At 63.6% G+C, this 227,700-nt stretch carries 200 protein-coding genes and 4 pseudogenes (1 of these 204 cut by a window edge); 50 read left to right on the top strand and 154 right to left on the bottom strand.

Going from position 1 to position 227,700, the window contains the following annotated elements; genetic code table 11:
• Window positions 1-11 precede the first annotated feature (11 nt).
• The 14 genes from B8V81_RS14985 to B8V81_RS24915 form a co-directional block, all read right to left on the bottom strand.
• Window positions 12-830 (bottom strand): NAD-dependent epimerase/dehydratase family protein, encoded by an 819-nt coding sequence (locus B8V81_RS14985; protein ID WP_028600392.1) that lies wholly within the window; start codon window positions 828-830, stop codon window positions 12-14.
• Between the two features lie 85 nt (window positions 831-915).
• The gene (locus tag B8V81_RS14980) at window positions 916-1,950 is read right to left on the bottom strand and encodes a mannonate dehydratase (RefSeq protein WP_028600391.1); all 1,035 of its coding nucleotides are present in this window, start codon (window positions 1,948-1,950) and stop codon (window positions 916-918) included.
• On the bottom strand, window positions 1,947-4,307 hold the full coding sequence (locus B8V81_RS14975; RefSeq protein ID WP_101808647.1) for a discoidin domain-containing protein: 2,361 nt from the start codon (window positions 4,305-4,307) through the stop codon (window positions 1,947-1,949). Before B8V81_RS14975 ends, B8V81_RS14980 begins: the two co-directional genes overlap by 4 nt.
• Window positions 4,304-5,146: an alpha/beta hydrolase gene (locus tag B8V81_RS14970; protein ID WP_101808646.1), complete on the bottom strand. Its 843-nt coding sequence runs from the start codon at window positions 5,144-5,146 to the stop codon at window positions 4,304-4,306. The genes B8V81_RS14975 and B8V81_RS14970 overlap by 4 nt, the downstream gene beginning before the upstream one ends.
• Window positions 5,147-5,220: 74 nt before the next feature.
• Window positions 5,221-6,096: a carbohydrate ABC transporter permease gene (locus tag B8V81_RS14965; protein ID WP_101808645.1), complete on the bottom strand. Its 876-nt coding sequence runs from the start codon at window positions 6,094-6,096 to the stop codon at window positions 5,221-5,223.
• 16 nt (window positions 6,097-6,112) lie between these two features.
• Entirely contained in the window at window positions 6,113-7,069 is a 957-nt protein-coding gene (locus B8V81_RS14960; protein ID WP_228551300.1) for an ABC transporter permease, read from the bottom strand.
• Between the two features lie 24 nt (window positions 7,070-7,093).
• Window positions 7,094-8,737, bottom strand: coding sequence for a type 2 periplasmic-binding domain-containing protein (locus tag B8V81_RS14955; RefSeq protein ID WP_101808644.1), 1,644 nt, complete (start codon window positions 8,735-8,737; stop codon window positions 7,094-7,096).
• Between the two features lie 1,034 nt (window positions 8,738-9,771).
• Complete coding sequence (locus tag B8V81_RS14950; protein ID WP_127464544.1) at window positions 9,772-10,308, bottom strand: hypothetical protein; 537 nt, start codon at window positions 10,306-10,308, stop codon at window positions 9,772-9,774.
• A gap of 120 nt (window positions 10,309-10,428) precedes the next feature.
• Window positions 10,429-10,758, bottom strand: coding sequence for a GNAT family N-acetyltransferase (locus B8V81_RS14945; RefSeq protein WP_240479064.1), 330 nt, complete (start codon window positions 10,756-10,758; stop codon window positions 10,429-10,431).
• 151 nt (window positions 10,759-10,909) lie between these two features.
• The gene (locus B8V81_RS14940) at window positions 10,910-11,668 is read right to left on the bottom strand and encodes a DeoR/GlpR family DNA-binding transcription regulator (protein WP_028600385.1); all 759 of its coding nucleotides are present in this window, start codon (window positions 11,666-11,668) and stop codon (window positions 10,910-10,912) included.
• A gap of 123 nt (window positions 11,669-11,791) precedes the next feature.
• On the bottom strand, window positions 11,792-13,294 hold the full coding sequence (locus B8V81_RS14935) for a rhamnulokinase (protein ID WP_028600384.1): 1,503 nt from the start codon (window positions 13,292-13,294) through the stop codon (window positions 11,792-11,794).
• Window positions 13,291-14,565 (bottom strand): L-rhamnose isomerase, encoded by a 1,275-nt coding sequence (rhaA, locus tag B8V81_RS14930; protein ID WP_028600383.1) that lies wholly within the window; start codon window positions 14,563-14,565, stop codon window positions 13,291-13,293. The genes B8V81_RS14935 and rhaA overlap by 4 nt, the downstream gene beginning before the upstream one ends.
• A gap of 29 nt (window positions 14,566-14,594) precedes the next feature.
• A complete protein-coding gene (locus B8V81_RS14925) occupies window positions 14,595-16,691 on the bottom strand; it encodes a bifunctional rhamnulose-1-phosphate aldolase/short-chain dehydrogenase (protein WP_028600382.1) in 2,097 nt (698 codons plus the stop codon).
• Window positions 16,692-16,841: 150 nt separating this feature from the next.
• Window positions 16,842-17,705 carry an MFS transporter gene (locus B8V81_RS24915; RefSeq protein WP_146000506.1) on the bottom strand — a complete coding sequence of 288 codons (864 nt, stop codon included), beginning with the start codon at window positions 17,703-17,705 and terminating at the stop codon, window positions 16,842-16,844.
• A 275-nt stretch (window positions 17,706-17,980) separates the two neighbouring features.
• On the opposite strand from B8V81_RS24915, the gene B8V81_RS14910 reads away from it, so the two are divergent.
• Window positions 17,981-18,556, top strand: a complete 576-nt coding sequence (locus B8V81_RS14910) for a dihydrofolate reductase family protein (protein ID WP_101808642.1) — start codon at window positions 17,981-17,983, stop codon at window positions 18,554-18,556.
• Between the two features lie 880 nt (window positions 18,557-19,436).
• Here B8V81_RS14910 and B8V81_RS14905 read toward each other — a convergent pair.
• A complete protein-coding gene (locus B8V81_RS14905; RefSeq protein ID WP_028600378.1) occupies window positions 19,437-20,396 on the bottom strand; it encodes an acetylxylan esterase in 960 nt (319 codons plus the stop codon).
• A gap of 174 nt (window positions 20,397-20,570) precedes the next feature.
• On the opposite strand from B8V81_RS14905, the gene B8V81_RS14900 reads away from it, so the two are divergent.
• Both B8V81_RS14900 and B8V81_RS14895 read left to right on the top strand, forming a co-directional pair.
• Window positions 20,571-21,767 (top strand): chromate transporter, encoded by a 1,197-nt coding sequence (locus B8V81_RS14900; protein WP_101808641.1) that lies wholly within the window; start codon window positions 20,571-20,573, stop codon window positions 21,765-21,767.
• 86 nt (window positions 21,768-21,853) lie between these two features.
• The gene (locus B8V81_RS14895) at window positions 21,854-22,579 is read left to right on the top strand and encodes a Crp/Fnr family transcriptional regulator (RefSeq protein ID WP_101808640.1); all 726 of its coding nucleotides are present in this window, start codon (window positions 21,854-21,856) and stop codon (window positions 22,577-22,579) included.
• 144 nt (window positions 22,580-22,723) lie between these two features.
• Here the strand turns inward: B8V81_RS14895 and B8V81_RS14890 are convergent, their stop codons facing one another.
• From B8V81_RS14890 to B8V81_RS14815, 15 genes and pseudogenes are all read right to left on the bottom strand, one after another.
• Window positions 22,724-23,374 (bottom strand): pentapeptide repeat-containing protein, encoded by a 651-nt coding sequence (locus B8V81_RS14890; RefSeq protein WP_101808639.1) that lies wholly within the window; start codon window positions 23,372-23,374, stop codon window positions 22,724-22,726.
• Window positions 23,375-23,710: 336 nt separating this feature from the next.
• On the bottom strand, window positions 23,711-24,604 hold the full coding sequence (locus B8V81_RS14885) for a LysR substrate-binding domain-containing protein (protein ID WP_101808638.1): 894 nt from the start codon (window positions 24,602-24,604) through the stop codon (window positions 23,711-23,713).
• Complete coding sequence (locus tag B8V81_RS14880) at window positions 24,591-25,325, bottom strand: metallophosphoesterase (protein ID WP_101808637.1); 735 nt, start codon at window positions 25,323-25,325, stop codon at window positions 24,591-24,593. Before B8V81_RS14880 ends, B8V81_RS14885 begins: the two co-directional genes overlap by 14 nt.
• 5 nt (window positions 25,326-25,330) lie before the next feature.
• Window positions 25,331-26,458, bottom strand: coding sequence for an ABC transporter ATP-binding protein (locus tag B8V81_RS14875; protein ID WP_101808636.1), 1,128 nt, complete (start codon window positions 26,456-26,458; stop codon window positions 25,331-25,333).
• Window positions 26,455-28,146 carry an ABC transporter permease gene (locus B8V81_RS14870; protein WP_101808635.1) on the bottom strand — a complete coding sequence of 564 codons (1,692 nt, stop codon included), beginning with the start codon at window positions 28,144-28,146 and terminating at the stop codon, window positions 26,455-26,457. The genes B8V81_RS14875 and B8V81_RS14870 overlap by 4 nt, the downstream gene beginning before the upstream one ends.
• A gap of 4 nt (window positions 28,147-28,150) precedes the next feature.
• Complete coding sequence (locus tag B8V81_RS14865; RefSeq protein ID WP_228551296.1) at window positions 28,151-29,266, bottom strand: extracellular solute-binding protein; 1,116 nt, start codon at window positions 29,264-29,266, stop codon at window positions 28,151-28,153.
• Window positions 29,267-29,387: 121 nt separating this feature from the next.
• Window positions 29,388-30,302, bottom strand: a complete 915-nt coding sequence (locus tag B8V81_RS14860) for a M15 family metallopeptidase (RefSeq protein ID WP_219623322.1) — start codon at window positions 30,300-30,302, stop codon at window positions 29,388-29,390.
• Window positions 30,303-30,957: 655 nt separating this feature from the next.
• Window positions 30,958-31,680: pseudogene (pflA, locus tag B8V81_RS14855) on the bottom strand (pyruvate formate-lyase-activating protein); the annotation flags it as partial.
• Between the two features lie 726 nt (window positions 31,681-32,406).
• Window positions 32,407-34,674, bottom strand: coding sequence for a formate C-acetyltransferase (pflB, locus tag B8V81_RS14845; RefSeq protein ID WP_101808633.1), 2,268 nt, complete (start codon window positions 34,672-34,674; stop codon window positions 32,407-32,409).
• Window positions 34,675-34,744: 70 nt separating this feature from the next.
• Window positions 34,745-37,351: a bifunctional acetaldehyde-CoA/alcohol dehydrogenase gene (gene adhE, locus B8V81_RS14840; protein ID WP_101808632.1), complete on the bottom strand. Its 2,607-nt coding sequence runs from the start codon at window positions 37,349-37,351 to the stop codon at window positions 34,745-34,747.
• Window positions 37,352-37,542: 191 nt separating this feature from the next.
• Window positions 37,543-38,088 carry a DoxX family protein gene (locus tag B8V81_RS14835; RefSeq protein WP_028600365.1) on the bottom strand — a complete coding sequence of 182 codons (546 nt, stop codon included), beginning with the start codon at window positions 38,086-38,088 and terminating at the stop codon, window positions 37,543-37,545.
• Window positions 38,089-38,399: 311 nt separating this feature from the next.
• Entirely contained in the window at window positions 38,400-38,912 is a 513-nt protein-coding gene (locus B8V81_RS14830) for a hypothetical protein (RefSeq protein ID WP_127464484.1), read from the bottom strand.
• A gap of 761 nt (window positions 38,913-39,673) precedes the next feature.
• Window positions 39,674-40,714 carry a PAS domain-containing sensor histidine kinase gene (locus B8V81_RS14825; RefSeq protein ID WP_084137553.1) on the bottom strand — a complete coding sequence of 347 codons (1,041 nt, stop codon included), beginning with the start codon at window positions 40,712-40,714 and terminating at the stop codon, window positions 39,674-39,676.
• 253 nt (window positions 40,715-40,967) lie between these two features.
• A complete protein-coding gene (locus tag B8V81_RS14820; protein ID WP_028600362.1) occupies window positions 40,968-41,621 on the bottom strand; it encodes a response regulator in 654 nt (217 codons plus the stop codon).
• A gap of 40 nt (window positions 41,622-41,661) precedes the next feature.
• Complete coding sequence (locus tag B8V81_RS14815; RefSeq protein WP_052333565.1) at window positions 41,662-42,228, bottom strand: GAF domain-containing protein; 567 nt, start codon at window positions 42,226-42,228, stop codon at window positions 41,662-41,664.
• 283 nt (window positions 42,229-42,511) lie between these two features.
• On the opposite strand from B8V81_RS14815, the gene B8V81_RS14810 reads away from it, so the two are divergent.
• Complete coding sequence (locus tag B8V81_RS14810) at window positions 42,512-43,270, top strand: Crp/Fnr family transcriptional regulator (protein ID WP_052333564.1); 759 nt, start codon at window positions 42,512-42,514, stop codon at window positions 43,268-43,270.
• 91 nt (window positions 43,271-43,361) lie between these two features.
• Here B8V81_RS14810 and B8V81_RS14805 read toward each other — a convergent pair.
• Window positions 43,362-43,628: pseudogene (locus tag B8V81_RS14805) on the bottom strand (CPBP family intramembrane glutamic endopeptidase); the annotation flags it as partial.
• Here B8V81_RS14805 and B8V81_RS14800 point away from each other — a divergent pair.
• The gene (locus tag B8V81_RS14800; RefSeq protein WP_342352568.1) at window positions 43,627-44,067 is read left to right on the top strand and encodes a hypothetical protein; all 441 of its coding nucleotides are present in this window, start codon (window positions 43,627-43,629) and stop codon (window positions 44,065-44,067) included. The pseudogene B8V81_RS14805 and the gene B8V81_RS14800 sit on opposite strands and share 2 nt — an antisense overlap.
• Window positions 44,068-44,177: 110 nt before the next feature.
• Here B8V81_RS14800 and B8V81_RS14795 read toward each other — a convergent pair whose 3' ends face one another.
• The 6 genes from B8V81_RS14795 to B8V81_RS14770 all read right to left on the bottom strand — a co-directional run bounded on the left by B8V81_RS14795 (window position 44,178) and on the right by B8V81_RS14770 (window position 49,482).
• A complete protein-coding gene (locus B8V81_RS14795) occupies window positions 44,178-44,798 on the bottom strand; it encodes a polysaccharide deacetylase family protein (RefSeq protein ID WP_052333563.1) in 621 nt (206 codons plus the stop codon).
• Window positions 44,799-44,863: 65 nt separating this feature from the next.
• Complete coding sequence (locus tag B8V81_RS14790) at window positions 44,864-45,853, bottom strand: ketoacyl-ACP synthase III (RefSeq protein WP_101808630.1); 990 nt, start codon at window positions 45,851-45,853, stop codon at window positions 44,864-44,866.
• 23 nt (window positions 45,854-45,876) lie between these two features.
• Window positions 45,877-46,221 carry a hypothetical protein gene (locus tag B8V81_RS14785; protein WP_228551292.1) on the bottom strand — a complete coding sequence of 115 codons (345 nt, stop codon included), beginning with the start codon at window positions 46,219-46,221 and terminating at the stop codon, window positions 45,877-45,879.
• Window positions 46,222-46,262: 41 nt separating this feature from the next.
• Window positions 46,263-47,894 carry a thiamine pyrophosphate-binding protein gene (locus tag B8V81_RS14780; protein ID WP_028600355.1) on the bottom strand — a complete coding sequence of 544 codons (1,632 nt, stop codon included), beginning with the start codon at window positions 47,892-47,894 and terminating at the stop codon, window positions 46,263-46,265.
• A gap of 59 nt (window positions 47,895-47,953) precedes the next feature.
• Window positions 47,954-48,388, bottom strand: a complete 435-nt coding sequence (locus B8V81_RS14775; RefSeq protein WP_028600354.1) for a GAF domain-containing protein — start codon at window positions 48,386-48,388, stop codon at window positions 47,954-47,956.
• On the bottom strand, window positions 48,385-49,482 hold the full coding sequence (locus B8V81_RS14770) for a methyl-accepting chemotaxis protein (protein ID WP_101808629.1): 1,098 nt from the start codon (window positions 49,480-49,482) through the stop codon (window positions 48,385-48,387). Before B8V81_RS14770 ends, B8V81_RS14775 begins: the two co-directional genes overlap by 4 nt.
• A gap of 245 nt (window positions 49,483-49,727) precedes the next feature.
• On the opposite strand from B8V81_RS14770, the gene B8V81_RS14765 reads away from it, so the two are divergent.
• Complete coding sequence (locus tag B8V81_RS14765; protein WP_052333562.1) at window positions 49,728-50,162, top strand: helix-turn-helix domain-containing protein; 435 nt, start codon at window positions 49,728-49,730, stop codon at window positions 50,160-50,162.
• 49 nt (window positions 50,163-50,211) lie between these two features.
• Here the strand turns inward: B8V81_RS14765 and B8V81_RS14760 are convergent, their stop codons facing one another.
• From B8V81_RS14760 to B8V81_RS14735, 6 genes are all read right to left on the bottom strand, one after another.
• Complete coding sequence (locus tag B8V81_RS14760; protein WP_180968458.1) at window positions 50,212-52,098, bottom strand: rhamnogalacturonan lyase; 1,887 nt, start codon at window positions 52,096-52,098, stop codon at window positions 50,212-50,214.
• A gap of 327 nt (window positions 52,099-52,425) precedes the next feature.
• A complete protein-coding gene (locus B8V81_RS14755) occupies window positions 52,426-53,262 on the bottom strand; it encodes a sugar phosphate isomerase/epimerase family protein (RefSeq protein WP_028600351.1) in 837 nt (278 codons plus the stop codon).
• A 191-nt stretch (window positions 53,263-53,453) separates the two neighbouring features.
• Window positions 53,454-54,863, bottom strand: a complete 1,410-nt coding sequence (locus tag B8V81_RS14750; RefSeq protein ID WP_101808628.1) for a family 43 glycosylhydrolase — start codon at window positions 54,861-54,863, stop codon at window positions 53,454-53,456.
• A gap of 23 nt (window positions 54,864-54,886) precedes the next feature.
• Window positions 54,887-56,563, bottom strand: a complete 1,677-nt coding sequence (locus B8V81_RS14745; RefSeq protein ID WP_101808627.1) for a type 2 periplasmic-binding domain-containing protein — start codon at window positions 56,561-56,563, stop codon at window positions 54,887-54,889.
• A 53-nt stretch (window positions 56,564-56,616) separates the two neighbouring features.
• Entirely contained in the window at window positions 56,617-57,486 is an 870-nt protein-coding gene (locus B8V81_RS14740) for a carbohydrate ABC transporter permease (RefSeq protein WP_101808626.1), read from the bottom strand.
• A gap of 15 nt (window positions 57,487-57,501) precedes the next feature.
• Window positions 57,502-58,359 (bottom strand): ABC transporter permease, encoded by an 858-nt coding sequence (locus B8V81_RS14735; RefSeq protein WP_244912821.1) that lies wholly within the window; start codon window positions 58,357-58,359, stop codon window positions 57,502-57,504.
• A gap of 326 nt (window positions 58,360-58,685) precedes the next feature.
• Between B8V81_RS14735 and B8V81_RS14730 the strand changes: the two genes are divergently transcribed.
• Both B8V81_RS14730 and B8V81_RS14725 read left to right on the top strand, forming a co-directional pair.
• Window positions 58,686-60,416 carry a sensor histidine kinase gene (locus B8V81_RS14730; protein ID WP_101808624.1) on the top strand — a complete coding sequence of 577 codons (1,731 nt, stop codon included), beginning with the start codon at window positions 58,686-58,688 and terminating at the stop codon, window positions 60,414-60,416.
• Window position 60,417: 1 nt separating this feature from the next.
• Window positions 60,418-61,764, top strand: a complete 1,347-nt coding sequence (locus tag B8V81_RS14725; RefSeq protein ID WP_101808623.1) for a response regulator — start codon at window positions 60,418-60,420, stop codon at window positions 61,762-61,764.
• A gap of 78 nt (window positions 61,765-61,842) precedes the next feature.
• Here B8V81_RS14725 and B8V81_RS25300 read toward each other — a convergent pair whose 3' ends face one another.
• The 16 genes from B8V81_RS25300 to coxB form a co-directional block, all read right to left on the bottom strand.
• A complete protein-coding gene (locus B8V81_RS25300; RefSeq protein WP_153782959.1) occupies window positions 61,843-62,016 on the bottom strand; it encodes a hypothetical protein in 174 nt (57 codons plus the stop codon).
• A gap of 43 nt (window positions 62,017-62,059) precedes the next feature.
• Window positions 62,060-62,551, bottom strand: a complete 492-nt coding sequence (locus B8V81_RS14720) for a small multi-drug export protein (RefSeq protein ID WP_028600346.1) — start codon at window positions 62,549-62,551, stop codon at window positions 62,060-62,062.
• Window positions 62,552-62,571: 20 nt separating this feature from the next.
• Window positions 62,572-63,888, bottom strand: coding sequence for an ABC transporter permease (locus tag B8V81_RS14715; RefSeq protein WP_028600345.1), 1,317 nt, complete (start codon window positions 63,886-63,888; stop codon window positions 62,572-62,574).
• Complete coding sequence (locus tag B8V81_RS14710) at window positions 63,881-64,786, bottom strand: ABC transporter ATP-binding protein (protein ID WP_028600344.1); 906 nt, start codon at window positions 64,784-64,786, stop codon at window positions 63,881-63,883. Before B8V81_RS14710 ends, B8V81_RS14715 begins: the two co-directional genes overlap by 8 nt.
• A 34-nt stretch (window positions 64,787-64,820) precedes the next feature.
• On the bottom strand, window positions 64,821-65,768 hold the full coding sequence (locus B8V81_RS14705) for an ABC transporter ATP-binding protein (protein ID WP_244912769.1): 948 nt from the start codon (window positions 65,766-65,768) through the stop codon (window positions 64,821-64,823).
• A 20-nt stretch (window positions 65,769-65,788) separates the two neighbouring features.
• A complete protein-coding gene (locus B8V81_RS14700) occupies window positions 65,789-66,205 on the bottom strand; it encodes a GntR family transcriptional regulator (protein ID WP_028600342.1) in 417 nt (138 codons plus the stop codon).
• A 30-nt stretch (window positions 66,206-66,235) separates the two neighbouring features.
• The gene (locus B8V81_RS14695) at window positions 66,236-66,961 is read right to left on the bottom strand and encodes a hypothetical protein (protein WP_028600341.1); all 726 of its coding nucleotides are present in this window, start codon (window positions 66,959-66,961) and stop codon (window positions 66,236-66,238) included.
• Between the two features lie 285 nt (window positions 66,962-67,246).
• Entirely contained in the window at window positions 67,247-68,272 is a 1,026-nt protein-coding gene (locus B8V81_RS14690) for a globin-coupled sensor protein (protein ID WP_028600340.1), read from the bottom strand.
• A gap of 119 nt (window positions 68,273-68,391) precedes the next feature.
• Window positions 68,392-69,354, bottom strand: a complete 963-nt coding sequence (locus B8V81_RS14685) for a PfkB family carbohydrate kinase (RefSeq protein ID WP_028600339.1) — start codon at window positions 69,352-69,354, stop codon at window positions 68,392-68,394.
• Window positions 69,355-69,501: 147 nt separating this feature from the next.
• Window positions 69,502-70,479, bottom strand: a complete 978-nt coding sequence (locus tag B8V81_RS14680) for a LacI family DNA-binding transcriptional regulator (RefSeq protein WP_028600338.1) — start codon at window positions 70,477-70,479, stop codon at window positions 69,502-69,504.
• A 12-nt stretch (window positions 70,480-70,491) separates the two neighbouring features.
• Window positions 70,492-70,956, bottom strand: coding sequence for a DUF420 domain-containing protein (locus B8V81_RS14675; RefSeq protein ID WP_028600337.1), 465 nt, complete (start codon window positions 70,954-70,956; stop codon window positions 70,492-70,494).
• Between the two features lie 43 nt (window positions 70,957-70,999).
• A complete protein-coding gene (gene ctaG, locus B8V81_RS14670) occupies window positions 71,000-71,896 on the bottom strand; it encodes a cytochrome c oxidase assembly factor CtaG (RefSeq protein ID WP_028600336.1) in 897 nt (298 codons plus the stop codon).
• 141 nt (window positions 71,897-72,037) lie between these two features.
• Entirely contained in the window at window positions 72,038-72,358 is a 321-nt protein-coding gene (locus tag B8V81_RS14665) for a cytochrome C oxidase subunit IV family protein (RefSeq protein ID WP_028600335.1), read from the bottom strand.
• Window positions 72,359-72,361: 3 nt separating this feature from the next.
• Complete coding sequence (locus tag B8V81_RS14660) at window positions 72,362-72,982, bottom strand: cytochrome (ubi)quinol oxidase subunit III (protein WP_028600334.1); 621 nt, start codon at window positions 72,980-72,982, stop codon at window positions 72,362-72,364.
• Entirely contained in the window at window positions 72,979-74,883 is a 1,905-nt protein-coding gene (ctaD, locus tag B8V81_RS14655) for a cytochrome c oxidase subunit I (RefSeq protein WP_043111810.1), read from the bottom strand. Before ctaD ends, B8V81_RS14660 begins: the two co-directional genes overlap by 4 nt.
• 10 nt (window positions 74,884-74,893) lie before the next feature.
• Window positions 74,894-75,940, bottom strand: a complete 1,047-nt coding sequence (gene coxB, locus B8V81_RS14650) for a cytochrome c oxidase subunit II (protein WP_028600332.1) — start codon at window positions 75,938-75,940, stop codon at window positions 74,894-74,896.
• Window positions 75,941-76,398: 458 nt separating this feature from the next.
• Between coxB and B8V81_RS14645 the strand changes: the two genes are divergently transcribed.
• Window positions 76,399-77,232, top strand: a complete 834-nt coding sequence (locus tag B8V81_RS14645) for a hypothetical protein (RefSeq protein WP_180968456.1) — start codon at window positions 76,399-76,401, stop codon at window positions 77,230-77,232.
• A gap of 51 nt (window positions 77,233-77,283) precedes the next feature.
• Here B8V81_RS14645 and B8V81_RS14640 read toward each other — a convergent pair whose 3' ends face one another.
• Entirely contained in the window at window positions 77,284-78,147 is an 864-nt protein-coding gene (locus tag B8V81_RS14640; protein ID WP_101808622.1) for a DUF421 domain-containing protein, read from the bottom strand.
• A 180-nt stretch (window positions 78,148-78,327) separates the two neighbouring features.
• On the opposite strand from B8V81_RS14640, the gene B8V81_RS14635 reads away from it, so the two are divergent.
• The 3 genes from B8V81_RS14635 (at window position 78,328) to B8V81_RS14625 (ending at window position 80,971) form a co-directional block, all read left to right on the top strand.
• Window positions 78,328-79,104, top strand: coding sequence for an ABC transporter permease (locus B8V81_RS14635; RefSeq protein WP_028600330.1), 777 nt, complete (start codon window positions 78,328-78,330; stop codon window positions 79,102-79,104).
• Complete coding sequence (locus B8V81_RS14630; RefSeq protein ID WP_043111808.1) at window positions 79,101-79,916, top strand: ABC transporter permease; 816 nt, start codon at window positions 79,101-79,103, stop codon at window positions 79,914-79,916. The genes B8V81_RS14635 and B8V81_RS14630 overlap by 4 nt, the downstream gene beginning before the upstream one ends.
• A gap of 65 nt (window positions 79,917-79,981) precedes the next feature.
• The gene (locus tag B8V81_RS14625; protein ID WP_028600328.1) at window positions 79,982-80,971 is read left to right on the top strand and encodes an ABC transporter ATP-binding protein; all 990 of its coding nucleotides are present in this window, start codon (window positions 79,982-79,984) and stop codon (window positions 80,969-80,971) included.
• Window positions 80,972-81,120: 149 nt separating this feature from the next.
• On the opposite strand, the gene B8V81_RS14620 is transcribed toward B8V81_RS14625, so the two are convergent.
• Window positions 81,121-86,097 carry an OmpL47-type beta-barrel domain-containing protein gene (locus tag B8V81_RS14620; protein WP_101808621.1) on the bottom strand — a complete coding sequence of 1,659 codons (4,977 nt, stop codon included), beginning with the start codon at window positions 86,095-86,097 and terminating at the stop codon, window positions 81,121-81,123.
• A 342-nt stretch (window positions 86,098-86,439) separates the two neighbouring features.
• Here B8V81_RS14620 and B8V81_RS14615 point away from each other — a divergent pair, with 342 nt between their 5' ends.
• The gene (locus B8V81_RS14615; RefSeq protein WP_028600327.1) at window positions 86,440-86,931 is read left to right on the top strand and encodes a C40 family peptidase; all 492 of its coding nucleotides are present in this window, start codon (window positions 86,440-86,442) and stop codon (window positions 86,929-86,931) included.
• 143 nt (window positions 86,932-87,074) lie between these two features.
• Here B8V81_RS14615 and B8V81_RS14610 read toward each other — a convergent pair whose 3' ends face one another.
• The 9 genes from B8V81_RS14610 to B8V81_RS14575 all read right to left on the bottom strand — a co-directional run bounded on the left by B8V81_RS14610 (window position 87,075) and on the right by B8V81_RS14575 (window position 93,813).
• Window positions 87,075-87,863, bottom strand: coding sequence for an alpha/beta hydrolase (locus B8V81_RS14610; protein WP_101808620.1), 789 nt, complete (start codon window positions 87,861-87,863; stop codon window positions 87,075-87,077).
• Between the two features lie 38 nt (window positions 87,864-87,901).
• Window positions 87,902-88,663 (bottom strand): sulfite exporter TauE/SafE family protein, encoded by a 762-nt coding sequence (locus tag B8V81_RS14605; protein WP_101808619.1) that lies wholly within the window; start codon window positions 88,661-88,663, stop codon window positions 87,902-87,904.
• A gap of 211 nt (window positions 88,664-88,874) precedes the next feature.
• Window positions 88,875-89,597, bottom strand: coding sequence for an amino acid ABC transporter permease (locus B8V81_RS14600; protein WP_084137545.1), 723 nt, complete (start codon window positions 89,595-89,597; stop codon window positions 88,875-88,877).
• 15 nt (window positions 89,598-89,612) lie between these two features.
• The gene (locus B8V81_RS14595) at window positions 89,613-90,263 is read right to left on the bottom strand and encodes an amino acid ABC transporter permease (protein WP_028600324.1); all 651 of its coding nucleotides are present in this window, start codon (window positions 90,261-90,263) and stop codon (window positions 89,613-89,615) included.
• Window positions 90,264-90,266: 3 nt separating this feature from the next.
• Window positions 90,267-91,124 (bottom strand): transporter substrate-binding domain-containing protein, encoded by an 858-nt coding sequence (locus B8V81_RS14590; protein ID WP_101808618.1) that lies wholly within the window; start codon window positions 91,122-91,124, stop codon window positions 90,267-90,269.
• A gap of 27 nt (window positions 91,125-91,151) precedes the next feature.
• Window positions 91,152-91,880, bottom strand: a complete 729-nt coding sequence (locus B8V81_RS14585) for an amino acid ABC transporter ATP-binding protein (RefSeq protein ID WP_101808617.1) — start codon at window positions 91,878-91,880, stop codon at window positions 91,152-91,154.
• Window positions 91,881-92,100: 220 nt separating this feature from the next.
• On the bottom strand, window positions 92,101-92,433 hold the full coding sequence (locus tag B8V81_RS14580; protein WP_052333570.1) for a thioredoxin family protein: 333 nt from the start codon (window positions 92,431-92,433) through the stop codon (window positions 92,101-92,103).
• A 221-nt stretch (window positions 92,434-92,654) separates the two neighbouring features.
• On the bottom strand, window positions 92,655-92,783 hold the full coding sequence (locus B8V81_RS26045) for a hypothetical protein (protein ID WP_267238404.1): 129 nt from the start codon (window positions 92,781-92,783) through the stop codon (window positions 92,655-92,657).
• Window positions 92,784-92,862: 79 nt separating this feature from the next.
• Window positions 92,863-93,813 (bottom strand): TVP38/TMEM64 family protein, encoded by a 951-nt coding sequence (locus B8V81_RS14575; protein ID WP_180968455.1) that lies wholly within the window; start codon window positions 93,811-93,813, stop codon window positions 92,863-92,865.
• 297 nt (window positions 93,814-94,110) lie between these two features.
• Here B8V81_RS14575 and B8V81_RS25295 point away from each other — a divergent pair, with 297 nt between their 5' ends.
• A complete protein-coding gene (locus tag B8V81_RS25295) occupies window positions 94,111-94,929 on the top strand; it encodes an alpha/beta fold hydrolase (RefSeq protein ID WP_180968454.1) in 819 nt (272 codons plus the stop codon).
• A 653-nt stretch (window positions 94,930-95,582) separates the two neighbouring features.
• Here B8V81_RS25295 and B8V81_RS14560 read toward each other — a convergent pair.
• Both B8V81_RS14560 and B8V81_RS14555 read right to left on the bottom strand, forming a co-directional pair.
• The gene (locus B8V81_RS14560; RefSeq protein ID WP_101808615.1) at window positions 95,583-96,437 is read right to left on the bottom strand and encodes an SDR family oxidoreductase; all 855 of its coding nucleotides are present in this window, start codon (window positions 96,435-96,437) and stop codon (window positions 95,583-95,585) included.
• Window positions 96,438-96,574: 137 nt separating this feature from the next.
• Complete coding sequence (locus B8V81_RS14555; RefSeq protein WP_101808614.1) at window positions 96,575-97,681, bottom strand: GIY-YIG nuclease family protein; 1,107 nt, start codon at window positions 97,679-97,681, stop codon at window positions 96,575-96,577.
• Between the two features lie 179 nt (window positions 97,682-97,860).
• Between B8V81_RS14555 and B8V81_RS14550 the strand changes: the two genes are divergently transcribed.
• Window positions 97,861-98,073 carry a hypothetical protein gene (locus tag B8V81_RS14550; RefSeq protein ID WP_101808613.1) on the top strand — a complete coding sequence of 71 codons (213 nt, stop codon included), beginning with the start codon at window positions 97,861-97,863 and terminating at the stop codon, window positions 98,071-98,073.
• A gap of 88 nt (window positions 98,074-98,161) precedes the next feature.
• On the opposite strand, the gene B8V81_RS14545 is transcribed toward B8V81_RS14550, so the two are convergent.
• The 3 genes from B8V81_RS14545 to B8V81_RS14540 form a co-directional block, all read right to left on the bottom strand.
• Entirely contained in the window at window positions 98,162-98,545 is a 384-nt protein-coding gene (locus B8V81_RS14545; protein ID WP_180968453.1) for a Fic/DOC family protein, read from the bottom strand.
• 92 nt (window positions 98,546-98,637) lie between these two features.
• Complete coding sequence (locus B8V81_RS24910) at window positions 98,638-98,850, bottom strand: antitoxin VbhA family protein (protein WP_146000504.1); 213 nt, start codon at window positions 98,848-98,850, stop codon at window positions 98,638-98,640.
• A 104-nt stretch (window positions 98,851-98,954) separates the two neighbouring features.
• Complete coding sequence (locus tag B8V81_RS14540; protein ID WP_101808611.1) at window positions 98,955-99,914, bottom strand: NAD(P)/FAD-dependent oxidoreductase; 960 nt, start codon at window positions 99,912-99,914, stop codon at window positions 98,955-98,957.
• Window positions 99,915-100,217: 303 nt separating this feature from the next.
• Here B8V81_RS14540 and B8V81_RS14535 point away from each other — a divergent pair, with 303 nt between their 5' ends.
• The gene (locus B8V81_RS14535) at window positions 100,218-101,429 is read left to right on the top strand and encodes an MFS transporter (protein ID WP_028600315.1); all 1,212 of its coding nucleotides are present in this window, start codon (window positions 100,218-100,220) and stop codon (window positions 101,427-101,429) included.
• 709 nt (window positions 101,430-102,138) lie between these two features.
• Here B8V81_RS14535 and B8V81_RS14530 read toward each other — a convergent pair.
• From B8V81_RS14530 to B8V81_RS14445, 22 genes and pseudogenes are all read right to left on the bottom strand, one after another.
• Window positions 102,139-102,594, bottom strand: a complete 456-nt coding sequence (locus B8V81_RS14530) for a VOC family protein (RefSeq protein ID WP_028600314.1) — start codon at window positions 102,592-102,594, stop codon at window positions 102,139-102,141.
• A gap of 443 nt (window positions 102,595-103,037) precedes the next feature.
• Entirely contained in the window at window positions 103,038-103,214 is a 177-nt protein-coding gene (locus B8V81_RS25290) for a hypothetical protein (protein WP_156876719.1), read from the bottom strand.
• A gap of 648 nt (window positions 103,215-103,862) precedes the next feature.
• A pseudogene (locus tag B8V81_RS26275) lies at window positions 103,863-104,742 on the bottom strand (IS30 family transposase).
• A gap of 19 nt (window positions 104,743-104,761) precedes the next feature.
• A complete protein-coding gene (locus B8V81_RS14520; protein WP_052333558.1) occupies window positions 104,762-105,109 on the bottom strand; it encodes a histidine phosphatase family protein in 348 nt (115 codons plus the stop codon).
• 672 nt (window positions 105,110-105,781) lie between these two features.
• Window positions 105,782-106,234 (bottom strand): RidA family protein, encoded by a 453-nt coding sequence (locus B8V81_RS14515; protein ID WP_052333557.1) that lies wholly within the window; start codon window positions 106,232-106,234, stop codon window positions 105,782-105,784.
• A gap of 200 nt (window positions 106,235-106,434) precedes the next feature.
• Window positions 106,435-106,992: a hypothetical protein gene (locus B8V81_RS24905; RefSeq protein ID WP_127464526.1), complete on the bottom strand. Its 558-nt coding sequence runs from the start codon at window positions 106,990-106,992 to the stop codon at window positions 106,435-106,437.
• A gap of 238 nt (window positions 106,993-107,230) precedes the next feature.
• A complete protein-coding gene (locus tag B8V81_RS24900) occupies window positions 107,231-107,683 on the bottom strand; it encodes a hypothetical protein (protein WP_127464525.1) in 453 nt (150 codons plus the stop codon).
• A gap of 205 nt (window positions 107,684-107,888) precedes the next feature.
• The gene (locus tag B8V81_RS14510) at window positions 107,889-108,602 is read right to left on the bottom strand and encodes a class I SAM-dependent methyltransferase (RefSeq protein ID WP_164820162.1); all 714 of its coding nucleotides are present in this window, start codon (window positions 108,600-108,602) and stop codon (window positions 107,889-107,891) included.
• Window positions 108,603-108,836: 234 nt separating this feature from the next.
• A pseudogene (locus tag B8V81_RS14505) lies at window positions 108,837-109,430 on the bottom strand (alpha/beta fold hydrolase); the annotation flags it as partial.
• A gap of 39 nt (window positions 109,431-109,469) precedes the next feature.
• Window positions 109,470-109,748, bottom strand: a complete 279-nt coding sequence (locus B8V81_RS24895) for an alpha/beta fold hydrolase (protein ID WP_127464524.1) — start codon at window positions 109,746-109,748, stop codon at window positions 109,470-109,472.
• Between the two features lie 220 nt (window positions 109,749-109,968).
• Window positions 109,969-110,595 (bottom strand): hypothetical protein, encoded by a 627-nt coding sequence (locus B8V81_RS24890; protein ID WP_127464523.1) that lies wholly within the window; start codon window positions 110,593-110,595, stop codon window positions 109,969-109,971.
• Window positions 110,596-111,083: 488 nt separating this feature from the next.
• A complete protein-coding gene (locus B8V81_RS14500; protein WP_146000503.1) occupies window positions 111,084-111,353 on the bottom strand; it encodes a hypothetical protein in 270 nt (89 codons plus the stop codon).
• Window positions 111,354-111,431: 78 nt separating this feature from the next.
• The gene (locus tag B8V81_RS14495; RefSeq protein ID WP_101808609.1) at window positions 111,432-111,905 is read right to left on the bottom strand and encodes a DinB family protein; all 474 of its coding nucleotides are present in this window, start codon (window positions 111,903-111,905) and stop codon (window positions 111,432-111,434) included.
• A 31-nt stretch (window positions 111,906-111,936) separates the two neighbouring features.
• A complete protein-coding gene (xerA, locus tag B8V81_RS14490) occupies window positions 111,937-112,854 on the bottom strand; it encodes a site-specific tyrosine recombinase/integron integrase (protein ID WP_101809420.1) in 918 nt (305 codons plus the stop codon).
• 192 nt (window positions 112,855-113,046) lie between these two features.
• Window positions 113,047-113,175 (bottom strand): hypothetical protein, encoded by a 129-nt coding sequence (locus tag B8V81_RS26040; RefSeq protein ID WP_255309745.1) that lies wholly within the window; start codon window positions 113,173-113,175, stop codon window positions 113,047-113,049.
• Between the two features lie 196 nt (window positions 113,176-113,371).
• A complete protein-coding gene (locus B8V81_RS14485; protein ID WP_101808608.1) occupies window positions 113,372-114,043 on the bottom strand; it encodes a DUF998 domain-containing protein in 672 nt (223 codons plus the stop codon).
• On the bottom strand, window positions 114,040-115,347 hold the full coding sequence (locus tag B8V81_RS25840; protein ID WP_244912768.1) for an alpha/beta fold hydrolase: 1,308 nt from the start codon (window positions 115,345-115,347) through the stop codon (window positions 114,040-114,042). Before B8V81_RS25840 ends, B8V81_RS14485 begins: the two co-directional genes overlap by 4 nt.
• Window positions 115,348-115,390: 43 nt before the next feature.
• Window positions 115,391-115,711, bottom strand: coding sequence for an ArsR/SmtB family transcription factor (locus tag B8V81_RS14470; protein ID WP_101808607.1), 321 nt, complete (start codon window positions 115,709-115,711; stop codon window positions 115,391-115,393).
• 194 nt (window positions 115,712-115,905) lie between these two features.
• A complete protein-coding gene (locus tag B8V81_RS14465) occupies window positions 115,906-119,679 on the bottom strand; it encodes a family 10 glycosylhydrolase (RefSeq protein WP_146000502.1) in 3,774 nt (1,257 codons plus the stop codon).
• A 768-nt stretch (window positions 119,680-120,447) separates the two neighbouring features.
• On the bottom strand, window positions 120,448-120,780 hold the full coding sequence (locus B8V81_RS14455) for a hypothetical protein (RefSeq protein ID WP_146000501.1): 333 nt from the start codon (window positions 120,778-120,780) through the stop codon (window positions 120,448-120,450).
• Between the two features lie 671 nt (window positions 120,781-121,451).
• Complete coding sequence (locus B8V81_RS14450) at window positions 121,452-122,231, bottom strand: Cof-type HAD-IIB family hydrolase (RefSeq protein ID WP_028598067.1); 780 nt, start codon at window positions 122,229-122,231, stop codon at window positions 121,452-121,454.
• A gap of 23 nt (window positions 122,232-122,254) precedes the next feature.
• Complete coding sequence (locus tag B8V81_RS14445) at window positions 122,255-122,668, bottom strand: acyl-CoA thioesterase (RefSeq protein WP_101808603.1); 414 nt, start codon at window positions 122,666-122,668, stop codon at window positions 122,255-122,257.
• A gap of 255 nt (window positions 122,669-122,923) precedes the next feature.
• On the opposite strand from B8V81_RS14445, the gene B8V81_RS14435 reads away from it, so the two are divergent.
• The gene (locus B8V81_RS14435) at window positions 122,924-123,940 is read left to right on the top strand and encodes a nucleotide-binding protein (protein WP_028598070.1); all 1,017 of its coding nucleotides are present in this window, start codon (window positions 122,924-122,926) and stop codon (window positions 123,938-123,940) included.
• The gene (locus tag B8V81_RS24885; protein WP_127464482.1) at window positions 123,937-124,188 is read left to right on the top strand and encodes a hypothetical protein; all 252 of its coding nucleotides are present in this window, start codon (window positions 123,937-123,939) and stop codon (window positions 124,186-124,188) included. Before B8V81_RS14435 ends, B8V81_RS24885 begins: the two co-directional genes overlap by 4 nt.
• A 55-nt stretch (window positions 124,189-124,243) precedes the next feature.
• Here the strand turns inward: B8V81_RS24885 and B8V81_RS14430 are convergent, their stop codons facing one another.
• The 4 genes from B8V81_RS14430 to B8V81_RS14415 form a co-directional block, all read right to left on the bottom strand.
• A complete protein-coding gene (locus tag B8V81_RS14430) occupies window positions 124,244-125,566 on the bottom strand; it encodes an MFS transporter (RefSeq protein ID WP_180968452.1) in 1,323 nt (440 codons plus the stop codon).
• A 514-nt stretch (window positions 125,567-126,080) separates the two neighbouring features.
• Window positions 126,081-127,319, bottom strand: a complete 1,239-nt coding sequence (locus B8V81_RS14425) for a multidrug effflux MFS transporter (RefSeq protein ID WP_244912767.1) — start codon at window positions 127,317-127,319, stop codon at window positions 126,081-126,083.
• Between the two features lie 36 nt (window positions 127,320-127,355).
• Complete coding sequence (locus B8V81_RS14420; protein WP_101808601.1) at window positions 127,356-127,781, bottom strand: type II toxin-antitoxin system VapC family toxin; 426 nt, start codon at window positions 127,779-127,781, stop codon at window positions 127,356-127,358.
• Complete coding sequence (locus B8V81_RS14415) at window positions 127,778-128,020, bottom strand: type II toxin-antitoxin system Phd/YefM family antitoxin (RefSeq protein ID WP_101808600.1); 243 nt, start codon at window positions 128,018-128,020, stop codon at window positions 127,778-127,780. Before B8V81_RS14415 ends, B8V81_RS14420 begins: the two co-directional genes overlap by 4 nt.
• 188 nt (window positions 128,021-128,208) lie before the next feature.
• On the opposite strand from B8V81_RS14415, the gene B8V81_RS14410 reads away from it, so the two are divergent.
• Entirely contained in the window at window positions 128,209-129,357 is a 1,149-nt protein-coding gene (locus B8V81_RS14410) for a copper amine oxidase N-terminal domain-containing protein (RefSeq protein ID WP_101808599.1), read from the top strand.
• 83 nt (window positions 129,358-129,440) lie between these two features.
• On the opposite strand, the gene B8V81_RS14405 is transcribed toward B8V81_RS14410, so the two are convergent.
• Window positions 129,441-130,772 carry an outer membrane protein assembly factor BamB family protein gene (locus B8V81_RS14405; protein ID WP_180968451.1) on the bottom strand — a complete coding sequence of 444 codons (1,332 nt, stop codon included), beginning with the start codon at window positions 130,770-130,772 and terminating at the stop codon, window positions 129,441-129,443.
• Between the two features lie 175 nt (window positions 130,773-130,947).
• Between B8V81_RS14405 and B8V81_RS14400 the strand changes: the two genes are divergently transcribed.
• Window positions 130,948-131,646, top strand: coding sequence for a hypothetical protein (locus B8V81_RS14400; RefSeq protein WP_101808597.1), 699 nt, complete (start codon window positions 130,948-130,950; stop codon window positions 131,644-131,646).
• Window positions 131,647-131,686: 40 nt separating this feature from the next.
• Here B8V81_RS14400 and B8V81_RS14395 read toward each other — a convergent pair whose 3' ends face one another.
• Entirely contained in the window at window positions 131,687-132,940 is a 1,254-nt protein-coding gene (locus B8V81_RS14395; RefSeq protein ID WP_244912766.1) for a YbfB/YjiJ family MFS transporter, read from the bottom strand.
• On the bottom strand, window positions 132,937-134,022 hold the full coding sequence (locus B8V81_RS14390) for a polysaccharide deacetylase family protein (RefSeq protein WP_101808596.1): 1,086 nt from the start codon (window positions 134,020-134,022) through the stop codon (window positions 132,937-132,939). Before B8V81_RS14390 ends, B8V81_RS14395 begins: the two co-directional genes overlap by 4 nt.
• A gap of 130 nt (window positions 134,023-134,152) precedes the next feature.
• Between B8V81_RS14390 and B8V81_RS14385 the strand changes: the two genes are divergently transcribed.
• The gene (locus tag B8V81_RS14385; protein WP_101808595.1) at window positions 134,153-135,049 is read left to right on the top strand and encodes a LysR family transcriptional regulator; all 897 of its coding nucleotides are present in this window, start codon (window positions 134,153-134,155) and stop codon (window positions 135,047-135,049) included.
• Between the two features lie 88 nt (window positions 135,050-135,137).
• Here B8V81_RS14385 and B8V81_RS14380 read toward each other — a convergent pair whose 3' ends face one another.
• Genes B8V81_RS14380 through B8V81_RS14370 form a run of 3 tightly spaced genes read right to left on the bottom strand, consistent with a single transcriptional unit; the run spans window position 135,138 to window position 138,108 of the window.
• Window positions 135,138-136,049, bottom strand: a complete 912-nt coding sequence (locus B8V81_RS14380; protein ID WP_101809416.1) for a glycine betaine ABC transporter substrate-binding protein — start codon at window positions 136,047-136,049, stop codon at window positions 135,138-135,140.
• A gap of 18 nt (window positions 136,050-136,067) precedes the next feature.
• Window positions 136,068-136,913: an ABC transporter permease gene (locus tag B8V81_RS14375; RefSeq protein WP_028598076.1), complete on the bottom strand. Its 846-nt coding sequence runs from the start codon at window positions 136,911-136,913 to the stop codon at window positions 136,068-136,070.
• The gene (locus B8V81_RS14370; RefSeq protein WP_101808594.1) at window positions 136,888-138,108 is read right to left on the bottom strand and encodes a quaternary amine ABC transporter ATP-binding protein; all 1,221 of its coding nucleotides are present in this window, start codon (window positions 138,106-138,108) and stop codon (window positions 136,888-136,890) included. Before B8V81_RS14370 ends, B8V81_RS14375 begins: the two co-directional genes overlap by 26 nt.
• 248 nt (window positions 138,109-138,356) lie before the next feature.
• Here B8V81_RS14370 and B8V81_RS14365 point away from each other — a divergent pair, with 248 nt between their 5' ends.
• Window positions 138,357-138,932: a GbsR/MarR family transcriptional regulator gene (locus B8V81_RS14365; protein WP_028598078.1), complete on the top strand. Its 576-nt coding sequence runs from the start codon at window positions 138,357-138,359 to the stop codon at window positions 138,930-138,932.
• A gap of 337 nt (window positions 138,933-139,269) precedes the next feature.
• Window positions 139,270-139,989, top strand: a complete 720-nt coding sequence (locus tag B8V81_RS14360; protein WP_101808593.1) for a GH12 family glycosyl hydrolase domain-containing protein — start codon at window positions 139,270-139,272, stop codon at window positions 139,987-139,989.
• A 181-nt stretch (window positions 139,990-140,170) separates the two neighbouring features.
• On the opposite strand, the gene B8V81_RS14355 is transcribed toward B8V81_RS14360, so the two are convergent.
• From B8V81_RS14355 to B8V81_RS14340, 4 genes are read right to left on the bottom strand one after another with little or no spacing between them, the layout of a single operon-like run.
• Window positions 140,171-141,247: an ABC transporter substrate-binding protein gene (locus B8V81_RS14355; RefSeq protein ID WP_101808592.1), complete on the bottom strand. Its 1,077-nt coding sequence runs from the start codon at window positions 141,245-141,247 to the stop codon at window positions 140,171-140,173.
• Entirely contained in the window at window positions 141,244-142,092 is an 849-nt protein-coding gene (locus tag B8V81_RS14350) for an ABC transporter permease (protein ID WP_101808591.1), read from the bottom strand. The genes B8V81_RS14355 and B8V81_RS14350 overlap by 4 nt, the downstream gene beginning before the upstream one ends.
• Window positions 142,089-142,892: an ABC transporter permease gene (locus tag B8V81_RS14345; RefSeq protein WP_101808590.1), complete on the bottom strand. Its 804-nt coding sequence runs from the start codon at window positions 142,890-142,892 to the stop codon at window positions 142,089-142,091. The genes B8V81_RS14350 and B8V81_RS14345 overlap by 4 nt, the downstream gene beginning before the upstream one ends.
• Window positions 142,892-144,070, bottom strand: a complete 1,179-nt coding sequence (locus tag B8V81_RS14340) for an ABC transporter ATP-binding protein (RefSeq protein ID WP_101808589.1) — start codon at window positions 144,068-144,070, stop codon at window positions 142,892-142,894. Before B8V81_RS14340 ends, B8V81_RS14345 begins: the two co-directional genes overlap by 1 nt.
• A gap of 462 nt (window positions 144,071-144,532) precedes the next feature.
• Here B8V81_RS14340 and B8V81_RS14335 point away from each other — a divergent pair, with 462 nt between their 5' ends.
• Entirely contained in the window at window positions 144,533-146,353 is a 1,821-nt protein-coding gene (locus tag B8V81_RS14335; protein WP_101808588.1) for a C40 family peptidase, read from the top strand.
• A gap of 553 nt (window positions 146,354-146,906) precedes the next feature.
• The gene (locus tag B8V81_RS14330) at window positions 146,907-148,955 is read left to right on the top strand and encodes a hypothetical protein (RefSeq protein ID WP_180968449.1); all 2,049 of its coding nucleotides are present in this window, start codon (window positions 146,907-146,909) and stop codon (window positions 148,953-148,955) included.
• 67 nt (window positions 148,956-149,022) lie between these two features.
• Here B8V81_RS14330 and B8V81_RS14325 read toward each other — a convergent pair whose 3' ends face one another.
• Entirely contained in the window at window positions 149,023-149,661 is a 639-nt protein-coding gene (locus B8V81_RS14325) for a hypothetical protein (protein WP_101808586.1), read from the bottom strand.
• A gap of 101 nt (window positions 149,662-149,762) precedes the next feature.
• Here B8V81_RS14325 and B8V81_RS14320 point away from each other — a divergent pair, with 101 nt between their 5' ends.
• Complete coding sequence (locus B8V81_RS14320; protein WP_101809415.1) at window positions 149,763-150,734, top strand: aldo/keto reductase; 972 nt, start codon at window positions 149,763-149,765, stop codon at window positions 150,732-150,734.
• Window positions 150,735-150,764: 30 nt separating this feature from the next.
• Window positions 150,765-151,217, top strand: a complete 453-nt coding sequence (locus tag B8V81_RS14315; RefSeq protein ID WP_244912765.1) for a DoxX family protein — start codon at window positions 150,765-150,767, stop codon at window positions 151,215-151,217.
• Window positions 151,218-151,367: 150 nt separating this feature from the next.
• Here B8V81_RS14315 and B8V81_RS14310 read toward each other — a convergent pair whose 3' ends face one another.
• Entirely contained in the window at window positions 151,368-152,843 is a 1,476-nt protein-coding gene (locus B8V81_RS14310) for a DHA2 family efflux MFS transporter permease subunit (RefSeq protein ID WP_101808585.1), read from the bottom strand.
• 241 nt (window positions 152,844-153,084) lie between these two features.
• Here B8V81_RS14310 and B8V81_RS14305 point away from each other — a divergent pair, with 241 nt between their 5' ends.
• Window positions 153,085-153,708, top strand: coding sequence for a TetR/AcrR family transcriptional regulator (locus B8V81_RS14305; protein WP_101808584.1), 624 nt, complete (start codon window positions 153,085-153,087; stop codon window positions 153,706-153,708).
• A 242-nt stretch (window positions 153,709-153,950) separates the two neighbouring features.
• Here the strand turns inward: B8V81_RS14305 and rbsK are convergent, their stop codons facing one another.
• Window positions 153,951-154,982 carry a ribokinase gene (gene rbsK, locus B8V81_RS14300; RefSeq protein ID WP_280522976.1) on the bottom strand — a complete coding sequence of 344 codons (1,032 nt, stop codon included), beginning with the start codon at window positions 154,980-154,982 and terminating at the stop codon, window positions 153,951-153,953.
• A gap of 185 nt (window positions 154,983-155,167) precedes the next feature.
• Here rbsK and B8V81_RS14295 point away from each other — a divergent pair, with 185 nt between their 5' ends.
• The 4 genes from B8V81_RS14295 to B8V81_RS14280 all read left to right on the top strand — a co-directional run bounded on the left by B8V81_RS14295 (window position 155,168) and on the right by B8V81_RS14280 (window position 159,256).
• Complete coding sequence (locus B8V81_RS14295) at window positions 155,168-156,865, top strand: M3 family oligoendopeptidase (RefSeq protein ID WP_425320490.1); 1,698 nt, start codon at window positions 155,168-155,170, stop codon at window positions 156,863-156,865.
• Between the two features lie 117 nt (window positions 156,866-156,982).
• Window positions 156,983-157,384 carry a hypothetical protein gene (locus B8V81_RS14290; RefSeq protein WP_101808582.1) on the top strand — a complete coding sequence of 134 codons (402 nt, stop codon included), beginning with the start codon at window positions 156,983-156,985 and terminating at the stop codon, window positions 157,382-157,384.
• 142 nt (window positions 157,385-157,526) lie between these two features.
• Window positions 157,527-158,021, top strand: coding sequence for a cation:proton antiporter regulatory subunit (locus B8V81_RS14285; RefSeq protein ID WP_028598088.1), 495 nt, complete (start codon window positions 157,527-157,529; stop codon window positions 158,019-158,021).
• Window positions 158,022-158,023: 2 nt separating this feature from the next.
• Window positions 158,024-159,256 (top strand): cation:proton antiporter, encoded by a 1,233-nt coding sequence (locus tag B8V81_RS14280; RefSeq protein WP_101808581.1) that lies wholly within the window; start codon window positions 158,024-158,026, stop codon window positions 159,254-159,256.
• A gap of 102 nt (window positions 159,257-159,358) precedes the next feature.
• Here the strand turns inward: B8V81_RS14280 and B8V81_RS14275 are convergent, their stop codons facing one another.
• Window positions 159,359-159,790 (bottom strand): hypothetical protein, encoded by a 432-nt coding sequence (locus B8V81_RS14275; RefSeq protein WP_101808580.1) that lies wholly within the window; start codon window positions 159,788-159,790, stop codon window positions 159,359-159,361.
• Window positions 159,791-159,916: 126 nt separating this feature from the next.
• Here B8V81_RS14275 and B8V81_RS14270 point away from each other — a divergent pair, with 126 nt between their 5' ends.
• The 5 genes from B8V81_RS14270 to B8V81_RS14250 all read left to right on the top strand — a co-directional run bounded on the left by B8V81_RS14270 (window position 159,917) and on the right by B8V81_RS14250 (window position 164,849).
• Window positions 159,917-161,314: a GNAT family N-acetyltransferase gene (locus tag B8V81_RS14270; RefSeq protein ID WP_101808579.1), complete on the top strand. Its 1,398-nt coding sequence runs from the start codon at window positions 159,917-159,919 to the stop codon at window positions 161,312-161,314.
• A gap of 173 nt (window positions 161,315-161,487) precedes the next feature.
• A complete protein-coding gene (aspA, locus tag B8V81_RS14265; protein ID WP_101808578.1) occupies window positions 161,488-162,906 on the top strand; it encodes an aspartate ammonia-lyase in 1,419 nt (472 codons plus the stop codon).
• A 128-nt stretch (window positions 162,907-163,034) separates the two neighbouring features.
• Window positions 163,035-163,784 (top strand): general stress protein, encoded by a 750-nt coding sequence (locus B8V81_RS14260; protein WP_101808577.1) that lies wholly within the window; start codon window positions 163,035-163,037, stop codon window positions 163,782-163,784.
• 3 nt (window positions 163,785-163,787) lie between these two features.
• Window positions 163,788-164,210 (top strand): DUF948 domain-containing protein, encoded by a 423-nt coding sequence (locus tag B8V81_RS14255; RefSeq protein ID WP_101808576.1) that lies wholly within the window; start codon window positions 163,788-163,790, stop codon window positions 164,208-164,210.
• Between the two features lie 180 nt (window positions 164,211-164,390).
• Complete coding sequence (locus B8V81_RS14250) at window positions 164,391-164,849, top strand: hypothetical protein (RefSeq protein WP_101808575.1); 459 nt, start codon at window positions 164,391-164,393, stop codon at window positions 164,847-164,849.
• A gap of 57 nt (window positions 164,850-164,906) precedes the next feature.
• Here B8V81_RS14250 and ald read toward each other — a convergent pair whose 3' ends face one another.
• Window positions 164,907-166,019, bottom strand: a complete 1,113-nt coding sequence (gene ald, locus B8V81_RS14245) for an alanine dehydrogenase (RefSeq protein WP_101808574.1) — start codon at window positions 166,017-166,019, stop codon at window positions 164,907-164,909.
• Between the two features lie 189 nt (window positions 166,020-166,208).
• Here ald and B8V81_RS14240 point away from each other — a divergent pair, with 189 nt between their 5' ends.
• Window positions 166,209-167,903: a PucR family transcriptional regulator gene (locus B8V81_RS14240; protein ID WP_101808573.1), complete on the top strand. Its 1,695-nt coding sequence runs from the start codon at window positions 166,209-166,211 to the stop codon at window positions 167,901-167,903.
• Window positions 167,904-168,060: 157 nt separating this feature from the next.
• On the opposite strand, the gene wsfD is transcribed toward B8V81_RS14240, so the two are convergent.
• From wsfD to gpmA, 6 genes are all read right to left on the bottom strand, one after another.
• Complete coding sequence (wsfD, locus tag B8V81_RS14235) at window positions 168,061-169,509, bottom strand: glycan biosynthesis hexose transferase WsfD (protein WP_101808572.1); 1,449 nt, start codon at window positions 169,507-169,509, stop codon at window positions 168,061-168,063.
• 12 nt (window positions 169,510-169,521) lie between these two features.
• On the bottom strand, window positions 169,522-170,568 hold the full coding sequence (locus tag B8V81_RS14230) for a glycosyltransferase family 2 protein (RefSeq protein WP_101808571.1): 1,047 nt from the start codon (window positions 170,566-170,568) through the stop codon (window positions 169,522-169,524).
• Window positions 170,569-170,816: 248 nt separating this feature from the next.
• Window positions 170,817-171,611: an ABC transporter ATP-binding protein gene (locus B8V81_RS14225; RefSeq protein ID WP_101808570.1), complete on the bottom strand. Its 795-nt coding sequence runs from the start codon at window positions 171,609-171,611 to the stop codon at window positions 170,817-170,819.
• 1 nt (window position 171,612) lies between these two features.
• A complete protein-coding gene (locus tag B8V81_RS14220; protein ID WP_101809412.1) occupies window positions 171,613-172,563 on the bottom strand; it encodes an ABC transporter permease in 951 nt (316 codons plus the stop codon).
• A gap of 23 nt (window positions 172,564-172,586) precedes the next feature.
• On the bottom strand, window positions 172,587-173,630 hold the full coding sequence (locus B8V81_RS14215; protein ID WP_101808569.1) for an ABC transporter substrate-binding protein: 1,044 nt from the start codon (window positions 173,628-173,630) through the stop codon (window positions 172,587-172,589).
• Window positions 173,631-173,872: 242 nt separating this feature from the next.
• Window positions 173,873-174,625: a 2,3-diphosphoglycerate-dependent phosphoglycerate mutase gene (gene gpmA / locus B8V81_RS14210; protein ID WP_052333065.1), complete on the bottom strand. Its 753-nt coding sequence runs from the start codon at window positions 174,623-174,625 to the stop codon at window positions 173,873-173,875.
• A gap of 142 nt (window positions 174,626-174,767) precedes the next feature.
• Between gpmA and B8V81_RS14205 the strand changes: the two genes are divergently transcribed.
• Entirely contained in the window at window positions 174,768-175,601 is an 834-nt protein-coding gene (locus B8V81_RS14205) for a class I SAM-dependent methyltransferase (protein ID WP_101808568.1), read from the top strand.
• Here B8V81_RS14205 and B8V81_RS14200 read toward each other — a convergent pair.
• Window positions 175,555-176,349 carry a sugar phosphate isomerase/epimerase family protein gene (locus B8V81_RS14200; protein WP_101808567.1) on the bottom strand — a complete coding sequence of 265 codons (795 nt, stop codon included), beginning with the start codon at window positions 176,347-176,349 and terminating at the stop codon, window positions 175,555-175,557. The genes B8V81_RS14205 and B8V81_RS14200 overlap by 47 nt on opposite strands.
• Window positions 176,350-176,396: 47 nt before the next feature.
• On the bottom strand, window positions 176,397-177,218 hold the full coding sequence (locus B8V81_RS14195; protein WP_101808566.1) for a phytanoyl-CoA dioxygenase family protein: 822 nt from the start codon (window positions 177,216-177,218) through the stop codon (window positions 176,397-176,399).
• A gap of 126 nt (window positions 177,219-177,344) precedes the next feature.
• Here B8V81_RS14195 and B8V81_RS14190 point away from each other — a divergent pair, with 126 nt between their 5' ends.
• Window positions 177,345-178,235 (top strand): AraC family transcriptional regulator, encoded by an 891-nt coding sequence (locus B8V81_RS14190; protein ID WP_028598101.1) that lies wholly within the window; start codon window positions 177,345-177,347, stop codon window positions 178,233-178,235.
• A gap of 47 nt (window positions 178,236-178,282) precedes the next feature.
• Here B8V81_RS14190 and B8V81_RS25835 read toward each other — a convergent pair whose 3' ends face one another.
• The 3 genes from B8V81_RS25835 to B8V81_RS14175 form a co-directional block, all read right to left on the bottom strand.
• Window positions 178,283-179,947, bottom strand: coding sequence for a glycosyltransferase family 2 protein (locus B8V81_RS25835; RefSeq protein WP_240478967.1), 1,665 nt, complete (start codon window positions 179,945-179,947; stop codon window positions 178,283-178,285).
• A complete protein-coding gene (locus B8V81_RS14180) occupies window positions 179,944-181,281 on the bottom strand; it encodes a glycosyltransferase family 2 protein (RefSeq protein ID WP_052333066.1) in 1,338 nt (445 codons plus the stop codon). Before B8V81_RS14180 ends, B8V81_RS25835 begins: the two co-directional genes overlap by 4 nt.
• Window positions 181,282-181,432: 151 nt before the next feature.
• Window positions 181,433-182,266, bottom strand: coding sequence for an alpha/beta hydrolase (locus B8V81_RS14175; protein WP_028598102.1), 834 nt, complete (start codon window positions 182,264-182,266; stop codon window positions 181,433-181,435).
• A 367-nt stretch (window positions 182,267-182,633) separates the two neighbouring features.
• Here B8V81_RS14175 and B8V81_RS14170 point away from each other — a divergent pair, with 367 nt between their 5' ends.
• Window positions 182,634-183,278 (top strand): pyroglutamyl-peptidase I, encoded by a 645-nt coding sequence (locus tag B8V81_RS14170; protein WP_028598103.1) that lies wholly within the window; start codon window positions 182,634-182,636, stop codon window positions 183,276-183,278.
• A gap of 96 nt (window positions 183,279-183,374) precedes the next feature.
• Here B8V81_RS14170 and B8V81_RS14165 read toward each other — a convergent pair whose 3' ends face one another.
• The 6 genes from B8V81_RS14165 to B8V81_RS14130 form a co-directional block, all read right to left on the bottom strand.
• The gene (locus B8V81_RS14165) at window positions 183,375-184,115 is read right to left on the bottom strand and encodes an SDR family NAD(P)-dependent oxidoreductase (RefSeq protein WP_028598104.1); all 741 of its coding nucleotides are present in this window, start codon (window positions 184,113-184,115) and stop codon (window positions 183,375-183,377) included.
• Window positions 184,116-184,960: 845 nt separating this feature from the next.
• Window positions 184,961-186,265, bottom strand: a complete 1,305-nt coding sequence (locus B8V81_RS14155) for a Gfo/Idh/MocA family protein (protein WP_101808564.1) — start codon at window positions 186,263-186,265, stop codon at window positions 184,961-184,963.
• Between the two features lie 51 nt (window positions 186,266-186,316).
• Window positions 186,317-187,990, bottom strand: a complete 1,674-nt coding sequence (locus B8V81_RS14150; protein ID WP_101808563.1) for an extracellular solute-binding protein — start codon at window positions 187,988-187,990, stop codon at window positions 186,317-186,319.
• Between the two features lie 48 nt (window positions 187,991-188,038).
• Window positions 188,039-188,920 carry a carbohydrate ABC transporter permease gene (locus B8V81_RS14145; RefSeq protein WP_101808562.1) on the bottom strand — a complete coding sequence of 294 codons (882 nt, stop codon included), beginning with the start codon at window positions 188,918-188,920 and terminating at the stop codon, window positions 188,039-188,041.
• A gap of 13 nt (window positions 188,921-188,933) precedes the next feature.
• On the bottom strand, window positions 188,934-189,875 hold the full coding sequence (locus tag B8V81_RS14140; protein WP_028598109.1) for an ABC transporter permease: 942 nt from the start codon (window positions 189,873-189,875) through the stop codon (window positions 188,934-188,936).
• Window positions 189,876-191,299: 1,424 nt separating this feature from the next.
• Entirely contained in the window at window positions 191,300-192,442 is a 1,143-nt protein-coding gene (locus B8V81_RS14130; RefSeq protein ID WP_084136849.1) for a LacI family DNA-binding transcriptional regulator, read from the bottom strand.
• Window positions 192,443-192,594: 152 nt separating this feature from the next.
• Here B8V81_RS14130 and B8V81_RS14125 point away from each other — a divergent pair, with 152 nt between their 5' ends.
• From B8V81_RS14125 to B8V81_RS14115, 3 genes are all read left to right on the top strand, one after another.
• Window positions 192,595-193,152 carry a helix-turn-helix domain-containing protein gene (locus B8V81_RS14125; protein WP_028598110.1) on the top strand — a complete coding sequence of 186 codons (558 nt, stop codon included), beginning with the start codon at window positions 192,595-192,597 and terminating at the stop codon, window positions 193,150-193,152.
• Between the two features lie 260 nt (window positions 193,153-193,412).
• Window positions 193,413-194,456: an L-threonine 3-dehydrogenase gene (gene tdh / locus B8V81_RS14120; RefSeq protein WP_101808560.1), complete on the top strand. Its 1,044-nt coding sequence runs from the start codon at window positions 193,413-193,415 to the stop codon at window positions 194,454-194,456.
• A 51-nt stretch (window positions 194,457-194,507) separates the two neighbouring features.
• Window positions 194,508-195,686, top strand: coding sequence for a glycine C-acetyltransferase (locus B8V81_RS14115; RefSeq protein WP_028598112.1), 1,179 nt, complete (start codon window positions 194,508-194,510; stop codon window positions 195,684-195,686).
• Between the two features lie 440 nt (window positions 195,687-196,126).
• On the opposite strand, the gene B8V81_RS14110 is transcribed toward B8V81_RS14115, so the two are convergent.
• The 4 genes from B8V81_RS14110 to B8V81_RS14095 are packed head-to-tail and all read right to left on the bottom strand — an operon-like array spanning window position 196,127 to window position 200,306.
• Window positions 196,127-196,939 carry a carbohydrate ABC transporter permease gene (locus B8V81_RS14110; protein ID WP_028598113.1) on the bottom strand — a complete coding sequence of 271 codons (813 nt, stop codon included), beginning with the start codon at window positions 196,937-196,939 and terminating at the stop codon, window positions 196,127-196,129.
• Window positions 196,940-196,968: 29 nt separating this feature from the next.
• On the bottom strand, window positions 196,969-197,841 hold the full coding sequence (locus tag B8V81_RS14105; RefSeq protein ID WP_028598114.1) for a carbohydrate ABC transporter permease: 873 nt from the start codon (window positions 197,839-197,841) through the stop codon (window positions 196,969-196,971).
• 1 nt (window position 197,842) lies between these two features.
• A complete protein-coding gene (locus tag B8V81_RS14100) occupies window positions 197,843-199,045 on the bottom strand; it encodes an ABC transporter substrate-binding protein (protein WP_052333070.1) in 1,203 nt (400 codons plus the stop codon).
• A 34-nt stretch (window positions 199,046-199,079) separates the two neighbouring features.
• On the bottom strand, window positions 199,080-200,306 hold the full coding sequence (locus tag B8V81_RS14095) for an LLM class flavin-dependent oxidoreductase (RefSeq protein ID WP_052333067.1): 1,227 nt from the start codon (window positions 200,304-200,306) through the stop codon (window positions 199,080-199,082).
• 266 nt (window positions 200,307-200,572) lie between these two features.
• Between B8V81_RS14095 and B8V81_RS14090 the strand changes: the two genes are divergently transcribed.
• Entirely contained in the window at window positions 200,573-201,433 is an 861-nt protein-coding gene (locus B8V81_RS14090; protein WP_028598116.1) for an AraC family transcriptional regulator, read from the top strand.
• Between the two features lie 21 nt (window positions 201,434-201,454).
• Here B8V81_RS14090 and B8V81_RS14085 read toward each other — a convergent pair whose 3' ends face one another.
• The 7 genes from B8V81_RS14085 to B8V81_RS26035 all read right to left on the bottom strand — a co-directional run bounded on the left by B8V81_RS14085 (window position 201,455) and on the right by B8V81_RS26035 (window position 208,217).
• Entirely contained in the window at window positions 201,455-202,843 is a 1,389-nt protein-coding gene (locus tag B8V81_RS14085) for an LLM class flavin-dependent oxidoreductase (protein ID WP_028598117.1), read from the bottom strand.
• Window positions 202,840-203,703 (bottom strand): ABC transporter permease, encoded by an 864-nt coding sequence (locus B8V81_RS14080; protein WP_028598118.1) that lies wholly within the window; start codon window positions 203,701-203,703, stop codon window positions 202,840-202,842. Before B8V81_RS14080 ends, B8V81_RS14085 begins: the two co-directional genes overlap by 4 nt.
• Window positions 203,704-204,501: an ABC transporter permease gene (locus tag B8V81_RS14075; protein WP_101808559.1), complete on the bottom strand. Its 798-nt coding sequence runs from the start codon at window positions 204,499-204,501 to the stop codon at window positions 203,704-203,706.
• A 4-nt stretch (window positions 204,502-204,505) separates the two neighbouring features.
• On the bottom strand, window positions 204,506-205,567 hold the full coding sequence (locus tag B8V81_RS14070; RefSeq protein ID WP_244912763.1) for an aliphatic sulfonate ABC transporter substrate-binding protein: 1,062 nt from the start codon (window positions 205,565-205,567) through the stop codon (window positions 204,506-204,508).
• A 28-nt stretch (window positions 205,568-205,595) separates the two neighbouring features.
• The gene (locus tag B8V81_RS14065; RefSeq protein ID WP_101808558.1) at window positions 205,596-206,363 is read right to left on the bottom strand and encodes an ABC transporter ATP-binding protein; all 768 of its coding nucleotides are present in this window, start codon (window positions 206,361-206,363) and stop codon (window positions 205,596-205,598) included.
• A 216-nt stretch (window positions 206,364-206,579) separates the two neighbouring features.
• Complete coding sequence (locus B8V81_RS14060; protein WP_101808557.1) at window positions 206,580-207,200, bottom strand: TetR/AcrR family transcriptional regulator; 621 nt, start codon at window positions 207,198-207,200, stop codon at window positions 206,580-206,582.
• Between the two features lie 153 nt (window positions 207,201-207,353).
• Complete coding sequence (locus B8V81_RS26035) at window positions 207,354-208,217, bottom strand: AraC family transcriptional regulator (protein WP_101808556.1); 864 nt, start codon at window positions 208,215-208,217, stop codon at window positions 207,354-207,356.
• A 131-nt stretch (window positions 208,218-208,348) separates the two neighbouring features.
• On the opposite strand from B8V81_RS26035, the gene B8V81_RS14050 reads away from it, so the two are divergent.
• Together B8V81_RS14050 and B8V81_RS14045 are read left to right on the top strand one after the other, a co-directional pair.
• Window positions 208,349-209,647: a Gfo/Idh/MocA family protein gene (locus B8V81_RS14050; RefSeq protein ID WP_101808555.1), complete on the top strand. Its 1,299-nt coding sequence runs from the start codon at window positions 208,349-208,351 to the stop codon at window positions 209,645-209,647.
• 307 nt (window positions 209,648-209,954) lie between these two features.
• A complete protein-coding gene (locus B8V81_RS14045; protein WP_101807766.1) occupies window positions 209,955-211,139 on the top strand; it encodes an IS256 family transposase in 1,185 nt (394 codons plus the stop codon).
• A 53-nt stretch (window positions 211,140-211,192) separates the two neighbouring features.
• Here B8V81_RS14045 and B8V81_RS24875 read toward each other — a convergent pair whose 3' ends face one another.
• The 3 genes from B8V81_RS24875 to B8V81_RS14035 all read right to left on the bottom strand — a co-directional run bounded on the left by B8V81_RS24875 (window position 211,193) and on the right by B8V81_RS14035 (window position 214,984).
• Window positions 211,193-211,609, bottom strand: a complete 417-nt coding sequence (locus tag B8V81_RS24875; protein WP_146000499.1) for a hypothetical protein — start codon at window positions 211,607-211,609, stop codon at window positions 211,193-211,195.
• Between the two features lie 198 nt (window positions 211,610-211,807).
• Complete coding sequence (locus tag B8V81_RS14040; RefSeq protein WP_101808554.1) at window positions 211,808-213,100, bottom strand: glycoside hydrolase 5 family protein; 1,293 nt, start codon at window positions 213,098-213,100, stop codon at window positions 211,808-211,810.
• A 789-nt stretch (window positions 213,101-213,889) separates the two neighbouring features.
• Entirely contained in the window at window positions 213,890-214,984 is a 1,095-nt protein-coding gene (locus B8V81_RS14035) for a LacI family DNA-binding transcriptional regulator (protein WP_084137540.1), read from the bottom strand.
• A gap of 171 nt (window positions 214,985-215,155) precedes the next feature.
• On the opposite strand from B8V81_RS14035, the gene B8V81_RS14030 reads away from it, so the two are divergent.
• Together B8V81_RS14030 and B8V81_RS14025 are read left to right on the top strand one after the other, a co-directional pair.
• Window positions 215,156-215,635, top strand: a complete 480-nt coding sequence (locus B8V81_RS14030; RefSeq protein ID WP_028600308.1) for a DinB family protein — start codon at window positions 215,156-215,158, stop codon at window positions 215,633-215,635.
• Complete coding sequence (locus B8V81_RS14025) at window positions 215,632-215,964, top strand: hypothetical protein (RefSeq protein ID WP_028600307.1); 333 nt, start codon at window positions 215,632-215,634, stop codon at window positions 215,962-215,964. The genes B8V81_RS14030 and B8V81_RS14025 overlap by 4 nt, the downstream gene beginning before the upstream one ends.
• 59 nt (window positions 215,965-216,023) lie before the next feature.
• Here B8V81_RS14025 and tyrS read toward each other — a convergent pair whose 3' ends face one another.
• The 6 genes from tyrS to B8V81_RS13995 all read right to left on the bottom strand — a co-directional run bounded on the left by tyrS (window position 216,024) and on the right by B8V81_RS13995 (window position 226,786).
• Window positions 216,024-217,313: a tyrosine--tRNA ligase gene (gene tyrS / locus B8V81_RS14020; RefSeq protein WP_028600306.1), complete on the bottom strand. Its 1,290-nt coding sequence runs from the start codon at window positions 217,311-217,313 to the stop codon at window positions 216,024-216,026.
• 380 nt (window positions 217,314-217,693) lie between these two features.
• Window positions 217,694-218,449, bottom strand: coding sequence for a class I SAM-dependent methyltransferase (locus tag B8V81_RS14015; protein WP_028600305.1), 756 nt, complete (start codon window positions 218,447-218,449; stop codon window positions 217,694-217,696).
• Between the two features lie 77 nt (window positions 218,450-218,526).
• A complete protein-coding gene (locus tag B8V81_RS14010; RefSeq protein ID WP_101808553.1) occupies window positions 218,527-219,582 on the bottom strand; it encodes a GNAT family N-acetyltransferase in 1,056 nt (351 codons plus the stop codon).
• Between the two features lie 736 nt (window positions 219,583-220,318).
• Window positions 220,319-220,684, bottom strand: a complete 366-nt coding sequence (locus B8V81_RS14005) for a glyoxalase superfamily protein (RefSeq protein ID WP_028600304.1) — start codon at window positions 220,682-220,684, stop codon at window positions 220,319-220,321.
• A gap of 4 nt (window positions 220,685-220,688) precedes the next feature.
• Window positions 220,689-221,186, bottom strand: coding sequence for a hypothetical protein (locus B8V81_RS14000; protein WP_028600303.1), 498 nt, complete (start codon window positions 221,184-221,186; stop codon window positions 220,689-220,691).
• A 551-nt stretch (window positions 221,187-221,737) separates the two neighbouring features.
• A complete protein-coding gene (locus B8V81_RS13995; RefSeq protein ID WP_164820174.1) occupies window positions 221,738-226,786 on the bottom strand; it encodes a CIA30 family protein in 5,049 nt (1,682 codons plus the stop codon).
• A 332-nt stretch (window positions 226,787-227,118) separates the two neighbouring features.
• On the opposite strand from B8V81_RS13995, the gene B8V81_RS13990 reads away from it, so the two are divergent.
• On the top strand, window positions 227,119-227,559 hold the full coding sequence (locus B8V81_RS13990) for a hypothetical protein (RefSeq protein ID WP_028600302.1): 441 nt from the start codon (window positions 227,119-227,121) through the stop codon (window positions 227,557-227,559).
• Here the strand turns inward: B8V81_RS13990 and B8V81_RS13985 are convergent.
• A protein-coding gene (locus tag B8V81_RS13985) for a sensor histidine kinase (protein ID WP_052333547.1) crosses the window boundary here: on the bottom strand, window positions 227,537-227,700 show its final stretch. The gene runs 1,126 nt beyond the window's last position; 164 of the gene's 1,290 nt are visible here — the last part of the coding sequence; its start codon lies off the right edge, out of view; it ends in the stop codon at window positions 227,537-227,539. The genes B8V81_RS13990 and B8V81_RS13985 overlap by 23 nt on opposite strands.

Below are 227,700 nucleotides of genomic sequence, written 5' to 3'. Positions count from 1 at the left end.
CTGCCTCCCGCTCACCGCCAGCTCCGCCTCGGCTGCCAGCCGAGCAGCCTCTTCGCCTTGGCGTTGCTCGACCAGGCCGCATGCGGCGGGCCGGAGCGGGCGAACTCCAGCAGCGACGGGTAAAAGCGAGCGGCCAGCTGCTCGTTCGGCACGAGCGAGCAGGTGTCGTCCGCCGTCACGTTCACCGCCTCGAAGCCGAGGCCGTCCGCTTCCACCGCGAGCCGGCAGGCGGCGGCCGCGTCGCGCGAGTCGACGTGGCTCCACAGGAAGCGCTCCGCGCCTTCGTGGCGGCTCAGCCACTCGTATTCCTCGGGGAGCGGCACATGCCCGAACCGCAGCGCGACCGCCTGCATGCCCGTCCGCCGATGGAACATCGCCATCGCCTGCTCGCCGGCGATCTTGGACAAGCCGTAGCTTTCCTGCGGCAGCAGCGGATGCGACTCGTCGACCGGCGCATGCTGCGGGGCGAAGCGATGGCGGGCGAAGCACCAGCCGTAGATCGACTCGCTCGAAGCGGCGGCGACGCGGGAGATGCCGAGCCCGGCGGCCGCTTCCAGCACCTGGTACGTCGACAGCGAGTTCAGGCGGAAAAGCTTCTCCGGCGACAGCTTGCCCGGCGCGTTGACACCGGCCAGATGAAGGACGGCGTCCGCGCCCTGGAGCGCGCCGTACACCTCTCCAAGATCGGTCAGGTCGGCGATCGCCGTCCGGCAGATCCGCTCCGCCGGCGCGGCGAGGTCGACGTTCACCGGCTCGTGGCCGTGCTCCAGCAGCTCGCGCAGCACGAAGCGTCCGATCCGTCCGCTGCCTCCGGTGACGGCGATCTTCATCGTCTCTCCTCCTTTTTCAGCCGGGCTGACGGACGGTTCCTGCAGAGAGGGAACGGGGCCCAACCCCCTTGAGTCCAGCGCCGCTTCATCGCCCCGCCTCCTCGTCGAGCGCCCTCAGCATCGTCAGCGCCGCCCGCATGTAGCCGAGCGCATACGCCATGCCGGCATGCCACGGCGCCGCGCAGGCGACCGAAGGCGTATGGTCGGGAATGAGCACGCCGCCGAAGCCGCCGTCCCGCAGCAGCCGCAGCGCCTCCACCATGTCGATGTCCCCCTCGTCGAGGAACACTTCGTCGTAATGCGGCACCTTGCCCCGCACGTTGCGGAAATGCACGTAGCCGATCTCGCCCGCATGCGCTCGGATCGTCTCGTACACGTCGCCGTCCGTCATCTCCGCCGTCGTCCCGAGGCACAGCTCCAGCCGGCTGTTCGGACTCGGCACGAGATCGAGCAGCCGCCGGTAATAGTCCGTCCGGTAGACGAGCCGCGCCGTGTCGCGGACGACCGGCAGCGGCGGATCGTCGGGATGCGCCGCGAGCACGACGCCCGCCTCCTCCGCCACCGGCACGAGCTCTTCGAGGAAGCGCCGCACGCGATCCCACAGCTCCGCCTCCGAGACCGGCGCGACGACGCCCGGAGGGGCGTCCGGATCATAGATGAAGTTCCATACCGAGCCGCTCGGCATCGGCGACTGCGGCGGATCGTGGAACACCGCCGTGCGCGCCCCTCCGCGCGCGGCTTCGACGTAGCTCAGCCCCCATACGCCGGCCAGGCTGAAGTTGTAGCCGAGCATGCGGATGCCCGCGCGGCCCGCGTCGCGCACGATCCGCTTCAGCCGGTCCATCTGCTGCGCTCGCTTCGGTCCGTCCAGCAGCACGTCATGCCAGTGCGCCGGGCAGAAGTTCTCGATCGCATGCAGCTCCACGCCCTCCGCGTTCATCTGCGCCTTGAGGCGCAGCATCGTATCGAGCGAGTACATCTCGTCGTGGCGCGCGAGGTCGAGGACCGGCTCCGTATAGTCGGTCAGATGCGCGACGATGTCGGTGCAGCCCATCTGCCGGGCAAAACGGAAGTTGTCCCGCGTCAGCGCGCGCTGGCCAAGTCCGAGTCCGAGCCTCATCGGCGGCCGCCTCCCTTCGGCGCGCCGGCCGCAGAGGCTGCGTCGGTCGAATCCGGCGCATCGGCCGGATCAGACGAATCGGACGCATCACGCGGATCGGACGCATCGCGCAGGTCGGCCGCATCACGCGGACTGGCCGCAGCGCCTCCGCCGCCTGCCCCGGCCTCTGCGGCCGGAACGTCCGCAGAGGCTGCGTCCGGGCCGTACACGGACAGCCTTCGCAGCTCCAGCCCGAGCGTGCCCGCAGGCCGGATGGCCGCGAGCCGGACATGAGCCGCTTCGATCGTCGGAAAGGCCAGCTCCTCCGGGCCTTCCCCGCCAGAAGCGCTCGTACCGGGCGAGACAGGATTCAACCGCATGTTCGCCTCCTCGCCGTTCCGGTCCAGCACGGTCGTCCAATTCGCGCCGTCCGCCGAGGCTTCGAGCCGGTAGCGGGACGGACAGCCCTCTCCCCACTCCAGCTTGACGCGCCCGATGCGGCGCAGGCCGTCCAGGCGGACGGCGATCTCATGCTCGCCGCGGACGCGGGTCCGCCACGCCGTATGGCGCAGGCCGTCGACGGCGCATTCCGGCCCTGAGCCGCGATGATGCAGGCTGATGCTGCCGCTTGCAGGATGGCCGAGCGCCAGGTCGCCAAAGTCGGCGAACGGCTGGACGCCCCAGCTCAAGCCGAAGGATTCCGGCCGCTGCGGCTTCCGCTGCGGCTTCCGCTGCGCCTCCCGCCCGGCTGCCGCATCAGTCGTCTGCCGGCTTGCCGTCTGCCGACCGTGCGGACCGTCCTCCGGCATTGCCGTCGTGACGAACAGCACGCCCGGACCGTCCAGCTCCAGCTCGATGCCGCGCGCCGCATCGGCGCCGGACAGCGTCAGCGCCGGCGCGGGATAGCCGTCCGCATCCGCCGGACGCTCCCGCTCGCTGCAGCGGTAGACGGCCAGGTCCGCGCCGCCGGACGCCTGCGGCAGCACGAGCCGCAGCGACTGCCGCCCCTGCCGGTGGCTGACGATGGCGGCGCTCCAGCCGTGGCCGCCGCCGTCCAGCGGCACGAGCGCGGCGACGCCCCGGACGCCTGCCAAGACGGGCTCGCGCCATCTGCCCGGCTCCCCTACGCTCACGCTGCCGCTGCCGCTGCCCCCGGTCCCCGGCCCGGCTCCCTCTCCACCTTCGATGCCTCCGGCTCCCGGCTCGCCTACGCTCACGCCGCCGCTGCCTCCGGTCCCCGGCCCGGCTCCCCATGCGCCTTCGTCGTCCCACACCGAGGCCGCCACGATCCGGCTGCCGCGCGGGAACAGCCGCGACAGCAGCGCCATCGGATCGTACCACGGCCGCAGCGCGCGCTCCTGCGCGTCGCCGGACGAATTCCAGAACCCCCACGTCTTCCACTCGCCGGAGCTCCACGGATAACCCTTGGCATGATGCATGACGTCGTCGAGCATCCAGGCGATCACACCCGACTGGCCGCCGCGCATCGCCTGCAGCGCGAAGTCCGCCATGAGCACGCCGTACTCGAACGTCCGCACGCGCGGCTGCTGGTCATGCGCCTCGTCCTTGCCTTCGACGATGCCCGCCTCGGTCATCAGATACGGCTTCGCCGCGCCATCCGGATCGTTGCGGTCGATGAAGCGCCGCTTCTCGCGCACCTGCCGCTCCAGCCGGCCCGAGATCAGGTCGGCGTCCTGCACGTAGCGGTGGATGTCATAGGCGGACAGCAGGCCGCCGACGCCGTACACCGCAAGCTCGACCCACTCGTCCTCGTTGGACGAGTCCGGGCCGATCAGCCCGATCCGCCCCGCCAGGCCGCGCCGCTCCAGCACCTGCGCGAGCTGCAGCATCCCCCGCCGCCACAGCGCGAAGCGGTCGCCGTCCTCCGTCGCCCAGTCGCCGTTCGGCTCGTTGATGAAGTTGTACCAGCGCGCGCAGCGGTAGCCGCGCACGTCCAGCAGCTGATGCAGGAACTCGCCGATCAGCTCCGCCCACGCCGGATCGTCGGAAGCCGTCAGCCCGAGCTCCGGGCTGCGGCTCCATTCGCCGACGATGGCGTCGATGCCGCGCCGCTCGCAGTGGTCGAGGATGCGCCACAGCCTCCGCATCATCGGCGTCTCCCAGTCGTAGACCGGCTCGCCGCGCCCGTCCCAGCCCGCCGTATAGGCATTGGCCCGCAGCATGACGCGCACGAGCGGCGTCCGCGTGAAGTCCACTCGCTCCAGCAGCGTCTCCCACTGCTCGTCCGTATGCTCGTACGTATCGCAGGGGTCCCACTCGAAGCCGATGCCGTCGAAAGCATCCACGAGCACGTCGTCCGCATCGATGCGGACCGTCCAGGCGGCTGCGCCATCCAGCCTTTCCTCTACCGCCTTCATTCTCCTTGCCCCTTTCCATCCGCTTCCCGTTGGTCCTCCGCCTCGCCGCCGCGCAGCGGCAGCCAGTCCAGCACGTCCCGGATCGCCGCGTCCCAGTAGCTCCATTCATGGCCGGCTCCCGGCGTCTCGACATAGGTCAGGCCGATGCGCCCCTCGAACTGCCGGCGGAAGTCCAGGTTCAGGCCATAGTTGAAGTCCGCCGTCCCGCAGCCCTGGTAGAAGCGCGGCAGCTCCGTGCCCGCCGCCAGATGCCCCTCCAGCACATGCGCGAGATCGTCGGGACTGCCGTCGTACGCCTCCGCCGAGCCGAACGTCAGCTTGGCCATGCGCAGCATCGCCTCGTTCGCAATCGGCGACTCGCCGGTCAGCCGCGTCCGCTGGCTGAGGCTGCCGGACAGGCTCGCCACGGCGGCGAACCGCTGCGGACAGCGGATGCCGAGCTTGAACGCGCCGTAGCCGCCCATCGACAGCCCGGCCGCGAACGTATCCTCGCGCCGGTCCGACAGCCGGAACATCGCCTCCGCGACGGCCGGCAGCTCCTCGCTCAGGAACGTGAAGTAGTCCAGTCCCTGCTTCTGATCGGAATAAAAGCTCAAGTGGACCGACGGCATGAGCACGGCGATGCCCTTCTCCTGCGCGTAGCGCTCGATCGAGCTGTAGCGCAGCCAGCTCATATGGTTGTCCGTCGCCCCGTGCAGCAGGTACAGCACCGGCCAAGGCGGCCCGCCTGCGGACGGCCCGGCCGCTCCGATCGCCGCCCCGCGCTGCGGGATGACGGCGGCGAGCGAGCTCGACAGGCTCAGCGTTTCCGAGAAAAATTCGACTTGCGCCAGCGGCATGGTTCATGCAGCTCCCTTCCGGATGAAAAATGAAAAGCAGCCCCCGGACGCCAAGATCCGGGAGCTGCTTCGCGTCAGCCTTTGACGGAGCCGATGAGGGCTCCTTTCACGAAATGCTTTTGCAGGAACGGATAGACGGCCAGGATCGGGGCGCTCGAGACGAGGATGGACGCCATTTTCACCGTGAACGGGTTGACCTGCTGCTGCACCGCCACCGAGATCCCCGCCTGGGAGATCGCCTGCGACGTGTTGCTGATGAGGTCCTTGAGCACCATCTGCAGCTGCCACATATCCTTCTCCGTCGCATACAGCACCGAGGAGAAGAAGTCGTTCCAGTAGCCGACCGCGATGAACAGGCCGACCGTCGCCAGCACCGGCTTGGACAGGGGCAGCACGATGCGGAAGAACACGGTCAGGTCGTTCGCGCCGTCGATCTTGGCCGCCTCCTCCAGCTCGTCGGGGATGCCCCGGAAAAAGCTGATCATGACGAAGATGTTCCACGCGCCGATCGCGCCGGGCAGGATGAACGCGCCGTAGCTGTCGATCAGGCCGAGCATCTTGACGAGCAGGTACGACGGCACGAGGCCGCCGCTGAACAGCATCGTGAACAGGATGAGCAGCGAGAACAGCTTGCCGCCGCGCAGCCTTTTCTTGGAGACGGCATACGCCATCCCCGCCGAGAGGAACGTGCCGATCAGCGTGCCGGCGACGGTCGTGATGATCGTCACCTTGAAGCCCGACAGGATCGAGACGTTCTGGAACACCGCCTGGTACGCCGTGATCGAGAAGCCGGCCGGCACGAGGAACAGCCCCCCGCTCGCCGTCAGGTCGGGGTCGCTGAACGACGCCATGATCATGTACCAGAACGGGTAGATCATGAGCGCCATCAGCAGGATGAAGAACAGGATGTTCGCTACATTAAAGACGCGTTCGCCACGGGACAATGCCATCTTGCCCTCGCCTCCCTTACCACAGGCCTTCCTGGCCGCTTTTTTTGACGATCGTGTTCACGGTCAGGATGAGCGTCATCGCGACCGCCGACTTGAACAGTCCCGCCGCCGTCGCATAGCTGTAGTTGGCTTCCTGGATGCCGACGCGGTAGACGTACGTGTCGATGATGTCGGCGACGTCGTAGACGAGCGGATTGTACAGCAGGAAGATCTGCTGGAAGCCGGCCTCGAGGATGTTCGCCAGGCTGAGGATGACGAGGATGAGGATGACCGGCCGGATCGCCGGCAGCGTCACATGCCAGGTCTGCTTCAGCTTGTTCGCGCCGTCGATGCGGGCCGCCTCGTACAGGTCGGCGCTCACGCCGGCGATCGCCGCCAGATAGATGATCGTGCCCCAGCCGACTTCCTTGTAGATGTCGCTGATGACGAGGATCGAGCGGAAGTACCGCACGTCCCCGAGGAAGTCGATCGGCATGACGCCGAACCGCTGCAGGATCAGGTTGACGAGGCCGTCGACCGGATTGAGGAACGTGATCAGGATGCCCGAGAAGATGACCCAGGAAATGAAGTGCGGCAAATAGACGACCGACTGCGCGAAGCGCTTGAACAGCTTGCTGCGCAGCTCGTTGAGCAGCAGCGCGAGGATGATCGGCAGCGTGAACGACGCGATCAGCTTGTAGACGCTGATGATGATCGTATTGCCGAGAATCTCCGTGAAGTCCGGCGAGTTGAACAGGCGGGTGAACTGGTCGAACCCGACCCATTCGCTGCCGGTGATGCCTTTGTAGATGTTGTACTCCTGGAACGCGATGATGACGCCGTACATGGGCATGTACTTGAACACCAGCACCAGAAGCAGGCCGGGCAGCAGCAGCAGGTACAGATAGCGGTCCCGCAAGATGTCCTTCAGCAGCGATCCGCGGGCCTCCCGCGTCCGCTTGCCGGCCATGACGGCCGGCTTCGTTGCAGCCATGTGGCGCTCCTCCTTCAGGCGGGCTTATTTGTACGGCGTGATGTTCTCCTCATACCACTTGTCGTACTCGACATGCTCGGCCTGCTGCTTCTCGAACAGCCCGGCCGCTTCCTCGTCGATCTTCTTGCCGCCGAGCTTCTCGTACTGGGCCGGCCACTTGTCGAACGCGTCGAGCGGCGTCTTGCCCGTGATGATGCCCCAGAACAGCTCGTCGCGCACCTTCTTGACGTCGGCGGAGTAGCGGTCCCACTCGGGACGGTCGATCGCCTTGAACACGACGATCTTGTCGCGCATCGGCTGGCTGGTGGCGATCTTTTCCTCGAACATCTTCGTCACTTCCGGCGTGTTCTTGATGTTGGCGGCGTCCTTGCGCTGGATGTACCAGCCGAAGTTGCCGAGACCGAGCTTGCTGCCTTCCTCCGGCTGGATCGTCGGCGTGAAGATGCCGCCATCCATCTTGTAGTGCTCGCCCTCGTTGCCGAACGTGATCGTCTTGAACACCTCCGGCGTCGCCATCGTGTTCAGCACCTGCACCGCGCTGTCGACGTCCGTCGCGTCCGTCACGACGAGGTAGCACCAGCCGATGCCCGGATCGGGCAGGTCGGAGCTGAAGCCGTCCGGTCCCTGGATCGGCGCGATCGAGATGTACTCGCCGTCCGGATTGAGCTTCTTGAAGCTGATGTTGACCGAGTTGCCCGGGTTGAAGTAGTCGACCCAGCGGTAGAATGAGCCGACCTTGCCGGAGGCGTAGATGTCGTTGACCTTGTTGTCGTCGTTGTTGGCGCTCGTCGTCATGCGCGGGTCCATGACGCCTTCCTTGTACAGCTCGCTGAGCAGCTTCAGCACGTCCTTGACCTTCGGATCGAGCGCGCCGAACTGGATCGAGCCGTCGGCGTTCTTGACGAAGTTCTCCACGTCGAGGCCGTTCGCGTAGAAGAACGGCGCCAGCGAGCGGTAGTAGTTGTCGCCGGAGATGCCGTACGTATCCTTCTTGCCGTTGCCGTCCGGATCGCCGTTCGCGAAGGCGCGGAGCACCTCGACGTACTCGTCGAGCGTCTTCGGCGCCTGCAGGCCGAGCTTGTCGAGCCAGTCCTTGCGGACGATCGTCGTCATGTAGCTCGCTTCCGGCACGTCGCCCGGGATGCGGAAGATCTTGCCGCTCTTGTCCCAGTGGTAGAACAGCGTGTCCTTGCGGTAGTAGTCGAGGATCTCCTTGCCGTATTTCTGGAGGGATGGGGTGACGTCCTGCGCGATGCCGGCATCGACCCACTTGGTGTACTCCTTGGTGTCGCCGGTCCACAGGATGCCCGGACGCGTGTCCTTGGCGCTCATGAGCAGGTTGATCTTCGTGTTCAGCTCCGACCAGTCGGGCAGGAAGATCGGCTGCACGTCGACCTTGCGGCCCATCGATTTTTCCAGCTCGCCCTCAAGCGCCTTCTCCGCCCAGGAGTCCGGCGTCTTCGGTCCGGCCATGAGCGCCATCTTGATGGTGAAAGGCTCCTTCGGAGCTTCGGCTTCGCCGCCGCTGCCAGCCGCGTTCTGCGCGTTGTTGTCCGTGCCGGCCGCCGCGCCTTCGTTGCCGTTGCCGTTTCCGTTGCCGCCGGAGCAGCCGGCCGCCAGCAGCGCCATCGCCATCGTCGCGCTGAGCAGCATCGTCGTCTTTTTCATTCTCCCAATCCCCCAATTGTGAAGTGGATGCGTCATGCAAGCGAGTCATTGATTACGCTTACAAGGAACGGTTTGATTATACGCCCGGCCTGCGGGATCTGTAAACAACAAAATTTAATTTAATTTTATTTAATTTGTTTCATTTTGTTTATTTCGTGTCGAAGCTTGGTGGAAAAGGCGGATGCAGCTCAGTTGGACGGGTAGGTCGGGAGCTGGGGAAGGCTGGGCGATCGGATGGGTGCGTGCCGAATTGGAGATGCGTTTCGTGGACTAATTTCACAACATGCGTATTTGTTGAAGGATGTGGAAAAAGAGCGGAGCCTGGGCGATCAGCTGCTTGCAGCTGCGGGCGGAGCCTGGCGCGGGGCGGCTCAGCGGCGCGAGGGGCGGCATCTCCGCTACCGTTGCACGTACGCTCTACGCTCGTCGCGTTGCTCCATCCGGCCGCGCTCGGCGTCAGCTGGCTCCGCCTGCGTGAAAAAAGCATCCCGACCGCGTGCGGTCGGGATGCTTTTTGAGGCGCGCCTGGCGCGCGGGCTGCGCGCGTGGTGAAACCGCGCGTAGCCGGCGGCTTCGCTCCGCAGGCGAGCCCTACGCGCGGAAAAACCGCGCGTTGCCGGCGGCTTCGCGGCGCTAGCGCGCCCTACGCGCGGTAAAACCGCGCGTAGCCGGCGGCTTCGCGACGCCAGCGCGCCCTACGCGCGGAAAAACCGCGCCTAGCCGGCGGCTTCGCGGCGCTAGCGCGCCCTACGCGCGGAAAAACCGCGCGTAGCCGGCGGCTTCGCTCCGCAGGCGAGCCCTACGCGCGGAAAAACCGCGCCTAGCCGGCGGCTTCGCGACGCCAGCGCGCCCTACGCGCGGAAAAACCGCGCCTAGCCGGCGGCTTCGCTCCGCAGGCGAGCCCTACGCGCGGAAAAACCGCGCGTAGCCGGCGGCTTCGCTCCGCAGGCGAGCCCTACGCGCGGAAAAACCGCGCGTAGCGGGCCGCTTCGCTCGCCGGCGCGGACGTTTCCCTCTCGACGACTAGATGCCGCTTACGTTTTCGAAAGAATTTCCCAGAACGACTCCGCATTGAACTGGATAGCCGCTTCGCGAATCTTATTCAACTCATGGTGAGGAATTGTCGAGGTATTTCGGTTCATGTGCGTCATCCCGTCAAGAAATACCGTTGCGAATTCGTTGATCCGGGCTAAATAGATCTCCCGGTCCATCTCCGACCTTTCCAAGCCCGCCATCAGTTTGGATGCCTTCTCAAAGCCGAGCCGGATCTCTCGCCATGCTTCGTGATCGGATTCATCGATGGTCTCCATCTGAAGCGACAATTGGCCTAGGTTTGAAAAAGCAACGAAACAGGCAAGGAAACGATCATCGAGTTTCATTTTAGCCGAGGAAGGATTGCTTGCCTCGGGCAGAAACGAATCCAAGAAGGCAGCATTGCTCATCATGGAAGAAACCGCCGCTGCAGCGACATGATTCTTGATTTCCGCCAGCTCGGCGGATTTTCGATCCATTTCCCTCTCATGAAAAGCATAAAACAAGCCTGCTGCAATCAAAACCGCAGCTGCCATCACAAGCCACAGACGCTTTTTCTGTCTTCCTCCTTGAATCTCGGTGTCTGTCTATTGGGAGGCGGAAAGCCGCTGGAAATGATCGGGCGTCGTCGAACGGGCATCACCGTCCAGCCAGTCAGCCTACTGTTCGATGACCGGACCGAGCCGATACTGGATGAGCCGGCCGTCCTTCCCGAGGTAAGCCTCCCGGCCGACACGACTGATTTCAACGAAGCCGAGCTTTTCCAGCATCCTTCTTGAACGGGCGTTTTCCTCGTTCGTCTCGGCGTTGAAAAGGGTGATTCCGTATTTCTCCCTGGCCAATTCCATCATCTTCCCGGCGGCCAAGGATCCGATCCCCTTTCCCCAAAGGCCGCTCTCCCCGATTGAAATTCCGAGTTCCGCTGCATTCGTCCGGATCTGGGCCAGGTCCGCATATCCGATCAGCCTCCCCTCGAACTCGATTGCCATGCGAACCTGCGAATCTAGCATTTCAGATTCCTCATTCCGATTCAGGATTCAGCATGCCGAATGACGGCAGTCCCGCCCCCTTCACGCCCCGTACAAAAAGGACCTCATTCCGCCTGAAAGGCACGAAATGAGGTCCTCGCCTGACCTACGCCTACACCACCACGACCGCCAAGCCGCTCTCCCGCAGCGCCTGAGCCGCTTCGGCCGTGATGCGGTCGTCCGTGACGAGCCGCCCGACCTGCTCCAGGCTGCCGAAGCGCGTGAACGACTGCAGGCCGATCTTGCTGGCGTCCGCCAGCAGCACGACCTCGTCGGCCATCCGCAGCATCTGCTGCTTGACCCGCGCCTGCAGCTCGTTCGACTCGCTGAGGCCGCGCTCGACATGCAGCCCCTTGCACGAAAGGAACGCCTTGTCGACGTGATACTCCTCCAGCGAGCGCTCGGCCGAAGGGCCGACGAAGCTGAGCGAGGCGCGCGACAGCTGCCCGCCGGTACAGATGACCTGGATCTGCTCCTTGGCCGCCAGCTCCACCGCCACGCGCGCGGAGTTGGTCAGCACAGTCAGCGGCATGTCCGGCAGCTCCCGCGCCATGTACCACGCCGTCGAGCTGGCATCCAGCAGGATGCGCTCGCGCGGGCGCACCTGCCGCGCCGCCTCCGCCGCGATCCGCCGCTTCTGCGCGGCGAATGTCACCTCGCGCTCCGCGAACGGCGTCTCCGGCTGGGCGTCGCGGACGCTGACCGCGCCTCCGTGCGAGCGGCGCAGCCGCCCCTCCTGCTCCAGCCGGTCCAGGTCGCGGCGGATCGTCTCCTCCGTCACCCGGCACAGCTCGCTCAGCTCGGTGACGCGGATGCTGCCGCGCTCGTTGACCAGCTGCACGATCTGCTCGTAGCGCTCTGCCGCCAGCATGCTTCCTTCCTCCTCGCGGCCGCCGCGTCCGCTAGCGCAGGCGGCGGTCCTTCATTTCGTCCTGTTCATGAGCCGCCCCGCGTTCCTTACTCCGAGCGGCGGCCTTTGATCTAGTCTTGGGCGTTACCCCGAGCGGCGGCCCTTCCTCTTGTCCTTGAGCGCCTGCAGGCGTCCGTACGCTTCCGCCATCCGCTCGCCCGAGCCGGGCGTCGGCTCGTACGTCTCGACGCCGAACGAATCGCCGATGACGCGCCGCGCCTCGGACAGGCCGGACAGCTCGCCCGCCGAGATCCACTGCACGGCGAGATTGCCGATCGCGCTGCCCTCCGCCGGTCCCGCCCACACAGGGCGGCCGATGCTGTCCGCCGTCCACTGGCAGAGCAGCCGGTTCCGGATGCCGCCGCCGACCATATGGAGCCCGGAGAACGAGCGTCCGCTCACGAGCTCCGTCTGCTTCAACACATACCGGTATTGTAAAGCCAAGCTTTCCAGAATACAACGGGCATGCCCGGCATAGCCTTGCGGCTCCGGCTGGCCGCTCTCGCGGCACCACTGGCGGATGCGCGGCCCCATCGGGCCGGCAGGCAGGAACAGCGGATCGTCCGGGTCGATGAGCGGCCCGCCCGCAGGCAGCGCCCCCGCTCCGGCCAGCAGCTCCTCGTAGCCTGGACAATGGCCCTCACGCTGCCATTCGCGGCGCAGCTCCTCCAGGATCCATAGGCCCATGATGTTCTTCAGCAGCCGCCATGTGCCCGCCGCACCGCCTTCGTTGGTGAAGTTGTACGCCAGCGCCTGCTCGCTCAGCACCGGCTCCGGCACCTCCGTGCCCATGAGCGACCAGGTGCCGCAGCTCAGGTAGGCGAAGCTCTCCTCGCGCGCAGGCACGGCGACGACGGCTGAGGCGGTGTCATGCTCCGCCGCGCACAGCACCTGCACCTGCGCGGACAGGCCGAGCTCGGCGTGCACGGCGGCGGTCAGCTCGCCCGCGGCGTCGCCCGGCTGGGCCAGCGGGGCGAACAGGCGCACCGGCACCCCGGCCGCCTTGAGCAGCTCGTTGTCCCACTGGCGCGCGGACGGATTCAGCAGTCCGGTCGTCGTGGCGTTCGTGAACTCCTGCTTCTTTTCGCCGGTGAGGAAGTAGCGCAGCAGGTCCGGAATCATGAGCAGCGTCTGCGCCTGCCGGAGCTGAGGCGAGCGCCGCTCGCCCATCGCCGCCAGCTGGTAGATCGTGTTGAAAGGCAGGAACTGCAAGCCGCTCCGCCGGAACAGCCACTCGTCGCCATAGCGCTCGCGCAGCCGCTCCATCATGCCTTCCGCATGGCGGTCGCGGTAGTGGAGCGGATTGCCGAGCAGCGTCCCGTCCCGGCCGAGCAGGCCGAAGTCGACCGCCCACGAGTCGATGGCGAGGCTCGCGGGAGGCGCTCCGCCCTCGCGGGCGGCCAGCCGCAGCCCCTGCTTGAGCTCATGCAGAAGCCGCAGGATGTCCCAGTACAGCCCGCCGCCGGCCTGCACCGGCTCGTTGGCGAAGCGATGCACCTCCGTCAGCTCCATGCGGCTGCCGCCCAGCCGTCCGAGCACCGCGCGGCCGCTGCCCGCTCCGAGATCGAAGGCGAGCCGCGTCGTCATACGCGGGCTGCCTCGCCGCGCGGCAGCTGCACCTCGCGCTCATACGCCTTGACGTCGTCCAGCCACGCCTCGCGGGCCGGCACGCCGCTGCGCTCGCAGTAGTAGTCCCACACCGCGCCGAACGGATACGACTTGAACTCCTCGGCCAGCGCCAGCCTCGTCGTGTAGTCGCCGTCCAGCTCGGCCTGCCGCAGCGCTTCCGCCGGCTCCAGCAGCGCCCGCAAGAGCGCTTTCAGCGTGCTGCGCGTGCCGATGACCCAAGCGGCGACGCGGTTGATGCTGCCGTCGAAGAAGTCGAGGCCGATAAACGTGCGCTCCAGCAGCTCGCCGCGCACGAGCTCGCGGGCGATCTCCAGCAGCTCGTCGTCGAGGATGACGACATGGTCGCTGTCCCAGCGCATCGGGCGGCTCACATGCAGCAGGATGCCGCTCGCGAACAGCGACAGCGAGCTGAGCTTGTTCGAGATCGTTTCCGTCGGGTGGAAATGGCCGGAGTCGAGGCAGATCAGCTTGTCGTTCTGCAGCCCGTAGCCCATGTAGAACTCATGCGAGCCGACGACGTACGCCTCGGAGCCGAGCCCGAACAGCTTGCTCTCGACCGCGTCGAGATGATGCGCCGGGTCGAGCGGCTCGGCGAACACCTCGTCGAGCGCCTCCTTGAGCCGCCGGCGCGGAGCGAGCCGGTCGGCGGGCAGGTCCTTGTAGCCGTCCGGCACCCAGACGTTCGTGACGCATGGCTGGCCGAGCTGCTCGCCGAACGACGCGCCGATGCGGCGCGACGCCTGGCAGTGCTCGATCCAGAAGCGGCGCACGGCCTCGTCCGGATGGCTGAGCGTGAAGCCGTCGGCGGCTTTTGGATGCGAGAAGCAGGTCGGGTTGAAGTCCAGCCCGAGCCCCTGCTCCTTAGCCCAGTCGACCCAGCGCTGGAAGTGCTTCGGCTCCAGCTCGTTCAGGTCGACCGCCTCTTCGGTGTCGGCGTAGATCGCATGCAGGTTCACCTTGTGCTTGCCGGGGATGAGCGAGAACGCCCGCTCCAGGTCGGCGCGCAGCTCCTGCGGCGTGCGGGCGGCTCCGGGATAGGAGCCGGTGACGGAGATGCCGCCGGACAGCTCCTGCTCGCGGAACAGGAAGCCGCGCACGTCGTCCCCTTGCCAGCAATGGACGGACAGCTTGATGCGGGAGAGCCGCTCCAGCGCCTCGTCGGTATCGATGCCGTGGGCGGCGTATTGGGCGCGGGCGAGCTCGTAGCTCTGCTTTACGGTTGGATTCATCGGCGATTGAGCCTCCTTGTCGGGTTCGGTTATCGGGTAAAGGCGGCCGGCACGCCGCCGTCGACCGTCAGCATGCAGCCGGTCGTCTTCTCCGCGCGGGCGGAGGCGAAGAAGGCGATGCCCTCCGCGATGTCGCGCGGATAGATGTTGACGCGCAGCGTCGTCCGCTGGCGGTAATACTCCTCCAGCTGGTCCGGCTCGATGCCGTAGGCGGCCGCGCGCTCCTCGCGCCAGGACGAGTTCCAGATCGCCGAGCCTTGCAGGATCGCGTCCGGCAGCACCGTGTTGACGCGGATGCCGAGCTCGCCTCCCTCGGCCGCGATGCAGCGGGCCAGATGGGCCTCCAGCGCCTTGGCCGCGCTGTAGGCGGAGGCGTTCTTGCCGGCGTAGACGGAGTTTTTGGAGCCGATGAACACCATGCTGCCGCCGCGCGCCTGCTCCTTCATCTGCCGGAACGCCTCGCGCGCCACGAGGAAGTAGCCGGTGCCGAGCACGTTCATGTTGAGGTTCCATTCCTTGAGCGTCGTCTCCTCGAACGGGCTGGACGTCGCCAGTCCGGCGTTGTTGACGAGGATGTCGACGCCGCCGTACGCGAGCGCCGTCTCGGCGAATGCCGCCGCGACCTGCTCCTCGCTCGTCACGTCCATCCGCACGGCGAGCGCGCGGCCTTCGCCGAAGCGGGCGTTGATGTCGTCCGCGACCTTCTGCGCGCCTTCGAGGTTGAGGTCGGCGAGCACGAGATGCGCGCCGCCCTCGGCCAGACGGCGTGCCGTCTCGCTGCCGATGCCGCCCGCGCCGCCGGTGATGAAGGCGATCTGGCGGGAAAATTCCGCTTCGGCCGGAGCGAGCGACAGCTTATACAGCTCCAGCGGCCAGTACTCGACGTTGTAGGATTCGTTTTCGCTCAGGGAGACGAACCGGCCGAGCGCCGTCGCGCCGCGCATGACCGCCACCGCCCGATGGTACAGCGCGCCGCTGACGCGGGCGCTGGCAAGGCTCTTGCCCGTATTCACCATGCCGACGCCCGGGATGAGGATGACGCGCGGCGCGGCCTCGAAGCGCCGGTCGCCTTCGTTCTTGTTTCGCTCGAAGTAGGCCTTATAGTTCTCCTTGTACGCCTCGATTCCCTGCCGGAGGGCGGCCTGAAGAGCCGCGATGCCCGCCTCCGAGCTGTCCGGCGTCCAGTCGGCGAGCAGCGGCACGACCTTCGTATGCACGAGATGGTCCGGGCAGGCGGCGCCGACCTGCGACAGCTGCGGCGCGTCCGCTCCGCCTGCGAAGGCGAGGATGTCGTCGCCGTCGTCGAACGACAGCACCATGCGCTTCTCGTCGCTGACGAGGCCGCGGATGAGCGGCATGACGGCCGCGGCGACGCGGCGGCGGTCCGTCTCCGGCAGCGGCGCGGACTTCAGTCCGCCGAACAGGCGCGAGCCGTCGACGCGGGCTTCGATGAACGCCTCCGCCTCGGAGATGATTCGGATCGTCTGCTCGTAGCACGCCTCCTGCGTGTCGCCCCAGGTGACGAGGCCGTGCTTCTCCATGAGCACGAGCTCGGCGTTCGGGTTGGCGCGGACGCCGTCCGCGATCATCTTGGAGAGCGTGAAGCCGGGGCGGATGTACGGCACCCAGACGAAGCGCTCGCCGAAGATCTCGGCCGCCAGCTCGCGGCCGTTGTCCGCGCAGCAGAGCGAGATGATCGCGTCGGGATGCGTGTGGTCCACATGCTTGAACGGCAGGAAAGCATGCAGCAGCGTCTCGATCGACGCCCGCGGGTGGGACGCGTCGATCATGCAGTGGCCGAGGTAGGCGACCATCTCCTCGTCGCTCATCGCCTCGCGCTCGCGCAGCTCAAGCACGTCGTCGAGGCGCAGGCCGGTGAAGTTCCGGGCCGTCATCGACGCGAGGTCGGAGCCGCTGCCTTTGACGTACATGACGTCGATCTCGCGTCCGCGGAAGTCCTTCACCGTCGTTTTCGTCGACGTGTTGCCGCCGCCCCAGTTGCAGACGGAGCGGTCCGCCCCGATTCGGTTGGAGCGGTAGACGAGCCCCGCCAGTCCCTCGAGCGATTCGTTCTGCTCCTTTGCCGCTTTTTCCGCCGCTTCCTGATTCCACAAGCTTTGTACCATGCGAGTCCGCCTCCGTTTGGCTTTGAATGATGGATGAATGCCAGAGATGAATCCGTTCTCTTCGTTTTCATGATGTCCGAATGAGTTTGAATTCGTTTGATTCATTTTAATCCAACTATATCATGTTTGTTTTTGTTTGGATATATGGATTTATTTTTGAAAAGGCTCCCGGCCGATCACCAGCGAGCGGACCGCGAGCCGGATCAGGCCGTAGGCGAACCCGTTGGCCGCGCCGGAGAGAACGAACAGCCATCCGAAGCCGCCAGGCGCCAGCGAGCCGGGCTCGGCCAAGGCGTTGAAGGCAAGCATCAGCGCGCCTCCGGCCGCCCCATGCAGCAGCACGGAAAGCAAGGCGCGTCCCGAGCCGTCCTTTTTCCCGACGATCCGGCCGATCATCCAGGAAACCGGCATCGCGACGCATAACGTGCCGATCCAGCTGAATAGTAGGACGTAGATCAGCGCGGCAGGCTCGAGCAGAAACAGGCTGATTCCGATGGAGGCGAGCAACGGCGCGACAAACAGAGCCGCCAGATGGGAAGCCAGCTCCGCCTTCATCCGCCGCTCGGCCGCGTTCCGCCGGATGCGCCGTTCTTGCTCTTTTTCTCCCTCAGCAGCCCTCTCGAAGTCGCGCGGGCGCGCTTCCTCGTGGTCATTCGGGCCTGCTCCGTCGTGCTCGGCTTCATCTTCGTGCTTGTCTGCTATTGCTCCATCGTGCGCGTTCGGGCCTGCTCCTTTGTGCTCGGCTTTATCCTCGTGCTTGTCTGCTACTGCTCCATCGTGCTCAATCGGGCCTGCTCCGTCGTGCGCGTTCGGGCCAGCTTTCTCATGCTCAGGCACATCCTCATGTTCGGCCGCTACCGCTTCCTCGTACTCGTCTGCCACTGCTCCCTCTTGCTCGCGAGCTCTCCCCTTCACTCCCTGATGATCCTCCGTCTCTCGACGAGCGTATTTCCCCATTCCCTGCCCCGCTCCAGCACCTGCTTGCTCCGGTTTCTTCGTCTCTTCATGCGGCATTCGGCGCGCCTCCTTCATCAGGCAGATCCGTGCGGTTCCAGAGCCCGCGCTCCCGCGCTCGGGACCGTGAAGCTGGAGCTCCGGCTATCGGATTTCGCCTTTTCTTTTCCAGCCTAACCCAGCTTCTCCATGCCGCCCAGTACGAACTTTCATAGGCCCATCAGTGGGACAGCAAGTTGGAGATGGCGATCCATAAGAAACAACTTCATCCGGAATCTGTTATACTGCAATTAATTTAGATATAAGATATTTTCATGGACAAAGGAGAACTGAAGATGAGAAAGCTCGTTCTTTTCCTGCACGCATCGCTTGACGGCTTTGTCGAAGGGCCGAATGGCGCGATGGATATCGGCTGGGTTTCCTACGATGCTCATTTGGAAAAGCATGCGAAAGAAATTCTGAGCACGGCCGACACGGTCATCTGGGGACGCGGGACTTATGAGATGATGTACGGGTACTGGCCGTCCGTGCCGTCGGATCCATCCGCTTCGCAGCATGAGCGGGATCATGCCGAGTGGATCGAAAAGACAACCAAAATCGTGTTCTCCACGACGCTGGATAAAGTCGAATGGGCGAATTCCCGACTCGTGAAAGAGGAGGTCAGGGAAGCGATCCTAGCCCTCAAGCAGCAGCCAGGCAAGGACATGGTCATTCTCGGCAGTCCTAGGCTCGCGCATCGCCTTATGCAGCTTGATTTGATCGACGAGTTTAAGATTACGGTTTCTCCCGTCCTGATCGGCAAAGGATTGCCGTTGTTCCAAGGCATCGAGGAGAAGATCAGCCTGGAGCTGGTCGAAAACAAAACCTTTGACTCTGGAGCCATCGGGCTTGTTTATCGACGGGCAAGATGAGCAGCCTTCCGCTTCCACGGCATTGGATTTTCCATTGTCCAAAGGAACGTTCATGACCGTTCCGGTCACGCATCATCCATGAAAAAAGGCTTCCTTGGTTGCCGGGGCAACCAAGGAAGCCTTTTTGGATAGAGGGAAGCTAGGCGTTAAGCGGCGCCGCAGCAGAAGAAACCCCTGGTCGCGCCGAGCTGCTCGGTTTTTCCGCGTAACTCCGACGTGGAGGCGCCCGGTCGAGCCGAGTTGCTCGGATTTTCCGCGTAACTCCGACGTGGAGGTGCCTGATCGAGCCGAGTTGCTCGGGTTTTCCGCGTAACTCCGACGCGGGGGCGCTGGGTCGAGCCGAGTTGCTCGGATTTTCCGCGTAACTCCGACGTGGAGGCGCCTGGTCGCGCCGAGTTGCTCGGGTTTTCCGCGCAACTCAGACGCAGGGGCGACGAGTGCGCCTTCCTTAGCGGTAGTTGGAATTGGGGAGCGCCGCGACTCACGCTGCGGGACGCTCGAAGTGGTTTTTTTGCAAAACAACCGGCTGTAACCCGAAAAAATCGGGTTACTGCCTCCACCGAGCGCGATTCCAAAGCTGTAGCCCGAAAAAATCGGGTTACGGCCTCCCTCGAGCGCGATTCCAGTGCTGCAACCCGAAAAAATCGGGTTACTGCCTACCCGGAACGCGATTCCAGAGCCGTAACCCGAAAAAATCGGGTTGCAGCCTCCCCCGAGCGCGGCTCCAGTGCTGTAACCCGAAAAAATCGGGTTGCAGCCCTCCCCGTTCGCTTCCATCCCCTGATCTCAGCAGCCTGCAAAAATAAAAAGCCGCCTCCGGAATACCGGAAGCGGCTGAAGCGAACAGCCTTCGCACGCACGGTGCCGATAGGCTCGGCGCCTACAGATCCTGCATGAACTGCAGGATCCTGTCGTTCAGGCCCGGCAGCCCTTCGTGGCCGAAGTCGGGGTAGATCTCCAGCGACTTGGGCGCGGTGATCTTGTTGTAGGCGGCGAACTGGGTGGACGGCGGGCAGATCGAGTCCATCAGGCCGACGCCGAGCAGCGTCTCGCCCTGGATGCGCGGCGCGAGATTCTGGATGTCGATGTAGCCCAGGCGCGTGAAGATCTCCTGCTCGCGCTTGTGCTGCGGATCGAACAAGCGGAAATAGTTCCGCAGCTCGGCGTAAGCGTCCTTGGCCTGATCCATCTCCCAGACGCGGCGGTAGTCGCTCAGGAACGGGTAGACCGGCGCCAGGCGCTTCACGCGAGGCTCCAGCGCGGCGCAGGCGATCGTCAGCGCGCCTCCCTGCGACCAGCCGGTCGCGCCGATGCGCTCCGCGTCGACCTCCGGCATGTCCATGGCGATGCGGGCGAGCTGCGCCGTGTCGAGGAAGATCTGCCGAAACAGCAGGTCGTCCGGCTCGCCGTCGAGGCCGCGGATGATGTGACCGTTCAGCGTGTTGCCTTTGACGCCGCCGCGGTCCTCGGAGCCGCCGCCCTGTCCGCGGCAGTCCATGGAGAAGACGGAGTAGCCGAGCGAAGCGTAGCTGAGCTTGTCGGCCCAGTCGCCGGCGTTGCCGGAGTAGCCGTGGAACTGCAGCAGCGCGGCGTGAGGCTCGGGCACGTTTTTCGGACGGATGTACTTGGCATGGATGCGCGCGCCGCGCACGCCGGTGAAGTACAGGTCGAAGCAGTCTGCAGTCGGCACCTGGAAGGCGGACGGCACGAGCTCGACCTCGGCCGCGGTCGCGTCGAGCTCCTGGAGCGCGCGCTCCCAGTAGGCGTCGAAGTCGTCCGGACGCGGATTGATGCCCTCGTAGCGGCGCAGCTGCTCGAGCGGCATGTCTAGCATTGGCATGACGAATACCTCGCTTTGTTAGGTAGGATGAGATCGCTTTCCTTCCTTTTACCACGCTTTTCTTGGCAGCGTCAATTATTCAAAATAAAACAAGGACAGCTAATACCGCTAATAAAGGGATGAGAAAATAGGCTTACTTTAGAAAAGTCTACGAAAGGAGAGAGCCGGATTCACATGAAGGAAGAAAATGATGTCAATCCCAAAAGCAAACCCCGGGCCCTTCTGGAGCTATTCGCGGCATCAACCAAGCTGGGACTGACTTCATTCGGAGGTCCGATCGCCCACCTTGGCTATTTTCACGACGAATACGTAACTCGCCGGAAATGGATCGACGAGCGCGTTTACGCGGAGCTGGTCGCATTGTGCCAGTTCCTTCCCGGACCAGCCAGCAGCCAAGTCGGCATTGGAATCGGCCTGATCCGTGCAGGGCTGTTGGGAGGGGTGGTCGCCTGGATCGGCTTTACCCTCCCCTCCTTTCTTGCCCTGACTCTGTTCGCGTTCTTGCTGCAAGGCTATCCTATGGATGCTGCAGGATGGATACACGGGCTTAAAATCGTCGCCGTAGCCATCGTCGCTCATGCGATTATCGGCATGGGACAGAAACTGACGCCTGACCGGAATCGGGTGGCAATCGCGGTTATTTCGGCGACCGTCACCCTCTCGTGGCAGACCGCGTTCAGCCAAGTGCTGCTCATCGTTGCGGCAGGGCTGATCGGGCTTTTGATGTACTCTAAAACGGCCTCATCTGATTTTTCCAGCCTATCCGTGCCAGTAAGCCGTGGAACCGCTGCGCTATGTCTCGGCCTCTTTGCAAGCTTATGGATTGCGCTGCCTCTGCTTCGACCCTTTTCAAACACGGGTTTTCTCCCTCTGTTCGACAGCTTCTACCGTGCAGGCTCCCTTGTATTCGGAGGGGGACATGTCGTACTCCCCTTGCTTGAACGTGAGGCTGTGCCCGCCGGATGGGTTACGAGCGAGGACTTCCTGGCCGGTTACGGCGCCGCTCAGGCGGTCCCTGGACCCTTGTTCACCTTTGCCGGCTATTTGGGAGCCATGGCATTCGGCTTTTCTGGCGCTGTGGTGGCTACCCTTGCTATATTCCTGCCTGCCTTCTTCATGATCATCGGCGCCTTGCCCTTTTGGAGCTCCTTGCGCAGCATTCCGAAGGTGCAAGGCGCATTGATGGGGATCAATGCGGCGGTTGTCGGCATTCTGCTCGCTGCGCTATATGATCCTCTATGGACGACAGCCATTTTGTCCCCCGCTGATTTTGCGTTGGCCATGATCTTGTTCGTTCTGATTGCGCTCTGGAAATGGCCGCCTTGGATCGTTGTCGCGGCAAGTGCCGCAGGAGGAATGATGATAAGCTGAGCTCCCGGGTCCTCTGTGAGGACGGTCACATCCCTTCCGTGCGGTATTTGCTACAGTTAGGGCATCAACGGAAGGAGGGCACGATCATGGATGCAGCAAGCGGCGTCACTAAGCCGGAGACGGCTCCGGGCAACTCGGCCGCCTTTTCTGCGGACAGCCTCGCGAAGCTGTCGGCGCTCATGCGCAAGCATCGGATTCCTGCGGGCGGCCACGTGTTCTGGGAGGGCGAGCCGGCGGAATACTGGTACTACCTCGAGCACGGCCATGTCAAAGGCATGAAGACGAGCGCCGAGGGCAAGGAATTCACGATGTACCGCTACAAGCAGGGCGATTTCTTCGGCCAGCTCGGCTTCGACGGAGAGCCGTCGCAAAGCTTCAGCGCCGTCGCGCAGACCGACTGCGTCATCAGCTTCATCCCGCGCGGCGAGCTGGAGTTCGCGCTGTGGCGGTTCGGCGGCCTGGCGCTGGAGTGCATCGGCTGGATGAGCCAGATGAACCGGCACACGCAGACGAAGCTGCGCGACCTGATGCTCTACGGCAAGCCCGGCGCGCTCTGCTCCACGCTCATCCGCATGGCCAATACGTACGGCATGCCCGTCGACGACGGCATCCTGATCACGCAGCGCATCACCAACTCCGAGCTGGCCGAGACGATCGGAGCCGCGCGCGAGAGCGTCAACCGGCTGCTCGCCGATTACCGCCGCGCGGGCGCGCTGTCGATGCGCCAGGGCCATATCGTCGTCCACGACCTGGAGCAGCTCATGCAGCACTGCCGCTGCGAGGGCTGTCCGAAGGAAATCTGCCGCATGTAGCTCATGCGCTGGCCGGACCGGGACCGGACCGCAGCCAGCGGCACGGCCGGCGGCCGCAAAGGCGCAGAGCCGCGGCGTCGATCGCAAAGAAGCCGTCCGAGAGGACGGCTTTTTGCTGCGGGGCGGGGGGACGCCAGGCGCTGGCTAGTCCTTCAGCACCATGCCGAACAGCGCGGCGAAGATGAACGCCTGCTCGCGCGAGATGATGCAGCCCCGCAGATCGTCCGGATTGCAGGACAGTCCCGTGAACTCGCTGTCGCTCAGGTCGATGCCCCTCAGCGGCGTGCCGAGCAGCGCGCCGTCCAGCTTGCAGCGGTGGAATTCCGTCTTGGCGAGCTTCGCCATGCAGAAGTCCGCGCGGTTCAGCGAGCTGTCGGCGAACACGACCCCCTTGAGGTCGGCAGCGCGCAGGTTGGCATAGTCGAGCTGGCAGTCCTCGACGAGCACGTTGCGCAGCATCGCTTCGCTCAGATCGGCTCCGACGAGCTTGCAGGAGCGGAACTGCGCGCGGTGGACGACCGCTCGGCTCAGATCGGCGTTGGACAGATCGCAGCGGTCGAACAGCACGTCCGTGAGCTCCAGGCTCCGCAGCTTGGCCGAGTCGAATGTGACGCCTCGGAACACGACGCCGTCGAACACGACCTTGTCGGCGTCCAGCTCTTCCAGCCGCTCGCCTTCGACGAGCCCGTGCTCGAACGCATCCCGCGTGCCCAGCCGCGCCGGCAGCGACAGCCTTTCCGGCTCCGCCGGCAGCCGCGGCGCCTCCAGCTTCAGCCTCTTTCGCGTCTCGCTCATCGGCTCACCTTCTTCATTAGAAATAAGAACATCCGTTCCAGCATAGCGCATCGCGCCGCAGCCGCGCAAGCCGCCAGCCGCAATGTCGCCGGCGCTCGGGGCGCTTGCACGCGGGGCGCTGCAGGCCGCATGAGCATCGCAAAAAGGCCTTCCCGCAGGAAGGCCTTGAATTCCGTTCCGCCGCCTAGCAACGCTCCAGGATCAGCTGCGTCTTGAGGGAATCCTGCGGCGTCAGCCAGCCCTTGCCCTGCAGGAAGGCGATCCGCTTATCCCGCTCCGCCGCGGCCTCGGCGAGTGCGTTAAATCCGCCGTTAAAGGTTGAATGCCGCCCAAGGTTTATTGAATCTGTTCCCAGCCCTGCAGCAGCTCCATCATGCTATCCAGCGGGCCGGAGTGATGGCGGTCGCGGTTGGTGGCGCAGCTGATCTTGCGCCGATGGCGGAATTCCGGGATCGCTCTTGCCAGCAGCTGGCCTCTGGCCACCTCTGCCTGGATCGCGAGTCCCGATGCGAATGTAACATGCCCGCCCTGAATGACCATCTGCTTGATCGCTTCCAGCGAATCCAGCTCCAGATGCTGCTCCAGCCGGACTCCATGCTGCTCCAGCCAGCGGTCCGTCAGCTCGCGCGTGCTGGAATGCGGTCCATGGAGCACAAAATCAGCCGTGCATAGGAGGCCCGGGGTCAGCTCAGAGCTCGCGGCCAGATCATGGCTCGGAGCATGCGCCAGCACCAGCTCGTCGTCGCAGAGCTCGCGCACGTCCAGCATCGGCAGGCGGAACGGCTCCGCCGACAGGACGCCGAGATCGATCTCGTGATTCAGCAGCATCTCCTTGATCACGGCGGAGGGCTTGACCGCCAGCGTGACCGTCACCTTGGGATGGCGCGCTGCGAACTCCTTGAGCAGGCGCGGCAGCATATAAGTAGCCGGGACATAGCTGGCTCCGACGCGGAGGGTCCCTCTGCCGGGAGTTCCGTATTCCTCGACGGTCCGCTTCGCCTCGGAGGCCAGGCAGTTGATTTTGCCGGCATAATGCAGCAAGGCGCGTCCAGCTTCGGTCAGAATCACCTTGTCCATCCGAGGCTCGAACAGCTTCACGCCGTACTCCTGCTCCAGCGACTTCATATGGTAGGTGACCGTAGGCTGCTTGAGGCCCAGCGCCTCTGCCACGGCGGTTATTTTGCGGTGCTTGTCGAGCAGCTCGACGATCTGGAATTTAAGCAGGTTCATCTCCCTCACCCGCCTCCCAATCGTTGATGGCGACAGCGGCTTGCTCCTGACCCGGACCAGCGGGAGAAGTCGGACAGGAATAGTCCTTGCGTCCGGTCAGATCGACGAGCGTCAGCCGCAGGCCATGCTTGGCCCCGGTATCGATGCCGAGCTTGCCGGGACCGCGCCACAGCTCTCCCGGCGGCGCTCCGATCTTGTGCGTCGGCGTATGCCCGAACACGATTTGTACTTGCGGCAGCCATTCGCCGCTTGTCTCCAACGTCCCGCCGCCATGCATCGGCGGCGCCTCTGCGGCCTCCGCGGCCCCCCAGAATTCTTCCCGGATGCCGATGAGATCGCGCTCCGCCTGCCGCTCCAGAGGCACTCCGGGACGGATGCCGGCATGCACGAACAGCCATCCGCCAGCCGCGGCATGCAGCGGCAGGCGCTTCAGAAACTGCAGCTGAACGGAGCTGCCGTGATCCAGGCTCCCGCGGCTCTCCAGCTCCTGCTCCAGATGCCGCTGCAGATGCCGCTCCATGTTGCCGGCGAGCGCGACGGCGCCGCCGGCCGTCAGCTCCATGATTTCGTCCAGAGAACTCCATGTACACGGCTCGTAATCGATATAATCGCCCAGCAGAAAGAGCTTGTCCCGGCCCGGCTCGTAGGCGGCCGCTTGCAGCAGCCGGCGAGCCTCGGCGGTGAAGCCATGGATGTCGGACAACGCGAGTATTCGGGACATGAGGATCAGTTGGCCTCCAGTATGGGATAAAGGTACAGATCGGTCGGGGATATCGTCAGCAGGCCCTCGTCGCCGGCTGCGAGCGGCCGATGATGCAGGAACGTCAGCGGCTGTCCGTCGGACGTGCGGGCCAGCACTCTCCAGCCCTTGCCCTCAAAGACGCTGTGCACGACATGCACGGGCAGACGGTTCCGCTCCCAGGCCGGCTCCAGCGAAGCCGCTGATTCAGCGGCCTCGCCCGAGGTGCAGACGACATGCGGCTGAAAATCCGCCGCATCCGGACGGAAGAGCAGCTGAGCGGGTCCTTCTGCGTTGGACGCAGCCAGCTGGCCGGGCCACACCCCGGCCAGCTTTGCCTCTCCGACCGATACGCCCCCGCCGATCCTGCCCATGACCTCCAGCCGATTGCCCGCTCCCAGCAGCTTGGCCGCCGATGCGGATGCCGGCCGGCGCCAGCATTCCTGAGGCGTGCCGATCTGGTCGATCGCGCCTTCGCGCATGATGACCAGACGGTCGGCCATGGAGAAGGCTTCTTCCGGATCGTGGGTCACATGGAAGACCGTCGTGCCCAGCTTTTTGAACAGATAGGCCATCTCCGTGCGCATCTCGACGCGCAGCTGCATGTCGAGGTTCGAGAGCGGCTCGTCGAGCAGCATCAGATCCGGCTTGGTCGCGAGCGCCCGCGCGATGGCGACGCGCTGCTGCTGGCCGCCGGACAGCTGCGGCGGCAGGCGCTGCTCCAGTCCTTCCAGCCTGAGCAGCGCAGCCAGCTCCGCCACGGAGGCCTTGATGCCGGCCTGGTCCTGCCTGCTCCGGCGCATGCCGTAGGCGATATTTTCGAACACCGTCATATGGGGCCACAAGGCATAATCCTGGAATACCATGTTGATGCCGCGCTTCTCCGGCGCCAGCATGGCCGACCGGGAGGCGGCCAGCTTGCCGCGCAGCAGGATCTCGCCGCGGTCCGGCTGCTGCAGGCCGGCGATCAGCTGCAGCAGCGTCGACTTGCCGCAGCCGGACGGACCGAGCACGCTGATGATCTCTCCAGCCTGCACGCTCAGATCGACGCTCCCCAGCACCTCCTGCTTGCCGTACGATTTGCCTACTTGCTTGATCTCCAGCATCGCTGTCATGAAGTCGTTCTCCTTGAACGTCGGCGCGTCCCCCGGGCCAGCAGGTCCACGCTCAGAATGATCAGGACGACCAGTCCGGCTCCCGTCAGCGTCGCCGCCGATGCGTAGCCGAACCGGAGGTCCTCGAAGGCTTTGTTGATGACGACCGGCAGTGTCATATAGTTGGGCGGATACAGCACGGAGGACAGCGCCAGGTCGAATACGCTGGAGCCGAACGCCGTCAGTCCGGCCGAGAGGAGAGCGCCCTTCACGAGCGGCGCCAGCACCGTCCGCAGCCGGGAGAAGAAGCCGGCCCCCTGCAGCTGCGCCGCGGCCAGCAGTCGTTCCGGCACCTGGGCCATCGCTCCCGCCATGATGCGGGTGATGACCGGGATGGCGCCGGCCACGCCGCCGAGCGCGAGAATCCACGGCGTGCCGTACAGAAGCAGCCCGATGTGCTGCAGCCAGGCCTGGTTCCAGATGAAGATATAGCCGATGCCGAGCACGATGCCCGGCACCGCCAGCGAGACGAGGGACATGACGTCGATCGTCTTCTTCAGCCTGAAGGAGGTATAGGTCAGGACATATGCCGTCAGGAAGCCGACGACAAGTCCGATTGCCGCCGCGGTCAGCGCAATTTCCAGGCTATGCGCCAGACCCTGCGCCAGGCGGCTGTCCCCCTGGAACAGAGCGCGGTAATGGTCCAGCGTGAACCCGCCGCCGGCGGAGTCGCCCTGCAGCGACATCAGCAGATTGGAGCCGAGCGGGATGCCGATGGCGATCGCCAGAAAGGCCGAGTTGGCCAGCGCCAGCAGCGAGCCGCCCCTTGCCGGACGGCGAGGCTTCGACTCCACCGCGCGCGAGGAGAGAAAGTCGAAGCGCGACTTGCGCATGGCATACAGCTGGACACTCATCGCGAGCGCGATCAGCAGCACGAGATAGAACGACAGCGCCCCTGCCATGTCGAAGCGGATCGGGGATGTGTACAGCGCGGAGTAGATGGAATAAGGCAGCGTCGGAAAGCGGAACACGGCTGCGATGGAGGCGGGCAGGCCGAAGTCGCCGACCGTGTCCATGAACACCAGCATCGCTCCCGAAGCGATGGCGGGCAGCAGCAGCGGCAGCTCCACGGTGCGCAGCACCGTCCATGGAGAGGCGCCCGACAGCCGCGCCGCGTCGCTCAGCCTCTCGACCCTCCACTGCAGCGCCGCCTTCACCGTCAGATAGGCCAGCGGGAACTTGCTCAGCGTCATGACGGCGATCAGCCCCGCTGGCTGGAACACCAGCGCGGACGCTCCGTCCCAGCCCAGCCGCTGGGCGGCGAGGCCGTCCGGAGCCGCGAACATGACCCATCCCTGCGCCAGAATGAAGGAAGGGGTGATCAGCAGCAGCCAGACCGAGATGTCCAGCAGCCTGGCCGTCGGAAAGGCCCAGCGGGAACGGGCAAAAGCCAGCGCTCCGCCGAGGAGCGTGGCCAGAACCGTCGTGCCCAGGCCGAGCAGGACCGAATTTTTGAGCGAGGCATACCATAGCGGCCGTCTGAAGATGTCGAGCAGCAAGGAAAGATCGCCGATCTTCAGGGTGCCGAAGAAAATGCCGGGAAAGAGCACCTGGATGACGACGGCGAGCAGCGGCAGCAGAATGAGGACGAACAGGACGGCCAGCATCAGCCAGCCCGTCCTGTTGCCTTGACTCGGCAGGAGCTTCATTCCGTCACTTCACCGCTTTGTCCGCGAACCATTGCTTGATCTCGCCTTCATGCTCGCCGGCCCAAGCCGCTTCAGCCAACACAAGCTTGGCATCTCCCGCGCGGTCGGCCTTGGCGTTCACGCCTTTGGCGGAAGGCTCGAAGTAGCTCTCCTCGCCCTTGTCGATCAGCGCCTGCTGCGTCTTGGGATCCAGCAGGAACTCGACAAACGCCTTGGCGGCTTCCAGATGCTTCGTCTCTTTCTGGATCGCGGCGACGCGCACCGACGCAGGGGCTCCTTCGGCAGGCCAGATGATATCGACCGGCTCGCCTTTGTTTTTCAGCGCGTAGGCGTTGCTTTCCTGAAGGGCGGCTGCCTTGATTTCCCCGCCGGTCAGCGCTTTGGCGACGTTCGGATTTTTCGGGTACACATGCATGCCGTTTTTGAACAGGCTGTCGAAATACCCTTTAGCGGCATCCATCCCTTGGCTCTGGAAGAAATAGGAGACGAACGGATAGGCCGGGGCGGCGACGGCAGGATCAGCCATGCCCAGCGCATTCTTGAACTTCGCATCGGCCAGATCGGCCCATGTCTTCGGAGCCGTGTCCTTCGTGAAGGCTTTCGTGTTGTAGGCGATGACGGCGGCAGCATGGGCGCCGGTCGGGTAATAGGTTCCGTTCGCCGGCACGAGTCCGCTGGCGAAGTCGGTCAGGTTGCCGATGTCCGCCGGCGTCCAGCCCTCCAGCAGTCGGCCGGTTTTGCCCAGTTGGTCGATCAACGGCATGGAATCCATCCAGACGACATCCCAGTGCGGATTGCCCTTCTCCGCTTCGATGCGGGAGGCCAGCTCGGCGCCGTTGCCGGATACGAGCTCCAGCTTGTAGCCGGTCGCCTGCTCGAACATCGGCTGGATGATTTCGTCGAAGTCGTTCAGGTAGACGACGAGCGGCTCGTCCGATTTGGACGGCGCCGTCGATGCCTCCGGAGCAGTAGATGCTTCCGTGCCGGCCGGAGCCTGTCCTTCTGCAGCGGGACCGGCTGCATTCTGGGACGCGTTCTGGGCTCCGCACGCGGATACGGCGAGGGAAAGCGACAGGGCGAGAAGGGCGGTAACGGTCTTGCGGCGGACCATAGCTGGCATATCGAAACCTCCTGATCAATGTCTTGATGCTACAAGCATAGAAGACCTGTGTCAGGGATCCGTCAACGTCAGGGTAAGGTTTTATTAAATAAATTCGATAAAATTGGATGGAATCATAGATTTATTCGATATCGAAATCGAAGTATTTCTTAGGAAACGGCTCCTTCTCCAACGTGTAATGCCACCATTCCTTGCTGTACGGCTTGAAGCCCGCCAGCTCCATCGCCCGCTTGAGCAGCGCGCGCCGCTCCGCCGGCGCCTTGCCGATCTCGGGGGTGCCGTGGCTCGAGATGTCCCCGAAGAAATCGAACGGCGAGCCCATGTCGGCCTCCTTGCCCGTCTTCCGCTCGAACAGCGTCAGATCGACCGTGCTTCCCCGCGAATGGCCGGAGCGCGAGGAGATATAGCCGAGCTTGAACGCCTTCGCCTTGTCCACCTCGGGGTAGAACTCCTCCTTCATCCGCTGGTCGGAGGCGTCCTTGGACCAGGCGACGAACTGCCGCACCGCCTTGGCCGGACGGTAGGCGTCGAAGATTTTCAGGCCGTAGCCCTTGGGCGCCAGGAAGTCATGGGCTTCCTTGAGCGCCTCGGCCGCCTGCTTCGTGAGGATCGCGTAGGGGGCATTGTAGCCGTCCAGCCGCGCTCCGACGAAGTTATAGTCCGTGAAATAGCGGATCTCGTATTGCGCCGTCGGAATGACTTCGTCCACATAGACGAAGCCGGACGGCAGCTTGCGCTTGCGTTCGGGCACGGGCTTCTTCTCCTCCTTGGGCGAGGCGGGCTTCGGCGACATCGCCGGAGCCGCCGAAGCGGCCGGCTCGGCCGGAGCCGGCGATGCGGCGGCGCTGGGCTCGGCGGCGGGGCTTGGCGATGCGGCGGCGCTTGGCGATGCGGCGACGCTTGGCGATGCGGCATTCGCGCTGCCGCCGGCCGCTTCAAGGCTGCCGCTGGCGGCACCTTGGCCGCCTGCGTCGCAGGCGCTCAGCAGCAGCGCGGCGGCGGCTGCAAGCATGGCGGCTTTTCGCGTTCGACTCATCGACTCTCTCCTCCTTCGCACTCGCTTCTACTCCTACGATTCTATCGGAGTCGGACGAAAAATCATACAAAACAAAACGCCCCGTACCGTCCCTCTCCGCCGATGCGCCTCCACCAGTGGTACATTTACCACATACGGGCTCCCTTTCCACCGATGCGACATCACCTCGTCTAGCCGCATGGACAGTGAGACGGACTCTGGATCCGCTCAAGGAGTTCTTTTACGCGAAAAAACCGTGCAGTAGACTCTCCGAGAGCGCGAGGCTAGGGATGTCACCCAATAATTGGGCCACAGCCTCCCCTGTTCGCTTCCATTCTGATCTCGGCAACCAACGCAGATATACAAAAATCCAAGGCGCCCAAGCGCCTTGGATTCATTCGTTCTTCTCATCTGCCGTTTTGCCGATTTAGACGCCGCTGCCGCCCGCGCACCGCAGCTCCTGACCTGGTGCGGGGGCTGTTCTGCCATCGAAGCTCTGCTTGCAAGGCCTGCCTGCGCTGCCCACGTCCTCCGGCCCGGCGGCGCCTCGCACCGTCTCGGCCATGCCGCCATTCGCCGCGGCCGTCCCGTCTTGGCGTCCTTGATCGGCGGCCTCCCTGCTTCGGCGCCCTTGCTCGGCGGCCGTTCCTTCTCTGCGCCCTTGCTCGGCGGCCCCTTCCCGGCGGCCTTGCTCGATCCATTTCACGGCGCGATCGACTTCTTTGGCGTCCGGTTCGCGGTAGCCTTCCAGCGAGTAGGGACGTCCGAGTTGCTGCCATTTGAACACGCCCATCCGGTGATAAGGCAGCACCTCCACCTTCTCGACCGTGCGCAGGCCGGAGATGAAGCGTCCAAGCTTCATCAGATCGGCGGCGTTGTCCGTCAGTCCCGGCACGAGCACGCGACGGATCCACATCGGGATGCCCATGCGCGACAAGTGGCAGGCGAACGTCAGGATTCGCTCGTTGGGCTGCGTCGTCAGCTTGCGGTGTCCTTCCGAATCCATGTATTTCAGATCGAGCAGCACCAGATCCGTCGCCTCGAGCAGCGCCTCCGCGTGATGCGGATCGCAGAAGCCAGAGGAGTCGAGTGCCGTGTGCAGCCCCCAGCGCCTCTTGCACTCGCGGAACAGCTCGGCGACAAACGGCGCCTGCAGCGTCGGCTCGCCGCCGGTGACCGTGATGCCGCCGCCGGAGCTTTTGTAATAGTCGACGTACGGTTCGATTTCGGCCAGCACCTCCTCGACCGTGCGCGGCTGTCCCGCGGCCGTATCCCAGCTGTCCGGGTTATGGCAATAGCGGCACTGCAAGGCACAGCCCTGCATGAACAGCACGAAGCGGATTCCCGGACCGTCGAGCGTTCCGAACGTTTCGAGAGAGTGGATTCTCCCGGTGTGCATGATGGTTCCCTCCCTCTACCGTTTCGCAGCTCTCGTCCGCCCTTTTCTTCTCTTACCAAGTACTACCTTCACATCCAAGGCACTCTCGACTCCCTGGGTCCAGCCAACCGGCTCTCTCCCCGCATCCAAGGCACTCTCGACTCCCTGCTTCCAGCTGACCGGCTCTCTCCTCGCATCCAAGGCACTCTCGGCTCCCTGCTTCCAGCTGACCGGCTCTTTCCTCGCATCCAAGGCACTCTCGGCTCCCTGCTTCCGGCCAACCGGCTCATTCAACTCTTGCGGGAGGGTGCGATTGAATCGGAGAGCATTCGGACTGCTAGCCGTCGGCGTTCAGAACATCAGCTTGCCGCTCTGCGACAGCCACGTAGGTGCTCCTCCGCGCAGCGGCTATCGGCTTGAATGTTTGAATGTCTTTTTCCTTTCGCGCAGCGGCCTTTAAGCTCCGGGGCTAAGCGGCATCCTCTTCAAGGGCCCGCCAGCGGAGCGAAGGGAAGGAGCCTGGAGAAGCGGACGCGTTCGCCTTTGAAGGCGGGAATCCACCTTTTTGGAAAAGAGGATCGGGGATTCCTGCGTTCAAGAGCGATCGGAGGGCCCTTCCCTTCGCGGAGCGGTTATCGGGCTCCGAGCTCCTCGTGACGGCTCAGCTCCATGCGCGCCCCGAGCTCCTCGCACCGGCTGCCATGCGCCCGCTCCAATTCGCTCCCACCTATCGCCAGCGCCGTCCCGTCACACCGAGCCGTGGAACGTCCGGTTGATCACGTCCAGCTGCTGCTCGCGCGTCAGCTTGATGAAGTTCACCGCATACCCCGACACGCGAATCGTCAGCTGCGGGTACTGCTCCGGATGCTCCATCGCGTCCATCAGCTGCTCGCGGTTGAACACGTTCACGTTCAGATGGTGCCCGCCCTTGGCGCTGTAGCCGTCGAGCAGCGAGACGAGGTTCCTCACGCGGACGTCGGCCTCCTTGCCGAGCGCCTTCGGCACGATCGAGAACGTGTTCGAGATGCCGTCGAGGCTGCTGTCGTACGGCAGCTTGGCGACCGAGTTCAGCGAGGCGAGCGCGCCCTTGCGGTCGCGGCCGTGCATCGGGTTCGCGCCGGGGGCGAAAGGCTCGCCGGCCTTGCGGCCGTCCGGCGTGCTGCCGGTCTTTTTGCCGTAGACGACGTTCGAGGTGATCGTCAGCACCGACTGCGTATGCACCGCGCCGCGGTACGTCTCATGCCGCTTCAGCTTGTTCATGAAGCGCTCCGTCAGCTCCACGGCGATGCGGTCGACGCGGTCGTCGTTGTTGCCGTACTGCGGGTAGTCGCCCTCGATCTCGAAGTCGACCGCCAGCCCGCGCTCGTCGCGGATCGGACGCACCTTGGCGTGCTTGATCGCGCTCAGCGAGTCGGCGACGACCGACAGGCCGGCGATGCCGCAAGCCATCGTGCGCACGAGGTCAGTGTCGTGCAGCGCCATCTCGATGCGCTCGTAGCTGTACTTGTCGTGCATGTAGTGGATGACGTTGAGCGTGTCGATGTACAGCCCCGCCAGCCAGTCGAGCATGCTGTCGTAGCGCTTCAGCACTTCCTTGTAATCAAGCACGTCCGCCGTGATCGGCGCGAACGCCGGTCCGACCTGCTCGCCGAGCTTCTCGTCGACGCCGCCGTTGATCGCATACAGCAGCGCCTTGGCCAGGTTCGCCCGCGCGCCGAAAAACTGCATCTGCTTGCCGATCCGCATCGCCGACACGCAGCACGCGATGCCGTAGTCGTCGCCGTACAGCGGACGCATCAGATCATCGTTCTCGTATTGGATCGAGCTCGTGTCGATCGACACCTTGGCGCAATACTCCTTGAAGCCCTGCGGCAGGCGCGCCGACCAGAGCACCGTCAGGTTCGGCTCCGGCGCGGGACCGAGATTGTACAGCGTGTGCAGGAAGCGGAAGCTGCTCTTCGTCACCCGCGAGCGTCCGTCCAGCCCCATGCCGCCGATCGATTCCGTTACCCATGTCGGGTCGCCGCTGAACAGCTCGTTGTAGTCCGGCGTGCGCAGGAACTTGACGAGCCGCAGCTTCATGACGAGGTGGTCGACCAGCTCCTGCGCCTGCGCCTCGTCGAGGCGCCCTTCCCTCAGATCCCTTTCCACATAGATGTCGAGGAAGCTGGAGATGCGCCCGATGCTCATCGCCGCGCCGTTCTGCTCCTTGATGGCCGCGAGGTAGGCGAAATACAGCCACTGCACCGCTTCCTTGGCCGTCGCGGCCGGCTCCGACAGGTCGAAGCCGTACGAGGCCGCCATCTGCTTCAGCTCGCCGAGCGCCCGGATCTGCTCGGACAGCTCCTCGCGCTGGCGGATGAGGCTCTCGCTCATCGGCGTGCCCTCGCGCTGCTTCAGCTCGGCCTTCTTGTCGGCGACAAGCCGGTCGATGCCGTACAGCGCCACGCGGCGGTAGTCGCCGATGATGCGGCCGCGGCCGTAGGCGTCCGGCAGGCCGGTGATGATGCCGGCCTTGCGCGCCAGGCGCATGTCGGCCGTGTAGGCGTCGAACACGCCCTGGTTATGCGTCTTGCGGATGTCGGTGAACGTCTTCACCATCGCCTCGTCCGCCTTGTAGCCGTAGGCCTCGCAGGCGTCGATCACCATGCGGATGCCGCCGAACGGCTGCACGGAGCGCTTCAGCGGCGCGTCCGTCTGCAGGCCGACGACCTGCTCCAGCGGCCGGTCGATGTAGCCGGGGCCGTGCGAGACGATCGTCGAGACGACGTCCGTGGAGATGTCGAGCACGCCGCCGCGCTCGCGCTCCTGCTTCATGAGCCGCAGCACCTCCTCCCACAGCGCGCGCGTCGCTTCCGTCGGCTCGGCGAGGAACGCCTCGTCGCCCTCGTACGGGGTCAGATTGGCGCCGATGAAGGCATTGACGTCGATGGCGCGCTGCCATTTGCCGGGACGGAAGCCTCTCCAGGCGTCCAGGCCTCCGATGGCTCGGATGTCCTTTTCATTGATGGCCATAGCTGTACTCCTCCTTCGCTTGGTCGCCGCGCCGCGACGATCGCTTGATCGCCGCAGCGCGGCCTCCCTCCTAGAACCGTCCGTAGAAAGCGCCCCGATAGACGTCGGCCAGCTCGGCGACGAGCGGCATGCGCGGGTTGGCGGTCGTGCACTGATCCTCGAAGGCGCGGTCGGCGAGCTCGTCGACGCGGGCCTCGAAGTCGCTCTCGTCAAAGCCGAGCGCCTGGAACGACTCCGGAATGCCGAGCGAGCGGTTCAGGCCGCGGATCGCCTCGATCAGGCTGGCGACGGCCTCCTCCGTCGTGCGGGCCGGCAGGCCGAGCAGGCGGGCGATGTCGGCGTAGCGCTTGTCGGCGACGAAGTGGTCGTATTTCGGGAACGAAGCGAACTTCGACGGCGCCGACGCGTTGTACTTGATGACATGCGGCATCAGGATCGCGTTCGTGCGGCCGTGGGCCGTATGGTACTGGCCGCCCCACTTGTGCGCCAGGCTGTGGTTGATGCCGAGGAAGGCGTTCGCGAACGCCATGCCGGCGATCGTCGAGGCGTTGTGCATTTTCTCGCGGGCACGCGGGTCTGCCTGATGGTACGACGCCTCCAGGTTCTCGAACACGAGCTGGATCGCCTTGAGCGCGAGACCGTCCGTGTAGTCGTTCGCCATGACCGAGACGTACGCTTCGATCGCATGCGTCAGCACGTCCATGCCAGTGTCGGCGACCGCTGTCTTCGGCAGCGTGTACACGTAGTCCGGGTCGACGATGGCGACGTCCGGCGTCAGCTCGTAGTCGGCGAGCGGGTACTTCGTGTTACCCTTGTTCTTGTCGGTGATGACGGCGAACGAGGTCACCTCCGAGCCGGTGCCCGACGTCGTCGGGATGGCGACGAACTGGGCCTTGCTGCCGAGGCGCGGGTACTTGTAGATGCGCTTGCGGATGTCCAGGAACTTCATTTTCAGCGAGTCGAAGCTCGTGTCCGGGTACTCGTAGAACAGCCACATCGCCTTGGCCGCGTCCATCGGGGAGCCGCCGCCGAGCGCGATGATGCAGTCCGGCTTGAACGCCGCCAGCATGCGCGTGCCGCGCTCGACCGTCTCGACCGACGGATCGGGCTCGACGTCGGAGAAGATCTCGATGGCGACCGGCAGCCGGCGCTTGCGCAGGTAGTACTCGACCTTCTCGACGTAGCCGAGCTTCACCATCGCCTCGTCGGTGATGATCGCCACGCGGGTGATGTCGGGCATTTTCTCCAGGTACTGGGTCGCGCCGCGCTCGAAGTAGATTTTCGGCGGGATCTTGAACCACTGCATGTTGTTCGTCCGGGTCGCCACGCGCTTGATGTTGATGAGGTTCACCGCCGATACGTTGTTCGTCGTCGAGTTGCTGCCGTAGGAGCCGCAGCCGAGCGTCAGCGACGGCAGGTTCGTGTTGTAGATGTCGCCGATCGCGCCGTGCGTCGAAGGGGAGTTGACGATGATGCGGCCGGTCTGCAGCCGCCCCGCGAACGCCGCGATGACCGCGTCGTCGTGCGAGTGCACGACCGAGGAGTGGCCCATGCCGCCGAAAGCGACGACCTGCGCGGCCCGCTCGATGCCGTCCTGCGCCGTCTTGACCTTGTAGCAGGCGAGCACGGGGCTCAGCTTCTCGGCCGACAGCGGGTATTTCTCGCCGACGCCTTCAAGCTCGGCGACGAGCACCTTCGTGGCGGCCGGAACGGAGATGCCGGCCATCTCGGCAATCTTGGCCGCGGACTGGCCGACGATGACGGCGTTGACCGCGCATTTGTCCGTCTGGATGACGAGCTTGGAGACGGCGGCCTTTTCCTCCTCGTTCAGGAAATAGCAGCCCTTCTCGCTCATGAGCCGCTTCGCCTCGGCATAGATCGGCTCGTCGAGGATGACCGCCTGCTCGGAGGCGCAGATCATGCCGTTGTCGAACGTCTTGGACAGGATCAGGTCGGTGACCGCCTGCTCCAGGTTCGCCGTGCGCTCGATGAAGCAAGGCACGTTGCCGGGACCGACGCCGAGCGCCGGCTTGCCGGTGCTGTACGCGGACTTGACCATCGCCGAGCCGCCGGTGGCGAGCACGAGCGCGATGTCCTTGTGGTTCATGAGCAGCTGCGTCGCTTCGACGGACGGATGCTCGATCCACTGGATGCAGTGCTCGGGAGCGCCGGCGGCAACGGCCGCCTGCAGCAGCGTGCGGGCCGCCTCCGAGCTGGAGCGCTGCGCCGACGGGTGGAACGCGAACACGATCGGGTTGCGGGTCTTGGCCGCGATCAGAGCCTTGAACATCGTCGTGGACGTCGGGTTGGTCACCGGCGTGATGCCGGCGATGACGCCGACGGGCTCGGCGACCTTGCGGTAGCTTTCGTGGACGTTCTCCTCGATGACGCCGACCGTTTTCTCGTTCTTGATGCTGTGGTAGATGTATTCCGTGGCGAAAATATTCTTGGTGATCTTGTCCTCGTAGACGCCGCGCCCGGTCTCCTCGACCGCAAGCTTGGCGAGCGGCATGTGCCGGTCGAGGCCGGCCAGCGCCATCGCCTGCACGATCCGGTCGACCTGCTCCTGGTCCAGCTTCATGTAGGCCGCCTGGGCTTTTTTGGCCCTTGCGGCCAGCCGGTTCACTTCATCCTGCGCGGAAACGACCTGCTGCTGGGCTTTTTCCTTCATCGCCATGACTCTCCTGCCTCCTGTCGGTCCTTTGCGGACCGTTTCTATGGATGCCGATCGCATGAGGAGCCGGCGGACCGCCGACCCCTCATGCCCCGGCGAGCCGGATCTGGATCAGATTCGGCTCGGATCTTCGTGGAGCTGTCTATGAGGTGCTGCCTGGATGAGCGTCTTGCTGGCGCTGGACTCGCGCCGGTTCAGTGCTTGGCGGCTTTCTTGGCGAACAGTCCGCGTCCGGCGCCGGCGTCCTCGCCGCCGCGCTCGTTCCACCACTTGCGCAGATGCGGCTTCAGCAGGCCGTCCAGTCCGAACCGTCCGGCGTTGGCGCCGGCGAAGAAGATGATCGTGCCGATCAGCAGCAGCCACGGGTTCGTGCTTACGGTGCCGGCGAAGAGGAAGAGGAAGTTGAGCATCATGCCGAAGAAGGCTGCCGTCAGCGTCAGTCCGCCGACGATGAGGCCAAGGCCGATCAGGAACTCGCCGACCGGGATGAGGAAGTTGATGATCTTCACGTTCGGCAGGGCGACATGCTCGATGAACCAGGTGTAGGTCGGGAACAGCACCTCCTGCGTCGCCCGATCGGCGACCGGCTTGGCGACCGCGTTCTGGAGGAAGCCTCCGGCATCGAAGCCGTCCCTCATCTTCTCCCACCCGTGCGTCATCCAATCCCAGCCTACATATACCCTCAGCAGCAGGATCGCTGCCCCTACCCATGCGTTTTCTCTGAAAAATTTGGCGACCATGACGGTCAACCCCTTTCGTGGATTAGACTTGCTTGCCTGGCTGTTTCTTCCTTGCTCCTTCATTATGCTTCTTGCCGGAAGGCTCGGATGTGCGGTTTGTCACGTTTGCCGTATTTTATTGTGAATATTTTCACTTAGTTCGGCGCGGCTAGGGTGTGTTTGCATCCTTCGAAGGAAGCAGATAGGGCCGAATTTTTGATCCCTGCGAGGAACGTAGGCGAAGGCGTACCGGGGGTACGTCGAGTCTGCGTGACGAAGCAGGGGGCAAAAAGGCGGTGATAGACGCTCCTGAGCGGGGTTGCAAACACGCCCTAGAAATCGTACCGGTTGGACCGGTCCTTCAGCTGCTGCACGAGCTCCTCTTCCTCCAGCATGCGGTTTTTGAGGATCGCATACGCTTGGAGCAGATGGGAGGTCAGCTTGCGGGCATCCTCCGGCTCCAGCGGCACGGCTGCCTGGCCGAGCCGTTCGTTGAAGCGCTCCAGGCACCGTTCGGCGAGCTCGTATTCATGGTCCATGAGCGCGAACAGATCGGGCTCCTCTCCCCAGTACCACGTCACATACGGCAGAAACTCCGTCTCCACCCAGCGGCTGTGCGCCTGCCAGTCCTCCTGCAGCTTCAGCACCTGGCTCGTCAGCTTGCGGAATTCCCGGCTCAGCCTCACCGGCTCTTCCGCCTGACGGACGGAGCAGGTCTGCCGGACGAGCGCCTGCAGCTCGGCGTGCAGCCGCTCCTGCTCCCGGGATGCCCGCTCGACTGCGATGTCGGGAGCGGGATGCGTCAGCGTCGAGAGCCTTTCCTCTTGCGGGGCCATGGTTCTCATCTCCATCAACCTCCTTGTTTCATGGCTTTAGTGTATCCTGCTTCTCACGGTATGTATGTGAAATAAATCACATTATAGAGAAAAGAAAGCCCGCCTCGCCCATCGGGCGGGGCGGAGCAGGGGCGGAGCAGGGGGCGTTGCCGCCGGGACGGGGCGCTCCCGCCGGGGCGAGGCGCTGCCGCTGGGCGGGGCGCGGGTGCTGGGCGGGGCGCTCCCGCCGGGACGGGGCGCTGCCGCCGGGACGGGGCGCGGGCACTGGGACGGGGCGCTGGCGTTGGGCGGGGCGCGGGTGCTGGGCGGGGCGACGCGTTCTCACTACGGAGGCATCCTCGGCGCTAACGATACTAGGAAACGCTATTCGGCGGTTTTGCAGGCTTTTTTTCCGCTAACGAAACGGAGGATCGCTATTTAGTTGGAAAGGCGGCTTTGGGAGCGGTTTGGACAGCAATAAGGCGTGTCCGTTTCGTTAGCCGGTTAAACCAGCACAAATCAGAACGAATAGAGCTCGTGAGTATCGCTAGCTTCGAGCAGAGGCATGTGATTGCTCCTGCACACCCGGTTTTTCCGCGCAGCTCCCCTCGTTCTTCCGTCTCCGCTACCCAGTTACTCGGTTTTTCCGCGCAACTCCGCTCGTTCGTCCGCCTCCATACCCGAGCTGCTCGGTTTTTCCGCGCAACTCCCCTCATTCGCCGCCTCCGCACCCGAGCTGCTCGGTTTTTCCGCGCAGCTCCCTCTCTGCATCAGCTAAGCCCAGCGCAGCTTCACGGCTGCTTCCGCTCCGCGGGCAGCGTCAGCTTCACCTCGGTGCCGAGGCCCGGGGCCGACCGCACCTCGAGCACGCCGCCGGCGGCGCGGGCCCGCTCCTCCATGCTGAACAGCCCGACGCCTCCGCCGCGCGGCTGCAGCGGCTCGAAGCCGGCGCCGTCGTCGCGGACGAGCGCCTCGAGCCGGCCCTCCTCCTCCTTCAGGGAGACGGAAGCCTCGGACACGCCCGCGTACTTGGCCAGATTGGTCAGCGCCTCCTGCACGACGCGGTAAAGCGCCGTCTCCGCGCCGAGCTCGGGCCGCCGGGACAGCGTCGAGACGAAGCGGACGCGGATGCCGTAATGACGCTCGAAGCTCTGGATGTAGGTGCGCAGCGCCGGCACGACGCCAAGATCGTCCAGCACGGACGGACGCAGCTCCCAGGCCATGCCGCGCACCTCCTCCATGAGCTGCGACACATCGGTCCGCAGCGACTCGAGTCGCGTATCGGCGCCCTCCAGCAGCATGCGGTCGAGCGAGATCTTGAGCGAGAACAGGCTTTGTCCGATCCCGTCATGCAGCTCGCGCGAGAAGCGCCGCCGCTCCTCCTCCTGGATCTGCATCATGCCCGCCATCGCCTGCTGCAGCTGGTCCTGCGTCTCCTTGAGCTCCGTCACCTCGTGGCGGATCGCCAGATACTGGTACGGCCGGCCCGACTCGTCGGCGAACGGTACGATGGTTGTATCGACCCAATACAGGCGGCCGTTTTTGGAGCGGTTGCGGATCTCGCCTTTCCATACCTGTCCGGAGGAGATGCGGCTCCATAGCTCGCGAAAAAAAGCCGGATCATGATGGCCCGACTTGACGATGCGATGCGTCTGGCCGATCAGCTCCTCGCGCGCGTAGCCCGAGATCGCGCAGAAGCGGTCGTTGACGTAGCGGATGCGCCCCGCCGCGTCGGTGACCGCCACGATCGAAGCCTCGTCGAGCGCGAACTTGACATTCGACAGCTGCCGCAGCGACTGGCGCAGCAGCTCCCGGAACCGCGGATCGTCCATCCGCGAGCCGATGCCCTCCAGCAGCAGCTCCACGTTCGCCCCGATCTCGCCGGGAGCAGGGGAGGACGCGGACGCTCCTGCCACTTCGGCAGCCTGCTCCAGCGCGGTCGAGGCCGCTTCCGCATGCTCCGCACATGCTCCTGCCGCTCCGGCGGCCTGCTCCGGCGCAGACGCTCCCGCTCCCTCCTCCGCCGCAGACGCTCCTGCCGCTCCGGACTCCGGACGCGGCTCGCCTTCCTTTTCCCGACCTGTCTCAGTCAAAATTCAACAGTCCCTTCTTGGCCGCGTATTTCACCAGGTCCGGCCTCGTGCGCAGGTCGAGCTTATCCATCAGGTTGCTCTTGTGGCTCTCGACCGTCTTGACGCTGATGAACAGCTGCTCGGCGATCTCCTTGTTGGAGTAGCCCTGCGCGACCTTGGCGAGAATCTCGCGCTCCCGGTCGGACAGCGACTCGAAGCTGCCGGCGAACTCGCCGCTGCGCGCCTTGTCGAGATAGTCGCTCATGAGCCGCTTCGTCGCCGCCGGGGACAGATATGCCTGGCCGTCCGCCACATGGCGCACCGCGCCGAGCAGCTCCTCGTAAGGAGCGCTCTTCAGCACATACCCCGACGCCCCCGAATGGATCGCGCGGAACAAATACTCCTCGTCGTCGTGCATCGTCAGAATGAGAACGGCGACATCCGGCAGCAGCTTCTTGAGCTCCGACGTCGCGCTCAAGCCGTCCTTGCCGTGCGGCATGCTGAGGTCCATCAGCACGACGTCCGGCCGCAGCTCCAGCGCCCTCGCGATCGCCTCGTCTCCGTCCGCCGCCTCGCCCGCCGCCTCCAGCCCGTCCCGGCCGTCCATCAGCTGGACGAGGCCGGACCGGACGACCGCATGATCGTCTACGACCAATACCCGTATCAAACGCCCGCCTCCTTGACCTTGCGCATTTTTTTCCAGTGTATCACAGCTGTCCGCTCCGCGGCTCGCCCGGCGGCGCCGCGATCCCTGACGCATGCGGCTCGCGGCCCCCGCCTCGATCCGATCCGAGATCCGATCCGAGATCGGGTTCAAGATCCGATCCGCGCCCGCGGACGGGGCGCTCCTCCAGCATCGCCTCCAGCCGTCTCGCTCCGGCATCCGCCGCGCTCCGGTCCGCAGCGGAAAACGCTTTCGGACCGCGGCAGCCGACGAGCAGCACGCCTCTCGGCCGGCCGGACGCCAGCAGCGGCACGGCATACGCCGAGCAGATGCCCTCCGCGATAAGCAGCGGATAGTCCTGCAGCTGCCGCCCGGCCCGCAGCTCCGCCGCCTGCAGCGTCATCGGCCGCCCGACCTTCAGCACCGTGCCCGCCAAGCCGCGGCCCGGCCGCTCCGCCATGATGCGGTAGCGCTCGCTCACCGCGCCGGACGCGACCCGCCAACGCAATCCGCCTCCAGCCAAGGCGAGCCCCGCGATCGCCAGGTCGCAGCCCAGCTCGCGCCGCAGCCGCTCCAGCTCCTCGCGGCCGCCCCTTTCCCCCTCCGTCATTGCCGTTCCCTCCTCTGGCGCATCCGCAGGCTGCGGCTCGATCCGCCTACCCCATGCGCCGATGACTTCCCTATGATCCAGTGTACGATGCCCGAGCGCGCAAGTAAGTCCGGGAGTTCCCTGATTCGATCCGGGAAAACTCCCCGAACTGCCCTTCGGATGTGATCAATCTCACCAACAAATAGGGGAATTCCTCCCCCTCGGTTCAGGCGGTTCCCTGATAACGGCAGCCGGCCGCATCCCGTATGATGGAATCAGAAAAGAAGCAAGGGAGCGAGCGGACATGGCGATGAGGCAGCCGGCGGCGGGATCCGCCTATGCGAAGGAAGCGGCAGAGGCTCAGCGGAGCGGATTTTCCGCCTTTTTCACGGCGGAGCAGTGGAGGAGCATCGAGGCGCTCATGACGGAGCGCCGCGTCGAAGAGGGCAGCTTCCTGTTCTGGGAAGGCGAGCCCGCCGACAAGCTTTATTTCATCCTTTCGGGCAAGGTGAAGCTGCGCAAGTCGACCGAGGACGGCAAGGAATTCATCCTGTCCATCCTTCAGGAAGGCGACCTGACGGGCGGCCCCGAGGCCGGGCGGCAGTCGGTGTACGGCTTCAGCGCCGAGGCCGCGCGGGAAGCGCGCATCGGCGTCATCGCCTGGAAGGAGCTCGAGGCGCTGCTGCTGAGCAGCGGAGAGCTCGCCGTGCGCTGGATGAACGGAATGGCGCTCCAGCAGCGCATCGCCGAGTCGAAGTTCCGCGACCTGCTGCTGTACGGCAAGCCGGGCGCGCTCGCCAGCACGCTGATCCGCCTGTCCAACAGCTACGGCCGGCTGCGGCCGAACGGCCTCGAGATCGGGCTGCGCCTGACCAACGCCGAGTTGGCCGAATTCATCGGCACGACGCGCGAGAGCGTCAACCGCATGCTCGCGTCGATGAAGGACGAGGGCATCGTCTCGGTCAAAGGCGGCCTCATCACGATCGCCGACCTGCCCGCCCTGCGGCGGCTGTGCGGCTGCCCGAGCTGCCCCGCTTGTCCCAAGGAAGTATGCCGCATCTGAAGCGCAGGCCCGGCTTCCCGCTCCGCGTCCGCGCGGCCAAACAGCCTCCGCCCCATCAGACGATGGAGCGGAGGCTGTTTCCCTGTGTCGATCAGCTCATTGCCGTGAGCAGCACGGCGATCGTATTGAACGCCCCGTGGATGATCATGCCGGGTATGACCGATCCCGTCCGCTCATAGGCCCATGCAAACACGATTCCGCTTACGAAATTGACAGGCATCGCATTCAGGGTCGGGTAATGGGCAAGCGTGAAGATCAAAGAGCTGACCGCGATCGCCCCCATCCTTCCCATGCGGGTCCTTAACCAGCGATACATGAATCCGCGATAGAAAATCTCTTCATACACCGGCGACACGATGCGAGAAGGAAGAGAACGGCCGCAGGTATTATTCGGAGGAGGATCTGTTCACGCTCGAAAAGATCACCTTGCTCAAATCCCTCTGTCGAAGCAATGGATCGATTATTTCAACGATGACGAAAGCTCCTTCCTGCAGGCCGCCCTTCCGAGCCTCAACCGCGGCGACAAGACTTCTCAACACTATGTTTCCTTGCTGCGCCGGATCGAATGGTGCGTGCGGCAATCCATTCCGCCGGAATCGGAAGAAGGCCTCCGCATCGCGAGCGAGCTGATGAAGCTGTCGCTCGAGACCTTCCAAGGGGACGAACAATTGATGAGCAAGTTCTGGGAGGTAAGGAAGCTGCCTGCCGAGCAGTCGGGCCTCTATCCCGTATCCAATGAAGTGCTGGAGTTTGTGGAAAAAAGCCTGGCTTACGCATCCGAAAAAGACGGGGATTAGGAAGCAAAAAAAACAAGCTGACGCCGGTCGATGACCGGCATCAGCTTGTTTTTTTGCAGCTTCGTTCCGTATAAAGGCGAAAGCGGGGGAGGCGGGGGCCGAAGCCCCCGTCATCCTCCCGGACGGCGCAGCAGCGAGCTGACGGTGTCCAGCCGGAAGCGCGCCGCCAGCTCCGGCAGCGCGCGCTCGAGCGCCTCCACCGTCTGGCTGCGGTCGCCGCCCGCGTCATGCATGAGCACGACGTCTCCCGGCCTGGCGCGGGAGAGCCGCTCCGTCAGCGCATCGGCTCCCGGCAACCGCCAGTCCTCGGTGTCGACCGACCAGAGGCAAAAGCCGAATCCGAGCTCTCCGGCCAGCTCGAGCAAGCGGTCGTCATAGGTGCCGTAAGGGCTGCGGAACAGGACGGGAGCGCGCCCGGACAGCCGCTCCAGCAGCTGCTGGGCTTGTCCGATCTCGCGCCGCGCCGTTTCCTCCGGCTCGGCCGTCAAGTCGGGATGCAGCCACGTATGATTGCCGATCTCATGTCCTTCGGCCGCGATGCGCGCCGCCAGCTCCGGCTGCTCCGCCGCCCGCATGCCGAGCAGGAAAAACGTCGCCTTGGCACCGTAACGGGCGAGCAGCTCCAGCACCCGCGGGGTGAACTCCGGGTCCGGTCCGTCGTCGAACGTCAGGGCAATGCCCTCCGCTCCTTCGCCCAGGCTTTCAATGATCCTTGCCGCTTCTCGATCCATGCCCTCCCGCCTTTCTCCTTTGCGCTTGCCTTCATTATAGAGCGGATTCCGGCGGCGGGCCTAGATCAATATTGCATCAGCAAGGATACGTTTTGCCAGCCCGCTCCGACGGTCCAGAACACCAGGTAGTCGCCGCGCTCGATGCGCCCGGCCTTGATGGCGTCATGCAGCGCCAGAATCGGGCTGTTGCTCGCCGTGTAGCCGTACTTGTCGCCGACAAAATGGATTTTGGACTCGTCGAGTCCGAGGCGCTCCGCCACGAGCCGGTTGTTGCCGATCGAGAACTGGGAGAACAGATAAGCGCCGACCTGCGAAGGCTGGACGCCGCTGCGCTCCATCAGCTCGCGCAGCGAGTCGACCGCCGAGTCGACGCAGACCGAATCGTCGAACGGCGTGAACTGGACCTGGATGTCCGCCGCCGAAACGCCTTCGCCGTAAATGCGGGACAAGCCCGTGCCCGGGAAGAGGGAGTTGTCGATGACATGCGTGTCGGTCTGGTAGACCGAGTCGATGAAGCCGCCTTCCCCTTCTTCCGCTACGAGCAGCACGGCTGCGGCCGAATCGGCGAAGGTGGAATGGTAGACCGGATTGTCCGGGCTATGGACGGAGAAGTGGTCCGCTCCGACGACCAGCGCCTTGCGGATGCGGACATCGCCCTGCATCAAGCGGCTCGCCTGCTCGATCGCGACGAGCATGCCGGCGCAGTTGGCGTTCACGTCGAAGCATCTCGTCTGCTTGCCTCCGCCCAGCGCATGATGCAGCTTGAGCGCCATGCTCGGCAGCAGATATTCCGGAGTCTGGGACGCGAACAGGATCAGGTCGAGCTCCGAGCCCTGCTGTCCGGTCGCTTCCAGCACCTTGCGGGAAGCCTCGACCGACATCGTGTACGTATTTTCATCCGCATTGTCGATGACGAAACGCTTCTCCCGGCCGAGCGCCTTCAGCAGCCCGGATACCGGCACGCCGGCAGCGGAGAAGCGATCGATGTAATAGTCGTTGCCGACCTCCAGCTCAGGATGATAGATCTCGATGCCACGAATGCGAACCGCTGTCATGGAACTTCCCCCTCGGAATCTTCTTATTTTTCGATGATCTCGCAGTTTTCCAGGCCGACCGTGCGGGCGACGCGTCCGAGCTGCATTTTCAGGATCGGGTTGCGGGCGAGCGTCAGCACGACCTTCTTGAAGCCGTCCTGCTTGTACATCTGGAAGCAGCCTTCCAGAATCGGCAGCGCCGACGGCGAAGAGACGTTCAGCTCCGTGCAGTCGATATGGATCTCGTACTCCGGCACGGCGATCGTGGCGATCTCTTTTTGATAGGCTTGTACGGACGCCATGCCCTCCTCCGGCGTGAACGTGCCCTCTACTACGGCATGGAATACCTGGTTTGTGCGATCTACGTTGATGTTGAAGCTGCCCATCATGATTCCTCCTCGTGTTGGTTGAAAATAAAGCGGGAAGACGCTCAGCTGCTGACAAGCGCCTTGAGCCGATCGAGAATCGGAGCCGGCTCGCTGCCGTCCGTGACGACCTCGATGACGCAGGGACCGTCGAGTCCGTCCACGAAGGAGCGGACCTCGTCCATCTGCTCCAGCTGCCGGACGGTCATCGAGCGGACGCCGGCCGCCTCCATCATCGCGGCGATCGAGATCCGCTCCTGCTTGTAGTCCGGCAGCGTGCGCTTGAACAGGAACTGCTGTCCTCTCTCGACATAGCTTAACATGGCGTTGTTGATGATGACATAGATGATTTTATAGCCATATTCCTTGGCCGTGAGAATGTCCATCCCGTTCATGAAGAAGCAGCCGTCGCCGGCCAGCACCGCGATCGGCCGCTCCGGCTCGGCCACGGCCAAGCCTGCCGCTCCGGCGATCGCAGAGCCCATCGCTCCGTAGTCGAGGTTGATCTCGAAGTCGCCGGCGGCCGGAACGGTCAGGTACTTCAGCGCGAAGTTGGTGAACTCGCCGATGTCGCAGGCATAGCGGGTGTCGGCTGGCAGCGCTTCGCCGAGCTCCTCCAGGAACAGCCGCAGCGACAGTCCCGTATGATCGCGCACGTACGGATCGTTGATCGGACGCTCCGCGGCATAGGGCTCGCGGGCCGATCCGGCCTGCTCGAGCAGATGCGGCAGCACGTCGCCCAGATCGGCCTCGATCGGGATGTCGGTCGGGAACACCTTGCCGAGCTCGGACGAGTCGCGGTCGACATGGATGACCTTGCGGCCCTTCACGAGCACCTCGTTGAAGTTGCAGGTCGACGCCTCGCCGAGGCTCGTGCCGAGCACGAGCAGGCATTCCGGCTCGCTGCCGTTCACATAGCGGAAGGCTGCGTCCGAGCTCGAAAAGCCATAATTGCCGAGATAGAGCGGATGATCCGAGGCGACGGCTCCCTTGCCCGCAGGCGTCGTGATGATCGGCCAGCCGAGCCGCTCGGCCAGGCGCTCGATGTCGGCGCCGAAGCCTCTGCCGCCGCGGCCGACGAAGATGAGCCCCCGGCTGGCCGCCTGCAGCGCCGCGGCCGCCTGCTGCAGCAGCTGCGGATCAGGCCGCCTGCGCTCCGGCAGCGGAGCGAGCGCCGGCGGCTGCGGGAGCGGACCGTTGAACGCCGCGCGCTGGATGTCGATCGGGATCGACAGGTACACCGGTCCGCAGGGCGGCGTCAAGGCCGCCCGCACGGCGCGATCGAGCTCCGTCAGCACATCCTCCTCGCGCAGCACGGTCGCGCTGTATTTGGTCACGACCTTGACCATCTGCTCGCCGTCCAGCTCCTGGATCGCTCCCTTGCCCATCTGCCAGCGGTTGACCGCGCCGGCGATGACGAGCATCGGAGCTTTGGCTCGCTTGGCGTCGGCGATGCCGTTCATCATGTTGCTGACGCCGACCGCGCCCGCCCCCGCGCATACGGAGAGCCGGCCGGTCGTGCTGGAGAAGCGGGCCGCCATATAGGCCGATCCCGCCTCGTTTTTCGTGATGACCGGCTTGATGCCGACATCGATGAGCGAGTCGTAGATCGGTCCGATGATGCCTGCGGGAATGCCGAACAGATGCTCGACGCCCTGGTCCTTCAAATAACGAAGCATGGCTTCTGCGACGATCATGGAATCCACTCCTTGGTTGATCTAGATCGATCTCTGTCTCTATCTCTGTCTTCAGCTCTTTATCTGTCCCCCAGCAGCGCCGCGAGCTCTTCGGCCGCAGCCGCCTCCTCGTCCGTGAACGTGTGCAGCTCGCCGATGGAAGCGGCGATCAGCAGCCCTTCGACCTCGTCGCCGCGCCGTACCGGGGCGATCATCAGGCTGTCGATGCCGAACAGGAAAAACTCCTCCTGCGAGCGCGGATCGTTGGCTACATCGTCCAGCCGCACGACTTCCGGACGCTCCAATAGCGCCGTCAGCAGCGAATCGTTGCGGATGTACACCGGGTTGTCGGCGTGCACCTGCTTCCAGCGCTCCATGCCGAGCCGATCCGTCTCGGTCTTGAGCAGCGGGATCAGCTTGCCGTCCGCGATCCGATGGCAGGCGATGTCCTTCACTCCGGTCGCGGCCCTCAGCCGGTCCATCACGTCGGCGATCAGCGAAAGATCCTCCGTCATCGAGCCTCTCCCGCCTCTTCCAGAACCGCCAGCTCCTGCAGGCGCGCGGCCTGCTCGCGCAGCTGGCGCGCATGATTCAGCGTCTGCTGGATGGATTGCAGCTGGTCGTCCACGCACAAGGCGATCTCCTTGGAGCTGGCCATCGACACCTCGGTGCTGTCCGACGTCTGGCGCACGGAGACGAGAATCTCCGACGTGCCTGCGTTCACCTGCTCCGTCACGCTGGAAATCTCCTGCACCTTCTCCGAAACCCGCGCCGTCATCTGCACGATGTGGTGGAACGCTTGGCCGGCTTCGCCGACATGCTCCACGCCGGAGCGCAGCTCGCCTCCGAAGCGGTTCATCGCTTCCGCCGACTGCTTGGAATTGCTGCGGATGTCCGCCGCCGTCTTGCCGATGTCGCGGGCCGACGCCGCGGACTGCTCGGCCAGCTTGCGGATCTCGTCGGCGACGACCGAGAAGCCTCGTCCGTACTCTCCGGCATGAGCCGCCTCGATCGCCGCGTTGAGGCTCAGCAGATTGATCTGGCTGGAAATCTGGCCTACGATGAGCGCGATCTGCTCGATCTCCTCGTTCAGCCGGTTCATGCGGGTCATCGACTCGATCTGCAGCTCGGCATAACGGGATACCCGCTCCATCTGCTCCACCGCGCGGTCGATCGTGCCGAGGCCGACTTCCGCCCTGCCCGTCACGTCCGCCGTCTCCTGAGCCAGCGCATAGGAAGAGTCGGCGATATGGCTCATCCCGAGCGACACCTCCTCGAGCATCGCGCGGTTGGACAACGCTCCGGCGGCGATCGACTCGCTGCCCTGCGACACCTGCTCGATCGAGAGCGCGATGCCCTCCGCCATTTCAATCGTGAATTCCGCTTCCTTCACCAGCTTGGAGGACGTCGCCGCCATCTCCTCGGACAAGCCGCGGATGCCCTCCAGCGCCGCGCGCTCCCGGGCCGAAGCCTCGTCTTGCCGATGAGGCGGCAGCCCCGCTCCCGGCCGCTCCTGCTCCCGGCCGTTCTTCTCCTCGCGGCTTATGCCGCTGCGCCAGCGCTCCGGAAGGACCTTCAGCCAGCGCGGCCATGTTGCTTTCGTTTTCAACGATTTCTCCTCCATCTTCGCGACTAAACTGGATGCTTCGCGTTTCACAAGACTCCGTGCCCACCTCCTCGAGAATGCCGCATGTCATGTTATATCGGATCAAGTGACATTAAATTTCATCTTTCGGAGCGCCTGCGACGGCAACGAATCGGATTCCGACAAGAACTCCTCTGCTTTCTCTCTGGCAGAAAAACGCTTTTCAGCCTAAACTGGCAGCGCCGCACAAGAAAGGAGGGAATCAAGGAATGGCAGATGTCGAATGCCTATCGGACGAGCTGGGCTGCGCCAGCAGAAGCAGGCCGGCCTTCGGTTCCGCGCCGGCGGCCGACGAGCGGTTGGCTCGGGTCGTCCGCTATATTCACGAAAACTACGCGCAGCCGCTTTCCCTGTCGCTGCTCGCCAAGGAATTCCATTTCAGCCCGTTTTATCTCAGCAAGCTGTTCAAACGGACGGTCCGGCTCACCTATCGGGATTATCTCGCCACGGTCCGCATCATGAAGGCGCAGCAGCTGCTGCGCGAGACGCCTTGGAAGGTCAGCCTCATCGCCGAGAAGGTCGGCTTTCGCGATCCGGCTCGCTTCGGCAAGACGTTCAAGGCGCAGACCGAGTGCACGCCTCTGCAGTATCGCAAAAAGCACCGGAAGGACCCGCTTCGCTTCCCGGCTCAAGGCCGGAGCTGACCAAAAAAAGCATCCCGCGGCGGGCGCGGGATGCTTTTTTGGTCATGGCTTATGGCGTATACAGGTCGGGAACGGGCTGAGCCGCCATCCCTTCTCCCAAGTAGAAGCCCGTATGGGGAGGCTGGTTGTAGGCGACGTTCTGCCAGGCGATCGACAGCCGATAGACCGGATCGTGCATCAGCGTATAGAAGCGATGGCTCGTCTCGTACGGCGTCGTGTAGATGCGCAGCGCCGAGTTGTCGCTCTTGCGCCAGATGACTTCTTCCCGCCAGTCGCCGAATAGATCGGCCTGCAGGCTCGGCGTGCCCTTCGTATGGTTGTTCGACAGCGTGCCGGAGGCGGTCAGCAGATTGGTCACGCTCGAGGTCGCGTAGTTCCACTTCTCGATCTTGCCGACGCCCGTGCTCGTGCTGCCGCTCCACGTATGATCCAGCAGCTCGCGCTGCAGATCGCCGTCCCACCAGATGCCGAAGTTGACCGAGGCTGGGGACGAATTCGTAATCAGGACCCCTTTGGCCGTCCGCAAGCCGACCCCGTTCGTGGCCCACATCTCCTCGCCCAAGTAGCGCGGATCGATGTCCGCCGTCATGCCGCGTCCGGTATCCGCGCTGGCCGTGACGCTCCATAGGATCGCGCCCGTTTTCGGATCGTAGGAATAGGCGCCGTAAGGCGAGCTTTCGTTGACCTTGAACACCTCGAGGCCGGGACGGGACGGATCGAGATCGCCGACATGCAGCGCATCGCCATGCCCTCTGCTCGTGTTGACCAGCTTCGTTCCGTTGTCATCGACGACGAACGCGCCGTATACGATCTCATCCTTGCTGTCGCCGTCGACGTCGGCGACGGCCAGCTGATGATTGCCCTGTCCGGCCGTTCCCGCATTGGCCGAGCTGTTGCTGTCGAACGTCCAGCGCTTAGTGAGGGCGCCGTTGCGCCAGTCGTAGGCGACCAGCACGGCGCGGGTGTAATAGCCTCTGGCCATGACGATGCTCGGCCGGACTCCGTCCAGGTAGGCGACGCCGGCGAGGAAGCGGTCCACCCGGTTGCCGTAGCCGTCGCCCCAATCGCTCACGTTGCCGCGCGGCGGGTCATAGCTGACCGTGGATAGCGCAGCTCCCGTATTGCCTGCGAATACGGTCAAATATTCCGGCCCGGCCAAAATGTAGCCGCCGCTGTTGCGATGATCGGCTGTGGCGCTTCCGATCGTTACATTTGTGCCGTCCACCGTGCCGTCGGCTGTCTTGCAGACGACCTCCGCCTTGCCGTCTCCATTGAAGTCATAGACGAGAAACTGCGTATAATGCGCGCCAGCGCGGATGTTCCTGCCGAGATTGATCCGCCAGAGGCGGGTGCCGTTCAGCTCGTAGGCGTCCAGATACACGTTGCCGGTATAGCCGCCTTGCGAATTGTCCTTCGCATTGGTCGGGTCCCATTTCACGACGATCTCGTAGCTTCCATCTCCGTCCAGATCGCCGACGCTCGCGTCATTCGGCTGATACGTGTAGCTGACGCCGTCCGGAGTCGTTCCCCCGGCAGGGATCTGGAGCGGCACGTCCAGGTAGTTGTTCGCCCACACCGACGCCGGCGGCGATGCCGCCTGCTCTACGCCTCCGACGATGGCGCGAACCGTGTAGCTCGAAGAGGTCGTGCCGGCCGCATCGAGGTAGTTCGTCTTGGAGGTGATCGGACTGGCGTTCACCTTCGTGCTTCCGCGGTACAGATTGAAGCTGACCGAGCCGGCGTCCGTGCCGAGCAGCCTCCAGCTCACCAGCACGCCTCCATTGATCTTGACCGCCGTCAGGCCGCGGTCGAGCTTCTCCATCTGCCTGGCCGCGGCGGCCTGAGCGGGAGCGCTCGTCAGCAAGGCCGTGCCCAAGATAGCGCTGGACAGGGCGATTACAGCCCATTTCAGCGGCTTGCGGTACCATGAGTTCATCAATTTCTCCTCCTTGTTTCATTAAAATAGCGATGGCGTCGGCTATGCGTTCCGACGGGTTGCATTCTCGCCTCCCCTCTTAATGTAAACGCTATCATTTATTTTCGCCCTTAGTGTAGCATCGAAAGGTTCACGGAAACAGGGCGTTTTTTGCCTTTTTCAAGAAAAACAGGTTTATTTTGTCCGTATATTCGACTTGCCTGCCGTCCGATCGGCATGGAAAAGCCTCCGTCTTCTGCGCATGGCAGGAACAGAGGCTTCATCACGTGACGCGGCTTGCAAGCCCGCGATACTTCCCCGGGCGGCGCTCGCCGCAGAGCAGCGCCGTCAGCGCGGCTGCTGCAATCCGCGTACCCAGGCCAGCGCGGAGTCCAGGCTGTCTCCGTCCACTTCTTCCAACGACAGGTCGAGGAGCGGCTTGGCCGCATGCAGCCGCGCGAGAAACGGCTCCGTCGCGAACTGTCCCTGGCCTGGAGGCAGGTGGCGCAGCTCGGAGCCGACGATAGCCGCATCCTTGAGATGCGCGAGCACGATCCGGCTGCCGAACCGCTCGAACGCCTCGTCGAGAAACGCTTCCTGATCATCCATGAGGCTGACAGTCAGCAGGTTGACCGGATCGAACACGACGCCAAGCGTCGACGAAGGCACCTCGCCCAGCAGCCGCTCCATCTTGGCTGCGCTGGACAGCGTATGGTAACTGACCGGCTCCAGCCCGATCGTCACTCCCCAGCGCTCCGCTTCCTCGGCCAGCTCCTCTACCGTCTCCTTGAGGACGCTCCAGCCGAACGCTTCGTAATCGTCCGGACGCCGGCTCGCATACGTCTGGAGCGATGCCGTCTCCGTCGCCACGATCGGCGCGCCGAAGTCTCTGGCGAACCGCAGATGCTCCTTGAACCTCCCGATTTCGCGCCTGCGCGCCTCCGGATCGGGATGGATCGGATCGATGTAGCAGCCCAGCACTCCGATTCGCACGCCGACGCGCTCAAATTGTTCCGCGATATGGTTGGCAAGCGCCGGACTGAGCTTGCCCGGGCTCGTGTCGATATCCGCAATCGCCTTGGAGAGCGCCAGCTGCACGAAGTCGATGCCCCGGCCGGCAAGCTTGCCGGTCAGCTCGCGCAGCGGCAGCCGGCCGACCGTATGCGCCAATGTGCCATAACCCATCTGCCCATTCTCCTTCCCGCTGCAGACTCGCCATCTCATACAGAAGACGCGCAGCATCTTCATTTTACAATGCCCATGGTCCAAAAACCCGGCTGAAATCAGTGAAAAACGGTTGCAAAACAGACCCCCTGAACCGTCCTTGGAGCTGAAAAGCCTCCAAAGCCGATTCAGGGGGCAGCCATTCCTTTTAGCTAGCCCGCTGCTCCGCCGCGGACCGGCGCGAGCAGGAACCAGCGCGGATCGGAACCGAGCCTCCGGTCATGCTTGAATTCGCTGCCTTCCGCCAGAATCAGCTCGCCGCTCTGGCGATCCTCCGCCATCGCCAGCGCCAGTCCCGATTGCCGGTGGATCAGCATGCCCCTCTCCTCGTCGATCGGCAGCAGGCTCCATTCATGCTCGCCGGCCGCTTCGGCGGCGGCCAGCATGACCTTCCTCTGTTCGGAGTCCGCTCCAAGGTAGCGTCCCGTACGGACATTCCGAAGGCGCATGCTTCCCTCGGCGGCGGGCTCGACCGCCCAGATCTGCTCGTCAGCCTGATAATGGAGATTCGTGACGATCGCCGCTTCGCCGTCCGCTGCGAGGTACAGCCGCTCGCCTACGTCGCGGATTCGGATCCGCTGCTCCTCCGGCTCTTGGACGACAGCCTCGACCCGCCCCGTCTCGAAGTCGATCTCCAGCGTATCCGCCCAGCGCATCTCCATCGTCCGGTCGTCCGGAAACTCCAGCAGAAGCAGCGCATAGCCGGACTGCTGGTAGTCGGTCGGATCCCAGCGGTCTCCCAGGTAGAGATAAGAGGTCGTCTCCGTGCCGCGTATCGGCACGATGAACGTCGGCTGCGTGTCATAGGTCGTCGCGTCGCCAAGCGGCAGCAGCGGCGACCATCGGCCGGTCAGGCTGTCCGCGTACGCATAGGCTCCAGGATTGGGATGCCAGCCCGTGCAGGCCGAGGTCGTCATGAAGTAGACGCCGCCTCGCTTCATCACCGCCGGGGCCTCCCGGTATTGACCCGGCCACAGCGTCTTGACGAGCTCCTCGATGACCAGGTAGTCGTCCGACAGCCGATAGACGAGCAGATCCGCATTTTCCCTGGCCGCCGACAGGAAGTAAGCCGTGCCGTCGTCGTCTTGGAACAGCGTGCAGTCCCGGGACATGTGGCCGATCGGATTGAAGCTGCCGCGATACGTATAGTCGCCGTCGACCGTGTCGCAAGTCGCGACCGCGCAGCGGGCATCGCGATAGTCGTTGCCGTTCTCCCAATGCATCCACATGACGTATTGCCCCGTCTTGGCGTTGAACAGCACCTTCGGCCTTTCGATATTGGCCCCGATGGCCGTCGAATACGGATTCAGGTCGAGCGAGGAGCGGCAGTAGAGCGGCTCGACGTCGGAATCCAGCGTCAAAATGTCGCCTCGCCATTCCCAGTCCGACAGCGTCCGGGACCGGTAGCAGCTCACCTTGCGGCGGCCGGTCCGGTTCTCGCCGAACAAATAATAGAAGCCGTTGTCGTACAGGATGCCTCCGCCATGCGCATGGAGCGGCTCCCCGTCCTGGTCCAGCCACGGCGCACCGTTTCGGTTTTGGATGATCTGCGTTCGGCTCATGCTTGCTTCCCCTCCGTCAGGCGCTAATTCATTCCGATCTGGTCCATAATGTCGACTTTCTTGACGTCGCTGTACCATTCATTCACTTCCTTGGCGATCTGCTCGCCGCCCTTCGCATACCATTGCTTGACGAAGGTGTCGAACGCCTCGAGAGGCTCCTTGCTGTAGATGATTTTCGTAAAGGTCTCCTGCTCCATCGTGTTGAGCTGCTCCAAAGAGCTTTGCATCGTTTTCGTCGGAGGCCCGTTGAACGCGTTCGGCAGCAGCACATCCGCGTTCTCGTAGGAGATGACGTAGCCTTTTTGAGTCGTCGCATCGTTCGAGTCCGATCGCATCAGGACGCCGTTGTCCGGCTTCACGCCTTGTGCGAGATCATAGAACGATTTGCCGGGACCGTCGGCGGTCGGCATATTTTTCGTGAAGGACATCTTTCCGACGCTCTGCACCGCATCCAGCGGCTTGTTGAACTTCTGCGGATCGAAGGTGACCTCGCCGTTCACAATATCGTAGTCGTACCCTTGGGCATAGCCGTACACGAAGTCTCCGGTGCCGAACGCCGCATCGTACAGCTTGTCGTAGTAAAGGAAGAAGGCATCCATCTGGTTGAAATCCTTGTTGAACATGAATACGCCGTCATTGAGCTGGCCCGACTGGTACGTCTTGCCTCCGTCGATGCCGTTGATCGTCGGATAGACCTCGATCTTGGCGCCTTTGACGTTCTTCTCCACGTCTTTGACCGAGCCGTACAGCCAAGGACGGCCTATGATGATGCCGGCCTTGCCTTCCGTGAAATCGGCCAGCGCGTCCCAAGCGCCTTTCGTCGCCAGCTCCTTGTTCAGATACCCTTTGGAGTACCAGTCCCTCAGCTTGGCCAGCGCTTCCTTGTTGCCCGGATCGACCGAGCCGTAGACGAGCTTGCCGCTGCTGTCCTCATTCCACTGGCGCGGGATGTTCTTGCCCGTAAAGGCGCTGAAGATCATGACCGGATCGCTGACCCAGCCGGTATTGTAGGAATCCTTGCCGGACAGCGTGAAGCCGTACGTGTCTTTCTTGCCGTCGCCGTCCGGATCTCCGTCCGTAAAGGCGGCGATGACCTGCTCGAACTCCTCGATCGTCGTCGGCGCCTTCAGCTTCAGGTTGTCCAGCCAGTCTTGGCGGATCAGCATGACTTCGCCTTCGGTCAGGTTGGGCGCGATCGCCATGCCGTATACCTTGCCGTCCCGGATGACCGGATTAAACGTCATCGGATATTCCTTGTAGATCTTTTTCAGCCGCTCCGGCATGTAGGACTTGATGTCCTCCGTGATTTCCTTCACGCGTCCCGACTGGATCAGGTCGTTGGCCAGCATCGTATCGTAGACCGGGATGATGTCCGGCAGCTGCTCGGAGCCGGTCAGAGCCAGCCTCAGCTTGTTGTTGTATTGAGCCCCGTCTCCGCCGAGCAGCGTCGTTTCGACCTTGATGCCGAGCTTCTCAACTCCCCAGCGAGTCAGCACATTGTCGTTCAGGCTTTCGCCCGGCAGGTACTTGCCTGCGTTCTCGTCCTGCTGCTTGGCGATCTTCAATGTAATCGGAGGATCGAACTTGCCGTCCTTCAGGGTGCTTCTCTTTTCGGAGGAAGGCTGGTCGCCGCCGCTGCAGCCGGCGAGGAGGCTTGCCGACAGAAGGGCCGTCATCAGAATCGAGCTGGCTTTTTTCATCGTTCTGTCCCCTTTTCGTTGTGTGCTTTATATGGGTTGAGTCATTGAAGCCGCTACTCTTTTACCGCGCCCATCACGATCCCTTTGACAAAATACCGCTGGAGGAACGGATACACCAGGATGATCGGCAGCGTGCTGATGAAGATCTGCGCCGCCTTGATGCTCTGCTCGGCCATCGCGTCGACTTCCGCCTGGCTCATCGCCAGGTTCTGCATCGTGTTCTGGACGACGACCGTCTGCAGGAACGACGCCAGCGGATACCGCGAGGTGTCGGACATGTAGAGGAGGCCGTCGAACCAGGAGTTCCAGTGGCCCACCATGATGAACAGCGCGACCGTCGCCAGCCCGGGCAGGGACAGCGGCAGATAGACGCTTCGGAAGATCACGAAGAAGGAGGCTCCGTCGATGAACGCCGCTTCCTCGAGCGCCTTCGGAATCGTGCGGAAGAAGTTCATGAGCAGGATCAGGTTGTACGCTCCGAACGCTCCCGGCAGCACGAGCGCCCAGATCGTATCCTTCATGCCGAGGCCGGTCACGAGCAGATACGACGGGATCAGGCCGCCGGAGAAGAGCATCGTGAAGACGAAGATCCACATCAGCGCATTCCTGCCGCGGAACTCCTTGGACAGCGCGTAACCGGCCGTCGTCAAGATGGCCATGCTGATCGCGGTGCCCAGAATCGTCCGGATGATCGAGATCATCATCGAGCCGGTGAAATTGGAGTTGTTGAACGTCTTGACGTAGGCATCGATCTGGAAGGACACGGGCCAGAACGAAACCATATTCCCGTTGATGGCCGCTTTGCTGCTGAATGACTGGGCCAGCAGGTGGAGGAGAGGCAAGAAGCAAGACAGTGCGATCACGATGAGAAGGAGATGATTGAAGATCGAGAATACCTTGTATCCCGTCGTTTTATGGTACAATTCGCACCCTCCTTTTTAGAAGATCCTGTAGTTGGCGAACTTGTAGGCGAAGCGGTACGATAGGACGATCAGGATGAGGCTGATGACGGACTTGAACAATCCGACCGCGGTGCCGAAGCCGTATTGTCCGTTCAGCAGCGAGGAGCGGTAGACGTAGGTGTCGATGATGTCCCCGGTGCTGTACACAAGCGGATTGTACAAGTTGAAGATCTGGTCGAAGCCCGCGTCCAGGATGCCTCCCAGGCTCAGCGTGGCGATGACGATGATCATCGGCAGCATCGACGGCAGCGTCACATGCCTGATCTGCTGGCGCCTCGTCGCGCCGTCGATCTCGGCCGCTTCATAATAAGAGGGATCGATTCCGGCAATGGTGGCGAGATAGACGATCATGCCGAAGCCGAAGTTTTTCCACAGGTCGCTCAGGACGACCGTCGGCCGGAACAGAGACGGATCGCCGAGGAAATAGATCGGCTCGGTTCCGAGAACGCTTGTCAGGATGTGGTTGATGCCGCCTTCCAAGCCCAGGATGTCGATCATCATGCCGGCCACCGTCACCCAGGACAGGAAATGCGGCAGGTAGACGAGCGTCTGGATGCTCTTCTTGAGCCCCATGCTCCGGATCTCGCTGAGCAGGATGGCCGTCACGATCGGTACGACGATGCCGACCGAGATTTTAGACACCGCGATGATCAGCGTATTGTAGATGGCCTGAGAGGCCTCTTCGTACTGGAAGATCCTGCGGAAGTTATCCAGCCCGATCCAGCTCGATCCTGTGAGGCCGAGCCACGGCTTGTAATCCTGGAAGGCCATGATCAAGCCGACCATCGGACCGTAGGCAAAGGTAAGCACAAAGACTAATGCGGGCAGGCACATCAAGTAAAGCGGCCAGCTGGCTCGGATTTCCTTGCTCCATGGCTTCTTGCTGCTCCTGACGGAGCGGACCTTTTTCGTCGTGCCGGGCACGGGTTGCGTCGTGCTGTCGATGGTCATCCCCTCCTCATGTAACCGGTTTCTGCAATCATCTTAGCAAAAGCGCCTCCACTCCGAAATGTCCCGATTTTAACATCATGGCTATAATCTGAAGCACTTTAAGAGCGCTTTCATCATTTGCTGGAAACGGCTTTTTCTTTTTGGAAATCGAGCTTATGATAAAGGGAACGGAACCGATCTAGCTCTGCGCCGCGGAAAGGAACGCTACCATGAGAAGAAAAGTCACGATGAAGCAGTTCATCTATTTCTTCATCATTTATTTCCTGCTTACGCTCGCCCTGTTCATCGTCATGAACCAGCTCAGCTCCCGCACGGTCGAGTCGAGCCTGATCCATTCGTCCAAAAACCAGATGGAGTATGCGGACGAAATTCTGGACGGCATCATTTCGGAAGCCGCCCTGTATGGAACCCGCTTCGTCTCCGACATCGACGTCCGCTTCTATCCGCAGCAGCGGCGAGAGCTCGGCAATTATGACTATCAGATGAAGAAAAACGAGATTCTGCGCCGCCTGGAGGACATCCTCATCTCCAGCCATGTCGTCGAGTCCATCGGCATCTATTGGCCATCCGACGGCACCTTCATTACGACAAGCCATGACTTGCTCGCCAGCCAGATCTACCAAAAGGTCCATGCCAAAGGGTGGCAGACGGTCGGCGGCAGCCTGTACTATTTCGCCAAATATCCTTATATCCAGACGGATGCCGGAGCGTTTCCTGAACCGTATATCGTCGGCGTCCAGCTGAAGACGGACTACCTCCGAAGCCTGCTCGGCAAAGCGGTCAGCGATGCCGCCAGCTCGAATGCCTTTTATGTCGTGAACGGAAAGGAGCTGTGGAGCAACCGGAAGGTGGATGAGCAAATCGCCGCCGCCATGCCGGAGCTGCTCGTCGAAGGCATCGGAGACGGCATCCAAGACGGCGAGATTCGGAAGTTCGACTACAAGTCGAGCGAAGGCGACTTCTACATCCTCGCCCAATACATCGCGCAGATCGACACCTATCTCGTCACCTACACGCGCATGAGCGATTTCCTGCTCCCGCTCGACCGCAACCGGCAGGCCTTTCTGCTCAGCATCGCGGCCGTCGTCTTGCTCGGACTGTTCGTGATCCAGATGTTCTACCGCAATTTCTATCGGCATGTCCATCTGCTGCGCAAAAAGTTCCAGCTGGTCGAGCAAGGGAACTACAATACCCGGATCCCGCACAAGAACGACAATGAATTCTCGAGCCTGTTCAACGGCTTCAACCATATGATGGGAGAGATCCAGGGGCTGTTCGCCTCCCTCGAGACGGAGACGGAGCTGAGGCGGACAGCCGAGTTCAAACAGCTGCAGGCCCAGATCAATCCGCATTTCCTGTACAACAGCCTCTTCTACATCATGTCGGTCGCCCATTCGTCTCCCGATGCCATTATTAGGATGAGCAAGCACCTCGCCGAATATTACCGGTATATGACGAGACTGGACACAAGGCCGGCCTCCCTCGCTTCGGAGCTCCAGCTGGCGGAGCACTACCTGGCGATCATGTCTCTCAGCAAGCAGATCCGCTACGAGATCGACCTGCCGCCCGAGCTGGCGGATCAGCCCGTCAAGCCGCTGATGATTCAGCCGCTCGTGGAGAACGCGATCCAGCACGGCATCGAAGGACGGCAAGGCGCCTGCGAGGTGTCGATCCAGGTCCGGCATGGCGAGGAAGGGAGCGTCGTCATCGCCGTCTCCGACGACGGCAAGGGACTCGAGCCGGCCGAGATCCAGCTGCTGGCGGAGCGGATCGAGCGCAGCGAGCCTCCGGAGGGAGATCGCGGCATCGGGCTGTGGAACGTCAGCCGCCGATTGAAGAATACGTACGGCGAGTCGAGCGGCTTGCGCTTCGTCGCCAACAGCCGGGGCGGGCTGTCCGTGCTCATGACGATCGCTTCGCAGACGGAAGGAGGAGGATGAGATGCGGGTACTGATCGTGGATGACGGGCATTATGTCGTGGAGTATTTGAAGCATCTGCTCGATTGGAAAAGCTTCGGCATCCACCAAGTGGAGACGAGCACGAATTCGATCGAGGCCTGGGGGCTGCTGGACGGGAACGGCATCGACCTGCTCATTACCGATATCCGGATGCCGGAGGTATCTGGCATCGACTTGCTGGAGCATATCGACCGCTCCAAGCTGAAGACGAAGGTCATCTTTTTGTCCGGATACTCCCAGTTCGACTACGCGCAGAAAGCGATCCGCCTCGGCCTCCTGGACTATCTGCTCAAGCCGGTCGACAAGGACGACATGGAAAAAGCGGTCCGGCATGCGACCGAATCCGTGCGCGAGCACGAGCGGACGCGTCCGCTCGAGTGGGAGCGGTTCGACGGCTTGCGCTTCCTGCTGTCGATCGTCGCCGAGAGCCGAAGCATGGCGAGGGAGGACGAGCCCGCCCTCCGCCTGCTCGGGGAGGAGCCGTTCTGCTTCTTCAGGCTGCCGGAGCCTTCGGACATGGAGGAGGCGTCCGTGAGGGACCGTCTGGGCAAATTCGACCGCTTCGCCTGGAGGACGGAGTCCGCGCTCTCCGGAGCGATGCCCCATGCCGCCGCCGAGGCGCTCGCCGGACGGATCGGATCGCTCGCTTTTTCCGAGCCGTTCTCGTTCGCCCATCCGCATCAGGTCCGGCATCGCTTCTATTCGTTCTTCCTCCAGGAGAACGTGAGCTTCGCCGAGGTGGAGCGCATCTCCAAGGAGCTGCCGAGCATCGGGGAGAAGGAGCCGCAGGGGAAGCTGTGGAGCAAGCGGTACGACCAGCTCGACGGGGCCAAGCAGCAAAAGATCTACGTCATGGAACTCATCGCGAGCCTGCATGCAGGCAGCGGGCCCGACCGTACGGCCGATGCCGCCGAATGGATCTTCGACCTGCTGCCCGATCCGCAGCTCGCCTTTCAAGCGATCGTGCGCGACAGGAGCGAGACGGAAAAGAGCAGCCGGCACTGCAACGCGAACGTCGTGCGGATGGTCCGCGACTACGTCGATGAGCATCTGGCCTGCGGCCTGAGCCTGGAGGAGCTCGGCGAGCATGTCCATCTGCATCCGGTCTATTTGTCCAAGCTGTACAAGCAGGAGACCGGCCAGAACCTGTCCGCCTATATCGCGCTGAGACGGCTGGAGAAGGCTTCCCGCCTCCTGAAGGAATCGAGCCTGCATGTCGCCGACATCTCCCGGATGGTCGGGTACAAGAAGCCGCAGTATTTCATCAAGCTGTTCAAGGACGAGTACGGCATCACGCCCCACCAGTACCGCAGGCTGCAGCTGGGGTGAGCGGCGCCGGCTCCGCAACAAAAAGCCTCCGCCTCCTGCATCCGGCAGGAGGGGAGGCTTTTTCATCATGCGATTGTTCTAGCGTCTGGCGCCAGGCTTTTTCCAGAACGCCGCCAGGCTGTAGATCAGCCCCGTGATGGCCAGGCCTGTGATCAGGCCCTGCCAGAAGTCGCTCAGCGGCGTGCCGAGGCGATGGACGAGCAGGCTGGCGACGACGAGCACGAGCGTAGCGATAGGAACGATCAATTTCATGGCATTCTCTCCTGTCCGATAAAAGATGGCGTTCCAAATATCCTCAAGCGTTGATGGCGTTGATGCCGAGCAAGACGAGGGCTCCCGTCCCGACCGCCCACACGACGATGGCGACGGTCTGCCATAGGACGACGGACCGCTTGGGCGCGCCGGAGGCGATGCAGATGAGAGCGGCGATATGATCGCCGATCAGCAGCGGCCCGAGGAGGGATACTCCGGGCACGCCGTATTTATGAAACAGCTTCTGGCCTTTCTGCCAGCGCTTGTTTTCTTTTTCCTGCGTCCGCTGCGACTTGCTCCGCCCCTGCATCCACTGGCGGAACCGGTCGCTGGCCAGGATGACGGCCATCACGGACACCCAGTTGCCGACGATGGCCGCGCCGATCGTCAGCAGCGCCGGGAAGCCTACGGCGATCCCGAGCGGGACCGCGAAGTAGCCCTCGAGAAACGGAATCATCGCGACGACCATGACCCCGAAAAATTGAACCAGCGGATTGGATTCTCTAAGCTGTTCAAAAAACGATTCGAATTCCAACGAATTTACTCCCCTTGAGATCAGATTTTATAGGCCTTCATCGCCTTGCGCAGCTCCTTGAAGCTCGGGCGCTTGCCGTAGAGCAGCACGCCGGTGCGGTAGATCTTGGCCGACAGCCAGCCAAAGACGTAGATGCTGACGAGCATGATGAGCAGCGAGAGGCCGATCTCCCAGTATTCGACGCTGCCGACGCCGGAGCGCAGCACCATGACGTACGGCGAGAAGAACGGGATGAACGAGGTGATCTTCACCAGCATGCTGTCTGGAGCGGCCAGGTTGAACATGCCAAGGTAGAAGCCGCCGAGCGACAGGAACGTGAGCGGCATGACCGCCTGGCCGAGATCCTCGGTGCGGCTGACGAGCGAGCCGACGGCCGCGTACAGCGTCGCGTACAGGAAATAGCCGGTCAGGTAGAACAGCAGCGCCACGATCAGCAGGTCGGGGCTGACCTCGGACAGATGGATGTTCATGTCCCCGAGCGCTCCCTTGTTCGTCGGCAGGCTGACGTTGACGAAGACGGCCAGCACGTAGATCGCGATCTGCAGCAGGCCGACGAGGAACATGCCGAAGATTTTGCCGAACATGCTGTTCAGCGGCGATACGCTCGTGATGAGCACCTCCATGATGCGCGAGCTCTTCTCCGTCGTCACCTCGCTGGCGATGATCTGTCCCGTCGCCATGATCGACATGAACAGCAGGAACAGGATCGCGTAGACGAGGCCCATGTTGATGCCCTGCTGGGTAGCGGAGCGTCCGTCCTCCTCGCCGGTGCCGGCGTTAATCTGCACCGACTTGACGTCGACCGGCGAGTAGAGCAGCTGCTTCTGCTCGGGCGTCAGGCCGGCGGCGTTCGCCTTGACGAGCTGCAGTCCGGCCCGCAGCTCCTCGGCGGAAGAGCCGTCCATCATCTTCTCGGACTTGTAGACGGCGTCGTAAAAGCCCGTGTCCGCGTTCGGCTGGAGCTGGATATAGCCGTCGATGCGGCCGTCCGCGATCGCAGCCTTCAGCGCGGCTTCATCCGCGGCCGCATCGCCGGAGGCGTCGATCGGCACCATCGCGAGGCTGCGCGCCTCCTCCGGCTGGGAAGCGAAATACTCCTCCAGCCAGCCGCCGACGAGCGTCGGCGTGACGCGGCTCTCCGCCGCTTCGGCCTGAACGGACGCGTAGCCGACCTGCTTGGCGCTGGAGCCGCCCTCTCCTTTGAACAAGGAGATGATGTAGGGCAGGTTGATGACGAGCGAGAGGATGGCGACGAGGATGATCGTCGTAACGATGAACGCCTTGCCTCTCGTCTTGTTGCGGAACGTGAATCCGGTTACGTTCAGGAAATCATTCATGCGTCTCACCTACCGTCTTGATGAAGATTTCGTTGAGCGTCGGCTCGAGGATCTCGAACCGGCTCACTTCCGCCTGCGCCATCGCATGGCGCAGGATGCCCCTGCCGGACGCCTCGTCGGCGATCCGGATCTCCCAGCCTCCCTGCTCGAGCGCCTTTACGCCGAGCACGCCCGGCAGCCGCTCCAGTCCGTCGATGTCGCCGTCGGCGGCAAGCCGCACCTTTTCTCGCGGGAAGCGGCCCTTGATCTCCTTGAGGCTGCCCCCCAGCACCTCATTGCCGTACCGCAGGATCGTGATCTGGCGGCACAGCTCCTCGACATGCTCCATGCGGTGCGTCGAGAACAGGATCGTCGAGCCGTTGTCGCGCAGCTCCTTGACCGTCGCCTTGAGCAGCTCGACGTTGACGGGGTCGAGGCCGCTGAACGCCTCGTCGAGGATGAGCAGCTGCGGCTGGTGGATGATCGTCGCGATGAACTGGATCTTCTGCTGGTTGCCCTTGGACAGCTCCTCCACCCGCTTGCCGTAATACTCCGGCACGCCGAAGCGCTCCAGCCACTGCTTGAGGCTCCTGTCGGCGTCGGCCGCCGACATGCCCTTGAGGCGGGCGAGATAGACGAGCTGGTCGCTCACCTTCACCTTCGGGTAGAGGCCCCGCTCCTCCGGCAGGTAGCCGATGCGGCGCAGCTGCTCCTTGGAGTAAGGCTTGCCGTCGTACAGGATCTTTCCTTCGTCCGGGAAGATCAGTCCGAGCACCATGCGCATCGTCGTCGTCTTGCCGGCGCCGTTCGCACCGAGCAAGCCGTAGATCTCCCCGCGGTCCACCTCCAGGCTGATGCCGTTCACGGCGGTCTTGTCTCCGTACTGCTTGACGACCTGGTCGACTACTAGCGGCTTCATCGTTCGCATTCCCCCATTCGTTGGTAAAAAAAGCTCATCGCGCCTGCCGGATCAGCTGCTCCATGATCTCGTCGAGCTCGAGGGCGCGCTGGCCGGTGATCGGCAGCCCTCGCTCCCGGCACCAGCCTTCCGCCTCCCAGGCCCGGCTCGTCACGACCCGGCAGGTGCCGCCTCCCGACTCCTCGGCCCGGACAAGGCCGGGCAGGTCGGCGACATCGCCTTCCGACACGGCGCCCCCGAGTCCCGGACCGACGTAGAACCGGTGCCAGGAGGAGAGCAGCTCATCCTTCTCGTACACGCCGATGATCCGGCCGTCCGCCATGATCGCGATGTAGTCGGCCAGCCGCTTGACCTCGTCCAGAATATGCGTGGCCATCAGGATCGTATGCCGCCCCCGCTCCATATAGCGGTGCAGCTCGCCGACCAGCTTGCGCCAGGACAGCGGATCGAGCCCCGAGGAAGGCTCGTCGAGCAGCAGCAGCTCCGGCTCGCGGGCGAGCGCCAGCGCCAGCTCGAACTTGCGCCGCATGCCCTTGGACATCTTGCCGAGCCGCTTGGACGGCTCCACCTCGAATTCCCGCAGCAGCCGCTCGAACTCGCCTTGATTCCAGGCCGGGTACCAGGCGGAGACGAACTCCGCCTGGCTCGTGCCGCGGAGCGAGGCTTCGATCTTGCTGTCCTCCTCCGGCACATAGGCCATCCGCCGCTTGAGCTCCGTATCGTCGAGGCCATCGCCGACGCGCTCTCCGAGCAGGCGGATCTCCCCCTCGTCCGCCGCCGTCAGGCCGAGCAGCAGCCGGAACGTCGAGCTCTTGCCGCTGCCGTTCGGGCCGACGATCGCGGTGACGCAGCCGACCGGCGCTTCCAGGTTCAGCGGCCCGAGCCGGAACGCCTTGCGCAGCTGGACCGCCCCGTGGAGCCATACCGCCGCTCCCGCCGTTTCCCGCTCGGCGGCTCTCGCTTCCGTGTTCATCTCCCGCATGCCAGCCTCTCCCTTCTCCGTCATGATGGGTCCTGCCTATCGCCTGTCTTCGGTCCGCAGCGCCGGTCCAGCTCGACGGCGAACAGCCGCTCCAGCTCCGCCCGCTCCAGCCCGGCGGCCAGTCCGGCGTCGACGGCCGCGCGGATCGCTTCCTCGGCCGATTGCCGCAGCTGCCTCGTGCCCGCCTCGGAATCGACCTTGGCGACAAAGGTGCCGCTGCCCTGGCGAGAGCGCAGCAGCCCCTCGGCCTCGAGATCCTGATACACCCGCCGGATCGTGATGAGGCTGCAGCCGAGCGACTGGGCCAGCTCCCGATTGGACGGGAGCAGCGTATTTTCGGTCAGCTGCCCGCTGACGATGAGCGCCCGCAGCTGCGATTCGATCTGATGATACAGCGGTTCCGCGCTGTTGTCGTTGATTTGGATGGGAAGCCGCACGGCCGCACCTCGTTTCGTTCGTTATCGCCCTCAGGCGTGCAGGCTGCGCCTGCCGATCGAGCGCGCCATCAGCCGCTGGACGACGAGCGTGACCGCCGCTCCCGCGGCTGCCGTCGCCAGCATCGGCAGCCAGCGGCCGGCCGCGGCCTGCTCCAGCGCCCAGCGCATGATCTCGAAGCCGCTCACGGAGAGGACCACGCCGACGCCGATGAGGACGACCGTGACGACGGAGCAGAAGAACAGGTAGCGCTTGCCGTCCATCACGATCTCCATCCAGGCGTACAGGCTCCCTCCCGCCGCCGCATAGCCGATCCAGAACAGCGAGTAGAGCGCCATCCCGGCTGGATCGACCTCATGCCTCAGCACCATCGCGTATTGAAGGACCAGCAGCAGCAGCAGCGACGGCACGAGCAGCGACAGCATCGTCAGCAGCCGGCCGGCCGCGATCTGGCTGCCGGTGATCGGCAGCTGCCTCCATGCGGCGAGCTTGCCGGACATATAGTTCAGCCGCCATCCGCCCAGCGTCGCCCGGTTCAGGAAAAAGCCGAAGCAAGGCAGAAGCGCCAGCATGATGAAATTGGCCGCGCCGCCCGGGTACCAGGCGCCGTCCCTCGCCTGCGGCTCGGTCACATCGCCGAGCAGCGGAATGGTCATCAGCGTGAAGTACAGCACCAGGATCAGGTTGAACCAGGATCCGTGTCCGGCCAGGCTCCATTCGTATCGGGCCAGCCTGACGGCCCCTTTCCACGTGCTCACTTGCGTAGCCTCCCTGTGCGCCCCGGCCGCCAAGCGGCCCTATTCGGTCTATATAATGTATATATCTTTATATACACTATACACAGCGTTTCCTGCTTCTGTCAATAGGTCGAGACGATAAAAAACCCGCATCGCCCCGCCTCCTCGGCGGGTTCGATGCGGGCTGCCGCATGCGGCGGCGCTGGTCACAAGCGATCGCTTGGACGCGGCGCAATTCAATCGTTCGGCCAGCTCGGCCAAGAGGCGGAGCGGCGGCGCTATCCGCCACGGACCGGCTCGCCCCGACTAGACGGATTCGGCCGCCTCGGCCTTTTCCTTCAGCCGCTCCAGCTCCTTCGACACCTTTTCGATCATGCCGATGAACAAGCCGAGCTCCGTGGAGCTCGCCGCCTGCTCCTGCGCCGCTCCCGACGTTTCGGCGGAGAGCGCCTGCACGCGGGACAGCGCGGCCGTGATCGCCTCCAGCTTGTCCTGGATGAGGTCGAGCGACTCCTTGGAGTGCCGGGCAAGCTTGCGCACCTCGCCGGCGACGACCTCGAAGCCTCGCCCGGCCTCGCCGGCCCGAGCCGCCTCGATGGCGGCGTTGAGCCCGAGCAGATGGGTCTGCTCGGAGATGCCGTTCATGACCGAGCCCATCGATTCGATGCCGCCGATCTGCTCGCCGAGCAGATCCAGCTGCGCCATCGTCTGCTCCTGCGATTCTACGGTCCGCACCGCCAGGCGGCCGACCGTATCGGCGCTGCGGCCGACCTGCTCCATGCCGGCGGCCAGCTCCTGCACGGCGGCGTTGACTCCGTGCAGGATGTCGCTCTGGCTGTCGCTGATGCGCTGCAGCTTCGCCTTTTCGTCCCGCTCGTACGCCTCCAGCACGAGCTGGGAGTCGAGGTTGAACATCTTGGTCAGCGCATGCAGCACCGGCCGCCAGCGGTCCGGCAGCGCCGCCGCCAGATGCGCGGAGGCGAGGTCGAGATAGATCATGTACGTGCCGAGATACCACTGGCTCGTCAGTCCGATCCGCGAGTGGATCGCGCCAATCTTCAGCCTCTCCTCGAAGTAGCGTTCATCGATCGCGCCCTCCGTCATCGACAGGAAATAGCGCTTCTGCGCCCCCATGAGCCGGTCCAGCGAGCTGTGCCGCTCGATCAGCGCCTTCAGCTCGGGCTGCCGCACGATCTGCCCGTAAAGCGCCTCCACGATGCCGTCGGCCGCCTCCTCGAAGACGGGCGCCGCTCCCCGCAGGAGCTGCAAGTCCTCTTCCTTCAGTCCGATGTAGTCCAGCTGTTTCTGCCTTGCTTCGGATAAGGCGATCACCGTGTCCATCTCCTTGTTGCGCGATGTAGTACCATCTGACTCATATCGGATTGCGATCCGGGAAAATGAAGGGCGTCCGCCGCCAGGCGGACGCTCCTGCCTCCTGCTGCCGGACGCGCTCAGCGGCTGCCGGCGAGCAGCTCCTCGACCTCATGCGGCCTCGGCAGCGCCGCGATCGCGCCCGGCCGCGTCGTCGTAATCGCCGCCGCCGCGTTGGCGTAGGCGAGCAGCTCGCGCGCCGCCCGCTCGTCGATGCCGGAGCGGAAATCCGGCCGCCGCTGCACGCCGTACAGCAGCGCTCCGATGAACGAGTCGCCCGCCGCCGTCGTATCGACCGCCTTCACGGCATGGCCGGGCACGTCCGCGCGGAAGCCGCGGCTCAGCCACGTCGCGCCCGCCGGGCCGCGCGTGTAGATGACATGCTCGACGTCTCCGGCCAGCAGCGAGCTCAGCGCCTCCTCCTCGTCGTCGATGCCCGTGATGAACGCGAGCTCCTCGTCGCTGATCTTGACGATCCGCGCGAGCGGCAGGAACTCCAGGATCGCCTGGCGGCAAGCTTCCGGCGACGGCCAGAGCGGCAGCCGCACGTTCGGATCGAAGCTGACGATGCCTCCCGCCTCGCGGCACCTGGCGATGGCCGCTCGATGGGCCTCCTTGACCGGAGCGTCGATGAGGTCGACCGAGCAGAAGTGGAGCACGTCTCCTGCCGCGAACCAGTCGCCGATCTCCTCCGGCCGCAGCAGCATGTCCGCGCTCGGGCTGCGGTAGAAGCTGAAGTCCCGGTTGCCGTCTTCCTTGAGGCTGACGAACGCCAACGCCGTATTCGCCTCGCGTGTGCGAAGGACGCGCGTCGTGTCGACGCCGACCTCGTCCATCGTCTCTACGAGGAAGTCTCCGAACGCATCCTCTCCGAGCTTGCCGATGAAGGCGCTGGCTCCGCCGAGGCGGGCGACCGCGCAGGCGACGTTGGCCGGAGCGCCGCCCGCCGCTTTCGAGAAGGCCGTCACCTCCTTCAGTCCGACTCCCTTCTCCGCCGGAATCCAGTCGATCAGCGCTTCTCCGATTGTGAACACGCGACTCATCCTTCGCCTCTCCTCTCGATGCTTCCGATGCTCGGCCATCACCCTTGATATGCGCATTATAGGATGAGCCGGCATCATGTGTCAAACGTTTGACATGACAGCTGAAAAATAAGCTCTCCCGCGCGGCCGAAGCCGCCTCGGAGAGCATCAGGTCGTGCCGCGCTGGACCAGCGTGACCGGCAGCGGCCTCGCCGGCTCGAGCGGAATCCCCTCCAGCTGCCGCACCAGGCAGTCGACCGCCAGCGCCGCCATGTCCGCAAGCGGCTGGCGGATCGTCGTCAAGCCGGGCTGCAGCCAGCGGCTGACGCCGGAGTCGTCATAACCGACGAGCTTGATCCGTTCCGGCACGCGCCAGCCCGCCTCGGCGCAGGCTCGCAGCGCATAGGCCGCCATCAGATCGCTCGTAAAGAACAGTCCGTCCGCCCGGGGATGCTGCTTGAGCACGCGCGCCATCAGCTTCGGATAGCCGGTCTCGTCCAGCGCGTCCCCGACCGTCTCGACGATGTCGGCCTGCACGCCGGCTGCGCGAGCGGCTTGCAGGAAGCCGCTCGCGCGCCCGGCCGTGAACATGTCCGGCTTGTAGCGGCCGCTGACCATGATGAGCCTGGAGCAGCCTCTCTCGATCAGATGCTCGGCCGCGAGGCGCCCTCCCTGCTCGTTGTCCGAGGTGAACCACGGAATGTCGGGCGAGAGCCTGCGGTCGAAGCTTGCCATCGGCGCCTTCAGCTTGCGGTATTCCTCGACGTCCAGCTCATGGCTGCCGAGGATGATGCCGTCGACGCGGTTGCGCGCCAGCAGCCCGAGCAGCTCCCTTTCCTTGGATGCGTCGAACCCGGAGTGGCAGAGCATGAGCTTGTAGCCGCGCTCGCAGGCCGCGGCCTCGACATGATGGGTCAGCTCGCCGAAAAAGGGATGCGCCGTCGTCGGCACGATCAGGCCGAACACATGCGACTGCTTGCGCAGCAGCGAGCGGGCGATCTCGCTCGGCTCGTAGCCGAGCTCGTCCATCGCCCGCCGCACCTTCGCTCTCGTCGCCTCGCTGATATAGCCCCGGTCGTTCATGACCCGGGATACCGTCGTCACGGACACGCCCGCTCGGGCCGCGACATCATGGATGGTCGCCATGCGCAGCGCTCCTTACAGCCGGAACAGGATGTCGAATACCGGCTTCGTATGTCCGCCCGGATACATGATGTACAGCATGATGTAGACCGCCACGCCGGTGATCGCGGTGATGAACCAGATGACCGAGGTGACGCGTCCGAGCCGGCGGTGCTTGGCGAACTTCTCCTTGAAGCCGAGCGTGAGCGTCGTGATGCCGAATACGGCTGCGACCGTCGCCAGCACGATGTGGAAGATCAGGAAGACGTAATAGTACGGGGCGAGGCTATCCGGGCCGCCCCAATCCGTATTGCCGACAAGCAGCGTACGGGACGAATAGATGATGAAGAACACGATCGCGGCGATGGCGCCGGCGATCATCATTTTTTTGTGGGCCTCGAGCCGGCGCTTGATCGCCAAGCTCCAGCCGATGGCGACCAGAATGGCGCTGACGACGATGAAGAATGTGCTGATGGTCGGAAATAACGTGTACAGATCCAAGCTGATTCCTCCGCTTCGGGATGTAGGCGCGCGAGCCGTCCGGTCAGACCGGATCGGCTCCGCGCACGTCGCTGTCGTTGCCGGCATTTTCGTGGCGGTACCACTGGGCGAAGATGATGCCCAGGATGCAGCCGTACATGATCTCCTGTACGAGCTTCATCAGGATGCCGCCGAGCTGCTGGTCTTCCTTGGCGCTCATGAGGTTGAAGAACATCGGCCCCTGGAAATTGTCCAGCAGCCATTTTGTGTCGCCGGAGACGCAGAAGCTCATTGCTTGCGCCCAGACGTTCGGATCGTTGTACACCGCGTACATGGACTCTCCGGCGAAGATGATGAGCGCGCAGGCCGGCGTCAGCAGCACGCCGCTTGCGAATACGTAGGCCATCTTGCGCAGGCCGTTCAGGCGCGTCCACTCCGGCACCGGAGAGGTGATCTGCCACCACATGATCATCGCGGCGATGAAGAGCGCCAGATAATACGCCTCATGCAGCCAGTAGCGCGTCATCACATAGTCATGGATGTCCGGCAGATGGTAGAGCGAGAACAGGACATTGAACAGCAGCAGAGAAAAGATCGGGTTCATGACCGGGCTCAGCCGCTTCCAGAACGGAGCGCCGAAGGCCGAGCGCCATATGTACGCGGGCGTGCCCAGGATAAGGAGCGGCGGCGCGATCAGATAGCTGATCGACATGTTCGCCATATGGAAGCTGAACATGAGATGGCCGAGCAGATTGAGCGGTCCGCCCTGCGCGAGATAAAGCAGCACGAGGCCGGATACGGCCATCACCTGCTGCCAGAAGCTCGGCCGTTTCTCCAGCGGATGATGCTTTTGCCTCCACGGTCCGATCAGGTAGAAGTAGCCGATCAGCATCGCCAGCATAATGAAGAGCAGCCAAGGGCTCCAGAGCGCCTTGAAGCTGAAGTATTCGAGTCCAAGCATAACGATTCATCTCCTTCAAGCTTACTTTACCGGATGCGGACAGCCAAGGCAAAGGGCAATATTGCGAACGCTGTCATGCCCGCCGCCAAAATAAAAAAGAGGAGGTCTGCGGGCAGACGCTCCTCTATGGTCATGCGCGGCTTACCACCAAGTCCAGTATTCCGCCATGATGACAATCGTAAACACGACGAACACTCCGGTGAGAATGCCGACGATCGGGAACAGATGTCCCCGGTCCTTCATATGCATCCAGAAGCCCATCTGGATGATAACCTGCAGCACGGCCATGACGAGCAGCAGGATGTACGTGAAGGAGGCGTTGATCTCTCCGCCGATGACCGTCGCGAAGGCGACGAGCGTCAGCAGCATCGAGAAGATGTAGGCGACGATATGCTTGCGCGGGCCTTCGTGCTTATGCCGCTTGGCGGGTTCTTCGGAATGGGTCGTATGATTGGCTGCCATTCGTTACCCCACCTTTCCCATCAGATAGACGACGGTGAAGATGAATACCCATACGACGTCGATGAAGTGCCAGTACATGCCGGCGACGTATACCTTCGGAGCCGTCACGACCGTCAGTCCCTTGCGGTAGACCTGCCCGATCAGGAGCGAGATCCACACGATGCCGAACAGGACGTGCGCGCCGTGGAAGCCGACGAGCGTATAGAACGACGAGCTGAAGGCGCTCGTGCTGAACTTATGTCCCTCATGGACGTAATGGAAGAACTCATAGATCTCGAGGCCGAGGAAGCCGAGGCCGAGCACGACCGTCACGATCAGCCACAGCTGCATCGACTTCACCTGATTGCGGTGCATCGCCTGGATGGCGAACACGCTCGTCAGGGAGGAGGTCAGGAGCAGCACCGTCGCGATCGCGACGAGCGAGAGCTTGAACAGCTCCTGGCTGGTCGGGTTGCCGTCGCCGACCTGGTCGCGGAGCGCCAGGAAGGCGGAGAAGAGGGTGCCGAACAGCACCGTCTCGCCTCCGAGGAACAGCCAGAATCCGAGAACCTTGTTGCGTCCTTCCAGGGTCGCGCGTTCCGGCTCATGAGGCAGCTGGCCGTCTAGATGCGAATGTGCGCTCATGCCTTAACCCCCTTGCCCGTAATTTCATCCGGCTCGATGTGGAAGCCGTGGTCGTCCTTGAGGGAACGGACCACCATGCAGCCCAGCGTAATGAGCAGGCCGGCGCCTGCTACCGCATGCGAGGCGAACAGGTCGTGCATGATGCCGGTCCATTCGTTCTCGGCGTACATGAAGCCGTAGCCGGCGATGAACAGACCGAGCGACATCAGGAACGGCAGGATCGACGGAGACGGCATATGGATCGGTCCGATCGGCTCGGCCGGCGTCATCGCGTCGTTGCCATCCATTTTTTCTTTCCAAAGCGCGTCGTAGCCGCGGACGAGCGGAGTCTGCGCGAAGTTGTATTCCGGAGCCGGGGAAGGAATGGACCATTCGAGCGTGCGGCCGTCTTCCCACGGATCGTCGCCTGCCGTTTTCGGCTTGGCGGCCGTGACGATGATGTTGATGATGAACAGGATCGTGCCGACGCCCATCAGGAACGCGCCGATCGTGCTGATCAGGTTCATCGTGTTGAAGCCCAGTCCGTCCAGATACGTCCAGACACGGCGCGGCATGCCGAGCAGGCCGAGGAAGTGCTGCACGAAGAACGTCAGGTGGAAGCCGATGAAGAACGTCCAGAACGTCAGCTTGGCGAGACCCTCATTCAGCATGCGGCCGAACATCTTCGGCCACCAGTAGTGGAGGCCGGCGAACAGGCCGAGCACGAGGCCGCCGACGATGACGTAGTGGAAGTGGGCGACGACGAAGTAGCTGTCATGATATTGGAAGTCCGCCGGAGCGGCCGCCAGCATGACGCCGGTGACGCCGCCCATGACGAACGTCGGGACGAAGCCGACCGCGAACAGGTTGGCAGCCGTGAATTTGATCGAGCCGCCCCACATCGTGAAGATCCAGTTGAAGATCTTGATGCCGGTCGGCACGGCGATCAGCATCGTCGCGATGGAGAACAGCGCGTTGGCTACAGGACCGAGGCCGACCGTGAACATATGGTGGGCCCATACCATGAAGCCGAGGAAGCCGATCAGCACCGTCGCGAACACCATCGAGCTGTAGCCGAACAGGCGCTTGCGCGAGAAGGTGCTGATGACCTCGGAAATGATGCCAAAGGCCGGAAGGATCAGGATATAGACCTCAGGGTGACCGAAGATCCAGAAAATATGCTCCCAAAGGACGGTATTGCCGCCGCCGCTGACTTCGAAGAAGTTTGCGGAGAACAAGCGGTCGAACATCAGCGCGACCAGGCCGACCGTCAGCGCCGGGAAGGCGAACAGGATCAGCGCCGAGGTGATGAACACGGTCCAGGTGAACATCGGCATGCGCATGAAGCTCATGCCCGGAGCGCGCATGTTGATGATCGTGACGAGGAAGTTGATGCCGCCGATCAGCGTGCCGATGCCCGCGATCTGCAAGCCGAGGACGTAGTAGTCGACGCCTTTGTGCGTGCTGTAGGTCGGGCTCGCCAGCGGCAGGTAAGAGGTCCAGCCTGCATCCGGCACCGCCTGGGCGATCCAGCTGAGGTTCAGCAGCAGGCCGCCGAACAGGAACGTCCAGAAGCCGAGCGCGTTGAGGAATGGAAACGCGACGTCGCGCGCTCCGATCTGCAGCGGCACGATGGCGTTCATCATCGCGAAGATGACCGGCATCGCCGCGAGGAAGATCATCGTCGTGCCGTGCATCGTCAGCAGCTCGTTGTATGTATCCGCTCCGACAAAGTCGTTGAGCGGCTTCCAGAGCTGGACCCGGATCAGCAGCGCCTCGAGGCCGCCGATCAGGAAGAAGAATCCACCGGCAATCAGGTAAAGGATGCCGATTTTTTTGTGGTCAACAGTCGTAAGCCAGTCCATAAGACCGGTATAACGCTTGACCGGATGTGCATGAGCCAAGGCTGGTACCCCCTTCATTACCGATAGGTTATTGCTCCACGTTCAGCTTGTATTCCGACAGATACTTGGCGATGCCTTCGATCTGTTCCGGAGTCAGGTCAACCTTCGGCATGGAGTTGCCAGGCTTAACCGCTTGCGGATCTTCGATCCAGCGCTTCAAGTTGTCATGCGTCGTGCCTTCGTTCTTGTACTGCGGGTCGTCCGTATTGACGAGGATGCCTGCGATGGTCTCCTTGTCGCCGATGCCGGTCAGGTTCGGATACAGCTGCAAGCCCTTGTCGCCGACGGCGTGGCAAGTGAGGCATTGCTTCTCGAACACTTCGGCGATCGCCGGATCGGCCGGCAGCTTGCCCGGCTCCTTCATCGCCGCTACCCAGCGGTCGAAGGCGCCTTCGTTGACGGACTTGACCTTGAAGTCCATCAGAGCATGGGAAGGTCCGCAAAGCTCGGCGCATTTGCCGAGGTAGACGCCGTCGTGATCGGCGCTGAAGAACATCGTATTGACGTTCGCGCCCGGGTTCGTGTCGATCTTGCCCGCGAGCGCCGGAATCCAGAACGAGTGGATGACGTCGGCAGACTTCGCCTGCACCGATACCGTCTTGCCCGTCGGGATCATGAGCTCCTGGGAGGTCTTGATTCCGTATTGCGGGTATTCGAATTCCCACCAGTATTGATGAGCGGTTACGATGACTTGAACCGCATCGGGATCTTTCGTGTAGTCCTTGGCCAGGCCGAATACATGCTTGACCGTAGGCACGGCGAGGATCAGCAGCAGCACGATCGGAACGACCGTCCAGATGATCTCCAGCTTGTGGTTGCCTTCCACCTGCACCGGAATCTTGTCGTTCGGACGCCGACGGAACTTGACGATGACGTAGAACGCCAGCGCGAATACGACGATGACGACGAGCACCATGATCAGAATGGACAGCTTCATCAATCCAAATTGAGCTTCCGCCACCGGACCTTGCGGATTTAGAGTGGACAAATCCTCCCGTCCGCAAGCGGACAAGAGCAAGGCCATCCCTGCGAGCAGCGGCAGGAGACGTCGTGCAAGGTGCCACCTTTTCATCATTCATCAACCCCACTTTTGACATTTTAGCCATTTGCCCAAGCAAAAACGGAGAACCGCCGGAGGGCGGCTATCCGTTTACGGAATCAATTTAGAAGTTGGAAAACCCGCCGGCAAAAGCCGGTTAAACGCTTTCTCTTCCTTATGTACGGCTTGCGGCAAATGCTTCATGCACAGCTGTAAAATGGCAACTCCTGCATGTCAATTACACTTTATTAAATATAAAGTTGAAGCCCTTGATTGTCAATGTTCCACAGAGAGTTCACAAATTGTTCTCAAAGCTGTCAAAAAAGCGATTTCGCGCGATTTGACCGGTCTTGACGGATGTTTCTCCCGCCGGCTCCTTATCATTTTTAACCAAAGCCGTGGGCATTTATGTATGCTCCCGAGGACGCATATTTGAAGCTCTGGAGCGAACCCTAACGGCATGGCTCGAAACTCTGAAGGAGGCCTGATGACCGATGCCAATCCCGCGCAAGACCGCCCTGCTCCACTCGCTGCTCGTCCTGTCGATCGCCGCTTCGGGCTGCGGCTACAAGCAGCTCGTGCAGGACAGCGACCAGAACTACGGCACCCGCCAGAAGAACGATCCGAAAGCGTACGGCAGCAAGATGTACGGCAAGTCCGGCTCCACCCCCGGCCAGCACGACAACCGCTTCATGGAATACAGCGCCCATCTGTCGCGCGAGGTGACGGGCCTGAACGGCGTCGCCCAAGGCATCGTCATGCTGACGGACCGCAACGCCTACGTCGGCATCGTGCTCGACTGGACCGCGACCCAGCCCGTCAAGAGCGGCAGCAAGATCATGCGCGAGCAAGACAACGGCGGCTGGATGGAAGGCGTCTACGACAACAAGACCGGCAGCGACACCTGGACCAACCGCCAGCTCGTCACGCCTTATAATTCCTACTTCTCCGTCAACGACCACAACGAGCTGTCGTCCAAGCTGAAGCAGACGATCGCCATCCGCGTGCGCAAGCTCGCTCCATCCGTACAGGAGGTCCATATCACGGCCAATCGCGACGTCGTCAACCAGTTCGTCGAGTACGCGCGCGAGTCATGGGGCGGCCGCGATCTGAACCGCTACGTCAAGCCGTTCAACGTGCTCGTGCAGAAGCATTTTGTCGGCGGAGCCGCCATGCCGGTGCCGCTCAACCTCATCAAGGAACGCGCCGCGAAAGGCAAGAGCGTCGAAGGAACCTCGATCTCGCAGAGCGGCCATGCCGGCAGCAACCCGAGCAGCGGCAGCTTCGGCAGTCCGGGACTGGCGCGCGGCGAGAAGCCGCGGCGCTGACAGCCCTCGTTCTGTTTCTTCATATTATATAGTAGCTATTCGAGCGGGAGGTCACTTCAGCTCCGGCTGCGCCTGGCGAATCACTTGCTTCAGCTGGCGCGAGCAGGAGAGAAGCGCCTCCCGCTCTTCTTCGCTGCGGGCGAACCGGCCGAACTGCTCGAAGTCCGACTCGCATTGCTGCAGCGTCTGCAGCAGCTGCTGGCGCGCGGTCTGCTTGGCCGGAGCGAGCGATCCGTCCTGCGAGCCGGTCTGCACGTCCAGCTGGCCCTGATCGTCGATCTGGGCGAGGAATACGCTATCCGGCTTCACCTTGAGCTTCGCCAGCTCATGGCGCAGCCACTGCTCGTCCTTGCCGGTGCTGCGGAGCGGCTCCTGAAGAACCTCGCCGTCCATCATGACGGTCTGCGGCTCCGTCTCCTTCGACATCTTCCAGCCGAGCATGGCGGGCGTGAGCGGCTGGTTCTCCTTTTTCAGCAGAAGGTTGATCTCTCCGCTCTTCTCCATGACGGCGAATTCGACCTCCGCCACCTTGAATACGCTCTTCTTGCGCAGCTGCTCGAGCAGCTCGTCGAGCGTGATCCGCTCCTTGAACAGATTCGTCTCCAGGATGGACCCGTTCTTGATGAGCACCGTGCCTTGCCCGTCCGCGATGCCGCGGACCCAGCGGCTCTTGAGCGTCCAGAACTCGATGCCGACGGATACGATCGTCCAGGTGCCGATGGCGACGAACCCCAGGTACCACTCTGTATCGGTGTCGAGCGAGATGTAGCCGGCGATGTTGCCGATCGTGATGCCGGTAATGTATTCGAACAGGGACAGCTGGGAGATCTGCCGCTTGCCGAGCAGCTTCGTCACGAGGAACAGGACGACGACCGAGCTCAGCGTTCGCAGAATAATCTCGAGCCATAACGACATTCAGGCTCCTCCTTCCTTCCGTATGTTTCCTAATCTGCTCCAATCCCCTTACGTCCATGCGCGCGAAAAAAAGTTGTTGCCATCCTCACCTTCAAGATGGTAGGATATTTTTCCGCTCTCTGCCGCATTTCACCTTATTTTCCGGACATTTCAGGATGATCTTTCGAAATGAGGTGCCTCATGGTCTTTTTCGCGCTTGCGCGCGCCAGCTTTTCCCGCAACCTGCAGTATCGGGCTTCCCATCTGCTCCATAATGGAGCAAGCGCCATGTTCGGCTTCATCTACCTGTCGATCTGGATCGGCATCGGCGAAGGCCGCGATCTCGGCGAGTACGGCCTCAGCGGGCTCGTCTCCTACGTCGCCCTCAACCAATGCCTGCTCTGGGTCACCTCGTTCACGACGTTCGGCCTTGGCATGCCGCAGCTGGTGAGAACCGGCGCGATCGCCATCGAGCTTGCTCGTCCCGTGCATCTGTTCTACAGCATGATGAGCCGCGAGTGGGGCACGATCGCCTACCAGCTGCTGTACAAAAGCTTGCCGATCTACTTGCTGTACGTATTCCTTGTCCCGCTGCGCCTGCCCGCCGGCCTCGCCGAGACGGCCGCATTTTTCGCCGCGCTTCTATGCGCCGCCTACCTGGCACTCTGCATCCAGTATCTGATCGGGGCCGTCTCGCTCTGGACGACCGAGGCGATGTGGCTGCACTGGGTCAACAACGCGCTGCTGATGCTGTTCTCCGGCTTCCTCGTCCCGATCGAATGGCTGCCCGGCTGGCTCGCCTGGCTGAGCCGCTGGTCGTTTTACCCGTCCCTGCAGTACATACCGACCCGCATCTATCTCGGGATGGACGGCATCGCCGCCGTGCTGCCCTCGCTGGCCTGGTGCGCGGCGCTCACCGCGCTCTGCTTCGCCGCCACCGGCGCGATGCGCCGCCGAACGGAGGTGCAGGGAGGATGACGACGCTCCGCTCCGTGCGCGGCCTGATCGCCATGCACCTGCTGCTGATCCGCTTCAGCTTCCGCAGCAGCATGCAGTACCGCTTCAACTTCTGGTTCGGCACGATCGCCTCCGCCGTCATCGCGTCGGTGGAGTTTTCCTTGCTCGCCGTCATCCTCGCGCGCTTCGGCGCGATCCAGGGCTGGACGCTGACCGAGTCCGCCTACCTGTACGCGGTGCTGGTGCTGGCCAAGGCGCTGTACCGCTCATTGGCCTCCGACGTGCATCATCTGGAGAAATACCTGGTCAGCGGCGATCTCGACGGTCTGCTGCTGCGGCCCGTGCCCGTGCTGCTGGCGCTCATGACGAGGAACTTCTCGGTCCGCGTCGGAGAGACGCTGCTCGGCGCCTCGATGCTCGCCTACAGCTTGGCCGCGCTCGCGCGGGACGGCGCGATCGAGCTGTGGGTCGCGCTGCCGCTTACGCTGGCGGCCGTCGTGAACGGAGCGCTGCTGCTGTTCGGCATCGGGCTCGCGACCGCGGCCATGGGCTTCTGGATGACGCGGATCGAGGTGCTGCAGAACATGACGGAGGATGCCGCCCACACGGCGGTGCGCTATCCGCTGTCGATCTATCCGGGATGGCTGAAAGCGCTGCTTTCGACTGCCCTTCCCGTCGCCTTCGTCAATTACTGGCCGGCGATGTTCATTCTCAAAGGCGCTGTCGGCGGCTGGACGCTCGCGCTGAGCGCAGCTGCCTCCGCCGCGGCGCTGGCCGCAGGCGGCTGGCTGTGGAGCCGCGGCCTGCGCAGCTATCAGAGCACCGGCTCGTAACAGCGCTTTCGCTTCCAATTCCAATCCAATTCCGATTCCAATTCAAACAAGGAGGCCTGTCTCTCATGATCGAAGCCGCCCATCTGCATAAGTCCTTCAAGCTGCGAAAGCCCGGTCCGCGCAAAGGACTACGCTCGCTGATCGGCGGACCGACCTTCGTCAAGGAAGCGGTGCGCGACGTCAGCTTCACGATCGCCTCCGGCGAGTTCACCGGCTTCATCGGCCCGAACGGCGCCGGCAAGTCGACGACGATCAAGATGCTGTCGGGCATCCTGCATCCGAGCTCGGGCTCGGTCCGGCTCGGCGGCATCGATCCCCATCGCCGCCGGGTCGAGACCGCGCGCACGCTCGGCGTGCTGTTCGGGCAGCGCACGCAGCTGTGGTGGGACCTGCCGCTGCGGGACTCGTTCGAGGTGCTCGGCGCGATGTACCGCATGGATCCGCAGCGCCGCCGAGCGCGGCTTGCCGAGCTCGACGGCCTGCTGCGGCTTGGCGAATTCCTCGACACGCCGGTGCGCAAGCTGTCGCTCGGCCAGCGCATGCGCGGCGACCTCGCTGCCGCGCTGCTGCATGAGCCGCCCATCCTCATTCTCGACGAGCCGACGATCGGCCTCGACGTTTCCGCCAAGCGGGATATCCGCTCCCTGCTGCGCGGCATCAACGAGGAGCTCGGCACGACGATCCTGCTGACGACCCACGACATGGACGACATCGAGCAGCTGTGCGGCCGCGTGCTCGTGCTCACGGACGGCACGCTCAGCTACGACGGGCCGATCGGCGGATTGCGCTCGCGCATCGGCATGCCGGCGTCGATCGAGGCGACGTACCGGACGCTCGAGCAGGCGCAGGCGGCGTGGAGCGCCCTGCAGCGGCTGGACTCCGCAAGCCTCGCCGCAGTCGGCCTCCAGGAGCGGACGCTCACCGTCCAGTGCAGCCTGGAGCAAAGCCGCTTCATGGACGTGCTGCGCAAGCTGGAGGCGTACGGAGAGCTCGAGGACGCGCGCATGCGCGAAGCCGATTTCGAGGATGCCGTCCAGCGGCTGTACGCGAATTAGCGCGGCGCATCGCCGCAACAGGAAAAAGGCTGTCTCCCGTCGATGAAGTCGACGGAGGGACAGCCTTTTTTTGGCGAAAGAGGCTCGTTCAGGCAGCCCGGCGGCGGGGCTTGCCAGTATGATTCGGCATTCTGCTGTCAGCGGGTCGGCTATAGCGACGGAGAGCCGTCGCGCGCATCCATCATCCGCATGAGCAGAACCGCCGCTTCGGCACGCGTGGCCGCGGCAGCCGGGCCGAAGCTTCCGTCCGGCCGGCCGCCAGCCAAGCCGCGTGCGATCGCTGCGGAAACGTAGCCCGCCGCCCAGGCTGGAATGCGGGAGCGGTCGGCCACATTGCGCAGCGCCGAAGCGGCGGCCTCTTGAGCGAGCGGCTCCAGCCGCAGCGCGTTGCCGGCCATGACGAGCATTTCCGCGCGCGTGACGACCGCGTCCGGGCGGAAGGTGCCGTCCTCGTAGCCGCGCACGATGCCGCGCGCTCGAGCTTCACCGACCGCCTGCAGCGCCCAATCCGGAATTCGGGCCGCGTCGCGGAAAGATGCCGCGACGTCGGCGCCGGATCGCGGGCCGGCGCCGTCCGGCAGCGGTTCCAGCGCGTTCAGGAGCATGACTGCGAACTGCGCTCGCGTCAGCCCGTTGTTCGGACGGAACGTTCCGTCCGCGAAGCCGCTCACGATGCCGCAGCCGAACGCTTCGGCAATCGCCTGCGAGGCCCAGTGGCCTTTCAGATCCGTAAAGGGCGCCGCGTTGCCGGAAGCGCAGCGCGGCGGCGCAGGAGTCTCGGCAGGCATGCCGCCTGGCGTCGGCTCTGCCGGTCCGGCAGGCGCCGTACTGGGCGCCGGCGTGTCCGGCGGCTCCGTCGGAACCGGCTGCGGACTCGGTGTCGCTGTCGCAGGCGGGGCAGACGTACCTGGCTGCTCCGGGCTCGGTGTCGCGGGAGGCTCCGGCGTCGGCGTTCCCGTGGGTTCCGGTGTCGGCGTTGCCGGCACTTCCGGCGTCGGCGTTGCCGGAGGTTCCGGTGTCGGCGTTTTCGGAGGCTCCGGCGTCGGCGTTGCCGGGGGCTCCGGCGTCGGCGGCGGTTCGGCGCGGTAGATCGTCAGCTCATAAGCCTGGACGGTTGTCCCGTCCTCTGCCGTCACGACAAGGCTCACCGTCTGCTCTCCGACACGGAGGAGCAGCGGATTCGGAGCAGGCGCGCCTCCGATCTCGAGCCGCACCGATGCGCCGGCATGAGCCGGCTCAGCCTCGATGTACGCCTCCTCCATCTCAAAAGGAGCATTCGCTGTGTAGCGGTAGGTCGTTTCCGTCACCGTCTCGTTCAGCTTCAGTCCCGTCACGGCCAGCGCGCGCAAGCCGGAGTTCCCCGACACGACGGTGAATCGCAGCGGCACGGACAGCGGGCTGGCGTGTCCGGCCCGATCGACGGCCTGGGCTTGCACGGCGTAGGTCCCCAGCTCGAGCGAGCGATCAGGGACGTAGCGCCAGCTTCCGGCTTCGTCGGCTTTGATCGTACCGATGCTCTCGCCGTCCAGATACAGCCGGACCTGCGCGAAGCTTTCCGCGACGCCGCTGAGCAGCGGCCTAGCAATCGACGAGCTGCTATCCGCTGCTGGCAGCAGAATGGACGGCGCATCAGGAGGCCTTGTATCCACCGTCCACGCCGAAGGCTCGGATTCCGGACTGGCATTGCCTGCCGCATCCGCCGCCACGGCGCTCAGCCGATATGTTCCGTCGGCGAGCGGACTCGGAGCCGGCAGGCTCCATGCGCCGGGAATTCCGTTGTAAACAGCGTAAGTGACGCCGACGACCGTATCGTTCAGCAGAACGGTTACTCGAGCGCCCGGCTCCGCCGTTCCGGAGAAGCTTGCCGGCGCTGCGGGGAGCCAGGCATCCGGGTCAGGATCGAGGACGATCGGCGCCGCCGGAGCCTCCATGTCTACGGAGAAGCTTCTTGCCGCGCTCGGACCGCTGCGGTTGCCGAGCGCATCCGCAGCATGCAGCACGACCGAGTAGCTGCCGTCTGCCAAAGCCGCAGGAGCGGCGAGCGACCAGCGGCCTTCCGCATCCGCCGCATCCTCTCCCCACAATTCTCCGCTCACCGTCACCTGGACGATCGCCATCGGCTCGGCGATCCCTTCCAGCACGATCTCGCCCGTGTTCAGGCTTGCGCCATCCGCCGGAGACTGAAGCTGTGGAGCCGCAGGGGCCGTACGGTCGATCTTCACAACGGCCGATGCGGCCGGGCTGGTGTTGCCCGCCCGGTCCACCGTCCGCGCCTCGATGGTCGTCTCGCCTTCCGCGCTTACCGTCAGCGGGCCGCTGTAGGTTGTCCAGCCCAGCATCGTCGCTCCCGTCAAACGGTACTCCGTCCGGCTGACGCCGGAGCCGCCGCTGTCCGTGCCGGCCGCTACCGTCACGCTCACGCTGGCCGCGTTCGTCCAGCCGACCGCGCTCGGCGTCACCGTCGGCGCGGTCGGCGCGGCGCGGTCGATGAGGATCGGCTCCAGTACGAGCGACCCGACATTGCCCGCCCGGTCGACGGTCCGGGCATGCACCGTCGTCTGGCCGGGAGCCGTCACGGCAAATGGGCCGGTGTAAGTCGTCCAATCTTGAACGGTTGCCGCCGTAAGTCGATATTCGACGCGAGCAACGCCCGAAGCCGCGTCCGTTCCCGGCGCGATGCTGACCTGAACTTCCGCCTCGCGAGTCCAGCCGACGACGCTCTGGCTGATCGTCGCAATACCCGGCGCCGTGCGGTCGATCCGCACGACGGCGGATGACGACGGCCCGGCGTTCCCCGCGCCGTCTACCGTGCGCGCCTCGACGGTCGTCTCGCCTTCCGCGCTCACCGCCACCGGGCCGCCGCTGTAGGCGGTCCAGACTCGCGTCGTCGCTCCCGTCAGCCGGTACTCCGTCCGGCTGACGCCCGAGCCGCCGCTGTCCGCTCCCGCCGCCACCGTCACGCTGACGCTCGCCGCGTTGCTCCAGCCGGCCGCGCCCGGCGTCACTGTCGGCGCGCCCGGCGCCGTGCGGTCGATCCGCACGACGGCGGATGACGACGGACCGGCGTTCCCCGCTCCGTCCACCGTCCGCGCCTCGACAGTCGTCTCGCCTTCCGCGCTCACCGCCACCGGGCCGCCGCTATAGGCCGTCCAGATCCGCGTCGTCGCTCCCGTCAGCCGGTACTCCGTCCGGCTGACGCCCGAGCCGCCGCTGTCCGCTCCCGCCGCCACCGTCACGCTGACGCTCGCCGCGTTGCTCCAGCCGGCTGCGCTCGGCGTCACCGTCGGCGCGCCCGGCGCCGTGCGGTCGATCCGCACCGTGCCGGTCCCCGCAGAGCTGACATTCCCCGCGCCGTCCACCGTGCGCGCCTCGACGGTCGTCTCTCCTTCCGCGCTCACCGCCACCGGGCCGCCGCTGTAGGCGGTCCAGCTCCGCGTCGTCGCTCCCGTCAGCCGGTACTCCGTCCGGCTGACGCCCGAGCCGCCGCTGTCCGCTCCCGCCGCCACCGTCACGCTGACGCTCGCCGCGTTGCTCCAGCCGGCCGCGCTCGGCGTCACCGTCGGCGCGCCCGGCGCCGTGCGGTCGATCCGCACGACGGCGGATGACGACGGTCCGACATTCCCCGCGCCGTCCACCGTGCGCGCCTCGACGGTCGTCTCGCCTTCCGCGCTCACCGCCACCGGGCCGCCGCTGTAGGCGGTCCAGACTCGCGTCGTCGCTCCCGTCAGCCGGTACTCCGTCCGGCTGACGCCCGAGCCGCCGCTGTCCGCTCCCGCCGCCACCGTCACGCTGACGCTCGCCGCGTTGCTCCAGCCGGCTGCGCCCGGCGTCACCGTCGGCGCGCCCGGCGCCGTGCGGTCGATCCGCACGATGGAGCTTGCCAGCGGACTGGCGTTGCCAGTCTGGTCGATCGTGCGCGCCTCGACCGTCGTCTGTCCTTCCGCCGTTATGACGAAGGTCCCTTCAGCCGGCACTTCCGTCCAATCCTGGACCGTCGCGCCGCTCAGCCGATATTCGGTCCGGGCGACGCCGCTCTCTCCGTCCGTGCCCGGCACGACGGACACCGTCACTTCCCCGGCATTCGTCCAGCCTCCCGGCGCTCCGGACAGAACCGGCGACGTCGGCAGCTCGAAGTCGAACGTAAGCTGGTAAACCTTGCGGCTTAGCTCGTACGTGTCTTCGTTGTAGCCGCCGATGACGAACACCTTGCCTCCTGCCTGCACCAGGCTGGCGTTCGACAAGCGGCCGACGTTGGGGCTGTCCAGGCTCCATTTCCCCGTCGACGGATCGTAGAGGGAGAAATTCCGGTTGCCCATGACAAGGACAAGCCCGTTGTCGAGCGTCAGCTGGGCATGCCGGAAATAGATGTCCCAGCCGTCGTAAGGCAGCGAGGCCGTCTTGCTCCATCCGTCCAGAGCCGGGTCGTACAGATAGCTGTTGAACGAATAGGCATACCCGCTCAACCCCCCGGTCAGCAGCACTCTGCCGTCCTTCAGCGTGCTTTGCGCCGCTCCATAGACGGGAATCGGCAGCGGCGAGCCCTCGCTCCAGGCGTCGCGGGCCGGATCGTACAGATACACGTCGTCATACGTCTCGCTCCGGCCTGCCGAGTAAATCTCGTTGGAGCCGCCGGCGATCATGGCGCGACCGTCCCGCAGCGTCGACTGCGCGTTGCCCAGCATCGTCTTCGGCAGCGGAGCCGCCGAAGTCCATAAGCCTGTCGCCGGATTGTACAAGCGGGCTTCGTCGGTATAGACATAGCCGATCCTGTCGCGGAAAGAGTTCCCGCCCGTCACGAGAACGCTGCCGCCGCTCAGCTCCGACTGCTGATGATAGGCGAGCTGGAGCGGGCTGCCGAACGGCGACCAGGTGAGCGTGCGGGGATCGAACCGGTACGAGCTCGGCGCGAACCCGTTGTTCGAAGCATGCTGTCCTCCCGTCGCCACGATCTCGCTGCCTCCGCGGGCCGAGCTTGCCCGGATTCCGCTTAGCGCAGCGGGAAAGTCGGAGGTAGGAGGCAAAACCTCCATCTTCACCGCTGCCGCGGCCTGGCCTCCCCACGCCAGTCCCGCAGCGGCGGCGATCGCCAGCGCCAGCAGCCCCGGCCTTCGTTTTCTTCTCCTCATCTAGCGGCACCCTCCTTGCTTGTCCATCGTTTTTCACAGGAGTCTTCAGTGTAGGACCATCGGCCCTGAACCGCCTATTGACGAACGTTAACGGCAGACGAAAAACGGCCGCAAGCAAAAGGTTGCAGCTTGAATCGCGCATGAGAGCATTCTCATTTTTTTCTCACAAACGGACCGAATCCCTTGGCAGCGCTCGCCTTGGCATCTCAGAGGAAAGGCTTGGCAACAAATCGATGTGGTATGGTTGTCTCACCGGATCAGCAAGCAGCTCGGCCGACCCCAAGCGGCGGTCAGGGCCCACGGGAATCCCCTTACATTCAAACGAAAAGAGGAATAGACATCATGAACTACATCATCGGAAAATCGTTCACGAAAAAACTTGCCGCTGCAGCGATCGCGCTGTCCATCGCCATTGCCGGATCGGTCGCGCTTCCCGCGACCAGCGCTGCCGCAGCCGAAGTGTCGACCTCTTCCAAAGCCTCCACCGTCGTCTCCGCAGCGCGCAGCCAGATGGGCACGCCTTATAAATTCGGCGCTTCCACGAGCACGACGAGATACTTCGACTGCTCCAGCCTGATGAAATACGCCTATAAAAAAGCCGGCATCAACCTGCCGCGCACGTCCAAAGCCCAATCGAAGGTCGGCAAGTACGTCTCCAAGAGCAATCTGAAGGCCGGCGACCTCGTATTCTTCTACTCCCCGATCTCCCATGTCGGCATGTATATCGGCGGCGGCAAGATCATCCACACGTACGGCAAGCCAGGGGTGACGATCGACACGATCAACTCCGGCTGGTGGAGCAACAACTACACGACGGCCCGCCGCGTGCTGTAACGATTCCTTGGATCGATAAACGGATTAAAAAAGCTGCTTCCGCCGCCCGAAAGGGCGATGGAAGCAGCTTTTTCTGTTGCCGCGCGGCGAGGAGCCGGCTCTGGCGCAGCGGACCAATCCAGCCCCCGCAGTCCGCAGAGGCATCAGAGCTGCTGCAGCGGCAGCCATTCCAGGACGCGCCGGATCTGCGCGTCCCAGTAGCCCCATTCATGCTCGCCGGGGCCTTCCTCGTACGTCAGCGGCAGGCCGAGCGACCGGGCATGCTCGCGGAAGGCGACATTTTCTCCGTAGAGGAAATCCTCCGTGCCGCAGCACTGGTACAGGAGCGGCTGCCGTGCCTTCGGAAGGCTGGACAGCTGTTCCGCAAGCGCGAACAAATCATTCGGCCCGCCGACGGCTTCCTCCCGCTTGCCGAGGATCGACTCGACCTCGGCGAGAGCCACCACGCCGGCCCTGTCGTAACGGCCGCGAATGTCGAGCCCGCCCGAGAGGCTGGCGACCGCCGCGAAGCGGTCCGGACAAGCCAGTCCCAGCTTGAACGCGCCGTAGCCGCCCATCGAGAGGCCTGCGGCGAACGTATCCTCGCGGCGGTCCGACAGCGGAAACAGCGCGCCCGCGATCTCGGGCAGCTCCTCGCTGACGAACGTCCAGTAGCGGTGGCCGACCTTCATGTCCGTGTAAAAGCTGCGCGCCACGGCCGGCATGACGACCGCCAGGCCGTACTGGGCCGCATAACGCTCGATCGACGTGCGGCGCAGCCAGATCGAGTGGTCGTCGGACAAGCCGTGCAGCAGGTAGAGCACCGGGAAGCGGCCGTCGGCCGCCTTGCCCTCCAGTCCGATCTGCCGCTTCGTCTGCTGCGGCAAAATGACGTTCATCGAGCAGCTCAGTCCGAGCACGTCGGAGAAGAAACTGGTTTGCGCAAGCGCCATGAGCAAAATCCCCTTTTCAATAGGATGGTAAGGCTGGTTCAGCCGCGCAGCAGCTCCCAGGCCTGCCGCAGGAGCAGCAGCGTGCTGACGGCGATGAACAGCGGCCGCACGTAGCGGGCTCCGCGCCGGATCGCCAGGCGCGAGCCGGCGAGCGAGCCGAGCACCATGAAGGCGCCCATCGTGAGGCCGATCGTCCAGTCGATGCTCTGCAGCAGGGCGAAGGTCGCCAGGCTGGCGACGTTGCTGCCGAAGTTGAGCGCTTTGGCGTTGCCGGCGGCCCGCACGAAGTCGTATCCGGCCATCAGGAACACGAAGATCAGGAACGAGCCCGTGCCCGGACCGAAAAAGCCGTCGTACCCGCCGAGCGCGAACGCCGCGCAGGCGATCAGCGCCGCCGAGCGGCGGGTGAACGCCCGCCGCGCCTGGCCGTCGACGCCCCAGCTGCGCTTGAACACGGTATAGACCGTGATGAGCGAGAGCAGGACGACGACGAGCGGGCGCAGCCAGTCGGACGGCAGCAGTTGGAGCAGCAGCGTGCCGCCGGCCGCGCCGGCGACGGTCAGCGGGAACAGGCGCCGCACGATCCGGCCCTCGATCTTGCCCGAGCGGAGGAAGGCCAGCATGCTCGTCAGCGAGCCCATCGTGCCGGCCAGCTTGTTCGTGCCGAGCGCCAGATGCGGAGGCAGTCCCGCCGACATCAGCACGGGCACCGAGACGAGCCCGCCGCCTCCGACGACAGAGTCGACGAAGGCCGCCAGGAAGCCGCCTGCCGCGATCCAGACGAATAGTTCCCAGCTCATCTTAGCCGACCTCATTTGTTAGGTAGAATTAGGTGCCGCCGCCGGGCGGCGACGCTCTTTCATTGTAGGCTCGCTGCACGGAAGCTGTCTACGGGATCTGTCGGTCTGCCGCTTCAAAAAGCGCCGCCGCCAGCGCAGCGCAAACGGGACGAAGCGGGGAACCTCCCCTCTTCGTCCCGTTCGTGGCGCAAAGAACGCCTTTCCTGTCGATTCAAGCCTGCGCCTTGGCCGTGGCAGCCGGCGCCGCCGGCTTGCCCTTGCCCGCGCCGGGCGTACGCCGGCGCGCGCCTTCGTTGCTCTCCAGCCGCTTGGACAGCAGCGAGAGGCTGTAATTGACGGCGAAGTACAGCACGGCCGCGAGCAGCAGCACCGGGAACACGTACGATACGTCGTGCCCGTAGACGATGTTGGCGCTGTGCATCAGCTCCGGCAAGGAGATGACGACCGCAAGCGACGTATCCTTGAGCAGCGAGATGAACTGGCTGACGAGCGGAGGCACCATGCGGCGCATCCCGATCGGCAGCACGACATGCCGCAGCGTCTGCGCCTGGGTGAGGCCCGACGAGCGCGCCGCCTCCACGAGCCCTTTATTGACCGACTGCAAGCCGCTGCGCACGATCTCGCTGATCATCGCGCCTTCGAACAGCGTCAGCGCCACGACCGCCGCCCAGAACGTGGACAGCTGGATGCCGACCTCCGGCAAGGCGAACTTGACGAAGAAGATGATGAGCAGCAGCGGCAGGTTGCGGATCGTCTCGACGACGAGCATCGTCAGCGTCCCCAGCCCTTTGATCCGGCTGTAGCGGATGAGGCCGAGAGCCGTGCCGAGGATGAAGCTGAGCACGATCGCGACGGCGGCGACGATAAGCGTCATGCCGAAGCCTTTGAGCAGGAATAGCAAATTGTCGGAGCTGAATGCGCCTGCGAAGTCCATGCCGATTCCTCCTCTCTAGCCCGTCCGCGCCAGCTTGCGCTCAAGCACGTTGGTCGCATAGGCCAGCGGAACGGTCAGGATCAGATAGAACGCCGCCGCGACCATATAGGTCTCCATCGTCTGGAACGTATAGCTGTTGACGTTGTCGGCGAAGTACATCAGGTCGAAGCCAGCGACGACCCCGAGAATCGACGAGTTCTTGACCAGGTTCAGAAACTGGTTGGTGATCGGCGGAATGACGATGCGCACCGCCTGCGGCAGAATGACGAGCCGCATCGCCTGCACGTAGCTGAGGCCGGTCGAGCGCGCCGCCTCCATCTGCCCGGCCGGGACCGACTGGATGCCGGCCCGCACCGCCTCGGCGATGAACGCCGAGGTGTAGATCATGAGGCCGAGCGTGCCGGAGGCGAAGCCGTCCAGATCGGCGCCGAGCGACGGCAGGCCGAGGTAGAAGATGTACACGACGAGCAGCAGCGGGATGTTGCGGAAAAACTCGACGTACGCCGTGCCGATCGCCCGCAGCGCCTTCCACGGCGCGATGCGCATGACGGCGAGCACGAGGCCGAGGACAAAGCTGCCGGCCAGCCCGAGCAGGCTGGCGTAGATCGTATTCTTAAAGCCCTCGAGGAAATCTCCGGAGTAGGAGCCGACAAAGGAGAAGTCCATCCGTTATTCCTCCGGCGGCTTCTCGCCCATCCATTTCTCATAGAGGGCCGCGTAGTCGCCGCTGTCCTTCAGTTCCTTGAGCGTCTCGTTGACGGCGGCGACGAGATCGGCATTGCCCTTCTTGGCGGCGATGCCGTAAGGCTCGTCGGTGAACGTGCCTCCGACGACGACATACTCCGGATCCTGCTGGCTCATGCCGAACAGAATCGCGTTGTCGGTCGTCAGCACCTCGCCCTTGCCGGCCTTGAGCGCGGTGAACGCCTCCTGGTAGTTCTCGTACTGCTGCACGCGCAGGCCCGGCACCTTCTCCTCGATGTTCTTGATCGAGGTGGCGCCCTTCTGGCCGATGACCTTGGTGTCCTTGGTCACGTCGTCGATGCTTTTGATCGCGCTGCCCTTCTTGACGAGCAGCGACTGGCCGGCGTGGAAATACACATCCGAGAAGTCGACCTGCGTCTTGCGCTCCTCGTTGATCGTCATCGTCGCCACGATGAGATCGATCTCGCCGTTGTCGAGCATCGGGATGCGCGTCTTGCTCGTCACTTCCTTGAGCTCGAGCTTCGTCTCGTCGCCGAGGATCTTCTTGGCGATCGCGCGCGCGACGTCGATGTCGAAGCCTTCGACCTCGCCGCTGCCGGGATCCTTCAGGCCGAACAGCTTCGTGTCGAACTTGACGCCGACGACGAGCTTGCCGCGGTCCTTGATCGCCTGCACGGCGGAGCCATCGTCTGCCGGAGCGGTCGACGCCGAGCCGCCCGTATTCGTCGACGCCGGCTCGTTTTTCGCGCCGCATCCGGTCAGGGCGACTGTCGCCAGCAGCAGCAGGGATGCCCCTGCGCCAAGCCATCTTCTTTTTCTCATCTTTTCTCGTCCCCTTTCGATCTCGTGCTAATGGTTGATGACGCGGCTCAGGAAGTCGCGCGCCCGCGGCTGCTCAGGCTGCCGGAAGAAGTCGGCCGGAGCGGCCTGCTCCACGATGCGGCCCTCGTCCATGAAGACGACCCGGTCCGCGACCTCGCGGGCGAAGCCCATCTCATGCGTCACGACGGCCATCGTCATGCCTTCCTTGGCCAGCAGCTTCATGACGGAGAGCACCTCGCCGATGACCTCCGGATCGAGCGCCGACGTCGGCTCGTCGAACAGCATGACGTTCGGCTTCATCGCGAGCCCCCTGGCGATCGCCACCCGCTGCTGCTGGCCGCCCGACAGCTCCGACGGATAGGACTCCGCCTTGTCCGGGATGCCGACCTTCTCCAGGTAGTGCATCGCCGTGCGCCGCGCTTCCTCCTTGCTCACCTTGCCGGCCTGCACCGGCGCGAGCGTGATGTTGTCGATGACCTTCAGATGCGGGTACAGGTTGAAATGCTGGAATACCATGCCGATGCCACGGCGCAGCGCGTTGATGTCCGTCGTCTTGTCATGCACGGAGACGCCGCCGATGGTAAGGCTGCCGCCGGAGATGTCCTCCAGGCGGTTGATGCAGCGGAGCAGCGTGCTCTTGCCGGAGCCCGAAGGGCCGATGATGACGACGACCTCGCCCTCGGCGATATCCAGATCGATGTCCTTCAGCACGTGAAAGCTGCCGTAATGCTTGTTGACCTGCCGGAAAGAGATCATGCCTGGCCTCCCATTCGGAATTTTGAACTACCTCTAGGCCATGAACTCGATAAAACGTCATGGTCGTGTCAAATATCATAACCTAACCCTCCGATATTTTGAATAAAAAAATAAATCCGGGCTCATTTATGCGACTTTTTTCCCATAAATAGAAAAAAATCCACCCAATATGTCAGGTAGATTAACGCGAATGATGTCGAATGCTTTCCTATCGTCGGCCTCAACCGTGCGGCTGGTCCTGCCGCTTTTGTCTCAGAGCCTCGTACAGGTCGCCCGCGGATCTCATCGCATAGACGATCCGGTACGGGACGCCGTCCTCCAGCAACGCGAGCGCCGGCACGCTGGCGATCTTCCACCGCTCCCGCAGCGTCGGCGCAAAGTTCACGTTCAGCTTCTGCACCGGCATCGTCCCCGGCGCGGCCGCGGCGATTTCCAGCATGCGCTCGGCTACCTTGCAGGTGCCGCACAGCGGCGTCGCAAAAAAGACCGCCTCCTGGCGGTGAAGCCTTCCGATCGCCATGAATTCCTTCTCGCTCGTTTCCGTCAACCCCATGCTTCCCCAGCCTTTCTTTTTTTCTTCGTTGCGGCGCGGCGCCAGGCTGGCCCGGCTCCCGTTTCTGCGCTTTCGACTTTCGGCTTTCGGCTTTCGGCTTTCGGCTTTCGGCTTTCGGCTTTCGGCTTTCGGCTTTCGGCTTTCGGCTTTCGTCTTTCGGCTTTCGGCTTTCGTCTTTCGGCTTTCGGCTTTCGGCTTTCGTCTTATCGTTTTCCGCTTTTTCACTTTTCTGCTTTTCGTTTTCCGCCAGGCCAGTCCCGGCTTGTTTCGGCATCGCCGCCGCGTCCTTCCTGCTTGCCATTCCCATGCGCCGGCAGCTTGCCGGCCATCCAGCGCGGCATGTATTCCATGATGTCGCTCCTCCCAAGGATGCGAGTCGTTCGAGGCCTCCTCTTCAGGCTTTTCATGCCCGCGCGAGCGCCCGCTCAGTCAGTCGGCTTCCGGAGGAGAGGCGGGACGGGCAGTCAGCATCCGGTAGGCGATGAAGACCGCCGCGAGGAACGCCAGGTAAGCGAGCACGAGCGCGCCGATCCGCAGCGGACCGCTGCCGCCGCTGCCGCCGAGCGTGGCGAAGAACAGCATGCCGGGCGCCTTGCCGAGCAGCGAGGCCGCCGCATAGGTCCGCAGCCGGATGCCGGTGAGCGCGGCGTAGGCGTCGACTGTCATTTCCGGCACGACGGGCACGACCCTCGCGACGAGCACGAACAGGAACGGGCTGCGCTCCGTCAGCCGCACGAGCCGATCGAGCCGGCCGGTCCGCTCCAGCCAGGCGCGGCCGCGGTCGCGGAACAGCAGGCGGAAGCCCGCGTAGGATGCGAGGCATGCGAGCCAGGTGGCGCTCAGGCTGATGACGCCGCCTCCGAGCGCGCCGAACAGATAGCCGAGCGTGGCGATGACGGCCGCGTACGGGAACACCGGGAAAAACGCCAGCGCAAACGCCGCCGCCAGCATCGGCAGCGGCGCCGGCCGCGCTCCGGCCAGCCAGGCCGAGATCGCCTCGCGCTCGTACCAGACGAGCGCGAGCAGCGCCGCGTACAGCAGCACGGCGAGCAGGCGCGGCCAGATGCTCCTCGGCCCGCTCTCTCGGGCACGGGCCGGATGGCTCGGCCCCGCCGGCGTGTCCTCTCGGGCGCGGGCCGGACGGCTCGGATTCACCGGCGCGTCCTCTCGGGCGCGGGTCGGACGGCTCGGATTCTGCGGCATCTCCTCTCGGGCGCGGGCCGGACGGCTCGGATTCACCGGCGCGTCCTCTCGGGCGCGGGCCGGATGGCTCGGATTCTCCGGCGCGTCCTCTCGGGCGCGGGCCGGACGGTCCGAGCGCTCTTCAGGCTCCTGCCCGCCCAGCCGGCTTCCGCCACCGGAATCGAAGCTTCTATTCACCTCCATCCCCCTTTCGGCTCATCGTTCGTTTCGTCCATGGCGCGACTGGCGCCTCGCTCCGCGCAGGTCAGGGCTTGTCATCCATTATATGCCCAAGCGATGCGAAAAGATCAACTTCGGCAAGCCCGATCCGATCCCATCATCCTGGAGCGACCGCCTCCGTCCGAAGCCGAGCAGGCGTACGGCACCTCCCCTTGCCGGGCTGCCTGCCGGGAAGCCTGCCGGCCGCAGGCGCTCATATGCGGGCCGGACGGCTCATACAGTAACAGACGATCTCGTGAAAAGGAGGCTTTTTCCATGACCTGGGTGCCGACCGACGACGGCGTCTCGCTGTATGCCCATCAGTCCGGCCCTGCCGGCGGCCAGACCGTGCTGCTCCTCCACGGCTGGCCGCTCAGCCATCGCATGTTCGATCGCCAGCTGGCGCTGCTGCCGGAAGCCGGCATCCGCTGCGTCGCGCCGGACCTGCGCGGCTTCGGCCGCTCCGACGCGCCGGCGGACGGCTACGGCAGCGACCGGCTTGCCGACGACTTGCGGCGCATCGTCGATGCGCTCGGACTGGAGCGCTTCGCGCTTGCCGCCTTTTCCTCCGCAGCCGCGACGGCCGTCCGCTACATGAGCCGGCACGCGGGCAGCGGCGTCAGCGGCCTGCTGCTGATCTCGCCGGCCGCGCCGTCCCTGCTCCAGCCGGATGCTCCGACAGCCGACGAGGCGAGCGGACGGCTCGAGCGGCTCATCCGCCACGCCCGGCTCGACCGGCCGCAGATGGCGGCGGAGTTCGCCCGCCAGCTTTTTTACCGCTACCACAGCCCGGAGTATACGAGCTGGTTTTCCGGCCTCGCGATGGACAGTCCGCTTAGCGCGACGCTCGGCCTCGCCCGCGCCATGCAGCAGGAGCGGACGAGCGCGGAGGAGCTCACCCGAATCGCCGTTCCGACGGCGGTGTTCTACGGCGCCCACGATCGGGTCGTCACGCCCGAGGCAGCCCAAGGACTGGCCGCCGCCATACCGGGCGCGTCGGCGGTCCGGTTCGCCAAAAGCGGCCACGGCTTGTTCCAGGACGAAGCCGACCGCTTCCAGCAGGAGCTGGAGCAGTTCGTCCGCGGCCTGCCTTGAGGGCAAGTCGCCGCCCGAGGGAACCGGAGCGGTTTGCCCGCAGCTTGCCCGCGGCTTGCCTGCAGCTTGCCTGCAGCTTGCCTGCGGCTTGCCTGCGGCTTGCCCGCAGCTTGCCTGCGGTTTGCCCGCAGCTTGCCTTGATGGCGTCGGCTCTGTTTCACAGTCGCAGACACTTGCCGATCTGAAGCCGTCCCAGCTGCCTACGGCATCCGTCCTTAGGCGCGCCGCCACAGGCTAACGACGGATCAGATTGTTAGAGGGGCTAAATCACGACTCCGAAAAATGCAACGACTCGTGAGACGCTTAGATGCAGCAAAACTCCCCAAAAGCCTGCAAAAACGAGGAGCGGGCGGCTTTAAGCGTCTGAGCCGTCGTTAGAAATCCGCACAGGCGAAAAAACGGTCTGTAAGCGTCTCAGTCGTCGTTAGCAAAGCCGCCCTCAGCGTAGCCGGCAGGATCGAGCACTTAGGAATCCGGCATCGGGCAAGGGCATGCAACAATAAAAGAGCGGGCTGCCGGGAGCAGCTCGCTCTTACTTCATGCTCCGCGGCCATCCACGGTTCATCCTCTTCCATCCTCTTCCATCCGCCGTCCATCTGCCGTCCATCCTCGTCCATCTGCCGCCCATCCGCCGTCAAAGCCTCGTCAAAGCCTCAGTCCCAGCGCACGCCCGTCTGCTGCTCGCTCCATGCCCACAGGCGCCGGGCCGCGTCGAGATCCTCCGCCTTGGCGGCGGGCCGCAGCGGCTTGCTGTCGGCGTAGTACAAGCTCCCCTCGCGGCCGCCCTCCTCGGACAGCGCCAGATGGATCGCCGTCGCGGCTCCCTCCTCCGCCGTCTGGAAAAACGGCCGCAGCAGTCTGTAAATGCCGCGCCCGAAGCCGGTTTCCCGGCTGACGCCGAGGCTTGTCGCCACCGCTCCAGGATGGAGCGCATGGGCGCGGACCGCCGTCTCCCGCAGCCGCTCGCGCAGCTCCAGCGTGAACAGCAGGTTCGCAAGCTTGGACTGGGCGTAGCCTTTGACCACGTTGAAGCCTTTGCGCAGATGCGGGTCGGGATCGTGAATCCGCCCCGCCTTATGCGCCCCGGAGGACACGACGACGACTCTCGCCGCCGGGGCGGCGAGCAGCGCGGGCAGCAGGCGCCCGGTCAGCGCGAAATGGCCGAGATGGTTGACGCCGAGCATCCGCTCGAAGCCGTCCTCCGTCTCCTCGCGCCGGATCGTGACGACTCCGGCGTTGTTCACGAGCACGTCGAGCCGCGGGTAGCGGCTGTGGAACCGTTCTGCGAAAGCCTCGATGCTCGCGAGCGAAGCGAGGTCGGCGGTCATCAGCTCGATGTCCGCCGGACCGGGCCCGCTGCGCCGCAGCGCTTCCTCCCGAGCCGCCGCTCCGCGTCCCGGATCGCGGCTCAGCAGCACGACCCTCGCTCCCGAGCGGGCCAGTCCGATGACCGTCTCAAGACCCATGCCGGCGTTCCCGCCGGTGACTAGCATGATTGGCTGCGCCATCGCTCAAGCCCTCCTTTTCTTCTCCATTACCTCGGAGAGGCTCCGCCGAAGCCGCGCGGATCGTGTCCCGCCCTGCCCTAGCCGTCGTTTCTCGCGCCAGTCAGTCTCGTCCCCTTCCCGCCCCGCCTCGCGCCTATTCAACGCTTGTCCGTCGCTGCCGCCTCGATGCGGAACTCGTAGTTCTGCTTGCACAGCTGGAGCAGCGAATGCTTCAAGCCGCGCTTCGGCAGCGTGATGACGAGCGCAGGCCGCGAGCGGTCCGCAGGGCGCCGCAGCGCACGGCGCACGGCCGCCGGGTCGGCGATGCGGTTGACGATCAGCTCGTCCGGCAGCTGCTGCTCGCGGTAGCGGCGGATCAGGAAGCGGTCGCAGGCCGCCTCCCCGCCGCCATCAAGGCCATGCAGCTGCAGCTCGCGCAGCATGCCCTGCTGGACCTTGGCCACGAGCACGGTGTCCTCGCCGAAGTAAAGCACCTCCTGCATCAGATCCGTTTCCCGGTCGACGATCTGCTTCTCCGGCGTCTTCTCCAGGTTGCGGATGTGGCTCAGCATGTTCTGGGCCTTCTCGAACTTGAGCTGCTCCGCGTACTCCGTCATCTGGGCGTACATGCGGGCGACGAGCGCATCCTTGCTCCCGTCGAACAGCAGCTCCGACACCTGGCGCACCTGCTCTATGTACTCCTCGCGGCTCATATGGCCTTCGCAGATGCCGCCGCAGCGCCCGATATGGTACAGCAGGCAAGCCCGCTTGGGCAGCTTCGTGCAAGAGCGCAGCTTGTAGTGGTCGGCGACGAACTCCAGCAGCTCGTTGCGGAAACGCGCGCTCGCGAACGGCCCGAACCGCTTGCCCGGAGCCGCCGTGGCGGCGATCCGCTCCTCCGGCTCCCTGCGGTCGCGGTAATGCACCGCCAGACGCGGAATCTCCTCGTCGGTGAGCATCAGGTAGGCGTAGCCGCTGTTGTCCTTCTTGAGCGCCCGATTGTACGGAGGCTTGTGGATCTTGATGAGATTGTTCTCGAGCAGCAGGCTCTCCGTCTCGTTGTTGACGAGCAGCACCTCGATGCGGGCGATGTTCGCCACCAGCTCCCGCAGCCGCTTGCTCTTGTGGTTCGTATGGAAATAGGACCGCAGGCGGCTCCTTAGATTCTTCGATTTTCCGACGTACAGCAGCCGGTCCTGCTCATCGCGCATTAGATAGCAGCCAGGCTTCTCGGGATAGTCGCCTGCCTTGAACATAAAGGCCATCGCCTGAAGTTCCCCCTCGCATGCGGAGTTCCTGGAGCTCCAACAGCCAAACAAACGTTCCAGGAGCTTCATTGTACCCTCGGCCTCTGGAAAAGGGAAGATCAGTCGCGCCCCATATGGAAGGTGCTGGTCGATATGTTATAATTCAGACAATTCTCGATTTAAGGAGGCTGACTGCCATGGCGTCGACTGCCCGCCGTCCCAGCGCTGCGTCATCGTTCCGCATTATCGAAAAGGATCCTGTCTTCTCTGCGCTCGACATTTTCAGAGGTGGCTATCTCCGCCTCGCCTTCGTCTCCGCGCTGTCGGCGCTCACGCTCCGCCGTAGTCCGGCGATCGAGCGCTGGCGCGCCTACGCCGCCCGGCTCGCGCAGGAAAGCCGGCGCGTTTGACTGCCGCAAGCTGGAATTGCACGTCTGAGGAAATCCAGCCTTGAAAGACAAAAAGAACCGCTCTAAGGGGCGGTCCTTTGGGTTTAACTTATTTGGAAATACATCGATATATGAGTTCTTCTAAGTGGCTCTCATCGGTTACTGATTCAATCGTTGCAAGCAGGATCTCCTTTGAGTCAGCTCGCCTCCAATCTATAGAATAACCGGCGCGAAGAGCCAAGCAACGAATAAATTCTCGCAGACTGCGACCGTTGCCTTCCCGAAAAGGATGCAGATGATTTAGATCGGCCATAAGTAGAGCAGACTTTCGAGAAAAGTGTTCCCTATCATGCCCCTGCAGATAGTTGTCCTGTTTAAGACGTGCAAATATTTCATCTGCCTGAGGCAAAATAAATGGAGTGCGAGCAAATTCAAGATTATCTTTCGAAATATCCTCTTCTCGAATCTCACCTAGTTGCGACAAGGTTTTCAAAAGCAGTTAGCTGCTCTTGATTCTGAAACCCTGGAATATTTATAAGTACATCCGTGCCTGGGTAGCAGTACTTGGACTGACTCGAACTTTTCCTATACACTTCGTGCGATCTCAAGCGCACGCTTTAAAAACTCATCATCCGACATTTCGCCTCGCGCATGACTTAAAATAAGCGCTTCTCCGTCTTCAGTCAATTTTTGACCTTCTATCTCCAGAGATGCTTTAGCGATGCCAAATGCAGAATCGGTTTGGTTTTCAATACTAGCCGTTACTGGTGGTGTCATAGGATCGCCTGCTTTCTTCATCGCTTCATTATGTCCATTATATCCGAAATAAACTAATACTATTTTCTAAAGAGGGAGCACAGCAAACAGCCATCTTCTTATCCAGCTCCATTCCGTCCGGCCTCTCAGCCCTTGCCCGCCACATGCTCCACCACATCCCGCAGCGGCCGCAGCAGCTCGCTGCCCTCGCGGCGGACGAGACTCTTGTGCATCCAGATCGCCGCCTGCGAGCCGTCGCCCATGGCGATCGACGCCTGCTCCGAGTGGGCGAGCACGTCGCCGGCCGCCCACACATGCTTCACGTTCGTCATTTTCGTGCGCGGATCGGCCTCGATGTGGCGGTTGGCATGCAGCTTCACGCCGAGCTGCTCCGCCAGCTGCGAGCGCACCTCGTTGCCGCCGAAGGCGACGAACGCGCGGCCGCCCTCGATCCACTCCCCGCCCGCCAGCCGCACACCGCGCAGCTGGTCGCCTTCCGCGTCCAGCTCGGCGATCGGCTCGTCCACGATGCGGATCCCCTTTTCCCCCAGCTTGTCTCGCAGCTCCGCCGACACCTCCTTGCGTTCATGGTTGATGTACACCAGATCCTCGGTCCAATAGGCCAGGATGCGAGCCATCGAAGCGCCGGCATCGCCCGAGCCCATGACGATCGCGCGCCGTCCCGTCAGCTCGTAGCCGTCGCAGTCCGGGCAGACGTAGACGCTGATTCCGAGGCATGGCCGCAAGCCCTCGAGCGGCGGCAGCCGGTCCATGACGCCGGTCGCGAGCAGCAGCCGCCGGCCCTCGTACGTCTCGCCCGACTCCCCCTGCACGGCGAAGCCTTCCCCATCGAGCGCCAAGGCGCGCACCGCCTTGTCCTTGACGAAGCGCACGCCGGCCTTCTCCGCCTGGATTCTCCCCGCCTTGCGCAGCTCCGGCCCGCTGACGCCGTCGGTCCAGCCGATCAGGTTGTGGTAGCGGAGGCAGAAGCTCGAGCGTCCGTCCTCCGAATCGACGACAAGCACGCGGTGATTGTACCGTCCGAGCTGCACGGCGGCGCTGAGCCCGGCCAGTCCGCCTCCGACGATGAGCGCATCATATCGCATCGGTTCCTCTTCCTTTCCTCTCCAGCCTGTTTCCGTATTATTACCGAATCGAGGCGGCTCCTAATCGGACCTTCTGCCGGCTCGGCCAGCCGGCCCGCTCTTTGGCGGATGCCCGTTTTTCCCGTCGCGGGTTGGAATATCCAGAGGGGAGGAGTACAATATAGAGGACGGAAGTGTGCGGATTAGGTTCATCTCGTCTCCTCGGAGACGGTTTTTCTTCGCGTTCGGAGAGGTCGTGGAGCCTCCCTATTCTCGGCTACGATCCGGGTCCGGCCAGCCCTGGAAAGGATCTGAAGCGCCTTTATGGCAGACACTTATTTATGGAAGCGCAACTTGATCGTCCTATGGACCGGCGTCTTTTTCTGCAGCACCGCTTATTCGATCTCCATCCCCTTCATGCCGATGTTCCTGCGCAACGATCTCGGCGTCACGAGCCATCTGACGCTCTGGTCGGGCATCGCGTTCGGCATCACCTTCCTCGCCAGCGCCCTGATCGCCCCGTACTGGGGTTCCCTCTCGGACAAATACGGACGAAGGCCGATGCTCATCCGCTCCGGCTTCGCGCTCGCCGCGCTGTACATGGCGACCTACTTCGTCCATGATCCCTATCTGTTCCTGGCGCTGCGCATCGGCCAAGGCCTGCTTGCCGGCTACGTGCCCGCGGCGATCGCGCTCGTCGGCACCAACACGCCCGAGAACAAGGCCGGCTATGCGCTCGGCATCATGGCGACGTCCGGGGCGACCGGCGGCATCATCGGCCCGCTCATCGGCGGCGTCGTCAGCCATTACTTCAGCAACCGCGAGAGCTTCCTGTTCTCCGGCTGCATCGTGCTCGTCTCGGCGCTGATCGCCGTCTTTTTCGTCAAAGAGCATAAGTTCAACCGCCAGGCCGTGCGCTCGCCGATCCGCGCCGACCTGAAGGAGGCGTTCTCGAACCGCGTCTTCGTCACGATGCTCGGCCTCGTCGCGCTCGGGACGTTCTCCGTCATGATCCTGGAGCCGCTGCTCACCGTGTACATGATGGATCTCGGCGGCAGCGAAGGCAACGCCAGCCTCGTCGCGGGCTTCGTGTTCTCGGCTGTCGGCATCGCCACGCTCATCGCCGCTCCGCAGTGGGGCAAGTTCGGACCGCGCATCGGCTACACCAACGTGCTCGTCATCGGCCTCATGGGCGGCGGCATCGGCAACCTGCTGCAGTTCTTCGTCCATGACTTCGTCGCGTTCGGCGCGCTGCGCTTCCTGTACGGCCTCTGCTTCGCGGGTGTTTATCCGGCGCTGAACGCGCTCATCGTCAAAGTGACCGCCCCGGAATTCCGCGGCCGCGCCTTCGCGCTCAACCAGTCGGCAACGCAGCTCGCCACGATGATGGGCCCGATCATCGGCGGCGTGCTCGGCGGCATCCTGCCGATCCGCTGGGTGTTCGTCATCAACGGCGCGATGCTGATCGGCGCCGCGCTGCTCATCCGCAGCCGGCACCTGGAGCGGCACGCGGTGTTGGCGGCGAAGAGTTCTTAGCTGTTGAAGTGGCGGATTCCCTCGCCTTAGTCGATGCTCCTGTTGGCGGGAAAAGAAAGAGAGCCTTCCGAATTATCGGAGGGCTCTTTCTTTCTTCGCAACCGAAGCTGCGCGCTGTAATTCCTAAAATGAAAAGAAACGATTCACGACCTTGTTTCCTTTGGATGTAGTTTCTTGTGGATTCTCTTTATGTGTTTATTGGGTTGAAACTTGCTTCCACTTGGAAGAATGGTTACCCAGTTGTTGTTGCTTGAGGGAAATACAAATCCTTTCAGCCACGCTTTTCGCAACAACTGAACCCCTTCATCCTGATCTGTAGAATAGCGCTCATGTCTTCTCCCCTGGTTGATTCATGCATTAACCCGATGCGTAAAAGACTACTAAAACTCTTAACGCCGTTCATTTCTCCAATAATCTATTTCTGATTTGCGTCAGCACGCTTGGGTCCGATTCTTGTGGATGCATCATCAATGTTATAAGGATAGTAATAAGAACTGCCAACATCCACGAAAAACTTTTGGTAGTAGATCCGTCAAATCTTTTCGTTAGAGATGAACAGATATAAAGAATAGAGACATTAACCAAGATCGTAAATGGAATTGAAAGTATTCTTCCGAGCCCCGTATAAGGAAAAAATTTGATTAATAAATAGAGACTAATGAGTGTCGGAATTAAAGATACCAGGATAGAAATCCATCTTTTTTTCATATTATTTTTTACCGAGCTGCTCCGCCAACCCAACTAGAATCCCTTCGACGCCACGAATGTAGCAGAGCCGATAAGAGTCGCCGTACTGGACCACTTCGCCGACGAGTTCAGCCCCGTGCTTGCGGATCAGGCGAGAGACCAGCTCGTCTATATCTTGAACGGCAAACATGACCCGAAGATAACCGAGCGCGTTTACCGGAGCCGCCCGATGATCGGATATCGTAGGCGGAGTGAGGAATCTCGAAAGCTCAATTCGGCTATGGCCGTCTGGAGTAGCCATCATGGCGATCTCCACGTTTTGATTTCCTAGCCCGGTTACGCGGCCGGCCCACTCTCCTTCGACATTGGCTCGCCCTTCAAGCCTCAAACCGATTTCCTCGAAGAAGGCGATGGCAGTATCCAAGGATTCAACGACGATGCCGACATTGTCCATTCGGAGCAGGTTGTTGGTTGTCATGAAATTACCTCCTATGAAATCTCATTCATGTCAATTCCGCTTTCCAATTTCACGACTCCTAGGTTAGTCAATTAATAATCATCAGAGGTATAACTCTTTTGGCGCACTGAGGGCATTCCAAGGAGAAAGTCTTTTTGAATTCCTTCATATACGAATATCTCCCCATAAAATTAGACCATTCTTCACCAAGAAACTGGTCATGGGAGAGTCTGTTTAGTTTAGCATTACAGATTTTACATTTATGCTTTTTTAAAAAATAATCCTTGATTTGATCCAGGGTTAGTTCTACTTCATACGATCTATTATTCCCATATCTAGCGAGAACGAATCCAATTCCAAAAATGACAATTAGAAATATAACCAATAAAATAACACAACGGAGTCTGGCATTCTTTACTCTCCTTATAATCAATGCATGCTATTAGGATCGTCCAAGTGTCTCATTACGCCCATAGAGCTATAACAACGATCAATCCAACGATAGATAAACCTATTCCCATCAGGGTGCCTAGAAGTTTGATTTTTCTTCTCTTTTCTTCATCATATCTTGCTTGGCGGTAGGCTCCGATAATAAGCAGAGGTGGACCTACAACTGGACCTAAAATCACGAGATATTCCATGATCCCCTTGCATTCGTTCAACCAATTCACCTTGTCGCTTACTCTCAATCCTCCTGCGGACACGGCTGTCAATGAAAACAGCCCCATCCCAAACAGGAGTGGTTTTGAGTAGTGTTTTCTCTTGAAAATAAAATAGAAAAACAAAATTATCGGTGGAACAAAAGAGACAAAAAGAAAAATTGGAAGTGGAAGCGATTGATAGAGGTTAATAATGATTAACATTCCTTTATTAAATGAATGGTCTATCTAGATCAGGGAAATGTCTGACTGCTTTTCCCTCCGAACACTGCTTCGAACATTCCGAAAAATAGATGCAGTCGGTCTTGCTTCTTCCATCTCCCATTCACTATATCACAATTACTAGAAATTAATTGAAATCCCTAATCTATTGGCCTCCCAATTCCTCTTCCATAAAAAAGCTCGCCCCTTCGGACGTTTCGGTTCCCGAAACGCCTGTAAGGCCGAGCTTCGCCACATGCCCTGCTATCCAATATCAAAAAGACTGCCTCACCCTTAGCCGGGCGGCCGCGTCCTCGGTCGACAGAAACTCTTCCAGCTGCGTTATAACAATTCAAGGCTGTTTACAACATTTTTCTTTTGATGACAACCCATTTAGAACTAATGGATTGTCAAGCTAAGTGCTACACCTTATCCATGAAGGCTGGACTTCCAGTCAAAGCATTTTCTTGGGCGACCACTGATGAGGCGCAGGGCTTCGTTTAAATGCTCTTCCGTTACCGCGGCGAAGTCGTGCCCCTTGGGAAAGAAATCCCGCAGCAGACCATTGGCGTTCTCGTAAGAGCCACGCTGCCAGGACGAGTACGAATCCGCAAAGCGGACACTTCACTCCGTGCAGGGATTACAAGCGTTCGTAGCAAGCAAATCCCTTGCTCCGATCGGTCCTAGCGGTTTGAAAGGTTCCCTTTGGGATACCGAGCGGCTACGGACTGGAGGGCGGCTTCCATAGAAGCCGCCTTCCGATCAAGCATGAGGACGGCCTGATACAACCGCGTCTTGCGTTCGATGAACGTAGCCGCACAAGCCTTTACCTCGGCTGGACACGACGGTGTCCAGTTCCCAATGGCCATACGTGCTTCTGGTGCGAACGACCTCCGGGCGCTAGCGGATCGGGGTGCCGCCGAGAAAGCGTCCGCGTGATCAACCGGATTGCCTCGTTTGCCTTTTCGGCGAAGGATGCGCACCTCTCCCTCTGCAAGACGTCCCGCATAGATTCAGCGGTAGATGATCCTGAAGCAAACGAAGGGCTTCCCTTCCGCTCGACGCTTCTCGGCGATTTGCCCCGGCGACCAGGCCTCCTGCAGCCGCTCCTTGATCTCCTGCGCCAGTTCTGGCGTGTACGAACCGACGGCATGCAGCAGGCCCTGCGCTCTTCATAGGACCGCTGCGCGGGCTCAGCCCGCTATACACCGGATTCATCATGGCCACGCTTTAGTTCACGTGCAATGAGGGAGTGGTGGCGACCCATCTGATGACCAATTCTCCGAGTCGACCATTTGAGACAAATCAGCGCTTCTAGTTGCCCGCGCTTAAGCTAAAATGGGAGTAGCTGGGTTCTCTTGTAAATGGTCGTGTCCAAACGATTTCTTTAGAGCCGGCATGAAGTATTCATCCGAGTTGACATCGTCTGAAAAATGTCTCTCTCTTAAATCCTCATCCGTTTTGATCTCCACACCCAACTCCTTGGCCAATCCCTCCAAAGTGAGCACGGCTCGAGCATAAGGACTGGATATGATTCTGTCTATTCCTTCGCCCCTCAGCATGCTTGTTATCGTTTCTGCATCCAAGCTTCCCTTTGAGGTCAGGCCTCTCGTTCTTTCATTTCCTTCTGAATAGGACGACTCTGCATGCCTGACCATGTAGATGATGGTGTTCATTGAATCCTCCTCGGAAATGCCTGGCATCCTTATCCCGTACTTAGCTAATGGGAGTAGGGAAAAGATCCATATGGGGATAAATTCCAACCTTCATATTGAACTTTCAATAGAGCTGCAAAAGGGACTTATTTGATTTGGTTCACATTTTGCGGCGAAACTAATTTCAAAGAAAAAATATGTCCACAGTCTTTACATGCAACAGCTTGGATAACGGAATAATTCCTCGTGAATGGGAGTTTTCTTTGCGATGTTATTGTTGTAAAAACGACACCACCAAAACCTGTTGAAAGCTTTCCCTCTATAGTATTTTCTGAATTACATATTTCACAATTCATAATAATTGTGCTCCTTGCTCCTCCATTTATACACTGAGCTATCTATCATCTCATGGAGCCATCGGAGTAGGATAAGCGTACATCGAAGCGCGATTTCTGAGGTTTGAGTGATTTTCTTATCGAGGTTTCACCTAACGTCTTACGCATTCACGAACCCGAAAGGCTTAAGCTGCCGTGCGATCAAACGAAGTTATCGCCACGCCGGGTCCAAGACTTAGTCTCGCAGGTGTTGTCCGCTGAATTCGCTTCTCCGAACTGCCTCCGACGGACCGAGGGAGCGACAGCGACCGATGCGTGAGTATGCCCTAGCCCTCTTGATTCGCTCCAATTGGTCTTTCTATTCTTCCACCTCAAAGATGGAGTCTACAATGATCGGAAGATTGCCCCTCACAGAAGTTGCCCCAAAAACAGATCTTGCATGTATTCCTTTATCTTCAAAAACTTCGAACATCAATTCCGAAAATCCATTTAATACTAAGTGATGCTCCTCAAAATCTGGCTCGGCGTTCACAAACCCTTGAACCTTCACTACTCTCTTTACTTTATCTAATGAACCAAGCCCCTCTTTGAGTACGGCTAGCACTTCTATGCCCGTCTGCCGTGCAAATTCGTAGCCATCTCGGGTATTATAATCTTTCCCTAACTTGCCCTTGGGGTTCCCGCTTGGTCCTTTTCCAGAGACAAACAACAAGCCATTCACAATTACAAAGTTTGTATAACTGGCTGCCGGATTACTTGCAAGCGGAAGTGTAATCCCTAGGCATAGCAAATGCTCTTCAATTTGTCCCATCCTTGAATTCGCTCCTTTACAATATCTCGCTGGGATTTCACCTAACGTCTTACGTATTCACGAACCCGAGAGGCTTAAGCTGCCACGGCGATCAAACGAAGTGATCGCCTTGCCGGGTCGAAGACTTAGCCTCGCAGGTGTTGTCCGCCGAAACCGCTTCGCGAAATACCTCCAGCGGACCGAGATGCGTGAATGCGGTGTTATGTGATGCCTGTGCCTTCTCTGATTCGCTTCAATATATCCACAATTAGATAATCATCATCGACTATATCAACTTCATATACCTCTTTTATTTTTAAGATTTTGCTATTAAGTTCATCATCAGACAATAAAAAATCATACAAAGAAGATTCATCAGAAATAAATAAGTCATAGTAGTCCCTATCAAAAATGTCTCTAAAGAAACTCACTGCTTCTTGTTCATAACTTTCAATTTTTTCAACACTCGCAAATCTGACTTCTACGATTGCTCCTGGTCTCGGCAATTCAAAACCTTCTGATTTATAGTTCTCAAATTTTGCCTTCAGATTTTTTAGGGCTTCTTCCTTTGTATGTCCGACACCATTCATCCAATACCAATTAATTATTCGAGATACCCATGGGAAGCTAAGTGCATTTGCTTCTGTTATTTTGTCTTGTTGTCTACACTCTAAATATTCAATTGGGTAATCAACAAAATCCCAGTCTGATCTGGTAAATGAAAAAATCCACTTATATATTCTTTTATAAGGACGAGTAAGTCTTGTTACTTCATTCATTAATTGTCTCCTTTACTAAATTGCACAGGTTTCACATAACGTTGTTGTGTTCACGAACCCGAGAGGCTTAAGCTGCCACGACGATTTAGTGAAGCGATCGTCGGCCGGGGCGCCAGCCTTAGCCTCGCAGGAGTCGTCCGGCTGAATTTACCCTCGGCTTTTCCTACATCGGTCAGGACCAAGGGCGAATGCCCGCAGCGTGAACACGGTGTTATAAGATTTTGCCGCCTACCTTGAGTTACATTCTTAAAATAGATTCTCTATTTCTTTTGTTAGCAATAATTAAATTTCCCAATGTCTCTTCTGTGAATTTAGGCACTATAATTTCAATGCTGTTTTGTATTATTGCATAAGATAACCATGATTTTCCTTGAAGTCTATTCTTGACTTCTTCTCTGCAAACAAAAAGTCGTTTAATATCTTTAGGAAGGAGAGTTAGTTTCAAAATATCACTAGCTACTTTATCAATCTTAGCCCCTTTTAAATCACTTGCTAAGTAAATTTCGACTGCAAATCCATCTCCAAATCCATCAAGTTCAATATGTTGGTTGTTGTTATAATTGTATCTGTACTTATGTTGAATATTAATTAATCGATCTTCTTTACTCTTTAAATAATTGTTGAGCCAAATGATTACTTCGACTTCGGCATTAGTATATTCCATTGAACTTGATCCAGAGTAGATAGACATAGGTTTTTGCTCCTTTAATTTTTATTGCGGCAATTTCTTATAACGTTCTTGTATTCGCGACGTCCATCCCCCTTAGATAGCTCTTATCTTAGGGGGATGGATGTGTCCGGCTGATCTCGCTTCCTGAATTGCTTCTGCCTGACCGAGGGCAGAATGGCCCGAAGTGCGAATACGGTGTTAGGTGATGTTATTGCCTTCTTCGAAATTACTTGCAGGGTTTCCTTAGCTTTATTAGTTTTATATATCCTGCACCTTCATGTTCTTCATCACTTTCAAACAATTCAATTTTAAAATCTGTGTTCTTGATTTCATTAAACAAGTCACTTTCTGTAAACCAACGCACATAACCATTCCCTGATGGAAAATTATCGCCTCTCTCCAAAATCCCAAATTCTGATGCAGGACTACTCAAATAATGCTCATCCTTCGCATCATCAATATATTCATCCGGCACTATATTCTGAGTAATAATGCATGTTCCACCTTGCTTTAAAACTCGATAAAATTCCTTCAGATTTTCATTACGTAATTCTCTTGTCGGTATATAGCATAGAATCTTAAATCCTATTAATGTATCAAATTCTTCATCCTGATAAGGCAACTTTATTCCTTCTAAATTCAAGAAATCAATGTCAAGGTTTCTCTTCTTGGAAATTTCACGAGCAACTGATAATAATCCTTCACTAACATCGATACCCTTCACTCGATATCCACGTTCGGCTAAATAAACACTAATTCTACCTGTTCCGCATCCAACATCCAGAACAGAACTACCATCCGGCAATGAATTCAGTAGGTATTGTTCTGCTACCGTGGGGCCTTCAATAAACTCATGAGTGTAATGAGATATTTGTTCAGGTCGATTGAACCATATCCTCACAGACTTGAGTAAAAAATCTTGCTCCTTTGAAGTACTCATAATCATTCCCCTCCGGATATGCTGGATTAATATTGTTTTGCAATAATTTCACCTAACGTTGTTGTATTCACGAATCTGAGAGGCTTAAGTGACCCGAGGGAGCGGGTCCCCGCCTTAGCCTCGCAGGAGTTGTCCGGCTGAGTTTACCCACGGCTTTTCTATATCGCTCCGGACCAATGGCGAATGCCCGCAGCGTGAGTACATTGTTAGGTGAAGTTTATGCCGTCTTCGATTCTACCTACTAATCATCTCTTTAATTGCCATTAGAACAGAGGCTGGTTGTTCAAGATGAATATTATGATAAGAATCTTCAATAAAAATATGCTTGATATTCGAAAACAATTTGCATAACTTCTTTTGATCATTTTTCCAGGAATCATTCATCCTACCCGCGGATAATAAAATTACTGGAATCTTATCATTAAAATTCCGAGTAGCAACAGCTCGGCAACTAGTCTCTATATTGTAATATTCATTATAAATTGCCGCGTAAGCATCACTTCTGAATCCTAATGCTAAATAGTTTTCGGGAAAATACCGATTCCATACCGGCTGCTTAAGTAGTCTAGGAATGCCAATCACCGATAGCACGTAGCCTAACTTATATTGTTTTAGAGCTCTTAAATACTGACCTCGTCGTTCAGTATCTACATACTCTGATAAAAATCGATATTCATTGGTTGGATCAATAAGTATCAGTCCTGAAACTTCATTAGGATACAAGAGCGCATATAATCGCATATTTAATCCGCCAAAAGAATGCCCGACTAAGTAATAAGGGGGCTTTAACCCAGCCTTTTTTAATAACTCTCTTAGATCTTCGACGCATTCACTGCTAGTGGTGGTGTTACGCTTAGCACACTGACTTTAACCATAGCCTGCTCTATCATATGCAACAGTAATTGCATCACTAATTAATTCCTGTTGTAGATGATTCCAGTCTAATGAGAAGCCTCCCAAGCCAGAATCAAACACGACAGTATGCTTCCCTGTACCTTGAATGTTTACATGTAATGTATGAGTACCAACCGGATAAAGTCTACCTAATTTATTAATTTTACTAATATCTTTTTTTTCTTTAAGCTTTTGAAAAATTGTGAGTGGGAATAAGAATCCCGCCAAACTTGTTCGAATGATATTAATCATCTACGAATCTCCTCACATTTATGCAGTGCATTAATTTCACCTAACGTTCTTGTGTTCACGAACTCGAGAGGCTTAAGGCGACCAACGGGAGCCGGGTCGAAAACTTAGCCTCGCAGGGTTGTCTGGCTGACTCCACTTCCCCGACCACTCCTCGGCCGGACCGAGGGCGGCAGCCCGAAGCTTGAACACGGTGTTATCTGAAGTGCACATCTTCGAAGGCTTAACTATCACGTTTGTTCAGTTTTATCTGTAATCTCCCATTACTTCTTCTCTGTAAGTCGTCAGTGAATTTCACAATACACTCATTTACTATCTTTTCTATTCTATGGAAATAGTCCTTACAGACTTCTAGTATATCTGTATCCGGAAACTCCTCAATTCCTCTAACTACACTATCTACTTTACCTCTGAACCTTACTGTTCCGTTGTCGAGAACCCCGTATGTCTGAGAGTCTGTAGATTCTTCTATAGTCTCTATCGTGAAAGTAACTGACTTCCCATGAAATTGTTCTAGACTCTTTTCAATTTCTTTAGTCATTTCTTCATTTGGTATTCCAAGATTCATTAGAATCTTTGTTAACAATGGATCGAACTTTTCACTTCTCACCCTAATCTCATTTATTTTCTTGAGGAATTGTTTCTCTTCTTGTGTCGGATCGAGTGAAATGTACCATTGTTCCCATCCGTTAAGTTCAGAGTATTCGGCTCTCATTATCCATAAGACCGAACGAGATGAACTAATAAATGCACTTAAAAAGTAGTCAAAATCAGGATCTTTATTTTCGTTGGATACTAATAGATCTAAGAAAAACTTTGCTTCATCGAGCTTTCTCTTTGTTCTCGTCATCTTGAATATCACTTCCTTCATAAATATGTGCATTTCAGATAACGTCTCGTGTGTTCACGACGTCCGACGGAGTCGGATGTGTCTGGCCGATCTTTAGCCAGATCAAGGGCCATATGGCCCGCAGCGTGAACACGATGTTATGGGTTTGTCGGGGCCTTCTTCGAGTCCACCTTCAATTGAACTTTTAATCCCTTTAGGCTTCTCGTATTTTCGTATTGGTTTATCGTGTTAGTTTTCAGCTTTATAGCTCTTTCGCCTTTTACGTTTTTCACGCCATGCCTTATTAAGCTTTTCGTGTTTATTGCTCTATACCGGTTTGCCCCGATTACCTATAACGTCTTATTTCTGTATTTCTAAATATTCACTGCTATCCGGGTATCTCCGAACTCTTACGTGAACACCTGGCATTGTCATTGCTATTAAAAACTGGAACGCTCAAGTTGTTTAGCAGCCTTAACCCGGTCCACAGATGCGATATATTCAATTGATCATTGAGTATTATCCAATTTGTTCTTTTCTTCAAATTCCCTTTTTCTCAAATCAACTTCTTTAAGATAATTTTCATAGAACTTTGAGTTGATAATGAAGCCTGCCATTCCCAAAACAGCGATTAAAGCACCAATCCAATAATTCAACGATAAATCAATATCATAAAACCCGTTTCGAGGAACAAATTGTTCTGCAATCTTAGAGCTTGTAATTATACAAGCACCTACAATGATGAAGATGTAGGAGAAAATAACGTTGATTTGTTTCAAGTCTTCACCATCCTTAAGATGTGTTTTCTTCGCTATTCGTGCTTTCATCAGAGGCTTTACGAACACGGCCCCTCGTTCCTATCTCCTCAAAAACAAAATATAGTCCGTCCCGATACCGGGATGCCCCAGCGAGCGAAGGATCGTCGAGATATTCCCTCGGTGATATGCGCCGTGATACAGAACGTGCTGGAGAATCTCCGCGATCGTGCTTTGAAACTCCTTGCCGGCTGAATTGCGGTACGAAATGACTTCCTCCGAATCGGGGTTGTTGTCCAAAAACTGCCGCATGGCCATGAATACACCATCAAACGCCAAGCGAGCCTGCTCCACCGTCTGGAATGGACGTGGAGTCAATGAAGGCGCCGGCTCTCCCTTCAGACGGGCAAGCCAGATCTCTTCCGCCGCGGCCAGATGGCCCAGCACTTCCGCTAGACTCGAGAAGCCGAGCTGGACTTCCTGGGTCAGCGTACCGGCGGGCAATGTTTCCAGATGCTTCAGCACCCGCATCGAAGCCCAAGCATGATACTCATAGTCGTCATGAAGTCGGTTCATTCCATCATCTCCTCCATTCTCCTGCGAGCCTTCATTCTTCAAGCCCGATCCCGTCCAAAGGACTCCGGATCCGGCGAACGTCCCGGGTGCTGACATGCGTATAGCGCTCGGTCGTCCGGCTGCTCTGATGGCCAAGCAGCTCCTGGATATAGCGGAGGTCGGTTCCATTCTCAAGCAGATGGGTGGCGAACGAGTGGCGAAGGGAATGCACGCTGACCGGCTTGCGAATGCCCGCACGGCTCCGTACCTGCTCGAACAGCTTCTGCACGCTGCGCTCCGTGAGATGCCGACGCCCGTCCTGTCCCGGAAACAGCCAGTCTCCGGACTGCCCGCTGCCGACATAACGCTCGACCGCTCCCCGAGCGATGTCCGAAAGCAGCGTGATGCGGTCCTTGCGCCCCTTGCCCTGACGTACGGTGATGGTCCTGCGCTCCAGATCAAGGTCGCGCAGCCGGAGCCGGACGACTTCGCTGACGCGCAGTCCGGCCGAGTACAGCAGGCAGAGGATCGCGCGATGCTTCTCGTTGGAGACGGAGCGGAGCAGCTGCACCACCTCGCCGGTGGACAGGACGTTCGGGAGCTTGTGTTCCTTCTTCGGCCGCACATAGGCGCTTGCTGCGTCTTCGCCCTCGATGTTCTTCCTATAGAATTTGAGGGCGCTGATCGCCTGATTGACGAAGGAGTGGGACTTTCCCTCCTCCAACAGCTGCAAGGAGTAGGCGCGGACGCTGATGCCCGGCGAATCCTCTACCGGATCATGGCTCGTCTCGCCATCCCTGACGTTCTCCCCCTTCTGAAAAAAGCGCCGCACATGCCCGGTGTACGCCCGGATCGTCTTGGGACTGCAGCCTCGGAGCTTCATATCCTCCACGAACCGGACGAAGTCGGCCGAGCGACCGCCATTCCTTGATCGGCCGTCCAGACGGGAACCGCCAGCCGGCTCTGCCATCGGCAAGCCAGCTGGCGCAACCGGCGGAGATGCGGCTGGCCGCTGCGGCAAGCCGCCTCGGCTTCGCTCTTCCAGCTTTTCTTTCAGATACGAGCATTCCTCCAGCAAATCAGGCGCAATGTCGAGACGCCGAATTCTCCCTTGCAGCGTCTCCCACAGCTGCTCCAGGCTGGAGATCGTGTAAGGAATCAGTCAAGCTTTGTCCTCCGGCATCCACTTTCGTCCCGCTACTCCCTTGATGGCTTCAATATCGTTTTTGGCGAAGACGATCGTGTTCAAAGAAATCCAGCGGTCGTCTTTCCTTGCGATCCGTAGATCCATGACGCTTCATCTCCTTCAGTATACTTCGCCTGCCTAAATGTGGAAATAAAAAAAGAGATTCAAGTCCGCCTCGGAAGGAGGCGGTCTGAATCTCCGATGCTTTCGGATAAAAGGATGCTTGTCTTGCATAAATCGGCTAGCCGAAAACAACTTCAGTATACAAGGCAGACCTTGATTTGGAAATAACCCCGCCGCTTCAACGATTCGAATCCAGCCGAGCCAGCTTGGCGGCATGACTTCCCACGAGGAGCAGCCAGGCGACTTCCGTCAAGATCAGGAATCGTCCATACAGACCGGTCCGAACCTCGGGACCGAATTGTCCATCTTGGGGAATTTGCAGCACGAATGCGAGCATCGCAACGATGGCAAGAACCGAACTGGCGATCAGCGCTTTTTTCACAGGCCGCCAAGCCTCGAGCCGCCCTAACGAAAGACTGATGAACAAAGCGGCTGCCGGCGTGTAGTCCAGCATCGCCCCGATGGAGTGCATGCTGCCGCTGAATGTAGCGTCATCCGGATGAATGGAGATCGGATCGGTGGCGAAGATGCCCGCGATCGCGACGCCTATGGCGCTGATGCCGAGAATGACAAGCCCGATGGATCCCGCAACCGAGCGGACATGCGGAGCGATCGCGAGCGCCACGCAGATTTGCGCCGTACCCAGCAATCCGAAAGCCAGATGCATGATCCAGCCAAAGTCGCCTAGCGCGTATTCACTGATAAAACGCCAAGTCGGATCAAATTCGGGCTGCAGCAGATGCAGGCTGACCAAGAGAACCACGAACAGTCCGCTGGAGAAGACGGATGCAAGCGCGAGCCGGAGAGCCTTCTCCGTCAATGGTTTTGCCAGGACGGGCTTCTGAATCATCGCTTGAAATCCACGACAGCTTGTGCCACGGCTTCAGGGGCCATGATGACTGCGGAATGGTCTTGGCCGACGAGGGAATGAGCCGTCGCCCTTGGCAGAAGCTCGACAAGCGCGCGTGCCGCCTCATGGAGAAACGGCTCGCTGTTCTCCCCGGTCAGGATCAAGGTCGGTGCGCTATGTTCCCATCTGCCGGCCGGCAGCGGGTTTCCGGATTGCGCCGTTCCCATGATCATCCCATCGTAGGCGAGCGTATGGGCCAGCAGCTCCATTTTGTTCCACGAAGGATCGGCTTTCATGTACCCGATGTATTCTTCCGGTATGCCTAAGGCTTCGGATGCAAAATACTCGACGGCTTCGGATCTCTTTCCAGCTTCGACAAGCGAATTCAACTGGTCGACATAGCCGCCAGGAACAGGCTTGCGGCTGTCGCTCACAATGAACGGCGGCTCGAATAGAAAGACCTTCGCGATCGAATCCGCCAGCCTGTCGGCCGCCTCGAGCGCCAATACGGCTCCGGACGAGCTCCCGAACAAGCTGGCTTGTCCGCCGGCGGCGGCAATCAGCGCTTCGATGTCTTCCACCTCTCGGGCTGTATCGTAAGGCGCGGTATCTGCACTGCGTCCGCGTCCTCGTCGATCGTAATTGTAAACGGTGAAATGGCCCGACAAGCGTTCGGCTAACGGCTCGGCATCCTGATGATCCGCCGCTGCTGATGAAATCAGGATCAGGGCCGGACCGGTCCCTTGTTTGACATAAGCAATCTTTGTCCCATCCTTCGAAATGACAGTCTCCATTGAGTCCTTGCCTCCCTGTAAGGTTTCCAAGTAGTCTTCCAGCCGGTCATAGGCATCCGTGAAGCCTTCGATCATGCCCATCGCCTCCGCGTTGTCCAGCTGGTCGCTGGAAGCGAATCGCGTCACGATGCTGATTTTTGTTCCGCCGCTTTGCGCCTCGAAGGATACGGTCGTATGCATTTCGCTGTCCGAAACGATCTTCCACTCGCTGTCGGCAAAACGATCGGTGTACACCAGCCTGCTCGGCGCCTCGACTTCATCGTAGGCCGCTCTGCAATAGGCGGTCTCGCCGCTGCCGTCATCCGCTTGGAGACTGTAGCGCCACGCTCCTCCTGGACGTACGTCCATTTCATAGACGGTCGTGGTCCAGCCCTTTGGGCCCCACCACCGGACGATATGCATCGGCTGCGTCCAGCCTTCCCATGCAAGCTGGGCAGGCATCGCAACGGTTCGTTCGACCGTGAGCTCCCTGCGCTCGCGGTCTTTGCGAACGGTCGTTTTTGTTTTCATCGAATATCACCTTTCTCGTGGGCTCGTGGATTGTCCGTGCCTGTCATTGATCCTCCTTCTTGATGGAATCCAGCATTGTCTGCTCAAACGCATCCAGACGCTCTTCCCACAGAATGCGGAAGGAATCAAACCATTCGTCCAGCTCTTGGAAAGGCCCGGCTGCGAGGCTGTAGATCCGCAATTGAGCCTTGCTGCGCGATCGCACGAGACCGGCTTCGCCCAAGATGCGCAAATGACGGGATACTTGCGGCTGGCCCAATCCCAAGGCTTGAACGATTTCTCCTACGGATTTCGGTCCGTTTTTCAGCAATTCGACGATGTTGAACCGACTCGGTTCAGCAAGGGCAAGCAAGGTCAGCTGCATGGTTGTTGTTCTCATGAGCTCAATATATATCAATTCGTGTATATACGTCAACATATATATAAAAGAAGACCATCGCCGCCGCGGCCAAGAGCTGCCTGCCGGAGCGCTTGGCCTGCCTTGCCGTACCGAAAGAAGCCCCGAACGGATTCGTTCGGGGCTTCTTTTCCCATCGTAGTCATGCTGGTACCTCAACGCTACCGCTTCACCACGACCGTCAGCTCGCCGCTCGACGTCACGCCGGCGGCGTTGGCCAGCTCGACGCGGTAGACGTATGTGCCCGGAGCCCGATCCGCGACGTCGGTGAACGCACGCTGCGCTGCAGGAGTGTTCGCCTCCAGCGTCTGCGTGTCGATCAGCGCGCCGTTCTCGTACAGGCGGTATACGGTCGCATTGGTGCCCCACCACAGGTTGGCGGTGATCCGGTAGCGGCCGTCGCCGTCCCAGTTGTCATGCGATACGTCCGGCTTGCCCGGCGCCGCGTCGGTCACCTGCACGGTGAGCGGCGCGCTCGCCGTCGTGCCGGAAGCGTTGCTCAGCTCGGCGATGTAGACGTAGGTGCCGTTCGGCTTGCCTTCCAGCTCGGTCCGCACCGACTGCGCCGCCGGCGTCCGGTCGTCCAGCAGGACGGTCCGGATGAGCTTGCCGTTCTCGTAAAGGCGGTACACCGTGCCGTTGTTGCCCCACCAAAGGTTCATCGTGACGGCGTACTTGCCGTCCTTCAGTCCATAGGCCTGGCCGCTCGTATCGCTCAGCTGCGGCTTGCCCGGAGCGAGCTTGGCGTCTCCGCCTTCCCTCACCGTGACGGTGGCCGGCGCGCCCGCGGCGCTTTCGTTGTGCGCGCGGTCCAGCGCCGTGACGACGTAGGTGTAGGTGCGGCCCGCTACGGCCGAGTCATCCGTATAAAGCGGCTCGGCGCCGAGCGCGCTGCGGTGCAGCACCGCCTGGATGGCGGTCGCTTCCCCGATGCTGCCCGCCTTCGCGCCGTCGAAGCGGTAGATCACATAGCTGGCCGCGTCCGCGGACGCGCTGGCTTGCCAGCTGACGAGCACGTCGCCGCTCGCCTGGGCGGCTGCCGCCGCGCCCGGCGCGGCCGGAGGCTCGGCGTCCAGCCAAGGCATCGCCGGCACGAGCGCCGGATCGCGATGCAGCTCCGCCTGTAGCCGATCGGTCACGCCGAGCGGATTCAGCTCGAACCATTTCGCGCTGAAATACATGCTGCCCTTCACGGCCTCGTAGCCGCGGTTCAGGATGATCTGGCCGGGCAGCTCCTCGGGATTGCGCCACCCCTCGGCATCCGTGCCGACGCGGTAGATCGCCTGGCCGGCGTACAGATGCACGTTTTTGCCCGCGACCTCGCGGCTCCACCAGTCGACCAGCTTCTCGTAGGCGGCCGGCGAGTAGCCCATGTTCCAATAGATCTGCGGCGTGATGTAGTCGATCCACTCCTCGGCGATCCAGGTGCGGGAGTCGGCGTAGATCGCGCTGTAGCTGCTGAGGCCGTTCGTGTCCGAGCCGGTCGGGTCCTCGCTCTTGTTGCGCCAGATGCCGAACGGACTGATGCCGAACTTGACGTATGGCTTCTCGGCCTTGATCGCCTCGCCCATCGTCTGCACGAACGTGTTCACGTTGCTCCTGCGCCAGTCCGCCTTGGCGAGCGTGCCGCCGGACGCCTGGTAAGCCGCGTACTGCGCCTCGTCCGGGAAGTCGACGCCCGTCACCGGATACGGATAGAAGTAGTCGTCGAAATGCACCGCATCGATGTCGTACTTGCCTACGACCTCCATGATGCTGTCCCGAATATGCTGCTGCGCCTCGGGAATCGCCGGATTCAGGTACAGCTTGCCGCCGTAGCTGATCCGCCATTCGGGATGGAGCACCGCGACGTTGTTCGGCGCGAGCTTGCTCACGTCGTCCTGGATGCTGACGCGGTACGGGTTGAACCACGCATGGAATTCCATGCCGCGGCGGTGGACCTCCTCCAGCATGAACGCCAGCGGGTCATAGCCGGGATCTTTCCCTTGCGTGCCTGTCAGCCATTCGGACCACGGCGCCATTGCCGAGGGGTAAAAGGCGTCCGCCGTCGGCTTCACCTGCACGATCGCGGCATTCATGCCGGCCGCCTGCAGCTCGTCGAGCAGCGCGATGAAGTCCTGCTTCTGCTGCTTGGGATCGGTGACGCCCTTGCGCGGCCAGTCGATGTTGTCGACCGTCGCGATCCAGGCGGCGCGCATCTCGCGCTTCGGCGCGGCCATCGTCTCGCCGACGACGAGATAGACGCTGCTCGTCTTGCCTTGGTACGTCGCCGTAATGCGGGCCGCGCCCTTGGCCTTGCCTGTCACGACGCCGCTCGCGGCGATCTCGGCTACGGCCGGATTGCTGCTCGTGTAGGCGACGCCTTCGGTCAGCTTGACCGGCGCCGGCAGCCGCGTGTACGTGCCCGTGACGAGCGTCTGCGCGCTGTCGCCCGGATTCAGCGAGCGCAGGCTCGCCAGCTCAATCGACTGCAGCACCGGCACCGGATCGGCGACGGTCGCCTGCATGGTCGCCTGCTGGCCGCCGAAGCGCGCCGTCAGCACGGCTGAGCCGGCCTTCAGCGCCTGCAGGCGGCCGTCCGGCGATACGCTCAGCACCGCCGGATCGCTGCTCGACAGCTCGGCTCCGGCGATCAGACGCACGGGGACTTCAGGCGCGGAGGCGTAGATGGCGAAGGCTTTCAGCTCCGCGGCCGCTCCCGTCTCGAGGCGGGTCGGCGCCGACAGCTCGACAGTCTGGACGACCGGCGCCTCGTAGGTGACGGCCACGACCGTCGATGCCTCGACCGGCTGTCCCGGCACCTGCGCGGTAATGATCGCCGTGCCGGGCTGGCCGGCGACGACCGTGCCGCTCGCATCCACGGAGGCGACCGTCTCGTCGCTGCTCCGGTAGGCTAGGCCCGTGGAAGCGAGGCGCTCCGGGGCGGTGCGACCGGCGTATGTAGCTTCGACGAAGCTCGCTCGCGTCTCGCCCGTCTGCAGCGGGCCGAGTCCTTGAAGCGTCAGCTCATGCGTCGGCGGCGCGGCGGCGAACGCCGTCAGCTGGTCGAAGCGGAGCGCGCCGGCGTTTTTGTTCGTATCCTTCGTCTCGGCGAGGTAGAGCTGGGAGAGCTTGAGCGGACGGGGCAGGTTGGAAGGGATATTGGCGGTGACGTATTTCCAGCCGGTCCAGTTCACGCTTGCCGCCAGGTCGACGACCGACTTCACGCCGGCGGCGTCGATGACCTGCATGCGCAGCCAGTGGTTCTGGCCGTCGCCGTTGACCCAGAGGCCGAGCTGCGCGGCGCTGCCCGGAATCGGCTTGCCCAGCGTCCCGTCGCTGTGGTTGAAGTTGAGATAAGCCGCCGACGTTCCGGTCGTGCCGGTAAAGTCATACGACAGCTTCATCGCGTAGCGGCCATGCGGAATTTCTTCCGGTCGCGCGGCCAGATCGAGGCGCGCCGACACCGCGCGCACCGAGGTGACCTGCAGATGGCTCGTCTGCTCGAACGGGTCGACGAGCGCTTGCGAAGCGGCAGCCGCTTCCAGCGCAGCGGCAGGGGCTGGAGCTGCGGCAAGCGCAGATGCGTCGAGCGCAGCGGCAGGTGCGGGAGCTGCGGGAGCGTCGGGCGCAGCGGCAGGCGCAGGAGCTGCGGCAGGCGCAGGAGCTGCGGCAGGCGCAGGAGCTGCGGCAGGCGCGGGAGCTGCGGCAGGCGCGGGAGCAGCAGCAGGCGACGATTTTTCGGGCGCCTCCGCTGCAAGCGCCGGCGGGGCTTCAAGCTCGGACTCGGCGATTGCCGGTAGAGCGGCAAGCTGCTCGGCCGCATGGGTCGGCAAAGCCGCTAGCCCGGCCGCATCGGCCGTGCCGGCCAGGCCGAGGCCCGGCAGAACGGCGGTCCAGCCGAGCACGAGCGCCGCCGCCATCGGGAAAGTCCTTTTCAACGCATTTTTCAACACCAACTTCACTTCTCCCCTTCCAGTGGCTTTGAAATCGTTTCCACTTTCAGAGTAGTAGATTTATTTTAAGATTTCAATATATTTCGAAATTTAATTTTACTTTGGAGCAAAGTTTTGACACTTTGTACAGTCAAGAGCAATGGACGGGAAGCTTTTGCGATTCCGTTGAAGCTCCGATTTTAGGAGGTTCAGCTCCCTCGCTGTGCGATAGGAACCTTTCCAATTCTGCATCATCGCCCGCACGGCAGCGCGCGAAGGATTTTACAGGTGGGCAGGAATCCGGTGCAGAGGCTCGACGAGGGAGTCGAAAGTTCCTTCGTGGGCTAAAATCCGGCGCAGCTGCTTAACGAGGGAGTCGAGAGTACCTTCGCGGCCTGGAATCCGGCAAAGGGGCTCGACGAGGGAGTCGAAAGTTCCTTCGAGGGCTGAAATCCGGCGCAGCTGCTTAACGAGGGAATCGAAAGTGCCTTCGTGGGCAGGAACTCGGCGCAGCTGCTTAACGAGGGAGTCGAGAGTACCTTCGCGGCCTGGAATCCGGCAAAGGGGCTCGACGAGGGAGTCGAGAGTGCCCTGGCGGGCAGGAATCCGGCGCAGAGGCTTAACGAGGGAGTCGAAAGTACCTCCGCGGGCAGGAAATCGGTGCGGCTTCTCGACGAGGGAGTCGAAAGTTCCTTCGTGGGCAGGAACTCGGCTTAGCGGCTGCCGGGCAGCCCCTAATTGAGCCGCCTTCCGTTCAATAGAATGAAGATCGGCTCATCCCTTTGGAATCTATTTCCCAAAAGCACCACGGTTCTGCAGCCGATAGACGACTCCATCCTCCACGACGGCGATCGCTTCCTGCGGGTCTATGTCACGGATGGAGTAGATCTCCGCTCCGGTCCGGAACCGATTGGAGCCGAAATTGCCGGACTCGGCTGCTTCGTGATCGGAGTAGGCTTTGATCCGGCCCAGCTTCTCCTGCAATTGATCGGCGGAGATCGAGTCCTTCAGTTCGTAGATATGATCCCTGTAGATGACGAAATGAAACGCCCAGTCAGAGCTTGAAACCGAGCAGCCGCAAAGCAGAAGCAACACCAGCATGCCGCTTGCCCATCTTTTCAATGCAATCAGCTCCTTCGGACTTTCCTCCATTGTCGGATCAATTCCCTGCCTTTTCAAGGAGAGATAGGATACTACGAGCTCGACTACTATTTTATATGAAACGTCGTACAAACTCTCTATGAAATAGGTCTATTCCGACCGATTTGTACGATAAAACACACAAAATCTCCAACGGGATTTCCAAGACGGTCGAATTTGTAAGATAAATCATACAAATACGCTCTGAATGCTCTCCATGAGATCAAAGTTTGTATGATTAATCACACAAGCAGCTTCATTCTTTTTCGTCATGCGTCGCCAAGAGCCCTGGTCCCCTTGCGCGACAGGCCTTCGACATGATTCCGGCGCTTCAACAAGTTGCTGGCCTTCACCACTCTGCGAAGCATGCGGCGGTCAGTCCGCCCTGCTTGCAGAGACTGCTCCGGAGGATCAAGGAATCCGGGGTTCAGAGCAATCGGAGGGAGGGACTGCCCGCGCAGCGGGGGTTCGCTCTCGGCATGTCATGCCGAGCTGCACGCGAAGCGCAGCCAGCCCGCAGCCAGCCCCTGCGCCTCCCGACCGCACGCTGCCGCGCAGCGCAGCCGGCCCTCCCAACAAAAAAAGGCCCAGACGCCATTCCGCGCCCAAGCCCGATTCCCATCCTTTACAGCCGCCCCGCCAACTCCCAATCTTTACAGCAGCCCCACCAGCTCCAGCCCATGCCGGATGCCGTCCTCTGCCACATCCTTCGTCACATGCTTCGCCGCCTTCTGCACGCTCTCGACCGCGTTGCCCATGGCGACGCTGTTGTGCACCGTCTGCAGCATCTCGATGTCGTTCAGCCCGTCGCCGAACGCATACACATCCTCCGGGCGCACGCCGGCGAGCTTGCGGTACGTCTCGATGCCCTGCGCCTTGGAGCCGCCGAGCGGCAGCACGTCCATCGAGAACTGATGCCAGCGGATGAACCCGAGCTCCGGGAACTCCTCGCGGTACTTCATCTCGTCGCCGATCGTGCAGAACAGCAGGCACTGGTAGATCTCGCGGCCGATATGGTAGTCCTTGTCCCAGGCCATCGTCTTGTCGACGAGCTCGAGCGAGGCCATGCTCTCCTCGATGTAGTCGTGGCGCTCGATGTTCGCCTTCATCGCCTCGTCGTTCATGTAGACGATCGGATGGTCGAGCTCCAGCGCGCGCTCGGTGATCTTCTGCACAAGATCAGGACGGATCGGATTGCGCAGGATGACCTCTCCCCGACGCACCGCGAACTGGCCGTTGTAGCTGATGTACGAGTCGATGCCGAGCTCCTCGCGGATCTCCCGGAACATGAACGGGCCGCGGCCCGTGGCGATCGCCACCTCGTGTCCGGCGTCCTGCAGCTCGCGCACTGCCTGCTTGGCCGAAGCCGGGATGCGCTTGTCATGGTCGAGCAGCGTTCCGTCCACGTCGAAAAAAATCAGTTTGCCTGTCATCGATAGTCCCCCTTGAATGTCTCTTAAGCGGTGGCCGCTCCGTCCGCCGCCAGCGCCGCGCGCAGCCGCTCCGGCAGCTCCCGGCTCCGGCGCTCGGCCGCGTCCAGGCAGACGCTCGTCACCTCGGCATCAGCGCGCGCCGCGCCGCCGGCATCAAGCAGCTCCTGACGGAGCGCGTAGCTCGTGCGTCCGATCCGCAGCGCGGACGTGCGAACGACGAGCTTTTCCCCCTGCACGCACTCGCGGCGGTAGTTGATGTTCACGTTGACCGTCACCGTCTGGATGCCCAGCTCCAGAAAAGCCGCGTAATCCAGCCCGGCGCGCTCATACCAGTCCTCCCGGCCCCACTCCAGATACTCCAGATACTTCGCGTTGTTCACATGCCCGTTGACGTCGATCTCCGTCGAGCGGACGACCAGCTCCAGCTCCGATGGCATCCCGAGCCCTCCTCCCCGCCACTCCGCCGGATACGGCAAAAAATCCGCCGACGGCGGATGGATCATGAAAGCGTTGCCGCCCAGCGGGCCAATCACAGACAGGATAACACAGGTTCCGGACAGGGGCAAAGCGCCTCCCCGGGCGCTCTTCGAGGCCGGGCATCGAGAGCAGGCTCTTTCCCGCATCGGGACGGGCCTGTATACTTACTTTTGCGAGCGGTTTTGGAAGTTCATGCCTTTGAAGGGGATGCTTGAATGACGATATCGAGGAGGCCGAGGGCGTTCATCGGCAGCTCCGCCGAAGCGATCCCGATCGCGCGGGCGGTCGCCGAAGCGATCGAAAGGCAGGTCGAGGTGAACGCCTGGTACGCCAATACGTTCCAAGCGAACGATTATACGATGGAGGCGCTCGAGCGCGAGCTGGATGCGAACGACTTCGGCATCTTCGTCTTTGCCGCCGAGGACGTCGCCACCATCCGCAATGAAACGCACTTCATCACCCGCGACAACACCTTGTATGAAATGGGGCTGTTCTGGGGGCGGCTCGGACGCAGGCGCGTCTTTTGCCTCGTGCCCAGCGTCGTGCCGCAGCCGAAGGAGGCCGGCCCGGCCTCGATCCATCTGCCGTCCGATCTGGACGGCCTCACCCTGCTCCGCTATGACGCCGCTCATTCGCGAGGTCCGCACAGCGGGGTATCCACGGCATGCGGGCGGATCCTGACGGCGATGCGCAGCGAAGGCCCGTTCAAGCAGCGCCATGAGATTCTCGCCGAGAGCGAGACGCTCGTCCAGCGCAAGGACAGCGTGCTGCATTTTTTCTGGGAGTTCCTCAAAAACGTCGACATCGCGGATGCGGAGCAGCGCTATGCCGCCTACGCCGAGGCGATCCGCAATTCCATCCTCCCTCCGGCCGGCTACCGCACGACAGGCGCCGCGCTCTGGAAGCTCACGGACGACGGGCATATCCGCCAGGTCGGCGGCAACGTAGGCCGCGGCCGGACGTTCCCGATCCGCGCCGACGAGGGGAGATCCGCGGAGGACGAGCCGATCATCGTCGTCAGGGTCCATCTGGACGGACGCTGGAGCTTCTTCAGCCGCAGGGCGATTGCTGACGTGCATGTCCTGTGTTATCCTTTGGGTAGTGAACATGTTCTGTCGGTCCATTTTTCGGGCAGCCGGCCTCTGGCCGCCGCCCGATTGAAGGAGATTGTCGAGATGAACGACGATCTTCTGGCGACCGTCCGCAGCCTGATCGGAGGCGATTCGAGATGAAGCGTACCGGCAAGTCGAATAGTCGTGGATTCGGATCCATCAACGGCCGCAGCCGCGCCGGCCAGGCAGGAGCTCGGGCCGCAGCCGCCCGTCGGCTCAGGCCGATGATGGGCAGCCTGGCGGAGGACCCTGCAGCGGTCGTCGGCAGCCGGGTGTTTGTCGGGCCTTCCGTCGAGGGCGCCGATGTGGAGTTTATCGAGATCGTACGGGGCCCGGTTTCCGAACGGAAGCCGTCCTTCGCCCGCTAACGAAATGCAAGAGCGCATGGCCTCGGCCATGCGCTCTTTTCGTTTGGCTGACAGATCAGCCGGACACGGCAGTCGAGCCCGCAGCGGCGGCGGCCGGAGCGGCGGCAGCCGGAGCAGCGGCGACTGCGGAGGCCGCCTCCCGCTCCTCCTCGCGGACGAAGCGGGGCAGCGTCGCCAAATAGATGGCGGCCGCGACCAGCAGCAGCGCGCCGATGAACAGATGCAGCCCCTCGACCGAGAACAGGCTCGGGAACAGCCAGGCGATCAGGCCGAGCATCAGCGTCTGGCCGCCCATCATGATCGGGTCGATCCAGGCGTTGACCCGCCCCATCTTCTCCGGCGCGACGAGCTTCGGCAGCCAGCCGCCGATCGCGATATTGAACGGAGCGAGGAACAGCGCCGCGACGAAGGTGAAAGTGAGGTAAGCCCAGGGCGAGGTCGACCAGCCGAGGCCGAACACGCAGACCGCCGCAGCGGACATGCAGGCGATGATGACTTTGTGCAGGGCGAACTTGCCGACGAGCACCGAGCCGATCGTGCTTCCGATCAGGAAGCCGACGCCCATGAACACCGAGAACATCGAGACGTAGAACGGATAGTTCTCTCCGGCGAGCTTGTATTTCATCGTCAGCATGGGCAGCATGGCGAAGCAGCCGTTGATGAGGCCGAACAGGATGAAGCCGGCGAGCAGCGAGGCGAGCAGCTTGCGGCTCAGGATGTAGCGGAGGCCTTCGCGAAAATCGCCCCATACCGACGGCAGGCGCAGCGAGGAAAGGCGGCTGCGGCCGTTCGGCAGGCGGACCGCCTCCGGCACGCGCAGTCCCCGCAGCAGCAGCGCGCCGATCAGGAAGCCGATCAGATCGACCGTCACTGCGCCGAGCACGCCGACCGAGTGGTAGACGAGCGCGCCGAGTCCCGTGCCGAACAGCATGAACACGCCCATGATCGACTGGTTGAGGCCGGCCGCCCTGACGTACTGGCTGTCATGCAGGATGCCCTGCAGCATGGCGCTTTCCGCCGGATAGTAGAACTTCGTCACCGCGCTGCGGAGAAAAAGGAGCAGGAAGATCATCGGGATCCAGACGTCGGAGGCGATGGCTCCGACGATGAGCGCCGACAGGCCGGCGCGGATCCAGAGCGAGTTCTCGGCGATCCGCTTGCGGTCGAAGCGGTCGGCGAACACGCCGACGAACAGGAAGACGAGCAGCGTCGGCGCGGAGTACATCATCTCGGCGACCGTCGCGTAGGCGGGCTGGCTGGAGAAGCGGTCGAGCAGGTAGAACGCGAACGCCATCATGCCGATCGTCGCGGCCAGCTGCGAGCAGACCGTTGCGAAGAACAAGCGGGCGAACGTGCGGTTGCGGAACAATTCGATCATGGCGGATCCCATCCTTTTTCCGGGGAAGTAGTTCATCTGCTTCCAAGTATAGGATGGGAGGCCGTGTCCGATGAAGCGGCGCGGGGATGAACCTGCGCTCGTTCCCTGGCCTGCGAAGGGACTCGGTCCCGAGACGGAGGCGGGCGGGGACGGAGACGGGATGGAGGCAGGGCAAAAAACGTGAAGGCACCTGTTCGAGCCTAGTTGCTCGGTTTTTCCGCGTAACTCCGCCGCGAAGGCACCTGTTCGAGCCTAGTTGCTCGGTTTTTCCGCGCAACTCCGACGTGAAGGCACTTGTTCGAGCCTAGTTACTCGGTTTTTCCGCGTAACTCCGACGTGAAGGCACTTGTTCCAGCCCAGTTGCTCGGTTTTTCCGCGTAACTCCGACGTGAAGGCACTTGTTCGAGCCTTGTTACTCGGTTTTTCCGCGTAACTCCGACGTGAAGGCACTTGTTCGAGCCTTGTTACTCGGTTTTTCCGCGTAACTCCGACGTAAAAGCGGTGGAATCACCGCTCAGGCCGCCCGTCGGCGGCCGAGCAGCGCCGCCATCGCCAGCAGCGCGAGCGCCTGGGCGCCTGCGATGACGAGCGCGAGCGGCAGCGCGCTCGATACGCCGCCGAGTCCGGACAGCGGCGAGGCGAGCGCGCCGGTCAGAAACTGCAGCATGCCGAGCAGCGCCGAGGCGCTGCCGGCGGCTTGGCCGGCGTTTTCCATCGCGAGCGACGAGGCGCAGGTGCCGACGATGCCGACGCTCGAGACGACGACGAACAACGAGGCGAGCACCGCCCACAGCCCCAGGTCCAGCAGCGCCGACAGCAGCAGGCTGGCTCCGCCGGCCATCGCGAACCAAACGCCGGTCCGCAGCAGCCGCTCCGTGCTGTAGCGCAGCACGAGCCGGCCGGTCAGCTGCGAGGCGAGGATGATGCCGATCCCGTTGGCCGCGAAGATGAAGCCGTACGCGGACGAGCTGACGCCGTACACGCCCTGCAGCACGAACGTCGAGCCGGAGATGTAGGCGAACATCGCGCCGGACACGAGGCTCATCGTCAGCACGACGCCCATGAAGGAGCGGTCCCGGAGGAAATGGCCGAAGTTGCCGAGCGTCTGCCCCAGCCCGCCGGTCGTACGCCGCTCCCGCGGCAGCGTCTCCGGCAGCGCTAGCGCCGCCGAGACGAGCAGCAGCACGCCGAGGACCGTCAGGAAGTAGAACGTGCCGCGCCAGTCGGTGAAGCGCAGCAGTTGGGCGCCGAAGATCGGCGCGAGGATCGGGGCCGCTCCGTTGATGAGCATGAGGCGCGAGAAGAAGCGCGTCATCTCCCGGCCGGAATACAGGTCGCGCACGACGGCGCGCGCGATGACGATGCCGGCCGCTCCCGACAGCCCCTGCACGAGCCGGCAGAGCAGCAGCATGCCGATCGTCGGGCTCAGCGCGCAAAGCAGCGAGGCGGCCGCGTAGATGCCGAGCGCCAGCAGCAGCGGACGCCTGCGGCCGATCGCGTCGCTGAGCGGTCCCGCCAGCAGCTGGCCGGCGGCGAGGCCGACCAGGCAGGCGGTCAGGCTGAGCTGGCCGAGCGACTCGGAGGCGCCGAGATCGCGGGTGAGCTCCGGGAGCGCCGGCAAGTACATGTCGAGCGAGAAAGGGCCGATCGCCGTCAGCGATCCGAGCATGACGGCCAGCCCCCAGTTGCGCGAGGCGGGCGCCGATGCCGCGACGGACGCTTCAGCTGGATTCGGCGGGTTTGATGGATTCAAGTCAAGTTCCTTCTTTCGAATTGTCGATGCTTTGGATTACTTGTTTATCCATGGGTTGAAAACGGAAGCCTTGCAACGCTCCAAGTCATGCACATTGCGGGTTACAACCGTTAAATGATGGGCAATGGCTGTAGCTGCAATCAGGCTGTCCATGACCGGCAGCGGCGTTCCGTTTCTTTCCGCTTGTCCCTGGATGCTGCCCCACGCAAGCAGGGTATCCAGATCAAGGGGGAGAACTCGCCCGTCAAACCGACTGCTCAAGTCCTGGTCGATCCAGACTTGCAATCGTTCGGCACGGTTTTTGTCGCTTAATTTGGAAATCCCTTTTTGTAATTCTCCAAACGTGATGACGCTTAAGAATAGTGTGGATTCGTCTCGTTCATCAATCCAGCGTAGGACGCCTGAATCGGGTTCCTTCTTTACAAGTTCGGAAATTACGTTCGTATCCAGAAGATAATTCATAAATCAACTTCCCGGGCGATATCCTGGCTTCGATCCAAATCGAGATCGTACAGAGGAGAGTCCTTGAAAAAATCCGTCAGACGCGTTTTCGGTTTCGTTAAACGTTGATATTCTTCCATCGACAGAACGACTGCTGCAGGCATCCCCCGTACCGTTATCATTTGGGGGCCTTCATCGGCTGCTTTCTTCACGACGGAGCTTAATTGATTCTTAGCGTCTTGAAGCTGCCACTGCATCATGAAAATCTCCTCCAATCGCAATCGGCTAGACTGTCTAGCTATAATTAGTATAGCACATCCTTAGCGTTTCATTCGCCCAAAATGGAAGCTATGCTAGCCCCATGGAGTGAAATAAAGTAAAATTCAATCATCACCAAATTATGTAAGAATTTCATCAACATTCAACTCCGATAAAATTGAGGTGCACGATGAAAGCAAAAATGATTGTCCTGCTGTTCGCTTCAGCCTTGCTCCTGGCGTTCAGCTGCCCGGCCTACGCAAGCCCGCTTTATGACGTTTATGAAGACGTAACGGAAACGGACTTGAAAGGCAGCTTGATCCTTTCTCCCGAAAGCTCCTTGGCGTTCATCAACGGGCACGATGTCTCCGGCGTCCAGCCGATCGTCAGAGAGGGAAGGACATTGGTCCCCCTTCGCTTTGTGTCGGAAGGATTGGGCGCTAAGGTTGCTTTCCATCCGAAAGACCAATCCATCACGATCCAATACGCCGGCAAGTCGATTCTCCTTCAAGCTGGAAAAAAGACGATTTCAATAGATGGCCGCGCGCACGAGATGGATGCAGCAGCAATCCGGTACAACCAATTCACCTATATTCCCTTGAGGCAGATCGGCGAGGCGCTTGATAAAAAAGTCGTCTATTTGAAAAAGACAACCTTCCAGCCCTACAGCTTGATCGTCATCCGGGATGCTGATGCCGCGGCGATCGAAAACTCCAGCCTCATGCTCGTCTGTCAATTGCTTTACCAAGGAAAAGCCATGGTTTACAGCGACCGCTTTACGAGCTTCATCAAAGAAAACGGCCAATTGTTCATCAGCACTAATTTTTACTCTTTCCATCCTTTTGTCTATCATGACTATGTTCCGGTGAAAAACGAGGTTCGGCTCGGGGACATCTGGTTCAATACCGACATAGGCCATTTTTATTTGAATTATGCCTTCGGCACGACTCAGGAAATTATTTTATATCGTGTGGATGGAGAAACGATCACCCGGGTAGCGGTTGAAAAAGCCCCGATCAAGGCAGTGAAAACGTATCGGGACGATGTCTACTTTTTGACAAGCTATGAGCGCGGCTTGCTCAATGCCCATGAAACGACCAATCTGAAAGCGGCAACGTTCCACGACGGGAAATGGGCGGCGGACTTTTTGGGGGAGCCCGGCTATTATTACGGCTTTGACACGTTGGGCAAAGCCTATGAATGGCCGATCACGGATGACGGCATCTCTACCTTCGGCTATCAACGCTCCGGGAATCTAAGCTCGGAAGAAAGGAAAAAAACGTTCGGGTTTTATCAGCTCGATCTGAAGGGGCATCGCCACGAGCGTATGACGCGATAAAAGCAACGGCCCGTCGAAGCTCTCCTTGAGAAGAGTTTCAACGGGCCTTTGCTTCAATGCGGATGTTCGGCATGCTCCCTGCGCTAGCGAGGCAGCTTCACCGCCATAAGCCTGCCCTTCGTCTGCACGATCAGCACATCGCCTGTCTTGAGCGTCGGCCCGTACTCGCGCGAGCCTGTCGCCACCTTGAGCAGCGGCTCCGTCGTCTGCAGGTCGAAGCCGTACAGATACCCGTCCGACTGCGCGCTGAAGATGCGGTTCCCGTAAATCTCGCTGCGCACGACCGGGTTGTCGGCCAGCCACGTCACCGGATGGCCGTTGGCCGTCTTGATTCCATACAAGCCGCCGTTATCCTGGCTGACCAGCAAAATGCGCCCTCCCTGCGGCGGCCCGGCCAGCTGCATCCGCTCATTCCGCTTGAAGTAGGTCTCGACGGGCTTGGCGCCTGCCGCATAAGACTTGAAATCAAACTTGAACAGCTTCGCGCCGCCCCCGTCCACGTACAGGTCGTTTTTATCCAGCGCCAGGATCGGGCTGCGGATCGGATAAGGCGGCGAGCCTTCCACTTCATAGTCGTAGAGGCGGGTTCCCTTGACGGCTCCGCTCCTCAGGCTCAGCACCGGCATCTCAATCTGCCGCTCGGGCGTACGATCCATGTCCGCGAGCATCCACATCTCTTTCACCGTATAAACGAGCCCGTCCCGGACGAGCAGAGGCGCGCCTGTTCGGTTCGCCGTCCACAGCAGCTTGCCCGTCGCCGCGTCGACCGCATTGAGCTGGGTCGAGGTGATCGCTCCGGATACGACATACGTCAAAAGCAGCACTCCATCATGCTCGGACAAGCTGTACGGTCCCATGCCCATCGGCTCCTTGACGTCCGCCCACAACCGCTTCCCGTCGGAGGCGCGCAGCGCGGTCAGGCCATCGTCGTTGAGCGCATAGATGCGGTCCTTTCCGATGAACGGAGTTCGGCCGTCCGCCTGCATGCCGGCCTGGGAGATCCATTTCCTCTTGCCGGTGGCAGCCGACAGCGCCGCGATGCGGCCGTCCTTATGGACGACGACCGCCAGATCCGAAGCCAGCTTGACGAAAGGCCTCAGGTCCTTTCCGTAAGAGAAAAGCACCTTGCCGTCAGCCGCGCTGCGGGCGACGAGCTTCGAGCCGGAGATCGCGTACACGATGCCGTTCTCTGCCGCCGCGTTGCCTTCATAGAAAAAGCCGTCCGCTCCTGGTACATCGATGGAAGCCGTCCATAGGGGCTTCGCCAATGGAGCGGTCCGCTCCGCCGGGGCATAGCCCGAAACCGACAGCGACGGCGTTTCCGCTCGCACCGGCGCAGCAGACAGGACAGGGACGAGCAGCAGCGCGGCGCCGAGGATGGCGCAGCCGGCTCGACGAGAAGCTTTCGAGACCATTATCTTCCTGCGAAAATCAATCATTTAAAATGACTCCTCTCCACGACCGGCCGAAGAAGAAGCCTTTCGAACGGCCTGCTCGGTCTAATAGGGCGACTCCCATTTCCAGTTGCACCCATATCTAGACGAGCCATCCGGCAAAAGGTTGCGCGTCGTGGAAGGAGCCTGATCGCAAATGAAATCGCTCTTGCTGTCGACCGGCTCGGTCGCCCTTGCAGCCGCCTGCCTCGTGCTGCTGTCCATTCTCGGCTGGCTGCTCGCGGCGACGCGGCGCAAGCCCGGCGGCACGGCCGCCGCTCCAGACCCCCTCGCGAAACCCGCCGATCACGGCTTCCTCCGCATGCTGCGGAGCGCAGGTCCGATCCTGCTCGGCATGCTGCTCGTGCTGGCGCTCGGCCTCGCCTCGATCGGCTTCAGCCTGCTCGGCAGCGTGGACGGCCCGCGCTCTCAGCCGGGCGACATCGCCTTCCGGCTGTCCGTCGATCGTGGCCTCTACGAGATTCAGCCGGTCTGGCAGCGCGAGCCCGAAGGCTCCGATCTCGGCCGCGATGCGGTCCTGCTCGTGCTCCCGTACGGCACGACTCCAGCCGATGCCTCTCCCGCTCTCCAATCGGAGAGCATGGAGACTCGCCGGCTGCGCAGCGAATTCGTCGCGTGGGGTCGTTCCTTGCCCGATCCGCCTGCGGCTCCAGCCTACCTGATTCCCGTCGATCCGGCACGGCCGGAGATCGTCTCCTTCCGCCTGCCGGAATCCGTCGATCCCGGCTCGGTCCGCCTCTTCTACGCCCATGGCCGAGCGGAGCCGATGGACCTCCCCGAGCTCTGGTTCCGTGAGATCCGGCACTCCGATCTCGCCTCGCCGCCTCGCCGCTGACCGGCACTCCGATCTCGCCTCGCCGCCTCCCCGCTGACCGTCACGCCTGCTCCGCCCGCTCCCGCCGCTGCTGCCGCCCGTACCAAGCCGCCAGCGCCGCTGCGATCGCCATGAAGATCGCGCTGGACGCGACCCCGGCCTGCAGCCCGTACCGTTCGACCGCCGCGCCGCCGACGATCGGGCCGATGATCTGTCCCGAGGCGAAAAAAGCCGTCGCCAGGCTCAGGCAGGCCGCATACGCATGGTGCGGGACTTGCCGGCGAAGCAGCGCCGTCGTCATGAGCGGCGGCGTAATGAACGACACGAGCCCGACCCCTGCCGCTCCCATCACGGTGACCCACATCTCGTCGAAAATCGCCCCGCCCGCGCCGAGCGTCCCTAGCGCCAATCCGATCGCAAGCGTATGCCCGCTCGGCCACCGGTCGATCGCTTTGCCTCCGATCCATCCGTTGAACAAGCCGGCGAAGCCGATTCCCGACCAGATCAGCCCGGCATAGAGGGTCGGAACGCCTTTGCTCGTCACATAGGGAATCAGATACGTGAAGTAGATGATGTAGCCCCAGCCGAAAAAGAAATACGAAGCGACCAGCAGCAGATGCTTCTTCGGGCTGAGCAGGAGGCGATATGCCCTTTCGCTCGCATCGTGCTGCTGCGGCTCCGGCCGGGAGCCTGCGGGATGGGCTGCGGCTTTCCTCGCGGAAAGCTCGAATCCGCAGGCGGCCACGATGCCGAATGCGCCCATGAGCGCCCAGGCATGCCTCCACCCTTGCAAGCGCGCAGGATCGATGGCGAAGGGGGCGAGAAATCCCGTCAGCAGAATGCCGGCGGAGCCGCCGAGCCAGATGAGGCCCGAGGCCGTCCCTCTTTCCTCCGGCCGGACGGCATCCAGCGCGATCGACAGCACCAGCACGGTCGCGAACGCCGACAGCCAGCCGGTCGCCAGCCGCCACAGCCCGAGCTGCACGAGGCGCCCGCTGAACGCCGAGCCGATCAGCGTCAGACCGAGCAGCAGGCAGGAGGCCCGGTTCATCGCCGCCCTGCGGCCGGGGAACCGCGCGATCAGCAGAGGGAGGCTCAAGGTTCCGGCCAAATACCCGATGAAGTTGACGGTGCCCAGCGTCCCCAGCTGGCCGTAGCTTCCCCCGATCGCCCTCTGGATGCCCGGCAGGAGCATGCCGTAGGACAGCCGGGAAAAGCCGAGGATGACGGCAAACAGCAGCGACGCCCAGAGCGTGAGCGGATTGAACGCGGAGCGCATCTCCAGGACGGCCCCCTGCTCCGTCGCAGCCGTCATCCGTGCAACCGGACGATCTCCGCTTCGATGCCCATCTGCTCGCAAAGCTTGCGGATGCGGCGCATGTCCAGCGCGGTCGAGATCCATTCGCAGCCTGCGGCGGATGCCTCCTGAGCCGCCCATTGCAGCACATAGACCAAGGCATCGGCATGCGCCTCCTTCGTCGCGAAGTCCTCCAGCACCAGCGTGCCGCCCTTGACCGAAGCACGCGCGTACGCCCAATGCTGGCCGGCGAAGCTGCGGGCGGCGAACCGCGTCGCCCCCTCCGCTTGGACGGCGGCGGAGAGCATCTCCAGCCATTTCCCGTAAGCGCCGGCTCCCGTCGGAGCTTTCGGATTCCCCCATTCCAGCGAATCGGCGGCCAGCCTGCGCAGCTCCTCGCCCTCCTCCACCCGTCTCCACTGCTCGCCCAGGAACGCGCTCGAAGGATCCGCCTTGAAGCGGACCTGCCAGGCGCGCTCGCGGATCGGGATGCCGTCCGCATGCAGCAGCTCGGAGACGGGAACGGAGGCCAGGCCTTCGGCTTGGGCATGGCGGACGAGCGAGCGGACCGCCTGCGGCGTCTCTTTTGCGTTTTCGTTGGCATGGAACACGAGGATCGCCCCCGGGATCAGCGCCGGAATCGCCCGCTCCACGAGCTGGGCGCTCGGCGGTCCCGACCAGTCGACCGTATCCTCCCCTTCGACGAGCAGGTAGTCCCACTCCCGCAGCCATTCCAGGTTCTCTTCCCGATAAGAGGCGTAAGGAAACCGCAAGATCGCCGGAGCCGGCCGGCCCGTCGCTTCCTGATAAGCGAGCTCGGCCAGCTGCAGCTCCTCGAAAAAGACGTCCCGGCTCACCTCCGCCATCCGGCGGTGATGGTACGTATGCATGGCGAGCTCATGGCCTCTGGCCAGCAGCTCCCTTGCCTTCTGCGGATGGCGGTCGAACCACTCGCCCGTCAGGAAAAACGTCCCTCGCGCGCCCCCCTGCTCGAGCGCCTCGAGCCAGGCGTCGATCGAGATCCGCATCGGACCGTCATCGAATGTAAAGGCGCATACAGCCGCCTCCGGATTGCCGCGAGTTATTGTTGCCGCTGTCATGGTGCATCCCCCTTTGGAGGCATCGCTTCCATGCGGATGCCGTCGGCCCTATTGTAAAAGGCGAGGAATGTTTTGTAAAATTGAATAATATGAACCATTCATTCGATAAACGCAAACAAAGGAGAGAGCCATGGATCTTCGTGCCTTAAAAACCTTCGAGGCCTGCGCGCGTCTCGGACATTTCCTGAAAGCCGCCGAGGAGCTCCAATACGCCCCCTCTACGGTCACCTTGCAGATCCAGCGCCTCGAGGCGGATCTCGGCGCTTCCTTGTTCCTGCGCGACGGCAAGCGCATGATCGTGACCGAGGCCGGCCGCTGGCTGCAGCAGGAGGCCGCGGCGCTGCTGAAGTCGATCGGGACGATGAGGCAGACCGTATCGGATATTGCGGCGGGTGAGAGCGGCTCGGTGCGCTTCGCCGCGATCGAGCCGGTCGCCAGCCAGCAGCTCGCGGCCGTCGTCGCGGATTTTTGCATGAAGCGGCCGGACGTGGACGTGTCGATGGAAGTAAGCGGCAGCCGGTCGATCGCGGAGCGGGTTCGGGACGGCGAGCTGGACTTCGGCATCTGCTCGGCCCCGCCGGCCGCGCTCCTGCTGGAGTTCGAGCCGCTGATCGAGGAGCGGCTGGGGGTCATGCTGCGCAAGAGCCATCCGCTGGCCGGCCGAGACCGCATCGAGGCCCGCGATCTGGCGGGCCATGCCGTGCTCGTCAAGGAGCCGACCTGCATCTATCGGGAGCTCTGGGACAAGGCGATCGGTCCGACGGGACGCGACCGGATCGCCTGCCGGGAGGTCGGAAGCTTCTACGTCATCCAGCGAATGGTCAAGGCCGGCTTCGGCATCGGCATCGTCCCGATGTACAGCGGGCTGGAGCAGGACGGCTCCTTGTCCATCCGGCCGCTGGCCGATCTGGAGCCCGTCGTGCAGGTCGGCCTCGCTTCCCGAACCAAGCCTTTGCTCGGCAAGGCGGCCCTGTCGTTGATGGAGGCGGTCCGAGGCATCGGAGAGCCCGTCCCGAACGCCGGGTAAGCTCCGGGCTCTCGCCCCCGGATGCAAAAAAAACCGTTTCGAGCCATGTCTCCATGGCTCGAAACGGCTTTCCTGCCGGCGAGGCTCCTCAGCCGGCCAGATCCTCGATGGACGAGACGTCCATGTACGACGGCACGACCAGGCCGAGCTTCGTTCCCTTCAGGTTCGCGCCGAGGTCCTCGTACTTGCCCTCGTACTGCTCCGCATAGTCCTTGTGCGTGATCGGCAGCCAGGCCGCGACCATCGCGTCGGCGTCGCCGCCGGCTACGCCTGCCCACATCGGGCCGGCCTCGACCTGCATCAGCTCGGTCTTGTAGCCGAGCCGGTGCTCGAGCACCCAGCCGACGACATTCGTGCTGGCGATCTCGGAATCCCAGGCGACGTAGGCGAGCTTGATCGTCTCGCCGGCGCCCGGCTCGATGCCGTCGACCCAGCCGTCGATCATCGCCGCGTTGTCCTCCGCCCAGGCGGCGGCAGCATCGGCCGGCTCCGCGCCTTCCTGCACGGCCGCCATCACCTTCGCCATGTCGGCGTCGGTCCACTCAAAGCGGTCGAGGAAGGCATAGGCCGACGGAGCATCTTCCTTGAGGCCGAGACGGGCGACCGTGCGGATCTCCTCGTCCTCGCCGAACGACTTCTTCGGATCGTCCAAGTACTTGAGGTCGTACTTGGCGAACATCCAGTGCGGCGTCCAGCCGGTGACGATGATCGGGTCCTCGTTCTTGACCGCCTTGTCGAGCGCGACGGCCATCGCCGCCGAAGAGCCCTCGACGAGCGTCCAGTCCGTCAGGCCGTAGTCCGTGACGGCGCGGTCCGCCGCGGCCATCAGGCCGGCGCCGGGGTCGATGCCGATGATCTTGTGGCCTACCGCCGCGCCGATGGAGCCGCTGCCGCCGCTCCCGGACGCTTCTCCGCCTGCGTTTGCGCCCTCATTGCCGTTCGACGAGCAGCCTGCCAAGACCAGCGCCGTCGCGATCGCGGCGGTTCCAAGCGTCTTCATCCATTTTTTGTTCAACGTTTACCCTCTCCTGTCTGCTTGTCTTTTTCCTTTGACCAGATGCTGCGTCAGGCGGTCCAGGAAGATCGCCAGAATGACGATCGCCAGCCCCGCCTCGAAGCCTTTGCCGGTCTTGATCTGGCTGACCGCCCGATAGACGTCCGCTCCGATGCCCTGCGCGCCGATCAGCGACGCGATGACGACCATCGACAGCGCCAGCATGATCGTCTGGTTGATGCCCGCCATGATGGAAGGCACGGCCAGCGGCAGCTGCACCTTGACCAGCTTCTGCGCCGGCGTCGAGCCGAACGAGTCGGCCGCCTCCACGAGGTCGGCCGGCACCTGGCGGATGCCGAGGTTCGTCAGCCGGATCGTCGGCGGCACGGCGAAGATGACCGAAGCAATGACGCCGGGCACGACGCCCAGGTTGAAAAACGTCACGGCCGGGATCAGATAGACGAAGGCCGGCATCGTCTGCATGAAGTCGAGGATCGGCGTCACGATCTGCTGCGTCCGCTTGCTGCGGGCGCAGGCGATGCCGATCGGGATGCCGATGACGATGCTTACGATCGCCGACGTCAGCACGAGCGCGAGCGTATCCATCGTATGGTCCCAGTACCCGAGGTTGTCGATCAGGAACAGTCCGACGAGCGTGAACAGCGCCATCTTCCAGCGCATGAACCGCCAGGCGAGAGCGGCCAGCAGCACGATCATCGCCAGCGCGGGCAGCAGATGCAGCACGTAGGAAATGCCCTCGACCGCGCCTTCGATGCCGGCCGCGATCGGATCGAGCACGAACCCGAGGCTGCTCTCGATCCAGTCGACCGCCGCGTCGACCCATTTATCCAGCGGAAGTTTCGGAAGCATCTCCGTCCACCTCCCGTCCCGGCACATGTCCGGCCAGCGCGCCGAGCACCGCTCCGCGCACGATGACGCCGACAATGCGGCCGGTCTCGTTCACGACGGCGACCGGCACCTTGCTGCTGCCGACGAGCTCGAACAGCTCGTTCAGCAGCACGCCGGGAGCGACCGTCGGCGCATCGCGGATGACGATGTCCTCGAGCGGCAAGCCGCGGCGCGCCGCCTCCGAGGCGTCCTCCGCCGTCAGCACGCCGATCAGCCGGCGGCTGCGGTCGGTGACGAACAGATTGGAGATGCCGCTCTCCCGCATGAGCTGCAGCGCGACCCGCGCGCCGCGGTCGATGCCGATCGTCTCCGGCCGGCGCATCACATGCGCCGCCGTCAGCACCTTGGACAGATCGACATCCTCGACGAAGCGCTCGACGTATTCGCTCGCCGGATTGACCATGATCTCCTCCGGCGTGCCGATCTGCACGATCGCGCCGTCCTTCATGAGGGCGATCCGGTCGCCGATGCGCAGCGCCTCGTCGAGGTCATGCGTGATGAAGACGATCGTCTTTTTCATCGTGTCCTGCAGATCGAGCAGCTCATCCTGCATGTCCTTGCGGATCAGCGGATCGAGCGCGCTGAACGCCTCGTCCATGAGCAGGATGTCGGGATCGTTCGCCAGCGCGCGGGCCAGCCCGACGCGCTGCTGCATGCCGCCGCTCAGCTCGTCGGGATAGCTGTCCGCCCGCGTTTCCAAGCCGACCAGCTTCAGCGCCTCGCGGGCTTTCGGCTCCCGCTCGGCCTTCGGCACCTTTTGCACCTCGAGCCCGTACTCCACGTTCTCGAGCAGCGTGCGATGCGGGAACAGGGCGAACTTCTGGAACACCATGCTGATCTTTTTCTGCCGCACGGTCCTCAGCTGATCCGCCCCGAGCCGCGTAATCTCCTGCCCGTCGATCTCGATCATGCCCGATGTCGGCTCGATCAGCCGGTTGAGCAGCCGGACGAGCGTCGACTTGCCGCTGCCGGACAGCCCCATGATGACGAAGATCTCGCCCGGCTCCACCGAAAAGGACACCCGATTGACCCCTACCGTATGTTTCGTCTCGTTGAAAATGCGGTCCTTCGACCAGCCCTGACCGAGCAGGGCGGAAATCCGTTTCGGATCCTCGCCGAATACCTTGGTCAGGTCCTTGACTTCAATGATGGGCAAATGCCTGCACCTCCTTGCGCCGCGGCCCCATCGGCCGGGCATTCACTCGAACCAGTCTAGCGAATGAAACCCGAAACCGTCAACCGTTAATTCCGTATATTTCGTATGTACGGTTTTTACTGTACAAAGTATATCTCCCATATCCTCCCGTTTCCTTACCGATCCTCCCCATCGCGTCGCTTTACTTTGGGGAATTTGTCTCATACAATTATTTTGTCAGCCGAGAAGGCGATGAAGGAGCGGACAAGATGAACGACAAATTTGCCGGACTGGAGCCAGATCAGGAGCAGGCGATCCACAAAGCCCGCAAGCGGGTGATCGAGTCCATCGGCAAGAACATGGATCTGTACGGGATCACGCAATCGACCGGGCTGCTGTACGGCCTCATGTTTTTCCAGGACAAGCCGATGAATCTCGACGAGATGGGACAGGCGATGGAGATGAGCAAGACCAGCATGAGCACGGGCATCCGGACGCTGGTCGATTTGAATATGGTCAACAAGGTGTGGGAAAAGGGCTCGCGCAAGGACCTGTACGAGGTCGAGCGGGACTGGCATCAGACGTTCGCGGACTTTTTCGTCTTGAAATGGCGGAAAGCGGTGGAGATGAACCTGACGGCGCTGCGGCGCTCGCAGAACGAGCTCGTCAAGCTTGCCGAAGGAGCGTCCGCGGAGACAGCCGAGCCGGTGCGGGCGGCCGTGGCCGGCGATCTCGACAAGATCGGCCAGGCGATCGCCTATTACTTGTGGCTGGACCGGGTCATCGACTTGCTGGAATCCGGCGGCATCTACGAGCATGTGCCCAAGGAGCCGGACTCCGACTGAGGCATGGCGCGGACGGACAAGCCCCGCGCGGGCAGCGGCTCGTCCCGAGCCTTGAGCCTGCGCGAACGAGAGCGGGAACGGAAGGAAGCTTCCGTCCCCGCTTTTCGGCATGCCTTTTTTCGCCTTCCGACCTCTAATTTAAATGGGATTTTTCGTCTATTTTTGCGGGTATTTCCTATTCCTTCCTTCATGCTAAAATGCAGATGCGCCCTCATGATAGCGCTTCCAATAAGAAGCGCCGAGCGCCAATCCACAAGCGAAAGGAGGACCGCAGCCCGCCGCTGCCGGCCTTGCCCGGCCTCTCAACCCGAATCGTAAATCAAAGGAGATGAACGTAATGAAAAAAACAACGCGCATGACCGCCTTCCTCAGCGTGCTGATCGGCTCGCTGCTGCTGTCCGCCACCGCCTTCGCCGCCGTCTGGACAAGCTCGGCCCAATGGGGCAGCTGGTCGAACGGCGGCTACACCGTCTACAACAACATCTGGGGCAGCGGCGCCGGCACGCAGACGATCTGGGCCGACTCGTACAGCAAATGGGGCGTGACCGCCAACCATCCGAACACGGGCGGCATCAAGTCGTACCCGAACAGCACTCGGCCGATCAACACGCAGCTGGCGGCGCTGTCCAGCCTCAAGAGCTCCTTCAACGTCACCGTGCCATCGAGCGGCTCGAGCTTCGTCGCCGCCTACGACATCTGGAGCGGCAACAACGCGCATGAGATCATGCTGTGGATGAACAAGCAGGGCGCCGTCGGTCCGATCGCCGGCTCCTGGGATTCAAACGGCAATCCGGTCGCGAACTTCACGAACGTGAGCGTCGGCGGCCATACGTGGAACGTGTACAAGGGCAGCAACGGCTCCAATGACGTGTTCTCCTTCGTCCGCACGAGCAATACGAACTCCGGCACGGTCGACGTGCTCGCCATCCTGAACTGGTGCAAGTCCAAGGGCTGGATGGGCAACGAGATCGTAAACAGCGTGCAGTTCGGCTACGAAATCACCTCCGCGCCGAACGCCACGTTCACGACGAACAGCTACTCCGTCAGCTTCTCGTAAGCCGCAGCCGGATCGGACGAGCGCACCGGCGGAGCCGCTCTCTGCGCCGCCGCCGGTGCGCCGTCATCCGTTCCATCCCTGAAAAAAGGGGCTGTCCCACGAGGCCGAATCGAATCGGCCTTGCGGACAGCCCCTTTTTCCATGCCGCTTCCCGGCAAGGGAAGCGGCGGCTTCGGGCGGTTCATTTGCGATGCATCTTGAACTCGAGGAACAGCTCGTTGTAATGCGACAGCATGCGCTTGCCGAGGTTGTCGTACACCTCGAGCCGGCTCGTCAGCTGCGGCGGCGGATAAAAGCGCTCGTCGGAGCGGATCTCCTCCGGCAGCAGCGGCACCGCGTCCTTGTTCGGCGTCGAGTAGCCGACGTACTCCGCGTTGCGCGCGGCATGCTCGGGCTCGAGCATGAAGTCCATGAACCGGTACGCGCCGTCCAGGTTGCGGGCCGTGCGCGGGATGACCATGTTGTCGAACCAGACGTTGGAGCCTTCCTTCGGAATCACGTAGTCCAGCTTGTCGTTCTCGTCCATGATCTCGGCCGCGTCGCCCGACCAGACGACGCCGGCAGTAGCTTCCTCGTTCGCCAGCAGCATCTTGATCTCGTCGCCGACGATCGCCTTGACGTTGGGCGTCAGCTTCTGCAGCTTGGCCAGCGCCTCCTGCAGATGGGCTTCGTTCGTATCGTTGAGCGAGTAGCCGAGGCTGTTGAGGCCGAAGCCGATCACCTCGCGCGCGCCGTCGACGAGCATGAGTCCGTTGCCCAGGCGCGGGTCCCACAGATCGTCCCAGCTGTCGAACACGAGCCCGTCCGGCACGAGCTCCGGATTGTAGACGATGCCGACCGTGCCCCAGAAGTACGGGACGGAATAGCCGTTGCCCGGATCGAAGCGCAGGTCGAGGAAGCGCTCGTCGATATGCTTCAGGTTCGGCAGCTTGGCATGGTCAATCGGCAGCAGCAGCCCCTCCTGCTTCATCTTGTCGATCGCGTACTCCGAAGGCATCGCCACGTCGTACGTCGTGCCGCCCTGTTGGATCTTGGTCATCATCGCCTCGTTGGAGTCGAACGTCTGGTAGATGACGGTGATGCCCGTCTCCTTCTGGAACTCCTCGAGCAGCTCGGGGTCGATGTAGTCGCCCCAGTTGTAGATGGTCAGCGTATTGGCGCCCGAGTAGCCCTGGCTGGAGTTCAGCCAGGACGTGAGATACAGGCAGCCGAGCGCGACGACGAGGATCGCCGCGAACGAGCGGATCAGGCTTTTCATGGCGTTCCCTCCTTGGCCGCTCCACGCGCCGCGCCGCCGCGGCCGGCCGCCGCCTGCGCGCCCGTGCCGCTGCGCCGCGTGAGGAAGTAGTACCCCGCCACCAGCAGCATCGTGAACAGGAAGATGAGCGTCGACAAGGCGTTGATCGACAGCGAGATGCCCTGCCGCGCCCGCGAGTAGATCTCCACCGACAGCGTGGAGAAGCCGTTGCCCGTCACGAAAAACGTGACGGCGAAGTCGTCGAGCGAATACGTCAGCGCCATGAAGAAGCCGGCGAAGATGCCGGGCTTGATGAACGGCAGCACGACGCCGGTCAGCACCTGCCAGCGGCTCGCGCCGAGATCGCGCGCCGCGTCGATGAGCGTCGGGCTCATCTCCTGCAGCTTGGGCAGCACCATCAGCACGACGATCGGCACGCTGAAGGCGATGTGCGCGAGCAGCACCGACACGAAGCCGAGGCGGATGCCGATCATCGTGAACAGGATCAGGAACGACGCGCCGATGATGACGTCGGGGCTGACGATCAGCACGTTGTTGAAGCTGAGCAAAGTGTTTTTCGTCCGGCGGCGGCGCGCCTCGTGGATCGCCAGCGCGCCGAGCACGCCGAGCACGGTCGACAGCAGCCCGGACAGCAGGGCGATGACGAGCGTGTTCAGCACGATGATGAGCAGCCGCGTATCGGCGAACACCTCGCGGTACCAGTCGAGCGTGAAGCCGTCGTAGCCGTGCATCGTGCCGCCGCTGTTGAACGAATAGGCCATCAGATAGAAGATCGGCGCGTACATGATCGCGAACACCGCGATCAGATACAGGTTGGACCAGCGCCAGCGCCTGCTCTCGCTCATCGGATCACCCCCTTGCGCTGTCCGGCCGCGAACATGATCGCCACCATGACGAGGATGAGGAACACCGCGATCGTCGAGCCCATGCCCCAGTCCTGGGTGACGAGGAAATGCTGCTCGATCGCCGTGCCGAGCGTAATGACGCGGTTGCCGGCGACGAGGCGCGTAATCATGAACAGCGACAGCGCCGGGATGAACACCGCCTGGCAGCCGGCCTTCACCCCGTCGATCGTCAGCGGGAACACGACCTTGGCGAACGTCGTCCACGCCGAGGCGCCGAGATCGCGCGCGGCGAACACGAGCGACGGATTGAGCTCCTCGAGCGCATTGAAGATCGGCAGGATCATGAACGGGATGAAGATGTACACCGAGACGAACACGAAGCTGAAGTCGGTGAACAGAATCTGCTGCGTGCCGATGCCGACGAGCTCAAGCAGCTGGTTGACCGAGCCGTACGTGCCGAAGATGCCGAGAAACGCATACACCTTGAGCAGCAGGTTGATCCATGTCGGCAGGATGATGAGCAGCAGCCACAGCTGCTTGTGCTTGGCGCGCGTCAGCGCCCATGCCGCCGGATAGGCGACGAGCAGCGAGAACAGCGTGATCAGCAGCGCGTACCAGAACGAGCTGAGCGTCATCCGCAGGTACACCGGGGTGAAGAAGCGCGCGTAGTTGTCGAGCGTCAGCGCGCCCTCCACGTCGAACAGCGAGCGGTACGCGATGAGCGCGATCGGCGCCGCGACGAACAGCACGATCCACAGCGTGTACGGCACGAGGAAAAGGTTGCGGCTGCGGACGGACACTAGCTGTTCCCTCCCGGGCGGCCGGTCTCGACGATCGGCGGCCCTTCGCCAAGCTCGCGCCGCAGCGCGGCTTCCTCGGCATTCTCCGCTTCCTCATAGCCCTCGAGGCGGCGGTCGAAGTCCTCCTCCGACTCGCCGAAGCGCATGACGTGGATCGCCTCCGGGTCGAAGTCCAGCCCGATCGCCTCGCCGACGACCGCCTTGCGGGTCGAGTGGACCATCCACTCGTTGCCGGAGTCGTCCATGCAGATGATCTCGTAGTGCACGCCGCGGAACAGCTGCGTGTCGACGGTCGCGGCCAGCTTGCCCGCTCCCGCCGCCGTCATCTCCAGATCCTCCGGGCGGATGACGATCTCGACCGGCTCGCCGCGCCGCAGGCCGCGGTCGACGCATTCGAACTCCTTGCCGGCGAACTCGACGCGGTAGTCGTCGAGCATGCGCCCCGGCACGATGTTGGACTCGCCGATGAAGTCCGCGACGAAGCGGTTGATCGGCTCGTCGTAGATGTCGGTCGGCGTGCCGCTTTGCTCGATGATGCCTTTGTTGAGCACAAAAATCTCGTCCGACATCGCCAGCGCCTCCTCCTGGTCATGCGTGACGAAGATGAACGTGATGCCGAGGCGGCGCTGCAGCTCGCGCAGCTCGTACTGCATCTCCGTGCGCAGCTTGAGGTCGAGCGCCGACAGCGGCTCGTCGAGCAGCAGCAGCTTCGGCTCGTTGACGATCGCGCGGGCGATCGCCACGCGCTGGCGCTGGCCGCCGGACATCTCGCGGATCTCCCGCTTGCCGTAGCCCTCCAGGTTGACGAAGCGCAGCGCCTCCTCGACCTTGCGCTCGATCTCGTCCTTCTTGAGCTTGCGGATGCGCAGGCCGAAGGCGACGTTGTCGAACACGTTCAGATGAGGAAACAGCGCGTAGTCCTGAAACACCGTATTGACCTGCCGCTTGTTCGCGGGCAGGTCGTTGATGAGCTTGCCGTCCATGCGGATTTCGCCGCTCGTCGGCTCCATAAAGCCCGCGATGAGGCGGAGGATCGTCGTCTTGCCGCAGCCCGACGGGCCGAGCAGGGTGTAGAACTTGCCCCTCTCGATGTCGAAGGATACGTCGTTCAGCACGGGAACGCCGTCCTCGTATTGCTTGGTTACTCCCCGGAACGAAATGACCGGTACCTGCTCCATGCCGCAGCTTCCCTCCTGTTCAGCGCCTGTGCGTCTGTCCGCCCGGCTTTGCGAGCCGCTGCGGGACAGGCTTGATCATGCCCCATTATACCCCAAACGGCGCGCTCTGGGACGTTTTTCCGCCAGATGCGACTCCTCCGGCGGGACGCCGGGGCCGACCGGAGCCTTCCGCTGGGGCCGACCGGAGCCTTCCGCTGGTGCCGACCGGAGCCTTCCGCCGCAGGCCGCAAGGCCCAGCCCGGACCGTCCGGCGTTTGATTTTTTGCCGTCGCCGGCCCTCTCGGCCCCGATCTATCGGGATAAGAAGAGCGGACAGGGACTTTCGAAGGGGATAGATGAAAATCGAAATGACGCAACTATCGTGACGCAAGTCCGATTAACAGAATTCGACATCCTGTTATAATTCAGGTTGATCCGGCCCTTTAGGCCCCCTTACATCATGACGAGACCAGGAGTGAGTTCATGCGACGTTTGATCCAGACCGGCACCGCCTTTGCCCTGATCGCAGCGGCAGGAGCGGGAGCCGCAGCCCCCGCCGGAGCCAGCCTCCCATCCCCATCCGGCTCCCCTTACGCCGATGCCGCCTCCGCTCGAGTGCTCGCCGGCATGGCCGGCGCAGGCGCGCCCTCTTCCCTGTCCGCCGAAGCCGACGCGCCTTTCTCGGAGCGGGGAACCCCTCAGGCGCTCGGCGGCGCGATCGCCGACTATGCGCTCGACTACGTCGGCACCCCCTATCAGTACGGCGGCGCTTCGCCCGCCGGCTTCGACGCTTCCGGCTTCCTGCAGTACATCTATCGCTTCTCCGCCGCCGAGGTCCAGCTGCCCCGCACGGTCGCCGCGCAGTTCGAGAACGGCGCGCCGGTAGGCGGGCAAAGCCTGCTGCTGCCCGGGGACGCCGTCTTTTTCCGCAGCGGCGCGGCCGTCTCCTTCGCCGGCATCTACATCGGCAACAAGGAATTCGTCTCCGCCACCGTCGACGGCGTCAAGCGCTCGTCGCTCGCCTCCGCCTACTGGCAGGAGCGGTATGCCGGCGCACGCCGCATGACGGAGAAGGCGCCATCCGCCGGAGGCGGATCGGGCACGAGCGCAGGCTCGGGCGTCGGCACAGGGACGGGCGCTGGCACAGGATCTGGGACGGGCGCAGGCTCGGGCGCAGGCTCGGGCGCAGGCTCGGGCACAGGCACAGGATCTGGGACGGGCGCTGGCAGCGGCTCCAGCAACGGACTGGCCGGCCCCGATCAGACGCGCGCCGCGATGCGGGAGAACGCCTATTTCGACTCCGTATCCCGGTTCCTGGACAAGGCCAAGCCCGTGCTGGACGCCTCCGCCTACAACCGGCTGGCGGACAAGGCCGAGCTCGCCTTCCAGCAGTACGAGCAAGGGCTGTACCCGGCGATGCTCGCCGCGCATGAGGAGATCATCGACGAGGTCGAGGCGCTCCCTGCCGACGCGCGGAGCCGGATCGGCATCAAGGGCAGCGATCTGTACGGCTCCTCCATCCCCGCCGGCCTGTACACTGTCGCGGCCAACGGAGAGCTGAAGCTGAAAAACGAGAGCGGCTACTCCGTCACGCTTTCCCAGCGCGCCGCCGCGGAGCAGCTGTGGAAGCAGGTGCAGGCCGCGTATCCGAAGGCGTATCTCGCTCTCGTCAAGGAGCTGCGGCTGGACGTCCATCGCGGCGGCCTGTCCCGGGTGGAGACGCTTGCCAAAGGAAGCGTGCGGCTCGTGCTCGACCCGTCGGATCTGACGCCGGGAGCGGTGCAGAAGACGCGCTGGTCGCTCGCGCGCGAGCTCGGCAAGCTCGTCACGCAGCAAGGTCCCGCCGGCTCGCAGCTCGATCATCTCGGCGGCGCCTCGTCCGCGCTCGGCGGCGCGGGCGGCCTGGTCGGGGGCGCCTTCGCCGGTCCCGCCGCCGGCAGCAGCCAGTGGCTCTATGCTCGCAAGGACTCGCTCCTGACGGCCTACTACGGCAAGTTCTGGCCGGCCGAGGTCGCCTCCGCGGCGCGCGCCGGCAAGCCGATGACGACGCTCTATACGAAGCTGTTCTTCCGCGACGCGAGCGCCTATCAGGCGCAGGAGGACATCGCCGACGCCTGGGCCGCGTTCCTGCTCTACGATAAGCCGGCCAAGCCCGCCGATCGCCGCGACGAGAAGATCCTCTTCTTCTACGCCAAGCCGGAGCTGGTCTCCGTGCGCGCCCAATACCGCAGCGGCGTCGGCCTCTCCAAGTCGTATCCGAAAACGACCACCTTCGCCGACCTGATCGGTCCGCGCACCTGGTAGCGGCTTCGCCGGCTCGCCGGCGAAGCGACGGTAGCTGATGCCTTGGGAGCCCGAGCGGCAACTGGGGCAGCTGGCGGCCGCCGGCTCCCTGGCGAAGCGACGGCTGCCGATGCCTTGATAGACGAACGAGACGCAGCGGAGCGAGGCTCCGGCTCGTCTCGTTTTTTCATTTTCCCTTGTTCGTGGACATCCAGTCGACAGCTTGCCCGGATTCCACGGCTGCGCCGGATCCAAGGCACATTTCTGCCTTGGTTCGCCCGCTTCCCGGTCGTAGGGCCGAATCCAAGGCACATTTCTGCCTTGGTTGGCCCGCTTCCCGGTCGTAGGGCCGGATCCAAGGCACATTTCTGCCTTGGTTCGCCCGCTTCCCGGCCGGAGGGCCGAATTCAAGGCATATTTCTGCCTTGGTTCGCCCGGCTCCGGCCCGGTTCTCGCGCGCAGTCGCCCCTGCAAGTCCGTTTTTTTCCGCGCTCCCCCCGCCTGTTGTCCCTTTCCAACTGCAGCGGCTGTTCATATGGTAAGAGATAGAGCGGAAGGAGTGGAAGATCGGCACATGAACGGATCGGACGTCGTCATGACCATATGGGCGGAAAAAGGGCTGCGTCAGATCTACTGCGACCGCGCGTCGGACTCATCCTTCGTCCGCGAGCTGGCCGGGGCTGCCCGGCGGGCAGGCCTGTCCGTCCACGGCTGCTCCAGCCTGGCGGCCGCGCTGAGCGCGGCGGAAGGCTATGCTCTCGCCTCCGGCTCCCCGGCGGCTGCGATCGGGACAAGCGCAGAGCTGTCCCGCGCCGAGGCGGCCTCGATCCGGGCGCTGTCGGCCGCGAGCGTGCCGCTGCTGCTGCTGCTGCCCGGCTGCGCCGGCAGGCCGTCGCGGTCCGGCTCGGGCTTCAAGTCGAGCGCATTGCTGCGGCAGGAGGACGACTGCCGCAGCACGCTGGAAAAAGCTTATTTCCTTGCGGCGCGGCACGGCCGGAAGGGTCCTGCGCTCGTGCGGCTGGCTCCTTCCTTCGCCGGCGAACGCTCGCGCCGCCCGCCCTTCTCCATGCCCGCCTACGAGGACAGCGAGGATTATATGGAACGGCTCGTCTCCGAGCCGCCGATCCGCGACGAGCAGCTGGACCGGATCGCGGACGGACTCGCGCGCGCTCGGAGGCCCCTGATCGTCGTCGGCGGCGGCGTGCTTCATGCCGGAGCGGCGGCGGAGCTGGGAGAGCTCATCGCCCTGACCGACATCCCGGCGGCAGCGACTCCCGGCGGCTGGAGCGCGCTTGCCGGGGGAGGCCGTTCCGCGCAGAATGTCCTCCCTGTGACGTCGCTTCCCGGCGGCCGGAACGTCCTGCCGGGCGAAGTGCCGAACGCGCAAACCGGCCTCCCTGCGGCAGCAGCTCCCGACGAGGGAAGCGCTCTGCCGGGCGGCGTTCCGACTGCACGCGAGCTGCCGGCTCAGGGTCGGCAGGCGCCAGCCGACTATGTGCTCGTGCTCGGCAGCGGAGAGCCGGCTCCGGCCGCATCCGGGGCGCGCATCGACATCGATCCGGCTGCGCTGGCGCGACCGGAAGAGGCCGCTCTCGAACGGCTGCAAAGCGACATCCGGCTGTTCCTGACCGCGCTCTCGGCGCGCTGGCTCGCACGCGGACTGCGGCGGCAGCCGGCTCTGCTCCCGCAGACGCCGGAGCCGGCACCCGGCTGCGAAGCTCCATGCGGTCCGATTCCTCCGGCCGCCCCGGTTCCTCCAGCTGCCGAGCTCCTGCCACCGAGCGGTCCGATTCTCCCGGCTGCGGCGCTACCTCCGGCCGCCTCGGTTCCTTCGGCTGCCGAGCTCCTGCCACCGAGTGGCCCGATTCTCCCAGCCGCAGCACTACCTCCGGCTGCACCGCTACCTCCGGCATCTGCGTTACCTTCAGCCTCCGCGCGTCCTCCGGCCGCCCCGGTTGATCCGGCTGCCGAGCTCCTGCCACCGAGTGGCCCGATTCTCCCAGCCGCGGCGCTACCTCCGGCTGCACCGCTACCTCCGGCATCTGCGTTACCTTCAGCCTCCGCGCGTCCTCCGGCCGCCTCGGTTCCTTCGGCTGCCGAGCTCCTGCCACCGAGTGGCCCGATTCTCCCGGCCGCGGCGCTACCTCCGGCTGCACCTCTACCTCCGGCCGCTGCGTTACCTCCAGCCTCCGCGCACCCTCCGGCCCCCCCGGTTCCTCCGGCTGCCGAGCTCCTGCCACCGGGCGGCCCGCTCGCCCCGGCTCTCGCGTCCAGCCCCGTCGATCCGGCTATCCCGGACGGCGCTGCGGACGGCGCGGAAAGCTGCCGCCTTCCCGGCTCCGTGCTGCTCGCCCGCCGCGGCTGGTCCGGCTTGCCCGAGCTGCAGCGACTGCTGCTGCTCGAGCCGGGACAGCGGCTGCTGCTGCTCGCGGGGCCGGCGGGGCATGAGGCGGACGCCGCGCTCGGCGCGTCGCACGGCGCTCCGAGCGCGGACGTCACGCTGCTTTTGCCCTGCGCCTCGGGCAGGGGCGCGCCGCTGCTGCGTCCCCCTGGCCGCGGCGCCCCGTCGGCGCGGGTGGCGCGGCTGAGGCGGCCCGCCGCCCGGCCAAAGCCAAAGGCCTAAGCAGCTGCCGTCCGGCAGCTCTCAGGCCTCGGGATATGCTATAATCGGGGGAAAGGCCGGTCCGGCATCAGCTGCCGGCCAATCGGTCCACGGCTTGCTGCACGCCGGCCTCGGCGATGCCGTTCAGCTGCGGAAAGCCCTTGTCCTCCAGGCTGACGGTGCGTCCGCCCTGAATCGGGTAGACGCCCTGCAGCAGCCCGAGCGGCACATAGCTGTCCGTGCCTTCGAGCTTGTGCAGGAACAGCAGGTAATCCGGTCCCGTCGCCCATGCGCCGGGATAGCGCTCGTTGGCCTCCAGCTGCGACGGCGGCGGCAGCGGCTCGATCCCGGTCGTGACGACCGTCAGCTCGTTGCTGCTGCCGCCTTTGATCCAGCGCTTGACCGTGAACTTCTGCACGAAGTTGACCAGCCTGCCCTGAGGGGCGCTCTGGCCGGTCTGCACCATGCGGTCGCTCTCGCCGAAGCTCCCCACGGCGATGCCGTCCGCATGGCGGACAAGCTCCGACGCGCTCGCCTGGCTCTGCTCCGGCACGACATCCTGGTCGAGCCGAAATGGCGCCGCCTGCGCCGTGCCCGGAACCGCCAGCGCGCCGGCCGCCGCGACCGCCAGCACCGCCGGCAGCGCCGCCAGCCGGCATGCCAGCAGCCCTCCCGGAGCCTTGCCTCGCAGCAGCTCCTGCAGCTTTTTCTTCAATCGGGAATACATCGCTCGCTTCACCCTTCCAGTCGTTTCCTAGCGGTAGTATGCATAGGAGGCTGGAAAATCATCCATCACCTCGAATCAGGAGGAGGAACGTTCCCATGACCATGACGTACCGCAAGCTCGGCGCGAGCGGCCTGACCGTCTCCGCGCTCGGCCTCGGCACGAACGCCTTCGGCAAGCGGACCGGCGAGGAGGAGAGCATCCGCATCGTCCACGCCGCGCTCGACGCCGGCATCACCTTCCTCGATACGGCCAACATCTACGCGGGCACGCTCAGCGAGACGATCATCGGAAAGGCGCTCGCCGGCCGCCGCGCGGATGCCGTACTGACGACCAAGGCCGGCCTGCCGCGCGGCGAAGGGCCAGGCAAGCGCGGAGCGTCGAGGGCGCATCTGACAGCCGAGCTCGAGGGCAGCCTGCGCCGGCTCGGCACCGAGTACGTCGACCTGTACCAGATCCATACGTTCGATCCCGAGACGCCGCTGGAGGAGACGCTGCGCACGCTCGAGGACATGGTCCGCTCCGGCAAGGTCCGCTACATCGGCGCGTCCAACTATCAGGCGTGGGAGCTGATGAAAGCGCTCGGCATCAGCGACCGGCTGCAGCTGGAGCGCTACGTCTCCATCCAGACGAGCTACTCGCTCGCCGACCGCACGCCGGAGCTGGAACTCGTGCCGCTCTGCCTCGACCAAGGCATCGGACTCATCCCTTACTTCCCGCTCGCGGGAGGCATCCTCACGGGCAAATACGCCGCCGGAGCGGAAGCCCCGCCCGGCTCGCGGCTCGACAAGGACGGCTCGTTCGGCCGCTTCCTGAAAGGCGACGTCATCGGCCTCGGCCAGGATGTCGCCGAGCTGGCCGAGGAGGCGGGCTGCGAGCCGGCCGCGCTGTCGATCCGCTGGCTGATGGACAAGCCTGCCGTCTCGACCGTCATCGCCGGCGCGACGAGCGTCGAGCAGCTGACGGCCAATCTGCGCAGCCTCGAGCTCGCGCTCGAGCCGTCCATCCAGGACGAGCTGGAGCGCATCAGCCGGCCGTTCCGCTACGGCGAGCCGTTCGCCCGCTACCGGATCTGACGCGCCACCGATGAGGAGGAATCGAAGCTCATGACATCCGCTTCCGACCTGCGCTATTTCCAGACGACCTGGCCGCGGCTGATCGGCCTGCTGCTGTTCGCCGCGCTGATGGTCGCGGCCTGCCTGTACCACTTCCGCGAGCCGGACGGCTTCGCGGCGATGCTGCCGGACTGGGTGCCGCTGCGGCTGCCGATCGTCTACGCGACCGCCATTCTCGAGCTGGCCATCGCCGCGCTGGTCCTCGTGCCGGCGACGCGCGGCTGGACCGGCCTGTTCGCCGCGCTTTACCTGATCGTGATCGTCGTCGCCAACGTCTACGCCGCCGCGCGCGGCATTCCCGCTCCGGGCAGCGACAGCGCCTCCAAGACGGCGCTCTGGCTGCGCGTCGCCGCCCAGCCGCTGCTCGTCTGGTGGGCGCTCTGGTGCACCCGCTACCCTTCCCGCGACACGTCGCTCAAAGGCCCGCCGCGCAAAGCCCGCTGACCGCCCTGCGGCCGCTGGCCATGAGCGCGCCCCGGTCCGCCTGACGACCGCATGCGGGCCCTGCTCCGCCAAAAAGGCGCTTCGCTCCCCGCAAGGGGACGCGAAGCGCCTTTTGCTGCTGCGGACCTGCTTCATGGACGAAGCGAAGCGTCAGTGCCCGCCCATCATCATGCTCGGCTCGGAAGAAGGCGCGGCGCCTTCCTGCGGCCTCGGACGGCTCAGCAGGAAGCCAAGCACGACGCCGGTCGCCGCGATCCAGATGAGCAGCGCGAACGTGTCGCCGTACGAGGCGCTGAGCAGCTCGGCGGGCTGCGCGCCCAGCTCCGGGCCGTTGTCCTTGATGCGGCCGGTCAGGTAGGTCGAGAGGCCGGCGATGGCGAACGAGCTGACGACCTGCTGCGCCGCCGCCGTCAGCGACGTGACGCGGCCGACCAGCTGGGCCGGAGCCGACTGGATGATATGCGTGTTGAGCGGCATCATCGACAGGCCCATGCCGGCGCCGATCAGCGCGAGCGGCAGGATGAGCGAGCCGACGCCGGTGTCCGCCTCGATGCCGGAGAGCAGGAACGCCGCCACGCTCACGAGCGCCATGCCCGTCATGACGAGCGGGCGCGCCCCGACCTTGTCGTACAGCCTGCCGCCGATCGGCATGAACAGGCCGGCGGCGAGCGCCTGCGGCAGCAGGATGAGGCCGGTGTCCAGCGCCCCGTAGCCTTTGGCCGTCTGCAGGAACAGCGGCAGCAGGAAGATCGTGCCGAACAGCGCCGCCTGGGAGATCCATTGCACGAGGATGCCCTTGGTGAAGTTCGGCGAGCGGAATACGCGCAGCTCGAGCAGCGGGTTCGAGCGGCGCAGCTCCGCGATGATGAAGACGACGAGCGCAACGCCGCCGACGATGAGTCCCGTCAGCGTGCGCGCCGACGTCCAGTCCGTGCCGCCCTCGGAGACGCCGTAGGCGAGCGCGGCGAACGCCAGCGGGCCGAACACGATGCCCATCATGTCGAGTACGGGCACCGTCTGGCGGTCGATGACCGGCAGCGTGCGCAGCGCGACGATGACGGCGATGACGCCGATCGGCAGGTTGATGAGGAAGATCCAGTGCCAGGACACGTACTCCACGAGCCAGCCCGAGACGACCGGACCGAGCGCCGGAGCGAGCAGCATCGGGATGCCGATCATGCCCATCACCGCGCCGACCTTGCCCGGAGGCGCGATCCGGTACGTGAACGCCATCGCGATCGGCGCGACCATGCCCCCGCCGAGCCCTTGCAGCACGCGGAACGCGATCAGCTGCTCCGCGCTGCCGGCCATCGCGCACAGCGCGGAGCCGAGCGTGAACAGCACGACGGACAGAATGAAGATCGTCTTGGCTCCGAACCGGTCCGACAGCCAGCCGGCCAGCGGGATGACCGCGGCCTGCGCGAGCGCGTAGCCGGTGATCGTCCACTGGATGAGCGACAGCGACGCGCCTCCGAAGTCCTGCTGCAGCTTCGGCACGGCGACGTTCATCGCCGTCCCGTCCAGAATGACCATGAACATTCCGATGATGATCGCCACCAGCGGCGCCAGTATGGCCCGCATCGACAGCTCCGGTCCGGCCGGGCCGCCCCCTGCGACTTGCGACATGCTCTCCACTCCTTCATCTCTCTTTTCCTTCCCTCCGCCCGGAGGCGCCGGCCGCGGCCCGCCCTTCATTGACCCCTGCCCGCAGAAGGGATAAAATAAGGCAGCAAGCGGCTTCGAGCCGTCCGGTACGGCAAGCGGACAATTGTCCGCTTATGGGAAACGTTTTGACTATAGCGGACAATTGTCCGCCTGTCAACGACGTTTTTTAGTTGTAAACTTTTTAGGAAAGAGATGAAAGCGCATGCCGATTCCGGATAAACGAAAAGGATCCCGCGAGCTGAGCGCATCCATATTGGATACGGCGCGCAGCCTGTTCGCCGAGCATGGCGTCGATGCGGTCAGCATGCACCAGATCGCCAAGGCGGCCGGAGTCGGCCAGGGCACCTTGTACCGCCGGTACGCCCAGAAGGGCGACCTGTGCCTATGCCTGATGGAGGAGGAGTTCCACAGGCTGCGGGAGTCGATCCTCGTCCGGCTGGAAGCGCTCGCCGGCGAGCCTCCGTGCGTGCGTCTGGCGGCGTTGGCGACGCTCGTCGTCGAGCATCTGATCGCGGACAGCCGCATCGTCGAAGCGATGCACACGGCGATCTACAACGGGCGCAACACGTTCAAGGAGATCGAGCAGTTCTATGAGAGCCCTCCCTACCGCTTCCTGTACGAGACGATCCAGGCGCTGCTGGACGAAGCCCGGATCAAGGGACAGACGATCGAGGCGGTCGATCCGGCCGTGAGCGCCCATCTGCTCATCTCGCTGTTCTCGCCGCAGTCGCTGCTTCATCTGCACGAAAAGCTGGAGGTCGATCCCGAGGAGATCATCCGGCGCATCGTCTGCACCGCGATCCGGCCGCTGTTCCGCGCGGAGTAGCGCCGCGCCGGCCGCTTTTTTCGCCGTGTCCGCACGCGCGGCTTCCCCGATCCGAGGCATCGCGCCCGCGATGCTTCGGATTTTTTCTGTCGGCGTCCTCTCCGCATCGCCTTGGTCCGACGCGAAAAAGCCGCCCCGGCCGTTCGGAAGAACGGTCGGGGCGGCCGAAGCCAAGCCTGCTGGCGCAGGGTAAAGCCTGCTGTCGCCAGAGCACAGCCGGCGGCGCGAACGCGCCTCAAGCCTCAAGCCTGCTGCAGCGCCGCTTCGACCTCCTCGCGGGAGGGCAGGCCGTCCTGCGCGCCGAAGCGCGTCACCGCCAGCGAGGCCGCCTGCACGGCGAAGCGCAGCGCCTCCAGCAGCTCGGCGTCGCCCGCGGCGGCTCCCTGCGCGGCCAGCTCCGCGAGCTTGACGCACAGCGCCGCGTTCAGCGTGTCGCCGGCTCCGGTCGTATCGACGACCTCGACGCGCGGCGCCGGCACCGTCACGAGGCGTCCGTCCTCGCCGACGAACGAGCAGCCGGCGGCGCCGCGCGTGACGATGACGCGGCCGCCCACGCTTGCCTGCCAGGCGGCGATCGCCTCGCGCAGCTCGTCCTCCGACTCGGCGGATGCCCCCGTCAAGGCGGCGAACTCGGTCTCGTTCGGCGTGATGTAGTCGGCGAGCTCGAGCAGCTCCCGGGGCAGCTGCTGCGCCGGCGCGGGATTGAGCACCGTCGCGACGCCGGCCTCGCGGGCGATGCGCAGCGCGGCGCGCACGCCCTCCAGCGGGATCTCAAGCTGCACGAGCAGCGCCTGCGCGCCCTCGATCGACTCGCGCCGGCTTTCCACCCACGCCTCGCCGCATTCCCCGTTCGCGTCGGCGACGATGACGATGCAGTTGTCCTCCGGCGTATGATAGATCGAGGCGACGCCGGTCGGCTCGCTCGGGTGGACGCCGATGCCGGAGGCGCCGACCCCCATCCGCCGCATCTGCTCCAGCAGCTGCTTGCCGAAGGCATCTTCGCCGACGCGGCCGATCATCTCGGTCGCCGCTCCAAGCCGGGCGCAGCCGGCCGCCTGGTTGGCGCCTTTGCCGCCGGGCAGCGTATGCAGCGCGCTGCCGCTGATCGTCTCTCCGGCCAGCGGCATCCGGCCCATGCTGATGACCAGATCCATATTGAGGCTGCCGGCCACGGCGACGCGCGGCGCTGCCGCCGCGCCTCCCGGGACGTCCCGCCTTTGCGGCGCCGCTTCCGGAGCCGCTCCGTTCCTCTCGTTCGCTCCTTGCTTCATCATGCCTGCACGCACCTTTCCTTCATTTCAGCCTCTCTCATTCTAGCTCATTTCAAGCTTCCTGCGCAGGGGAGCGATGGCGGGAAAGCACGGCTATAAGGAAATTCGCCTCCACCGGCAATCGCCGATCCGGTATAATGGAGATTGTTTCCTGCAGGACGACAACGATAACGAAAGAGGTGTCCCTCGTGTTGAAATTCAGCGAATACCGCTACGAACGGCCGGACCGCGCAGCGGCAGCCGACGCCTTCAAGGAAAAGATCGCCGCCATGCGCGCCGCCGCCAGCCTCGAGGAGCTGCTGGAGGCGATCTCCGCCGTGAACAAGCTGCGCAACGAGATCGAGACGATGTTCCAGCTCGTCTACATCCGCCACTCCATCAATACCGAGGATGCCTTCTACAAAGCCGAGCAGGACTACTCCGACGAGACGTCCCCGATCCTCCAGGAGTACGTCACGGACTACTACCGCGCCCTCACCGAGTCCCCGTTCCGCAGCGGGATCGAGGAGAAGTACGGCACGCAGCTGCTGCGCACGGCCGAGCTCGCGCTCAAGACGTTCAAGCCGGAGATCATCGAGGACCTCCAGCTCGAGAACAAGCTGCGCACCGAATACAGCCAGCTGATCGCCTCCGCCCGGATTCCGTTCGACGGCGAGGAGCGCACGCTGTCCCAGCTGACGCCGTATACCCAGTCGACGGATCGCGCCACCCGCAAAAGCGCCAGCGAAGCGGCCTTCGGCTTCCTCGCCGGCAACGAGGCCGAGCTCGACCGCATCTACGACGAGCTCGTCCAGGTGCGCACGCGCATCGCCCGCCAGCTCGGCTACGAGAACTACGTGCAGCTCGGCTACGACCGCCTCGGCCGCACCGATTACGACGCGGCGATGGTCGCGAAATTCCGCCGCCAGGTGCGCGAGCATATCGTGCCGGTCGCCTCCCGCCTGTACGAGCGCCAGCAGGCCCGCATCGGCGTGGACAAGCTCCATTACTACGACGAGGGCTTCCGCTTCAAGAGCGGCAACCCGACGCCCAAGGGCGATCCCGACTGGATCCTCGAGCAGGGACGACGCATGTACCGCGAGATGAGCCCCGAGCTCGACGAGTTCTTCACGTTCATGTCCGAGCGCGAGCTGCTCGACCTGCTGAGCAAGAAGGGCAAGGAAGGCGGCGGCTACTGCACATACATCTTCGATTACGAGTCGCCGTTCATCTTCGCCAACTTCAACGGCACCTCCGGCGACATCGACGTGCTGACGCATGAGGCGGGCCACGCGTTCCAGGTGTACATGAGCCGCGGCTTCGACGTGCCGGAGTATTTGTGGCCGACGATGGAGGCGGCGGAGATCCACTCCATGAGCATGGAGTTCCTCGCTTGGCCGTGGATGGAGCTGTTCTTCCAGGAAGATACGGACAAATACCGCTTCGACCATCTCGCCTCCGCGCTCAGCTTCATTCCGTATGGCGTGAGCGTCGACGAGTTCCAGCACTTCGTCTACGAGCATCCCGAGGCGACGCCGGCCGAGCGCAAGGCCAAGTGGCGGGAAATCGAGCGCGTCTACACGCCGCATCGCAGCTTTGACGGCAACGCCTACCTCGAAGGCGGCGGCCGCTGGCAGCGCCAGAGCCACATCTACCAGACGCCGTTCTACTATATCGACTACACGCTGGCCCAGCTGTGCGCCTTCCAGTTCTGGAAGCGCTCGAGGGAGGACTTCGACGCCGCCTGGCAGGACTACCTCGCTCTTTGCCGGCTCGGCGGCAGCAAGTCCTTCACCGCGCTCGCCGCTAGCGCGGGGCTGCTGTCTCCGTTCGAGGACGGCTCCGTGACGAGCGTCATCGGCGAGATCCGCAGCTGGCTCGACAGCGTCGACGACAGCAGCTTCTAAGCCCTTTTTTCCGCAGCCCTGTCCTTGAATTTCAAGGAAAAGGGCTGTTTTTTGCCACCAAATCGCTTTTATTCCGTATAATAAGGGTAATTAGCTAACAAAAAGGGGGGAAAGGTCATGATGAATCGCTCGGGCTCGCCCGCACGCTGGCTTACGCTGCTGCTGGTCGCCCTGATTCTGATCTGCTCCACGCCCACCCCTCCGATCCTGCTGCCGGAAGCGGCCTCCGCCGGGACGGCCGCCGAAAGCGCCATGTCCCGTTCGTTCGACACCGGCGTGCCCGTGACGGCCCGCTCCTATGCGGCCGAACGGGAGCAGTCGGGTCCGCTCCATCGTCCCGATCCTCCGTCGCAAGCTCCGTCCGCGCTCGCGCCGCCCTTGGCCGCCGCGATTTTGATGCTGGCCGCGGTATTCGCCGCTCCCGCCTGGTCGCGCAAGCTGCGCACCGCGCCATCCGTCGCCCGCCGGCTCGTCCGCTGCCTGCTCGCTCCTGTCCGCAGCGCCTCTTATGCCGCCTGACGCAAGGCTCGACCTCCGCCCGCCCGGCCTGTCGCCGCGCGGAGCGGACGCTCTCCGCTTTTTCGGCGGGGAGCGATAGGATTCGGCTTTTTTCGGCAAGCTAACGCACTAGAGGAGAGAACCCACTACAGGAGGTAGATGTATGGACATCAGAGAGACGTACCTGCCGGGAATCGGCAAAAAATTCCAGATCAAGTCGCGCGGGGGCGACGTGCTGATCGTCGTCGTGCATGACGACGGCCGCCGCGAGTGCTATATGGAAGCGGATCGGGACAACGACTTCAAGCCCGTCTTCTCGCTCGACGACGACGAGGCGCGCATGCTCGCCTCCATCGTCGGCGGCATGCAATACAAGCCGCGCGCGCTGGAGAACATCGAGATGGTGCTCGACGACCTCATCATCGAATGGTACCGGGTGGAGCCGACCTACAAGAGCGTCGGCAGCTCCATCGGGCAGCTCGGAGTCCGCAACCGTTCCGGCGCGAGCGTGCTCGCCGTCGTCGAGAAAGGCGGAGCGACGAAGCATATCAACCCGGGACCCGATCTGGTCCTCACCGAGGAGGCACTCCTGATCGTAGCCGGCGAACGCAGCCAGCAAAAGGCGTTCCGCGACATCCTGAAGAACGGATGTGAGTGACGATGGACCATCTCGTCATGGAAATCGGCCTCGCCATCGGCCTCGTCGCGCTTGCAGGCATCCTGTCCGCCAAGCTCAAGTTTTCCGTCATCCCGTTCTACATCATTGTCGGCATGCTCGTCGGCCCGCATGCGTTCAAGATCGGACACTTCGACTTCCGCTTCGTCGAAAGCGCCGAGCTCATCCACTTCTTCGGCCGCATCGGCGTGCTGTTCCTGCTGCTGTACCTCGGCCTTGAATTCTCCGTCGGCCGGCTCATTAAGTCGGGCAAGTCGATCGTCGTCGGAGGCAGCATCTACATCGGCATCAACTTCACGCTCGGCCTGCTCTACGGCTTCCTGACCGGCCTGCCGCTGTCCGAGGTGCTGATCATCGCCGGCATCACGACGATCTCCTCCAGCGCCATCGTCGCCAAGGTGCTCGTCGACCTGAAGCGGACCGCCAACCAGGAGACCGAGATGATTCTCGGCATCATCATGTTCGAGGACGTCTTCCTGGCCCTCTACATCTCCATCGTATCCGGCCTCGTGCTCAGCTCGTCCTCGAGCCTCGGCGGCGTGCTGCTGTCGGCGCTGATCGCGCTCGTGTTCATGCTCGGCGTGCTCATCGTCGGACGCAAGCTCGTCCCTCAGCTGAACCGCTGGCTCGACATCCGCTCCAACGAGCTGTTCCTGCTCATCGTATTCGGCTCGCTGTTCCTGATCGCAGGCTTCGCCGAGACGATCCACGTCGCCGAGGCGATCGGCGCGCTGCTCGTCGGGCTCGTGCTGGCCGAGACCCAGCATGCCCATCGCATCGAAAAGCTCATCCTGCCGTTCCGCGATTTCTTCGGAGCGATGTTCTTCTTCAGCTTCGGCCTCACGATCGATCCGACCGCCCTTGGCGGAGCCGTATGGATGGCGCTCGGCGCTGTCGCGATCACGCTGGTCGGCAACTTCGCCGCAGGCATGCTCGCGGGCCGCAGCGCGGGCATTCCGCCGTACGCCTCCGCCAAGATCGGCCTGACGATCGTCGCGCGCGGCGAGTTCTCGATCATCATGGCCAATCTGGCGATGGCCGGCGGCCTGGCCGCCATCATCCAGCCGTTCGCCGCGCTGTACGTGCTGATCCTCGCGATTCTCGGGCCGCTGCTGACCAAGGAAAGCAAGTGGGTATTCCGGATGCTCGATCCGATCTTCAAGTTCAACGCTCGCTACGACCGCCGGCAGCAGCAGGCTCCGGAGACGAGCAGCTGACGATCCGCCGGCCGGCGCCTTGCCGCCGCGCCGGTTCCTCCACTCGCCAAAAAGCGGTCAGAGCCCTAGGCTGCTGACCGCTTTCTTTTTTGCCGGCTTGCCCTACGTGTCGGAGGAGCCGATGAAGTTGAAGCTTTCCGGTCCGACGCGCGTGGCGCCGAGAGCCGAGACCGAGGCGAATACGGTGTAGGTCTGGACGGCGTTCGGAGCGAAGAAGTCGGAGCCGGCGATATTGATGAGCTGCGGTCCGAGCAGGCTGATGTCGAGCACCTGGGCAGCGGAGAAGACAAGCGTATCCGTCGGCAGCGTGCCGCGCACGACGCTGATCGTCACCGTCGTCGCCACCGGCAGCAAGCCGAGCTGGATGGCCATCATGCCGACAAAATCGACCCGCGTCTGACCTGAGACTCCGGCAGTCAGGTCGAGCGTCTGCTGGGCGATAAGCTGATCTTCGTTGATGATCGTGATCGGAATTGCGATCGAGTTCGCGAAGCTGGCGTTCTGGCTAGTCTTAAGATCAAGGAAGCGGGACATAGGAACCCTCCTTTCCAACGAGGATAGGATAGCATATGATAGGTTTCTAGATTTGGAATGGATGGAAGCCCCTTCGCGCCATATATCTCTCCATCCGCATTCTTGCCGCCAAAGGAGTGAGTCCGCATGAAGCAGCTGCGCAAGCGCCTGAACCGACAGGAGCTGAACGAGGCCGTCGCCCTCGCCGACCGGATTTTCCGCGAGGAAGGCGAGCCCTCGATGGGGACGAGCTTTCCCCGCATCTTCGATCCGGCGATCGGCTTGTCGATCGGCATCGCCGAGGAGGGCCGCCTCGTCTCGTTCATCGGGTTCGTGCCCCATCAGATCCGGATCGGCCCCGCGCTGCTGAGCGTCTGCGCGCTCGGCTCCGTCTGCACGCATCCCGACTATCGGGGGCAGGGACATGCCAGCGTGCTGCTCCAGGAAGCGTTCCATCAGGCGGAGCGGATGGAAGCGGCGCTCATGCTCGTCTCCGGCACGCGCTCCCTCTACCGGCGGGGCGGCTGCCATGCCTTCGGCTCGGTGCGCCGCTACCGCCTCGCCGCCGCGCCGGACGCGGCGCAGACGCTGCCGCCGGGCATGCGCGTCCGGCCGATGGCGGCCGACGACTGGTTCCGGCTCAAGGAGCTTGCCGACGCCAAGCCGGCCGGCTATCTGCGCAGCATCCCCGACTTCGCGTCCGAGCTGGCGAGCGAAGCGGTCGCGGCGATGTACGGCTTCCATCACGAGGTGCTCGTCGCCGAGGCTGCCGGTCGGCTGCTCGCCTATGTCGTCATCGCCGCCGGACCGATCCCGGACGGCTCCGACCTGGAGCCGTTCGTCGTCGAATGGGGCGGCAAGGCCGCCGACGTCTTGCCGCTCGCGCGCGCAGCGATGGCGCAGCTGGAGCTCTCCTCCCTGCTGCTGTTCGCTTCCGCCCATGAGCGCCGCATGATGCAGCTGCTGGAAGGGCATCCTTACACCGACAGCCACAACCAAGGCACCGTCCGCATCATGAACCTGCCGCTGCTCTGGCGGCAGCTGCAGCCATACTTCGAGGCGAAAGCGGCGGCAGCCGGCAGCCGGCTCCCGGACTGGACCGTCGAGCGGCTGGCCGAGGGCGAGCATGCCCTCGCGCTTGACGGGCGCCTCATACCGCTGAGCGCGCGCGACTGGACGCTGCTCCTGTTCGACGGACCCGACGCCGAGCCGGATGACGGTCCGGACGCCTTCGTCCGGCAGCAGGCCGCGGAGCGCGAACGCGATTCGGCGGATCTGCTGCCCGCGCTCGCCGGCGCCTCCGGCGGCAGCGCCGAGGCCGAATCGGCGGCCGCGAGCGAGAGCGGCGGCGCTTCGAGCCGGGCTCGGGCCTCCGGCCGCACCGGCAAGCCCGGCACGGCCGCAGCCGCGGCGGAATGCCCGGCCGACCCCCGCCCCTCGAGCGGGACGAGCCGCCATTTGCCTTTGACCGATGCCGAAGCCCGGCAGCTGCGGACCTACTTTCCGCTCCCGTTTCCGTATACGGCCGGACTCAGTTATATTTGACCGGCTCCTGCGTCCTTCGCCCGTGCGCCTTGCTGCCCGCGAAGGACGCTTTCTGTTTCGCGGCAGAGCATTAGCGCGAGCTTTTGACGGAAAGGCGGGGCGCATGGTAGAATCTGCCCGGCTTCACCCTCGGCTTGTACGAGAGAAGGATATGCAGAAGGGATGAATAGAAGATGGCGTTTAGACTCGAGCATGACTTTCTTGGAGAAAAAGAAGTTCCGGAGAGCGCCTATTACGGCATCCAGACGCTCCGCGCCGTCGAAAACTTCCCGATCACCGGCGTGCCGATCCATCCGGAGCTGCTCGTCGCGCTGGCCCATGTGAAAAAAGCCGCCGCACGCGCCAATATGGACGTCCATCTGCTGCAGTCGTCGATCGGCGAAGCGATCGTGAAGGCGTCCGAAGAGGTGATCGAGCAGCAGCTGCTCGACCAGTTCATCGTCGACAGCATTCAAGGCGGCGCCGGGACGTCCATCAATATGAACATGAACGAGGTGCTGGCCAACCGGGCGCTCGAGCTGCTCGGACGGGAAAAGGGCGACTACTTCCACTGCAGCCCGAACAACCATGTGAACATGTCGCAGTCGACGAACGACGCGATCCCGACCGCGCTGCGCATCGCCGCCTATACGCTGACCCAGCATCTGCTCGAGGCGCTGCAGGCGCTGCAGGACGGCTTCCTCGCCAAGCGCGACGAGTTCGACAGCGTCATCAAAATGGGCCGCACGCATCTGCAGGATGCCGTGCCGATCCGCCTCGGCCAGGAATTCGGCGCCTACGCCGCCGTGCTCGGCCGCGACATCGGTCGCATCCGCAGCGCGGCCCTTCATGCGCTGACCGTCAACATGGGCGCGACGGCGGTCGGCACCGGCCTCAACGCCAAGCCGGAGTACATTTCCTCCGTCATCGCCCATCTGCAGGAGCAGACGGGGCTGCCGATCCGCGCCGCCGACGATCTCGTCGACGCCACGCAAAACAGCGACGCCTACACCGAGCTGTCGGCCGCCCTCAAGGTATGCGCGGTCAACCTGTCCAAAATCTGCAACGACATCCGCCTGATGGCTTCCGGTCCGCGCGTCGGCCTGGCCGAGCTGTCGCTGCCGCCGCGCCAGCCGGGCTCGTCGATCATGCCGGGCAAGGTCAATCCCGTCATGGCCGAGGTCGTCAACCAGGTCGCCTTCCAGGTGATGGGCAACGACCATACGCTGTGCATGGCATGCGAGGCGGGACAGTTCGAGCTCAACGTCATGGGTCCGGTCATCGCCTTCAACCTGCTGCAGTCGCTCAAGATTCTGCGCAACGGCGTCGACGTGTTCCTCCGCCATGCCGTCGAGGGCATGCAGGCGAACCGCGAGCGCTGCGAAAGCTATGTCGCGAACTCGTTCGGCATCGTCACCGCGCTCAACCCGCATCTCGGGTACGAGGTGGCGGCCCAGCTCGTCAAGGAGGCGCTCGCGACCGGCCTGACGATCCGCGAGCTGATCCTCGAGCGCGGCCTGCTCACGCCGGAGGAGATGACCGAGATCCTCGATCCGTACGCGATGACCTCGCCCGGCATCGCCGGCGAGCATCTGCTCGAGGACGCGAAGTAATTTCCGGTTCTAAAAGAAATGTTGCCGCCCTGCCCGTCCGCCTTGTTTGCGCCGCTTGTCCCCTTGGTGATGTTCTGAGTAGCTCGAGCTGACAGAGAGGACATTCGACCAACCGAGGAGGAATCGAGATGACGGCACCAGTGGTAGGGATATTCCGAGCGGAGAAGGATGCGCTGCATGCGATGGAGGAGCTGAAGGCCGCCGGCTGGAGCAAGGAGCAGCTGTCGGTCATACGGCGGACCCGCGAGGAGGTATGCCGGGTCGAGTCGCAGACGGGAACGAACGCTTCGGAGGGCATGGTGTCCGGAGGGCTGGCCGGGGCCGTGCTCGGCGGGGCGGCGGGCGTGCTGGCGACGGCGGGCTTGCTGTTCGTGCCCGGCATCGGGCCGCTGCTGGCGGCCGGGCCGATCGCTACGGTGCTGGCCGGAGCGGCGTTCGGCGGCAGCGCCGGCACGCTTGTCGGCGGCCTCGCCGGCCTCGGCATCCCGGATCATCAAGCGGAGCAGTACCGGACGCTCGTCGAACAGGATCATGTGCTCGTCATCGCTACGGCCGACGCAGGCAATCAGGCGCTGGCGGAGCGGATCGTGACGGCATGCGGCTCGCTCGAAGGGGCTGCCGCCGAATCGGCGGCAGCAGAGGCGATAGCGCTGGACGGGGGCCGGCTGCGCGACGAGGCCGCGGCTCCCGGCTCGGCGGACCGCGCCGTCCGCCTGAACCGGGTGCGGGAGGAATCCGCCGCCGCGGCCGGAGCCGCATCGGGCGCAGCGGCCGAGGACGTGCGGGTGCTGATCGGTCCGCGGCCCGGCGAGAGCACGGTCGACGCTCCCGCTCCGGCGCAGGAGCTGATCGTGCCGATCCCGCCGGCGGGAGAGTAAGCGATGACGCTCGCCGGAGCAAGCGCCGCACTCGCCTCCCTGTCCCTGGCCGCAGTCGCCTGGTTCGGCATCCAGTCGCTGCGCAAGCTCCGCTCGACGCTCGACGAGGTGCAGCAGACCGTAGCCGAGCTGCGGAGCCGGATCGATCCGCTCGCGGGCGAAGCGACCTCCCTCGTCCGGACGGCGAACAGCACGATCCGCGAGGTGAAAGGCCGCATCACGACGGTCGATCCGCTGCTGGACAGCGCTCATGACGTCGGCGACGTCATCCATCAGGTCGCCGAATCGTTCAAGCAGGCGATGGCCGAAAAAAGCGGCGGCTCCCGCCCTGGCGCCGCCCCGCGTCCGAGCCGCTCGCTCCCGGGAGAAGCTGTCTCGATCCGCATCGGCGGCCCTTCGGCGGCTCCAGGCCCGCGCAGCCGGTAGCGGAAGGGCGGCTTGCGCTTCCGCCGCAGCCGGTAGTGGATCGGCTCGCGAGGACGAAGCGTCGGACGCGACGGCAGCCCGCATGTCGCGGACCGCGCTTCCGCCGACCGACCAAAAGCCCCTCTCGCGATGCGAGAGGGGCTTTTTCGGGCCGCTGGAGCGTGTATGGAAACCACTGGCATGAGCCGAGGCACTTTACGCTCCCTCATGGAGCCGATGCGCACGTTCTGCGCGAGCCGAGGCACTTTACGCTCCCTCGTGGAGCCGATGTGCACGTTTTGCGCGAGCCAAGGCGCTTTCCGCTCCCTCGTGGAGCCGATGCGCACGTTCTGCGCGCACCGAGGCACTTTACGCTCCCTCGTGAAGCCGATGTGCACGTTCTGCGCGAGCCGAGGCACTTTCCGCTCCCTCATGGAGCCGATGCGCACGTTCTGCGCGAGCCAAGGCACTTTCCGCTCCCTCATGGAGCCGATGCGCACGTTCTGCGCGAACCGAGGCACTTTCCGCTCCCTCGTGGAGCCGATGCGCACGTTCTGCGCGAGCCGAGGCACTTTCCGCTCCCTCGTGGAGCCGATGCGCACGTTCTGCGCGAACCGAGGCACTTTCCGCTCCCCGGCGCCGCCAGTCCAGAGGAAGTGAGGACGCATCCCATCCTGCTCCCGATGGACCTGCTCGCTTCACATGCGGACGAGTCCGCTACACCAGCTCCAGCACCGGCTTATACGTATAGCCGAGGTCGCGGGCGACCGCCTCGTAGGTGATATGGCCGCCCATCGCGTTGACGCCCTCGCGGATCGGCTGCGAGGCGCGGATCGCGGCCGCGGCGCCGAGCGAGGCGAGCTGCAGCGCGAACGGCAGCGTCGCGTTCGTGAGCGCCATCGTCGATGTGTACGGCACCGCGCCAGGGATGTTGGCGACGGCGTAGTGCAGCACGCCATGCTTTTCGAATACCGGATCGTCATGCGTCGTGATGCGGTCGATCGTCTCGACGCTGCCGCCCTGGTCGATCGCCACGTCGACGATGACGGAGCCTTTCTCCATCGAGCGCACCATCTCCTCGGTGACGAGCTTCGGCGCCTTGCCGCCTGGGATGAGCACGGTCGAGATGACGAGATCCGACTCGCGCACCGACTCCGCCAGATTGTGCGTCGTCGACTGCAGCGTCTGCAGGCGGCTGCCGAAGACGAGCGCCAGCTCGCGCAGCCGGTTCGTGTTCGTGTCGAGCACGGTCACGTCCGCGCCAAGGCCGACCGCCAGCTGCACCGAGCTCGTGCCGGCGATGCCCGCGCCGATGACCGTCACCTTGCCGCGCTTCACGCCGGTCACGCCGGACAGCAGCTTGCCCTTGCCGCCGTAGGCCTTCTCCAGCATCTGCGCGCCGACCTGCACCGCCATCCGGCCGGCCACCTCGCTCATCGGCGCGAGCAGCGGCAGCGCGCCGTTCACGCGGATCGTCTCGTAGGCGACCGCCGTCACGCCCGACGCGCGCAGCGCCTCCGCCAGCTCCGGCTCGGCCGCCAGATGCAGATAGGCGAACAGCAGCAGCCCTTCCCGGAAGAAGCCGTATTCGGCCGGCAGCGGCTCCTTCACCTTCATCACCATCTCGCTCCTGCCCCATACCTCCGCCGCTTCCGGCGCGATCGACGCGCCGGCCGCCTCGTACAGCGCGTCGGCGAATCCGCTCTCCTCGCCTGCGCCGCGCTCGATCAGCACGCTATGGCCGGCCCGGATCAGCTCGGCCGCTCCCATCGGGGTAAGAGCGACGCGGTTCTCGTTGTTTTTGATTTCCTTCGGAATTCCGATTTTCATGGGACAGGCACCTCGTCTATAATAGGGTTGTTTTCCTTTTTCTATGGTACGGCAGCGCGGGACGGGCGGCATCTTACACGTTGTCGAAGCTTTCGCCGCCGCGGGTCGACGTGTTGCCGATAGCTGACATGAACCGGAAGGCGTCTCCTTGCTTCAACTATATGCTCCACGGAAAGGTGTTGTCCCTCCATGAACGTGACGGACTTGCAAGTACGGGACATCCTGCAGCGCCCCTTGTTCGCAGGCGCCAGGCTGGCCGCGGGCGGCCTGGGGATCGGCCGTCCGGTCGGGTGGGTGCATGTGATCGAGATCGTGCGCAACGCGCCTTTCGTCAGCCGCCATGATCTTATTCTTACCACAGGACTGTGGCTCAAACAGTCGATCCAGGATCGGCTCGACTATGTCCGCCAGCTGATCGTGCAGGAAGCGGCCGGCCTCATCCTCGAGCTCGGCACGAGCATCGACGAAGTGCCGGAGGAAGTGCTGGAGCTGGCGGAGGAGCATGGCTTTCCCGTCATCGTCTTTGACCGGCCGGTCCGCTTCTCCGATATTACCCAGGATATCCACGCCCTCATCCTCGGCCGGCGGCGCGGGCAGCAGGATGCGGCCGACCGCTTCGCGCGGCGGCTGCAGCAGCTGACGCTGCAGCACAGCGACATCGCCGCCGTGCTGCGCCTGCTGCATGCCGACACCGGCCGGCAGACGCTGTTCTACTCGCTGCTGGAGCCCGACCGGCATCACCCGCCGCTCGCCGCCGAGCCGGAGCTGCGCGAGCTGGCCGGGCTCGATGTGCGCGAACTGGAGCAGGCGGGGCGCTTCGGCGACGGGCGCGCTCCGCTGCTGCTGCCGCTGGAGCAGGGCGGGCAGCTGCTGCTGCGCCCGGTGCTCGGCTACGGCCAGCTGCTGGCCGCCGTCGGGCTCGTCGTCGAGGACGCCGAGGAGGCGGAGCTGCGCTCGCCCTATCTGGAGGCGGCCGCCTCCGCCGCGGCCGCGCTGACGCTGCGCACGCAGTTCAGCCGCGAGCATGACGCGCGCCGCCAGGACCGCCTCATCCCTGAGCTGATGGAGGGAAAAGCCCGCAGCGAGGAGCAGGCCCGCTCGCTCGCCGGCCTGCCTGCCGGCGGCGCCGGCGCCGCGCTCGCGCTGCTGCTCGAGCTCGATGCCGACGACGGCGAGGATCGCGGCGACCGGCTCGAGGGAGCGGCGCGCGACCTGCCCGTGCTGCTGCGCACCTTGCTGCGCAAGCACGGACTGCGCGGCAGCCTGCACGCGGAGTCGGCCTCGCTGACGCGGCTGCTGCTGCTGGCGGACGGCTCGTTCGCCGCCGCCGAGCAGCGGCTGCTCGGCGGCGCGCGGCGCGTGCTCGAGGACGCGCTGCGCTACGCCGGCGAGCAGCTCGGCGGCATGCGGCTGCGCGCCGCCGCGGGCAAAGCCCGCGGAGCGCTGCTCGACGCGCCCGCCGCGTTCCGCGAGGCCGGCCAGGCGCTCGAGATCGCGCGGCGCGTGCCGGAGCTTGGAGAGGCCGTCTTTTACCACGAGCTCGGCGCTTATCAGTTGCTGCAGGCGATACCGGACGCGCAGCTGCTGGGCGGCTACGTACAGGACCATCTCGGCCCGATCCTGCAGCTGGAGAAGGAAGCCCGCCGGCAGCTGCTCGAGACGCTGGACATGTACCTCAAATGCTTCGGCTCCAAGCACGAGACGGCGCGGCGGCTGTTCATCCACCGGCAGACGCTCTACAACCGGATGGAGCGGCTGAACGAGCTGATCGGCGATCCGTTCCGCGAGCCTCACAAGCGGATCGGCCTGGAGATGGCGCTCATGGCGTACAAGCTCCGCACCGGAGCCGGAATCTCCCGCGGCCCCGGCCCGGGCCAGGCGTAAGCTCTCCATGAGAGACGCGGCGAACAAGGGAACTTTTTCCCTTGCGGGGCCACGAAGCCAAGAGACGCGGCGCGCCAGTCTCCTTCCCAACAAAAAGAACGTCCCCGCCAGGCTGGCGGGGACGTTCTTTGGCATTCGCGCGCATGAGCGCCCGAGCTTAATAGCGGTACGATCCGTAGCCGCTGCGGCGGCGCCGTCCGCCGATCAGGCCGGCGATCCGGTGGACGAGCCATGCGGCGGCGGCGACGAGCATCATGTCGGAGGCCGCGTTGTAGAGGAACAGATGCTTCTCCAGGTCGGCCAGCCCGTCTCCGACGACGGGGATGACGAACGAGAAGACGCCGACAAACGCGACGAGCAGCATCAGCTCCGCCGTCATGCGGCCCGCCGTGCTGCGGGCGCGCAGCCATTCGACGACGCAGACGGCTGCGTAGAGCAGGTAGAAGAGCGCCACGAACCACAGCGAGCGCGGCATGAACTCCGCCTTGAGCCGGCTCCAGCCGCTGTAGCGCTCGCTGAGCGCGAGCGCCGGCTTGCCCTCGCTCTTTTCGTAGTTGCCGAGATAGCTGATCTTCAGCTGCACGCCCCGCTCGGCCGCCCGGTCGAGCAGGCCGATCAGCCGCTGCGGATGCGTCGCGTAGAACAGCATCACCTTGCCATGCGACATGCGGTCGTAAAAGTCCTCCTTCATCTCCGGCGCCTCCTGCTTGATCGGGGCGTCCGTCTGGAAGAAGTTCGTGCCCGCGTTGACCGCCAGCTTCTCCGGCAGGCCGAGATCGCGCAGGTCGCCCTTGACGTCCGGCGATTCGTTGAGGATGCCGAAAAAGACGGTCTGGTACAGGTTGATATGCTTGAGCCCATCCGGCGCGAACGCGTAGAGCAGCGCGGACAGCAGGAACAGCGTCGAGCAGCCCCACAGCACGCAGCGCCGCCACGCCCGGTCCCAGCGCAGCGGGAGCAGCCGCAGGCCGTACAGCGCCAGCACGATGCCGATCGGCGTATTCTGCAGCTTGGCCGTCGCGAGCATGAACGCGCAGACGAAGAAGAGCAGCGCCGCCCCGGTCGTCGGCTTGTCCTGCTGAGCCAGCCTCAGGCCAGTCGCGGCCGTGAGCAGCAGGAAGAGCAGCGACACCGGCTCCGCGAAGAACGAGTTGAAATACGCGACATACCGGACGTCGAGGAATACGAACAGCAGCCCCGCCGCCAGCATGAGCGCCGCGGACAGGCTATGCCGCCTGCCGGAGCGGACGATCAGGAAGACGGCGGAGACGAGCAGCGCCGAGTAGACCGCGCCGAGAAAGCGCACGTTGAACAGCGTCTGGTCGTACAGCCAGCCGAACGAGCGGGCGATGTAGACCGGAATCAGCTGGGAGGTGATGTAGGCGCCGCGAAGGCCTTCGTAGGCGAACACCGAGTTGGCCCAGCCGAAAAACCGGTCCTCGTAGCTGACGGCCGCCGGATTGTAGTCGAGCCCCGCCGTCATGAGCACGCGCAGGAAATCGCCGTTGTCGGCCATGCCGACGAACGGCGAGGCGAACAGCAGCCCGATCAGGATGCCGATCGCGGCCGCGGCCGCGGCATATTCGAGCTTGATGCGTTCGTTCAAGCCTGGCACCCCCTAGTACAAGGCAGGAGCAGGAGCGGCAGATGCCCCTTCCTGCTCTGCCTCGTCTTGCTCGCGAACCGCGCCCTCGCCCCTCCGCCGCACGGCCGGAGGCAGCTCCCGCTCGACGATGTACAGCGGGCGACGCTTCACCTCGCGGTAGATCTTGCCGATGTACTCGCCGATCAGGCCGATCGAGAGCAGCTGCACCCCGCCGATGAACCAGAGCGAGACGATGAGCGACGACCAGCCGCTGACCGCCCGGCCCGTCAGGTTGGAGACGATGCCGTAGATGGCCATGACGATGCTGACGGCGAACACGGCGAAGCCCGCCGCCGTCACCATCCGGATCGGCTTCACCGACAGCGAGGTGATTCCCTCCAGCGCGAAGCTGATCATCTTTTTGAGCGGATACTTGGACTCTCCCGCCGCCCGCTCGAGCCGCTCGTAATAGACGATGCCGGTCTGGTAGCCGAGCATCGGCACCATGCCGCGCAGGAAGATGTTGACCTCGGAGAAGCGGGACAGCTCGTCCAGCGCGCGGCGGCTCATGAGCCGGTAGTCGGCGTGGTTGTTCACGATGCGCAAGCCGAGGCCTTCCATCACCTTGTAAAAGCCTTCGGCGGTCGTGCGCTTGAACCAGGTGTCGCGCTGCCGGCTGCTGCGCACGCCGTAGACGATGTCGCAGCCTTCGCGGTAGCGCAGCACCATGTCGCGGATGACGCGGACGTCGTCCTGCAGGTCGGCGTCGATGCTGACGAGGCAGTCGGCATGGCGCCGCGCCGTCATGAGGCCGCCCAGCAAGGCGCTCTGATGGCCGACGTTGCCGGCCAGATTGAGGCCGGAGACGCGGCGGTAGCGCTCCTTGAGATCGGCGATGAGCGGCCAGGTGCGGTCCCGGCTGCCGTCGTTGACGAACAGGATGAAGCTCTCCGGAGACACGAGCCCTTCCTTTTCCAGGCCGGCCAGCACCGCGTCCAGCTCGACGACGGTCAGCTCCAGCACTTCCTCCTCGTTGTAGCACGGCACGACGATGCCGAGTATCGGCTGCTGCTTGAACATAGCTTTCACTCCTACTCTGAGCCCGAGGCAAAATGATGCCTAATTATACCTCATCCTTCGGCAGAAATCCTTAATCATGCATGAACGGACGAAAACTTCCCCCATCGCATGCCGGAATCGTCCCCCTCGACGCTTCTGCCGGGCGGCGCCGGCCCTTCCCTGCTCAGCCTTGCCCGAAGCGCGTCGCTTCAATCAAAAAAAGCGTCCAGGCCGCCTGCGAGGGCGGGCCTGGAACGCCTGTCTGTCTGTCAGCCGAGCACGAGCCGGTCGTCGGCCAGCTTTTGGCCGCTGATCTGCTCGAACTCGCCGAGCAGCCGCTGGACGGTGAGGCCGTCCTTGCGGCTGGCCGGGATGTCGAGGATGATGCGGCCCTTGTCCATCATGATGAGGCGGTTGCCGAGGCGGATCGCCTGCTCCATGTTGTGCGTGACCATGAGCGTCGTCAGGTTCATCTCGCGCACGAGCGTCTCCGTCAGCCGCGTGATCAGCTCGGCGCGGGCCGGGTCGAGCGCCGCCGTATGCTCGTCGAGCAGCAGGATGTCCGGCTCGGTGAACGTCGCCATCAGCAGGCTGAGCGCCTGGCGCTCGCCGCCCGACAGCAGGCCGACCTTGGCGGTGAGCCGATTTTCCAGGCCGATGCCGAGCTTGGACAGCTGCGCGCGGAATACGGCGCGGCGGCGGCTCGTCACCGCCCAGCTGAGGCCGCGCTTGCGGCCCCGGTTGTACGCCATCGCGAGATTTTCCTCGATCGTCATGTTCGGCGCGGTGCCGGCCATCGGATCCTGGAACACGCGGCCGATCCAGCGGCTGCGCTGCGCTTCGGAGCGGACGGTGATGTCCGTGCCGCCGATCGACACGGAGCCGAGATCGGGCTTCATGACGCCGGAGATGAGGTTCATGAGCGTCGACTTGCCGGCGCCGTTGCTGCCGATGACAGTGACGAAGTCGCCCTTGTCCAGATGCAGGTTGACGTCCATCAGAGCGACCTTCTCGTCGACGGTGCCGGGATTGAACAGCTTGGAAGCGGATCGGATCGTCAGCATGTCATTTCCCTCCCTTGGCCGAGGCGGAGGCGATCTCCGCCGTGCGGCGCCGCGCCTGGCGCCGCTGCTTGAGCGCCCGGTTGGCCGTCGGCACGACGAGCGCCACGATGACGATCGCCGCCGTGATGATCTTGAGATCGGAGCTCTTGAGATGGAGCCAGTCCGCGTTCAGCGCGGCCGCGATGACGACGCGGTAGACGACCGCGCCGACGACGACGGCGAGCGTCGTGCCGAGCACGCCGCGGGCGCCGAAGATCGCCTCGCCGATGATGACCGACGCCAGGCCGATGACGATCATGCCGATGCCCATGCTGATGTCGGCGAAGCCGGCATCCTGGGCGATCAGCGCCCCGGAGAGCGCGACGAGCCCGTTGGAGAGGCTGACGCCGATGATCGTCGTCCGGTCGGTGTTGCCGCCGAAGCTGCGGATCATGCGCTTGTTGTCGCCGGTCGCGCGCAGCGACAGGCCCAGGTCGGTCTTGAGGAAGGCGAACAGCAGCAGCCAGACGAAGCCCGCGACGACGGCGAGCACCGCCAGATACAGCCACGAGATGCCGCCGATCGTCCAGGCATCGGACTTGATGAAGCCGCCGAACAGGCTGTCCTGGACCTTGACCGGCAGGTTCGGCTTGCCCATGATGCGCAGGTTGATGCTGTACAGGGCGATCATCATGAGGATGCCGGCCAGCAGGCCGTTGATCTTGCCCTTCGTATGGAGCAGGCCCGTGCAGGCGCCTGCCGCCATGCCCCCCGCCATGCCGGCGAGCGTAGCCAGCAGGGGCGATTGCCCGTGGCTGATCATCAGCACCGAGATGGCGGCTCCGGTCGTGAAGCTGCCGTCCACGGTCAGATCGGGAAAATCAAGGATGCGGTACGTGATGTAGACCCCGAGCGCCATCAAGGCATAGATGAGTCCGAGCTCAAGCGCTCCGTTGAAGGAGACGAGGGACATGATCGACACGGCTGAAACACCTCTTATTGGATAATATTCGCTTCCGGATCCTTCACCTGGCTCTTCATGGCGTCGGTCACCGCGATGCCTTGGGCTTCAGCGGCTTTGAGATTGAGGATCAGATCAAGCTTCTCTTGCATCTTGACCGGCATGTCGCCGGGATTTTTGCCGTCCTTGAGCACCTCGGCGGCCATTTGGCCGACCTGGTAGCCGTGGTCGTAGTATTTGAAGCCGACCGTGGCGAAGGCGCCCTTTTCGACCGTGTCGCGGTCGCTGGAGAAGAACGGGATCTTGTTGGCATTGGCGACCTCGATGATGGAGTCCACGCCGCTGACGACCATGTTGTCGAGGGCGATGAACAGCGCGTCGGCCTTGCCGATCAGCGATTCGGCGGCCTGCTTCACCTCGGAGGTGTTCGTGACGGGCGCCTTGACCAGCTTGATGTCATGCTTGGCGAGCGCCTGCTCGGCGTTGTCGGCCATGATGACCGCGTTGGACTCGCCCTCGTTGATGACCATGCCGACGCTCTTCACGTTCGGGAAGTCGGAGGCGATGAAGTCCATCAGCTGCACGACTGCCGCCGGATTCGTATCGGAGGCGCCGGTGACGTTGCCGCCCGGCTTGTCCAGGCTCGGCACGATCTCGGAGGCGACCGGATCGGTGACGGCGGCGAACAGCACCGGGATCGCGGTCACGTTCTCCACGAGCGCCTGCGCCGACGGCGTCGCGATGCCGAGCGCCAGATCCGCCTTGCTGCCGGCGATCTTCTGCGCGATCGACAGGTTGTTGCTCTGGTCGCCCTGAGCCGAGTCGAAGTCGACCTTGAGGTTGTCGCCCTCGACGATGCCCGCGTCCTTGAGCGCGTCGAGGAAGCCTTGGCGCGTCGCGTCGAGCGACGGATGCTCGACGATCTGCGAGATCGCGATCGTATAGGACTTGCCGTCGGCGTTTGCCGCCGCCGTCGGAGACGGGCTCGCCGCGCCGCCCTCGTTGCTCGATTTGGCGCCGCAGCCGGAGGCGACGAGCGCGAGCGACACGAGTGCCGCCGCCAACATTCTCTTGTTCATTTCAGATCCCCTTTTCGTGTATGAAATGGAAAAGACAAGCATTTTTTCACCAATAACTTTACCAAATGTAAAACTCAGTACCACCAGTTTAAGTCCCTTTGTTCCATTCGTCAATTAAAGCATGACTGCCCAAGCGGGTCGAAGCGTCGGTTCGGAGCAGGAGCAACGCCCTGTCCGGATGATCCGCCGGCGCGCGGCAAAAAAGCGGGAAGGCCGGCCCGGCCTTCCCGCTTCGCGGCCAATCATTCGGAGCGCACGTCCGGCGCTCCCTCTGCCGCCTCGGCGTCGCTGCGCACCTTGCGCTCGTTTTCCTCCAAATAATAATGGCGGATCGGCCGCAGGCTGTCGTCCAGCTCGTAGACGAGCGGCGTGCCGGTCGGAATGTTGAGCGTCGCGATGCCGTCGCCCGGGATGTCGTCCAGGTAGCGGACGAGCGCGCGGATCGTATTGCCGTGCGCGACGAGCAGCACCCGCCGGTTCTCGTGCAGCGACGGCTCCACCTTTTCCCGCCAGTAGGCGAGCACCCGCTCTTCCGTGTCGTCGAGGTTCTCCGTCACCGGCACCCGGTCCGCGATCGCCTTGTACTTCGGATCCGTCCCCTCGTACCTCGGATCGGACTTGTCCAGCGCGGGAGGACGCACGCTCACCGAGCGCCGCCACAGATGCACCTGCTCCTCCCCGTACTTGCGGGCCGTCTCCTCCTTGTTGAGCCCCTGCAGGGCGCCGTAATGGCGCTCGTTGAGCATCCACGTCTTGTCGGTCGGAATCCACAGCAGCCCCATCTCGTCCTGCATGATCCAGAGCGTGCGGATCGCCCGCTTCAGCACCGACGTGCAGGCGATGTCGAAGACGAACTTGTTCTGGCGGAGGATCGCTCCCGCTCTCCTCGCCTCCTCCTTGCCCCGCTCGGTCAGATCGACGTCGGTCCAGCCGGTGAACCGGTTCTGCTCGTTGTACTCGCTTTGCCCATGGCGGACAAGCACGATTTTGATCACTTACAGGCCGCCTCCTTCCTTCTGTATCCGCTCTCTCTTTCAGTTTACCCGTCCCGGGCGGAATGAGACCAATCCCCGTCTACCCGTGGGATTTCCTTCATACGGTAGAAGCAGCGTCTCCACGCGAAAGGAGCCTGAAGCCATGAAGGAAACCTGGACGCTGCACGAGCCCGATTTTGAGTTTGAAAGGCTTTCGCCCCTGTTCCGCAGCGAGTCCGCCTGGCGCGGCCATCTCGCCTTCGGCTACGACCTCGTCGCCAACCTGCGCCCGGCCGCCGTCGTCGAGCTCGGCACCCATTACGGCGCTTCCTTTTTCAGCTTTTGCCAGGCGGCCAAGGATCTCGGGCTGGCGGATACAGCGCTGCATGCCGTCGATACATGGGAGGGCGATGCCCATGCCGGCCGCTACGGCCACGGCGTCTATGAGCTCGCCAGCCGCGCCGCCGCTCTCTATCCGGGCGCCCGGCTCGTCCGCGCTTCGTTCGACGAGGCGTGCGGCCGGTTCGCCGACGACTCCATCGACATCCTGCATATCGACGGGCTCCACACGTACGAGGCCGTCCGCCACGACTGCGAGACGTGGCTGCCCAAGCTCGCTCCCGGCGGGCTGCTGCTGCTGCATGACATCGAGGTGAGGATCGGCGACTTCGGCGTGTGGAAATGGTGGGCGGAGCTGGCCGCGGGCTGCCCGTCCGTATCGTTCGGCCACTCGGCCGGACTCGGCGTCGCCGCTCCGAAAGAAAGGAGAGCATCCCGCGATCGGGCTGCTGCGCGGCAGGCTCGCGGAGCTGCAAGCGCATTATGCCCGCGGCTGATGCCGGAATCCGGCATCTGCAAAAAAAATCGCGTTTCCTCCGGTCCGGGACCGGAGGAAACGCGATTTTGCCGCAAAAGGGCAGACGCGCGGCGCGCGGCAGGCTCCGAAACGCTCAGCCCTGCAGCCGCTCGCGGGCATGCTCCCGCATCCATTCGTTGAGCTCCCACAGGTCGGCCACCGGCTGCCGGGTGAAAGGGAGCGTCGGCAAGTAGCCGGGCGGGCCGAACTCCGCCGTGAACGTAAGCTGCGGGCTGCCGGCAGCTCTCCGGACGGCCGCGATGTCCCGCCACCAGCCCGTGAACAGCTCCAGCTCGCGGGCGTATTCCGGCGCGGCGGGATGCGGCACCTGCGGGCCTTGGGGATGGCCGATCCGCCCATGGATATGGAAGGAGCGGGCGATCGCCTGCTCGAGATGGTCCTGCTGATTCTCCAGATGCGACTCGCATACGGCCATCCAGTGGCTGAAGTCGGCCGCCAGCTTCAGCTCGGGAAACTTGCGCAGCAGCCGCGACGTCGTCCACGGCGTGAACATCGCGCGCCCGCGATGCGTCTCATGGCAGACGGCCGCTCCATGCCTCCGCTCGATCTCCAGCGCCGCGTCGAAAAAGCGGTCCTGCTCCTCCTCCGGCATGGCGTCGCGCGCGCTGTGCGACACGATCGCCGTCGGCCGGAACGCCGCCGCCCGCTCCATCTGCTGCCGGAACGAGGCGACATGATCGCCGTCCGTGAACAGCTGCAGAATCAGCTGCAGTCCGTGCCGCTCCAGCAGCGCCTCCAGCAGCGCCTCCTCTCCGACCGGCGGCAGAGGCATCTCGACCCCCGCATAGCCATGGGCGGCGGCACGGGACAGCTTGTCCTCCAACGTTCCCTCCATCCCCCACAGCGCTTTGAAAAACAGCAGCTTCATCGGCTTTCCCCTTTCTGCGCCTTTGAGTCCGGCTGCGGCCGGCTTGATTATGGATACAAAATCGGGTTGAGCCGGCTCGCGGCGGCATCTCCCGGCGAGAGCTCGGGGAACCAGCGGGCCAGATCGCTCCGGCGCGCGCCGCTGTCCGGCTCGGCGATCGTCAGCCCGTCGGCGATGTAGATGACGGTCATGACCTCGCGCATGAGGCTCGTCGGGTTGCCCGGCGCGCTGTGCAGCGTCCAGCCGGCGTGGAACGTGGCGTCGCCTGCCGCCATCGCGCCGTAGTTGATCTGCGGCAGTCCTTTTTGCTCGATATAGGCCTTCAGCGTCCGATGCGACTCGTCCGATATCTCCTGCTTGGAAATGTAGCCGTTCTTGTGGGAGCCCGACACGAAGGTCATCGAGCCGACCTCCTCGGGCACCGGTACGAGCGGCATCCAGAGCGTGATCGTCTTGTCCGTATCGAGCGGCCAGTAGATCTGATCCTGATGCCAGGGCGTATGCCCGCCGCCCGGCTCCTTGAACAAGGCCTGGTCATGGTAGATGCGCACCGCAGGCACGCCCATCAGGTCGGCGGCGGCTTTGGCGAAGCGGCGGGCGAACACGAACCTTCGAGCCGCCTCGCTCAGCTCCCAGACGTTGCCGATCTGGATGAAGGCCTTGCCGTACGTATCGCGCTCCTCCAGCGGCTTGGTGTGATAGTTGTGCTCCCGCACGACCTCGCCGATCACCTCGCGGTAGGCGGCGATCTCATCCGGCCGCGCCAGCTGCCGGATGATCGCATGACCGTCGCGAAGATAGCCTTCCCGCTCGGCGGCAGACAGCTCCACCGTGTCGTTCAGCTCCGGAAGTTGGTTCCCTATGCTCATGGCTTTCGCGCTCCTTATCGGTAAAATCGCTTTCATAAAGGAGTTTATCGCGATTTTACTTTCCTGTATGTGCATGGCATGATGATTGGAGTTGCCTAAAATGACTGACTTGCGAAAGGAGCCGCCATGGACCTGCTTCCCGACTCCGCCGCCCTTCCGATCGTCCCCTACATCCGGGAAAGCGACTTCGCCGTCCGCCCGGCATATTATTTCCCCTTCCGCAAGCTGCTCGACTACCTGTTCATCTACATCCGCAAGGGCGAGCTCCATGTCGTGGCCGACGGGACGAGCCATCGGTTCGAGGAAGGCCAGTTCTGCCTGCTCCAGCCGGGCACGGTCCACGATCTGAGGGCGGACGGGGCCAACGAGACGCCTTTTGCGCATATGGATATCTTCTATGAGCCCCAACGGGAAAAAAGCTTTCCTACGCGGCCGGGCCAGCTGGACCTCGCTTCATTTGCCCACCTGATGCAGCCGAGGCTGAACGACTTCGACGGCATCGCCATCCCCGTCCTGCTGCAGCCGCAGAAGCCCCATCTCTACCGGCATCTCCTTCTCGAGATGGTGGAAAGCTGGCAGGACCGCGACCCGCTGTCCAAGCTGAAGGCGCAAGCGGCGGCCACCCGGCTCGTGCACCTCGTCTTGCAGGATCACGCGCATCCCGCCGCTTCCAAGCCGGGCCGCCCTCAGCTGGACTGGATTCCGTCCTACTTCTCCTTCCATCTGGCCGACCCGCTGGACATCGAGGAGCTGGCCCGGCGCGCCCATCTGTCGACGTCCCGCTTCCGGGCCGTCTTCCGCGAGCGCTTCGGGCTTCCGCCCCATCGCTATCTGATGGAGCTGCGGCTCGAGCATGCGCGGGAGCTGCTCGCCGGCTCGGACCATACCGCGTCCCAAATCGCGGATTATTGCGGATTTTCGAGCCTCAGCCACTTCCATCATGCTTTCCGGGCGCGGATGGGCGCCTCGCCCGGCGCTTACCGCGAGCAGAGCCGAAAAGCCGGCCCGCCGGAATGAGGAGCGCCGAGGGGCGCCAGCATACGGCCCGGACCGAGGCCGCGCGCTCAAGACGGCGAGCGGGCGGCTCCGTACCAGGACAGCGGCTTGGGCGCCCAATCGTACTCGTAGAGCACCGCCTCGATCCGATGCTGGACCACGATGTCGGCGCTGGCGCGCGCAGCCCATTCGTCATCCTCGCCGTAGCCGATGTCCAGGTACCGATGCCGCAGCGCCAGCTCCCGGCGGTAGGCCATCAGATGGTTGGGCTTGCGGGTATACCCCTCCGCGTCGCTGCCATGATCCAGCTCGATTCCGTACCGGCATAGGCGGGAAGGCGATCCGTCCGCGTGCACCCGCACGTCGAACACGATGCAGTCCGCGTCCGGCTCGCTGCGGATCGCCGCGAGCAGCCGCTCGGCATAGCCGTCGGCGATCCGGTCGTCGTCGTCGACGAAGGCGACGAACTTCCCTTGGGCGAGCTCCAGCAGCGCGTTGCGCTTGGCTCCGGTCGTCCGCAGCCGGTTGTCCGTCAGCGCCAGCAGCTCCACCGGACGTCCGTGCGCCTGGGCCCGCAGCCGCTCCAGCAGGACGGACAGCGAGGCGCTCCGCTCCGGCAGCGAGGGAATCAGCACGGACAGCAGCGGCTGCTCCGAGCCGCCCCCGCTCATGCGCTCCGCCATCATCTCCCGATTGGCCTCGATGCTGCGCTGCCCCGGCGGCGCGTGGACCGCCGCCGCTTCGTTGCTGAGCCAGGCCAGCTCCGGCCGGCCGAGTCGGTCGTCGCAGACCGCCAGCTGAAGCCTCGGCAGCCAGCGCAGATCCGGATCCAGCCGTCTTCCGAGCTGGCGCTCGCAGGAGACGGCGAGCTCGGCGAGACGGAGCCAGACCGACGCGCTCTCGTAGTCAAGCTCCTCCATCGCCTTCGCTCCGGCGCGGTAGCAGGCCAAGGCCGGGGCCGACAGGTCCAGCTCCGGCTCGGAGCTGCGCAGCGTGCGATGCCAGTAGCTGCCCCTCCTCCACGTAAGCCGCATGAAGCCCGATACGCGCATCCAGGCATCGACCCTTTTTTCGAACAGCTCTCCGCCGTAAGCCGGGTACCGCTCCGATGCCGGATGGCGCTCCCCGTAGATGCGCGCGCGAAAATCGAGCGTCCGCACGAGGTAGCACTGGTCGGAGAAGCCATAGCCGAGATGGAAGTCGCCGTCGGTCAGCAGCGCCTCCCGCGCCGCTTCGTCCATCCGCCCGTTCGGCACCGGATTCGCCGCGACGATCGACCGCTGCAGCCGCATCCGCTCCAGGCACGGCCGCAGCCAGTCGGTCGGCTCCTCCAGCATGCAGTCGCCCGCATAATGGAGCAGATATTCCGTGCGGCAGCGATAAAGGGCGACCAGCTCGGCGATCGAGTAGCGATAGCCTCCCTGGAAGTCCTCCTCCGTCAGGCCGAAAAAGAGCAGCGCCTCCTCGCTATGCTCGTCGACGAGCACGCAGTCCGTCAGCACGCCTTCGTCGACGAGCCGCCGCGCATGGCGGAGGACGAGCTCGGGCCGTTCGACATTGTTGACGTACAGGATCCGCTCGGCAAACGGAAACCGATGCTGCGCGATCGCCCGGCTCAGGCGGTCGGTCAGCAGCAGCTCGCGCCAGTCCCGCTCGTAGCACTTCGTCTCAAAGGTGACACCGGGCCGCAGCACCGGAGCCGGACCGCCGCCGGTCGGCCTCGCCAGCGTCATGGCGCGCCTCCGCTCGCCAGCGGCGCGGCGTACCCGCCGGCGGCGGCGTCCCAGCGCGGACGCGCCGACGCGAGGACCAGGCGGCTGGCCGCCGCGTCCCGCAGCCGTGTCGGCTGGACCGCCTCGGCCGCCTCCGGCTGCGCCGCCAGTACCTGCATCCCCTCGCGCCCGGCCGCTCCCGTACGCTCCGCCGCGTCCCGCTGCTCCTCGCGCCCGGCCGCCCCCGGCTGCGCCGCCGGGACCCGCAGCCGCACCGGCTCGATCGCCGCCAGCGGCTCCTCCGGCCGCCGCAGCCGGGCCAGCAGCCGGCGCGCCTCCTCCGGCGCGAGCTCCTCGCCGGCGCGCAGCCACAGCGCATGCTCGCGCCCGGACTCCTCCAGCGCGGCCCTCGCTCCGGCCGGCTCGCCGAGCTCGGCGCGCACCGTCTTGAGGTCGCGCTCGCGGCCGAGCCGCGCCGTCCGTTCCCAGCCCTCGCGGCCGTGATGGACGAGCAGGATCTCGTCCGCCAGTCCGCGGATGGAGGCGAGCGTCGCGTCGAGCGCCGCCTCGTCCGCCTCGCCGCCGATGCCGATCGAGCAGCTGACGGCCGGCGTCCGCCGGTACAGCAGCTCGACCGGATCCTCTCCCCACTTGGCCCGCGCCACCCGGCGGCCCTGCTCCAGCAGCATGCTCAAGCCCTGATCCCCCAGCGCGTTCATCGTCACATGCCCGTAATGATGCACGAACGAATCGCAGGCGACGAGCAGCCGCCAGCCGTCGCGCCGCAGCCGCAGGCACAGATCGTCGTCCTCGTAGTTGCCGAGGCCGTAGCCTTCGTCGAAGCCTCCCATCTCCAGCGCCAGCCGGCGCCGCAGCAGCAGGCAGAACCCGACGAGCCGCGGCAGCTCCCAGCTGCGTCCGCGCCAGCCGGCCGCGCGCTGCGCCGCGAACGGCTCCAGGCCGTCGATGCCCGGGCCGTACGGGGCGTCGACCCGCTGCGGGCCGCTGACGTAATTCGAGACCGGACCGACCATGCCGCATAGCGGCTCCCGCTCGAGCAGCCTTTCCATCGCCTCCAGCCAGCCGGCCGTGACGACGGTGTCGTTGTTGAGGAACAGCACGTTGTCGCCCTCGGCCAGCGCCAGCCCCTGGTTGCAGCCCTTGGCGAAGCCTTCGTTGCGGCGATTGAGCTCCGTCTTGAAGCCGCTCTGCCGGAGCAGCTCCGCCGTGCCGTCCGTCGAGCCGTTGTCGACGACGATGAGCTCGTAGTCGGACGTATGCGCCTGCACGCTCTCCAGGCAGCGGAGCGTATAGTCCAGCTGGTTGTGCGTCAGTATGACGATGCTTGTCTTCATAGCAAAAGCCGCCTCCTCTGCCTCATCTATATGAGGCTTGGAAAGGCGGCATGACGATCGATCTCCGCTCGTTCAGCAAGGCGGCCATTTGGCGGCCGAGCCGACCTTTTCGTGGGATTGGAGCTGACGGATCGTCCCTGACAACAGGCTGTCAGCTATTGCCGCAGCGTCCCAGCATCCAGTCGGCGGCGCAGGCGAGCACCTCCTGCCGGCCCGCCTCGGCATGCAGCTCATGCCGGAAGCCCGGCCATTCGCGGTAGGAGCAGCGCTCTCCCGCACGCTGCGCGAAGCGCCGGCTCGCCCGCGGCGACGTGATGCGGTCGGACCCGCCGTGCATGAGCAGCAGCGGCACGCTCAGCTCCGGCGCGTGGCTCAGCGCCCAGCGGCCCGCCTGGCTGACGGCGGCGAACGTGCGCAGCGTGATCCGTCCGTGCCGCAGCGGATCCTCGTCATAGCGGCGCTGCATGTCCGGGTCGGAGGTGCCCCGGCGGTTCGCGCCGACCAGGCGATAGCCGGGCTGCATGCGCTCGCGGAGGCGGCCCCACAGCAGCTTTGCCGGCGGCGGCGCCGGAGCCAGCTTCAGCCACGGTCCCGCCACGACGGCTCCGGCGAGCGGCGGGCGGCGGCGCAGCATGAAGTTGAGCGCTACATTTCCGCCCATGCTGTGGCAGAACAGGAACCGCGGCAGCCCCGGCCAGCGGCGCTGCATGTCCTCGACGATCCGTTCCACGGGCTCCAGCAGCGCGTCGTAGCCGGGGCAGTCGCCGCGCCGGCCTTCTGTCCGGCCATGCCCCCGCTGGTCGAAGGCGATCACCGCGAAGCCGCGCTCCGTGAAGAACGAAGCCACATGCGCGTAGGCGCCGCAATGCTCGCCCAGCCCGTGCACGATGCCGACAGCGGCGACCGGCTCGCCCTCCGGCATCCAGCGGCAGCCGTAGATGCTGACGCCGTCGCGGCTTTTCCAGCTCAGCTCCTCGTAGGACATTGATCCTTCCTCCTTTGACGTTTCGGTTTGCCTTTTCTTCCTATTACCCTGTATGCAGGACGCTCTGTTGCCGTGCGGCGAAAAAAGGGCTTGGCCCCGGCCGGACAGGCATGAAATAATGGCGAGAGAAGATTCGTCGCCCATAGCCTGTGAAGCTAGGGCGTGTTTGCAAACCCGCTCAGGGGCATCTATCACCGCCTTTTTGCCCCCTGCTTCGTCACGCAGGCTCGACGTACCCCCGGTACGCCTTCGCCTACGTTCCTCGCAGGGATCAAAAATTCGGCAATATCGGCTTCCTTCGGAGGTGGCAAACACGCCCTAGAGAACCTGCGGCTGCGGCCGCGAGCGAAAAGGAGCCTTTCCCTCCATGAGAAACCTGCTTATTACCGGCTTCGAGCCCTTCGGGGGCAGCCGCATCAACCCGACCGAGGCGCTGATGGCGTCCATCCGCGAGGAATCGTTCCCCGGCGCCGCCATCCATACGCTGCTGCTGCCGGTCGTCTTCGGCGAGTGCGCCGAGCGGCTCAAGCGGGAAATCGACCGCCTGCAGCCGGACGCCGTCCTCTGCTGCGGCCTGGCCGCCGGACGCGCGGCCGTCACGCCGGAGCGGATCGCCGTCAACGCGATGGACGTGCCCGCCGGCGCCGCTTTTGGCGACAACGACGGCAATCGCCCGCAGGACGAGCCGATCCGGGCGGGCGGGCCGGACGGCCTGTTCGCCACGCTGCCGATCCGCCGCATCGAGCTGGCGCTGCGAGCGGCGGGCATCCCCGCCTCCATCTCGGACACGGCGGGCCTGTTCATCTGCAACAATACGATGTACGCCGCTCTCGACCATGTCCGCGACAGCGGGTCGGGCGCCCTCGCCGGCTTCATCCATTTCCCCGCCTCGACGGAGCTGGCGCTGGACAAGCCCGGCCTGCCCTCGCTGCCCCAGTCCATGCTGCATGACGCGCTGCGCATCGCGATCGCCGAGACGCTGGCGGAGCTGGACGAGCGGAGCGGAGCCTGAACAGCTTGACGCGCGAAAGGGGAGGCTCCGGAACGTTCCGGCGCCTCCCCTTTGTCCATGGCGCTGCCGCTTGCCGGCTGCCATGGCCTTGCCGCGCTACACCGCCGTATATCCGCCATCGACGAGCAGGCTCGCTCCGGTGACGAAGGAAGCGTCGTCGCTGGCGAGGAACAGCACCGCCGCCGCGACCTCCTCCGGACGGCCGAGCCGCGCCATCGGATGCAGCGATACGAGATGCTGCGTGATCGCCTCCGTGCGGCCGCCGATGAGCGGCGTGTCGATGTAGCCCGGGCAGACGGCGTTCACGCGGATGCCCCGGGCCGCGTAGTCGGCCGCCATCGACTGCGTCAGCAGCTTCACGCCGCCCTTGGCGGCCGCGTAGGCGCTGACCGAGCCTTTGCCGACATGGCTGTGGATGGAGCCGCAGTTGACGATGACGCCGCCGCCCTGCGCCAGCATCTGCTGGACGGCGTACTTGTCGCACAGGAAGACGCCCGTCAGGTTGATGTCGATCGTCCGCGCCCAAGCCTCATGGCTCAGCTGGTCGACCGGCGCGTCCTTGGCGATGCCCGCGTTGGCGAACAGGATGTCCAGCCGCCCGAACGTCCGCACCGTCTCTTCGACCATGCGCTTCACCTGCTCCTCGCTCGTCACGTCCGTCTTGACGAACAGCGCCTCGTGGCCCAGCCCCTTCAGACGCTCCGCCTCGGCCTGGCCTTGATCGGCGAAGTCCGCGATGACGACCTTGGCGCCCTCCTCCGCGAACTTCTGCACGGTAGCGGCTCCGATGCCGCTCGCGCCGCCGGTGACGACGGCGACCTTGTCCTTGAACCTCATGTCCATCTCTCCCATCCGGATCGGATCGCGGGAGCCGCAGCCCCCGTTCCACTCTCTAGATTGGTTCGGCTTTCCTTTTCCTATGCAGATTCACGGATGCCGCTCTGGAGATCGGACCGATGCGCCGGGAAAAGGAAAGGAGCTGCCTCAAGTCGAGGCAGCTCCTGGCTCGGGTCCAAGGCATAGGACTGCCTTGGATTGGCGAAGTCGGGCCCGAGCACCGAATCCAAGGCACATTTCTGCCCTGGATGGAGGAATTCAGGCCCGATAACCAAATCCAAGGCACATTTCTGCCCTGGATGGAGGGAATTCAGGCCCGAGAATCGAATCCAAGGCACATTTCTGCCCTGGATTGAGGAATTCGGGCCCCGATAACCGAATCCAAGGCACATTTCTGCCCTGGATGGAGGGAATTAAGGCCCGACAACCGAATCCAAGGCACATTTCTGCCCTGGATTGTGTAATTCGGCCCCGAAAATAAAATCCAAGGCACATTTCTGCCTTGGATTTCCCGCCTCAGGCCCGCCGCGCTCAGCGGATGCCGCGGCGCTTGCGCGAGCCCGGCTTGTTGACGGCTTTGCCGCCGCCGCCGACCGCGTCCTGCTGCCATGAGCCCGGGGCTGCCGATCGCGGAGTTCGTGCCGCCCGTGCTGCTTCGGCCGGCCCCGCTGGCGAGCTGCGTGGCGGAGGAACTCTGCGTTCCCTTCGCCAGCCTGCCGCGTCTCCGCCCGCTCGCCGCCCCACCTTCCTGCCCGGACGTCCCGTCGCCGCGCCGGCCCCGCTTCCTGCCGCGCCTCCGCCCTCTTCGCCTCGGCCTATGCGGCCGCGTGCCTGCCCGGCCGCCGCTACTCCTTGACTCCAGCCGCTCCAGCCGCTCCTGTCGCCCCGGCCGCTCCGGCCGCGCGCAGCTCCTGCGCATACTCGTCGAGCCGCACGGGAACGCCTCCGGAGAGGCGCGATTTCTCCGCCGCGAACGCCATCAGATGGCTGCGCACGGAAGCGGCCGCGGACGTCAGGCTTTCCTGCCCGCCGTAGTTCCGCACCTCCTCGATGAAGCTGCGCACGATGCCGCTGTCGCCGCCGCCGTGGCCGGACCAGGTCACCGGCGGGTGGATGATCGTCTTTTGGCCGGTCAGAAAGTCGTACACGGAGATGAGGTCGTCCTCGCCGCGGATCTCGCCGCGCGTGCCCATGATCTGGATGCGCCGCTCCTGCTCATGCGTGAAGCCGCTCATGCTGAACATCGCCGTCGCGCCGCCGTCGAACTCCATCGCCACGACCTGATGGTCGACGACGTTGTTGTCGCTGCGGTAGACGCAGCGGCCGTAGTCGGTCGTGCGCAGCCCGTGCAGGATCGTCTCCCGCTCCAGATCGTCGCAAAAATGCCCCGCCCAGCCCATATACGGCTTGCTCAGGTAGAAGCGCGTCGCCGAGTAAGGGCAGTCCGGCTCGACGGCGCAGTCGAGGCAGCGGTCCGCCGAGCCCGGCGGCGCCTGCTCCTCGCGGAAATGCATCCGCGAGCCGAACGAGCTGACGCTCGTGCAGGGCTTGTCGATCAGCCAGCTCAGCACGTCCATGTCGTGGCAGGACTTGGCGAGGATCATCGGGCTCGCCTTGTCGGAGTTGTTCCAGTTGCCCCTCACGAAGCTGTGCGCGATATGCCAGTAGCCGACGTTCTCGTTGAGCTGGATCGAGGCGACCTCGCCGATCGTCCCGTCCGCGATCAGCTTCTTGATCGCCGCCCAGAACGGCGTATACCGCAGCACATGGCAGATCGTCAGCAGCCGGCCGTGGTCGCGGGCCGCCTGCTCCATGTCGAGGCATTCCAGCGGATCGGGCGACATCGGCTTCTCCAGCAGCACGTGGTAGCCTGCCGCGAGCGCGCGCATCGTCGGTTCGTAGTGCATCCGGTCCTGCGTGCAGATGATGGCGATGTCCGCCTTCCGCGGTCCGTCCAGCAGCGGCTCCCAGCTGGCGTAGCGCTCCTCGGGAGGCACGCCGTGCTGCTCGGCGGTCCGCTCCAGCCGCACCGGGTCGAGCTCCGCGACCGCCGTCAGCTTCAGCTCATGCGGACGATCGAGCGCATAAGGAGCGTAGCCCTTGGCTCCGCGCGCCCCCGCGCCGATCAATACAGCCGTCAGTTGTGCCATGTTGTCTCTCCTTGCTTCTATAATATAGATGGCTCCGCCTGCGTCCGAAGCCTACCCGTTCGAGCCGATCGTGCGGTCGAGGGCGGACTGGTAGATCTCGATGTACCGCTTCAGCCCCATGCTCTCCAGCGTCGAGACATAAGCGTCCCACTCGCCGGTTCCATTCAGGATGAACTTGTCGCGCATCTCGTCGACGTACGTCTGGATGTCCGTGCCGAGCGTCCCCATCTCCTCCTGCTCCTCTTGGGCGAAGTTGAAGCCCGGCCAGACCTGATCCGCCTGCAGCGTGTACGGGTCGGCCTTTTTCGAGTTCTCGACCGAGGTCGGCAGCCCTTCGGCGCCTTTGAAGTACTTGTGCGTGACGAAGCCCGGATAGTAGCCGCCCGGCCAGATCAGATACTGGCTGACCGCCTGGTCGAGGCTGAGCCCGTCCTTGTTGTTCTTGATGTCCTCCGTGTAGTCGACGCTGCCGTCCGCGTTCTCCACGTACGTCTCGTCCTTCCAGCCCATGAAGAAGTTGCGGATGCCCTCGTCCCCGTAAAAATAGTCCATCCAGCGGATCATCGCCTCGGGATGCTCCGCCTTGTCCGTCAAGGCGAACATGCCGATGTTGCCGAGCGGCGCGCCGAGGTACGTGTACATCCGGTCGCCGTGCGGCCCTTCCAGCACGGGCAGGCCGACGTAGCCCTGCTGGTTGTAGATCGCCACCGGGTCGACGTTGTCGACGACGCCGAGCAGCCCTTCCGCGCCTTTCGCGTCGATCTCCTCCGCCTTGACCGAAGCGATGTCCTTCTCCAGCAAGCCGTCCTTGTACAGGCCGTGCACGAACTCCAGCAGCTCCTTGTAGCGCTCGGAGGAGGGCACGAAGCGGATCTTGCCGGCCGCCTCCGGATCCTCGTCCACGTACGGGTTGGCCGTGCCGTGGTTGTTCAGGCCGTAGGCGCCCTTCAGATAGTTCACGAGGCCGAGCGTGCCGACGCCGCCCCAAGCGATCTCGTCAGGCTTGCCGTTGCCGTTCGGATCGCCGGTCTTGATCGCCTTCAGCATTTCCTTGAACTGCTCCAGGTTCGCCGGCTCCGCGACGCCGAGCTTGTCGAGCCACTCCTTCTTGATCCACGGCGTGTTGAAAAAGACGGAGCGGAATTCCGGGTCGTACACCGTCGGCAGCGAGTAGATGTTGCCGTCCGGCATCGTGATGCCTTGCTTGATGACCGGGTACTTTTCCATCAGCGCCTTGAAGTTCGGGGCGTAGCGGTCGATCAGATCGTTCAGCGGCAGGAACACGCCCTGGTCGCCGTACTTGGCCACATCCGTCTTTGGAAAAGCCGAGGCGAAAAACAGCTCCGGATAATTGCCGCCGGCGAGCAGCAGGTTGCGCTTCTCCTTGAGCACGTCCTTCTGCACCGTCTCCCATTCCACATGGATGTTCGTGCGCGCCTCATAGTCGGTCCAAAGCTTGAGCGTGCTCCAGTCGACGTTGGCCATGAACTTGCCGGCGAAGCCGCTGACCGTGATCTTCTCGCCGACGATCGGGAAGCCGCTCTCGTTCAGTCCGGCCGGAGCGGCAGCGTCGGCCTTGGTCCCGCCGTCTCCGCCTGCGCCGTTTTCACCGCTGCCGCCGCTTGCGTTTCCTGCGCCGTTGCCGTTGCTGCATGCCGCCAGCATTGCCGCCGCGAGCGCCAGCGCCAGCATCCCCTTCGTCCGCTTCCGTTTGCTTCTCTCCATGTTTCTACCCCTCCCGATTGATCGTTCGATATGGATCGATATGGAAGATCAGCCCTTGATGGCGCCGACCAGAATCCCCTTGACGAAATACCGCTGCAAGAACGGATAGAGCAGCAGCATCGGAATGTTCGCGACGATCAGCACGGCGTACTTGATGCCCTCGACCGCCTGCCTCGCCTTGATCGCCGACTCGGTCGAAGCCCGCACCATGTCGTCGGTCTGGCCTTGGATCAGAATCTCGCGCAGGATGAGCTGCAGCGGGAATTTCGGCCGGTCCGACAAATAGAGCAGCGCGTTGAAAAAGGCGTTCCAGTGGCCGACCGCATAGAACAGCACGGTGACGGCGAGAATCGGCATCGACAGCGGCAGCACGACGCGCAGCAGCGTGCCGAAGCTCGAGCAGCCGTCGATGACGGCCGCCTCCTGGATCTCCGGCGGAATCGACTGCTGGAAGTAGGTGCGCATGATGATGATGTTCCAGATCGACACCGCTCCCGGCAGGATCATGACCCAGAACGTGTCGAGCAGGCCGAGGTTTTTGATGAGCAGGTACGACGGGATGAGGCCGCCGCCGAAAAACATCGTGAACACCATCAGGCCCATGAACAGGCTGCGGCCGACGAAGTCGGAGCGCGACAGCGGATAGGCGGCGAGCACCGTCATCGTCAGGTTGAGGGCGGTTCCGGCCACGGTGTAGAGCACCGTGTTCAGGAAGCCGCGCAGGATCGCATCGTTGTCCAGAATCTTCGCGTACGAGTCGATGGTGAAGCCTTTGGGCCAGAGCCAGATCTCGCCGTTCATGATCTTGAGCGGCTCGCTGAAGGAAGCGATCAGCACATAGTACAGGGGATACAGGACGATCAGCGAAACGATGCCGAGCACGGCGTAGACGACGATGCCGAACGCTCTGTCCTCGCGGGTAGCGGGCATGGCGGTTCCCTCCTTACCACAGGCTGCTGCCGCCGGCGCGGCGGGCGATCGAATTGACGGTGACGAGCAGGATGAAGTTGATGACGGCGCTGAACAGTCCGATCGCCGCCGAGAAGCTGTAGTTCGCGTCCAGGATGCCGCTGCGGTACACATAGGTGTCGATGATGTCCGAGCTCGCGAGGTTCAGGTTGTTCTGCATGAGCAGCACCTTCTCGAAGCCGATCGACATGATGCTGCCGACGTTCAGGATGAGCAGGATGAGGATCGTCGGGCGGATGCCCGGCAGGTTGATGTGCCAGATGCGCCGCAGCCGGCTCGCCCCGTCGACGCGGGCCGCCTCGTGCAGGGCGGGATCGATGCCGCCGAGCGCGGCCAGGTAGATGATCGAGCTCCAGCCCATCGTCTGCCAGACGTCGGAGAGCACGTACAGCGTCTTGAACCAGGCGGGATCGGCCATGAAGTTGACGGATTCGCCTCCGAGCGAGACGAGCATCGTGTTGACGAGGCCGTAGCGGGGGTTGAGGAAGATCATGAGCATGCCGACGACGACGACCGTCGAGAGGAAGTGCGGCGCGTACGTGACCGTCTGCACGAACTTCTTGAACCTCTCCGAGCCGGCCTCGTTCAGCAGGAGGGCGAGCAGGATCGGGATCGGAAAGCCGACCGCCAGCAGATAGGCGCCGAGCTCGAGCGTGTTCGTCAGCAGCCGCTCGAAGAAGTAGCTGTCGAAGAAGCGCTCGAAATGCTTGAAGCCGGCCCACGGGCTGTCCCAGATGCCCTTGTTGATGCGGAAGTCCTTGAACGCGATCTGGATGCCGTACATCGGGGCGTAATGGAACACGAGATAGTAGGCGATGACCGGCGCGATCATGACGTACAGCTGCCAGTTGCGGGCGATCCGGCGGCCGAGCGGCGATCCGCCGCCGGCATGGGCGAGCGGCCGGCGGGGCCGCATAAGCCGCTGAGGCGCGGACGCCCCGCCGGTTGCGGGCGGCGCGGGCGGTGGCGACGCGGATGCCGCGAGCGCAGCCGGCGGCGCGGGCGGCGACGCAGATGCCGCGAGCGCGGCAGGCGGCGCGGGCGGCGACGCAGATGTCGCGAGCGCGGCAGGCAGCGCGGACGGGGCGGGCGGCGGGCCCAGTGGCGACGCAGGCATCGCGCCGGCTTGCTGCTGAAGGTTAGCCACGACTGTTCTCCCCCTAGCACGGTAGTTTAGCGAATTATTTGTCAGCTTTTCTAACACAGCTCGATAGTAGCAGGCTTCGCTCCAAACCGTCAACCAAAGATTCCAACTATTCATTGGATTTGGAATGAGAGTTTAGCTTGTTCGTTGCATCGGATGCCGCCAAACGCCACTTCGTTGTCGATTTTAAGATAAAGATAGCGCTTCCAAAGATATGATGCTTAGATTATCAGATTTTTTTTCGGTCGACAAGATCAATTTTTGGTTTCCCACATCCAAATAATTTGGATTTGAGCCCATATAGATCAAACCAGACGATTTCTCGCCCGACGCTTTGCGAGCAAAACACAAAAAGACGAGGCCAGGGCGGCTGGCCTCGTCTTTTTGTGTTTTTTCATCCTGCCCGGCCCGTTCGGTCCGCTTCGCTCGGTTTTTCCATCGTAGCGCGCGATCCGCCTTCTTGGTTGGCGGAATCCTGGCACATCGTCGCGACGAGGGAGTCGAGAGTGCCTTGGGTGGCAGTAATCCGGCGCGCCGGCGCGACGAGGGAGTCGAGAGTGCCTTGGGTGGCAGTAATCCGGCGCGCCGGCGCGACGAGGGAGTCGAGAGTGCCTTGGGTGGCAGTAATCCGGCACATCGACACGACGAGGGAGTCGAGAGTGCCTTGGGTGGCGGTAATCCGGCGCGCCGGCGCGACGAGGGAGTCGAGAGTGCCTTGGGTGGCGGTAATCCGGCGCGCCGGCGCGACGAGGGAGTCGAGAGTGCCTTGGGTGGCGGTAATCCGGCGCGCCGGCGCGACGAGGGAGTCGAGAGTGCCTTGGGTGGCGGTAATCCGGCGCGCCGGCGCGACGAGGGAGTCGAGAGTGCCTTGGGTGGCGGTAATCCGGCACATCGTCGCGACGAGGGAGTCGAGAGTGCCTTGGGTGGCGGTAATCCGGCGTGCCGGCGCGCCCTACTCATGGTTTTTTCGTGCGTAGCGCAGGCTCGCGGGCTACACGCGGTTTTTCCGTGCATAGCCCGACCAGGGCTTGCGCTTGTGGAAGGCATTGTCCGAGCCGAATGGCGGCCGTCCTGACACCTTCAGCGCCAATAAGTCCTCTCCCTCGATTGCGCCAATGGCCATAAGTCCGTCATGGCCGCGCCTCCAGCTTCTCCGCCGCTCTCTCCGTCGACCACTCCACCGGCTTCGCCAGGCCCTACTCGACCGCCTTCTCCGCGCCCTTCTCCACCGCCCTCTCCGCCAACGATTCCGCCGCTCTCTCCGCACCATTCTCCACCGACTTCACCGCCGCTTCCGCATCCGCGCCACCCGGCGCCGCGCCGGAGGACTCGCGAACGATCAGCTCGCAGGGGAGCAGCAGCTTCCTCGCGCCATGGTGCTCGCCCTGCGCGTAGTCCAGCAGGAACGTGCAGGCGGCGGCGCCGATCTCCTCCCGGGGCACGTGGACCGAGGTGAGCGGCGGCGACGTGTACTGGGCGAACTCGATGTTGTCCATTCCGACGAAGGCGATGTCCTCCGGGATGCGCAGTCCCGAGTCGATGACCGCCCGCATGGCGGGGATCGCCAGCGAATCGCTCGCGCAGAAGATGGCGCTCGGCCGTTCGGCCGGCCCCAGCCTTCTCAGCATGTCGAGCGTCTCGCTGTAGCTTTTTTCGATGATCCACTCGGAGTTGACGATCCAGCGCGGATCGGGATGCCGATCCGCCTCCAGCATCGCGAACTTGTAGCCGATGTAGCGCTCGTCCCGCTCCAGAGTGCGGTCGAACGCCGGTCCTCCGACGAAGCCGATCCGCGCATGCCCTCTCTCCTGCAAATGGCGGACCGCCAGCCGAGCGGCCGCCAGCCGATCGCAATCGACGATCGGGACGCCAAAGATGGATTCGTCGTTGAGGCTGACGCCGACGATCGGCACGCCCGCCGCCGCCAGCTGCCCGTACAGGCGCGAATCGTACCAGCTGAGCGCCAGCACGCCGCGGGTGCCGCTTTCCTCCAGCATGGACGCCAGCCGTCCCGGCTCCCGCAGCTCCTCGCTCGCCCGCATCAGCGCCGGCGGCTGGCCGAGCTCCTCCAGCTTGCGGTGAAAGCCTTCCAGCACGGCGGTGAAATAAGGGTGATGGCCCATCAGGCCGCCCGGCAGGATGCAGGCCAGCTGGACGCGATCCGCTCCTGCCGCATGAGCCGGTCCCCCCTGCAGCGGATAGCCCAGCTCCCGCGCGGCATCCAGCACCCGGCGCTTCGTCTCCTCGCTGACCGGACGCGTCCGGTCTCCGCTGATCGCGCGGGAAACGGTCGATATCGATACGCCGAGCCGCTCGGCGATGTCTTTGAGCTTAGCCAATGCTTTCTTCCTCTCCGGCATCGCGCCTGAATTGCTCTCATCTTAGCACAAGAGGCGAACCGAGTTACAGCGCCCCCGAATCTGCCGATAGCGCGCTGACGCTTCATCGTGCTAGAATAAGAGATCATGTTCCTTTCGCACGGAGGTGTCTCATGGATACGATGGTGCTGCGCGTCGCCCGCAACCTCAAGAGAATCCGCAAGTCCAGGGGCCACAGCCTGGACAAGCTGTCCGAGCTGACCGGCGTCAGCAAGACGATGCTCGCCCAGATCGAGCGCGCCGACTCCAACCCGACGATCACGATCCTGTGGAAAATCGCCAGCGGCCTGCGCATCTCGGTGTCCGACCTGATCGAAGAGGACCGCTCGAGCGTGACGCTCGTTCCCGCCTCGACGGTCGTGCCGATTACGGCCGACGACGGCCGCTACGCGAGCTATCCGCTGTTTCCGTACCATGACGAGTCCCGCTTCGAGATCTACCGCGTCGTCATGCAGCCCGGCTGCGCCTACGAGTCCGAGCCCCATCACGAGGGCGTCGAGGAGTACGTCGTCGTCACGCGCGGCGCGCTGCGCCTGCGCATCGGCGAGGAGTGGCACGCGGCAGCCGCAGGCGACGCCATCCGCTTCAGCGCGGATCAGCCTCATGCCTACCACAACGAATCCGCCGAGGAAGTCACCGAGCTGCAGAGCATCATCCGCTATCCGTTCTGAAGCGGACCCCATCGGCTCGATCCTGCCCCATCGCTCGAGCCGGCGCTGAACCTGCGTCGCATTCCCGCTTCCACCACCCAAGCCGGCCCTGCGCCGGCTTTTTTTGTTGTTTACAAAAGACCGCCGCCTAATATACTATTACATACGCGGTTGTTCTTTATAGTGAACATATGTACTTTATCAAGCGCTGCCATAACGGAGAAAAGCGTTCAAGCGGCATCCCGTCCCCATCCCGCCGCGCAAAAAAAGGAGAATGCCCCATGCCAACGACGATGACCGGCCTCGTAAAGGCCGAACGCAAGCCCGGAGCCGTGCTCCGGGAGCTGCCGATTCCGCAGATCGGACCGGACGAGGTCCGCATCCGCGTGAAGGCCAGCTCCATTTGCGGAACGGACATGCACATCTATCGCTGGGACGAGTGGGCGGAGCAGAACGTCGTCACGCCCAATGTGTTCGGCCATGAATTCGCCGGCATTGTCGACGAGGTCGGCAGCTCCGTGCGCGGCATCGCCCCCGGCGACCACGTCTCCGCTGAAGGCCACATCGTCTGCGGCGTCTGCAAGCAGTGCCGCTCGGGCAACGCCCATGTGTGCCCGCACACCCGCAGCTTCGGCATCAGCGCGCCGGGCTGCTTCGCGGATTATGCCGTCACCAAGGCGGTCAACGTCATCCCGAACGACCCGTCGCTGCCGCATGAGCTCGCTTGCCTGCAGGACCCGCTCGGCAACGCGGTGCATACGGTGCTGTCCGGCGACATCGTCGGCCGCTCCGTCGCCGTCGTCGGCTGCGGGCCGATCGGCCTGATGGCGATCCAGGTCGCCAAAGCGGTCGGAGCCGGCCGCATCATCGTGGTCGATCTGCATGACTATCGGCTCGGCATGGCGGCGAAGCTCGGCGCGGACGCCTGCCTGAAGCCGTCGCCCGGCCTCGACACGGCGGAGGAGCTGCGGCGCCTGACGGACGGAGCCGGCGTCGAGGTCGGCCTGGAGATGTCCGGCAGCGGCGCCGCGATCTCCAGCCTGCTGGAGGCGATGGCTCCCGCCGGCCGCGTCTCGCTGCTCGGCATCCCGCACAAGGCGGTGCCGATCGATCTGGGTCGCCATGTCATTTTCAAAGGACTCGAGGTGCACGGCATCACGGGGCGGCGGATGTACCGGACGTGGCATCAGCTCAAGGGGCTGCTCGACTCGAAGCGGATCGACCTGCAGCCGCTCGTCGACCATACGTTCACGCTGGACCGCTTCGAGGAAGCGTTCGAGCTGATGGGCTCGGGACAGTGCGCCAAGATCGTGTTCAAGCATTAGCGCCAGCATTCATGACGGGCAGCCCGCCGGCTGCGGAAGGAGAGGAAAGCGATGGCAGGATTGGACTTTCTGAAGGGCGAGCTGGAGGAGCTGAAGCGGCAAGGGAAATACCGGCTGCCAGCCGTGTGGGAAAGCGGCTCGGGAGCGTGGATGGAAATCGGCGGCAGGCGCGTGCTGCAGATGGCGTCCAACAACTATCTCGGCTTGACGGACCACCCGCGGCTCAAGCGCGCGGCCATCGAGGCGACGGAGAAGTACGGCGTCGGCGCCGGCTCCGTCCGCACGATTTCCGGCACGCTGGACATCCATGAGCAGCTCGAGCTGGAGCTGGCGCGGTTCAAGGGCACGGAAGCCGCGCTCGTGTTCCAGTCCGGCTTCACGACGAACCAGGGCGTGTTCGGCACGCTGCTGCAGGAAGGCGACGTCGTCATCAGCGACGAGCTTAACCACGCCAGCATCATCGACGGCATCCGGCTGACCAAGGCGGCGCGCCGCATCTACAAGCACAAGGACATGGACAGCCTGGAGCAGGCGCTGCGGGAATCGTCCGGCTGCCGGACGCGCTTCGTCGTGACCGACGGCGTGTTCAGCATGGACGGCGACATCGCGCCGCTGCCGCAGATCGTGGAGCTGGCGGAGCGCTACGACGCGGTCGTCTGCGTCGACGACGCGCATGCGAGCGGCGTGCTGGGACGGTTCGGCAAAGGCTCGACGGATCATTTCGGCCTCCACGGCCGGGTGCACATCCAGATCGGCACGCTGTCCAAGGCGGTCGGCGTCGTCGGCGGCTATGCCGCCGGCAGCCGGGAGCTCAAGGAGTATCTCATCCACAAGGCGCGGCCGTTCCTGTTCAGCACGTCGCAGACGCCGGCCGTAGCGGCCGCCTGCCTGGAAGCGATCTCCGTGCTGCAGGACAGCCCCGAGCTGGGCGAGCGCCTGCACGCCTCCGCCGCGTCGTTCCGCGCGCAGCTGCAGGCGGACGGCTTCGACACCGGCGTCAGCGAGACGCCGATCCTGCCGATCGTCATCGGCGACTCGGCGCAGACGATGCGCTTCTCGGCGCGGCTGCTGGAGCTCGGCGTGTTCGCGCCCGGCATCGTCTACCCGACGGTCGCCGAGGGCAAGGGCCGCGTCCGCTTCATCGTCACCGCGATGCACAGCGACGACGACCTCGCCTTCGCGCGCGACGCGCTGCTGCAGGCCGGACGGGAGTTCGGCCTGATCGGCTAGCAGGGCCGATTCGACGTGACGGCTGCACTTCTCGCATCCAAGCCACCGTCCACGTTCCATCCGCAGGCGAAGTACAAGGCGCTCATCGACCATTGCCGCGGCTGCAGGTATTCTTCCACAAGACCAGATCGGAGCAGGGATGGGATTCTTCCAAGGCGCGCTCTATCTTGGAGCAGGATCAGGAGCGAGCCTCATAGGAGCTTTCCTGTATTGCCGTCCTGGTCGCCTTGATTATGTGGATAAGTAAACCTGTGGGTAAGTGAGCAAGTTTTTCAATTTCATTAAAATTCCTCCTCTTAGGCTGTTCAAAGCGGGGATAACTCTGTGTATAACCTGTGAACTCACAAAAAAGCCGGCCCGCGGATGCGGAGCCGGCTGATGCTGTTCCAGGTCGGCGTTCATCGGGACGGCGGCGCTGGCCCCGCAATGGCGGATCTCCGCTACCCCTTCACCGCTCCGGCCGTCATGCCGGCGACGAAGAACCGCTGCAGGAAGACGAACAGGACGACCATCGGCAGCGAGGCGAGCGCCACGCCTGCCAGCAGCATCGTATAGTTGGTCACGTACTCCCCGCGGAACTGCATGAGCGCGAGCGGCAGCGTCAGGTTGTCGCGGCTCCCGAGCAGCAGCATCGGCATCAGCAGGTCGTTCCAGGACATGACGAACAGGAAGGCCGTGACCGATGCGACCGCAGGCTTGGACAGCGGCATGGCGATGCTGGCGTACAGCCGCCATTCTCCGCAGCCGTCGATGCTGCCCGCCTCGAGCAGCTCGCGGTGCAGCCCCTGCATGAAGCTGCTCAGCATGAAGACCGTGATCGGCAGCAGCAGCGCGGCCGACACGAGGACGAGGCCCCAGAGGCGGTCGGACCAGCCGAGGCTGCGGACGAGCGAGTACAGCGGCAGCATGTTCACCTGGGACGGCACGATGAGGCCGAGGGTGAACAGGCCGGCGATCCACTTGCCCGCGCGGCCGCCCCAGCGGACGGAAGCGTAGGCGATGAGGCTGCCGAGCAGCAGCGTCAGCAGCACGGTGCCGAGCGTGACCGTCACGCTGTTGAGGAGGTAGGCCCACATCGGCTGGCTTTCGAACAGCCCCCGGATGTTGGCCAAAGTCATCGGCTTCGGCCAGCTCAGCGGCTTGGTGAAGAAGGCGGACGGCTCCTTCAGCGTGGAGACGAGCAGGAAATACAAGGGCGCGGCCACGACGGCCGCATAGAGCGCCAGGCAGGCGCGCCGAATCCATCGGCCCACGGTCGCCCCCTCCTTTCGGGAATCATCGGTCAATAGCTGGCGCGGTCGGCCCGCAGCGCCTTGAACTGCGCGTAGGTCAGCAGGCCGAGCACGGCCAGGAACAGCATGGAGCCGGCGGAGGCCAGGCCGAACCGGTAGCTTGCGAACGCGGTGTGGTAGATGTAGGTGGACAGGATCTCCGTCGCATGGTTCGGCCCGCCGTCCGTCATGACGAAGATGAGGTCGAACGCCTTGAACGACTGGATCGTCGTGTAGGCGACGACGATCGTCGCCGACGGCGCCAGCAGCGGCCAGGTGATGCGGCGGAAAATCTGCAGCCGGTTCCCTCCCTCGATGCGCGCCGACTCGTACAGCTCGGCGGGAATCGACTGCAGCCCCGCGATGAACACGATCATCATCTGCCCGGCGTGGGCCCACACCTGGACGAACGCGATCGAGTAGATGGCGATGTCCTTGCTGCCGATCCAGTTGCGCGTCCAGCTCTCGAGGCCCGCGGCGCGGAGCGAGGCGTTCAGCATGCCGATGCCGGGATCGTAGACGAACGACCAGATGAGCCCGACCGAGACGGAGGAGAGGATCGCCGGAAAGAAGTACAGCGCCCGCAGCGCCGTGCTCGAGCGGGAGTTCCGGGCGAGCAGGAGCGCCAGGCCGAGCGACAGGGCCGACTGGGCGATGACGACGGCCAGCATGAACTTGACGTTGTTGAAGACGGCTTTTTGGAACACGAGGCTCTCCAGGCTCGTCGCGTAGTTGTCCAAGCCGACAAAACGGAAGGACGGCGAGAGGCCGTCCCAGTCCGTAAAGGAATAGAACAGGCCCGCTGCCGTCGGGTAGAGGAACAAGAAGCCGTACAGAAGCACTCCGGGAAGCAGGAACAGCAGCAGCGTCCTTTTTCTCGCCATCCTATTTCACCAGGTTCTGGTCAACCGCAGCCTGGGCTTCGGATGCCGCTTCCTCCGGCGAGGAGCCGCCGAGCACCGCCTGAATGGAGCCGGTGACCGCCTTCTGGTTGTCGGCGTTCTTGATCGTGAAGCGCGGCTGGAACAGCGTCTTGCGCGTGCTCCACTCGGTCGCGACCTTCAGCTCCGGCGTCGAGTACTCCACGTCCTTGACGGTCACGTTCTGGCCGGTGGCGTTGGCGTATTCCGAGGCGATCTCCTTGCCGCTGAGGAAGTCGAGGAACTTGCGCGCCTCGTCCGGATGCTTGGAGCGGCTGTTCACGCCGAGCAGGAAGGTGCTCGTGTGCACGCCCTCGTACTTGGCCTCGCCCGCCGCCACCGTGATCGGAGCGAGCAGCTTCTGCTCCAGGCCGGGGTTCTGCTTGGCGTTCTGCGCGAGCTGGTAGGAGCCGCTCGCCAGCATGGCCGCCTTCTCCTGGATGAACAGCGCGCCTGCGGCCGCGTCCTTCGTGCCGAGCGCGTCCGGCTGGAAGTAGCCCTTGTCGTTCAGCTCCTTGATCTGCGAGAGCGTCTTGACCCACCACTCGTCGGTGAGCTTCGCTTCTCCGGCCTCGACCTTCTCGAAGATATCCTCGCTCGGCTCGTTGTTCATCACCATCGTGTTCATGAACTGGCCCGGGCCGATGTCCGCGCCGGCGAACGCGATCGGGATGACGCCGTTCTGCTTGAGCGTCTCGCAGAGGGCGAGGAAGCCTTCCCAGTCCTTGGGCGGAGTCAGGCCGTACTTGTCGAACAGCTTGACGTTGTAGATCGGATCGTTGTAGACGAGCTGGTACGGCACCGCCAGCTGCTTGCCGTCCTTGACGCCCGGCTGGATCAGGTCGGCGTTGAAGCGGCCCAGAAAGTCGGCGCCGGTCAGGTCCGCAAACTGTCCGGCCTTGGACAGCGCCTCGAACTGCGCGCCCGGGAACGAGGCGAACACGTCGCCGGCCGAGCCATCCGTCAGCTTGGCCGCCGCCGCCGTCTGGTACTGGTCGGACGGGAGCGTCTGCATGTCGACTTTGATGCCGGGATTCTGCTGCTGGAATTTCTCGATGATCTTGTTCAGCGCCTCGACGTCTTCCCCGCGCCAGTGAAGGAAGCTGATCTTGACCTCCTTTCCGCCTGACGAGCTGTCGCCGCCCGAAGAACCGCAGGCGCTGAGCATCGCTCCCAAAGCGATGGTGCCTGCCAGAAGCGCATTACGTACGTTGAACACGGGCCATACCTCCTGATGGCAGCTCCTGCTGCCGGGATGATTTCACTTGCAGAGCTCTCCATTTCTCGTGAAACTTCGGCATCGCCTCGCGGCCGAACCGCTCGGCCTCCTCCAGATGGGGATAGCCGGAAAGGATGAAGGACGTGACGCCGAGCTCGGCGTACTCGATCAGCCGGTCGCTGACCTGCTCCGCCGTGCCGACGATGAGGATCGCTCCGCCGGAGCGGACAGTCGACAGCCCCGTCCACAGATTCGGCCCGGCCACATAGCGGCTCGCCTCCGACTGCTCCCGCAGCTCGTTCTGGCGGCGCTGGTTCGTGGCGTCCGTGGCAGCGAAGCTCCGCTGCGCCTGCTCGCGCGCCTCGGGGGATACCTTGCTGATGATCTCCCACGCCGCGGCCCAAGCCTCCTCCTCCGTATCGCGGACGAGCACCTGCGCCCGCAGGCCGTACCGCAGCGGACGCTTCAAGCCCTCCGACTGCTCCAGCTCGGCGCGAATCCGCTCCACGTCCTCGATCTGCTCGCGGATCCAGTCGTGGGGCTCCCCCCACATGAGGAACGTCTCGGCGTGGCGGATGGCCGTTTCCTTGGCCGCCCGCGAGCTGCCGCCCAGATAGAACGGAGGATGCGGCCGCTGCACCGTGCGCGGCGAGCTGACCGGCCGCGAGAACTGGTAGTACTTGCCCTGGAACGGCTGGATCTCCCCGCCTGTTCCTTGCGCGCCGCCGAACTCCGAGGGCGTCAGGCCTTCCGCGCCCGTCCATGCCTGGCGCATCACCTCGAGGTATTCGCCGGCGCGCTCGTAGCGCTCGTCATGGGCATGGGCGAGCGGATCGCCCAGCTCCTCCAGGTCGGCGACGGAGCTGCCGGTGACGACGTTGATCATCGCCCTTCCCCCGGAGAGCACGTCGAGCGCGGCGCCCATGCGGGCGGCCAGGACGGGAGCGACGAGCCCCGGCCGCACGGCGACCAGGGGGCGCAGGCTCCGGGTATGGCTCATGACCGCCGATCCGACGACCCAGGCGTCGAGGCAGGCGCCGCCGGTCGGGATGAGTGCGAAGCCGAAGCCCGCCGCCTCGGCCGCCTTGGCCACATCGATCAGATAGTCAAGGGAAGGCTCCCTTTCCGGAGCGACGCCGACATAACGTCCGTCGCCCGCCGTCGGGAGGAACCAGCCGAACTCTACCGTTTCATTCGCCGCGTTTGCCATGCCTGCATCCTTCTTTCTGCTGTAAATTGAATCCATCATCAGCCGCCAGTTGACTGGAATATAACCAACCTATATAGTCGGATTACTGTGAGATTCATCATAGCAAGAGCGGAGCCTTCGCGGAATGTCATTTTGCGTGGTTCCCGGCTTGTCAATTTGTCGGGTGGATCCATTCGGAACAACGGAAAAAGGAACGGCACGGGGCCGTTCCTTGGCGGAGAGATGGAAAAAAGCGGGGACGAAGAGAAAGAAAGGAGAGGCGCGACATGCCTGTGACGAAGCGGGAAGACCATCAGGAAAAGCTGGAGATCGCCTTTTTCACCCCATCCGGCTATGAGCTGGCCTCGCCGGCCTGGCCGATCCGGATCGGCCGCAACCGGACCAAGGAAGGCTACCGCATCGGGCCGCGGACGACGCCCTTCCACTATCTGATCGCCGTCGCGGAAGGAGAAGGCGAATTCCTCCAGGGCGGCGGACGCTATCGCCTCGGGCCGGGCGACCTGTTCGCGCTGTTTCCCGAGACGATCCACGAGTATTATGCCTCGCCGGACAACCGGCTGCAGCAGCTCATCCTGGCCTTCGACGGACCGGAGGCCGCAGCCCTGCTGGAGCGCGGCGGGCTGACCCCGGAGCGCCCCCATCGGAGCGGGCTCTCGGCGGGAGAGCTTATGCGCTGCCTCGACCGCTTCCTGGAGGAGGCCGACGGGGAGCCGTCGGACCTCGCGCGGCTGGCGCGCTTCCATGAAGCGATGGCGCTGCTGGCCGAGGCCTCGCCCGGCGCGGGCCGCCGGCCCGCCGAGGAAGGGTGGCTGCGGCAGGCCCGCGATTACATCGACCTCCACTATGCGGGCGGCATCACCGTATCCGGGGCGGCCGACCATGTCGGCATCGACCGGACCCACTTCTCCAAGCGGTTCCGCGAAGCCTACGGCGTCACGCCGATCCGCTACATCCAGGGGCTCAAGCTGGCGGAGGCCGAGCGGCTGCTCGGACACACCTCGCTCACGTTGTCGGAAATCGCCTACTCGGTCGGATACCCCGACCTATTCTCGTTCTCCAAGGCGTTCAAGAAGCATAAAGGCCGGTCGCCCAGCGAGTGCCGCAGCAAAGCGGCGGGCCCGGACTGAAGGCCGGGGCCGCGCTGCCCGTCATTCAGCAAGAAGCCCCGATGCCTGCGCCGCGGCGGGCCGGCCCGCCGGCCGCGCGCCCAGCGCGCCCGCGGCCGGGCGCTCCAGGCCGAGATGGCCGCGCAGCGTGCGGCTCTCGTACTCGCGGCGGAACAGGCCGCGCCGCTGCAGGATCGGCACGACCTCGTCGACGAACGTGTCGAGATCGCCGGGCAGCACCGGCGGCATGATGTTGAAGCCGTCGCAGGCGCTCGAGCGGAACCAGTCCTCGATGAGGTCGGCGAGCTTCTCCGGCGTGCCGACGAACTGCAGATGGCCGCGCGCGCCGAGCAGCCGCCGCCCGAGCTCCAGGATGCTGAGCCCGTCCTTGCGGGCCAGGTCCATGATGAGCTGCACGCGGCTCTTCATTCCGTTGGACGCCTCCACCGGATCGGGGATGTCGGGCAGCGGCCCGTCCGGCGGATAGCCGGACAGGTCGAACTGGAGCATGCCGGAGAGGAAGCCGCTCGCCTCCTCCGGCCGGATCAGGTCGAGCAGCTCCCGCTCGCGGCGGCGCGCCTCCTCCTCGGTCGAGCCGAGGATCGGCGACAGCCCGGGCATGATGTGCAGGCTGCCCGGCCTCCGGCCGGCCTCGGCCAGCTTGCCTTTCATCACCGCGTAAAACGACCGGGCCGCCTCGACATGCGGCTGCGCGGTGAAGATCACCTCCGCGACGCGGGCGGCGAACGCCTGGCCCGGCTCGGACGAGCCCGCCTGGATGAGCACCGGATAGCCCTGCGGCGGACGGGGCACGTTGAGCGTGCCATGCGCCGAATACCAGCTGCCGTCGTAGTCGACGGGCCGGAGCTTGGCGGCGTCGGCGAAAATGCCGGACTGCCGGTCCATGACGAGCCCGCCGTCGTCCCAGCTGTCCCACAGGCTGGCGACGACCTCGACGAACTCCTCCGCCATCCGGTAGCGCACGCCGTGCTCGGGATGCCGGTCGCGGCCGAAGTTGCGCGCCTCGGCATCCGTCTGCGACGTGACGATGTTCCAGCCGGCGCGCCCGCCGCTGATATGGTCGAGCGTCGCGAACTTGCGGGCGGCGTTGTACGGCTCGTTGTACGTCGTGCTCATCGTCGCCGTCAGTCCGATCCGCTCGGTCGCCGTCGAGATCGCCGACAGCAGCGCGATCGGGTCCATCATGCCGGCGGCGGCATGGGTCGGGTAGATCAGATGCAGCAGGTCGGCGAAAAAGATCATGTCGAACTTGCCCCGCTCCGCCGTCCGCGCCATCCGCACGTAATTCGCGATGTCGAACATCGCCTCCACGCCGGAGTCCGGATGCCTCCAGCCGGCATGATGATGCCCCGTGAAATAAAGGAACGCCCCCAGATGGAGCTGCTCTCCCTCTCGCCTCTTGTCGCTCATAGTCCCTTCTCCTTTCCGTCCTGGAACGGCCGCCGCCACCGGAGCCAGCGCAGCTCCAGCCGCCTGACGCCGGCATCCGTCAGCTTGCCCGCCAGCATGAACAGCACGATGCCGACGAACACGAGATCCGTCTGCGCGTACACGCGCGCGTCCTGGATCATGTAGCCGATGCCCTCGCTCGCTCCCATCATCTCCGCCACCGACAGCATCAGCCAGGAGACGCCGGCCGACAGCCGCGCCCCGAGCAGGATGTTCGGCAGCGCCGCCGGCAGGATGAGGCCTCTCACCAGCTGCAGGCGGGTGAACTGCAGCACGCGCGTCACCTCGTACAGCTTGGCCTCCGCGCTGCGGACGCCCAGATAGGTGTGGAAGTACACCGGGAAAAAGGCGCCGAGCGCGATGAGCAGCCCTTTGGAAAACTCGCCCACGCCGAACCAGAGGATGAACAGCGGAATGACCGCGAGCAGCGGCACTGTCCGCAGCATCTGCAGCGACGGGTCGAGCAGCCGCTGCGCCCAGCGGCCGAGCCCGGTGAACAGGCCGAGCAGCAGCCCGGTCGCGCCGCCGAGCAGGAAGCCCGCCGCCGCCCGGCGGAAGCTCGCCCACGCATGCTCGCCGAGCTCGCCGCTTGCGAGCAGCCGCAGCGCCGAGGCGGCGATGACGCTCGGCGCGGGCAGCATCGCCGGCGAGACGAGGCCGGCGCGCGCGGCCGCTTCCCAGACGAGCAGGACGGCGAGCGGCAGCAGCCAGCCCTGCGCCCAGCGGGGCAGCCCGAGCCAGTCCCGCTGCCGCGCCGCCTCGGCGCGCGGCGCCGTGACGGCGCGTGCCTGCGCCTTCGCCGCTTGCGGATCAGCCGCCATCTACTCCACCCCCTTGAGCGTCGTCTGCCAGCGCAGCAGGCGGCGCTCCAGCAGCTTGACGATGGAGTCGGTGAGCTTGCCCGCCGCCGCGAAGACGAGGATGCCGACGAAGATGACCGACGTCAGCGAGAACGAGCGCGCGTCGTTCAAAATGTAGCCGAGCCCGTCGCTCGAGCCCATCAGCTCCGCCACGACGAGGCCGAGCCAGCTCACGCCGAGCGAGAGCCGGACGCCGAGCAGAATCGACGGCAGCGCGGCCGGCAGGATGAGATGCCGCAGCGTCTGGCTGCGCGTGAACTGCAGGACGCGGGCGACGTCGAACAGCTGCCGGTCGACCGAGCGCACGCCGAGGAACGCGTTGACGTACAGCGGGAAAAACGCGCCTTTGGCGATCAGCAGGATTTTGGACGCCTCGCCGAAGCCGAACCACAGGATGAACAGCGGCGCGACCGCCAGATGGGGCAGCATGCGCAGCATCTGCAGCGTCGGATCGACGAGCCGCTCGGCCCGCCAGGAAAAGCCGACCCACAGCCCGGCGGCAAGTCCGAGCCCGCCTCCGAGCACGAAGCCGAGCAGCGCCCGCCAGGCCGAAATGCCGAGGTTCAGCGGCAGCTCGCCGCTGCGGCTCATCGCTGCGAATTCCTCCGCGATCGCCGACGGAGGCGGCAGCAGCACTTCGTTCAGCCAGCCGCCCCAGGCGGCCGCCTGCCAAGCGGCCAAAATCGACAAGGGCAGCAGCAGGCCGATCAGCGCATTCAGCAGAGCCGCCTTGGTCCGGGATCGCTCCAGCATCGTCATGACCTCACTTTCCGCCGCTTGCTTCGGCTTCGGCTTGCTTCAGCGCTTCCTCGACGAAGCGGTTGTCGAAAACTTCCTTGACGTCGATCCCCTTGCGGATCGTGCCGAGCTCGAACTGGAAGTCGGCCGTCTGCTGCTGCTCGGCGATCACCTCGTCCGTCACCGGGACGTTGATGAACGCCGAGCGCTCCTGCATGCCCTGCACGAGCGCAAGCGGAATGCCGCGCTCGTCGGCGTACCGCTGGAACGCCTCTTCCTGATGCGCCTTCTCCCACTCGATCGCCTGCTGCAGCACCTTGAGGTACAGCGTGACCAGCTCCGGATGCTGCTCGGCGAGCTCCGCCCGCACGAGCTGGAACGACGGCGACAGGATGCCGCTCGACGCGCCGTCGGCGATCACCCGGCCTTTGCCGGAGAGCGCGTTCAGCGTGATGTACGGGTCCCAGGTCGCCCAGGCGTCGACCTTGCCGCCCTCGAATGCCGGCTGCGTCTCGTCCGGCTGCAGCTGGATGACCTGCAGGTCCGATTCGGACAGGCCCTCGGCGTCCAGCAGGCGGTACAGGAAGTTGTAGGCGTTGCTGCCCTTCGTCACCGCCACCTTCTTGCCCTTGAGGTCGGCGAACGACTGGATCGGACTGTCCTGCGGCACGATGAGGGCGACGTTGTTGCGGCCCTCGAGCACCTGCGAGACGATCTTGAACTTCACGCCGGCCGCCTGCGCGGAGATCGGCGGCATGTTGCCCATGCCCGCGAAGTCGAGATGGCTCGACGCCATCGCCTCGACCATCGGCGGACCGCTCTGGAATTCGATCCACTCCACCTTGGCGCCGAGCTCCCCGAACGCGTCCTCGAACCATTTCTCCTCCTGCGCCTTGCCGAACAGGCCGCCCTTGCCCTGCACGCCGATCTTGACCGTCAGCCCCTCGGCGGACGCGGCCCCGGCCGCCCCCGCATTGGTCTGCGCCGCTCCCTCGTCCGCTCCGCCTCCGCCGCAAGCCGACAGCGCAAGCGCTCCGAGCAGCAGCATGGCGGCGATCCAGCCCTTCTTTCCTTTTTTCCGTTCCATCTTTCGTCTCCCCTCTTGTGCATGTCCGTCAAATGCCCGCGCCAGGATCCGGCACCGGCGCCTCCTCGACCTTTTCAAATTCCCGCAGCACGACGCCGCGGATCTCCTGGAACGGCGCTCCCGTCCGCTGGCGCGGGTAGGGCAGATCGACGCTCACGACGCGCCGGATGTGGCCCGGACGCGGGTTCATGATGACGACCTGCTGGCCGAGAAACACCGCTTCGTCGAGATCATGCGTCACGAACAGCATCGTCGTGCGGTCCGACTGCCAGATGTCCAGCAGCACCTCCTGCATATGCGCCCGGGTGAACGCGTCGAGCGCGCCGAACGGCTCGTCGAGCAGCAGCACCTTGGGCCGCCGCAGCAGCGCCCGGGCGATCGCCACGCGCTGCGCCATGCCGCCGGACAGCTCCGACGGATAGGCCTTTTCGAAGCCCTTCAGCCGGACGAGCTCGATCAGCTCCCCGACCCGGCGCCGCACGGCCGCGTCCCGCAGGGAGGCGTTGGCGGCGATGTTCTTCTCCACCGTCCACCACGGGAACAGGCGCGGCTCCTGAAAAATGACCCCCTTCTCCACGCTCGGCCCCTCGATCGGCCGCCCGTCCAGCGTGATCGAGCCTTCGTAGGAGGCGTCCAGCCCGGCGGCGATCTTGAGCAGCGTGCTCTTGCCGCAGCCGCTCGGACCGATGAACGTGACCAGCCTTCCTGGGCCGATCTCCAGCCGGATGTCCCGCAGCGCGACGACCTCCCCGGCCGGAGCCGGAAAGATCTTGGTCAGTCCTTGGATCGCCAGCATGCTACCCCATCCTTTCGATGACAGCGATAATGATTATTCCTCCCCGCTAACTGGGATTTTGAGGAATAAAAAAAGGAGATGCGCAGCCAGCCGAGAAGAGGGCTCTGTTCGAACAGTCAGCCCCTCTTCCTCAGCGGTCCGCGGCATCTCCGGTCGGTCCGGTCGATTCGCATTCCACAAACCGAATATCAATTCGGTTAGTATGCCTGAATTCTATCAAGCGTCTCTCCTCCTGTCAAGCGCTTCGCGCCGGCCGGCAAAAAGATCGACGACGCTCGACGCCCGCATCGGCACCGGCACCTCGGATCCCGGCATCCGCTGCAGCGTCAGCCCCTGGATCAGGCTCGTGAAGTAGAACGCCAGCTCCAGCGGATCGCCCTCCGGCGCCGTGCCCTCGGCTTGTCCCTGCGCGATGATCGCGGCGACCGGCTGCAGGTTGACGGTGAAGCGGCCGGTCACGTCGCGGCGCAGCTCCTCCGACGCCTCGGACAGCCGGGCCGTATGGATGAGGATCGTATGCGCCCAGCTGTTGCCGAGCGCCAGCCAGTTCTCCGCGATCGTCAGCAGCTTGGCGCGGGCGTCGCCGGGACCGTCCGCGACCGAGCGGACGAACTCGCCGTAGCCGGTCTGCCCCCGGCGCAGCGCCTCCGCGAAGATCTCTTCCTTGGACTTGAAGTAGTGGTACAGGTTGCCGATGCTGATGCCGGCCGCTCCGGCGATATGCTGCATCGAGGCCGAGCCGACGCCCTTGACCGCCATCACCTCGATCGCCGCGTCCAAGATGTCGTTCATGCGCTGCTCCCGCTGCTGCAGGTCCTTTTCCGCGTTTCTCGCCATGCTCGCTCGCTCCTCCCTTGAATCAACCGCCATTATATCCCAATCGAAGCGTCAGGTGAAGCAGGGCTTGTCGAGGAGCCGCGGATGGTTCAAGGCGCCGGGACACGCAGAATCGGGTTGCCGGAAGCGAATGCGCGCGGGGCCCGACCCCTCTCAGCTCCGCCGGAACGAAGCGCGGTACGCCCGCGGCGGCATGCGCACGATCGACTTGAACACTTTTTCGAAATGCGGAAAGCTGTCGAAGCCGACCTGCCCGGCGATCGCCGTGATGCGCTCGTCCGTCTCGCGCAGCAGCCGCTGGGCCGCCTTGATCCGCGTCAGCGCGACGTACTCGGTGAAGGCGAAGCCCATGTGGCGCTTGAACGAACGGCTCAGATGGCTCGGGCTGAGGAAAAAGCGCTCGCTCAACCCGCCCAGCGTCAGCGGCTCGGCATAGCTCTCGGAAATGCAGCGCGCCACCGCGGCCATCCGCTCGGCGGCCGGCGACGCCGACGGCTCCGGCTGGCGGCGGCTCTGCTCGCGGCGCGTCAGCCGCGCCGCGAGCAGCAGCGCCTGCTCGGCGAGGCGCCGAGCCGCCAGCCCGAGCCCCGGCTGACGCTCCTGCAGCTCGCGCAGCAGCTCATGGAGCAGCCGCTCGAGCCGCATTCCTTCCGGACCGGACGCGGCCAGCACCCGCCTGCCTTCCCGGAACGGCGAGCGCAGCAGCTCCGCCTCTTCCTCCGGCCGTCCCTCGAACCAGGCGTCGTCGTAGTAGATCACGATCCGCTCGTGGCCCGGCTCTCCGGCGTCGAACGTCTTGTGCACCTCGCCGCCCGGCACGAAGACGAGATCGCCGCTCCGCACCGGGTATACCCGGTCGCCGATGAAGTAGCTCCGCTCGCCTTGGAACAGGTAGTACAGCTCATGCTGCGGGTGCATGTGGTCCTCCGCCATCGCATAAAAGCCCTCGCGCCGGTTGTACTCGAGCCTGACGCGCGCGTCCTCCGAGACGTACCTCAGCTCCTCGGTTTCGTTCATCCCGCCGCCTCCTAGCGCAAAAATTGCGTCCTTTCTCTGAATTCTAGCATAATCGCAGAGGAAATACGCTTAATCTTGCGGTACGCTTGCCTCATCAACATCAACGGAAAGAGGAAAGGGAGAGTGCGAGCATGAGCGCGAAACGGAAGACCTATGCCCAGGTCGGCACCGGCGGCCGGGCCGAATTCTACTATGGAGCGATCGCCTCGACGTTCCAGGAGACGAGCGAGCTCGTCGCCTTTTGCGACATCAACGAGACGCGGATGGACTACGCCAACCGGATGCTGGTCGAGAAGTACGGCAGCCGCGCGGTGCCGACGTACCGGAGCGACCGCTTCGAGGAGATGATCGCGGCGGAGAAGCCCGACTGCGTCATCGTCACGAGCGTCGACCGCACGCATCACACCTACATCATCCGGGCGCTCGAGCTCGGCTGCGACGTCATCACCGAGAAGCCGATGACCGTCGACGCCGAGAAATGCCAGCAGATCCTCGACGCGGCGGAGCGGACCGGACGCAGCGTCCGCGTCACGTTCAACTACCGCTATGCCCCGCATCATACGAAGGCGCGCGAGCTGATCGAGTCGGGCGCGATCGGCGACGTGACGAGCGTGCATTTCGAGTGGCTGCTCAATACGCAGCACGGCGCGGACTACTTCCGCCGCTGGCATCGCGACAAGCGCAACAGCGGCGGCCTGCTCGTGCACAAGTCGACGCATCACTTCGACCTCGTCAACTTCTGGATCGGCTCCGAGCCGGAAACCGTCTTCGCGATGGGCGACCTGCGCTTCTACGGCCGCGAGAACGCCGAGGCGCGCGGCGTCACGGCGTTCTACGACCGGGCGACCGGCAGCGAGCTCGCTCAGGACGATCACTTCGCCCTCCATCTCGACCGCAACGAGCATCTGAAGGCGATGTACCTCGACGCGGAAAAAGAAGACGGCTACCGCCGCGACCAGAGCGTATTCGGCGACGGCATCTCGATCGAGGACACGATGAGCGTGCTCGTCCGGTACAAGAACAAGGCGCTGCTGACGTATTCGCTGAACGCCTACATGCCTTGGGAGGGCTACCGGATCTCGTTCAGCGGCACGAAGGGCCGGATCGAGATGAGCGTCGTCGAGCAGTCGTACGTCAACTCGGGCGGCGACAAGGCGCTCGAGGGGGCGGCCAAGGGCGTCAGCCTGCTCGTGCTGCCGATGTTCGGCGAGCCTTGGCAGGCCGAGATCGAGCGCAAGGAGGGCGGCCACGGCGGCGGCGATCCGGAGCTGCTGCGCGACCTGTTCGGCGAGCCGCTGCCCGACCGGTTCCGGCGCGCGGCGGACCATATCGACGGCGCTCGCTCCATCCTGACCGGCATCGCCGCCAACCGCTCGATCGCGACCGGCCTGCCGGTGCGGACGGACAGCCTGGTGCGCTTCGCTCGGTAGGGCGGGCGCAGGAGCTGGGGGCGAGGGGTGGCGCCGGAGCTGGGGGCAAGGGGTGGCGCCGGTGCGGCGGGCGTAGTGTGGCGCGGCGGGAACGTACAAACACAAAATCGCACTCCTCGCGGCTCCCCCCCTCCCGCCTTCCGGTCACTAACCAAAATCCAAGGCACTTTTCTGCCTTGGATTGGCCGATCCGGCCCGAAAAAGGTGACGTACAATAAGTTGTGTACCAACATTTGGAGCCTAGCTAGGCACAAAAAAAGTAGGGTATTCTCGGGGTTACGACGCCACCAAGAAAGGACCCTACTTCATGACTAGTATAACCGAAAACCACCTGAACCATCTCTTTGAAAATTCTGTCATCCCCTTCGTAAAGGAGCGGATCGAGTTCCTCATTCGCACGGAGATTCAGCACCACATGGCCGAGGCTGCAGCAGCAGGTATCCGCAACAGCCGAAACGGCTACTACTACCGGGATCTGCACACCCGCTACGGCCTGATCGAGGATCTGGAGATGCCCCGGGACCGAAACGGCGACTTCCAGACGCAGCTGTTCGAGCCCTATCAGCGGCGCGACGGCTGGCTGGAGGAGGCCGTCATTCAGATGTACAAAGGCGGCATGCCGACCCGCGACATCGCTCGGTTCATTGAAGGCATGTTCGGTCAAGCATACTCGCCGACCACGATCAGCAACATTACCTCGACGGTTCTGGAAGACGTGGAACGCTGGCAGACCAGGCCGCTCGGCAAGCGCTACTCCGTCATTTACCTCGACGGCATGTACGTCAAGCTCAAGCGCAGCACGGTCAGCGGCGAAGTCGTTTGTTTTGCGATGGGCATCGACGAAGACGGGTACCGATCCATCCTCGGCTTCTACGTCGGGGGAAAAGAGAGTGCCAACGTATGGCGCGACGTGCTGAAAGACTTGCAGCAGCGCGGCGTGGAGGAAGTTTTGCTTGGCGTATTCGATGGGCTGCCTGGGCTGGATACGGCCTTCCGGGAAGCCTTTCCCAAAGCCGACGTCCAGCACTGTGTCGTCCACAAAGTGCGCTCGACCTTTCCCAAGATCCGCATGCAGGACAAGACGGACTTCGTTGCCGATCTCAAAACCGTCTACAACGCTCTAGACCGGGACTTGGCTTTGGCTGCTTTTGACCGGCTTAAGGACAAATGGCAGAAGCGCTATCCCAAAGAAATTCAGTCCTGGGAAAACCAGCTCGACACGCTGCTCACGTTCTACTCGTATCCCGCCGAAATGAAGCTGGCCATCTACACGTCCAATCCGATTGAACGCATGAACAAGGAATTCCGCAAACGACTTAAGCCCATGAACAGCCTGACCAACATGGAGGCGGTCGAGAAAATCCTTTACCTGACGGCTAGCGAGTACAACGAGTATTATGGCAAAAAAGTCATTCGCGGCTTCGGCGACCCGTCGGTAAAACGTAGGTTGAAGCAGATGTTTGAGAAACGCTACCCCCACCACCAAGAGTGACGTCAACCCATTTTGACTGGGAATATCTTGCTGCTTACACATACTTCTTGACGCTACCCCGAAAAATTAAATCCAAGGCACTTTTCTGCCTTGGTTCGGCCGTCCCGGCCCAGAAAATTAAATCCAAGGCACTTTTCTGCCTTGGATTGGCCGACCCGGCCCGGAAAATTAAATCCAAGGCACTTTTCTGCCTTGGATTCGCCGACCCGGCCCGGAAAATTAAATCCAAGGCACTTTTCTGCCTTGGTTCGGCCGTCCCGGCCCGGAAAATTAAATCCAAGGCACTTTTCTGCCTTGGATTGGCCGACCCGGCTCGGAAAATTAAATCCAAGGCACTTTTCTGCCTTGGTTCGGCCGACCAGGCCCGGAAAATTAAATCTAAGGCACTTTTCTGCCTTGGATTCGCCGACCCGGCCGGAAAAATTAAATCCAAGGCACTTTTCTGCCTTGGTTCCGCCGACCAGGCCCAACCAGGCCCGACATCAAAAAAGCTGTCCCATGGAGTCCATTGCCTGGCTCCAGGGACAGCTTTTTCGCGCCATCTGCACCTCTCGCGAGCTGCAGCCAGGCCAAGATCAACTGCGCACGCCCCCGCCCAATGTCGCCGATACGCTCCTTCAACGAGGCAGCTTCGCGCCGCAACCGCGCTTGCGCGCGGCGTAGACGGCTCAGCTGACTGGCGTGAACGGCTCCGACTCGAACGGCTCCGACCACGGTCCGGCCGCGCCGTCGGGCGCGATCGCCCGCACGCGGTACCAGGTCCTCGTCCCGTGAGCGCGGGTCGGGTCCTGCCATGGCATGTCGTGGTCCGCCGGTCGGGCGTCGAAGACGGCCGTCCACGGTCCGTCCGCTCCGCGCGTGCTCTTTTCAACCGTGTAGCGGGCCGCTCCGACGACGCCGCGAAAGACGACGCGCTCGGCCGCCGAGGCGACCGTCGGCGCATCCGGCACCAGGCACGAGGACACTTCGCGTCCGCTCATCCGAAAGGCATGGCTGCGCAGCTCGAGACAGCGCCGCTCATAGTCCCCGCTTACGCCCGTACCGGGATAGTGCAGGGAGAAGCCGTCGTAGTGGGGAACATAGCCGGCGTCATCCGCATGGGGAAACAGCGACCAGAACAGCGTGCCGGAGACGCTGCCGTCTGCTTCCGCCCGCTCCAGGAACGCCTCCAGCCCGTCCTCCGTCCAGCCGAATTCGCCGCAGATATATACCTTGCCGGCGGCTGCCGTCTCCGCCGCGTCGCGCGCCAGAGCCTCCGCGTTCGCGGGATAATAGTGAACGTCGAGGATGTCCAGCTCCTCGATGCCGAGCTTGTCGCGGTCCAGCTCGAACTGCTTGCCGTGCGCGACTAGATGGTTGCCGTCGAGGCTTTTGATGTAAGCGGCCATTTCCTTGACCCACTCCGCCGGCGCATCGTTCAGCTCGTTGCCGAGCTCCCACGCCAGAATCGTCGGATCGTCGCGGTACGCCAGTCCTGTAAGCGCATTCACCCGAGTGAGCAGCATGGCGATGTAGCGCTTGAACACTTCCTTGATCTCCGGATCGGAATAAAAGGCCCGCGGATCCTCCAGCCCTCTCCAGCCCGCGAAGGTGGAGCGTCCGCCGTGGTAGTAGGACCAGTTGCAGACGAACGGCACGATCAGCCGCAGTCCTCGCGCCCCCGCCTCGCGGACCGCGAAGTCCACCCGGCGAAGCGCCTCTTCGTTGAAGCGATCCGGCTCCGGCATGATCGAAAGCGGATGCCCTTGAGACGCGCCAAGCGTATGCGAGCGAACGACGGTCGCCCCCATCTCCAGCGCCGTGTCCAGCGCGTCGCGGACGCGGAACTCCGTCGGCCAAGCCACTCCCTCGACATTCTCGTCGAGCCCGAGCCAGTAGACATTCGGTCCCGCGAACCGGAACGGCTCGCCGTTCAGCTCCAGCCGGCTGCCTGTGCGGGCAACAAACCCGTTGCTCCTCATGATCGATCCCCGCCTTACGTCCTTGGTTTCATAGTGTTGCCATGACAAGAATAGCATTTGCGGATCATGATTTCAACTTATTTTAACTTATTATAGTTAAGTTTCATTAGTTGAATTCTTCAGGAGGAAAAGAAGCGGCTCCAAGGAGTCCCTCGTAGGGTGGGCTGATTGGGCAGCCCTTTTCCGTGAGACGGGGGAGAAAATCGGCGCTAAGGGCAATGGGGCGGTGAGGGACCAGCTGCGCTAACGAAACGAAGAGACGCTATTGAGTTGAAATGAGGGGGGTTGGAGCTTCTAACGATACAGCGAATCGCTATGGGGGAGTTTTTCGTCGATTCAGCCGCTTGTTAAGCCAAATAGCGCTTTTGAGGTTCGTTAGCCTTTTTGTCGAGGCGTTTTGAACGAAATAGCGCTTCTGAGGTTCGTTAGCCATTTTGACGAGGCTTGATGGAATGCATCCTGCTGGGGAGGCTGGAGAAAACGGCAACGGGGCGCGGGCAGCCTGCTGCTGGTTGTGGGAGGAAAAGAAGCTGGTTTGGTGGCGGCCCGGCATTGCCGCGAACGGCGCTCCGCCAAGGGCATTCTCGCCCTTGCTTCACGGCTCCGCCGCAGTCGGCGCTCCGCCAAGGGCATTCGCGCCCTTGCTTTGCGGCTCCGCCGCAGACGGCGCTCCGCCAAGGGCATTCTCGCCCTTTCTTCGCGGCTCCGCCGCAGTCGGCGCTCCGCCAAGGGCATTCTCGCCCTTGCTTCGCGGCTCCGCCGCAGTCGCCTCCCCCCGCCGGCAACCCTTCAAGCTCCGGCCGTAGCCGCGCTCTCCGCCTCCGTGTCCCCGCCCCCGGCGCCTGCCGCCGGAACGGTCGAGGCCCGCTTCACCAGCGCCGTCGACAGCATGACCAGCTCCGGCAGCTTCTCCGGCTCGGCGATGCGGCCGAGCACGATCTGCACCGCGCGCGAGCCCATCTCTTCCTTGGGCACCTTGACCGTCGTCAAGCCCGGCTGGTTCAGCTCCGCCAGCGTCAGATCGTCGAAGCCGACGAGCGAGACGTCGGCCGGGCACTCCAGCCCGAGCGGCTGCAGCACTTTGAGCGCGTCGAAGGCGATCAGGTCGTTGGCGCAGAACATCGCCGTGACCGGGCGCTCCGCCCGCAGCTCCCGCTCCAGCGAAGCCGCGAACTCCGGCTTGGTGTACATGCCGCTGCCGCTTACGCCCATCCCCCCGACGACCGCCAGCTCCGCCGCATCCTTGGGACGCTTGCGGTTGTGCGCGGCGATGGCGTCCTCGAACCCGCGGCGGCGCTCGGAGAAGCTCCACGTCGTATGGGCGTCGCCGACAAACGCCAGGCGGCGGTGGCCTTCGCGCAGCAGCAGCTGAGCGGCCTGGCTCGCGCCGAGATAGTTGTTGGCCATGACCAGATCCAGGTCGGGATGCTGAGCGTCCGGATCGACGAGCACGAACGGCAGCTTGCGCTTCGTCAGCTGGTCGGTGTAGGCTTCCGGCAGCTGGCCGAGCACGACGACGCCGTCCACCTTGCGCTCGGTGATGCCGAGGGGCATGCCGTCCTTCACCTTCATCGTCACGTCGATGCTCGACAGCAGCATGCTGTAGCCCTGCTTGGCCAGCTCGGCGTCAATGCCCTTGATGATCTTGCCCCAGTACTCGGGATCGTCCAGATAAGCCCGCGGCATGAGCACGGCCAGATTGCCCGTGCCCGGAGCCGAGCCCGGCTTGCGGCCCTTGATCCGGTAGCCCTCCTCCTCGGCGGTTTTCCAGATGATCTCGCGCGTCACCTCGTTCACGGCGCTGTCCCCGGACAGCGCCTTGGATACAAGCGCTTTGGAGACGTTCAATTTATCGGCGATCATTTGCAGCGTTACTTTTTTCATGAAGCCCATCCCTTCGGCATCGGAGCAAGAATTTGCTCCTTTCAGCATAACGTCTGGAAAGTCTTTTTTCAACTTTTTTCAATTCTTTATGCGGCAGGACGAGCTTCTCATCTCCCTCTTCTTCCTTTACGATAGAGGCAGGCAAAGAATGCCGCTCAAGGAGGAATCGCCATGCAGGTATGGTTCAAGTACAACTGGATCGTTCGCGACCAATGGTACGAATGGTGCGCCCAGCTGCCGGAGGAGGAGCTTGTTCGGGAAAGGATCGGCGGCATGGGGAGCATCCTCAAGACGCTTCAGCACATCCTCGACGTGGAATGGAGCTGGATCCAGCAGCTCCGGGAAGCCGACTTCGCCTCCGAGCCGGTTCCGTGGCTCGCCACGCTCGCCGAGGTGAGGGAGCTGGACCGTCAATACCGGTCCGACATCGAGCCGTTCATCCTCGGCTGGGACGACTCCATGGAGACGCGCCCGATGGAGGACGTCGCCTCCGACGGACACGTCGAGCAGCACGCCTGGGGCGAGGTCATGCGGCATGTGCTGGCCCATGAGATCCACCATATCGGGCAGTTGTCCATCTGGGCGCGGGAGCTCGGGCTGAAGCCGGTGTCGGCCAACCTCATCGGCAAGGGCCTGATTCCGATCCGATGAAGTACGTCAAGCTGCATGCCTACCATGTCCAAAAACAAAAGCGGGACGAGTACCTCGACCTTCAGCGCCAAGCCGCCGAGGTTTATGGCCGGCATGCTTCGTTCCGCACGCTCTTTTTGAACAGCATGGAAGACGAGACGAGATGGATCGAAATCACGACGTATGACTCCGAAGAAAGCTACGCCGAAGCGATCCGCCTCATCGACGAGGAGCCGGAAATAGGCGATCTGTTCCGGCGCTTCAAGTCCCTTCTTGTCCAGGAGAACGCCGAGATCGTCGAGGAAGACTTCAAGCTGGCCAAGGAAATCGTCGTCCGGACGACGGAATGAACCGAAAAAAAAGCGGGACGAGGCCGAGCGCTGCTCGGCTTCATCCCGCTTTTGTCCGGCTACGATCCGAACTTCACGAGGTAGTAGTTCTTCTTGCCGCGGCGCAGCACGAGGTAGCGGCCATGCAGGCGATGCTCCGCCGTCAGCGCCGTGTCGATGCCCGTCTGCTTGACGCCGTTCACGGCTACCGCTCCGCTCTCGATGTCCTGCTTGGCCTGGCGGCGCGACGGAGCGGCCTTCGTCTCGACGAGCAGGTCGATCAGGCCGGTCGACTCGGCGTCCGCGAGCACGGTCGTCGGCATGTCCGACAGCGCCTCGACGAGCTCGTCCTCGCTCAGCTGCGTGACGTCGCCGGAGAACAGCGCGGCCGTGATCTTCTCTGCGCTCTCCACCGCCTGCTCGCCGTGCACGATGCGCGTCACCTGGCGGGCGAGCTCGCGCTGCGCCTCGCGCTTCTCCGGCTGCGAGGCGACGAGCGCCTCGAAGCTCGCGATCTCCTCGCGCGTCAGGAACGTGAAGTACTTGAGGAAGCGGATGACGTCCGCGTCGTCGGTGTTGATCCAGAACTGGTAGAACGCGTACGCGCTCGTCTTGGAGCGGTCGAGCCAGATCGCGCCGGACTCGGACTTGCCGAACTTCTTGCCGTCGCTCTTGGTCACGAGCGGCATCGTGATGCCGTACGCCCCGCTGCCGCCGGTCTTGCCGATCAGGTCAAGGCCCGCCGTGATGTTGCCCCACTGGTCGCTGCCGCCGAGCTGCAGCCGCACGCCGTGGTCCTGGTTCAGCTTGTAGAAGTCGTACGCCTGCAGGATCATGTAGCTGAACTCCGTGAACGAGATGCCGTTGGCCAGCCGCGAGTCGACCGAGTCCTTGGCTAGCATGTAGTTGACGGTGAAGTTCTTGCCGATGTCGCGCAGGAACGTAATGATGTCGAGCGGCGCCAGCCAGTCGTAGTTGCTGACGAGGCGGGCCGGATTGCTCGGCGTCTCGAAGTCGAGGAAGCGCGACAGCTGCTTGCCGAGCGCCTGCGTCCAGCCGGCGACCGTCTCGTCCGTGTTGAGCGAGCGCTCCGTGGAGCGGCCGCTCGGATCGCCGATCAGGCCGGTGCCGCCGCCGACGAGCGCGATCGAGTTGTGGCCCGCCAGCTGGAAGCGGCGCAGCATCAGGATCGGCAGCAGGCTGCCGATGTGCAGGCTGTCGGCCGTCGGGTCGAAGCCGCAGTACAGCGTGATCGGCCCTTCCGCCAGCGCTTTTTCCAGCTCCTCGCGGTTCGTGACCTGGTAGACCAGGCCCCTGTACTCCAGATCTTCGAGCAGCGCCGCGTTCACGGCCGCTTGGTGCGTTGTCATCTCGTATCCCTCCATTATGGTCGTTCGTGGAAAGGTGGAAAAAGAAAAGACCCCTCCCTGTCCAAAGACAGGGACGAGTCATCGCGGTACCACCCTGAGTTGAGCCGCGGCGCAGGCTGCCTCAGAAGGCAAGCCCGGAGCGGGGCTCCGCTCTGCCGGATAACGGCCGGCTGCCGTCCGCGCCCTTCTGCCCGGGGGCAGGTTCGGACGCGCAAGCTCCAGGATGTAATTCGCGGGCGGCTGTCGCTCCGGCTCGCACCAACCGCCGGCTCTCTGATCCGCAGATTCGCTCCGCTACTGCTTCCCTTCCACGCTTCTATGCTTGTTCGCTCTCACTTTAGCGAATGGCGCGGCGCTTGTCAATCCGCTGCCGCGCCGCCCTAGACCTCGCCGCTGAACACCTCGGTCTCATAGTCGAAGTCGACCGTCCCGTCCTGCTGCGTCTCGTCGAAGATGCGGCGCAGCTCCGCCAGCATCGGCTCATGCCGCGGATCGCCGGCTTGCGGCGCGTAGGACGAGGAGAGCAGCCGCCCTTTGACGCCCTCGTAGTCGAACCGCTGGCGGTTCGGGAACGCGCGGCGCGTCATCGTGCCTTCGCGGAAAAACGCCTGCAGCTGCTCCGGCGAGATGTTGCGATGGTTGACGCGGGCGTAGTCGGTGCCGTGCTCGTGCAGCAGCGCCTCGTAGCGCTCGAGGAACGGCGTGCCGGACGTCAGCCGCGAATTCCATACGAGAAAGACGCGCTTGCCCGGCCGCAGGATGCGCGCGAACTCCGCCTTGGCCGCCTGCTGGTCGAACCAGTGGAACGACTGCGCGCAGACGATCGCGTCGAGCGACTCGCTCGCCAGCCCCGTATCCTCCGCCGGCGCCAGCATGATGCCGAACAGCTCGTTCGGGCCATGCGCCGCCCAAGCCGCGCGGGCCATGTCGGCGTTCGGCTCGATCGCCATGACGCGCAGTCCCCTTTCCATCAGGAGGCCCGAAAAAATGCCCGTGCCCGCCCCGATGTCGGCCACCGCCGACTCCGGCGCCAGTCCTCCCTGCTCCAGGATGGCGTCGATCGCCTCCGCCGGATACCCCGGCCGGAACTTGACGTAGTCCTCCACTCGGCTGGAGAAGCGTTCCTTGCTGTCCATGTCCATTCCTCCCGATCCCGCTTCCTTGGGGCGTGCTTGCAGCCCCATCGGCGGAAGCTTGTGCATCCCTTACCGTATCAGACCGGATCGTCCGAGGCAACCATCCTGCTGAAAATGAGCTCCGGATCGCCCTCGTCCAGATGGTCGACGATGCCGCTCGGCTCGAAGCCCGCCGCCTCCAGCAGCGCCCGCATCGGCTCGTTGGAGCGGTTCGTCGAGGTGAAGGCGCGCTCGCCGGGGCCGCGCTCCAGCCAGCTCTGCAGCAGCCGGCGGCCGATGCCGGTGCGCCGCTCGCCGGGATGCACGATCAGCAGCTGCAGGAACGGCCGTCCGAAAAAGCTGCGGTCCCAGGCGGCGCAGCCGGACAGCCGGCCCTCCCGCTCGGCGACGAGGCAGCAGCCGGCCGCCGCGTAGGCGGCGAGCGCTTCCCGGCGGCCGCCGTGGCCGACGACGAGCGCGTCGAGCTCCGCCAGCGCGTCGAGATCGGCCGGGACGGCCGGGCGCACGGCGAAGCCGGAGGCCGGCGGCGAGCCGGCGCGCCGGGCGGCATCGGCGGCGCGGGCAGCTGGCGGCGCCGATGCGCGGCTGAGCGCCTCGCCGATGCGGAAGCGGAACAGCTTGCCGAAGCCGTAGTACTCCATGTCCTCGTCCGTCTCCTCATAACCGCCGTCTCCGGCCGCGCCGAGCAGCGTCCTGCGCCAGAACGAGACCGCTCCCGCGTTGCGCTCCGACGCCGTCGTGAACAGCGCCCAGCGGCCCGGATGGCGGCGGAACACTTCGCAGGCGGCCCGTTCGGCACGGCCTTGTCCCCGGTAAGGCCGCAGCAGGAAAAATTCCTGCAGCGTGAACTCGCTGCCGTCGACCGCGTACGGGCCCGAAGCGACGAGCGCGAAGCCCGCCGGCAAGCCGTCCTCGACGATGAGGTAAGGGAACAGCAGCCCCTCTTTTTCCCACCAGATGGCGAACTCCGCCTGCTGCTCCTGCAGCGTCCGAATGTCGTCTTCCTCCTCGAAGACGCCGTGCCGGTTCGGCCGCACGCCGCGGATGCCCGCCAAATCATGGAGATAGAGCGGGTACAGGTTCATGAGAATCGGCTTGCGGTCGAGGCCGCAAGGTTCGATGATGAGCGTCATGCGATATCGTACTCCCGTCTTGAAGCGTTTCCTCCAGCCTAACAAGCGCGGCGCCGAAAGGACAGGCCCGATCCGGGTATAGCCGTTCTTGCCCGGCCATCCATCGCGGCAAGGATATCCTGGCTTCTCCCTGTTTCATGATGGAACGTTCCTGCTCGAGTCGGCTGTCCCGCTCCCCGACTCGCGTGCTACGCGCGGTTTTTCCTCGCGTAGCCGCCGCTTGCCATCCGTACTCGCGTGCTACGCGCAGTTTTTCCTCGCCTAGCCGCCTCTTGCCATCCGCACTCGCGTGCTACGCGCAGTTTTTCCTCGCGTAGCCGCCTCTCCCCAGCCGCACTCGCGTGCTACGCGCAGTTTTTCCTCGCGTAGCCGCCTCTCCCCATTCGCACTCGCGTGCTACGCGCAGTTTTCCCTCGCTTAACCGCCTCTCCCCATTCGCACTCGCGTGCTACGCGCAGTTTTTCCTCGCGTAGCCGCCTCTCCCCATTCGCACTCGCGTGCTACGCGCAGTTTTCCCTCGCTTAACCGCCTCTCCCCAGCCGAGCGAGTCAATCTCAGCCGCACGACGGCAGTCCGGACGTTTCCGAACGACATTTCCTCTCCAGCAAGGCGAGGGACGCTAGGCGTGTTTGCAAACACGCTTAGGGGCATCTATCCCCTTTTCCCCCTGCTTCTTCGTCACGCAGGGATCAAAAATCCGACCCCATCTGCTTCCTTCGGGGGATGAAAACACGCCCTAGCTCTCCCGCTCGAAGAATGTCAGACGATTGCCGTTAGGGTCCTGCACCGTCATTTCCAGTCCGCCCCAGGGCGGCTTTTCGAGGCCAGGCCTCGCGTAGCGGTAAGCTTTCGCCAGCAGGGACTGCTGGTAGGCTTTCACGCCGCCGGTCTCGATCCGCACATTCGCCCCCGGGATCCCGTCGCCGAAGTGCTCCGACAGATGCAGCTCGCAGCCGCCCAGCGACAGGAACAGGTAAAGCGGCATCGACGGCTCGTGCCGATGCTCGCCGAGCAGCTCCGCCCCGAGGAAGTCCAGGTAGAACTCCCTCGTCTTTTCGACATCGAGCATCCTCAGCACAGGCACGATTCGTTTGCACTCCATTGGCTCATTCCCCTTTCATAGCGTCGATCAGCCGATCGAACTCGGCGCGGTCGAAGCCTCCGATAATGGTGTAGCTCTCGCTAGCATCGCGCTTGCCGATCGTGACGCTTTGGGATCTCAGCGTTACCATCGTCGGATCGTCTAGCTTGCCTTTTTCATAGATCGAGACGGAGTAGGTATTCAAAATGCCGTCGATCGCCGGCTCAGGACTGAACGGCCCGCGTGCCAGCTTCATCGGAGCGAGCGCCTCGAGCAGCGCGGTCATGCGCGCCATGCTGTCGGTCTTGATTGAGGTTTCCTCTGCCTGTTCATCCCACCTCATGACATAGATCCGATCGAGTTGGCCCGCTCCCCCCGGATCGATTCCCTGCTTTTCCAGCGTCGTCCGCCAAGGAAGATTCGCATTGGCCAGGAAGCCGAGTACGAGGATCGTCGCCAGTCCGAGGCGGATTACGATTTGTTGCCAGCTCCAAGCTCTTCTCTCTTTCAGCGTCCTGCTCATCCGCCGCCTCCTCCTTGTCCTCCGTGAGATTTATCCTAGCAGAGAAGCGCTTCCCTTGTAAGTCTTTTCCATAACAAACGGCCCGCCTATTCTATGGAATGGGCGGGCCGCTCGGGATTAGAGAAAGCGAGGGGGTTATTGCTGGACGGAGCGTCGGCGGTTGAAGCCTAACGACGAATCAGCTCGTTACGAGGCCGAATTCAACCCTGGCCAAAACGTAACGACTCGTGAGACGCTTAGAGTTGAAAAAAAGCGTCAAATGGGCGGAAAGAACGAGATTGGAGACGTGTAAGCGTCTGAGGCGTCGTTAGCGGATCGGGAAACGGAGAAAACGGCCTCTAAGCGTTTGACGCGTCGTTAGGACCTGTCGAGCGACCCGCGTTCTTTGAAAACTTCCGCAAGCCCCATGACGGCGGTCTGGACCCAATCGACGCCGCCTCGCATCACCCGTACGCCCCATGACGGCGGTCCGGCCCCGTCAGCGCATCATCTAACGCCGCCTAAAGGTACCTGCCGCCGCGAGCTTCCTTAGGAGAAAGCAACAGCCCGCCTTACGGCAGCAGCTTCAGCAGCCGCTGCAGGATGACCGCGGCCTGGGCGCGGGTCGCTTGGCCTTTCGGCTGCAGCGTATCCGCTCCAGTGCCGTTCATGATGCCGGCGGCGACGAGCTCCGCGAGCGCGCCGCGGGCATACGCCGCCGCTCGGCCGGCGTCGCGGAAGCCGCTCAGCGCGGAAGCGTCGCCCGCCGGGGAAACCCCGGCATGACGCAGATAGCGCGCCGCCAGCACAGCCATCTCCTCGCGGGTGATCTCGCGTCCCGGCTCGAAGCGTCCGCCGCCGGAGCCGCTGACGAGCCCCAGCTCGGCCGCGGCCGCGACCGCCTCCGCATACCATGCGTCCGCCTTCACATCGCCGAATCCGCTATCCGTCCCCGTGGACGCCAAGCCGAAGACGCGATGCAGCATCGTGATGAATTCGGCGCGCGTGACCGGCTTGCCCGGCTCGAAGACGCCCGGAGCCGTGCCGCGCAAAATGCCCTTGGCCGTCAGCTCGGCGATCGCGTCGCGCGCCCATGGAGCACCATCCAGATCGCGGAACGCCGGGATCGGGCTCGACGTCGGAGACGGAGATGCCGTCGGGCCGGCCGTCGGCTGCGGCGCGACGCTCGGCGAAGCGCTCGGCGTCACGCTTGGGATCGGCGTTGACGTCGGGCTTGGCGTCTCGCCTCCGCCTGGCGTTGACGTCGGGCTTGGCGTCTCGCCTCCGCCTGGCGTCGGCGTCGGGTTCTCGCTCGGCGCTGGCGTCGACGTCGGATCTCCGCTCGGCTTCGGCGTCGGCGTCGGGTTCTCGCTCGGCTTCGGCGTCGGCTCGCTGCCACCTCCTTCAAGCACGCCCGTCTTGACCAAGGTCAGGTCATCGACCTTGATCCAGTTGCCGCCGAGATCCTTGGAATGGATAGCAACGGTCAGCTTGCCCTCGCGCACCTCGAGGCCGCTCAGGCGGACGCTCGCCCAGCTCGCCTCGCCTTTCGGAATCGCGGCAGCCTTCGCAGCGCCGCCATCTCCGACCGCGATCACCTCCGCGGCGAGCTGGCCGCCCTTGGACTTCGTCCAGGCGCGAACCTCGTAGACGCCCGGCTCGAGCCCTGCCACCTCCTGCGAGGTCGTGACTTCATAGGCCGTGTCGTTCCAGTGGACGAGCGAGAACTTGTCCGTGCGGGCTCCGCCCTCGAGCTTGACGATGCCGCCCGTCACGTCGGCTCCGGCCGCGTCCTTGCTGCCCCAATGCTTCGGCAGCACCGGCCAGGCCGCCTCGTCGACGGCTTCCTCGAAGCCCGGATTGAGCAGCAGGTTCTTCACGACCGGCTCGGCGCCGTCGTCATACGTGTTGCCCGGCACGTCGACCTTCAGGACGAGCTTGTCCGTGGCTAAGGCCGTGCCGTCGAAGCGCTCCGCCGCCGCGACGACCTCCTTCTCGCCGTTGGCGATGCGCGAGGTCGAGTACGACCAGCGTCCATCCGCTCCGACCGGCGCATAGAAGCGGTCCTTGCCGATGCTCAGGAGCACGTCCTTCACGCCGCTCGCCGTCCCGCGCAGCGTCGTCGGCAGCGTCTTCACCTCGGAGACGGACTTGTCGATCGCCACCTGCGCGCCCTCCAGCTCCTCGAGGAAATTCGCGCCCTGGATGTCGTCGATGTAGATCGTGCCCGCGCTCGACCGCGAGTCCGGCAATCCGCCGAGATAAAGCGAGAACGTCTTGATCAGCCGGCTCGAATCCGGACGAGCGTCGGCGCTGCCGCCGTACCAGCCCGGATGGCGGAACGCGTCGAACGGCACCTGCACGAGCCGCGGATCGCTGCCGCGCATGATCATTTTCGTTTCCCAGAACTTGCCGTCGTCGTCCGAGAACTGGATCGCCAGCTCGTTGCCCGCGCCGTCCGGCTGCAGCCAGAAGCTGAAGCCGTCATAGCCGCTCAGGCGCAGGTAGTCCGGCGAGAAGCTGCCTCCGGCATAGCCCGGCCCGCTGAAGTCATAGTCCATGCGCAGGCCGTAGCCGCCTTCGGACTTGCGCGAGGCGTCGAGCGACACGTCGAGCAGGCCGCCGCCGGCATTGCGGGCGAACGCCTTCTGCACAAGCGCGTTGTAGCCGCCGTAGCCCTCGAAGTTGTCCAGCTTGGACGCGTTCGCAAGCTTCACTTCGTCGATTGCGATCGACCCGGACGAAGCCGATGCCGACTCGCCCCCGCTCACGATCAGCGCGAACCGCTGGACCGAGCTCAGGTCCATCGCCCCTTCGCCGGCGGCGTCTTTGCTCCACTCCGGCTGGACGAAGTCCGCCAGCTTGATCTCCACGACGCGAGCCGCCGTCCCGGACAGCGCGACCGGCGCTTCCCAGACGCGCCCATCGCCGGCCGTCAGCTGGAAGCTCAGCTTGTTGCCGCTGCCGTCCGGCTTCACCCAGGCATGCAGCGCGTCGAAGCCGCTCAGATCCGCTCCGCCGAGCGGGCGGGACAAGCCGGCATATCCTGCCGAGCCGAGCTCGTAGCCGAGCCGGACGCCGTAGCTGCCCTTGAAGCGGGACTCGCCGTCCAGCGCGATCGAGATTCCGTCTCCGTTCTCATTGCGCTCATACCGGGCGGCGATCGAGTCGTCGCGGCCGAAGTCGTACTCGCCGTCCTCCATCACATTCGCCGGAGGAGCCTCCGTCAGCGGCACGAGGCTGCTGCCGTAGCCGAGCTCGACGCGGGCCAGCCCGATTCCGTCCGCCCCGTCCGGGAACAGCGCGCGGACATAGCGCACCGACGCCGGCAGATCGAAGCTCGAATAGGCGAGCTTGCTCCAGCCCTCGGCGGCCGCTTCCTTCGTCAGGGCAGGCTGCAGCGGAACGTAGGCGATGCCGTCGATGGACGCCTCCAGCTTCAGCCCCGCGCTGCCTTCCGGCGCATAGGCGACGAACCGGTAGGAGCTCAGATCGGCCGGCACCGAATAGACGAGCGACGCCTCTGCGGATCCCGCATTCGCCAGCACCGCCTGGCCGCCGGTCGCCTCGCTGCCGTCCCGCCGCTCCAGCGCGTCCGACTTGGACGCCGGCAGCTCCGCGAACTCGCGGTCGACGACGAAGCCCTTGCGGCTGCGCTCCGGCACCGCCTGCCAGCCCGTGCCGGCATAGTCGTATTCCAGCTCGACGCGGTCGACCTTGACCCGCGCGCCGCCCTCGAGCAGCAGCTTGACGAAGCGGGTGTCCGCCGGCAGGCTGCCGGCCGTCGACCAGCCGTCCTGCACGTCCGCCGCGACCTCGGCATACCCCGCGTACGGCTCGCTCGACGCGAACCAGCGGACCTGGCCGGAGCCTTCGACCTTCGCCGCGGCGCGCTTCAGCGCGACCGGGGAAGCATACGTGATCGTGCCGCCGGACTCGCTGCCGACATGAGCCTTGAAGCCGATGCCGAGCTCGTTCCAGCTGTCCGCCGCGTTCGTCACGTTGGACGTATGGTCGAACGCATAGGTGCTGCGGGTTTCGAGCGGGCTCTGCAGCAGGCTCATCTCATCGGCGATGAGATGGCGCGCCGCCTCGACGGCGACGACGTTCGACCAGGCGGACTGGCCGCTCTCGTTCACGCCGCGCACCCGGTACTGGTAGCTGACGCCGGTGATGGCCCGCTCGTCATGGAACGCCTTCGTCCCGGCGCGTCCGCCGTCCGAAAAGCTTTCGACGACCGTCTCCCACGTCTCGCTGTCCTCGGAGCGCTGCACCTCGTAGCCGGACGCCCCGACCGAGCCTTGCCAGCGGATGTCCGCGACCGACTCGATCGGCAGCAGCTTCGGCGCGCCGTCCGGAGCCGGAATCGGCGGCACCGCCGTCGTCTTGGCCGCGTCGAGCTTGTCCATATAATGCGCGTACTTGTATACCGTGCGGATGATGCCGGTCTCGCCGTAATAATCGCCGGCCGAGAAGCCCGGCCAGTGGTAGGACGCCCAGTTGCCCGGGTTCTCGTCATGCCAGTAGAAGCCGCCGTCCTCCTTGTGCGGGCGCAGCGACCAGATGAGCGCGCCGGAGGTGCCGTTCTGCAGCGCCGCGTCGAACAGCGCGTCGACCGGCTCCTTGTCCGTGTAAAGGCCGAACTCCCCGAGGATGTACGGCTTCTTTCCTTTGGAGACGGCCCGGTCCCCGTTCACCTTGTCGATGAAGTTGCCGGTGTAGAAATGGTTGCCGACGACGTCGATGTTCGGGTCCGTCAGCGAATCCGGATGGATCGCGAACCGCCCGTCGAGCAGCAGCTGCTTCGGCTGCAGCTCCTCCTTGATGTAGCGGGCGATCTCCGTCGTCCACGCCTGCGGGAACTTGTCCTGGTTGTAGCCGCCGAGCTCGTTGCCGGTCTCCCAGGCGAGGATCGCCTTGTCGTCCTTGTATTTCACGCCGGTGATCGTGTTCGTCCGGTTGAGCATGTAGGCGACCGTCTGCTTGAACAGATCGATGACCTTGTCATCCGTGTAGAACTTCCAGCCGTCCGGGTCCGTCGCCGCGTCGCCGGTGATCGTGCCGGGATAAACGAAGTTCACGAAGCTCTCGATGCCGCCGACCCACTGCCACTGGTCGACGAACGGCACGATGACCCGCACGCCGGTGCGGTTCGCCAGGGCAAGCATCCGGTCCATCTTGCGGAAGCCCTCCTCGCTGAACTGCATGACGCCGTCCGCGTCCGGACCGAGGATGAACGCCGAGCCGGCGTTGGAGCCGTCATAGCGCAGCACCGACGGCACGTAGGAGCGTGTGACTTTGCCGCCCATCGCGGAAATCGTGCGCAGCGCGTCGTCCTGCGCGAACTCGGGATCGCCGAGCGCGCCGGGATAGTTGAGCGAGGCGAAGCGGAACTCCTGCTCGCCGTCCATCAGCCTGTCGCCGTCTACGGTGATGTAGGTCTGGAAGGCCGACGGCTCCGCGAGCCCGTACACGGCCTCGGCGGCCGTCGGCTCGTCCGGCTGGCCGGCAGGCGCAGCAGCCGCAGCCGAGCCGATGCCTCCTGCCGGAGCGGCCAGGGCCAGGATGAGAAGCCAGCATAAAAACGCTTTCATAATGGATTGCGGATGATGCTTGTTCATGAAGCTCATGCCTCCCGAATGTGATTGTGAGTTGCCCGAACTGCGGCCAAGCGGTTTGACTTGCCCTCCCTTCCGAGCTTGTTAGGCGAACGGATTGGCAGCGTTTCCTATAATTCAACGAAATTATAGTTTTACCTAAACTTTATGTCAACAAATTTTAATTTTAATCAACTTTCCAAAAAAGCGGCCGCACCGCATAAGCTAAGGCAGAGGAATCCGCGCCGCTGCCGGTATCCGTTATCGGTAGCCGCTGCCGATAGCCGCTGTCGGTAGTAGCTGCTGCCCGCTAGCCGCTGCCTGTAGCGGCTGCCGGAAGGAAAGGAGGACGGCCCATGCCCGCCCGCCCCAGACGCCCGTCGCGTCTCGTCTGCCGCCATCAGGTCCGAGTCCGCCTGGAAGCTCCGGCCGCCGACGCCGCCCCCTCCTCGCCGGCCGGCCCGAAAAAACAACGCAAAGACGCCTCCGCTCCGAAGAGCGAAGGCGTCGCGATCCATGTCGCCGCCGGCGGCGTCTATCTGATCCGCGTCACGGCCGAGGGCTTCGCCGGCACGGCGCCGCTGCCCTGCCTGACGGTCGGCGGCAGCCTGCTCGCCGGCATGCTGTACGATCCGCCCGAGGACGGCCGCGTATCGGGCTGGCTGCTCGCCCGGCTGCCCGCGGGCTGCCTGCTGAAGCTCGAGGACCGCTCCTTTCCGCTCCCGCTGCCGCGCGGCGCCGCTCCGCCTGCGGCAGGCAGGCTGTGGGAGCTGACTATGGAGCGGGTAGGGGGATGACCGGCTCGTCCTCCGGCTTGAGCGGCAGATGCACCTCGCAGATCGTGCCTTGACCCGGCTTGCTGCGGAAGTAGAGCCTTCCGCCCATCGCCTGGATCAGATTGGTGACGACCATCAGGCCGAGTCCGGTTCCTTTTTCCT

It is taken from the genome of Paenibacillus pasadenensis (genome assembly GCF_002864175.1).
GTDB lineage: Bacteria > Bacillota > Bacilli > Paenibacillales > Paenibacillaceae > Paenibacillus_O > Paenibacillus_O pasadenensis.
The sequence above is the reverse complement of the archived record's forward strand: the minus strand, read 5'-3'. Positions and strand labels throughout refer to the sequence as shown.

Excerpts from the sequence above, each read along its gene's own strand:
- B8V81_RS14985 (WP_028600392.1), bottom strand. The coding sequence starts at position 830 with ATGAAGATCGCCGTCACCGGAGGCAGCGGACGGATCGGACGCTTCGTG.
- B8V81_RS14980 (WP_028600391.1), bottom strand. The coding sequence starts at position 1,950 with ATGAGGCTCGGACTCGGACTTGGCCAGCGCGCGCTGACGCGGGACAAC.
- B8V81_RS14975 (WP_101808647.1), bottom strand. The coding sequence starts at position 4,307 with ATGAAGGCGGTAGAGGAAAGGCTGGATGGCGCAGCCGCCTGGACGGTC.
- B8V81_RS14970 (WP_101808646.1), bottom strand. The coding sequence starts at position 5,146 with ATGCCGCTGGCGCAAGTCGAATTTTTCTCGGAAACGCTGAGCCTGTCG.
- B8V81_RS14965 (WP_101808645.1), bottom strand. The coding sequence starts at position 6,096 with ATGGCATTGTCCCGTGGCGAACGCGTCTTTAATGTAGCGAACATCCTG.
- B8V81_RS14960 (WP_228551300.1), bottom strand. The coding sequence starts at position 7,069 with ATGGCTGCAACGAAGCCGGCCGTCATGGCCGGCAAGCGGACGCGGGAG.
- B8V81_RS14955 (WP_101808644.1), bottom strand. The coding sequence starts at position 8,737 with ATGAAAAAGACGACGATGCTGCTCAGCGCGACGATGGCGATGGCGCTG.
- B8V81_RS14945 (WP_240479064.1), bottom strand. The coding sequence starts at position 10,758 with ATGGCAATCGAGTTCGAGGGGAGGCTGATCGGATATGCGGACCTGGCC.
- B8V81_RS14940 (WP_028600385.1), bottom strand. The coding sequence starts at position 11,668 with ATGCTGGCGGCAGAGCGCTACGAGCAGATCGTGCAGCTGGTCAACGAG.
- B8V81_RS14935 (WP_028600384.1), bottom strand. The coding sequence starts at position 13,294 with ATGACGACGCGGCTCGCCTTCGATCTCGGAGCGGGCAGCGGCCGCGCG.
- rhaA (WP_028600383.1), bottom strand. The coding sequence starts at position 14,565 with ATGAATCCAACCGTAAAGCAGAGCTACGAGCTCGCCCGCGCCCAATAC.
- B8V81_RS14925 (WP_028600382.1), bottom strand. The coding sequence starts at position 16,691 with ATGGTACAAAGCTTGTGGAATCAGGAAGCGGCGGAAAAAGCGGCAAAG.
- B8V81_RS24915 (WP_146000506.1), bottom strand. The coding sequence starts at position 17,705 with ATGCCGCATGAAGAGACGAAGAAACCGGAGCAAGCAGGTGCTGGAGCG.
- B8V81_RS14910 (WP_101808642.1), top strand. The coding sequence starts at position 17,981 with ATGAGAAAGCTCGTTCTTTTCCTGCACGCATCGCTTGACGGCTTTGTC.
- B8V81_RS14905 (WP_028600378.1), bottom strand. The coding sequence starts at position 20,396 with ATGCCAATGCTAGACATGCCGCTCGAGCAGCTGCGCCGCTACGAGGGC.
- B8V81_RS14900 (WP_101808641.1), top strand. The coding sequence starts at position 20,571 with ATGAAGGAAGAAAATGATGTCAATCCCAAAAGCAAACCCCGGGCCCTT.
- B8V81_RS14895 (WP_101808640.1), top strand. The coding sequence starts at position 21,854 with ATGGATGCAGCAAGCGGCGTCACTAAGCCGGAGACGGCTCCGGGCAAC.
- B8V81_RS14890 (WP_101808639.1), bottom strand. The coding sequence starts at position 23,374 with ATGAGCGAGACGCGAAAGAGGCTGAAGCTGGAGGCGCCGCGGCTGCCG.
- B8V81_RS14885 (WP_101808638.1), bottom strand. The coding sequence starts at position 24,604 with ATGAACCTGCTTAAATTCCAGATCGTCGAGCTGCTCGACAAGCACCGC.
- B8V81_RS14880 (WP_101808637.1), bottom strand. The coding sequence starts at position 25,325 with ATGTCCCGAATACTCGCGTTGTCCGACATCCATGGCTTCACCGCCGAG.
- B8V81_RS14875 (WP_101808636.1), bottom strand. The coding sequence starts at position 26,458 with ATGACAGCGATGCTGGAGATCAAGCAAGTAGGCAAATCGTACGGCAAG.
- B8V81_RS14870 (WP_101808635.1), bottom strand. The coding sequence starts at position 28,146 with ATGAAGCTCCTGCCGAGTCAAGGCAACAGGACGGGCTGGCTGATGCTG.
- B8V81_RS14865 (WP_228551296.1), bottom strand. The coding sequence starts at position 29,266 with ATGCCAGCTATGGTCCGCCGCAAGACCGTTACCGCCCTTCTCGCCCTG.
- B8V81_RS14860 (WP_219623322.1), bottom strand. The coding sequence starts at position 30,302 with ATGAGTCGAACGCGAAAAGCCGCCATGCTTGCAGCCGCCGCCGCGCTG.
- pflB (WP_101808633.1), bottom strand. The coding sequence starts at position 34,674 with ATGGCCATCAATGAAAAGGACATCCGAGCCATCGGAGGCCTGGACGCC.
- adhE (WP_101808632.1), bottom strand. The coding sequence starts at position 37,351 with ATGGCGATGAAGGAAAAAGCCCAGCAGCAGGTCGTTTCCGCGCAGGAT.
- B8V81_RS14835 (WP_028600365.1), bottom strand. The coding sequence starts at position 38,088 with ATGGTCGCCAAATTTTTCAGAGAAAACGCATGGGTAGGGGCAGCGATC.
- B8V81_RS14830 (WP_127464484.1), bottom strand. The coding sequence starts at position 38,912 with ATGAGAACCATGGCCCCGCAAGAGGAAAGGCTCTCGACGCTGACGCAT.
- B8V81_RS14825 (WP_084137553.1), bottom strand. The coding sequence starts at position 40,714 with ATGGACGATCCGCGGTTCCGGGAGCTGCTGCGCCAGTCGCTGCGGCAG.
- B8V81_RS14815 (WP_052333565.1), bottom strand. The coding sequence starts at position 42,228 with ATGACGGAGGGGGAAAGGGGCGGCCGCGAGGAGCTGGAGCGGCTGCGG.
- B8V81_RS14810 (WP_052333564.1), top strand. The coding sequence starts at position 42,512 with ATGGCGATGAGGCAGCCGGCGGCGGGATCCGCCTATGCGAAGGAAGCG.
- B8V81_RS14800 (WP_342352568.1), top strand. The coding sequence starts at position 43,627 with ATGCGAGAAGGAAGAGAACGGCCGCAGGTATTATTCGGAGGAGGATCT.
- B8V81_RS14795 (WP_052333563.1), bottom strand. The coding sequence starts at position 44,798 with ATGGATCGAGAAGCGGCAAGGATCATTGAAAGCCTGGGCGAAGGAGCG.
- B8V81_RS14790 (WP_101808630.1), bottom strand. The coding sequence starts at position 45,853 with ATGACAGCGGTTCGCATTCGTGGCATCGAGATCTATCATCCTGAGCTG.
- B8V81_RS14785 (WP_228551292.1), bottom strand. The coding sequence starts at position 46,221 with ATGATGGGCAGCTTCAACATCAACGTAGATCGCACAAACCAGGTATTC.
- B8V81_RS14780 (WP_028600355.1), bottom strand. The coding sequence starts at position 47,894 with ATGATCGTCGCAGAAGCCATGCTTCGTTATTTGAAGGACCAGGGCGTC.
- B8V81_RS14775 (WP_028600354.1), bottom strand. The coding sequence starts at position 48,388 with ATGACGGAGGATCTTTCGCTGATCGCCGACGTGATGGACCGGCTGAGG.
- B8V81_RS14765 (WP_052333562.1), top strand. The coding sequence starts at position 49,728 with ATGGCAGATGTCGAATGCCTATCGGACGAGCTGGGCTGCGCCAGCAGA.
- B8V81_RS14760 (WP_180968458.1), bottom strand. The coding sequence starts at position 52,098 with ATGAACTCATGGTACCGCAAGCCGCTGAAATGGGCTGTAATCGCCCTG.
- B8V81_RS14755 (WP_028600351.1), bottom strand. The coding sequence starts at position 53,262 with ATGGGTTATGGCACATTGGCGCATACGGTCGGCCGGCTGCCGCTGCGC.
- B8V81_RS14750 (WP_101808628.1), bottom strand. The coding sequence starts at position 54,863 with ATGAGCCGAACGCAGATCATCCAAAACCGAAACGGTGCGCCGTGGCTG.
- B8V81_RS14745 (WP_101808627.1), bottom strand. The coding sequence starts at position 56,563 with ATGAAAAAAGCCAGCTCGATTCTGATGACGGCCCTTCTGTCGGCAAGC.
- B8V81_RS14735 (WP_244912821.1), bottom strand. The coding sequence starts at position 58,359 with ATGTGCCTGCCCGCATTAGTCTTTGTGCTTACCTTTGCCTACGGTCCG.
- B8V81_RS14730 (WP_101808624.1), top strand. The coding sequence starts at position 58,686 with ATGAGAAGAAAAGTCACGATGAAGCAGTTCATCTATTTCTTCATCATT.
- B8V81_RS14725 (WP_101808623.1), top strand. The coding sequence starts at position 60,418 with ATGCGGGTACTGATCGTGGATGACGGGCATTATGTCGTGGAGTATTTG.
- B8V81_RS25300 (WP_153782959.1), bottom strand. The coding sequence starts at position 62,016 with ATGAAATTGATCGTTCCTATCGCTACGCTCGTGCTCGTCGTCGCCAGC.
- B8V81_RS14715 (WP_028600345.1), bottom strand. The coding sequence starts at position 63,888 with ATGAATGATTTCCTGAACGTAACCGGATTCACGTTCCGCAACAAGACG.
- B8V81_RS14710 (WP_028600344.1), bottom strand. The coding sequence starts at position 64,786 with ATGAAGCCGCTAGTAGTCGACCAGGTCGTCAAGCAGTACGGAGACAAG.
- B8V81_RS14705 (WP_244912769.1), bottom strand. The coding sequence starts at position 65,768 with ATGCGGGAGATGAACACGGAAGCGAGAGCCGCCGAGCGGGAAACGGCG.
- B8V81_RS14685 (WP_028600339.1), bottom strand. The coding sequence starts at position 69,354 with ATGAGTCGCGTGTTCACAATCGGAGAAGCGCTGATCGACTGGATTCCG.
- B8V81_RS14680 (WP_028600338.1), bottom strand. The coding sequence starts at position 70,479 with ATGGCGACCATCCATGATGTCGCGGCCCGAGCGGGCGTGTCCGTGACG.
- ctaG (WP_028600336.1), bottom strand. The coding sequence starts at position 71,896 with ATGCTTGGACTCGAATACTTCAGCTTCAAGGCGCTCTGGAGCCCTTGG.
- B8V81_RS14665 (WP_028600335.1), bottom strand. The coding sequence starts at position 72,358 with ATGGCAGCCAATCATACGACCCATTCCGAAGAACCCGCCAAGCGGCAT.
- B8V81_RS14660 (WP_028600334.1), bottom strand. The coding sequence starts at position 72,982 with ATGAGCGCACATTCGCATCTAGACGGCCAGCTGCCTCATGAGCCGGAA.
- ctaD (WP_043111810.1), bottom strand. The coding sequence starts at position 74,883 with ATGAAGGGGGTACCAGCCTTGGCTCATGCACATCCGGTCAAGCGTTAT.
- coxB (WP_028600332.1), bottom strand. The coding sequence starts at position 75,940 with ATGATGAAAAGGTGGCACCTTGCACGACGTCTCCTGCCGCTGCTCGCA.
- B8V81_RS14645 (WP_180968456.1), top strand. The coding sequence starts at position 76,399 with ATGCCAATCCCGCGCAAGACCGCCCTGCTCCACTCGCTGCTCGTCCTG.
- B8V81_RS14640 (WP_101808622.1), bottom strand. The coding sequence starts at position 78,147 with ATGTCGTTATGGCTCGAGATTATTCTGCGAACGCTGAGCTCGGTCGTC.
- B8V81_RS14635 (WP_028600330.1), top strand. The coding sequence starts at position 78,328 with ATGGTCTTTTTCGCGCTTGCGCGCGCCAGCTTTTCCCGCAACCTGCAG.
- B8V81_RS14630 (WP_043111808.1), top strand. The coding sequence starts at position 79,101 with ATGACGACGCTCCGCTCCGTGCGCGGCCTGATCGCCATGCACCTGCTG.
- B8V81_RS14625 (WP_028600328.1), top strand. The coding sequence starts at position 79,982 with ATGATCGAAGCCGCCCATCTGCATAAGTCCTTCAAGCTGCGAAAGCCC.
- B8V81_RS14620 (WP_101808621.1), bottom strand. The coding sequence starts at position 86,097 with ATGAGGAGAAGAAAACGAAGGCCGGGGCTGCTGGCGCTGGCGATCGCC.
- B8V81_RS14615 (WP_028600327.1), top strand. The coding sequence starts at position 86,440 with ATGAACTACATCATCGGAAAATCGTTCACGAAAAAACTTGCCGCTGCA.
- B8V81_RS14610 (WP_101808620.1), bottom strand. The coding sequence starts at position 87,863 with ATGGCGCTTGCGCAAACCAGTTTCTTCTCCGACGTGCTCGGACTGAGC.
- B8V81_RS14605 (WP_101808619.1), bottom strand. The coding sequence starts at position 88,663 with ATGAGCTGGGAACTATTCGTCTGGATCGCGGCAGGCGGCTTCCTGGCG.
- B8V81_RS14600 (WP_084137545.1), bottom strand. The coding sequence starts at position 89,597 with ATGGACTTCGCAGGCGCATTCAGCTCCGACAATTTGCTATTCCTGCTC.
- B8V81_RS14595 (WP_028600324.1), bottom strand. The coding sequence starts at position 90,263 with ATGGACTTCTCCTTTGTCGGCTCCTACTCCGGAGATTTCCTCGAGGGC.
- B8V81_RS14590 (WP_101808618.1), bottom strand. The coding sequence starts at position 91,124 with ATGAGAAAAAGAAGATGGCTTGGCGCAGGGGCATCCCTGCTGCTGCTG.
- B8V81_RS14585 (WP_101808617.1), bottom strand. The coding sequence starts at position 91,880 with ATGATCTCTTTCCGGCAGGTCAACAAGCATTACGGCAGCTTTCACGTG.
- B8V81_RS14580 (WP_052333570.1), bottom strand. The coding sequence starts at position 92,433 with ATGGGGTTGACGGAAACGAGCGAGAAGGAATTCATGGCGATCGGAAGG.
- B8V81_RS26045 (WP_267238404.1), bottom strand. The coding sequence starts at position 92,783 with ATGGAATACATGCCGCGCTGGATGGCCGGCAAGCTGCCGGCGCATGGG.
- B8V81_RS25295 (WP_180968454.1), top strand. The coding sequence starts at position 94,111 with ATGACCTGGGTGCCGACCGACGACGGCGTCTCGCTGTATGCCCATCAG.
- B8V81_RS14560 (WP_101808615.1), bottom strand. The coding sequence starts at position 96,437 with ATGGCGCAGCCAATCATGCTAGTCACCGGCGGGAACGCCGGCATGGGT.
- B8V81_RS14555 (WP_101808614.1), bottom strand. The coding sequence starts at position 97,681 with ATGGCCTTTATGTTCAAGGCAGGCGACTATCCCGAGAAGCCTGGCTGC.
- B8V81_RS14550 (WP_101808613.1), top strand. The coding sequence starts at position 97,861 with ATGGCGTCGACTGCCCGCCGTCCCAGCGCTGCGTCATCGTTCCGCATT.
- B8V81_RS24910 (WP_146000504.1), bottom strand. The coding sequence starts at position 98,850 with ATGAAGAAAGCAGGCGATCCTATGACACCACCAGTAACGGCTAGTATT.
- B8V81_RS14540 (WP_101808611.1), bottom strand. The coding sequence starts at position 99,914 with ATGCGATATGATGCGCTCATCGTCGGAGGCGGACTGGCCGGGCTCAGC.
- B8V81_RS14535 (WP_028600315.1), top strand. The coding sequence starts at position 100,218 with ATGGCAGACACTTATTTATGGAAGCGCAACTTGATCGTCCTATGGACC.
- B8V81_RS14530 (WP_028600314.1), bottom strand. The coding sequence starts at position 102,594 with ATGACAACCAACAACCTGCTCCGAATGGACAATGTCGGCATCGTCGTT.
- B8V81_RS25290 (WP_156876719.1), bottom strand. The coding sequence starts at position 103,214 with ATGGAATATCTCGTGATTTTAGGTCCAGTTGTAGGTCCACCTCTGCTT.
- B8V81_RS14520 (WP_052333558.1), bottom strand. The coding sequence starts at position 105,109 with ATGAACACCATCATCTACATGGTCAGGCATGCAGAGTCGTCCTATTCA.
- B8V81_RS14515 (WP_052333557.1), bottom strand. The coding sequence starts at position 106,234 with ATGGGACAAATTGAAGAGCATTTGCTATGCCTAGGGATTACACTTCCG.
- B8V81_RS24905 (WP_127464526.1), bottom strand. The coding sequence starts at position 106,992 with ATGAATGAAGTAACAAGACTTACTCGTCCTTATAAAAGAATATATAAG.
- B8V81_RS24900 (WP_127464525.1), bottom strand. The coding sequence starts at position 107,683 with ATGTCTATCTACTCTGGATCAAGTTCAATGGAATATACTAATGCCGAA.
- B8V81_RS14510 (WP_164820162.1), bottom strand. The coding sequence starts at position 108,602 with ATGAGTACTTCAAAGGAGCAAGATTTTTTACTCAAGTCTGTGAGGATA.
- B8V81_RS24895 (WP_127464524.1), bottom strand. The coding sequence starts at position 109,748 with ATGATTAATATCATTCGAACAAGTTTGGCGGGATTCTTATTCCCACTC.
- B8V81_RS24890 (WP_127464523.1), bottom strand. The coding sequence starts at position 110,595 with ATGACGAGAACAAAGAGAAAGCTCGATGAAGCAAAGTTTTTCTTAGAT.
- B8V81_RS14495 (WP_101808609.1), bottom strand. The coding sequence starts at position 111,905 with ATGAACCGACTTCATGACGACTATGAGTATCATGCTTGGGCTTCGATG.
- xerA (WP_101809420.1), bottom strand. The coding sequence starts at position 112,854 with ATGGCAGAGCCGGCTGGCGGTTCCCGTCTGGACGGCCGATCAAGGAAT.
- B8V81_RS26040 (WP_255309745.1), bottom strand. The coding sequence starts at position 113,175 with ATGGATCTACGGATCGCAAGGAAAGACGACCGCTGGATTTCTTTGAAC.
- B8V81_RS14485 (WP_101808608.1), bottom strand. The coding sequence starts at position 114,043 with ATGATTCAGAAGCCCGTCCTGGCAAAACCATTGACGGAGAAGGCTCTC.
- B8V81_RS25840 (WP_244912768.1), bottom strand. The coding sequence starts at position 115,347 with ATGAAAACAAAAACGACCGTTCGCAAAGACCGCGAGCGCAGGGAGCTC.
- B8V81_RS14470 (WP_101808607.1), bottom strand. The coding sequence starts at position 115,711 with ATGCAGCTGACCTTGCTTGCCCTTGCTGAACCGAGTCGGTTCAACATC.
- B8V81_RS14450 (WP_028598067.1), bottom strand. The coding sequence starts at position 122,231 with ATGACAGGCAAACTGATTTTTTTCGACGTGGACGGAACGCTGCTCGAC.
- B8V81_RS14445 (WP_101808603.1), bottom strand. The coding sequence starts at position 122,668 with ATGCCATCGGAGCTGGAGCTGGTCGTCCGCTCGACGGAGATCGACGTC.
- B8V81_RS14435 (WP_028598070.1), top strand. The coding sequence starts at position 122,924 with ATGACGATATCGAGGAGGCCGAGGGCGTTCATCGGCAGCTCCGCCGAA.
- B8V81_RS24885 (WP_127464482.1), top strand. The coding sequence starts at position 123,937 with ATGAAGCGTACCGGCAAGTCGAATAGTCGTGGATTCGGATCCATCAAC.
- B8V81_RS14430 (WP_180968452.1), bottom strand. The coding sequence starts at position 125,566 with ATGATCGAATTGTTCCGCAACCGCACGTTCGCCCGCTTGTTCTTCGCA.
- B8V81_RS14420 (WP_101808601.1), bottom strand. The coding sequence starts at position 127,781 with ATGAATTATCTTCTGGATACGAACGTAATTTCCGAACTTGTAAAGAAG.
- B8V81_RS14415 (WP_101808600.1), bottom strand. The coding sequence starts at position 128,020 with ATGATGCAGTGGCAGCTTCAAGACGCTAAGAATCAATTAAGCTCCGTC.
- B8V81_RS14410 (WP_101808599.1), top strand. The coding sequence starts at position 128,209 with ATGAAAGCAAAAATGATTGTCCTGCTGTTCGCTTCAGCCTTGCTCCTG.
- B8V81_RS14405 (WP_180968451.1), bottom strand. The coding sequence starts at position 130,772 with ATGGTCTCGAAAGCTTCTCGTCGAGCCGGCTGCGCCATCCTCGGCGCC.
- B8V81_RS14400 (WP_101808597.1), top strand. The coding sequence starts at position 130,948 with ATGAAATCGCTCTTGCTGTCGACCGGCTCGGTCGCCCTTGCAGCCGCC.
- B8V81_RS14395 (WP_244912766.1), bottom strand. The coding sequence starts at position 132,940 with ATGACGGCTGCGACGGAGCAGGGGGCCGTCCTGGAGATGCGCTCCGCG.
- B8V81_RS14390 (WP_101808596.1), bottom strand. The coding sequence starts at position 134,022 with ATGACAGCGGCAACAATAACTCGCGGCAATCCGGAGGCGGCTGTATGC.
- B8V81_RS14385 (WP_101808595.1), top strand. The coding sequence starts at position 134,153 with ATGGATCTTCGTGCCTTAAAAACCTTCGAGGCCTGCGCGCGTCTCGGA.
- B8V81_RS14380 (WP_101809416.1), bottom strand. The coding sequence starts at position 136,049 with ATGAAGACGCTTGGAACCGCCGCGATCGCGACGGCGCTGGTCTTGGCA.
- B8V81_RS14375 (WP_028598076.1), bottom strand. The coding sequence starts at position 136,913 with ATGCTTCCGAAACTTCCGCTGGATAAATGGGTCGACGCGGCGGTCGAC.
- B8V81_RS14365 (WP_028598078.1), top strand. The coding sequence starts at position 138,357 with ATGAACGACAAATTTGCCGGACTGGAGCCAGATCAGGAGCAGGCGATC.
- B8V81_RS14360 (WP_101808593.1), top strand. The coding sequence starts at position 139,270 with ATGAAAAAAACAACGCGCATGACCGCCTTCCTCAGCGTGCTGATCGGC.
- B8V81_RS14355 (WP_101808592.1), bottom strand. The coding sequence starts at position 141,247 with ATGAAAAGCCTGATCCGCTCGTTCGCGGCGATCCTCGTCGTCGCGCTC.
- B8V81_RS14350 (WP_101808591.1), bottom strand. The coding sequence starts at position 142,092 with ATGAGCGAGAGCAGGCGCTGGCGCTGGTCCAACCTGTATCTGATCGCG.
- B8V81_RS14340 (WP_101808589.1), bottom strand. The coding sequence starts at position 144,070 with ATGGAGCAGGTACCGGTCATTTCGTTCCGGGGAGTAACCAAGCAATAC.
- B8V81_RS14335 (WP_101808588.1), top strand. The coding sequence starts at position 144,533 with ATGCGACGTTTGATCCAGACCGGCACCGCCTTTGCCCTGATCGCAGCG.
- B8V81_RS14330 (WP_180968449.1), top strand. The coding sequence starts at position 146,907 with ATGAACGGATCGGACGTCGTCATGACCATATGGGCGGAAAAAGGGCTG.
- B8V81_RS14325 (WP_101808586.1), bottom strand. The coding sequence starts at position 149,661 with ATGTATTCCCGATTGAAGAAAAAGCTGCAGGAGCTGCTGCGAGGCAAG.
- B8V81_RS14320 (WP_101809415.1), top strand. The coding sequence starts at position 149,763 with ATGACGTACCGCAAGCTCGGCGCGAGCGGCCTGACCGTCTCCGCGCTC.
- B8V81_RS14315 (WP_244912765.1), top strand. The coding sequence starts at position 150,765 with ATGACATCCGCTTCCGACCTGCGCTATTTCCAGACGACCTGGCCGCGG.
- B8V81_RS14310 (WP_101808585.1), bottom strand. The coding sequence starts at position 152,843 with ATGTCGCAAGTCGCAGGGGGCGGCCCGGCCGGACCGGAGCTGTCGATG.
- B8V81_RS14305 (WP_101808584.1), top strand. The coding sequence starts at position 153,085 with ATGCCGATTCCGGATAAACGAAAAGGATCCCGCGAGCTGAGCGCATCC.
- rbsK (WP_280522976.1), bottom strand. The coding sequence starts at position 154,982 with ATGATGAAGCAAGGAGCGAACGAGAGGAACGGAGCGGCTCCGGAAGCG.
- B8V81_RS14290 (WP_101808582.1), top strand. The coding sequence starts at position 156,983 with ATGATGAATCGCTCGGGCTCGCCCGCACGCTGGCTTACGCTGCTGCTG.
- B8V81_RS14285 (WP_028598088.1), top strand. The coding sequence starts at position 157,527 with ATGGACATCAGAGAGACGTACCTGCCGGGAATCGGCAAAAAATTCCAG.
- B8V81_RS14280 (WP_101808581.1), top strand. The coding sequence starts at position 158,024 with ATGGACCATCTCGTCATGGAAATCGGCCTCGCCATCGGCCTCGTCGCG.
- B8V81_RS14275 (WP_101808580.1), bottom strand. The coding sequence starts at position 159,790 with ATGTCCCGCTTCCTTGATCTTAAGACTAGCCAGAACGCCAGCTTCGCG.
- B8V81_RS14270 (WP_101808579.1), top strand. The coding sequence starts at position 159,917 with ATGAAGCAGCTGCGCAAGCGCCTGAACCGACAGGAGCTGAACGAGGCC.
- aspA (WP_101808578.1), top strand. The coding sequence starts at position 161,488 with ATGGCGTTTAGACTCGAGCATGACTTTCTTGGAGAAAAAGAAGTTCCG.
- B8V81_RS14260 (WP_101808577.1), top strand. The coding sequence starts at position 163,035 with ATGACGGCACCAGTGGTAGGGATATTCCGAGCGGAGAAGGATGCGCTG.
- B8V81_RS14255 (WP_101808576.1), top strand. The coding sequence starts at position 163,788 with ATGACGCTCGCCGGAGCAAGCGCCGCACTCGCCTCCCTGTCCCTGGCC.
- B8V81_RS14250 (WP_101808575.1), top strand. The coding sequence starts at position 164,391 with ATGAGCCGAGGCACTTTACGCTCCCTCATGGAGCCGATGCGCACGTTC.
- ald (WP_101808574.1), bottom strand. The coding sequence starts at position 166,019 with ATGAAAATCGGAATTCCGAAGGAAATCAAAAACAACGAGAACCGCGTC.
- B8V81_RS14240 (WP_101808573.1), top strand. The coding sequence starts at position 166,209 with ATGAACGTGACGGACTTGCAAGTACGGGACATCCTGCAGCGCCCCTTG.
- B8V81_RS14230 (WP_101808571.1), bottom strand. The coding sequence starts at position 170,568 with ATGTTCAAGCAGCAGCCGATACTCGGCATCGTCGTGCCGTGCTACAAC.
- B8V81_RS14225 (WP_101808570.1), bottom strand. The coding sequence starts at position 171,611 with ATGCTGACGATCCGATCCGCTTCCAAGCTGTTCAATCCCGGCACCGTC.
- B8V81_RS14220 (WP_101809412.1), bottom strand. The coding sequence starts at position 172,563 with ATGTCCCTCGTCTCCTTCAACGGAGCGCTTGAGCTCGGACTCATCTAT.
- B8V81_RS14215 (WP_101808569.1), bottom strand. The coding sequence starts at position 173,630 with ATGAACAAGAGAATGTTGGCGGCGGCACTCGTGTCGCTCGCGCTCGTC.
- B8V81_RS14205 (WP_101808568.1), top strand. The coding sequence starts at position 174,768 with ATGAAGGAAACCTGGACGCTGCACGAGCCCGATTTTGAGTTTGAAAGG.
- B8V81_RS14200 (WP_101808567.1), bottom strand. The coding sequence starts at position 176,349 with ATGAAGCTGCTGTTTTTCAAAGCGCTGTGGGGGATGGAGGGAACGTTG.
- B8V81_RS14195 (WP_101808566.1), bottom strand. The coding sequence starts at position 177,218 with ATGAGCATAGGGAACCAACTTCCGGAGCTGAACGACACGGTGGAGCTG.
- B8V81_RS14190 (WP_028598101.1), top strand. The coding sequence starts at position 177,345 with ATGGACCTGCTTCCCGACTCCGCCGCCCTTCCGATCGTCCCCTACATC.
- B8V81_RS25835 (WP_240478967.1), bottom strand. The coding sequence starts at position 179,947 with ATGACGCTGGCGAGGCCGACCGGCGGCGGTCCGGCTCCGGTGCTGCGG.
- B8V81_RS14180 (WP_052333066.1), bottom strand. The coding sequence starts at position 181,281 with ATGAAGACAAGCATCGTCATACTGACGCACAACCAGCTGGACTATACG.
- B8V81_RS14175 (WP_028598102.1), bottom strand. The coding sequence starts at position 182,266 with ATGTCCTACGAGGAGCTGAGCTGGAAAAGCCGCGACGGCGTCAGCATC.
- B8V81_RS14170 (WP_028598103.1), top strand. The coding sequence starts at position 182,634 with ATGAGAAACCTGCTTATTACCGGCTTCGAGCCCTTCGGGGGCAGCCGC.
- B8V81_RS14165 (WP_028598104.1), bottom strand. The coding sequence starts at position 184,115 with ATGAGGTTCAAGGACAAGGTCGCCGTCGTCACCGGCGGCGCGAGCGGC.
- B8V81_RS14155 (WP_101808564.1), bottom strand. The coding sequence starts at position 186,265 with ATGGCACAACTGACGGCTGTATTGATCGGCGCGGGGGCGCGCGGAGCC.
- B8V81_RS14150 (WP_101808563.1), bottom strand. The coding sequence starts at position 187,990 with ATGGAGAGAAGCAAACGGAAGCGGACGAAGGGGATGCTGGCGCTGGCG.
- B8V81_RS14145 (WP_101808562.1), bottom strand. The coding sequence starts at position 188,920 with ATGCCCGCTACCCGCGAGGACAGAGCGTTCGGCATCGTCGTCTACGCC.
- B8V81_RS14140 (WP_028598109.1), bottom strand. The coding sequence starts at position 189,875 with ATGCGGCCCCGCCGGCCGCTCGCCCATGCCGGCGGCGGATCGCCGCTC.
- B8V81_RS14125 (WP_028598110.1), top strand. The coding sequence starts at position 192,595 with ATGGATACGATGGTGCTGCGCGTCGCCCGCAACCTCAAGAGAATCCGC.
- tdh (WP_101808560.1), top strand. The coding sequence starts at position 193,413 with ATGCCAACGACGATGACCGGCCTCGTAAAGGCCGAACGCAAGCCCGGA.
- B8V81_RS14115 (WP_028598112.1), top strand. The coding sequence starts at position 194,508 with ATGGCAGGATTGGACTTTCTGAAGGGCGAGCTGGAGGAGCTGAAGCGG.
- B8V81_RS14105 (WP_028598114.1), bottom strand. The coding sequence starts at position 197,841 with ATGGCGAGAAAAAGGACGCTGCTGCTGTTCCTGCTTCCCGGAGTGCTT.
- B8V81_RS14100 (WP_052333070.1), bottom strand. The coding sequence starts at position 199,045 with ATGCTCAGCGCCTGCGGTTCTTCGGGCGGCGACAGCTCGTCAGGCGGA.
- B8V81_RS14095 (WP_052333067.1), bottom strand. The coding sequence starts at position 200,306 with ATGGCAAACGCGGCGAATGAAACGGTAGAGTTCGGCTGGTTCCTCCCG.
- B8V81_RS14090 (WP_028598116.1), top strand. The coding sequence starts at position 200,573 with ATGCCTGTGACGAAGCGGGAAGACCATCAGGAAAAGCTGGAGATCGCC.
- B8V81_RS14085 (WP_028598117.1), bottom strand. The coding sequence starts at position 202,843 with ATGAGCGACAAGAGGCGAGAGGGAGAGCAGCTCCATCTGGGGGCGTTC.
- B8V81_RS14080 (WP_028598118.1), bottom strand. The coding sequence starts at position 203,703 with ATGGCGGCTGATCCGCAAGCGGCGAAGGCGCAGGCACGCGCCGTCACG.
- B8V81_RS14075 (WP_101808559.1), bottom strand. The coding sequence starts at position 204,501 with ATGACGATGCTGGAGCGATCCCGGACCAAGGCGGCTCTGCTGAATGCG.
- B8V81_RS14070 (WP_244912763.1), bottom strand. The coding sequence starts at position 205,567 with ATGGAACGGAAAAAAGGAAAGAAGGGCTGGATCGCCGCCATGCTGCTG.
- B8V81_RS14065 (WP_101808558.1), bottom strand. The coding sequence starts at position 206,363 with ATGCTGGCGATCCAAGGACTGACCAAGATCTTTCCGGCTCCGGCCGGG.
- B8V81_RS14060 (WP_101808557.1), bottom strand. The coding sequence starts at position 207,200 with ATGGCGAGAAACGCGGAAAAGGACCTGCAGCAGCGGGAGCAGCGCATG.
- B8V81_RS26035 (WP_101808556.1), bottom strand. The coding sequence starts at position 208,217 with ATGAACGAAACCGAGGAGCTGAGGTACGTCTCGGAGGACGCGCGCGTC.
- B8V81_RS14050 (WP_101808555.1), top strand. The coding sequence starts at position 208,349 with ATGAGCGCGAAACGGAAGACCTATGCCCAGGTCGGCACCGGCGGCCGG.
- B8V81_RS14045 (WP_101807766.1), top strand. The coding sequence starts at position 209,955 with ATGACTAGTATAACCGAAAACCACCTGAACCATCTCTTTGAAAATTCT.
- B8V81_RS14040 (WP_101808554.1), bottom strand. The coding sequence starts at position 213,100 with ATGAGGAGCAACGGGTTTGTTGCCCGCACAGGCAGCCGGCTGGAGCTG.
- B8V81_RS14035 (WP_084137540.1), bottom strand. The coding sequence starts at position 214,984 with ATGAAAAAAGTAACGCTGCAAATGATCGCCGATAAATTGAACGTCTCC.
- B8V81_RS14030 (WP_028600308.1), top strand. The coding sequence starts at position 215,156 with ATGCAGGTATGGTTCAAGTACAACTGGATCGTTCGCGACCAATGGTAC.
- B8V81_RS14025 (WP_028600307.1), top strand. The coding sequence starts at position 215,632 with ATGAAGTACGTCAAGCTGCATGCCTACCATGTCCAAAAACAAAAGCGG.
- tyrS (WP_028600306.1), bottom strand. The coding sequence starts at position 217,313 with ATGACAACGCACCAAGCGGCCGTGAACGCGGCGCTGCTCGAAGATCTG.
- B8V81_RS14015 (WP_028600305.1), bottom strand. The coding sequence starts at position 218,449 with ATGGACAGCAAGGAACGCTTCTCCAGCCGAGTGGAGGACTACGTCAAG.
- B8V81_RS14010 (WP_101808553.1), bottom strand. The coding sequence starts at position 219,582 with ATGACGCTCATCATCGAACCTTGCGGCCTCGACCGCAAGCCGATTCTC.
- B8V81_RS14005 (WP_028600304.1), bottom strand. The coding sequence starts at position 220,684 with ATGGAGTGCAAACGAATCGTGCCTGTGCTGAGGATGCTCGATGTCGAA.
- B8V81_RS14000 (WP_028600303.1), bottom strand. The coding sequence starts at position 221,186 with ATGAGCAGGACGCTGAAAGAGAGAAGAGCTTGGAGCTGGCAACAAATC.
- B8V81_RS13995 (WP_164820174.1), bottom strand. The coding sequence starts at position 226,786 with ATGAACAAGCATCATCCGCAATCCATTATGAAAGCGTTTTTATGCTGG.
- B8V81_RS13990 (WP_028600302.1), top strand. The coding sequence starts at position 227,119 with ATGCCCGCCCGCCCCAGACGCCCGTCGCGTCTCGTCTGCCGCCATCAG.